Origin of the sequence: Winogradskyella rapida, assembly GCF_042675845.1 — a bacterium.
GTDB classification, from domain to species: domain Bacteria; phylum Bacteroidota; class Bacteroidia; order Flavobacteriales; family Flavobacteriaceae; genus Winogradskyella; species Winogradskyella rapida.
On sequence record NZ_JBHTKM010000001.1, the window covers coordinates 1 to 230686 of the forward strand.

The window sequence follows — 230686 nt, forward strand, 5'->3', positions numbered from 1 at the left end:
GATTTATTCTCTTGTTTTTAATTAACCGTTTCCAGTTAATTTTTACGCTGTCAATTCAATATGTTAATGAACTTAATTTCTTTACTTGTGCTTAACATTGTTTTGTTAAGCGGGTGCAAATATATAACCCTTTTTTCATTCCCACAACTTTAATTTGAAAAAGTTTTTTAAGCCCTTTTCTAACTAAAATTATCTGACAATGAACGTGCGAAACTTGACTTGATGTCTTTATTTCGGGCTGCAAATATAGAACCCTTTTCTAAACCCACAACATCCCTGAGCGTTTTATTTTATTTTTTATTTTAACCCTTTAATAACCCGTATTTTAACACTCCTAAAATCTTCGGCTTCTGCTTGCAGCACTGTTTTTTTTATCGATTTTACTACGAAAAAGATGGTTTAACCTGCTCATCCTTTATTTGAATGGCCTTGCATTAGTGGTAGAAGCGGCATCCTTTTTTTTATGAGCCCACTTAACCTTCTTTACATACCTTATATATATAGGCAAACCCACACCCTCCCCTAAGCTTTAAGTAAAAAAAAGATATAGCGGATGACGCGGCCCTTTTGCTGCTGAAAAGCAAAAGGGCAATGCCCTAATAAAAGCTTAACATATTTAATAGAAACTTCACTTTGTCTATTCCTTATATAGGTCTATCTTTGTAAGCTAAATTTTATACAAAAAATATAATGATACAAATTACTCTACCAGATGGTTCGGTTAGATCTTTTGAAAAAGATGTGACTCCTTATGAAGTGGCTGTAGACATTAGTGCCGGATTTGCACGTAATGTTATTTCAGCAAAATTCAACGATACAGTTGTTGAAACCACCACTCCATTAACCACGGACGGTAGTCTTACGCTATATACCTTTAAAGATGCTGCTGGAAAAAAGGCGTTTTGGCATTCTTCTGCGCACGTGTTAGCCCAAGCTTTAGAGGAACTTTATCCTAATGTAAAATTATGGGTTGGACCTGCTATAGATAATGGTTTTTATTATGATGTTGATTTAGGTGAAGGCACTATCTCTGAAAAGGACTTTAAGGCTATTGAGTCTAAAATGATAGAAATTGCTCGCGGTAAGCACGATTTTAAAATGCGCGAGGTTTCTAAAGCGGATGCCCTTGCTTATTATAAGGATAAGAATGACTATAAGGTAGATTTAATTGAAAATCTTGAGGATGGTACCATTAGTTTCTGCGACCATTCTTCATTCACTGATTTATGTCGTGGTGGACACATCCCTAACACCGGGATTATTAAAGCGGTTAAAATTTTAAGCGTTGCCGGTGCTTATTATAAAGGAGATGAGAATAACAAGCAATTAACCCGTGTTTACGGAATTTCGTTTCCGAAACAAAAGGAGTTAACGGAATACCTTCAACTTTTAGAAGAAGCTAAGAAGCGTGACCACCGAAAATTAGGAAAGGAACTTGAATTGTTTACCTTTTCTAAGAAGGTAGGACAAGGTTTACCACTATGGTTGCCAAAAGGTGCGGCTTTACGTGAGCGTTTAGAAAACTTTTTAAAAGCGGCACAGAAAAAAGCAGGTTATGAAATGGTGGCCACACCGCATATTGGAAGTAAGGAGTTATACGTCACTTCTGGACACTATGCGAAATATGGGGAAGACAGTTTCCAGCCTATTACCACACCTGCTGAAGGCGAAGAGTTCTTATTAAAACCTATGAACTGTCCGCATCACTGTGAAATATATAATAGCAAGCCTTTTTCTTATAAAGAATTACCAAAGCGTTTTGCAGAATTTGGTACGGTTTACAGATATGAGCAAAGTGGAGAATTACATGGTTTAACACGTGTAAGAGGATTTACTCAAGATGACGCCCATATTTTCTGTACTCCTGATCAATTAGATGAAGAGTTTAAAGCTGTTATTGATTTGGTTCTTTATGTCTTTGGATCTTTAGGATTTGAAGATTTTACGGCACAGGTATCTTTAAGAGACCCTGAAAAGCCAGAGAAATATATTGGTAGTGATGAGAATTGGGAAAAAGCAGAGCAAGCGATTTTAAATGCTGCCATAGCTAAAGATTTAAATTATGTTGTAGAAACAGGTGAAGCTGCTTTTTACGGTCCTAAATTAGATTTTATGGTTAAGGATGCCTTAGGACGTCAGTGGCAATTAGGAACTATACAGGTGGATTACAACTTACCTGAGCGTTTTGATTTAACGTATAAAGGTAGTGATAATGAGATGCACCGCCCAGTTATGATCCATAGAGCACCATTTGGAAGTATGGAACGTTTTATCGCTATTTTATTAGAACATACAGGCGGAGATTTCCCATTATGGTTGATGCCAGAGCAGGTTATTATCCTTTCTGTAAGTGAGAAATATGAAAAATACGCTAAAAAAGTTTTAAATGTGCTAGAAAATGACGAAATTCGCGCCCTCACAGACAACAGAAATGAAACTGTAGGTAAGAAAATACGTGAAGCTGAATTACAAAAGTTTCCGTATATGATCATTGTCGGTGAGCAGGAAGCAAATGATAATACGATAACTGTGCGTCAAAGAGGAGGTGAAGACCTTGGCACGATTACTGTAGAAGAGTTTGCAACAATAGTAAAAGATAAGATTAAAAAAAGTTTAAAAACTTTTAATTAATATAAGTTTAATTTAAATACAGAAGCCATAGCAATACGTAGAAACAGAAAGAATTTTACAAGACGTGTATCTCAAGAAGATAAACACCGTATAAATTCTAAGATCAGATCTGAAGAAGTAAGATTAGTCGGAGATAATGTTGAAATAGGAGTTTATCCCGTTAAAAAAGCGTTGTCCATAGCCGATGAACAAGGTTTAGATCTCGTAGAGATTTCGCCAAATGCGAACCCTCCTGTTTGTAAAGTTATGGATTATAAAAAATTCCTTTACGAACAGAAGAAACGAGAAAAAACGTTAAAATCTAAAGCAACCAAAGTGGTTGTTAAAGAAATTCGTTTTGGTCCTCAAACCGATGACCACGATTACGAGTTCAAGAAGAAACATGCTGAAAAATTCTTAAAAGACGGAGCAAAGTTAAAAGCCTTTGTATTCTTTAAGGGACGATCTATCGTCTTTAAAGAGCAGGGTCAAATTTTATTATTAAAATTAGCTCAAGATCTTGAAGAATTTGGAAAGGTAGAACAACTACCAAAGCTTGAAGGTAAGCGAATGATTATGTTCATCGCACCAAAGAAAAAATAGTCTCAGGGCTATTAAAACAACACTTTTCTAAAGTCGTTGTATTTTTAAAATGTAAAGAATATCCTTGCCTTTGGCATAGGTGTATTAAGATAATAAGCGAAACGAAATTAAATAGAGGAGAAAATGCCTAAAATGAAAACTAAATCGAGTGCTAAGAAACGTTTCAAACTAACTGGCACTGGTAAAATAAAAAGAAAGCACGCTTTTAAGAGTCACATTTTGACAAAAAAATCTAAAAAGCGTAAGCTAGCGTTAACTCATGATACAGTAGTACATAAGGCTGACGAAAAGAATGTTAAAATCATGTTACGTATTAAGTAATATTTTTTTAACCGGTTAGAATAAATTATAAACCCTGGAGTTAGGCAAAACCATTTAGCAAGTGTCTTAATAGACCGCCTACTACAAAACAAAATTAAAAGAAATGCCAAGATCAGTAAATTCAGTAGCAAAGAGAGCCCGAAGAAAAAAGGTTCTTAAGCAAGCAAAAGGTTACTTTGGAAGACGTAAAAACGTTTGGACAGTAGCTAAAAACGCGGTTGACAAAGCGATGCAATATTCGTACAGAGACCGTAGAAATAAAAAGAGAACATTCCGTTCGTTATGGATTATGCGTATTAACGCAGGTGCAAGACAACATGGAATGAGCTATTCAAAATTTATGGGAGGATTAAAAGCTAACAATATCGACTTGAACCGTAAAGTTCTTGCTGATTTAGCAATGAATCACCCAGAAGCTTTTGAAGCTATCATTAACAAAGTTAAGTAAGGCTTTTAGCCAAATTAATAACATCATTTCGCTTATAAAATCCGGTTCATTTATTTGAATCGGATTTTTTATTTCTATACATTTAAAAGCCTTAACCCACAAGCCCTAAAAAAGACTGATATGAAAGACATAAAAATGGTGGTCACCGATATGGATGGCACCTTACTGAACTCTAAGCACGAAGTTAGCCCACGTTTTTTTGAAGCGTTTAAACAGTTACAACAGCAGAACATTCGTTTTGTTGCGGCAAGCGGTAGACCTTATTATAGTATCGTAGACAAGCTAAAGACCATAAAGCATGATATTACGGTTGTTGCTGAAAACGGCGGTTTAGTTATAGAAGATGACGTTGTTTTATTAGCTAACGCCCTTGATAGAGACCGTGTATTGGAGCTCTATACTAATGTGACAAAAATCCCTGATACCTACCCTATTTTTTGCACTAAGGATCAAGCTTATATTTTAAGAGCTTCTGATGAGATGGTGACTATTTTTTCTGAATATTATTCAAAATACACCCTTATAGATCATTTTGATGAGATTGATGCTGATGTGATTAAAATTGCGCTCTACCATACCGTTAATTCTGAAGCGCATATCTATCCCTTAGTCAAGTATTTAAAACCAGAATTAAACGTTGTGGTTTCTGGTAACCATTGGGTGGATATTTCTGAAGCTATTACCAATAAAGGCAATGCCATTACTTTGCTCCAAAAACAATACAATATAAGTCCTGAGCAAACCATGGCTTTTGGTGATTATAATAACGATTTAGAACTTTTACAATGTGCTGCCTACAGTTATGCGATGGAAAATGCACACCCAGATGTTAAACGTGTTGCAAAGTATGAAACCAAAACGAATGATGCCTATGGTGTTGAAGTCATTTTAGAGCAATTAATTTCCGAAAGCGGTAAGCACTAAAGATCTGCCACCGGCTTTATTTCTATGCTCGCAAAGGTAAATGCCTTGCCAAGTCCCTAAGTTAAGCTGGCCATTAGTAATCGGAATTTGTACAGAGCTTCCCATTAAGGAGGCTTTTATATGAGCAGGCATATCATCAGAACCTTCATATGTATGCCGGTAATAAGGCTGATTTTCTGGAACCATTACGTTTAAGTGACTTTCAAAATCTAATCTTACTGTGGCATCTGCATTTTCGTTAATCGTTAAACTGGCTGATGTATGCTTGATAAACACATTTAATTGTCCCACTTGTATGTTCTTAATTTCCGGAAATAATTGTGTTATTTCTGAAGTAATTAAATGAAAACCTCTTGGATAGGCTTTTAACTGTATTTCTTTTTGAATGCACTGCATCATTATTCTTATGGTTTAGTCATCAATAACCGTAGTGACGGTTTTCCTTTTAAATTCGGTATTTTCTTATTTGAAGGTTTTAAGGCTAGCTCTCTAAATTTTCCATCCTAATCATTTGCTGTCCTTCTCCTCTATTTAATATTTTCAGGGAAAATTACAGACTATTGTCGTCTATGTTTCCCCTAAAAGATCGATGTGAATATAAGGATATCTGCGTAAAAAGTAGGTATAAAAAAAGAGATCGCATATCTGCGATCTCTTTATAATGATTAAAAACCCTACTTCTTAATCATCCCTTTCGAAATTTCCCCAAACCTCGAATAATATTGTATTGTTATATGCTATGCGTTTTATACTGGTCTACCCCATTTGAGACCATTTTCATCCGTAATTCTCTAATTATAAGAATCATGAACTATAAACACAAGCCTACCAAAAGTACAATTAAATTTAAAAATAGCCTATTATAAGGTTTGAAATACAAGATTTTGTATGCGAATGACTATTTAAAATGACTTGCGTAGGTTCTTGAAAGTGGTATTTCAAAATTATTAATACAAACCGATGATGCAGTAACACGTCCTACCTTATTTCGGTTCACCAAATAAGACCGATGTGTTTTTACAAATAACTCAGAAGGTAGTTTTTCAGCTATAGTATTTAAAGATTGTCTTATGGTATATTTATCCGTTTCTGTATGAATGTCGATATAATTTCCGTCGGCTACCACATAATTAATAACGTCATAAGGAATGTTAAGCGTATCGTGACCATCTTTTACTTGTAAGGTTTGCACTTGCTTTTTTATAAGCGCTAAATTAATAGAAGCCAGTAGATCTACTTGCTTAATAGGCTTGGTAAGGTAGGCATGTGGATTTGTCTTTAGCGCCTTGGTCATTAAAGCCACATCGCTTTGTCCTGTTAAAAATATAACCATCGCTTCCTTATTTTTCCGTTTAGAAAGTTCAATACCCGAGTTCTCCCCTTCTAAATTAATATCCATTAATATAATATGAGGTAAGAATAAGGACATTTCAATTTGTGCCATTTCTTTATCATGGGTAATTTTCACATGCGTATAACCTTCTTCTGCTAGAATTTCAGAAATATGTTCAGCAATGAGCACTTCATCTTCTACAATTAAAATTTTTATATCTTTTTTAGGATGCATCGTTGATCTCTTTTACGAACGAAAATTTAAACCCTTCTCGAGTTTCAACTTTATATTCTAGTTTTAATTGTCGGCATAACTTGTCAATCAGTTTCAATTTTAAAGTTTTTCCTAATACCTTCTTTCCGTTATCCGTGTATGTAAAGTACAAGGTATTTAATTTTTGTTCTAAATGAAACACAATACGGTTTTCGTTTTGTCCTTCAAAAGCATGCTTTATAGAATTAATAAATAGTTCTGTAAGCAATAAGCCGTAATACATGGCATCATTAGTCGGAAGAATTAAAGGTTCTACTTTAAATTGTAGTTCAATATTATTTTCATCAAAAATTTCAGAAAAACTAAGCTTTACATCACGAAGATAATTGGCGATTTCAATTTTTTCCTTGTCTTCATTTTGATGCAAATGCTGATGTAAGGTAGAAATGGTCTCTACTTTAGACAACACATTTTTAAGTAATAAACTATTGTGTTCTGTGGCTTGTTTTAATTGATCTGATATTAAAATAATGACCAATTGTAAATTGTTATTTATACGATGATTGGCCTCACTTAATAAAAATTCATTTTGCTGTGATAGAAATTGCAGTTTTGTATTATCGCGTTTTGCTTTTTTGAAATAAAACGCGGTTAAAAACGCCATTATTGCCGTACTAAATAACAAACTAGAACTAATGACCAAGCGCGTTTTATTTGTTGCTAGTTCTTTATTTTTACTCGATAATTCTAAGGTATTGCTCAGGAGCTGGTTTTCTCTTTCTGTGGATTTATATTTTTCCTCTAGTTCAAACAAAAACTTATTATGTTCTAATTCATAATACCGTTCCGTAAGCTTTAATCTTGTTTTTAAATATTGAAGCGCCTTATCAGTTTGCCCTAACTTCTCGTAAGTGTTTCTGATATTATCGGTAATAATAATTTCGCCATACAATAATTTATTCTTCTTAGCATAAGCTAAAGCCGTTAAGGATTGGTCTAATCCTTTTTTATACTGTTTGGCTTTTATGAGAATTCTGGTGTAATTAATATAAGCATCAACCTTATTTTGAACCAGGTTATTTTCATTAGCATAAGTAATAAGATCTTCTAAAAAGATAATTGCCTTATCATATTCTCTTAATTCTTCATAAACGCTAGACATTTCTAATGTGGCATAGAAAATACCGTTGGCGTCATTAAGCTCTTTTGAGAGTTGCAATGACTTTTCAGCATAGAAAAACGTAGAATCTGGCTGAAAATAATACTCCGTAAACAAAGCAGCTTTTCTCCCGTAAAATTTGGCTAGATAGCGTTTGTCAATGGTATTGGATGCTTTTAGCGCTTCTGCTTTTTTAAGATGATTGGCAGCTTCTGAAAATAAAGTCCGTTTTCTATAGAACTCAGCGATTTTTACATGATAATAGAACTCTAGATTCTTATTTTCACTTTTTTTCATTTCAGCTTGGGCCAAAGTATAATACTCTTGCGCCTTCTGATAATTAAGTTTTAATTTATAAACCTCTGCTAAACCAATAAACAAATGCATTCTTAGGTTATGCGCTTCTGAAACTTCAATATGCGCATTATAAAACGTTATGGCTTCCTCTAGTTTATTTTGCTCAAGTAATTTGAGCCCCATATCTACAATGGGATCGTCTTGAGAAAAGGACCATTGACCAACGACCAAACAAAGCCATAAGAATATATACTTCATATTAGGTCTTCTGCTTTTTCTTTTTTGCCGCAGGAAATAACACATTATTCAAAATTAAGCGATATCCTGGCGAGGTAGGATGTAAATCTAATTCCGTTTTAGGATCTCCCACTTTATGGGTATAATCCTCTGGATCGTGACCGCCATAAAAGGTAAAAAATCCTTTTCCTTTAATACCGTGGATGTATTTGGCTTCTCCATTGGTTCTGTTTTCACCCATAACCAAAACATTTGATTTGATAAGCGCTCTAGAAAAAGAAGTCGTTTGCCCCATAAAGCCTTTCACTAACGCGGTATGGTTTTGCGTTAACATAGTAGGAATAGGATCCCATTTTGCAGAATATTCCATTAAGGAGAAATAATCTGTCATTTTCGGAATATGGCGTTTGTTGGTCATATCTATAGAAGAAAACTCATACACATTAGGATTACGTTCTAATATATAATCTTTAAAGGCGAAAGTTTTGGTATAATCTATTTTAGTTTGATAGCCGGGATCACTACCATCACCATCAAACATAGGTTCGCAGATGTCTACACCTTCTGCGGATAAAGCGATATCAAAACTATCGGTCGCTGAGCACATGGCAAACATAAATCCGCCACCAACAACATAATCTCTTATTTTTAAGGAGACCGCTAATTTCTCTTCAGAAACTTTGGCATAGCCTAATTTCTGCGCTAAAGCTTCAGCATTCTTTTTTTCCTCTATATACCAAGCCGCCGCACGGTAATTCTTATAAAACTTACCATATTGCCCTGTAAAATCTTCATGATGTAAATGCAACCAATCGTACAGCAGTAATTCGTCATTTAAAACGGCCTCATCATAAATGGTTTCATAAGGAATCTCTGCGTAAGATAATACCATGGTTACGGCATCATCCCAAGGCTTAGTTCCGCTTGGTGTATAAACAGCAATTTTAGGAGCTTTTTCTAAAACAATAGCATCTTGATTTACCGCAGGGCTTGCAATATCTTGTAATATTTGAGCTGCCTTAGCATCGGAAATCACTTCAAAAGACACCCCTCTAATTTGGCATTCGCGTTGAATAATTTCGGCGTCGGGTAAGAGAAAAGCGCCACCTCTATAATTCAGCAGCCATTTTACTTTTAACTCACGTTCTAAGGTCCAATAGGTAACTCCGTAAGCTTTTAAGTGGTTTTCTTGTGTTTCTGCATCCATCGGAATAAGAATGTAAGACGCATAGGTCTTCATGCTTAAAACGAGGACAAAACATAAAAGGACAATTTTCTTCAAGTTCATAATTTTATGAACCGAATATAATTAATTTTTAGGCGTTAAGGCCTGAATTTATTATTCTTTTAAGACCCAAGCCGCTTCTAAATGACAGATTGCTAGCTTTTAATTTAATTCGGTTTCGTTGCCAGAGAGCAAACTTGCAATGAGTTTAGTCCCTTCAAATTGCTCTAAAATAATCTTCACAAACACGGTAATAGGAATGGCCATTATTAAGCCTGGAATTCCCCATAAGAAGCCCCAGAACATCAGCATTACTAAAACTGCGATGATGTTTATAGAGAACGATTTTCCCATAAAAACAGGTTCTAAAATAGCACCAAACGTTACTTGTACCATAGATATCGCTACAATAAAGAAGAACAACGTACTTGTTGGATCGAGCTCTACAAAGGCGAAAATAGACAACATAATTACAGAAATAAACGAACCTACCATTTGCACAAAATTTATCGTAAAGGCAAATAACCCCCAAAAGATTGGGAAGCTCACATCAAAGAACACACACATTAGTCCTGTAAAAACCCCTGTTAAAGCACTAACTAAAACTTTAACCTTGATAAATTTTATAAGATCTTTTTCAATCTTCATAAAGGTTTTAACCGAGGTATGCTTTCGTTTTAAGATGGTGTTGTTCAGTAATTTATGGACATTAATAGACTCTGCAAGCCATAAGACGACGAAGAAGACCGTCATTAATAAGCCTGTTAGAAAAGAGTTTAAAAATCCTAAGGTAGAGCCGAGATTTTCCTTTTGAAAGAATTGCCCAAGGAGGCCATGCTCTTGCTCTACAACGATTCCGAAATTATCGAACAAATAGACTTTAAGGTCTGCTATTTTTACTTCAGCTTTCATTAGAAACTCTGTATTATTCGCCAGAATTTGCTTACTTGAAAGTTGCACCAACTCTACCCCAATTTTAAGGCCTATAGTTACCAAAAGCAATACGATAATAATACTGACTACTTTAGGTACATTTCTACGCCCCAACCATCGCATTAAGGGTAAAAACAATAAAGCTATAAACATTGAAAAGATCAATGGAATAAAAATAAAAGACAAGATCTTAAGTAAGTAAAATACTAAAGGAACTGTAATAATTAACAACAAAATGTTTGTTGTACGTCTTTGTTCTAACATGAGGCATATTTGTTTTAACTACAAAGTTCAAAGATAAGTTAAATACAGATTTCATTTCTATAAAATCCCTTTAAAAAGGAACTCCATCATCTTCGGGTCCATCAAAAGCATCAGAAGGTGAAGGAAACTTATCTGGAGTAAAGGTATTCTCAGTTCCGGATTCGTTCATTTTAGAATGAAATTCACCAAATGGCGTGTCAAAATCATCCAAATTCTCAAATTTACCGAGGTGTCCAACGAATTTAAGTCTAATATTTTCTAGTCCACCATTTCTGTGTTTCGCAACAATAAACTCCCCTTGACCTTCGGTTGGAGAACGCTCTTCGTCATCCCACTCGTCAATTTTATAGTATTCGGGTCTATAGATAAACGACACGATATCGGCATCTTGCTCAATCGCTCCAGATTCACGTAAATCTGATAGTAAAGGACGCTTACTACCTCCACGCGTTTCAACAGCACGAGATAACTGTGATAAGGCAATTACTGGTACACTTAATTCTTTTGCTAAAGCCTTAAGGTTACGCGAAATCATCGATATTTCTTGTTCACGATTTCCACCTTTCTGACTTCCTCCTGCGGTCATTAATTGCAAATAATCAATCATGATCATTTTAATGCCGTATTGCGAGGCTAAACGTCTGGCTTTCGCTCTTAAATCGAAAATAGAAAGTGATGGTGTATCATCAATATATAATGGGGCATTTTCTAATGCCTTCACTTTAACATTAAGTTGCTCCCACTCATGTTTCTCTAACTTCCCTGTTCTTAATTTCTCTGAAGACAAGGTTGTTTCACTAGAAATAAGACGGGTAATTAACTGTACAGAGGACATCTCTAAAGAGAAAAAGGCTACCGGAATATTACTATCTACGGCCATGTTACGGGCCATTGTTAGTGTAATTGCCGTTTTACCCATACCAGGACGAGCTGCAACAATAATTAAATCACTAGGTTGCCAACCCGAGGTAAGCTCATCGAGCTTATCAAACCCGGTAGGAATACCACTCATCCCCTCTTTATTAGACATTTCTTCAATCTTCTTTTTAGCTTGAATTACCAAACTTTGAGCCGATTCTGTAGATTTCTTTACGTTACCTTGGGTGACTTCATAAAGCTTTGCTTCCGCAGTATCTAAGAGATCAAAAACGTCTTTTGTTTCATCGTAAGCTTCTTCAATAATTTCGTTTGAAATTTTAATTAAACTACGCTGAATGAATTTCTGAAGAATAATACGCGCATGAAATTCTATATGGGCAGAAGATGATACACGTTGTGTTAACGAGATCAAATAAAAATCACCTCCAGAAGCTTCTAACTTCTGATCTTTTTTTAATTGACTCGATACGGTAAGTAAATCGATAGGTTCACTATTTTCAAACAACTTGAAAATAGCTTCGAAGATGTATTTATGTGCTTCTTTATAGAAGGCTTCAGGGCTTAAAATATCGATAACTTCATCAACCCCTTTTTTATCAATCATCATGGCACCTAAAACAACCTCCTCTAAATCAGTTGCCTGTGGTGGTATTTTTCCTTTTTCTAAATTGATAATGGTGCCTTTATCAACTTTATAGCCTTGTACTGGATTGGGTTGTTTCATAAGTGACAAAAGTAGTTAAATACTACTGACCAAGTGCAGATAATCGGATACTGATTTCAACAAATCGTCAACAATCTAACTGTTAATAACTCTTTTTTATTGTTAATAGTGCCAAAAAAAACCGAAGCTTTAACTTCAGTTTTTCAGGTAATTGCAATGTTTATGGTGGTTTTAATCCTTGTAAACTCCCATATCATCATACTTGGCCATACGTTGACTTACTAAGTCTGCTGGCTCTAAAACTTTTAATTCGTCGTAAGCTTTAACGATAGCATTTTTTACCGCAGAAAATGTTTTATCTCTATCGGTATGTGCTCCACCAAGTGGTTCTTTAATAATCGCATCCACAAGCTTCATACGCTTCATATCCTTAGCGGTTAACTTAAGGGCTTCAGCGGCTTGCTCTTTATACTCCCAACTTCTCCATAATATTGAAGAACAAGATTCTGGTGAAATTACCGAATACCATGTGTTTTCTAACATCATTACACGATCTCCAACACCAATACCTAAAGCACCTCCTGAAGCACCTTCACCAATAATAATGGTAATAATAGGAACTTTTAAGCGTGCCATTTCTAAGATATTTCTAGCAATAGCTTCTCCTTGACCACGTTCTTCAGCTTCTAATCCTGGATAAGCACCCGGAGTGTCAATTAAAGTCACCACAGGAATTCCAAATTTTTCAGCCGATTTCATTAAACGTAAAGCTTTACGGTAACCTTCTGGATTAGACATCCCGAAGTTACGGTACTGTCTTGTTTTGGTATTGAAACCTTTTTGCTGTCCGATAAACATATAAGATTGATCACCGATTTTACCCAGTCCACCAATCATAGCCTTATCATCTTTTACATTACGATCACCATGTAACTCTAACCATGTGTCACCACATAGCGCTTTAATATGATCTAAGGTATAAGGTCTATTGGGATGACGAGACAGCTGAACACGTTGCCAAGCCGTCAAGTTCTTATAAATTTCTTTCTTAGTTTCAGCGAGCTTTTTTTCAATTTGTTTACAGGTTTCAGTAACATCGACTTCACTTTCTTTTCCTATAATCTCACACTTATCTAGCTGCTGCTCTAGTTCTTTTATGGGTAATTCAAACTCTAAGTATTCCATACAATTTGAAATTAGTTTTTCTCTTTAGTTAGTATTTCAGGGTACAAATATAAAAACTTTAATCGGGAATACGTTCGGTTTTAGTTCTTCGTCTCTTATAGTTTTTAAAAATCGCATCAAATAAAACCGTAACCAAAACAAGCACAGCGCCTAGATAAAATTGTGGAGACATTTTTTCGGTCTCCGGAAAAAGCATCAGAGCAAAGGCAATGCTATAAACCGGCTCTAAATTATAGCTGATAATCACCGTAAATGGGCTTATATATCGCATAACATGTACCGAACCTATAAACGCATAGGCGGTACAGATGGAAGCGAGAATAAAAAGGTAGATCCAATCGGCCGTTGAAAGGTTAAAAAAGGCCGCATTAAACTGTTTCCCCGATACTAATATAAATAGCGTAAGGAAGGCTACCCCACTAACAAACTCATAAAACGAAATTACAGAAGCGCTATGTTTTTCTATAAACCGACCATTAATCACCGCGAATAAGGTGGATAACAAGGCCGAAATTAAGCCCAGAACAATACCATTAACATAGCCCATTTGGCTACTCGTAATTAAGAAGACCCCAATAATAACTATTATTCCGAAGATAATTTCCGAAGCAAAAACGCGTCGTTTAAAAAATATAGGCTCTATAAAAGAGGCAAAAAATGCCCCTGACGAAAACATTGCTAACGCTATAGAGACGTTAGACTGGTTTATGGCTTCAAAAAAAGTAATCCAATGCAGAGCTATAATCACCCCCGCTACTGAAAACTGTAAAAATGTTTTCTTAGAAATTTTAAGATTTACGCCAACAATTTTAATGTAGACAAACATTAAAATACCGGCCATTACCATCCTAAACCACACTAATTCTATGGCACCAATGGTAATAAGTTCGCCTAATATTGCCGTAAAACCAGCAATTAAAACGAGAACATGAAGCTGAAGGTAGTGTTTTAGCTTAGCGTTTGGCATTTTGCAGCAGATATATGGCTAAGATACCAAAGATTACATTAGGAAACCATACCGCCACCATTGCTGGAAAATTAGACTGTTCCGCCATAACACCAAAGACCTTATCAAAAAATACATAAATCATGGCAATCGCAATACCAAAGGCCAGGTTTACCCCCATCCCTCCACGACGTTTAACCGAAGATACAGCAACAGCGATAATGGTTAGGATAAATATAGAAACAGGTAAACTCCATTTCTTTAATTTAACCACTTCATACCGTCCAATATTAGGAGAACCTCTACGTTTTTCAGCTGCAATAAACTTTAAAAGCTCACCGTAAGATTTGGTTTCTGCGGCATATTCCACAGGTGTTAAATCTTCAAGTTCAAAAGGAAATTGCATGAGTTGGTTGGTGTGTTTTTCTACCGTTTCTATTCCATTATTAAAGCTACGCTTTAAATACGTGGTAAGCCTATAAGCTGAATCTTTTTCAATATAACGAATTCTATCGGCAAAGATCTTGTACTTCAACTCATTTCCTTCAAAATGCTCGTAAGTAAAGTTTAGGCCCGATTTATTTTTAGGAATAAAATTACTGACATAAATGTAATCGTTATCATTAATTTGCTGATAGACATCCCTGGTCTGCTGTACCGATTTATTCTTCTTGAGATATTTGAATTTAAATTCGTTAAATCCCTGACTGGCAATCGGTGCCAAATACATTCCTAAAAACATAGCAAAGAGCGCTACAACGGTAGCTCCTATCATATAAGGTCTTAAAAATCTTGAAAAAGAAACCCCTGAACTTAAAAAGGCGACGATCTCTGTATTATTCGCCAATTTTGAGGTAAACCAAATTACGGAAAGGAACAAGAATAAAGGAAATAACAAATTCGCGAAATACACCGTAAAATCGAGATAATAGAATGCCACTTCTGAGAACGGCACGTTATTTTCTAGCATTTTCCCTACTTTCTCGGCTAAATCTACCGTTATTCCAATAGGAACAAACAGCAGTAACATCATTAGAAATGTAAATAAATACCGTTTAATTATGTACCAATCAAGTATTTTCAAGGTCTTGCGTTGTTATTAATTTGTGAGTGTATTACGAATTGGGATTATAGCCTATTATCCATTTGCTTTACCATCTTATCTTTCCATTCTCTAAAGTCACCAGCAATAATGTGCTTTCTCGCTTCTCGCGTTAACCAAAGGTAAAAACCTAAATTATGAATGGTAGCAATTTGCTTCCCTAACAATTCATTTACGGTAAATAAGTGTCTTAAATAGGCTTTACTATACTCTGTATCTACAAAGGTAATTCCCATTTCATCAATCGGTGAAAAGTCGTTAGCCCATTTTAAATTCTTAATATTTATAGACCCATGTGCTGTAAATAACATTCCATTTCTCGCATTACGCGTTGGCATTACACAATCAAACATATCGACACCTAAAGCTATATTTTCTAAAATATTGATCGGTGTTCCCACTCCCATTAAGTAACGCGGTTTGTCTTCCGGTAAAATGCTACATACCACATCGGTCATGGCGTACATTTCCTCCGCTGGCTCTCCTACAGAAAGTCCTCCAATAGCATTTCCTTCAGCACCTGCATTGGCAATATATTCTGCCGATTGTTTTCTTAAGTCTTTATACGTACTCCCTTGAACAATAGGAAAAAAGGTTTGTTCATAATCATAAGTAAACGGAGTCTTTTTTAAATGCGTTAAACAACGTTCTAGCCAACGATGCGTCATGTGCATAGAGCGTTTGGCATAGTTATAATCACATGGATAAGGTGTACATTCATCAAAAGCCATAATGATATCGGCCCCAATACTTCGTTGTACTTCCATGACATTTTCGGGTGTAAACACATGGTAACTCCCATCAATATGCGACTTAAACTTTACCCCTTCCTCTTTAATTTTACGGTTAGAGGATAAGGAATAAACCTGATACCCACCAGAATCGGTTAAAATATTACGATCCCAGTTCATAAATTTATGCAACCCTCCCGCTTGTTCTAAAATTGGCGTTTGAGGTCTAAGATAGAGATGGTAGGTATTCCCTAAAATAATATCGGGATTAATATCGTTTTTTAATTCGCGTTGGTGCACCCCTTTTACGGAGGCTACAGTACCAACAGGCATAAAAATTGGGGTTTCTATCTTACCGTGATCTGTGGTGATTACTCCGGCTCTGGCCTTAGATTGCTTATCTTGTGCTACTCTTTGAAATTTCATGTATTGTTTACTTATTATTTTTCAGAGGACACAAGTCGGTTGTAATTAATCATCGCTAATTTCAGCCTCCTCATTTCATGAATTGTAAGTGAGACGGCAAATATAAATAACTCTGTAAGATTCCCTCTTAAATTAGTTTTAAAAAAATATATCCTCAGTGTTTTCCCGCGATATTTTGAATTTTTTCAAGCAAAATCCCTACCAAAAATTAGAAATAAGAAAATATTGTTAGCAAATCTTGCAATTCGTTAATAAGTGCCTTACTCCAATCTTTGAATAAGTCCCTTTTAAAAGCTATTTTTGCAGCACAAAACTTAAGCAACATAACATGCCAAACATTAAAGAATTAAACGATTTAACAACCCAAGTTCGTAGAGATATTTTACGAATGGTACACAAGGTCAATTCTGGTCACCCAGGAGGATCATTAGGCTGTGCCGAATTTTTTGTTTCACTTTACAACGACATTTTAGAAACCAAAGATGGTTTTGATATGGATGGTATTGGTGAAGATTTATTTTTCTTATCTAACGGTCATATCTCTCCTGTTTATTACAGTGTTTTAGCTAGAGCAGGATATTTCCCTGTTGAAGAACTTAACACGTTTAGACTTATAGACTCGCGTTTACAAGGTCACCCAACGACACACGAAGGTTTACCAGGAATCCGTATTGCTTCAGGATCATTAGGTCAAGGAATGTCTGTAGCGATTGGTGCTGCACAAGCTAAGAAGTTAAACAATGACGATCATTTAGTTTATAGTCTTCATGGTGATGGTGAATTACAAGAAGGGCAAAACTGGGAAGCTATTATGTATGCTTCAGCAAAAAAAGTAGACAACCTTATTTCTACAATTGATTTAAACCAGCAGCAGATTGATGGTTCTACAGATGATGTATTACCAATGGGAAGTCTTAAAGCTAAATTTGAAGCTTTTGGATGGACGGTTTTAGAAATTGAAGAAGGTAACAATGTGGAAGCTGTCTTAAAAGGAATGAAAGACGCTAAAGCCTTAACCGGACAAGGGAAACCTGTTTGTGTATTATTACATACGGTAATGGGTCATGGTGTTGATTTTATGATGCATACGCACGCTTGGCATGGTAAAGCTCCAAATGATGAGCAACTTGAAAACGGTTTAGCTCAAAATCCTGAAACATTAGGAGATTACTAAATAAAGTCTAATTAAACAGATACCCATTTTTATGGGCATTATTATGAAAACATATACATACACAGAAAAAAAAGATACAAGAAGTGGATTTGGTGCTGGATTAGCAGAATTAGGAAGAACAAATCCTAATGTGGTTGCGCTTTGTGCCGATTTAATTGGATCTTTAAAAATGGATGAATTCATTAAGGAGAATCCTGAGCGTTTTTTCCAAATTGGAATTGCAGAAGCAAACATGATGGGAATTGCAGCCGGATTAACCATTGGTGGTAAGATTCCATTTACTGGAACCTTTGCTAACTTTTCTACCGGACGAGTTTACGATCAAATTCGTCAATCTATCGCTTACTCTGGTAAAAATGTAAAAGTTTGTGCTTCGCATGCCGGAATTACTTTAGGTGAAGATGGAGCTACACACCAGATTTTAGAAGATATCGGATTAATGAAAATGTTACCAGGAATGGTGGTTATTAATCCTTGTGATTACAACCAAACCAAAGCTGCTACCATGGCTATTGCTGAATATGACGGTCCTGTATATTTAAGATTTGGACGTCCAGCAGTTCCTGTTTTCACTCCTGCAGATCAAAAGTTTGAAATTGGTAAAGCGGTTCAGTTTACTGAAGGAACAGATGTTACTATTGTAGCTACAGGTCACTTAGTATGGGAAGCTTTAGAAGCATCAAAAGCTTTAAACGAAGCTGGTATTTCTGCTGAAGTTATCAACATACACACCATTAAGCCTTTAGATGATAAAGCCATTTTAGATTCTGTTGCAAAAACCGGATGTATTGTTACTGCTGAAGAGCACAACTACCTTGGTGGTCTTGGAGAGAGTGTTGCAAGAGTACTTGCTGAGCACCGTCCGACGCCTCAAGAATTTGTTGCGACTAAAGATACGTTTGGTGAGTCTGGTACTCCTGCTCAATTAATGGACAAGTACGGATTAAACAGTGCAGCCATCCAAAAGGCCGTTAAAAAAGTTATCGCTAGAAAATAATTTTCATTTGGCATCGTTTTTGAAAGTAGGTGCTTAATCTTAAAAAAAACGAACATTATGAGTTATTTAAAAAAAGTAGTTATGGCCAGTGCATTTTTCGCATTGGTAGGGTTTTCAGCCTCGGCACAAAATAGCAATTCATTTGGACTTCGAGGAGGATTAAACTATAGTGCTAACGGTGATTATTTTGAATCTGCTAGTTCTAATGCTAAGAACCCAGATCGTAATATTGGTTATCACATTGGTGTGTTTGGTAAAATAGGAAATGAGTTTTTCTTAAAACCTGAATTGGTCTACACAACCACCAAGAGTGATTATAGTGATGCTGAATTTTCGGTTCAGAAAATTGATGCTCCAATATTATTTGGTGTTCAAGTTCTTGGTCCTTTGAATGTTTTTGCTGGCCCTTCTTTTCAGTATATTTTAGATACCGAGTTTGATGGTATTGAAATTAATAATGTTGAAGAAGATTTTACCGTAGGCTTAAACTTTGGTGTAGGTCTTAGCTTTGATAATATTGGTATTGACCTTCGTTACGAACGTGGTTTTAATGAAAATGAAGCCACATTTATTGACACCAATTTAGGATCTGCTTCTGTAAGTCGTATAGACACCAGACCCGACCAATTAATTCTAAGTTTATCTATCGCTCTATAAGCGCTGTAGAATAACTGTTATATATAAAAAGCCACTCCTTTTCGGAGTGGCTTTTTCTTGTTATAAGTTTGCGCCTAGCACTACCCTACTTAAGTTAATATGTCCATCGCTAAGGGTCCTATTCAACCTTTGGTACTCCTCTTTAAAGACCTTACCCTACACCTATTATCTCCTCTTCATCTATAGTTGAAACACAGCCGTTAATATGGCTCCTATTATGCACTAAAAAAAAGGAAGCCTCGCTGTTTTAGCGAGGCTTCCTTTTTTATTCATTTGAATATTTCTTTAGACTTAGTTGTTATAATCTACAGCAATATCAGCATCAAGATAATCTGGAAGTCCATCGTTGTTAGAATCGATTAAAACTACCGTATTAAGCGTTATTACACCATCTTCTTCAAATCTACCACTTACATATTCGTTATCAGCTAACATTGGTTCTACTTCACCTTCATTTGTATTAATGGTATAGCTGTTTTGTGAAATTTCATCTATGGTTAAAACTTCATCACCATCATCATCAATATCCACAAAATCAGGAAATCCATTTTCATCCGTATCGTTATCTGTTACATCAAGATCATCGTTTAAATCTTCTAAATACGACGGCACACCATCTTCGTCATGATCTTCAATTTCAAACTTTAGCAATTCAAACTTAAACATTAAATTATCGTAAGACGAGCCTGTGTTCGTTCCTGAAAAATAAGCCAATCCAGAAGGCACAAACATGATTCCCAATCCAGGGTTCATAAAGTTTACATTTCCATTACCATCAATACTATAGTTTGTTGAAGCACTAAATGTTGGCATCACCAATTGCCATGCTTCTATAACTGTAGAGGTTGTTCCGTTGGTTTGTAAATTGAAAAACGCAGGAATTGGAGACGAATCAAACGGCTCAAGTTCCCCTTGTAACGCATCGTTTATAGAGATTCCTTCATATCTTACACTAATAACATCCGTAAAATAAGGCGACTCACCGTCTCCTTGGTACAGGTTAAGAACGTAATACTCATAGTCTACATCTAAATACGTTGCATTTCTAGTTTCTACGGCATCCATTAATAAGGTATGACCTTCTGGTACGGTTTCGCCATCTAGCAATTCGTCAATAACAATATCCGTATATTTATAATCTGTTCCTGTTTCAAAGAAGCTTGAATTGTAATAATGAGAAGATAAATAAGTCACTAAAGAGTCATTATCTTTTATTTGTTGTTCTGTTCTATCTTCTTCAACAAAAGGTTCTACATCATTATCGTCATCATCATTACAAGAAACCATCACGGATAACAACGCGATAAATACAAGACTAAATTTTAAAGTTTTAATTGTCATAGAAAATTATATTACCTGTTTCAACCACCACAGTTGAGCTAGGATGTTCATTATTGCTTAATTTTAATGCGCAAGATACAATAATATAATATTTTTGCACTACTAGATTAATGTAGTTTTTAGAAGACAAGATATGCGAATTGATAAATATTTATGGTGTGTGCGTTATTACAAAACCCGCAGTATTGCTACGAAAGCCTGTAAAAAAGGGCAAGTAAAAGTCAATGGAGCGGCAGTAAAACCCTCTAGAGAAGTTTTCCCTACGGATAAAATAGAACTCCGAAAAGACCAAATTATCTATCAACTTACTGTAAACGACTTACCGCCTAACCGTGTAGGCGCCAAACTTGTGGATTTGTACCGTGTAGACACAACGCCGAAATCGGCTTTTGAGGCTCAAGAACTCTTAAAATACAGTAAGGATTACTACAGAAAGAAAGGAACCGGAAGGCCGACTAAGAAAGACCGTCGTGATATTGATGATTTCCGTGACGATAGCGAAGAATAGCCCTTATCCTTAAGACTTAAAACTGATGAATACCTTAGACAAAAGCTATTGGCAAAACCGTTATATTAAGAATGAAATGGGCTGGAACATTGGCGCTCCATCAAGGCCATTACAAACTTATATTAACCAGCTTACGGATAAAACAATAAAAATTCTTATTCCCGGAGCGGGGCGTGCGTATGAAGCTGAATATTTGTGGCAGCAAGGATTTAAACATGTTTATGTGCTTGATTTTGCCTCCAAAGCCTTAGATCATTTTAAGGCTCGTGTTCCCGATTTTCCTGAATCGCAAATCATCATTCAAGATTTCTTTACTCTTAAGGATCAGTTTGATCTTATTTTAGAACAAACCTTTTTTTGTGCCCTTGCACCACATCTAAGACCCCACTACGTGCAACAAATGCATCGGCTCTTAAAGCCCGAAGGACAATTAGTAGGATTGCTTTTTAATTTTGAATTAACGCAAGTTGGACCTCCTTTTGGAGGCGACTTAGAGACTTACCAAGCTTTATTTACCCCCTTTTTTAAAATAAAAACTTTAGAACCTGCAATTAATTCCATAAAAGAAAGACAAGGTAAAGAACTGTTTTTTATCTTTGAAAAAAAGAGTTAATGGCACTTACAAAGAATACAATTTTAAGTCAGAAAGAGATTGAGCACAAAATTAAACGTATTGCTTATCAAATTTACGAAAGTAACGTTGACGAAACTGAGCTTATCATCGCTGGAATAGAAAGTAATGGCTATCTATTAGCGAAAAAAATAAAAACCACTTTAGACGAGATCTCTACTATAGAATCGACTTTGTGTAAGGTGAAAATTAATAAAACAGAGCCTACAGCCCCTATTAGCACTTCAATACCAGCTGCAGATTACACTAACAAATCTATAGTTCTTGTAGATGATGTCTTAAACTCTGGAAGTACTTTAATCTATGGTATTAAACACTTTTTAGATGTGCCTCTAAAACAGTTTAAAACTGCCGTATTGGTAAACCGAAACCATAAGAAATACCCGGTTAAAGCCGATTTTAAAGGTATTTCACTTTCAACCTCTTTATATGAGCACGTCCATGTTAATTTATCTAAGCAACCTTACGAGGCCTATTTAGATTAATTGGGTTTCTATAGCTTCAATAATTTCTTGAGGCGTCTTATGATCTGTCACTAGCACATGATCTGCTTCACTATAATAGGCAGAACGCTCAAATAAGTGTTTGCCTATAAACTCTGTTAGGTCTTCTTTAGTTTGAAGATGACTTATTAAGGGTCTATGATCTTTCTCTTTAGATAAACGTGTTACCAAATTAGGGATGCTCAGTTTTAAATAAAAACTTTTCACGTTATCACTTTCTGTTATTATAGACATATTATTACCATAACACGGTGTTCCTCCTCCAAGAGCGAGCACCGTATCTTCTTCAGCATTAAGAATAGCTTTTAAATGCGTCATCTCTTTTTTTCTAAAGTAAATTTCTCCTTTAGTTTTAAAAATTTCCGATACCGAGGCCGATTCTTGCTCCGAAATATAGTCGTCAAGATCTAAAAAACGGTAAGACAAGGATTTAGCCAATGCTTTACCAATTGTGGATTTTCCGGAGCCCATATATCCTATTAAAACTAAAATCATAATGCTTATAAATTGATTATTAAACTGATAGGTTTTCGAACAACAAAAAAACAAAAAAAAATTAAAAAAAGTGTTGTTAAATCGAAGAAAGCTTATATATTTGCACCCTCGTTAGAAAAAACGATAACGACCAGTTAGCTCAGTTGGCAGAGCATCTCCCTTTTAAGGAGAGGGTCCTGGGTTCGAGCCCCAGACTGGTCACTGAAAATGTAAAGTATAAAAGCTTTCATTTTGACATAAATTGCCAACAAGAAAAGACATCAAAAAAAAATAAAAATTTTCTAGATTCTCTTCTTGTAATTTAAAAAAAGAGGGTATATTTGCACCCTCATTAAAAAAACATAATGACCAGTTAGCTCAGTTGGCAGAGCATCTCCCTTTTAAGGAGAGGGTCCTGGGTTCGAGCCCCAGACTGGTCACAGAGAAAAAAGTTAAGCAAACCGCTTAACTTTTTTTATATTTACCTCATAGTTATTTGCGCACGTGGCGGAATTGGTAGACGCGTCAGCTTGAGGGGTTGATGGACATTAGTCCGTGGAAGTTCGAGTCTTCTCGTGCGCACCATATAAATCCTTGTTATCCTTTATAGAAAAGGCTTTCAAGGATTTTTTTTGTCCCTTAGTAATACTTCCTGAAACGCGCACACTATCTCAACCTCTCCTAGTTTAATCATTCGCCTTTAATTTTTAAAAAGTGCTTTGTAGAAGTTAAACCAATACGCATTTGAGTCTATCATACACAAGGCTCCTTATCCTTTTACCATCACGCTTAACACTATCACTAGCATTGCATACCGCTTCGGAATTGGGGTTGTTTTACTTTTCTTACACTTTTTTCTATATTTTTTGTTAATTTCAAGCTTCATATAAGTTTAAACACTATTTTTGTTTAAACATTTTTCCGAAAAAATGAACAATATTAAAAGTAGGTTCAGCATAAAGGACCTAGAAAATCTTACAGGTATCAAAGCCCACACCATTAGAATATGGGAAAAACGATACAACCTCCTTGAACCTAAACGCACAGATACGAATATTAGGTATTATGACCTAGCTAACTTTCAAAAGTTACTCAACGTAAGTTACCTTAATAATAATGGTTTTAAAATTTCAAAAATTGCAACCATTGATGCGCAAGAGATTCCGAAGTTAGTAAGAGAACATGCCAGTGAAGCCAATTCAGATAGCCACGCTATTAACGCATTTAAATTAGCGATGCTCAATTTTGACCAAAGCTTGTTTTACACCACTTATGATGCGCTGCTCTCAGAAAAATCATTTGAAACCATATTCTATAATATTTTCATTCCTTTATTACAGGACGTAGGTTTCTTATGGCAAACCGATACCATCACTCCGGCGCACGAGCACTTTATTTCCATTCTTATCCGTCAGAAGATTTTAATTAATATTGAAAAAATTCAAGCCAATCAACAATTAAAGCCATTAAAGACCTTTGTTTTATTCCTTCCGGATAACGAAATACACGATTTAGGCTTAACCTTTATCCATCATGAAGTGACCAGTCATGGGCATCGTTCAATCTATTTAGGACAGAGTGTACCCTTAGATAATTTACTGGCCTTACAGAATTACTATGATGATATCACCTTTATTTCTTATTTTACAGTGAAGCCAGAACAAGATAAAGTTTTGGGCTATATCAATGAATTTGAATCGCTGTTATTAGATAAGCCTAATACCAATTTTTGGGTTTTAGGAAATAGACTTAATGCTATTGACCCGGATCAATTACCTGAAGGCATTACTACTTTTAAAACTATCAAATCGCTTACTAACGCCCTATAATTACAATGCATAAAACTATCTCTATTATCGGTTCTGGCTTTTCTGCACTATCAGCCTCCTGTTATTTAGCTAAAGCAGGACATAAGGTCTCTGTGTATGAAAAAAACGCAACCGTTGGCGGTAGAGCACGACAAATTGTAAAAGAAGGTTTCACTTTTGATATTGGTCCCAGTTGGTACTGGATGCCCGATATATTTGATAAATTTTTCAGTGATTTCGGAAAAGCTACTAGCGACTATTACCAATTAGACAAATTGAGTCCGGCCTATAAAATTTTCTTTTCAGATGATGTGATTACCATAGGAGATCATATGGATCAAATTTGTGAAGAGTTTGAACGTATTGAAGCCGGAAGCTCTAAGCCCTTGCGTCGCTTTATTGCCAAAGCACAAGATAATTACAATATTGCCATTAATAAAATAGTTTTAAAACCAGGGCTTTCGCCATTAGAACTTGTCACTAAAGATACCATTACAAGGTTAGATCAGTTTTATAAGACTATTAGTTCTGAAGTGCGTAAAAATTTTAAAAATCCTAAACTGATTTCTACCTTAGAATTTCCGGTTTTGTTTTTAGGCGCTAAACCGAACCAAACTCCGTCCTTTTATAGTTTTATGAATTTTGCCGATTTTGGTTTAGGAACTTGGCATCCTAAAGGCGGTATGTATGAAATTGTTAAGGCTATAAAAACCTTAGCCGAAAGTTTAGGCGTTACTATCTATACCGATAGTAATGTTGAAAAAATTACGGTTGAAAATAACAAAGCGGTAAGTATCACGGTGAATAATCAAATCATTCATTCTGATGTCATCTTAAGTGGTGCGGACTACCACCATAGCGAAACTCTTTTAGACCAAAAGTACCGACAATATAGCGAAGCTTATTGGGAGAGCCGTACGTTTGCGCCGTCTTCCCTCCTCTTTTATGTTGGGATTAAAAAGAAGCTAAAAAACGTAGAACACCACAATTTATTCTTCGATACTAATTTCGAAAATCATGCTGAAGAGATTTATGATGACCCAAAATGGCCTAAAAATCCATTATTTTATGTTAACTTTCCTTCAGTTACCGACGCGAGCATGGCACCTCAAGGCTGTGAGACTGGTTTTTTCTTAATTCCAATTGCCCCTGGCTTAGAAGATACCCCAGCTTTAAGAGCGCAATATTTCGATTTAATTATGGATCGTTTTGAAGCACGAACGGGTCAAAATTTAAAAGACCACATTCAATTTCAAGTCTCGTATTGCGTCAATGATTTTATTGAAGATTACAATTCTTATAAAGGTAATGCTTATGGCATGGCCAACAGCCTAATGCAAACTGCCTTTTTAAGACCTAAATTAAAAAGTAAGAAAGTAAATGGATTATATTTTACAGGACAACTTACAGTTCCTGGTCCCGGCGTTCCTCCGGCTTTAATTTCAGGTAAGCTCGTTGCTGAACTGATACAACAAAATGAAGTTTAACAATTAAGACATCTGAACCTATGAAATCAATTTTTGACACCGTTTCTAAGACCTGCAGCCAAGTTGTGACAAATGCTTACAGTACGTCATTCTCCTTAGCGACCAAAATGCTCTCAAAAAATATAAGACAGGACATCTATAATATTTATGGTTTTGTACGGTTTGCTGATGAAATTGTAGATTCTTTTCATGATTATGATAAAGAAACGCTTTTTAATCGATTTGAAAACGATCTTGAAGCCGCATTAGAAGATAAGATTAGTTTAAATCCGATATTGAACGCCTTTCAAGAAACCTATCATAATTATGGGATTGACAAACACTATGTAGAAGCTTTTATGCACAGTATGCGTCTAGACCTTCATAAAAAAGATTACTTAACGGATGCTGAATATAAAACCTACATTTACGGATCTGCAGATGTTGTAGGCCTCATGTGCTTAAAGGTTTTTGTAAAAGGAGATCAGGCTAAGTTTGATGAATTAAAGGACTCTGCTATGAGTTTAGGTTCTGCTTTTCAAAAGGTGAATTTCTTGCGCGATTTAAAAGCCGATTTTGAAGATTTAAGTCGAACGTATTTTCCAAATACCGATTTAAATCAGTTAGATGAAGCTTCAAAAAAAGCGATTATCACAGAAATTGAAGCGGATTTTGCTAAAGGATTACAAGGAATTAGGAAATTACCTTTAGAAGCGAAGTTTGGCGTGTTTATGGCGTATCGTTATTACAGTAAGCTGCTAGAAAAACTAAAGAATACCCCGGCCTTACAGATTAAGTCAACTCGAATAAGAGTTCCTAATTATAGAAAAATAGAATTACTCACAAGAAGTTATGTTAAGTACCAACTTAATTTACTTTAAACCTAGTTAACACTTATTATGCAAACGTTTTATTGGATCCTTATTTTTCTCGGAACATTTTCTATGATGGAATTTAATGCGTGGTTTACGCATAAATATATTATGCATGGTTTTCTATGGAGCTTGCATAAAGACCACCATCATAAAGACCACGATAGCTGGTTTGAGCGTAACGATGCGTTCTTTATTTTCTACGCTATTGTAAGTATAACCTGCTTTTATTTGTGGAGTTATGAAGATGTTTGGTATACCCTACCTATTGGTTTGGGCATCTTAGTCTATGGTATGGCTTATTTTATTGTACACGATATCTTTATTCACCAACGTTTTAAATGGTTAAGAAATATCGATAACAAATATGCTAGAGGCTTAAGACGTGCGCACAAAATTCATCATAAACACTTAGGCAAACACAAAGGTGAAAATTTTGGGATGCTCGTTGTTCCCTTTAAATATTTTAAATAGATAATTGTTTATAAGCTTTCCGCCAACAATGCATCTAATTGTGCTCTTACGCTGGCACTATTCCAGTTTACAGCACCTGTTTCATCAACGACAATAGCCCCATTTTTACTAATGATTAGGGTTCTAGGAATAGAACTGGTCAATAAAGCTTCGGGTGGCTTAGTTACAGGCTGAACGCTCTTAAAATTGAAACCGCGCTTCTCCTTAAACGCTTCAACAGTTTCAATAACATCGTTGGTTACAAATAAAAAGACCACTTCATCGCCATAATCCTCATACAAGGCTTGAAGACTTGGCATTTCTGCAATACAAGGAGGACACCATGTCGCCCAGAAATTTATAAGTACCACTTTACCTTTAGTACGGCTAAAATTCATGGTGCTCCCATCCTCTTCTTTTAGAATCCAATTGAGATCATCCAGTTGAATTTGTTGTTCTTCTTCGATCATAGAAGACGATTTTATATAACTCAACCCTTTATGTAATACCACTTGCAGAGGCACTCTAGTTTGAGGGATTAAAAGCAACAAAATGATTACAATAAATAAAACATTATAAACCTTTTCTTTTTTAGACTTTCGGGGTTTTTCTTCACGCATTATAAGAATGATTAAAACGTTTTGTTATGCCGTTTGGTCTTAGACAGCGGCCATAACTTACGAACTTTTGAGTATAAAAAAAACTCCTGAATACTCAGGAGTTTTTATCACGTTATGCCTTTTTAACTATTAGGCATTTTGCTTTTTAATCAGGTTTAATGCAGACCCTTCATTATACCACTCAATTTGTGCTTGATTATAGGTATGATTTAAGGCTAACACATCCTTTGTTCCATCTTTATGAACCACCTCCACATGTAATTGCTTATCTGGAGCAAATTCATTTAAATCTGTAAAGTTGAACGTATCATCTTCTTGTATTAAATCGTAGTCCGCTTCATTATCGAATGTTAAACCTAACATTCCTTGTTTTTTAAGATTCGTTTCATGGATACGTGCAAAAGACTTTACAATCACTGCAGCCACACCTAAATGTCTTGGTTGCATTGCGGCGTGCTCTCTAGAAGATCCTTCACCATAATTATGATCACCAACAACAATAGATTTTATTCCGGCTGCTTTATACGCTCTTGCGGTATCTGGCACCCCTTCATATTCTCCAATTAATTGGTTCTTCACAAAATTGGTTTTCTTTCCGAAGGCATTTACTGCTCCAATTAAGGTATTGTTTGCAATATTATCTAAGTGCCCTCTAAAACGTAACCAAGGTCCGGCCATAGAAATATGGTCTGTAGTACATTTTCCAAAAGCTTTTATCAATAACTTCGCTCCTATAATACTATCTCCGAGCGGTGTAAATGGCTCTAGTAATTGCAGACGTTCAGAATCATCAGCTACAGACACCACAACGCTACTACCGTCTTCTCTTGGTGCTAAATAACCATTATCTTTCACTTCAAAACCTTTAGGAGGTAGTTCCCATCCTGTTGGTTCTTCAAACATCACCTCTTCCCCATTATCATTGATCAGTTTGTCCGTTAAAGGATTAAAATCTAAGCGTCCAGCAATAGCAATTGCTGCCGTTAATTCTGGAGAAGCCACGAAGGCATGCGTATTAGGGTTTCCATCTGCACGCTTGGCAAAATTTCGGTTAAACGAATGAACGATACTGTTTTTTGGTGCGTTTTTAGGATCACTATAACGTGCCCACTGACCAATACATGGTCCACAAGCGTTGGTAAAAATTTTAGCATCTAGTTTTTCAAAAATGCCTAAAATACCATCACGTTCTGCCGTATAACGCACTTGCTCTGATCCTGGATTTATTCCTAAATCGGCTTTAATTTTTAAACCTTTATCTAAAGCTTGCTGCGCTATAGATGAGGCTCTAGATAAATCTTCATAAGAAGAATTGGTACAAGACCCAATAAGTCCCCATTCTACTTGAAGTGGCCAGTCATTAGCCGTTGCTTTTTCTGTCATTGCCGATCCAACTTCTGTAGATAAATCTGGCGTAAACGGACCATTTAGAAGTGGACCTAATTCTGAAAGGTTAATTTCAATCACCTGATCGAAATACGCTTCAGGATTAGCATATACCTCTTCATCTGCCGTTAAGTATTCTCTAATTTTATTAGCTTCATCCGCCACATCAGCACGATCTGTAGAACGTAAATAGCGCTCCATAGAATCATCGTATCCAAAGGTTGACGTTGTCGCTCCAATTTCAGCACCCATATTACAGATGGTACCTTTACCAGTACAAGACATAGACGTTGCTCCTGGTCCAAAATATTCTACAATAGCTCCTGTTCCTCCTTTTACGGTAAGAATTTCAGCAACTTTTAAAATTACATCTTTAGGTGCTGTCCATCCTGAAAGTGTTCCAGTTAGTTTCACACCAATTAGTTTAGGGAATTTAAGCTCCCAAGCCATACCTGCCATAACATCTACAGCATCTGCACCACCTACACCGATAGCAACCATTCCTAGTCCACCAGCATTTACGGTATGTGAATCTGTACCTATCATCATTCCACCAGGAAAGGCGTAATTTTCTAAAACAACTTGGTGAATAATACCAGCTCCAGGTTTCCAAAATCCAATTCCATATTTATTAGAAACAGACTCTAAAAAATCAAAAACTTCACTACTCGTCTGGTTGGCATGCTTTAAATCTGTAGCCGCCCCATCTTTCGCTTGAATTAAATGATCACAATGCACTGTGGTAGGGACTGCAACTTTAGGCTTACCGGCTTGCATAAATTGTAACAAGGCCATCTGTGCTGTTGCATCTTGGCAAGCCACACGGTCTGGCGCAAAATCTACATAATCCTTCCCTCTTGTAAACGCTTGATCTGTTTTACCATCCCACAAGTGAGAATAGAGTATTTTTTCTGAAAGTGTTAGTGGTTTACCTACAATCTCTCGTGCTTTGTCTACACGGTCAGTCATTTTGGTGTACACACCTTTAATCATGTCGATGTCAAATGCCATATGTATATCTGTTAAAATTTAAATTAATTCAATCCTACAATATACAAAATATAGAATTATTATAAAAACGAAACGGGCGAAGTTTGGGCAGATCTTCTTATCTGAAAGTAAACACAGAATTATGGCCAGTTTGCCACTAGTCATCTTTAAACTGCTTAGCCCATTTACGAGAATCCTTGACACAAAAAAAGCCTGAGTTTAAAAACTCAGGCTTTTAATATATAAAACATTATGTCTTATACGGCTAACAACTTGCTAGAAGGCTTAAACTTTGTTAAGTTAATCCCTTCTACAGCGGCTTGATATTCCGTAAGGTTTGGTGTTCTTCCTAGGATTGTAGATAATACTACAACTGGTGTTGACGTTAATAAAGACTCTCCTTTTTTCTCTCCTGAATCTTTTACCACACGTCCTTGGAATAAACGTGTAGATGTTGCCATTACCGTATCTCCTGGTTCAGCTTTCTCTTGGTTACCCATACATAGGTTACACCCTGGACGCTCTAAATACAACATGTTTTCATATTTAGTACGTGCTGCAGCCTTAGGCGCATTATCATCAAATTCAAATCCAGAATACTTCTGTAAAACTTCCCAGTCGCCTTCTGCTTTTAATTCATCTACAATATTGTACGTTGGAGGTGCTACAACTAAAGGTGCATTAAATTCAACCTTTCCTTGTTGTGCTTCGATATTCTTTAGCATTTGTGCTAAAATCTTCATATCGCCTTTATGTACCATACAAGATCCTATAAATCCTAAATCAACTTGTTTCGTCCCTCCGTAGAATGATAACGGTCTAATGGTATCGTGTGTATAACGCTTAGAAACATCATCATTATTAACATCTGGATCTGCAATCATTGGTTCTGCAATCTGATCGAGATCTACAACAACTTCTGCAAAATATTTAGCATTTGCATCTGGTGCTAAAGCAGGTTTTTCGCCTGACTTAATTTCAGCAATACGCTTTTCAGCAATGTCAATTAATCCTTGAAGTACGTTCAATTTGTTGTCCATACCTTTATCAATCATAATCTGAATTCTGCTTTTCGCAATCTCTAACGATTCGATTAAAGTTTCGTCTTCAGAAATACAGATTGATGCTTTTGCTTTCATTTCAGCAGTCCAATCGGTAAACGTAAAGGCCTGATCGGCAGTTAAAGTTCCTAAATGAACTTCAATAATACGCCCTTGGAATACGTTATCTCCACCAAACTGTGAAAGCATTTGTTGTTGCGTTGCATGAACGACATCACGGAAATCCATATAGTCTTTCATCTCGCCTTTAAAAGTCACTTTTACAGACTGTGGAATTGGCATAGACGCCTCACCGGTTGCTAAAGCTAAGGCTACGGTACCAGAATCGGCTCCGAATGCTACACCTTTAGACATTCTTGTATGTGAATCTCCACCAATAATTATAGCCCAATCATCTACAGTAATGTCATTCAACACCTTGTGAATCACATCGGTCATTGGCTTGTATTTGTTTTCAGGATCACGCGCTGTAATCAATCCGAAATCATTCATAAATTTCATCAATCTAGGAATGTTCGCTTTAGACTTATTATCCCAAACTGAAGCGGTATGACAACCTGATTGGTACGCCCCATCAACAATTGGAGAAATAATCGTCGCTGCCATCATTTCTAACTCTTGAGAAGTCATTAAACCTGTTGTATCTTGAGACCCAACAATATTAACTTCTACACGTACATCAGAACCTGCATGTAAAGTTTTCCCTGGTGTTGTTCCTACGGCGTTTTTGTTGAATATTTTTTCAACAGCTGTAAGGCCTTGCCCTTCGATAGAGATTTCTTTTGATGTTGCATAAACAGGTACTACATCAATATCTAAGCATTTTGAAGCGAAGGTTTGTAATTTTTTACCAAATACCACAGCATAAGATCCACCCGCTTTAATAAACTCTAATTTCTGAGGCGTTAATGACGCTGAAATGTCCATTAACTCTTGATCGCCGTTGTATAACTTTTTCTCTTTTGTATTAACCGTTAATACAGTACCAGTAGCTACAGAATAAGCTTCCTCTAAAACAGGATCGCCGTTTTCATCTCTGATAACGTTTCCTTCTGCATCATAAGTTTTAACCCAGTTTTTAAGGTCAATTCCTATCCCTCCTGTAACCCCAACAGTGGTTAAGAAAATTGGAGAAATACCGTTTGTCCCAGCAATAATTGGGGCAATATTTATAAATGGAACGTAAGGACTTGATTTAATCCCGGTCCATAACGCTACGTTATTTACACCAGACATTCTAGAAGATCCTACTCCCATGGTTCCTTTTTCAGCAATAAGCATCACGCGTTTATCTGGGTGCTCTGCTTGTAAGGCTTTTAATTCATTTTGCTTTTCTCTATTGTGCTCAAATAAACACTGACCATGTAATTCTCTATCCGATCTAGAGTGTGCATCACCACCTGGCGATAATAAATCGGTAGAAATATCACCAACTCCTGCAATAAAGGTTACAACTTTAATTTCTTCTTCAACTTCAGGAAGCTTAGTGAAAAATTCTGCTTTTGCATAGCTCTCAATGATCTCTTTTGCAATTGCACTTCCTTCTTTATAAGCCGCTTCTAAACGTGCGGTATCCGCTTCATAAAGGAATACTTGAGTTTTTAAAACTTCAGCAGCCTCTTTAGCAATAGCGGCATCGTTACCTAAAGCTAAATCTAATAAGACTTCAATAGAGGGCCCACCTTTCATATGAGACAATTGCTCAAAAGCGAAGCTTGGAGAAATTTCTTTAACCACGGCTTCTCCTAAAATGATTTCTTTTAAAAACTTGGCCTTAACACCAGCAGCACTTGTTGTTCCTGGTAACACATTATAGATAAAGAAATCTAGAGAAGCTTCTCTATCTTCATGATCTACATCTTTAATTTGCGTAATGATCTGACTTAATAAATCAGCACCATCAATAGGTTGCGGATGAAGCCCTTGTTCTTTACGTTCTTCTATCTGCTTTAGGTAATCTTTATAAATGTTCATATAATATAAAATAGAATTCTTTAAGTGTTTTATTAGTTTATTTTAAAACGAAACAAATTTACACATTTTAGAAATATAGCCGCATATGCCCTATTCTTTAAATCTATGGTGATATGAAAAACTTCGATAGCGCTAAAACTCAATTAAACCCCTATAAAACAAGGTATTGACACACACCTATCTCTAGTGATTTATTTAGAATTAATATGAATTAATTTAAAACGGAAATGAAGGTCCTAAATCGTTTCTCAAAATACGTAAAGAAAACGTTTGAAAACGCTGCATACCCTACGGTAATGCTCTAAAAAATGTAAGTAAAATTGCGGCTTTTTTTCAGGCGCAAGTCAAGCGTAAATTCCGGTAAGATATGGTAGAATTAAAAGAGACTCTGAATAATCTTTTCTTCGGAAACGCCTTCCGCTTCAGCCTTGTAATTTTTAATGATACGGTGTCTTAAAATACCAATGGCAACGGCCTGAACATTCTCAATATCTGGTGAAAATTTACCTTGTGTTGCGGCGTGGGTTTTGGCTGCTAAAATTAAGTTTTGAGAGGCTCTAGGTCCTGCACCCCAATCGATAAAATCTTTAACAATTTCGGCTGCAGAATTAGCTTTGGGTCTTGTTTTAGCAACTAAAGAAACGGCATATTCAATAACATTATCGGCTACCGGAATACGACGAATTACATTCTGAAAGTCTATAATTTCTTGGGCCGTAAACAAAGCATTCACCGTCTTTTTAACGTCTGTGGTGGTAGCTTTAACCACATCTACCTCTTCTTGAAACGAAGGATACTCCAAGTTTATGGCAAACATAAAACGGTCTAATTGCGCTTCTGGTAAAGGGTAAGTTCCTTCTTGCTCAATTGGATTTTGAGTGGCCAATACAAAATAAGGTAAATCTAATTTGTACTGATGTCCGGCTACCGTTACCGAGCGTTCTTGCATCGCCTCTAATAAAGCGGCTTGTGTTTTAGGTGGTGTTCTGTTAATCTCATCGGCCAAAACAATATTAGAAAATATTGGACCTTTTATAAACTTAAACTGTCTGTTTTCATCTAGGATTTCACTTCCTAAAATATCACTAGGCATCAGGTCTGGCGTGAACTGAATACGCTTAAAATTTAAACCTAAGGCTTGTGCAATTGTATTTACCATTAATGTCTTTGCCAATCCAGGGACTCCAACTAAAAGCGAGTGACCGCCAGAGAAAATTGAAATCAGAATTTGGTCTACCACTTCATCTTGACCGATGATCACTTTGGCGACTTCTTTCTTTAGCGCAGCATATTTTTGAACAAAATTTTCAATAATGGTAACATCAGACATACATTCTTATTTTTTTAGCCAGTTACTTTGGAAATCACAATCTCTATACTCCCCATTAATTTTGATATAGGTATCTACAATGGTTTCTTTTTGCCATTTTGCTATGGCTTGTACTTGCTTGTCTTGTAAGGCTAAATTTTTAATCTTAAGGTAATCTTTTGCAAAGTCCGCTTTATGGTCGTCAATTCGGTCAGTAACGGTAAGAATTTTAAACTTAATTCTATTTACACGATCTTCATCTTGTAACACTTCACTGATTTCTCCATCTTTTAAGTCTTGAATTTGAGAATATAATTCAGGCTCAATACGTGTTAATTCAAAATTGAAATCTTGGGTCACAGGATTTGTTAATTGTCCGCCTTCATATTTCGTTTCTTTCTCATCACTAAATTCTCTCGCCGCCTCTGCAAAAGTTAAAGAACCATCAATAATTTTAGCTCTTACCTCATCAATTTCATCTTTTGCTTTCTGAATAGCTTCTTGTGTAAGCTCTGGACGTAATAAGATGTGTCTTACATCGTATTCTTGACCTCTAATTTTTTCTAACAGTACAATGTGGTAACCAAAATCGGTTTCAAAAGGTTCTGAAATTTCACCTTCTTGCATAGAGAAAACAACATCTCTAAATTCCTTCACCATTCTTGGCTGCTTTCTGTTCATGGTTGGTAATTTACCACCATCACTTTTAGAACCATCGTCGGAATAGAAAATTGCTTTGGTTACAAAACTAGCACCATTCTCTTCAATATCTCTTTTAAATTCTTTCAGTCTATCAATAACGGCTTGCTTGGCATCTTCAGTAACTTCAGGAATAACAACGATTTGTGCTAATTTTAATTCCGTACCAAATATTGGACGTTCATCTTCAGGAATGTCATTAAAGAATGTACGTACTTCTTCTGGAGTCACTTCTATATCGCCTGTTACTTTAGCTTGCATTTCTGAAGCGAGGTATCTGTTTTTATTAATTTCATTCATCTCCTCACGTAAAGCTTCTTCAGAATCTTTCTTATAGAAATCTAATAAGCCTTGCATATCACCTTGCGTTTGCGCCAAAATACCTTGTATTTGTTGCTCTGTATTCTGACTGATATACAATTCGTTTACCAAAATACTATCTTGTATGGCTTGGTGCGCGTAAAGTTTACTTTCTAAAAGGCTTCCAAAAAGCTCGCAACGGGTAATATCTTTAAGATCGGCACCTTGCGCTTTAAGTTGTGCAATTTCGCGATCTAAGTCTGATTCTAAAATTATAAAATCACCGACAACAGCAGCCACACCATCGGCTTTAATACGCGTAGCAGGGGCCACCGTATCTTTAGGTTGTTCTACTTGTGGGGCTTCATCATCAATGATTTCTTGAGCATTGATCATGGATACAGAAATAAAGCACAGTAAAAAAGCGGCTTTAATTGTAAATTTGGAATGTATTGTTTTTAATAGCATCTGTTGTAATATCATTTTCGAGTTGCTTAATGAGCTCTAACTTTCTCTTGTTTATAACAATTTTTTTAATTGACGAATTCACATAGTCCAAAGGAGCATAATCATTTTGAAAGCGCACGTCATTAACGAGCATCAAATATAAGTTTAATGAATCTTTGAGTTGTAAAAAATTAGTTTTTTTTAACAGTTCATTTTTATCACTGTTATTTAGGATCGGAATTTTCTCTGTAACACGACTCAGTTTTACCCAAAGGGAATCGCTTAAGGCGTAAGATTTAAATTGTACAGAAATAGAATCGAGATACTTTTTATCCTTCCCTTCAAAGCGTTTAAAACGCATTTTTATGGTATCTAAATTAATAGGATTTAAAGGCAAGCTTACATATCTAAACTGAATTAAATCGTCATTCAATTTAAAAGACTCTTTATTCGCTTCGTAAAATAGCTCTGCCGTTTCCCTAGATACTACCGAATCTATAGATTTCTTTACCAAACCTTCTAAATAGGCCTTAGTATAGAGGTCGTTTTTATATTGCTCTACGAGTTTAGAAAATTCATTTTGTTTTTCTTCTGAAAGATTAACCAAAGCGCCATCCATGAGCAGCAAGCGTCTGGCCCAACGTTCTATATAGGCATTGGCCATTAAGGTGCTATCCTCTTTTGGCGTTCCTAATGGAACCACATCTTTTAGATCGTCTTTGTAAAGGTAGTTCTCATTTACTCTAGCAATGGGATCTTCCGTTTGCGCTGGCTTAAAGAAATCACAACCGCAAAGTAATGTACAAAGTAGACCTATATATATATAATGTTTCAAAAGACGTTTAAATTAATTTTCTAGTTGTGCTTTAACGGCTTGAAGCGTTGCTTCATTAACGGTTATATTATAGCGTTCGTATAATTGATTGATCCAATTTAATTCAATCTCAGTTTGGTAATCATTAATAACACTGCCTTTAGCCTCTTCTAAGGTTTTTTGTCCGGCTGGTAATACTGATTTGACATCTATAACATGAAACGCATCATGGTTTTCATAAACTTTAGAAACGCCTTCTTTAGCTTCAAAATTAGATGGCAATAACGGGTCGTTTACCGGATAAGTCCCTTTCGTAAACATAACGTTTTGTTCTTCGTCGTTGTTTATTTTAGCTTTAATAGCAGCTTGCGACTTCCCCTTCTTCATCAATTTACGAATTTTTTTCATGTGTCCTTGGTCTGCAGAAGATGCAATAACCACCTCAACACGATCGCCCCACTGGTAATTCGCTTTATTTTTCTCATAAAATTCTTCTAAACCAACGGTATCCTTAGCGGCTTTGTTCCACACTTCTTGCTCCATTAAATCAAAAAGTAACAAGCCATCTCTATACTCTTTTAAAATATGCGCATATTCTTCATTTTCTACTTCTAGGTTATCCTCTCTATATTGTAGAATTGTGCTTTTGAAAAAACTATGAAACTCTTTATCTACGATTTCTGAAAAACCAATATTTTTCCCGCTGTAACGACGTTCTGCTGTTTTTAGATGTGTTCCAAAATCTCCATAAGTAAATACGGTTTTATTAATTTTGAAAAGCATCGTATTCGCTTTAAAATCTTTTGGCAACTCCCAAGAGCGTTTGTAATAATCCTCGTTTAATAGTCCTGTAAAATACGCTTTGGCTTCATCGTTATACGTAATCTCGTATTGCGATTTAAGCTTCTCAACCATGGCTTCATCAATAAGCTTTGATCGTGTATCTCTTTTTACCTGTAATTCTAATTTAGATTTAGAATCTTCAAACGAAGGCACCGGCTGTAGATCAATACGTTTTACAATATGCCAACCAAAGGCTGATTTAAATGGAGCGGTAATATCACCATCATGTTCTAAACCAAAAGCAGCGTCTTCAAATTCAGTAGAGCTTAACTGACCACTTTTAAAAGGTGCCAATTTCCCACCTTTATTGGCCGAGTTTTTATCGTCAGAAAATTGTTTTGCTAAAGACTCAAAGCTTTCGCCTTGCTGTAATTTCTTATAAATATTATTAATACGCTCTTCTGGGTCTATTAGGGAATCTTTAGACTTAAAATTCACCATAATATGCGCCGCCGTTAAAGTTCCTCGACTTGGTCTTCTATCATTAACTTTTACCACATGATAACCAAATTGTGTTCTAAAAGGCATTGAAATTTCTCCTTTTGGCGTGTTGAAGGCTGCCGACTCAAAATCGTAAACCATTTTAAAAGCCGAAAAATAACCTAAATCTTCCACAAAAATAGTTTTACCATTATGTAGCGGTTTCAAATTATCAAAGCCTTCTTTTAAAGCTCTTTTTCTTAAGGCCAAAACTTGATTGTAAGCATTAATCGTATCCTTAGCGTTGCTCTTTAAAAGCACCAAGATGTGCGATGCATTAAGATCAATATTGCTACGCTCATAAGCTTCCTTAACTAAAGCATCTGTAGCTTCATTATCTGAAATGTAATTTTTAATAAGCTGTTTTTTATACCGCTTAAATTCGCGCTGATAACTTGCTTCTTCGTCTAACTTTAAACGTTTTGCTTCCTTTAACTTCAGTTGGTATTCCGTAAATAACTTTAAATACCCGTCAATATTTTTCTGACTTTCGTCTTGAACAAGGTCTAAGTTTTTTTTATACACCCTTATAAATTCTGCAGCGCTGATGGCCTCGCCATCAACCTCTAAAAGGGTCTCTTGATTATTTTGAGAAAAAGAAAAATTTAGTGCCAAGCACACTACTAACAAACATTTAAATTTTAGACTCATCATTTATTCTATATATTAAACATACTGTGACATTGAATAACTTTTCAAATGCAGCAAAAATAACATAAATAGCGTATTTACCAAGCTGTTTGGAGAGCATTGTTATATTCTTAACATCGTTAAAATTGATGTTTTCAATGTCGTACGTCGATGATTATGTCCGAAAATTGTATTTAATAAAGAAAATAGGACAGACATCGAGAAAATATTGCTTTTTTTAAACACTGTTTTATTTTTACCAAAATTTGTATCCCTATGCAATATTCTACTGAAATTTTAATTGAGAAACCCATTTCAGAAGTTCTAAAAAAATTAAACACCATTGACAACTTAAAACATTGGCAAAATGGATTGGTAAGCACGTCTCATATCTCTGGGGTCCCTAACCAATTGGGCGCTAAAATTAAGCTTAAATACAACTTCGGAAGGTGTAAAATGGAAGTTTTAGAAACTGTAACGAAACAAAACTTACCGAGTGAGCTCCATGCCACTTACACCACTAAAGGGGTAAGAAACATACAAGAAAACTATTTTAAAGTCACGGAAGACAATGCTACACTTTGGATTTCGAAAAATGAGTTTCAGCCTACCAGTTTAAAGATGAGTTTGTGCTTATTCTTTATGCCTGGAGCCTTTAAGAAACAAACAAAAACCTTGATGTCTAATTTCAAAAATTATCTTGAAAAAGGCGTTTCTGTTCACCAACCCAACTAAGCCATACATGCGACAATTAAAACTGATCTGGGATTTTAAAGGACCCCACGGACAAAAAACAGCAGAACACCACCTTATTCATCTTAAAGAATATATCGCTATTAATAAATTAGATATAACTATTACAGGAGTTGAAACACTTAGCGACATGCACAGCTTGGCTTACTTAGTGGTTGATGAGGCCGAGATGCGACCTATACGAGACGCCTTAAAACCACATCGTGGACAAGTCTATAGCCCAGAGTAACCCTCCTCGTCATAAAGCTTAACTAGAGCGCCTAACTTTTTAGAATAAGCGCTTAAAAAAGGCTTGAATAAAACGCTTAGGAGGCACAGAGAGAATAATTTTTAAATCTTCAAAATACGAGGACTCTTCATCTAAAAATTTAAAAATCGTTTTAATATGGGCCTTTTTAAACATCGCACTAAAAAGAGCGGCACCTTCTCCATTATGATTGGCCAAAACATCTAAAAAGATAAGATCGTAAAACCGGAATTTGGAAGCCTTATGAAAACGGCGGAGATCGTGATCTTGTTTTAAAAATGCTTGTAAGGCCTTTGTCTTTTTTACTGTATTTTGAAAGGTATACCCGGTACTAGCTTTTGTCCAGCCTCCTGCCGTCCCTATATGAAGGATATGTTTTGAATTTAGCGTATTAAAATCAAAAGAGGTCATTGGGATATTACCCTGCTCCTTTTCTACTATTGTATAATCTGTAATATTATTCTCCGTCAAATAATCTTCTATGGCCTTCTCGTAGTCTGAATAGGCCAAAAGCGATTTAGAAAACAAGGTATATTCTATTAAGGCTTTGCGCTTCGATAACGGCAGCACATACATAAAACGGGTATTTCCTTTTTGAGGAATGGCAAAATCCATCATGGTAGCCTTTGAATCGTCAAAAGTATCTGATGTTGTTTCTATAAACCAGCCTACAAAATGCTGATGAATTAGAGGGAATTTCGTTTGAGCCTTATAGGTTTCCGGATTCGGTATACTTGTGAAAAGTTTAGCTCCATAAAACGTTGTTGCAGGGGTAATCACCTGAACTTGATTATCGCGTTCTAAAACCTTTTCCACCTCAGCTGCTACAAAAGTAATCTGAGGATTTAAATCGATTTCCTTCCAAAGTAATTCATAAAACGCAGCACTCCGAATCATCTTATAACGATATGGTGCGATAGTCATTGTTTTAGAAAATGTGGCACTTCCGAAGTACACCGAATGCCATGTTTTGGTTAGAAGCGCATCCCAAGGACCAACACCAGACTCCCAATAACACCAGGTTCTATCATTGTCCTTTTTCTTCTCTTTATCTACAATTAAAATAGACTTTGAGCTAAAAAAAGGATCTTGAGACAATCTGTAAGCTAACAGTAAGCCCGATGCTCCTGCACCAGCAATGATATAATCGTATTTAAGACTCTTGTCTTTCATTGGTCGTAAAAAAAATCAGTAATTGGTAAACGGTAGCGTTGTTACTTTGAATGTCTTTTTTCAGCATAACCATAACCTTCCTTCCACCACTTCTCCATTAAGCGTTTGCTAAAAATAAGGGAGTTCTCCGTAAGGCTTGTTGGGGTATAATAAAGGTTGAGTTTTACGTTTTTATTTCTAGCGGCAAGTTTTCCTATAATGATATCGTTACGTTCCACTTGGTTTAACAAGTGCCCAAATAAACCAATCATTAATGAAAATGGATTTTTACCCAATACTTTTTGCTTCCCTAAGGTTTCTGCTTCTAAAACAATGGCATCAATCTCTGTGGCGCCTCGTAATATAGCCTCTCGGATAGGGATAACACTCCCCAGACCGCCATCGGCATACTCATAGCCATCAACTTTAGCCAAAGACATAAAAGGCACGTAATTACAAGAAATCCAAACCCAATTGCAAAACTCTTCATAGGTACACTCTTGTATAGATTTATACTCTACCCTATTCATGGATAAATTAGCCACAGTAACCACAACATCATGCTTTTCCTTTCTAATCTGAACATACTCTTCATAAGTCACATTCTTCTGAATACTTCTCTTTAGCGCTTTACTTTCACCAAAGGTTCGTCGGCGCCTAATAAACTGCCAAAGGGAATTTATATAATCAATAGACACGTACTCACGATCGCCTTTTTTATGATGAATAAAAGGGCTGACACTAAAAATATCTTGCTGCTGAACGTTGGTAAAAATATCATAGAGTTTCCCTATTTTATTCACGGCCAAATGAGGAACCAATAAGCTACCTGTAGAGGTCCCCAAGAACATATCGTACTCTCGATTTTCGCGCTCCATTAAATATTGAGCCACACCACCTGCAAATGCTCCTTTACTTCCTCCTCCTGAAATTACTAATGCGCGCATTACTTTTTATTTTCTTCTAATTTGTTAGATAATTCTTTTGCAAACTTTACCATTCTCCAATTATGATGGGTTTTAGCCGTTTCTAAATTGGCTCTGCACTGTTCATTACAGGCAGACATTAAGTTCAAATAGTTGAAAGCCCCCATTCTCAGTTCTACATTATATTGTTCTCCGGTATAGTCTACCAACTCATCAAATAGACGCTGCTTATTATCTGTTTGATAATAGGGCGTATTTAAGTTTAATACAATCCATAATAACCTCACATTTTTATCATTGAACCCTGAAACATCGCGCGTTTTAGCTAAATACTTGGAGCGGTCTAGCGGGAAATTAGTCCAAAGATTATACAAAGCCTTCTCAATAGTCACATAAGAGTTATCTTCTAATAAAGACTCGTATTCGGTTTTTATACTTTCTGGAATTTTAGTGACGTATTGCGCAATAGCTTGGCGAACCTTAAGATTGTTTTTAAAGGTTTCTGCATTGACTAAATCTGGCACCTGACTAATAACTTTTGCTTTCGCTTTATCAGAGACATAATACTTTAAATACTCCGCACATTTAGACGTTTTAGCTTCACAATCTACCATAGCAAATTCATTAACGGCTGGCGACTGCTTTTTTAATCGTTCGAAGGCTTTTTCATAAGGAAAGGCTTTATTTTTAATCCAATAATTCACAAAACTAGATAAAGACCGGCCATAACCTTTTTCTACTTCAGAAATAAAATCGGTCGTTTTCACAGTTCCAAATTGATGTTTGTCCAAATACCTTTTTACAGCTTGCTTAAACACCTGATCCCCGACAACACCTCGTAAGACATGCAACACCCATGCACCACGTTGGTAAAAGGTTAAACTGCTCGATTTTGGATCTAAAAGCGAAGTGCCTTTTCCTGATAGTTCTTGGTGACTTAAATCTATAACCGATTCTAACAATTTAAAATAGTAATAGTCTTCCCCAAAAATATCACGCTCCGCAAGCAAAGCATAATAGGTTGCAAACCCTTCTTGTAACCAATGGTGTTCTCCTGAGGTCGCCGTAACAAGATCTCCAAACCATTGATGCGCCAGTTCGTGAGCATTAATATTCACATAGTTCTTATCGTTAAACCCAATATCGTCGACCATATAGGCATCCGAAAAAATAGTAAGACTTGTATTTTCCATACCGGCATATAAAAAATCGTGTACCGGCACTTGCTTATACACTTGCCATGGGTAAGGCACGCCTATTTCTTGTTCTAAAAAATTGAACATCTTTTCGGAGTAACGGTAGGTCGGTTCTACTTTTAAGCTGTCTTTAGGATAATAATACTGCTCTAAAGGAATTCCACGGTCTGAAACCTTTGTAGTTTTTTCATAACGCCCCAACACCAAGGCTAGCAAATAACTAGACATAGGCTGCTGCATTTGGTAAGATCGCTTCAGTTTACCATTATGTAGGCGCTCCTCTGCTAAGGCCACCCCATTAGCGACAAACGTATAATTATCCCAACCCTCTAAACTAAGATTGAAAATAATTTTATCATTAACATCATCTAAGCTAGGAAACCAATGACTGGTATATTTCCCTTGACCTTGTGTCCAGATTTGAGGTTCTTCCTCCCGTTTTAAGAAATATAAAGCTTTCTTGGGCTTTGCTTCATACTTAAAACGAACGGTATAATCTTTGTTTTTCTGAAACGGGTATTTAAAAACAATTTTATCTTTAAGGTTAGTGTAAGAAGCAGATGCTAGCTTTACACTATCCTGTAAAATTTCAACTTTATTAAAATTCATATTTACCGCATCGAGATAGATAGAATCTACGGCTTTTAAAATCTTAAATTGATAGCTTACTTGCCCACTGACCCGCAAAGAATCTGCGTCTACATTCAGCAAGGCATGAGCCTTTTTAAAATCGACAACTTGGGTTTGTTGCGCATAGCTCATCCTTAAAATTAGAATGAACGCAATAACGAAAGTTTTATTCATAAACTTAAACATACATTAATTAAGACCAATGTAAAGATTTTAAATGGTCTCCTAAAAACTAAGCGCTATAAATAACATTTATTTAGCCATAAGACACAAAACTTATATTTGAAGAGGGGTCTAAAAATTAATTATCATTTACTAAATTCGCAGTTATGAGTGTTAATCTGCAAACTCCTATAGACTATTTAAAAGGCGTCGGTCCTAGCCGCGCTGATTTGTTACGCTCAGAATTGGGGATTCAAACCTATCAAGACCTCCTCAATCTTTTTCCTAATCGTTATATAGACCGTACGCGGTATTATAAAATTAATGAATTGCAACGCAACAGTGCCGAAGTGCAAATTGTTGGAAAAATCACAGGTTTTAGAGAAGTCGCACAAAAGCGCGGAAAACGTTTAGTCGCTGATTTTAGAGACGATACCGGCGTTATGGAACTGGTGTGGTTTAGAGGTCAAAAATGGATTAGAGAGCAGATAAAAACAGGGCAAACCTATGTGATTTTTGGTAAGACCAATTGGTTTGGCGGCAAGTTTAGCATGCCACATCCTGAAATGGAATTGCAAAAAGAACATGAGGCTAATTTACGCTCTGCCATGCAGGCTATTTATCCGTCTACAGAAAAGTTAGCGAATAGAGGAATCACCAATCGGATTGTAACCAAAATAATGCAACAATTATTTTTAGAATCTAAAGGCCGATTTGTTGAAACACTCCCCGATTCGGTTATGAAAGACTTAAAATTAGTCTCGAAATCAGAAGCCATTTTCAACATTCATTTCCCTAAAACACCAGAACTTTTAGCAAAGGTGCAATTCCGCTTAAAGTTTGAAGAGTTATTTTACATTCAGTTACAACTCATCATTAAAAACCTTATTCATAAATCTAAAATTAAAGGTTTTACCTTTGATAAGGTGGGCCCTTATTTTAACCGTTTTTATAAAGAGCATTTACCTTTTGATCTAACCCAAGCCCAAAAGCGCGTTTTAAAAGAAATTAGGCACGATTTAGGGACTAACGCCCAGATGAATCGACTGCTACAAGGTGATGTGGGCTCCGGGAAGACCATAGTTGCTTTTATGTCAATGCTCATGGGGCTAGACAATGATTTTCAATGTTGCTTAATGGCACCAACAGCTATTTTATCTGTTCAGCATTACCAAGGCCTGAAAGAACTATGCGAGCCACTTGGCATTAGCATTGCGTTGCTTACGGGATCTACTAAAACTTCGGAACGAAAAATCATTCATGAAAATTTAGAAAACGGCAGCTTACAGATCTTAATCGGCACCCATGCAGTATTAGAAGACAAAGTAAAATTTAAGAACTTAGGCCTCGCTATTATTGACGAGCAGCATCGATTTGGTGTTGCACAACGCAGTAAGTTATGGCGAAAAAATAGCCTTCCTCCTAACGTCCTTGTGATGACAGCCACCCCGATTCCAAGAACCTTAGCTATGTCTGTTTATGGCGACTTAGATATTTCTATTATTGATGAATTGCCCGCTGGAAGAAAACCTATAAAAACCGTTCATCGTTTTGATAACAACCGCTTAAAAGTTTTCAAATTTATTAAAGATGAAATTGCTCTAGGCCGTCAAATCTATGTGGTCTATCCTTTAATTCAGGAAAGTGAAAATATGGATTATAAGGATTTAATGGATGGCTACGAAAGTATCTCTAGAGAATTCCCGATGCCAAAATATCAAATCTCTATTGTCCATGGTAAAATGAAACCTGCCGATAAAGATTACGAAATGGAGCGTTTTGTAAAAGGGGAAACTCAAATTATGGTGGCCACTACGGTTATAGAAGTTGGGGTAAATGTCCCTAATGCCTCTGTTATGGTTATTGAAAGCTCTGAACGTTTTGGCTTATCGCAATTGCACCAGTTAAGAGGCCGTGTGGGGCGTGGTGCAGAACAGAGTTATTGTATTCTTATGACGAGCCGTAAACTCAGTGAAGACAGTAAAACACGCTTACAAACCATGGTAAGAAGTAGTGATGGCTTTGAAATTGCTGAAGTAGATTTAAAGCTACGCGGTCCGGGTGATTTAATGGGAACCCAACAAAGTGGGGTGTTAAACCTACGAATTGCCGACGTGGTAAAAGACAAAGATATCTTACAAGAAGCACGCCATTACGCTAAAAACATACTGGATAAAGATCCTAGCCTTGCTGCGCCAGAACATCAAGTGATTTTGAATACCTATAGACAAATGAGTAAGTACAGAAACATTTGGAATTATATTAGTTAATGTTCACAAGACGTACTCACCAAACATAAAAAAAGAGAAACCACTATTGGTTTCTCTTTTTAATATTTATAAAATAAGGTGTCGTAATTAATTCTGCAAACTACTTAAAGCCTCTCCTATTGTGGTTTCGCCTTCTAAAATCTCGAACGTTGTATTAACAGGTGCGTCATCATTTAACGAGGCCACAAGGGTTTGCGCAACATCAGCTCTACTGATCTCACCACGCTTGTATAAATGAGGCTTCAGTTCAATGCTGCCTTTAGCTTCATTATTATTTAAAGTTCCAGGTCTCACTATTGTATATTTTAACCCGCTATTTCTTAGATGTTCATCGGCATTTTTTTTAGCCTTTAAATAGTCTTGTAATTCTTCTGCAGCTTCCGGATTATCGGCCCCCATTGAGCTCAACATTACAAAACGGTTAACATTTGCCATTTTAGACACCGCCATAAGACGCTTAGCTCCTTCTTGATCTACTTCTACAACATTCTTACCTCCAGAACCAGCAGCAAATACCACTTTATCGACCCCTTTCATTGTATGCGTAAGATCTTCCGTTAAATCTGCCAAGACGGTATCTACACCATCCGATTTAAACTGCTCTTGCTGCGATGATTTTCTCACCATAGCAATAGGATTAAAATATTGTGACGCTTTTAATAAATTAACGACTTGTTTTCCTGTGGTGCCGTTAGCACCAGCTACGAGTACATTTTCCATTTTATTTTTCTTTTTCTTTTTTTTGATTCTGTTTACTTACTATTCACATAAAATGCATAAATAACTCCTGGCAACCAGCCAACAAGCGTTAACAATAAACTAATTAAAAACTCTGTTCCTAATCCTCGATTTAAGAATACAGCTAAGGGCGGTAATAGAATTGATAATATAATTGTAATTAAAGACATAATATTTGTGTTTTATAAGTTCCTTACAAAGGTAGCCTTAAGATCTAAAGCCGATTAACTGCTTTGAATGAGATCTTAGCACATATTGAAAAAAGACCGAATTCAATGTTAAACCTTACAACAAGACAATTCCTCTTTATTAATCCCTTATATTTTAATAACTTAGTCTAAAATCATCATCATGAAAGGATTAAAAAATATAACACACATCTTAATTATAAGCCTCGTTTTTACACTGAGCAGTTATGCCCAATCTTGGGTTGGAGCGTGGCAACACACCTCAGAAAACCAAGACGATAGTCTACATACTACAGTACTTATTGTTACAGAGCATTATTTAGTTTCTACCACTTATGATAAAAACAGTGGAGCCTTTATTAAAACAAAAGGTGGTGCTTGGGAACAGAAGACAAACGAGAACATCAATTTAACTTTAGAGTTTAATAGTGAAAATCCTGATACCGTAGGAACACAAGAAGATTTTAACATCATGGTGAACAGGGAAACCCTGACATTGCTAGATGATAATATAAAGTTTGAACGTCTCGATGATGGTGGTCCCGGAATTTTAAATGGAGCTTGGTTAATGTCTGCCAGAAAGAAGGATGGCACACTACAACAACGCAACACCAACAAACCTCGAAAAACGATGAAGATTCTATCCGGCTCGCGATTTCAATGGATTGCCTATAACACCGAAACAAAAACCTATATGGCCACAGGCGGCGGCACTTACAGCACTAAAGAAGGGCGCTATACAGAAACGATTGAATTCTTTTCTAAAGATCCTTCAAAAGTAGGACTCCAATTAGAATTTAGTTATCAATTAATAGATGGTAATTGGCTACATACTTGAAAATCAAGCAAAGGCGACCCCATCCACGAAGTGTGGAGTCTCCGAAAGTCCTTATAATTACTCCGCTAGAAGCTCAGCCATAAAGCGCTCAAATTCTGCTTTAAAGGCTGTATATTTTTCCCCTGTAGCGGGTCCGTTAAAGCCTGTATGTATTTTTCTCACCCTCCCTGTCTTATCTATAAAGATAGAAGTCGGATAAGATAAAACATGATTCAGCATCGGTAATTTTTCTTGTGCTTTTTCTTTATCAGAACTTCCGTACTGGGCTAAAAGGATAGGATAATCAATACCCACTCTTTCTTTTAAACGGTCTATACGACTAAAAGCAGCTTCCTCTGTTTTCGCATATTCAAATGCCAATCCCACAAATGCAATATCTTTCGACTTATTCTGCTTATAAAAATCGGCATAATATTTACTTTCATCCAAACAATTAGGACACCAAGAGCCCATAATTTGAACCACTACAACTTTTCCCTTAAAACGTTCGTCGTCTAAAGACAACAAGTTCCCCGAGGTATCAGGAAACTCAAAAGCCAAACGCTCATATCCCTCTTTTAAAAACGTTAAATCTTCTGCTTCAGGCAACTCAAAACTAGGGTTTCTTTTCGCCATAAAAGGCTCTTTCCAATGATTTCCAGAGTAAAACGTTCCTTCCATCGTGAAATCATTCACAGTAGCGGTAAATAAAAACGCATGCGAACCATCAAAAGCAGATAACTTCATTGTATTACCATCCATCACACCTTCTAAAAATCGGTAATCGCCGGTTGCCGTTCTAAAAGTCCCCGTTACAAGATCATCTTTCTGTGTAAAAATCCCCTTGGCCAAATACGCCTCATCTCCTTTTCCGACACTAAACGTGGTTTCCCAAACTCCAGATACATTAAAGGTAGGCACTTCTGCAGTTTCAAAACGCTTTTCGACACCATAATTAGCCGTAAAAGCCACAGAACGCTCTAAACTCTCAATTATAAATTGTCCTTTTAAGTTGTTTCCGTCTCGTTTTGCAGCAATATAACCTTCAAACACTGGTAATTTTATAAAGACAGAATCGGCGCTGTAAGTAACTTCATCCACTTTAATAACCTCTTCCGCATTGTACACTTCAAGTTCATTTGCTGATGTCACCTTAAAATTAAAAGGCAGCTCCTCACCATCCTTCACTTCTAAAACACCTCTATACATTCCATTTTTTAAGGGTTGCACGGGCGCATCAGCAGTTACCGAATCTTCCGTTTTAGATTCATTATTACAAGAGAAACAAGCAAAACACAACAGTGTAATTAATAAATATCGCATAAATAATAGGGAATTAAATCTTATATAAGTCAAATGTATTACACTACCCCAGCATAAGATCTTTAGGTAGCAGCGCTAAAATACTTATAATTATACGGCATCACAATGCCTTCACCTAAAAAATGATAGAACGCTGCAGGGCGTCCGCAAAACACGAAATGTACTTGGCGTAAATTGCGGTAAACGAAACATTTTCAAGGTGACATTTCAAACGGAAATAAATATCTTTAGATTCTCTAATTTTTTTGGAATGGATATTTCGCTAGGCAACAACTATTATTATCTTTGTAGCCTGATTAAAATCAACATATGAAGATTTCATACAACTGGCTAAAACAGTTTATAAAGACCGATTGGAACGCCGAAAAAACAGGCGAATTATTAACGGATCTGGGATTAGAAATAGAAGGTATTGAAACCTACGAATCCGTAAAAGGGGGGCTAAAAGGTATTGTCGTTGGAGAGGTACTCACCTGCGAACAACACCCAAATGCAGACCGCTTAAAAGTAACTACCGTAAATATTGGTGCAGATGCTCCTTTACAAATTGTGTGTGGTGCACCTAACGTCGCTGCCGGACAAAAAGTTCCTGTAGCCACTATTGGTACCACTTTATACACTGCAGAAGGCGAAGCATGGACCATAAAAAAAGGTAAGATTAGAGGTGAAGAAAGCCACGGAATGATTTGTGCTGAAGACGAATTAGGACTTGGAGAATCTCACGAGGGTATTATGGTATTAGATGCTGATATTGCCGTAGGAACTCTAGCTGCTGACCTTTTTGAGGTAGAAAATGATGAAGTTTTTGAAATTGGTCTTACGCCAAACCGTGCCGATGCCATGAGTCATTATGGTGTTGCTAGAGATTTAAAAGCAGGTCTTTTACAGAAGGAAATTTCTTTAGAACTTATTACACCATCCGTAAGCTCATACCATGTAGATGCAAGAGCCTTTAAAGTTGATGTTGATGTAAAAGACTATGAGAAAGCGCCACGTTACTGTGGGGTAACCATCTCTGGAATTACAGTTGAAGCGTCTCCGGCGTGGTTACAACACCGTTTAAAATCTATTGGATTAAGTCCGGTGAACAATATTGTTGATATCACTAACTATGTATTGCATGAGTTAGGTCAACCGCTCCACGCTTTTGATGGTGATAGAATTTCTGGAAGTAAAATTGAAGTTAAAACCTGTGAGGCTGGCACTAAATTTACAACCTTAGATGGTGTAGAGCGCGAATTGCACGAAGAAGATCTTATGATTTGCGACGATCGTAGACCTATGTGTATTGCTGGTGTTTTTGGTGGCTTAGATTCTGGTGTAACCGAACATACCTCTCGTATTTTCCTTGAGAGTGCTTATTTCAATCCTGTAAGTGTACGTAAAACAGCAAAACGTCATGGTTTAAATACCGATTCTTCTTTTAGATTTGAAAGAGGTATTGACCCTAACCTTACTGAATACGCTTTAAAACGTGCGGCATTACTTATTCTTGAAATTGCCGGTGGAGAAATTACAAGTGATATTTTAGATACCTACCCTAAGAAAATTAGAGATTTTGAAGTTAGACTTAGCTTTGATCATGCTCAAAAATTAATCGGAGAACGTATTCCTGAAGAAACGATAAAAAGCATTCTATCTTCTTTAGATATTAAAATTAACAACGTTACTGAAGCTGGTTTAGGCTTAACCGTCCCTGCTTTTAGAAACGATGTACAACGTGAAGCCGATATTATTGAAGAAATTTTAAGAGTATATGGGTATAACAATATAGCCACTACTAAAAAATTAAACGCTTCAATTTCTAACTCCTCTCGTTTTGAAGATTATAAACTTCAAAATATCATAGGGAACCAATTGGCATCACAAGGCTTTTTTGAAATTATGGCCAATTCCTTAACAACACCTAAATATGTGGAGTTGAGTGAAGATTTAAATGAGGCTCATAATATTAAAATGCTGAATCCTTTAAGTAATGATCTGGAAGTGATGCGTCAATCCTTATTATTTTCAGGATTAGAAGCTGTAGCTCATAATATTAACAGGAAGCGTGACGATTTAAAACTTTTTGAATTTGGTAAAACCTACCACCAATTTTCAGAAGCACGTGAAGAGCATAAGCATTTATCCATTTTTGTAACTGGAAATAAAACTGAAGAACGTTGGAATACAGCAGCTTCTCCAAGTGATTTCTTTTATTTAAAAGGGACAATTGAAACCATCTTAGAACGTTTAGGCTTAACACGCTTAAAAGCAGCACCTACAAACGCTGCCGTACTAAGTGAAGGATTAACACTTTCAATAGGAAAAACAAAACTGGTAACGTTTGGATTGGTTAAGAAATCTATCTTAAAACACTTTGGCATTTCTCAAAATGTGTTGTTTGCAGACTTCAATTGGGATAATGTTTTAGACATGGCAAAACACAATAAAGTTAAGTTTACGCCGATCTCTAAATACCCTTCTATTCGTAGAGATTTTGCTCTTCTTTTAGATCAAAATGTAAGTTTCCAAGATATAGACACTATTGCTAAGCAAACCGAGAAGCAACTTCTAAAAAGCGTCAATCTTTTTGATGTTTACGAAGGTAAAAACTTACCTGAAGGCAAAAAGAGTTATGCTGTAAGCTTTATTTTTCAAGATGAAAGAAAAACCTTAAATGATAAGCAAATTGACAAAATCATGTCTAAGCTTCAATCTAATTTTGAAAACAAACTGGGTGCAGAATTAAGGTAACCTTACACTCCTATACAAAAGCCCTTAATGATTAAAGTTAAGGGCTTTTTTTATAGGTCTAAATTCCGACCTTATAATACTGAATACGAAAGAATATAGAATTCCTGCTTTATTAACGTTCTAGGGACGGCAATTAAATATTAGCTAATATTTAATACTTTTCAGTAGAAAAGTTCCTATTTTTAACAAACTTAAAAACAAAAATTATGTCAAATATAACATTAGGAGGTAATCCTATAGAAACTACAGGAACCTTACCTGCAGTAGGAGAAAAAGCTCCAAATTTCACACTTACAGCTACAGATTTATCGCCAAAGACCTTATCGGATTACGAAGGACGTCGCTTAGTATTAAATATCTTCCCTAGTGTAGATACCGGTACTTGCGCACAATCTGTAAGAACCTTTAACGAAAAAGCAAGCGAATTAGAAAACACTAAAGTGTTATGTATTTCTAAAGATTTACCCTTTGCGTTAGCCCGTTTTTGTGGCGCAGAAGGTTTAGATAATGTTGAAAGTTTATCTGATTTTAGAACTGGTGACTTTGGTGACGACTATGGTATTACGTTTAAAACAGGACCTTTAGTGCCTTTATTATCACGTTGTATTGTGGTTATTGATGCAGATGGTACCATTTTACATACGGAGCAAGTTGCAGAAATAAAAGATGAACCTAATTACGAAAGTGCATTAGCAAGTTTAGCCTAATTACGCAATGCACAAAAAAGAACCCTTCATAATTAATAGACTTAAAAGTTTTGGCTTTGCTTTTAAAGGGATGCTCATCCTTTTAAAAACCGAAGCGAGCATTCAAGTACAAGTGGGTATCGCTATACTTGTAACCTTTGCCGGTTTCTATTTCAATATTTCTAAAACGGAATGGATGGCACAGGTGATTATGATTGGTTTAGTTCTTAGTATTGAAGGCGTAAATACAGCTGTTGAGGCGATTGCCGATTTTGTTCATCCCGATTATCATAAGAAAATTGGTTTGATAAAAGACGTCGCGGCAGGAGCTGTATTTATCGCTTCTATAGCGGCCTTAATCATCGCGGGAATTATATATCTTCCTAAGTTTATTTAATCCCCATTCCTTCAAATTTATTCAAGGTTTACACACCAAAACACATCGAATAAACGTTTCATATTTGTATTTTTGTCCTAACCCAATTCATCAACACCAAGACCTCTAACATGAGATTATTATTTGTAACGCTTCCTATTATTTTAACGCTATTAAGTTGCAATACAAATAAGAACGACAAAGCCCTTACGGAGACGACAACAAAACCCCTCGAGGAACTTCCATTACAAAAACCACAAATTCCCATTTCAAAAGCATTAGTTTTAGGAATGTTTAACTTTAGAACAGATTCAACTTTTACCAAGGTAGATCCGCAATACACTTCTAAGACTATTTACCTCAATAAGGAGGTTGATTCCGCTTTTGTGGCCATGCGAAAAGCCGCAGAACAAGATGGTATTTACCTTAAGGTTATTTCGGGAACTCGAAATTTCAGTGCCCAAAAAGCCATCTGGGAACGCAAATGGAAAAAGTATGCCAATTTGGCTCCTAAAGAACGGGCTTTAAAAATATTAGAATACAGCTCCATGCCGGGCTCATCGCGCCACCATTGGGGTACCGATTTAGACTTAAATAATTTAACAAATTCGTATTTTAGCAGCGGAGAAGGCTTAGCCATCTACCAATGGTTAACCACCCACGCTAATGACTTTGGTTTTTATCAAGTTTATACCACTAAAGACCAAGGACGAACAGGTTATAATTTAGAAAAATGGCACTGGTCTTATTTACCTTTAGCACAACCTTATTTAGAGTATTATAATGCTCATATTACGGTTAGCGATATAAAAGGATTTGAAGGCGCAGATCAGGCCCAAGCCGTAGATATTATTAACAGTTATGTTAATGGTATTTCAAAAAAAAGTAAAGATGCAACACTAACAAACTCTTAAAACCGTAAAGGTTAAGACACCGAAAAAAATTCGGCATAGCATGGCAAAAAAAACAACGCGAAAGAAAACCAGCACAAAAGCAGCTTCAAAAAAGAAGGTCAAGGCGCCGCTTAAAATGCCGTCTTGGACACTTACCAATCAGCAAAAACTGGTCTTGGGAAGTTTCCTTATTATATTAGGAATTCTACTTTTCATTTCTTTTCTATCCTTTGTTTTCACAGGTAAGGAAGATCAGAGTATGCTCCAAAATTTCCCGGAGCGCAGTAACAATTATAAAAATTGGGCCAGCCAATTAGGCGCATGGGTCAGTGAACTCTTTATTACTAAAGGTTTTGGTTTGCCTTCGTTTATTTTTTCAGGTTTATGTTTCCTCTCAGGCGTTTATGTGACAATAAATTTAAGCAAGGATAAATTAAGAACCCATTGGATTTGGGGAACCCTAATTGTTATTTGGTTATCCATCCTTTTAGGATTTTTTACGCATAAGTACGACTTTTTAGGAGGTACCATAGGTTTTGAGATGAATACTTATATGCAAGATTATATTGGTAAAGCCGGTGTGGTTCTACTCCTACTCTTCGGACTTATGGCGTATTTAGCTATTCGTTTTAAAGTCACAGGAGAATCTATAGTGAACAGCTTTAGATCTGCAAAAAGTGCGATTAAAGATGATTTAAGTGCGGACGCCGAGGTTAAACCAGAAGCGGTTCATATTGATAATAACCATACTGATGAAGCTGAAGACATTAAATCGGCTTTCGATATCCCAACAGAACCTGTACAACCTACGATCGATAAGGCTTCTACGCCTCCATTAGAAGAAAAAGAGCCTGAGCCAGAAAAGCCGTCTACAGTAGAGGTTTTAGAAATGGAAGTGACTGAAAAACCTAAGGAAGAATCCATTGAAGAGCCGGAGTTAAAAATTGAAGTTGAAGAATATGAAGAAGAGCAATCTGAAGCCGATAATTTAGCGGATAAATTGGTGGAAGACTTCGGACAATTTGACCCGACTTTAGAGCTAGGAAAATATCAGTTTCCAACCTTAGATTTACTGAAGAAATACGACAATGAAGGTATTTCTATAGATCAAGATGAACTTGAGGAGAACAAAAACAGAATTGTTGAAACGCTGAACAATTACAAAATTGGAATTACAAGCATTAAGGCCACTATTGGACCAACCGTAACCCTTTATGAAATTGTACCTGATGCGGGAGTTCGTATTTCTAAAATTAAAAATTTAGAGGATGACATCGCTTTATCGCTTGCCGCTTTAGGGATTCGTATTATTGCACCAATTCCTGGAAAAGGAACCATTGGTATTGAAGTGCCAAATAAGAACTCTACTATTGTATCGATGCGTTCAGTAATTGCGTCACAAAAATTTCAAAAATCCACTATGGAGTTACCAATTGCATTTGGTAAAACTATTAGTAATGAAACCTTTGTGGTCGATTTAGCAAAAATGCCACACATGCTAATGGCAGGTGCTACCGGTCAAGGTAAGTCTGTAGGTTTAAATGCCGTTTTAACCTCTCTACTATATAAGAAACATCCGGCGGAAGTCAAGTTTGTTCTAGTCGATCCTAAAAAGGTAGAACTTACCCTATTTAACAAAATAGAACGTCACTATTTGGCAAAATTACCCGATAGTGAAGATGCCATTATTACCGATAATGCTAAAGTTATAAATACTTTAAATTCACTTTGTATTGAAATGGATAACCGATACGAGATGCTTAAAAATGCATTTTGTAGAAATATTGCCGAATACAACACCAAATTTAAAGCTCGAAAGCTAAACCCTAATGATGGGCACGCCTTTTTACCGTACATCGTATTAGTGGTCGATGAGTTTGCCGATTTAATTATGACCGCGGGTAAGGAAGTCGAAACACCAATAGCGAGGTTAGCCCAATTGGCACGTGCCATTGGGATTCACTTAATCATTGCTACGCAACGTCCTTCGGTTAATGTTATTACCGGTATTATAAAGGCTAACTTCCCGGCGCGTATTGCGTTTAGGGTTACCAGTAAAATTGACTCGAGAACCATTTTAGATGGCTCGGGAGCCGATCAGCTTATTGGTCGTGGAGATATGCTCTACACCCAAGGTAACGAACTGATCCGTATTCAATGTGCCTTTGTAGACACGCCTGAAGTGGAAAAAATAACAGAATTTATTGGTTCACAAAAAGCATATCCAGACGCTCATTTACTTCCAGAATACGTTGGTGAAGATGGTGGCACAAATCTTGATATAGATATTTCCGATAGAGATAAACTGTTTAGAGAAGCAGCAGAACTTATTGTCACCGCACAACAAGGATCGGCTTCCCTACTTCAGCGAAAATTAAAATTAGGCTATAACAGAGCGGGTAGAATTATTGACCAATTAGAAGCCGCAGGTATTGTTGGTAACTTTGAAGGTAGTAAAGCCCGTCAAGTTCTGGTTCCTGATTTAGTGGCGCTCGATCAATTGTTAGAAAACGAATAATAAACTTAAGATTTTAAAGACAAACACAAAAAATGAAAAAATTAATAGTTATTGCATGTATCGCTTTAGGGTTTAATGCCTTTGCTCAAAATGACGCCAAAGCAGAATCCTTACTTAACGATGTCAGTTCAAAAATTAAAGGCTATAAGAATATCAGTTTAGATTTTAAATACGAGCTTAATAATACTAGCGAAAACATCAAACAAGAAACCCGTGGTGATGTGGTTTTAGAAGGTGATAAATACAAATTAAACATCTTAGGCATTACCCGTATATTTAATGGTAAAACCTTATACACTATTAGTCCTGAAGATGAAGAAGTTACCGTTTCTTCAGACAACTCAGATGATGAAAGTACTATAACGCCAAGTAAAATGTTATCGTTCTATGAAGATGGCTACACCTACAAAATGGATATCATCCAGAATGTGAAAGGCAGAAAAATTCAATATGTAAAATTAATCCCAATGGATACCAATTCTGAAATAAAGCACATTTTATTAGGAATTGACGCTACAACAAAACATATTTACAACTTAATTGAAGTTGGTAAAAATGGGACAAAAACGATTTTAACTGTTAATTCTTTTAAAACCGATCAACCCATTTCAAAAACCTTATTTACATTTGACGAAAGTAAATACAGCGATTACTTTATCAATAAACTAGACTAAGGTTTAAAAAAATTCTATTCTGTGAAAATTTTAGATAGGTACATTCTTATCACATTCTTAAAGACGTTTTTTAGCGTCTTTATTATATTCATGTTCATCTTTATTTTACAAGGCGTTTGGCTCTATATTGCTGAACTTGCTGGTAAAGATTTAGATGTCATGGTGACCGCAAAATTCATCTTGTACTACATGCCAAAGCTTATTCCTTTGGTTGTGCCTCTAACCGTACTGCTTTCGTCAATTATGGTCTTCGGTAATTTTGCCGAAAACTATGAGTTCGCCGCTATGAAATCTACAGGGATTTCATTGCAACGTGCCATGCGAAGTTTAAGTGTGTTTATTGTAGCATTAGGTATTGGATGTTTCTTTTTTGCCAATAATGTGATTCCGTGGGGTGAATATAATTTCTATAACTTAAGACGAAATATCGCCAAAATGAAACCGGCCTTAGCGATTGCTGAAGGTCAGTTTAATGAAATTGGAAATATTAATATTAAAGTTGAAAAGAAGTCTGGTGACCGCGGCCAATTTTTAGAAGGTGTTGTGATTCATGAAAAAAACAGCACACGTTCGGGGAACTATAAAGTGATTATTTCTGAAAAAGGAGAGCTTAAAAGTAGTCCGGACTCTAGTATTCTACAACTCGAATTAGAAAACGGACATTATTATGAGGAAATCATCAATAAGGACGTTAGGAAAAATCAACGTAAGCCGCATGTAAAAAGTTATTTTAAAACTTATGTCACTAATGTTGATTTAGAAATTTTAAATGCTGAAGACTTAGACGAAAAAAATCATTCGGACCGCTATAACATGTTAAACGTAAGTCAACTTAACAAAGTTATAGACACCTTAAAGCAAAAGGAAGTCAATGATTACAAGGCCTTAGCGACCACGATGTTTAACCGTAGTACCTTTTCGTCTATCAACATCAACATTGACCTTAAGGATGTAGATTCGCTACGAACTCAAGATCCAGATGCTGTACCTTTAGCAGAGACCAATTATCTAGATCTCTACAGCAGGACGCAACAAGTTCAAATTATGAACTTGGCCATAAACTCTACCAATAGCGCGACACAAATTTTAAATTCTAACACTAAAAATTTAAACACAAAGCGCGTGTTTATGAATAAGCATATCATCGCATTACAAGATAAATTTGTTCTTGCCTTTGCTTGTATCATTTTATTTTTCGTTGGGGCACCATTGGGCGCCTTAATCCGAAAAGGTGGACTAGGCCTCCCAATGGTTATCGCAATTGTGCTGTTCTTAACCTATCATTTCTTTGGTATATTCTCTAAAAACAGTGCAGAGAAAGGAAGTTTCAGCCCTGTTATTGGCGCTTGGTTGTCTACGGCGGTTATGTTTCCATTAAGTGTTTACCTCACCACACGTGCTACTAATGATAAAGGTGTTTTTCAATTAGGTGCGCTTTTAGTGCCCCTAAAACGTTTCTTTAATACCAAGCAAAAAATTCAGCTTTCAGAAAGTGAAACCAAAACCTATAATTTCTATTCTAAATATTCTATTGAAGAACTTATAGGCATTATAAAAAAGCAAGACGACTTTGATTTGGATAAGAAACCTAAAGAAATTGCCTTGCGTAACTTACTGAATCGGAAAATAGCATTTGAAAGCTTACAGTCTGAAGGCCTAAGCATTCCTAAAAGTCTTATTGAAGCACGCCAATTATTAAAAGATTATAAAGACTACTCTACAACCAACTTTGTTAGTTATTGTATTGCAGTGGTTTTATTTGTGCTCTACTTTGTGTTTAAAAACAATAAGCTGCCACAACTTGCAGATGCGTCTTTAAGCCTAAGTGCAGTGGCCTTTATATTCTTTATTGTGTTTATTATTGTTAATGCTTTAATCTACACTAAATTTTATTCTAAACTGAATTTAAAAGGGAAACAGATTAATCCGTTAATCCTTGTATTAACCTTACCTATTTATCCTTTAAAATATATTATTGTTCGCAGTAGAATATCGCAAGACTTCTTTCTAAGTTCGCTCCAAAATATAAAATAAACGTATCTTTGCATCGTCTAAAACAAACATTATGATGACTGAAACTATAAATAAAAAATTGACTTTAAATACCATTGAAGAAGCTATTGAAGACATCAAGAAAGGTAAGGTTATCATTGTAGTTGATGACGAAAACCGTGAAAATGAAGGCGATTTCTTAGCGGCTGCTGAAAAGGTAACTCCAGAGATGATTAATTTTATGGCTACACATGGCCGTGGATTAATTTGTACACCACTTACAGAAAACCGTTGTGAAGACTTAGAACTTGGAACGATGGTTAGAAATAATACGGATCCTATGGAAACAGCCTTTACAGTTTCTGTAGATTTAAGAGGTAATGGTGTAACCACCGGTATTTCTGCTGCCGATAGAGCTAAGACTGTTAAAGCTTTAGTAGACCCAGAGACTAAACCTTTTGAGTTAGGACGTCCAGGACATATCTTTCCTTTAATTGCAAAAGAAGGTGGGGTCTTAAGACGAACAGGGCACACGGAAGCAGCTATTGACTTTGCACGTTTAGCAGGATTTGAACCTGCAGGTGTCATTGTAGAAATTATGAATGAAGATGGTACAATGGCACGTCTCCCTCAATTGATGAAGGTGGCCGAACGTTTCGATCTTAAAATAGTTTCTATCGAAGATTTAGTGGCTTACCGTATGGAGCACGATTCTTTAATTGACAAAAAAGAAGACTTTAATATTGAAACTCGCTTTGGGCAATTTAGATTAAGAGCTTACCAACAAACCACCAATGATCAGGTTCATATTGCCTTAACTAAAGGCACTTGGAAATCTGACGAACCTATATTAACTCGTGTTAATAACACTTTAGTGAATAGCGATATCTTAGGATCACTTACCAACAATCCAGATCAGAAATTAGACGATATGTTTAATGTGATTAATAAAGAAGGTAAAGGCGCTATTATATTTATTAATCAGCAACCAGAATCTATAAACTTGCTAACACGTCTGTCTTTATTAAGAGAAAGTCAAGTAGAAGGTGAAGTGGTAAAAGCCCCAAGTTTAGGGATGGATACAAAAGATTTTGGTATCGGTGCACAAATTTTACACGATCTTAAAATCAGTAAGCTTAATCTTATATCAAACAGTCTCCAAACCAAACGTGTTGGGATGATTGGTTATGGTTTGGAGATTGTAGGTTATGTTAATTATTAAAGCGTCGCTCTAATAATTTTTGCCATTTTTTCGGCACGTTCTGCAACTTCTTCTTCTGTCCATGACAGTTTAATTAAGCATGAAATATTACGCCCTATAAAGGCATCAGATTGATCGAAGGTTTTGGTATCTAAATACTTTAAACCTTCTTTCACTTCTTGAGAAATTGGAAATAAAGATTTCTGTTCTTTTAAGTGGTGCCATTCCTTAATGTAATGCCAGTTGTTTTGGTAATAATTCCAACAAGCATCTACACCTCCTTCTTTAAAAGCCGCTACAACTTTTTGTGCCGAATCTAAATCGGGTAAAAAGAAATTTAAAAACGCATAGCTTTCTTCTCCACCTTTAGGTACACGTCTAAAGCTCACTCCAGGAACTCTGGCAATCGCATTTTTTAAAACATTATAGTTTCGCTTTTGCAAGGCTATAAACTCTGGTAAACGTCTTACTTGCGCTAAACCTACCGCAGCATGTAATTCTGAAATTCTAAAATTATAACCTAAAAACGGATGGGTTTCAGCTCCTCTATCCTGACCGATATGATCATGACCATGGTCGCTATAATGATCGGCATTAATGTAATAGTCTTTATTATTGGTCACCACAGCGCCCCCTTCTCCACAAGTTATGGTTTTTACAAAGTCGAAAGAGAAACAACCTAAGTCCGCAATACTTCCTAAAGGTTTTCCGTTATACGTCCCTCCTATGGCTTGGCAAGCATCTTCTAAAAACACGAGATTATGCGTCTTACAAATGGCTTGTAGAGCATCCATATCGCCCATACTTCCGCACATTTGCACTACCATTACCGCTTTTGTTTTAGGCGTAATAGCGGCTTCAACAGCTTTAGGGTCTAAGGTAAGGGTATCATCAATATCTACTAAAACCGGAATGGCTCCTAACATCATAATCGCCTCAAAACTGGCCACGAAGGTAAAGGTTGGCATAATAACCTCATCCCCTGCTCCGATTCCGGCAGCGGCTAGAGCTACAGAGACTGCAGCCGTTCCGCTAGAGACCAACTGAACGTGTTTAGAGGTAAACGTTTGCGCCAATTCGGCTTCAAGTTCTTTTGCTTTCCAATGCCCTTTTCGCATTCCATCAAAACCATAACGCATTAAGACCCCATTGTCTAACACATCATTAACTTCTTTGCGTTCTAAATCACTGAATAACTCAAATCCTGGCATATTTTATTTATTTTTTTTGTTTTGTATCCTAACAAAGATACCATTTTACTGAAGTACGAGAATTAAAAATGCTTATAATTCTATCACTGTTTTTGAAACCGGTTGACGGACTTTTTTTAAGCCTGAAAACAGATCATCATCTGCTCTAAAACCTACGGGAAGTAACAACACAGAACGTAATCCGTGGGCTTTTAAATTTAACTTTTCATCCAAAGCTTCCGGCATAAAGCCTTCCATAGGGCAACTGTCTATTTCCTCTACCGCACAAACCGTCATTAAGTTTCCTAAGGCTATATAGGCTTGTTTTGTAGCCCAACTTATTTTCTTTTCTGCCGTCATTCCTTCAACAGTTGTTTTTAGATCTTCCTTAAAAGGATTTAGAATTGCATCAGGTGTATTTCTAATTGCCTTTACGGATTCAAAATGTGTTTCTACATCATTGGCATCAATCACATCCTGAACGCAAATCACTAATAAATGAGACGCATCAACCACTTGTCGTTGCCCATAAGCCAATCCCACTAATTCTTCCCTTAAAGCTTTATTTTCTACGACTACTAATTTCAAAATTTGTAAGCCATAAGATAAGGCTGTAAGGTTAAAAGCTTGTTTTAACGTGGTTATTTGCGCCGTTGAAAGCGTTTTATGAGCATCAAATTTCTTTGTTGCGTAACGCCACTGTAATTTTTGTATAATGGACATTTTCTTCTATTTTTTTCAAAAGTAAGCAATATATATTGGAGTCTTATGCCCTAAAGTGCCCTTCTATCTTCAGCAAAAAAAAAGCTGAAAGACCTTATTGATCTTTCAGCTTTTGTATGATAAACTATTAGGATTTTATCGTTTTAAAGCAAAATGGCCTTTATACGTTTTTCGTTCTCCTGTAAGTGGTTCATTATACTCTACGGTAAACCAATAATCACTAGACGGCATAGCCTCGTTATTAAAAGAGCCATCCCAACCATTGCCTTCTGAGCTAATCTGTTTTAAGAGTTTTCCGTAACGATTATAGATCATTATTGTGGCATCAGCACCTAATTGCGGAATATTCCATGTATCGTGGTTACCATCTCCATTCGGTGTAAAATACACTGGGTAATCAATAATAAACTGGGTCTGTGACGTTAATCCACATCCGTTCTTATCTCTAGCCGTAATCTCATGTGTTCCGGCAGAAACATTAGTAAAGGTATTCTCATCTTGCCAAGGTCCGCCATCTAAACTGAACTCATAAACCCCAATTCCCGTTGCGGTCGCTTCAAGAATATGGTTTCCTGCAAAAGCCTGGGTCAGCAAGGCAACAGATAAACTTGGAGGTGCACTTTCTATGACTTCCATCGTTTCTGTACGCGAACATTGTGTTACTGTAGACGACGATACATCGGTGACCTGTACACTATAACTCCCTTCTTCTAAAGGCATGTAATTAGGGGCTGTTGCTCCGGCAATTTCCACACCATTAAAGAACCAGACAAAATTATATTGATCTGCCGCTAAACCGGTGTCAATATTTAAAGGCGCTAAAGCTTCAGTACCATTCGTATTTAAACATAAGACATATGAGGACTCTAAATTTAATTCTGGCAACTGATTAACTTGAAGTGTCACTTCTGCCAAAGCATAACAAATAGAAGTATCATCACCCGTTGTACTGTCAGGCGTATCATTATCCACTCTAGCATAGAGGACTTGTGGATTGGTCACATTTTCATAAAGTGTAGGTAATGGATTCACGTTTAACTCCGCATCTTCTTGTGTCGCGTAATAGCTTACACTATAGTTTGCTGGATCCTGACTGTCTAACACTTCAGGATCTAAAGTTGTAAGATCAAATTGTGCACTATCATTACTTGGATCTCCATCGGTGTCAACGTCAAAATCACAAACTTCATATACAATAGGTACTGTATCGGGATTGGCTTGCGCCGCCTCATGAACTTCAATATTAAAACTTTGTGTTGTTACCGCACAGCCGGTATCTACATTGGTAATGCTTACAAATATTTGTTGTGGATTACTCGTATTGGTATATGGCCCTATTAAACTATTTGTACCTTGTTGCGCGTCTGCTAAGGTTTCATAATAGTCTACTACAAATTGATTAGGATTCTGACCATTAAGTACCTCTTCATCTTTAGTGGTAAGATCAAAACTGTCATAGCCATCCGTGAATAATTCACATTGAATCATATCGGTAACCGCAACGGCCTCTGGTAAGGCATGCAACACCAATCTAAAACTTACAATGGTATAACAGCCCGAGGTATTGTTATATACCCTAACATAGATCACTTGTGAGGTACTTGTATTTTCATATTGTGTAGGGTCTGCTATGGCAGCAGTTCCATTTTCAGCATCAATATAACTTTCATGATAGCTTGCCGATACGTTGGCTTCACCATTAAACATTAAGGTTTCATTTATGGTTAAATCGAAAACCTCAACTTCATCTCCGGTATTATTAACATCACACAACACCACTTCTGGCAATACCGTGGTTGGTGTTGGGTTAGGCATCACGCGGATGGTTAGCGTTACGCTACTCGTACACCCCGTGTCGGTATCGGTAACCACAGCAAATAAGGTTTGAGGGTTGGCTTCAGCCCCATTTACAGCAGTATTGGTATAAGCTTCTGCATCTACGGCAGCGGTTTGATTTTCGGCATCATCTAAGGTTTCATAATAGGCAACACTCCAACTTGCTTCACCACCCGTGATTTCATCATTTTTCACCGTTAAATCAAACACTGTAACTTCATCAGCCACCTCATCATCACATAACTCTAATTCGGTTGGTCGAACAGGCTCAGGAGGAAGTGCTACACTAATTTCAAAAACACCGGTATCAAAACAAGCCGTAGCCGTACTTTCTAAACGCACATAAATAGATTGTGGGTTACTAGAATTTGTAAAACTATTAGGATTTGTTATCGGATTATTTCCAGCTTCAGCATCTGATGCACTCGTGTAATAACTTAAGTTTACCCCGGTTTGACTTCCTATTATTTCTGAATCTTTTAAAGTTAAATTAAAAGACGTACTTCCATCCGCATCCGTATCGCAGTTTACAAAATCTGAAATAGACGTTGGTACTTGAGGCGTCTCTAACACGGTTAGCGTTAAGGTTTCTGAAGTATTATAGCAACCTGTGAGCGTATTTGTAGCTCTAACATATAAGGTTTGTTGCCCCATTACAATATTAGTATAAGGACTTGAAAACGCATTCACTCCCATATTCGCATCTTCTAAAGTCTCATGATACGTAATTGCGATGTTTAACTCATTTCCTATAATTTCATCTGTTCGTTCGTCTAAATTAAAACTCGCAAATCCATCCGTATCGTCATCACACACTTCTAAATCTGTTGGAGGTGTTGGTGACGGTAATGGTAAGACTCTTAACGTTAATAACGTCGTATTTGTACAGCCGGTAAGACTGTTTGTTCCTTTTACGAAAATAGTCTGCGGATTAGACGTATTGGTATAAGGACTTGAAATAGGATTATTATTGTCTAAATCATTCTGAGTTTCATAAAAACTAAGTGTTATCCCTGATTGTCCATTTAAAATAACATCGGCAGCATCTTCTAAATAAAACACTTCGATTTCATCACCAGGATTATTATCGTCACAAAGTTCTAAAGGTTCAGACGGCGCTAAAGTTGGTATAGCATTAACCACTAAAGCTAAAGTGGTTAGTTTATAGCATCCTGAGTTGTTATCTTCTACACGCACCCAAACCTCATCATTAAAACTCGTTGTATTAATGTAGTTGCTGGTATTTGTTATTGGGTTGCTGGCTAAATCAGCATTAGTTTCATCCGTATAAAAGGTTACTGAATACGCGGCAGGATTTGCCAAGTTCTCTAAAATTTCAGCAATCTTACTCGTTAAATCAAAGCTCGCATACCCATCTGCACTGCTATCATCACACACCTCTAAAGCCTCTGGTGGTGTCGTCCCTAATTGTGGCGTTGGATTTACAATAAGTTCTAAAGTTACAATAGTATCACAATCGGTAACAATGGTAGAACTTTCTACACGGGCGTATAAAGTTTGGGAGTTTTGAACAATATTATCATAAGGACTCGTTACCGCATTCACATTGTTATCTGCATCGGCCATCGTTTCATGGTAAGTTACAGTTAAGGTGCTATCTCCGCCTGTAATTTCATTGTCTTTACTCGTTAAATCAAAAATACCATAACCATCACTGTCTGGATCACAATATTCTAATGGAGTTGGGTTGTTAGCAAATGGTGCTTGAGCCACCACAAGTTCTAACCTAGTGGTATTATAACAGCCCGTAGTAAGATCATCTACACGCGCTACAATAATTTGACCATTAGACGTATTGGTATACAAGGTTGGTAAAGGATTGGTTTCCGCATCAGCATCCGTTAAATCCTCGTAATAGCTCACTGTATAATTAGCATTCCCACCAGTAATTTCAGCATTTTTAATACTAAGATCCATCTCCGTTAATCCATCGGGTGTTCCATCATCACAGACCTCTAATGCAGAAGGCGTCGTTACGACCGGTAAAGGATTCACTTCTAATATTAATGTTGAAATGCTATAGCAATCTGGATTAAAATTATTTTCAGCACGAATATAAATCGTTTGAGAACTGCTTGTGTTTGTATAAGGACTTAAAAGATTCGCGGTTCCGCTTTCAGCATCAGCTTCTGAATCATGATAACTCACGCTAACGTCTGTCGCTCCATTTAAAAGTAATGGCGTTTGGGCTTCTAAATCGAACTCAGCTACCCCATCATTAGAAGAATCGTCACAAACTTCTAACGCTGGAATTGTATTTAACACGGGGGTATCAAAAACTTCTAAATTTAAACTTGTTATGGTATAACAGGTTGTCGCGTCTGAATCTACACGAGCATAAATAGTTTGATTATAAGCCGTAGTATTTTCAAAAGCGGTTAGATTGGTTATTACCGGAGTTCCTGCTTCGGCTTCAGCTTCATTAAGGTAATAAGTAACTTGAACAGATAAGGTATTCCCTGCCGTAATAGCGGCATCGGCTTGCGTGATATCAAAGATTCCAAAACCTTGAGCATTGCTATCACAACTTTGTAAGGGTGCAATGGTATTGGCTAAAGGTGCATCTACAACTTGTAAGTTTAGAGTGGTAAAGGCCACACAACCTAAATCTGTTTCCACACGAACGTAAACGGTTTGGTTAGCCGAAGTACTCTCGTAAGGCGATATTAAAACTTCTAATGGGTTCCCCGCTTCTGCGGCTGCTTGAGTTTCATAATAAGTGACGTTGACATTGGCTGCATTATTAGCTATAGTCGCACTTTCAGCATCTAAATCAAATGTGGCCGTATTAGTATTTACGCCATCATTACACGCTAACAAAGGCTCAGGGTCGACTACGGTAGGCATTGGATTTACCGTGATGGTTTCAATGGTATTTAATAAAAGCCCACAATTTGGTGGTGAAGCATTGGTTACGGAAATGAGTTCCACATCGGTTGTAGCGGTTAAGCCCGATAAGGTTAGGGTGTAATTTCCTGAAGCATCTAAATTAAAACTTTGAGTTGCTCCTGCGTTTATACGGTAAGTTATACTGGCATCAGCATCACCCGAAAATTGTAATTCTGCATCCTCACCTTCACAAATAGGGGAATTATGTGTCACTGTTGGTACCGTAATTGAATAGACGGTAATAGTTTCTGAATCGGATAAATTCTGAGAACAGACTACCGCTCCAGATTCATTTAACACTTCTGCCGTTTCTAAATTAAAAGTCAAATCGTTCACAGCGGTTTCCGTAATAATCGCTGTTCCTGAAGCCTCTAATAAAACACTCTGTGAAGCTGCACCATCAATATTATAATAGATGGTTGCTCCCGGTGTTCCTGTAATGGTAAATTCTATATCTTCCCCTTCGCAAACCTCGTTGGCAGCTACCGATAAGGATGCATTTGGAATTTCTGAAACCACTAAATCAAAATCAATTAGCGAGTAACATTCGGTCCCTGCCGATTTTACTTTAGCGTAAATGGTTTGAGGATTTGAAGTATTCGCATAAATCCCTGGAAGTTCATTAATATCATCCGTAGCATCTGCTAGGGTTGCATAAAACTCTATGGTGTTGTTTGGATCTGAATTGATACTCGATTTTAAACCGAAAAGACTAAATACAGACACGTCTGCTGTGCTACTACACTGTACCACATCATCTATTTCATTCACTACTGGTGGCGCAGGAAAAGCACCAGAACCTTCAGTTGCGGTCCCCGTCCACTCAATTTCAAATCCACCGTCACCTTCAGGTCTATCAATAACAATATAATAGCGTTCTCCTACATTAACATTTAACCAGTACACATAACCATTTCCGTTAGCCCCAGGGCCGGTTTGAGTTAATGTGGTACTTCCGTTAATTCCGGTGTGGTTGTTAGCCAGTCCGGCTTCGGCAGGATTAGTGGTTGCACAGCGGATAGGACTTCCTAGGTTAGAACAAATTAAATTAGGACCGTAAACCCAAAAATCATAATCGACCATAATGTCGGGATCATTAGGAATTAAATCGAATCCTAAAGTCCCCGCCTGAACCACATTGACTTCTAACCATAGGGAATTGTGTTCAAAACCACTACAGGCATTCACTTCAAACTCGTCTCCAGAGCCTGTGGCATTAGACATAAATGTCCCATTACCACAGACTGTAATGGCGTCGATACAGTCATTCGGTTCATTTTGTGCCGTTAGCTTAAACAGCACCGAACTAAAAATTACTAATATTAAAAATTTATTCATTTAATGTATGTATATGAACCTCAAATAGTCAACATCTTACATAATGTAAAACTTGACTATCGAGATGCTTGCTATTAAAAGTAAGTGTTTTAAGCCCTAATAGGTACTTATAAAACAGCTTGATTTACAGATGTCCTACCTGAAGGTCTTATTTCTTCACAATTAAAAATTCAGAGCGTCTATTTTGCGCATCTTGGTCTTCTGTACATGGCTCACAATCAATTTTTGGTGCCGTGCTTCCCATACCTTCAGCAGATAATCTAGATTTATCAATTCCTTTAGAAATTAAATATTGTACGGTAGATTGCGCTCTACGCTCCGATAGTTTTAAGTTATAGGCTGCATTACCCTTAGAATCTGTATGCGACTTCACTAAGATATTCATCTCTGGATACGCTTTCATAATCGCCACTAATTTGTCTAATTCTAAAGCTCCTTGATTGGTGATATTGCTCTTATTAAATTCAAAATAGATCGCATTTAATTTCACTTCTGTTTCCGTGATAATCTCATTAATAGGTTTTAAAGCGATGGCGACATTAATAGTTTCACCTTCGGAAGGTTCTACCGCAATGGATACCGTAGTATAGCCCTTTTTAGAAACTTGAAGGCTGTACTGGTTTTCACAAACCACTTGAAAACTTGTTGTCCCTTTCTTTTTGGTCGCTTGTGTTGCGATTTGATTTTGCTGTGCATCTAAAAGTGTAACCTCTGCTCTCTTAAGGGGCGCGTTAGTTATGGCATCGCGAACCGAACCAATAATTTCAAATTGACAGATTGGAATAGCACTATAAATTTGATCTACGCCAGACCTGTTAGAAGAAAAGTATCCGACTTTTAAGGCATTATTAACACTAAAAGCAAAATCATCTCTTTCAGTGTTAATCCCCTTTCCCAAGTTTTCAGCAGGTTCTTTTTTATTTAAATCTATTTTAAAGATGTCAAAACCACCAAAGCCTTGGTGTCCACTTGAGGCAAAATAAAGGATATTGTCGTTACTAATATACGGAAATCCTTCTTTCCCTGAGGTATTCACTTCAGGACCTAAATTTACAGGCTCTCCATAACCATTGGCATCGATACTAATTTTCCAGATATCTGTATCCCCTATTCCATTTGGTCTGTTAGAGGCAAAATATAAAGTTTTACCATCACTACTTAAACTCGGGTGACTTACGGTATAACTTGTGCTATTGATAGGAAGCGCTTCTACATTTCCCCATTTTCCATCAATTAAAGTCGCTTTATAAATTCCTTGTTGCGCCACTTTTAAACGTTTGCTCTTCATTTTTTTAAACGATCCTTCACTATGGCCATCTCTAGAAAAATACATGGTTTTTCCATCGGCACTAATGGTTAAAGGTCCGTCATGGTAGGCGGTATTTAATTCTTCAACTTCTTCTGGTTCTGATAAGGAACCATCATCTGAGCGCATGGACTTATAAATGTCTAAATAAGGTTGTTTGGTCCAAGCATCTTCTTTCCCTGATTCTTTTCGTGTACTTACAAAGTATAAGATATTATCATTAGATAAAACAGCTCCAAAATCAGTATGTTCAGAGGCATTGATGTTTACATCTTCCACTTTAAAAGTTTCATCGATATCAGCCAACATCGGTATATAATTAGGGTTTTGCATGTGGGCTTTTGCTCTAGCATCTTGAGGGGCTAATTTTGCAAATTCATCTAACTGTGCATTTGCAGCTTCATACTTCCCTTGAGATTTTAAAACCTGAGCATAACGGTAATAGGTCTCTGCACTCCCTTGTTCTTTTAAGGCCAAAGCATACCACTTAGACGCTTCATCCATATTATAAACATGGTAATAACTATCTCCCAATTGTTGGTAGACATAGCTATTGGCCTTCCCTGCTTCAACAAGTTCTAAATAACTATCAATAGCATCTACGTATTGGTAGCTTTCGTATAATTTATCTGCTTTTTCTGTTTCCTTATTTTGTCCGTAGCTAGTGGCTACTATGAAGCACAAAGCTAAAACACGATATATTTTTTTCATTTTAAAACGTTTAATTGATTAGAAGAATCTAGGTGAAATGGATACTTTTTTCGCAAAATTTAGGTCGAATAACAACATAATTTCATGAGATCCTGAGGCATCTATATTTAAGTCTGACGTGGTATAATCATAGGCATATCCTATTCTTAACTCTGGCGTAATAGCAAAATTAGCCATAGCCCCAACAGCATCTTCTAAACGATAGGTAGCGCCTACTTCTAGTTTATCGAAAAATAAAAAATTAGCAGAAAGATCTAAAGATGAAGGTGCATTAAAAGCTGACTTTAATAAGAATGAAGGTTTAAATTTTGTGTTCTCTGCGATATCAAATACATAACCCGCCGATAAAAAATAATGTAAGACTTCAGAACCGTATTCAAATTCTTGACCATTATTAGTCACATCTAAATAAGTACTTTTAAGCATGTTTGGTACTGAAAGTGACACGTAATATTTGTCGGTATAGTAAAAGGCTCCTGAACCTACATTTAGATAGGTATTATTTGTATTCTGGCTAAACGCTTCATCACTAGCATCTGGAACATAACCATTACCAATATCACTAAACAAACCTATATTTTGAAACGTGGCTCCAGCTTTTACCCCAAAGGCTAAGCGGTGTTCCCCACCTAAATTAAGCGTATAGGAGAAATCTGCATACACATTATTTTCTTCGACAGGTCCAATCTTATCAGAGATTACGGAAAGGCCTAGCCCTACGTTTTTACCAACAGGACTGTGTACTGAAAGTGTTGCCGTTTTAGGCGCATCATTAATCCCTACCCATTGTGATCTGTATAACAAGCCAACCGACAAAGCTTCGTTAGAGCCTGCATAGGCTGGGTTTACAACATTCATGTTATACATATACTGGGTATATTGAGGGTCTTGTTGTGCATTGGCACTCCCTAATATCATAAGTGCTAAGGCGATTGTAAAATATATTCTTTTCATCTGTATTTTATATTGCTGTATTATCAATTATGATTAGTGAACTCTGTTTATAAAAACCCAACCTGTAGCTGAAGTCCCATCTTCTTTATCTATTCTATAGAAATAAGTCCCATCTGGTAATTCTTCACCTGCGTTAGATTGCCCTTTCCACTGCGATGTGTAATTACCACTAAAGTTATATACTTCTCTTCCGTGACGGTTAAAGATCTGTAAGTTTTGAACTCCAAATCCTGTTAAATCGAAGGTATCATTTTTACCATTTCCATCAGGTGAGATACCTCTTGGAATCTCTTTACATGATAAACGTTCCGTGGTATAAGCTGTGGTTACTGAACAACCACCAAAATCTACAGTCAATGAAAATTGTAAGGGTACTGTAACTTCAGGGTAAGACGCTGCATAGTCTGAGACATTAAAGATTTCAGAATTATCTCCTACTATAGTTCCATTGACATCTCTCCATGTGTAGTTAGCTTCCTCTACACTATAAGAATTCTCTACTGGCATGGCTGTTAAAACATAGTCGGCATCATCACAAGCCCCTTCAATTGTGGCTTCAATAGCATCTAGAATTGTAATATTAAACGTGCTTGACGTTCCTTCTACACAGTTAGCCACATCATCTAAAACTTCATAAACCACATTGTAATTCCCCATGCTACTCGCAGCAATGTTTATCTCTCCTGTCACCGGATCTATTGCTAAACCAGCTTCTGCACTAAACATCCCGGTTAAGGTTGCCTCTGGAGAGAACTCTGGGAAAATAGACGTACTGTCTGCACAGTAAACATCTTCTTGATAGCTAAATGACGTTACAGGAATACTACTTTCTGTAATTGATAGCGTTACGGTAAAGGTACCAGCCGCCATACAAGTCTCTGAATTAGCCTCTACGTTATACGTTACCTCATGGTTACCAACTGTGGCTGTAGATAAGTCTAAAGCTCCAGTTGTTGCATTTACCGCTAGTGTTGATGAACTATACACACCACCTTCGGTAAAATCTGAAGCGAAACTCGGTAGAACCGTGTTTACTTCTAATACACAGAAAGATGATGCGCCATAGTCAAACAGTGTTACTGGGGTTGTAGCAGCGGTAAAATCTATAGTTGCCGTATATGTTCCGGCAGCGGTACATGTTGTTGGATCGCCATTAAAGGTATATGTTATTTCGTGTTGTCCGGCTGATGCAGAAGCCATATCAATAACTCCTGTTGAAGCTTCAATATCTAAAGTCGTTGAACTGAACACACCGCCTGTAGCAAAATCTGCTGCCAATTGTGGCGTTGGATTTTCTATAGCGACAACACAAGTGTCATTATAAGTGAACGTTAATTCTGGAGTAAACGAATCGCTCACCACCACTTCGATTTCAGAACGAGGACCTTCACACCCTTGAGCATCGACATAAGCTACATAATAGCTCACAGTTGCTGCCACAGAAGTATCTGGTGTTGGTGCCGTTGCAGAGCCTGTACCTCCTACGGCATCTGTAAACCACCATAAGTCATACACATCCGAAGCTGAAGCCTCTAAAGGCTGTGCGGTGTCGTTAAGACAGTATTCTACAATGCTTTCTACTGTAGGCTGATCTGCAATACCATTATAAGTAATTTCTAAATCGTAAGCACAATAAGCGGTTTGCCATGTAAAGCTATACACGCCTGGTTGTACAAAATCTGTAAAGCTTGTTGTGTTACTGTTGGCATCTGCAATAGTCACTGTTCCCGGATTAGACGCAGAGGCCACCCAAGTTCCAACGCCACTTGCTTCGACATTAGCCACATCATCATCACACTCTAACGTAAACGGTGTAGTGATAATACCTGAGTGCGAACTGAAGTTTACAGCATCAAGAACGTTACCAATGTCATTCCCTTGTAAGGCTCTAAAGATAAATCGTGTCTTTTGCTGACCTTCAGGAACCTCGTACGTTCCTGTAACCACTTCCCAAGCTTGCATAAGACCAAGGTGACTCGTCACTAAAGTATAAGGCCCTCCAACTGGTCCTGCAAAAAGTTCAATGGTATTCCCATCGAATCTTGCTAAATGGGCAAAACTATATTCAAACGTTGTGATTTCAGAACTATCAAAATCTCTATAATAGCCTCTAATTTCTGAATCATTAGCATCGCTATCCTCTTGATCTGATAAAAGTTGTACACACTGGCTTCCTTCATAAGGTTCAAACCCTGGTGCATTTAAAGATTCCCAAACAAAAATATTATTTGATGAAGCTAAGTTAGAGCGCCATCCTGGAACCGTGTTCATTGAAATGATTGTATTCACACCACTTAAAGTACTAAGGGCAGGTTCTTCAAAACCACCATTAATCGTATCGAATGCACATAAATCTTCAGGCGTTTTTACACAAACATTAAAATTATATGCTGTTGGCGTATCACTGTTTAAAGTCAATCTTACTTTATAGTCTTGTCCGACAATAAGTTCTGAACTATACATCGCCAATAAAAGATTATCGTAACTACACGAGATTTCTTCTAAACTTCCTCCACCGTTATCTTTATATAAAGTCATAACAATTTCAGGATACACTGGGTTTCCGTTATTATCTCTTAGGTCTCCGTTAAAGCTGTTAATTTCTATAGCATGAATTAAGGATTCTGCCGTAAAACTAAACCAAACATCTCCTCCGTTAACACCATCACAAGACATGGTTTCTGGTGAAGCACTCGCATTAATAAACGATACGGTTGTTACCGCTTCTTCACAGGTTTCTCCTTCATTTATAGGTAAGGTAAGTGCCTTAGACACATCGTCATTTCTAACAAAAATATAAGGACCAGACCAATAACTTTCATCTTCTGTGCTACATAAAGCTCTTACAAAATACTCGTAAGTTGCCGCATTAGGATCGCTAAAATCCGCTGCTACCGGTGTATAAGAATTGGTAGAAACTACAGTCCCCGATTGTGGAATTGTGGCGTTACCTAAAGGCTGAATAGCCACTTCCCATTGTGTTTCTGAGCCTGCTGGCGTCCATGATAATTCTGAAAATTCATTAATGGTTAAATCTGTAGGCTGCGGACAGCTAATATCACCACATACTGAAGTTCCTGTGTAAACAGTTGTTCTCGGTATTAACCCTGTAGGACTTGAATAGATGGTAACTCCTTGATCGTCTAAAATATCGAATTGGTAATTTGCATATTGAGGTGCAGACCAACCAATAGTATCAAAATATAATGAGAACTCTACGCCTGAACATAATAAGACGTTATACGTCACATCTTCTTCACCTGTAAATGGTAAAGCCTGTGATACTTGATTGTTTTGTGTAATTAATAATTCTGAAGAGGTACTCCCGTCACTTGTTAGTACAAAAGTATACTGACAAAGGTTTTCAAAGCTACACTTGGTAGTCACTTCACTTGGTCCTGTCCACATTCCGGTAGATCCACTACAAACTGCACGTACATATATATCATACATGGTTGACGCCTCTAAACCTGAAATGGTAAATGGATTAGTTGTAGCTTCAAATAAATAACTCGGATCTGTATCTCCAACAGGAGCGTCAGAACCTGCTGGTTGCACTGAAATCTCCCAAGCCGTTTCAGATCCATTGGCCTCCCAGCCGACTTGCACTGAAGTATCTGTTATGGCACTTAAAGTAATATTTGTTGGCTCTGGACATTCTGGTACATCTTCAATATGCACATTATCGATCACTAAAGTTTGTCCTCTATACGAATTTGAACTTGCATAGTAAGGCACGTGAAAAGCAATATTTACATCTCCTGAGATTCCTGCTGGGAAGTTGATGATCTTCACTTTGTACTCCATATTATTTATCAGAACCGTATCATCATCAGAATCGTAAAGTACGGTTGTAAATTCTTCTAAACCGACACCGTTAGTCGATAACAAGACTTCTAAATCTTCTGTAAAAAAGCTATCGTTAACTCTGTAATAATAACGTAACCTTTGGTTTTCTGTAATGGTAATCGTTGGTGAAATTAACCAATCTTCATTTTGCCCGTTAGAACCTGTAAAGATTGCTGCGGCTTGATCTCCTTCATAAGGAAAAGAACCACTATTTAATTCCCAAGTTTCATCGTCTGAATTATCATTAATAACAATCCAACAATTTTCTGATTCAGAATCCGAATTAAATGTTTCAACAAAAGGCGCGGTAAAAGCCGTACATAGTGTTCTAAACATTACGGGACCTACCCATTCACTATCGCCAGAATCGCAAATTGCTCTAACGTAAACCTCATACTCTTCATCTGAATTTAAGTTACTCGCTGTAAAGTTAGTCGCATCCGCAAGTGCTCCAGATCCTGAAGGGACTCCTGAACCCGCTAATTGTACAGCCACCTCCCAAGAGGTTTCATTATAGCCTGCAGACCATGAAATACCTGCACTATCCGTTAACACGGTATCTACCATAATATCGGTAGGGTTTGGACAACTCGGTGCATCTTGAATACTGACATCATCTAGACTTAAAACAGACCAGCTTCCTGTAAATTCTGGTGGAACTCTAAAGGCAATATACACTGTTCCTGAGCCTTCAATGATTAACGATTTTTCTTCATAACTTGAATTGGTAAAAATTTCTAAAGGCGAAATAACCGAAAAACTAGAAGGATTCGTGTTGGTTGTAGACATTAAAACTTCCAATCCAAATCTTGGTGATCCTGTAAGGAATGAAAAATCAGCTCTGTACTTATAAGTCAATTCTTTTACACCATCTAAATTAATGGCTGGTGTAATAAGGAAATCATTAAATTCTGATGGTGGTGACGTTGGAGACGTCTGCAATAACGCATGCGAGTCATCTATGAGCCAAGTGTTATCATCATTGTTGGCATCATTAATTTCCCAACAGAATTTTTGAGTTCCAGCATCTTCATCATTAAAACTTTCGTAGAACGGTGTATCATAAGATTCACATAGTGTTGTAAAGGTTACCGGACCAACCCACATACTGGTATCGTCTTCGCCACAATAAGCTCTTACGTAAAATTCATAACGTGTTCCTGGGTTTAAACCTGATGCGATATATGGAAAATTACTAGTTACTAATACTCCCGCTTCCGTAGGTACGCCAGATCCTTCATTTTGAATTGCAACTTCCCATTGTGTTTCTTCGTCACCTGCTGTCCATAATAACCAAGCAGAATCAGTAGTAATACTAGACTCTAAAACAAATGGATTAAGCGGATCTGGACAAGTTGGTCTGTCTTCAATCACCACATCATCAATAGAAAAACGCAATGCCGTTTCCGTGGTATTTGGTTCTACAACAAAGGCGATATTCACATTACCAAGAACCGTTTCTGGAATGTCTACAATAATTTCCTGAAATGAGGTATTGTTAACAGTCGTCGGTGGTAAAAGTTCCGTTGTAAAATCTTCAACACCTACACCTGTTGTAGATAGTTTTAATGTATAGGTAGAAACCCCTTGGGTCGCTCTATACTTATAACGAATTCGTTTTTGAGTTCCGTCAAAATTAATTTGAGGCGTTACATAGTAATCATGATTACTGTACTGACTATTGTTGGTCTGTACCGTGGCATACCCTCCAATAAATGCCCAAGTTGTTCCATCGTCGTTAGCGTCAATAGTAGTCCAACATGGTTCTGGATTGGCATTATTGGCATTATCAAAACTAGTAGCGTAAGGGGTCTCAAAAACTGAACATAAGGTTGTAAAGCTTACTGGAGCACTCCAAATCCCAGGTGTGCCACCACAAACTGAACGCACATATAAATCGTAAGTTGTTCCAGCTTCTAAACCGGTGTTAATTGCTACGTTGGTATTGGTAGTCGTTGCAGTACCTGAAGTTGTAGGTTCTCCTGAATTTCCAGGAACTACAATATACTCCCAAGAATCTGAAAAACCACCAATGTTATCCCATGAGAAATTAACACTACTATCGGTTAAGTTTGAATATGTAATAGCACTCGGTGGCGCACAAGTTGGTGCTGAAACTTCTAGTGAGAAACAAATACCTGCTGAGCTCGATAATTCTGAGGACACCACAATGATATAAGTTTGTCCGGCCGTTACTAATAAATTAGAAATAGTTTTAGGATCGTAAGACGCCGATGTTGTTACCCCAGCGACACAACTTACTCCAACATCTTCACAGCTATCGTAAACAAACAATGAACTTCTGGAGTTATAACAATCAGAATCTCCTCCTCCTGGTTCTACAAAAGTAGTTTGCGTTAAGCTTATTAAACCGTCTTGAGGTGCTGTATAACTTAAAAAGATTTTATTACCTGCTAAATAATTAGTAGTTGATGAGCCTGAAACACAATTTGAACCTTGGGTAGAATAAACCACATCAGGATTTGTCCAATTGGCTAAGTTATCTTGTAAAATATACGGTGTACTAGAAATATCTGAAATGTCTATAGGTGCCCCACAAGACAAACCATATTTTAGGGTTTTAAACGTATAAGGTCCTGTAAAAGCACTTTCCGTATCATTATTACAAATAGCGGCTAAATATACATCGTACTCCGTATCTTCATCTAAATTGTTTAAAGTATAAGAGGTTCCTGAGATAGGAATACCACTTGCTGCAGGCACCCCATCTGTTGGTAATACTTGGATTTCAAAATCTGTTGCTGACGGGTGTGACCAAGAAATCTCAGCACCATCTACAGTAATCCCATCGACAAGCACATTATCATCTTCAAGTTCTTCACAGCCTTCAAGCACCGCAAAATCATCTACAAACCACTCATCTCCGGTTGGTGTTGCGTCGTTTTGTGTGTTGATAGCAACAAAAGCAATATAAATATCTAATCCAGCAGGGATTCCTGATGGAATCTCAATGACCTTTTTTTCATAAGCGGTTTGCGCGCCTTGGTTTAAGGTTGTTTCGGTATAACTTTGAAGAACAACATTAAAACCGTTAATATCGGGTTGCGCTCCAGTAGAAATTCTTATTTCGTATTGTGCTCCGTTATCCGTTTCACTTGCTTGTTTGGTATAAAAATGAATTTCTCCATTTTCTGGAATACTCAATTGCGGCGATACTAGAAAATATTGTCCGGTATTTTGATCTCCAATATTGTCTGCACTAGGATTTACAGAAACAGCGTTAGTCCCTAAATAACCGTCTGTGGTTGATGACCAATCTATATTTGAATTGTTGTTTCCGAAAAGCGTCCAATTCGCAGGAATTCCACTATCGAAATTCTGTGATAGTTGCGCAAAGCTTTTCCCTGAAAAGAGTAAAAAGAATGTAAACAATACAATGCATTGTATTTTCCCTATATGAAGTTTTTGTTTCGAAAACTTTAAATTTAAAAGTGAGGTTAGGAAAACTAAATGATTTACTGCAACAGAGGATTGTAACTTATTTCTCATGTCGTTAAAGTGTCAGTATTAGAGTTAAATTAGATATTCTATCCTCTAAATATACACTAAATAAATACTCAATAATATAGTGTGTCTTTGCTATTTACTGAATTTTAAAAGTCAAAAACAAACAGCAATCCCTTGTACAGCAAGCGATTAAGGTATTTTACCCTTCAAAAAAACAAATCTTAGCTTTGTTTCTGATTTTGGACGCTTTTTAGTTTTGATTTAAGCAATTTAATGGCCGTTCTATTCTTTCTTTCAATGAATAAAACGCCTAAAATTATAATGAAAATAAGGATTAAAATCCAATAAAGCTGCTCTTTGTATTGCAGTTTAAGGAGGTTAAGATCTTGGTTTTGCACCTTATGACTTTCTTCAATTGAAGCACTAATAGAGTTCCGCTCTGAGACTTTTATTTCTAATTGCGTTTTAGAATACAGCTCATAATATTTTTGGTAGGCTTCCCATTGATTTAAGGCTAAATAATTCTCAAAAAGCCCATTGTAGATCCCTAAATTTAAAACTAAATCCCCTACCGTTTTAGCCTTATGGTAAGCTGTTTGAAGTAAGTTTATAGCTTTCTCATACTCCCCTTCTTGGGTGTACACTTCTGCCAATCCTTTTTGAGCAAAGGCAATTAAACTATTCGCATTTTCTAACTGCGCAAAGGCTATAGATTTTTGAAAACTATTTTTAGCTGCCTTATATTCTGAGAGTAGCGTATAGCAATTACCACGATTATAATAGGCAATACTTAAATTAGCATTGACCTCTTCACGTTTTAAGCGCTCGTACTCTTTAATCCCCTTATCAAAATACTCTAAAGCAATATCACAGTTCAGGTTATCTTTATAAATAAATCCTTTTACAATATAACTATTGGCCAAATGCTTTCCTACCGAATCGCGCACAGGATAAAGCAATGCGAGTTCTTCGGTTTCCTCCAAATAGTCAATAGATTTGTCAAAAATTTTAAGTTGTTGGTATAAAATTCCTGTTCGGAAAAGAATCTGAATTTGCAAGACCTTATCATCTATATCCTTAGAAAGTGCATTCGCCTTTATAATATACGCCAAAGCACTCTGATAATCTCTTTTAGACGTATAAGCCAAAGTCATTAACATTAAGGCTCTAACTCTGGTTTTAATGGAGTAATGCTCATTATTGTAAATTGAAACTCCTAATTCTATGGATTTATCTGGGTTTTCGTAGACCTGACGTTGACTCGCCTTTAATAAGCTATCTATGCGTTGATAGCTTTTGGGTAAATTATACCCCCAACAAATCCCTTGTACACTAAAACAAACGAAGAGCAATAAATATGTAAGTTTTGCCATCATTCGGTTTTAGATTTTGGTTGATCTGCTTTTCTTTCCTCTTGAATAAGTTTTATAAACGTTACAGGCGACATCCCTACTACCGATTTAAACACCGTTGCAAAACTACTATGCGACCCGTACCCGCTTTCTTCAGCTAAAAAACTAATTTTATAATTGATATAATTAGAATCATTCTTGAGCTTTGTAATGATATAATTGATACGTAACTTATTAATGAAGGTATTAAAGTTATCATTGTAATGCTTATTGATAACTCCTGAGAGATACTTCGTATTCGTTTCAAATTGCCCTGCTAGCACTGCTAAAGACATATCCTTATTTAAAAACTTTTTAGAACTCTCAAAACGTTTCAACTTGGCTAAAATAGTTTTCTCTGTTTCTTCAGGAATAATAATACGCTTTTTACTGACTTTTTTAGTAGGCTTTACTTGCAGATAATTATTCTTTGTAATCTCTATATAATTGATAATCTCTTTTAATCGTTTTTTACGAGCTTCACTCTTAAACACAACAAAGACCCCGATTAATATTACAACCAAGACCACTAACCACAAGATATACCCATAATTTTTATAGGTTTGGCTTTGCGCCTGTAGTGCGGCTTCATTCTGTTCGGTAACAAGGTTATAAAAGGTATTAACCGCTTCTTGTTCTATTAACTCCGTTTGCGTATTAAGCGCCATAAATTTGTCGTTATACACTTTGTGCTGGCTCTTTTTATTAGAGGCCAAATAACTAATAGACAAATACTTGTTAATTTCTAACAACAAAGGCACATTACCTATAATTTCTGCAAACCGAGAAGCAATAAAGAAGTTTCTTTCGCTATCATCAAAAGCTTTTTTATTAAGGTTAATACGCCCCAATTCTTTATAGGCGAAGGCTTTCTGCTGAAGGTTATTAATGTTACTATTCGGAATTAAACTTAAAGTTTTATTAAGATAGGTTGCTGCGGAATCTACAGCTGCTGTGTTATTAAACATCTTAACTTTCGCTAAATACAATTTAATTTTCTGATCAGGAGAAGCCTCGTAAGTGCTTTTAAACCGTGTTTCTTCCTCATTAATCGCTGAAAAGGCTTCTGCACTCAATCGCCGATCCACATAATAATTAATTTGTTCTAGCGCTATTAGACTGCGCACAGCATCTTTAGAGGCTGGTTTTACCTTATCACTAAGCGCTTTAGCTTTTAGCACATAATCTTGAGATTGAGAATCTAAATACAGTTGCCTAAGAAGAGCGGCTTTAAAAATATAATGCTCTATTTGCAAGGCTGGAGCCACTGATTTTATATGGTTAGAATTTTTAAACGCATACTTAATAGCGTTATCCATATTTCCCTTAACCAAATAACTTTGAGCTATAATAAGATGAAGTTGTGAGACCTCTTGTAATTGATCATTGGTCCGTAAAATATGCTCAGCTATTTTAATGGATTCATCCGGGTCGGAATACACTAATTCTTTAGCTTTATCAAGAAGGTCGTTGTCTTGGGCATGCCCTACAGCGGTTAAGCACAAGCACGCATACAACCCAAAAAGGTAGATAATTTTAGAATGAAAAGTATAGCGTTGTTTCATTATTAATACCACCAGCAATTCTTATTTTACTCAATGACATTAAATATAAAACCATAAAGTAATTGCTGCACACGCAGTAAATATAATAAACTTTATTAAAGCACAGTTTTCAAAACCATTTTAGAAATGTATGGTCAAAGAGGGTTTACCTCGTTAAAACTCCTAATCTATTGACAATTAGCAATAGCTTCTTTACGCCACCTATTCATAAGTTGTTAAAAACTTATGATATAAAAAAAAGGATAACATTTTCATGTTATCCTTTTTACTATGATTTATGAGTTTAAGAATTACTCCTTAATCACTTTAAAGGTTTGCTGAGCACCATCTATAGTGACTTTTACAAAATAAACACCTTTATTAAGTTCATTCATATCTACTGTAGCGTCTACGGCATTTGGTGCAAGTTGTTGTACTTGTTGACCAATCATGTTGTAAATGCTAATTCCAGAAATAGATTGTTGTGCCTCAATGGTAAGGGTGTTCACCACTGGGTTAGGGTAATATTTAAATCCTTCAAAAGTATTTAAATCTACACTTAATGTTGCATCTGGATATACATATAATTCGAATGACGCCGCACTAGAAGCATGAACGCTAATCCAATATGTAGATCCTGCTACTAAATCTCCAGATCTAGAACCAGATAAATAACAGCTCGTTAAACCAACAATATCGTTATCTAAAGTAGAACAGTCATCACCACTAAATATAGCAAATGAAGCTGAACCAGAAACTCTTGTTAATTGGAAGTTATAGTTCCCCGTATAGTTTGGTGTAAAGCTATACCATACAGCAGCTCTAGTTGTACTACAGTTTTCTGCAGATGGGTAAGCGTTATCTAAGTTTCCTGACACGGCATTAGCTCCAGAACTATCAGGAGATTCTTCTAATAATGCAGGCGTAGAACAATCGTTGTTAGCTACTGCATCTGGCAATTGCCATGCACATAAGTTGAAATCAATACCTTCTCCTGTATGACTTGTTTGTACCATTACATAATAGCTTGAGCTTGCATCAAGTGTTAAGATTTTATTACTTGTAGAACAACCTCCAGTAATATCTACCAAAGATCCACATGCACCTTCATACACAGCAAAAGAACTTGATGGCGTAGTACTTAATCGCTCTAGTGAGAATTCATACAATCCTGAAACTGCTGGGTTAAATACATACCATACGTCACCGTAACCTTCAGTATTACAAGAATTATCTGAAGAAATAGTGGCTCCAAGCGTACTACCAGAAACTTGATTATCACAAGAATCATCTGTAGAAGCAAAGAATTCAATAGCACCTGTACACTCATCGTTTACTGGAGCTTCAGGAGCTTCTCTTAAACAAATGTTATAGCTCTGTGCATACTCTCCACTAACTCTGGTATTATTTCTAATATAGTAAGTGTTACCGATTGTTAAATCTGATAAAGTTACGTAGTTTGTAATGTAGCAGTTAAGGCTTGTTAAAGCACCACAACTTCCTTCTAATAATTCTGTTGCTTGGATAGTTCCACCACCACCAATTACTGCAGCAATATCTAAATATTCTAAAATAATTGTTTCGCTTGTAGCTTCAAAACTAAACCATACGTCATTGGTGTTATTGGTAATTGACGCACAAGTATTAGGATCTAATACAGATTCTGTAGCCCCTGCATTAGTAGCACTTGTAACAATTGTACAAGACCCATCTGTATTAATATCTAAGCTTATTGGTGCATCACAGTCATCATTAGATGGTGGGCAGTAAAAATAAGTCGAATCACTATAAAAACAAGTATCATCTTGATCGTTAGTTAAGGTAAAGTTTACTGTAGTTCCACTTTCGTAAGGTCCCATGGTTACAATACCTGTAGCACTAATATTTTCAATATTTGTTGTTGTAGCTACATCATCCGATAAGGTTAAAGACGTCGCACTTCCTAAATAAGATACATCTACATCTACTGAGAATTGTCCATTATCACAATCTGCAACTGGTGTTAATGTTCCTAAAGAAGGACTGATACAACTGTTTGCTGTAATAATTAAATCGTAAGAATAAGTTCGGGTTGAACCAGAGTTACTTAAAACAATAAAATATGTATTCCCTGCCATTAATACAACGTCAGAAATATTTTTATTATCATCAGAGTAAGATCCTTCATAAGCGATACACTCTGTTGCTACATCAGGACAAGCATCTAAAACGTGGATACTAGAACCGTTGTTAGAGATATTTGTTAAATCGATGTTTATAGATACATCCTCTACAGGTGTAATTTCATAAAATACATCGTTACCTCTCATGTAAGAACTACTACAAGGACTATCGTCAATATTATCTTCAAAATCAGCAGTATCAAGACCAGACTCTACATAAGGAAATCCTGTAATCTCAATAGGGCTGCTACATGTTGCTCCTGCAATTGGCGTAGAACGTGTTGTAAAGCTATACTCTACACATCCAGTTGCTGCTCCAACAGCATTAAAAGGAACAATGTTTACATAATATAAAGTCTCATAAGAAAGCTCAGGTAAAATGTAGCTTGTACCTGATGTTGTTACAGCATTTACAACATCTACACCACCTTCAGTAGTTCCTACAGATACTGTGTATCCTGTTGGTAATCCTGATGCTGCATCCCATGTTAAAGCCACTTGAGAATCTACATCTGTAGCACCATCTACTGGGTTTGTTAAAGCAAGGTCACAGTTTGGTATAGTATCCGCTAATTGAGTAATACTCACATCATCAATAACAGAAATATGTTTAAATCCTGTTACATTTGAAACCGTAGTTACAAATCTCACTTGAAAATCACTACCATCAGGAATAGTTCCTACACTGATATTACCGGTACTTTGACACGTACTTTCATCAATAAAGGTATAGTTAGAACCATCTATGGTTGTAATATTAGTCCAAGTTGTTCCACCATCTGTAGAATACTCTAAAACCATACTTCCCCAAGCCGAATGAGGCGCCATAAATGCAATTGGAGGAAACTGACTAACTTGTTCAAAAATATTATAACTAAAACTTACTGTAAGTTCTGTTCCATTAGATATACCTGTAAAATTTTCAGATACTAATGTTGTCGTCGCGCCTGCTTCCGTATAAGTATAGGCACTAAAACCTGAATCACCGCAATTAGATCCCGGCGTGGCAACCATTGATCCCGTCCATCCCGGAGGGGTTTGGTTTACTGTTGAACTATCAAAATCATCTATGATCTCAATTTGAGCATAAGATGACGCACTTAATAGCATCATTAAATAAATCGTAATTTTTTTCATTGATTTTTAGTTTAAATTAATTTGTAGTCTTTTATGACTTGGTTAGTCTAGCATGGTTCTAAGATATAACCATATATTCTATATTTAAAGGCCTTGTTTTTGGTATTTACCGAATTTCGAAAGTAAAAAACCAGACACAAACCACTACCAATCAGTCAGTTAATCCATTAGCAAATCATTTAACAAAATGCTAACAATTTATTTTGATTTTTAGCTGAAAAATGAAATATCAGCAAGGTTTCACCACAATTGATGCTGAATTCTCTGAAGAATTAACCGAAAGAAAAGAACTAAAAACAAAATTAACTTTTATACAGAAGAAGCGCCAAAACCCTTTGAGTAGGAACTTAAATATTACAAAAATGCCCCCGTATAAAGACGAGGTTTTTTGGACCTATTTTATCAAAACAAACACAGATTAATTTAACCTATTTCACAAGAGCTTTAATCTTGAAAATTGCTTTACGTTTTTCAGTGTCTATTACAAAATAACAAAGAAGAATTTCATGATCTTTAAAACAGATTCCTCAGATTTTGACTTTTAAGCCGATTTTAAATTAGGAACGGTTTTTCAGCTTATTTATAAAGATTGCATATTTTCGAATACCACGGAACGACAAAAAAGATTTTCTTAATAAAAGATGAATTTCGAAAGCCTGCCTCCTTATTAATTAGCATCCTTAATTTTTTCAACATAAAAACAGCGCGACAAGACTAAATAAGTATACTGAAAATGATTTATTAAGACGATTAAACTTGAAGAATCAGAACATAAAAGTTAAAAACATAGAACAATAAGACCCTAATCCATATATTATCAAGCCTTTAAAAAGACCAAAACATCCCTATTAGCCTAGCTTAAAACGCAAAAAACCCATAACTTTCATTATGGGTTTTGATTTGCGGAGAAAGAGGGATTCGAACCCCCGGAGGTGTGACCCTCAACAGTTTTCAAGACTGCCGCATTCGACCACTCTGCCATTTCTCCGAGTGTCTCATCAGGTATTCCCTGATTGCGGGTGCAAATATATAACCCTTTTTCAGTTTGACAAAATTTTTTTCGAACTTTTTTTAAAAAAATTCATTTTATCAATTTATATCTCAAAAATATCTCCGTTTTCAAAAAGCATTGTATTTTCGGCACAATAAATGTTTCACTTATTTTGGTATTAAAACCAACACTTTATGAAAAAATTGCTTGCCCTAAGTTTCTTCATTTCTACATTATATAGTTTTGCTCAGAATAATACAATTGCAGCTGGAGAAAAACTTGTCTTTACGGCCTCTTATAATATGTCTGGACTTTTAACCGATATTGCCGAGGTAAAAATGGAAACTAGTGAAGTTAAAACTTCAAAAACTACCCTACTCCGTTTAAAATGTACAGCTACAACCTATAAGAAATGGGATGACTTTTTTAAAATTAGAGATATTTATGAAAGCTATGTTAATCCTAAGACCCTAACCCCATACCTATATAAGAGAGATATTAGTGAAGGCGGCTATTACAAGTTTATGCAATACAAGTACAACCACAAAGCCAATCTTGTAAAAAGCCTTAAACGTAAAAAAAAGAAAGACGGAACCACTTGGGACGAGAACAAAGCCGTAAGAATAAGTACGGGAACTAAAGATATAGTAAGTCTCTTATACACCTTAAGAAACTTAGACATCCATAAAGCCACACCTGGCGACCAACAAGAATTCACTGTTCTATTTGATAATAAAGAAACCACGCTTGTGGTCTCCTATATAAAGAAAGAAACAATCTCTACAGCATTAGGCAGTAAAGCTTGTTACAAACTTAGCTTTGCGCTTAAAGGAAACGATATCTTAAAAGGCAATAATGCAAACTTACTATGGCTTACAGCAGATGCCAACAAAGTTCCTGTATATGCTAAATTTAAAATTCCTGTTGGGAATGGCGAATTAAAAATAACTTCTGCAACCGGTTTAAAACATTAATACAACATGAAAAAGATTCTTATTATTCTAGGTTTTATTGGCGCAATATTAGCCGTTATTTTTTCGGTGACTCCTTTATATAATGTTGCTCTTATGCCGCTAATCGTAGCCTTTGTTTGCGGTATAGCCCTTGTATTTATGACCAAAACCGCAGCATCTAAACCCAAAGCCATTCAGTATATTTTTCTGTTGGTGATCATCGCTTTAAGTATCACTATATACAAAGCCGTATTCAACACCTCCGAGATTGGAGATATTGAACAACTAGAACAACGTGACGAACAAAACCTTGAAGACTCTAAAGAACTTTTAGAAGATATTGAGATTGATGAGGATTTTTAAACTTTAGACAAACTCTAAAGCTTAAGACTTTTACTGCTGAATATGAAAACACTTATTGCTTCTGTATTGATTTTGGTTGGCTCTTGTGCCAACTTAAGACACAGTGAAAAAATTAAAAACCTAAAAGAAAGTATCAGCTATAAAGATAAGGCCGTAGTTGAGCAGTATCTAAATAGTATTACTCCTGAAGATTTAGAACTTCATCTTAAAGAAATTTCACAAGACAAATACAAAGGCCGTAAAACCGGAGAGGAAGGACATAACCAGGTATGCGATTATATTAGAGCCCACTATAAATCTTTAGAGATTCAACCTCCTGTTTCGCATTCTAACTATTATCAAATCGTTCCAGAAACGGCTTTACCTAATAACCTAAAGGCTTCACAAAATGTTATTGCCTATATGGAAGGAGCGGAATACCCCGATGAGTATGTTTACATTTCTGCGCATTCTGACCATGAAGGTATTATTAATGGTGAAATTTACAATGGCGCTGATGATAACGGTTCTGGCACCGCCGCAGTTTTAGAAATTGCTGAAGCCTTTAAACATGCAGCTCTAGCCGGACACCGTCCTAAACGCAGTATCGTATTTTTACATGTTACCGCAGAAGAGGTAGGGCTATACGGATCGCATTACTACACCCAAAACCCCATCTTTCCACTAGAAAATACCACAGCAACCTTAAATATAGATATGATTGGCCGTGTAGATCCAATTCATAAAGAGAATGAGAACTACCTCTATCTTATTGGCGCAGATAAATTAAGTACCGAATTGCATTACATTGCACAAAAGGCCAATACCACCTTTACCCATCTTAATTTAGATTATACCTATAATAAAGACAACGATCCTAATAGGTATTATTACCGCTCTGACCATTACAATTTTGCCCAATATGGCATCCCAGTTATCTTTTTCTTTAATGGAGAGCATGAAGACTACACCAAACCTACTGATACGGCCGATAAAATTAACTACCCCCTCCTAGCGGAACGCGCGCAATTTATATTTGCCACGGCATGGTATTTAGCCAATTCTAAAACCTCACTTTCTAGAGAGATTCTCTGATGTTAAAATTTACGAAAAACACAGAAGCTCCGCATTAAAGGCGCTGCTATTTTTTGTAGATTTAAGGCTTAATTTATAAGTCGCTGCATTAAGCCGCAACTTTATTACAAATCACTCTATTTTTATACATGAAAAAACTATTACTCTTAGGCTGTGCATTTTCCATAGTCGTAGGTTGTGGTACGTCCTCAAAAGGAAAGTCTACAACGGTAGCAACGGAAATAAGTACCCCTGTAGACCCATCTCAATTTGCAGAACACATTAATTCCGAAGAACTCAAAACCCTACTCTACAAATACGCTTCGGATGAATTTGAAGGTCGAAATACAGGAGAAAAAGGACAAAAAATGGCTGTTGAATACTTAAAACAGAAGTATCTCGCCATGGATATTCCTTCTCCTTTAGGTGGTGATGATTATTTTCAAGAGGTCCCTTTAGAAAAACAACAGGTTGCAGAAGCACAATTTTCTGTAAACGGCACAAGCTTTGAGAGTTTTGAAGATCATATTGTCTTAGCCTCTTCAGAAACTACAGAAATGACACTCGATCAGATTGTATACGTAGGTTATGGAATTGACGACACTAACTATTCCGATTATAAAAACAACGACGTAAAAGGCAAGTTTGTTTTAGCTAAAGCGGGAGAACCTAAAGACAGTGATGGTAATTACATCACTTCCGGAACATCGGAAGACACCAAATGGTCAAACGGACGTCAATCATTAGCCAGTAAAAGAGATGCGGCCAAAAACCATGGCGCACGCGGTCTTATTTATATGGATGACAACTTGTTTTCTAGATATGCTTCTTTTTACCAAAGACAAGCCGCTAGCGGAACCGCAGGACGTCTATCTTTAAAAAGTAAGGACCAGACCATGATTATGATGATGATTAATGCCAATTTAGGTAAAGCAATTTACGCTTCTATTGCTGAAGATGCTCAACCTAAAACATTAGACACTGACATTGCACTTGCTATAGAAAATAAGTCTGAAACAATTATGTCTGAAAATGTTGCGGCCTACATCAAAGGTTCTGAGAAGCCAGATGAAATTCTTGTGATTTCTGCACATTTAGATCACGAAGGCATTAAAGACGGAGAAGTATATAACGGCGCTGACGACGATGGCTCTGGAACCGTAGCCATTTTAGAAATTGCTCAAGCTTTTAAAGCTGCAGAAAAAGCAGGGTACGGCCCTAAACGTTCAGTGCTATTCTTGCACGTTACAGGAGAAGAAAAAGGCTTATTAGGCTCGCGTTACTATACAGACATTGATCCTATATTTCCTTTAGAAAACACCGTCTCTAATTTAAATATCGATATGATTGGACGTACCGATCCTAACCGTACATCAGGAACTCGAAATTATATCTATTTAATAGGAAGCGATAAATTAAGTACCGATTTACATAACATCTCTGAAGCGGCAAACACGAAGTATGTACAGTTAGAGTTAGATTATACTTATAATGATGAAAACGATCCAAACCGTTTTTACTACAGATCGGATCATTATAATTTTGCTAAGAATAATATTCCGGCTCTATTTTATTTTAATGGAACTCATGACGATTACCATAAACCGTCAGATACACCAGACAAAATTCAATACGATTTATTAGAAACACGTGCTAAACTTGTCTTCTACACGGCTTGGGAAATTGCCAATAGAAAAGAGCGCCCTGTTGTAGATAAAGCAGGAAAATAATTTACAACACCTTATTATAGCAAAAAGCCGCTCCTTATTCTGGAGCGGCTTTTTTTTGATTCATAGAATTCAATAATCCCTGCAGTTATATCTAAAATCACACAAACCATAGCTTTTAAAACCTTACAAACAACAGATTACAGCAAAACTTAGTATTTCAGTTTGGTCCACAAAAAAAGCCTTTCATTTCTGAAAGGCTTATTACTTTTGGGTGGAAGACCGGGTTCGAACCGGCGACTTTCGGTACCACAAACCGACGCTCTAACCAGCTGAGCTACAACCACCATTTTAATTGGGTTGCAAAGATAATTGAATAGTTAATATCTGCAAACATTTTTTTGAATTATTTTAAATCAAATATCGAATTTACGGCCACATAACGCTCAACTGTATAACCCTCAGCATGTTCCACTCCAATTAATCTTCCTAAATTTCTTGCTCTATAGTCTACGCTATCCGTGAAGTTTTTACTAGATATCGGAGTTTCAGGTTCTTGACTATCCGGATCAAAAAATTGCGTCTTATACGCTAAAACCGAAGCCTTCTTTTTTTCCATATATCCAGTAACATCAACCACAAAATCCGGTTCTATATCTTTCCATTGTATATAATGGTATACCGCTTTGGGGCGCCAAGGCTCTTGTGCCCCTGTTTCGTCATCATAATGGGTTTCAATTTTCTTTAGACCACTTAAAAAACAAGCGTCACTGACCAACTGACTCCCTTTTGGATGATCTATATGCCGATCATCAATAGCATTACAAAGTACAATTTCTGGGCGGTAGTAACGGATCATTTTAATCAACTCTAACTGATGTGCTTTATCATTCTTAAAAAAGCCATCAGCAAAGCGCATATTAATTCTAGAATGCACGCCTAAGATTTTAGCAGCATCAAAAGCCTCTTGATCTCGCGTTTCTGCCGTACCTCGTGTTCCTAACTCGCCTCGAGTCAAATCTATAATGCCTACTTTTTTTCCTTTGGCCACTTCTTTGGCTAAAGTGCCCGCACAACTTAATTCTACATCATCAGGGTGCGCTCCAATCGCTAATAGGTCTAATTTCATCTTCAATTTTATTTATCTGAATGTCAAAAATATTAAAAAGAAGACAGATTGTCGATTTCTTTTTAGTTCGCAAACGTTAGCGTCTGAAAATAAGTTGATTTTATGACCAAAATCACTAAAAAAATGAAAAACGTCTTGAAAAATCAAAGTATGACTTTCGTCATAAAAAATCCTTCTTAATGCTATTACCTTTACACCATAATTAAAACAGAGCATACGTTTGAGCTTTGAAAAGTCTATATAATAAAGAAGATTTTTAACGTCTAGCGTTAAGGTTTCAAAAAAAATAGTCAGTAAAGCACATTCTTATCAGGATTACAAAATAAAAGGCGCCTTGATCCTACTCTTTTTTAATTGTATTGTGGAAGCCATCATAATGGCGAGTTAAACTTAATATGAAATAAAAAAATTAAATCATGGAAACTTTATTAAATAACCCAATTATGAAAACAAGAGATCTGACAAAGTACGGAATAAAAGACACCACGGCACATTGGAACCTTTCTCCTGAAGAATTACAACGTATTACAATAGAAAAAGGCATGGGTAAAGAAACTGCTAATGGTACCCTCGCTATTAATACCGGAAAATACACCGGACGTTCTCCTCAAGACCGTTTTATTGTAAAAGATAACTATACTGAAGATCGTGTATGGTGGGGAAAAACAAATAAAGCCATCTCACCTGAAAACTTTGATCATTTACAGGCTGAAATTACAAAGTACTTAAGCGGAAAAGAAATTTATGTAAGAGATGCTTACGTTTGTGCAGATCCTGAATATAAAACGAATGTAAGAACCGTAACTGAACTTCCTTGGTCTAACATGTTTACTTATAATATGTTTTTAAGATCTGACGAATCAGAATTAGAAAACTTTGAAGAAGAATGGTTAGTACTATGTGCTCCAGGATATGAAGCTCCAGACCCTAAAGCCGTAGGTTTACGTCAAGGAAACTTCTCAATCTTAAACTTTACTAAAAAAATAGCTTTAGTTGGTGGTTCTGCTTATACAGGTGAAATTAAAAAAGGAATTTTCTCTTCTTTAAACTTTATCCTTCCTGTTGAAAAGAATGTATTACCAATGCACTGTTCTGCTAACGTTGGTGAAGCAGGAGACACAGCAATCTTCTTTGGATTATCTGGAACAGGTAAAACAACTTTATCTGCCGATCCAAAACGTAAGTTAATCGGTGATGATGAGCACGGATGGACTGCTGAAAACAACATTTTCAACTTTGAAGGTGGATGTTATGCAAAAGTGATTGACTTATCTGAAGAAAAAGAACCAGATATCTTTAGAGCTGTTAAGCCAGGCGCTATATTAGAAAACGTCGTCTTCAAAGACAATGGAGAAGTTGACTATATGGACAGCAGCATCACACAAAACACACGTGTAAGCTACCCTATTTATCATATCGATAATATTCAAAAGCCTTCATTTGCAGGAAACCCTAAGAATATTTTCTTCTTAACAGCAGATGCCTTTGGGGTATTACCTCCAGTATCTAAGTTAACTCCAGGTCAAGCGGCTTACCACTTTATCTCTGGTTACACAGCTAAAGTAGCAGGTACAGAAGCTGGAATTACAGAACCAGTACCATCATTCTCTGCTTGTTTTGGAGAGCCATTCATGCCATTACACCCAACGGTGTACGCAGAAATGCTAAGCAAAAAAATGCAAGATGCCGGTGTAAATGTTTGGTTAATCAATACAGGATGGAGCGCAGGACCTTACGGTGTAGGATCTCGTATTAAATTGAAATATACTAGAGCCATGATTACGGCTATCCTTGATGGGGAATTAGACAACGTAGAGTTCTCACAACACCCAATCTTCGGATTATTTATGCCAAAAGAATGTCCTAATGTTCCTAATGAAATTTTAGATCCAATGAACACTTGGGCAGAAAAAGGCCAGTACATTAGTAAGTCTATCCAATTAGCACACTCTTTCCACTTAAACTTTGAAAAGTTTGCTAGTGAGGCTTCAGAACAAATAATTGAAGGTGGCCCATTAATTGATGAACACCACCAATTAAACGACCACGTTTAATCATTTCCATGATTGTTAAGAGCCCTATTTTAGGGCTCTTTTTTTTATTCTTTATATGATGAAAAATAATTTACTTCTCATATGGATTCTACTCCTTTGGAGTTCTACCCTATTCGCTCAAAAAACTTCCGAAGATTACTTTGGGGCTTGGTATACGGTTGGTGTACAACACCGATTTTCAGACCATTTTAGCCTAACACCTTATGCTGAACTTCGTTTTTATGAGCCCACATCTAATTACAACCTCACGTTTTTAAGTCTTAATGCTAATTATCATTTAAAAAACAGTCAAACCCTTACGCTAGCCTATGCTTATTTAGATATAGATAGTGTTCTTGATGCGGATAATATGCCCAATACTATTGAGAACCGTATTATGGAACAATACAGTAAAAAACACAAATTAGGAGCCTTAAGCCTACAACACCGATTTAGACTGGAACAACGCTTTCTAAAGTATACCGATAGAAACGAAATACAACACCGATTTCGTTACCGCTTGAGTCTTAAATACCCCCTTAATAATACCTTTTTTTTAGGATTACGAGAAGAGGCTTTTGTTAATTTTCAGGATCAAGTTTTTCATGAAAATCGATTTTATATCGGTCTAGGCGTATACATAAAAAAACAGGTTCAACTTCAAATGGGCTATATGAAACACCACGTCAGAAAGAACAACCTAAACAGAATTCAAGTTGGTCTTAGCATACAAACAGGCTCTAAAGCACCAAAACCTACTGCAACGCCGCAATAGCTTGCTTAATATCTGCTTTGAGGTCTTTTACATCTTCTATCCCAACTGAAAAACGAATTAACTGATCGCTAATTCCAACAGCATCGCGTTCTTCTTGCGTTAACAAGGCATGCGAGGTTAAATGTGGAGAGATCACCGTACTTTCTACCCCTGCCAAACTCATGGACGATTTTATCAATTGCAGTGCCTTTTGAAACTGGTAAGCATCTAAGCCTTCAACCAACTCAAAAGACAACATAGCACCAAATCCACTCATTTGTGATTTCGCTAATTGATATTCTGGGTGCGATTTTAAACCTGGGTAATACACTTTAGCTACCTTAGGGTGTTTATGCAACCATTTAGCCATCTTAACGGCGTTTTTGGTTTGTGCTTTAACACGTAAGCCTAAGGTTTTCATGCTACGCTCTAACATCCAAACTGTCATATCACTTAAGTTGCCTCCTAAATTTTTACCAACGTTCCAAATGCGTTCTATATGCGCTTCGGAACTGGCCACAACACCCGCCAAAATATCACTATGTCCACCTAAGTATTTGGTGGCTGAATGCATCACCATATCGATTCCTAAATCCATAGGATGCTGATTTACCGGCGAAGCAAACGTATTATCTATAGAGGTTAAGACGCCCCTAGCCTTCCCTAGCTTGGCTATAGCTTTAATATCCGTGATGGTCATTAAAGGGTTAGAAGGCGTTTCAATATGAATTAATTTTGTATTCGGTTTAATGGCTTGGTCAAAATCTTCAACCTTATAACCATTGGTAAACGTATATTCAATACCGTACTTTGGAAATTCCTCTTTAATAAAATTAACGGTTCCTCCGTACAAGGTATTTTGTACGACAATATGATCACCTTGTTTTAAAAAAGCCAAAAACATAGTACTGATGGCTGCCATACCTGAACCAAAAATTAAGGCGGCCTCCGTATGTTCTAAAGCAGCTATTTTCTTGGCCAAATAGGCTTGATTGGGCGTATTAAAATAGCGCGGATAACGTTTTACTTCAACATCTAAAAACTCATAAGACGAACTTAAATACATTGGAGACACGGCTCCTTTAAACTGTTCATCTTTAACTTCTCCTACGTGCGTACAAACGGTATTTAATCCTAATTTCTTTTTAGACATCTTCTTTTTTAATTTGTTCTAAAATTAATAAAAACCCCATGAAGTCTTGTTAATTATAAACCAAAAAAAATTGGTTGCTCTACATAACGTTTAGCAACCAATTTTATATATCTGTATACGGAATACCGTTTATTTCTTGTAATACTTACGGTGTTTTACGTAGGCTAAAATACCCAATACAGCAATTACACCTAAGGTAATAGCGATAAATTGGAAACTTAAAATCTGATCGCCACTAGCGTAAGAGTGTAACCCTGACAAATAGAAATTAACACCAAAATAGGTCATTAATATACTACCGAAAGCTAAAATTGACATTAAGTTGTAAATCCAACGGCTTCTTAAACCAGGAACTAAACGCATATGAATAACAAATGCATAAATCATAATACTAATAAGCGCCCATGTTTCCTTAGGATCCCAGCCCCAATAACGTCCCCAACTTTCGTTGGCCCACATACCGCCTAAAAAGTTTCCTATCGTTAACATCACTAAACCTACTGTTAAGGCCATTTCGTTAATAATAGTAAGCTCTTTAATGTTAATAAGCATGCGCTCTTTATTCTCTTTATTGGTAAAAATCATTAATAGTAAGGCCACAACTCCTAGGATCATTCCGATAGCAAATGGTCCATAACTTGCTACGATAACCGAAACGTGAATCATTAACCAATAGCCTTGTAATACCGGTTGTAAATTCGCGATAGCAGGATCCATCCAGTTCCAATGTGCCACCATTAAAATCATAGAACAAACAAAGGCCGAAGCTGCAATGGTTAAACTACTCTTTTTAAGGCCTAATAATAGACCAAATAACATCACTGACCAGGCCACATAAATCATAGACTCATAAGCATCACTCCAAGGGGCATGCCCCGAAAGGTACCAACGTAAAATGAGTCCGCCTAAGTGTAACACAAATAAGGCAATAATGACACCAATAAAGACTTTTATAGCCACATCTAACCAAGCACTCTTATACTTAAAAATCTGAACAATGATTAATATGAATAAAGCCGCACTAGCATACATATACCAGCTAAATAACTGCTTAAAAATATCATAATCGTTATATAAGATTTCAGCATTAATTTTTTCATCGGAAAGCATCACATCACTTCCGTAGCGCTGTTGTGTTTTCTTAATGGCTTCTAATAACCCTTCCGCTTTAGAATAATCACCCGTTTGTTTCGCATTATTTAACGTCACTAAATAGGTACTAAATCCATTGTTTATAAAATTACCATATAAGGTATCTTCTATTTTTTCGCGGTAACCTTGCTCTCTAAATTCTAATGCTGAAATCCACTTGTTATTTTCATCATGAGGCACCGGGAAAATTTTAACCGTTCGACCTTCAATAGCATTGTATAATAAGTTCACTCTAGAATCGGCCTCTTTAACTTCCTTCTGAAACCCATTAGGCTCAGTGGTTTTATAGGCTTGCTCTAAATAAGGCGCTAATTTATAACGGCCTTCTGGTGTAAAGAAATCTACAAGTTTGGCGTATTTATCGTCATAGTCTACACCAATAATAGTTCTAATAGAATCGGCTTTTCTAGGCTTTAAATAAATGATAGGTACATTATACCACAGCATCGGACTTTCTTGAATAGATAGGAAAACCTGATCGGCATCAAAATCTTCATACACTTCACTTTTACTCAGTTTTCTAAGCATTTCTGAAGCATAGGTATGCATTGGCATCATACGCCCACTATAATCTTGAACCACCATTTTTGAAAATTCTGCAGTATGGTGCTGTGGGGTAATATGAACGGCAAGAATAGAATCTATTTGCGCTTTTGTGGTTTCTTTTTGATGGTTATGACCATCGTTTTCTGAATGCTCTTGCGCAAAACCAGAAAAACTCACTAAAAGCAACAACATAGACATCATTTTTGCTTTCTTCTGCTTTATTTTACCAAGGCGCGTTCTTATTTCATCAAAACGAGTGTGCTTCGCGAAAAGGATTGCCATTAAACCAAAATACAATAAGAGGTATCCGGCATAAGTAATATAGGTTCCCCAAAAATCATGATTTACAGATAAAACTGTTCCTTTTTCATCGGGATGGAAACTGGCTTGAAAAAAGCGGTATCCTTTATGATCTAAGACATGATTCATGTAAATTCTATAATCAAAATCTTCAGCTTCTTTGTCTAGAACAGTAATTTTACTTTCGTAAGATGAATAGGCATTTTCTGTGCCAGGATATTTTTCAGCAATAAAATCGTTCAATTTAATATCAAAAGGAAGTTTTAAAACTTTTGGTCCGTATTGCAAGGCAATCTCTAAACCTCCAACATTAAACTCTTCAAAGCCAGTATTGGTTCCTGGTCCACCTAGAAGTCCTACTTCTTTGGTTTCACCATTAGCGGTAACCTTTAAAACAAGGCCGTCATTATCATTCTTTAATAGCTGTGATTTTTTCACAATTCCAAAATCTCCCTTCACTATTGGTTTTGGTAATACAATTTGCATATTACCAATAACATAACGCGATCTTAAAATTAAAGGCTGTAAACTGTCTTTTTCTAACTTCCCAGAAGCCATGGTAGCCATGGTAAGATATTCACCTTCAAAAGGCGATTGAATATATAAGCCATCTTCCGTTTCTGAAATGTTAATCGCTCCTTCTTGAAATTTATTTAAAGACACGAGCGTATTGTGCAGGTTAACCACCTTACCATCTTCTAAAAAATGGTTATGCGGCGCACCATCACCAGCTTCAACAATTTTTAAATAACGTTTCCCGTTTTCATTCGGGATCACATCTTGCTCAGCACCTTCAATAAATTTTTCTAATTCTATATGAACATTAGTCCCACCATAATCAAAATCTTCACTGAAGCTATTGTCTAATCGTGGCGAAAAATCTACCATTTCTTCAATTCTACGCTGTTGGAGTTGGCCATTAACCTTGTAATTTCCAAGGATTCGTCCGCTGATGTAGGTTTTCTGAGAGAAAAACTCGTTTACCGTCTCTCCTTCTCTAATAGGCATCATTCCTTCAAAACCAATATAACGGGTAATAAAGGCCCCTAACAAGATAAAAATAAAAGATAAATGCAGAATTAAAGTGGCCCACTTTTCCTTTCTAAGCAGTCGATATCTAAAAATATTTCCGACGAAATTTATAACAAATAACACCATAATAGCTTCAAACCACCATGCGTTATAGATTAAAGTTCTCGTATATGGAGTTGGAGACGTATCCATATTACGATCTAAAATGGTTCCCACAGCCATGGCTACAGCAAAGGCAATAAATAAGAACGCAGTAAGTTTTGTTGAAAATAGGAAATTGGCGATTTTTTTCTGCATAATACTAGGCTTTTTTAAGCTCGCGCAAAGATATGTTTTTTACGTTTACCACCCGCCCTTTAACGCTTGTAATGGTGTTAAAATTGAAATAAAAAATGCGACTTATTGCCCTATGTTTCCTTTTAGCATTTTGTTTTGCTCCACCATTAATTCTTTTAAGTCGGTTAACAACTGAATATCCTTAGGGGTCACTACCGTTTTATCCTTTGGATTTTGAGATTTTGTACGGAGTTTATTCATGAATTTTACAATAATAAACACCGTAAATCCAATAATTAGAAAATCGAGAAACACTTCAGAAAGTTTACCGTAAGCCACAGCCACTTCACTAATTGTGGTTTCCCCAGAGGCATCAATCACAGCATCTCGTAACACCCACTTTTTATCGTTAAAATTGACACCATCAGTTAATAGAGATATTGGAGGCAGTATAACCTGTTTGGCTAAGACATCGATAACTTTATTAAACGCAGCACCAATAATTATCCCGATGGCCATATCCATCATATTTCCTTTAACGGCAAATTCTTTAAACTCTTTTAACAAACCCATATGTCTTCTTTTTTTATAGTTCTAATCCCTACAAATTTAGAAAGATGGTCTTGATAAATTTTAATTTCGAGACTTAAATATATGGATTTGCATAAAGGTACTCATCTTTTGAGCGCGGCGTTTGGCCTGCTCTGCCCTTTCTCCTTCAAATAGAGCATCTATAGTACTAAACCATAAATTAAGCCAGAGTCCAAAGTGTTTGGCACCGATTGAATGATTAAAAGCCTTATCTACTCTTACATGCGCCTCTAAAGGATTGCCTAAGTACTTCTTTTTTAAAAACAGGCTAGACTCCCAAAACGTCGTGAGCTCGTCTAAATGCGCATCCCAATCTTTAATTGTGGTATTAAAAATAGGACCTAAAACATCATCTTGACGTACCTTATCATAAAATGTAGATACCAACAAAAAAATATCTGCTCTCGATTTAATATCTTGTTTTTCCATGGTTTATTTTCGGCGTCTTAGAAGGATTAAGAACCCTATTAACCTTTAAAAAGGCTCCTTTTTTTATCGGGTAATTATGGCACTAAAATAAGAAATCTTATTACTTTTACAGCATGATATCAGTTGTAATACTAGGCGCAGGAAATGTTGCCACACATTTATATAAAGCATTTAGAAATGCTGAAAACATTGAAATTACGCAATGGTACAACCGTTCGCGTTCCGCTATCTCATCCTATGCCAATACGGTAGAGATTACAGATAAATTAGAGGACTTAAAAGAAGCCAATCTTTATATTATTGCAATTAGTGACGATTGTATTGCTGAATTTTCTTCAGAATTACCTTTTAAAGATCGTTTTGTGGTGCATACCTCGGGAAGCGTTGCCATGCATGATATTGATAAGAAAAACCAAATTGGTGTTTTTTATCCCTTACAATCCTTTTCAAAAAATGCGGAGATTGATTTTTCTGAAGTGCCTATTTGCATTGAGGTTTATGAAAAGGAAAACCTTCAGTTATTAAAAGACTTAGCGCAAGCCGTAGGTTGTAAAGCACATAAAATTACCACAGAGCAACGTCAGACCCTACATTTAGCGGCCGTTTTTGTGAATAATTTCACCAATCAACTGTATAGAATTGGTCACGAAATCTGTGAGACCAAGAATATTGAATTCAATATTTTACATCCGTTAATCGAAGAAACTGCAAAGAAAATACAACATATGTCGCCTTTTATGGCCCAAACTGGTCCTGCAAAACGACATGATAAGAAAACCATAAAACGACAGTTAAAACTTATAGAAAAGGATTCTCATGCCTCTATTTATAAATTATTAACCGCCTCTATAAAAAGTACGCATGGGTTTAACAGCCCAAAACCTATTAAAACTACAAAAGACTAAGACCTCATGAACGACGACAAAAGTTATAAAGAATACCTTGCCAATATCACCACTTTTATTTTTGATGTTGATGGCGTTTTAACCGATGGAACCATCACGGTAACCACAGACGGTGAAATGCTACGCACCATGAATATCAAAGATGGTTTTGCGCTAAAGACCGCTGTAGACACAGGGTTTAACGTTTGTATTATTTCTGGAGGTTCTAATGAAGGGGTAAGAAAACGTTTAGCAGGCTTAGGGATTAAGGATATTTTCTTAGGCGCGCATCATAAAATTGAGCAGTTAGAACAGTATTTATCAGAAAAAAAGGTAAGCACCGCTGAAGTTTTATATATGGGCGATGATATTCCGGATTATCCGGTTATGAAACTTGTTGGACTTCCGTGTTGTCCTCAAGATGCCGTTCCGGAAATTAAAAGCATCTCTAAATACGTATCTCATAAAAATGGTGGAAAAGGCGCTGTAAGAGATGTAATAGAGCAAGTTTTAAAGGTGCAAGATCAATGGCAGAAAAATTTTAGTGCCAAACACGATTAAGGATTAAGTAAAAAACGTTTCACAACATGTCAGCAAAAGGTAGAAGACATAGTACAGGATTTGGATATATTGGTTTTGGTAATAGTCAAGCAACTTTTAACCGAAAATCGGCCACACCTTACTCTAGATATAAGGAAAAATTAGATTTAGAAGCCCACCTCGACTACCAAATTCATTTTTTACATAAAGACCTTACTAAAGAAGACAAACAAAAAATTAAAGACAAGATTAGAAAGCAAGAGCGTCAACTTTTAATTAAAACGGTTATTGTTGGCAGTGTTATCTTCGGCATTTTCGCTATTCTTGCCTATTTTTTAGTCACCACTATATTATCTCACTAATTTCTAAAATGATTCAATTTCTTAATTTAATTCGTTGGAAAAACTTATTAATGATTGCCCTAGTACAGGTATTAGTAAAATATGCTTTACTCTTACCTTTTGTAGACTCTCATGGGCTTACCACAGCTTTAAAACCGTTTGATTTTGCGATTTTAATTTTGGCAACGCTTCTTATTGCCGCAGGTGGTTATATCATTAATGATATTTATGATATTGAAACAGATCGTATTAATCGCCCCGATAAGGTTATCATCAATAAACACATCAGCGAAGAAAAAGCGTTAATGGCTTTTATTATACTGAATGTTATTGGTGTAGGCTTAGGGTTTTATTTGTCTGACGGCCTTGGAAAATCTGGACTCGCCTCGGTATTTGTTTTGGCCTCAGCCTTACTTTATATCTATTCATCCTACCTTAAAAGATTGTTCCTCGTGGGCAACATTGCCATATCTTTAGTCGTGGCCTTAAGTATTCTTTTAGTCGGTATTTTTGAAGTGTTACCGTCTTTAGCACCTTCTAATAGAGTGGTACAAATAACGTTTTTCGAAATTATTTTAGACTATGCAATTTTCGCCTTTATGATTAATATGATTCGCGAATTGATAAAAGACATCGAAGATATTGATGGAGATCATCAATCCGGAATGCAAACCTTACCTATCGTCTTAGGGCGCGACCGTGCCAACTATGTCGCTATTGGTTTTACTACAATTGCTCTTTTTTCTGTAGTGTATTACGTGATTACCTATTTATTTAAGTTGCCTTTGGTTGTCGCCTATTTTCTAGTTTTTATAGTAGCTCCCTTAATTTACATTATTTTAAAACTACTCAACGCCAAGCATAAAGCCCATTATGTACATATTAGCCTGATCTTAAAACTAGTTATGCTTACAGGGATGTTATCATTACTGCTTTATAATTTTATTCTGAAATAATATGCTGAACGCGACCTTAAAAACATTCAACCTTATATTAGCCTCAGGATCACCACGTCGACATGCGTTTTTAAAAGATATGAATCTGGACTTTAGCATTCAGCTTCGACCTGTTGATGAAGTTTATCCTGAAGATTTAAAGCGTGAAGCCATAACCGATTACCTTTCAAAATTAAAAGCCACACCTTTTAAAGACGAACTAAAGGATAAGGACATTCTAATTACGAGCGATACTATTGTATGGTTAGAGGACCAAGCATTGGGCAAGCCTAAAGACAAAGCAGATGCTTTTGAAATGATTCAATCTTTAAGCGCTAAAACCCATGAGGTCGTAACTTCTATTTGTTTTACCTTAAACTCAGGACAGCACGTGGTAAACACCACAACTAAAGTGACCTTTAAACCCTTAACTTCGGAAGAGATCTGGTATTACATTAACACTTATAATCCGTTAGATAAAGCGGGTGCTTACGGTATACAAGAGTGGATTGGCGCTATAGGAATTACGAGTATTGAAGGGTCTTATAATAATGTAGTTGGTTTACCTACACATTTACTTTACAAAACGTTAAATACCATTGCAGAAGACTACTAGTCTCGTATCTTTATTAGAAAATTATCTCTTTTATAGTGCGCCTTTAAACTTCAGGCCATAAAGAAGCATAAATTTAATTCTTATGATGATACCGATGAGTAAACCCAAAGCATTTTATATGATACTTGCTGCTATAGGCTTTAGTATCATGTCTTGTTCAGACACTAAAAAAACAACCTCACCCCCGATGGCTATTTCTGAACGCCCTCAAAAAAAAGCAACTCCTAAAACCAAATTATCGGAAGCATTTAAAAACTATTGGTATAGCGGTGAAGCGGAAATTACGTCTTATCGCCTAGAACAAGCCCGCTATGGAGAACTTAGAGAAGGAACTGCGGTTTTAGTTTTTGTAACGGAAGATTTTCTTCCTGAAGTTCAAGTTAAAGCCGACCATTATAGTGAAAACAACATCCGCGTTTTAAAGCTTAATGCTACCAAAAATTTTAATACGGGTATTTACCCCTATTCTATTATGGAAAGCACCTTTTATCCGGTAGCCGATAATCAGCATGCCTTAAAAATCACAAATTCTGTACAAGAATGGTGCGGACAAACTTATATACAGCTGAATAACCGTGATCGTTTTGAAATTCAATCGCATTCCTATTTTCAGCATTCTGCAGACCAAACTTTCGCTGTAGACAAAGCTTTAACAGAAAATGAACTTTGGGCAAAACTAAGAATAGACCCTAAAAAACTGCCGGTAGGTCCTATTTCAATTATGCCGTCCTTAGAATATTTACGCTTAAACCATGAAGACGTAAAACCCTATGAGGCTTTAGCAACTTTAGATGAAGGCAGCTACACCATATCCTACAACACCTTAAATAGAACTTTAAAAATCAATTTTAATCCTAATTTCCCTTACGATATTTTAGGCTGGGAAGAAACCACAGTTTACGGTAAGGGTGCAGACACAAAAACCTTAACAACAAAAGCCACAAAATTAGAAACGCTTAAAACAGACTATTGGAATAAAAAAAGTAAAACAGACGAAAGCCTTAGAGAAACTTTGAAATTGCAGTAATATTCCGCAAAACTCAGTTATCTTTACGTTAAATACTTTCGTTTTATGGGTTCTATTTTTCAGCGTTATAACGATCAAATTTTATATACCGTTATACTGCTCATTGTCTTATTTGCAATTAGAGCACTCATTGTTATTACGGTTAAAAAAATTGGTAGAACTAGCGGTACCACTGAAGCTAGAGCAGGACTCATTGGGCGTTACGCAACCGTAACTCTAGTCCTTATTGCCATTCTTATAGAAGCTTTTATTCTCGGCGCTGAAACTAGAGACATTACCTTAGTCTTTTCTTCTGTATTTGCCGTTATTGGTATTGCGCTTTTTGCCATATGGTCTATTTTAAGCAACATCACTTCTGGAGTTATTATGTTTTTCTCATTTCCGTATAAAGTTGGCGATAAGATAAAAATCCATGATAAAGATTACCCCGTAGTGGCTATTATTGAGGACATTAGAGCCTTTCAACTGATCTTAAGAGAAGACAATGGCAATTTAGTCACCTACCCCAACAACCTGATATTACAAAAAGCTGTAACTTTATTACAAAAAGACGCCTTAGACGATTCAAGTTCGAGTATTCTATAATTATGAAAAAAAAGCCTGCAAAAAAAAGAACTCAGAATTATAAAAAACATGCCGGAAAAGCACCGGGAACACTCGTCTATACCGGAGTTAAAACCGAAAAGAAACTAAAAATAGAGTCTTTTGATTATACTAAAGATGCCTTAGCTGAAAAGACCCTTACCGATATAGAGGAAGCCCAATCCTTTAAAGACAGTGCCTCTGTCACTTGGATTAATATCGATGGACTTAATGCCATTGATGAAATTGAAAACATTGGGAAACAATACGATCTTCACCCTTTAGTTTTAGAGGATATTGTAAACACTACTCAACGTCCTAAGATTGATGAATATGACGATTACCTATTCATCGTCCTTAAAATGTTGTATTACGATCAAGATGAAAAGATTGTCATTGAACAAGTGAGTTTTATCTTAGGAAAAAATTACGTCCTTTCCTTTCAAGAAGCTGAAGGTGATGTTTTTGATAATGTAAGAGACCGTTTGCGTTTAGGAAACGGACGTATTCGTGGTCTACAGTCCGATTATTTACTCTATGCCTTAATAGATGCTGTGGTTGACCATTATTTTAGCATTATTGAAACCTTAGGCAACAAAATAGAAGACTTAGAAACCGATTTATTTGCCGGAAACTCCAGAGAAAATATCAATATTGAAGTACAGCAATTAAAGCGTGAAATCTTAAAAGTACGTCGGGCCATTTTCCCACTTCGCGAAATTATTAACAGGGTAGAAAAAGGAGAACATGAGTTAATTTTTCAACGTACACTAACCTATTATAGAGACATCTACGACCACCTTATTCAAGTTTCAGAAAACATTGACATTTACAGAGAAATGATATGGAGTTTAATGGATATGTACATGACTACCATAAGCAATAAGATGAATGAAGTAATGAAGGTCCTCACCATCATGTCTTCTATTTTTATTCCACTCACCTTTCTTGCAGGTATCTACGGTATGAATTTTACCTACATCCCTGAGCTGCAATACCGCAACGGTTATTTCATTCTTTTAGGCGTGATGCTCGTTATTTTTATCGCTTTACTCATTTACTTTAAACGCAAAAAGTGGCTCTAGAAAATTAAGGCTCAGCCTAGAGCATATAAGTCTTTTCTTAATTTTAAAGCAACGTTAAAAAAATCTAAAACAAAGGTTAGTAGTAGCAAACTTTTCTATATTTGGAAAGTAACTAACGCCTCTCCTCATGGACCAAATTAGACGCTGTCTACTATTACTTGTAAGTTTTACTGCAATCTTACACGCCCAACAACCCCAAAAACTCAATTCATCTGAAATTTACGAAGCCGTACAAAAACTTAATGTTTTAGGCTCTGTACTCTATATTGCTGCGCATCCCGATGATGAGAATACACGGTTAATTTCATATATGTCTAACCATGAAAAAGCCAGAACCGCCTATTTATCATTAACCCGTGGTGATGGAGGCCAAAACCTTATTGGTCCTGAAATAAGAGAACTTTTAGGCGTTATTAGAACTCAAGAATTATTAGCCGCCAGACGTGTAGACGGTGGTGAGCAACGTTTTTCTAGAGCCAATGATTTTGGCTACTCTAAACACCCTGAAGAAACCTTAAATATTTGGGATAAAGACGAGGTTTTAGCCGATGTTGTTTGGGCCATTAGAGAATTTAAACCCGATGTTATTATTAATCGTTTCGATCATAGAACACCAGGAACGACGCACGGACACCATACCACTTCTGCCATGTTAAGTGTAGAAGCTTTTGATTTGGCTAACGATCCTTCTCAATATGCCTCGCAATTAAAATATACCGAAACTTGGCAACCAAAGCGCTTATTTTACAACACCTCTTGGTGGCGCTACGGAAGTCAGGAAGAATTTGACAAACTAGACAAAAGCAACATGCTTAATTTTGATGTTGGTGTATATTATCCCAACAAAGGCATGTCTAATAACGAAGTTGCTGCTTTAGCTAGCAGCCAACACCTCTGTCAAGGATTTGGCCGCTTATCACAACGAGGTAACCAATTAGAATATATTGAATTCTTAAAAGGAAATGCTTTAAACGGCAGTGATAATATTTTTGAAGGCATAGACGTTTCTTGGCAACGTGTTGAAGGCGGAAAAGCCATTGAAGACATTCTAAAACCCATTGAAGAAAACTTTAACTTTAAAAACCCAGCCGAGCATTTACCACAACTTTTAGAAGCCTATAAATTGGTACAAAACCTAAAAGATGAGCACTGGAAAACGATAAAAACTAAAGCCTTAAAAACCATCATTGAGGCCTGCACAGGTTTATACCTTGAAGTTTCTGCACAAACACCACATGCTGCACCTCAAAGCAATGTGACTTTAGATATGGAATTGGTTAATCGTAGTACGGCTAAGATACAGTTACTATCGTACCAACTTTCAACATTAGACCAAGGCGTTTCAAAGAAAATTAACCTTGAGGACAATCAGAAATTAACTTTAGAGGAAGAAATCAGTATTCCTGAAAACAGTCCGTATACCACCCCCTATTGGTTAAATGACAAAGCGAGTTTAGGCATGTACCACGTGGATCAGCAAACCTTGATTGGCTTACCAGAAACACCAAGAGCTGCTTTTGTAGATTTTAATCTTTTAATAGAAAACACACCAATCACGTTTAGAAAACCGGTGATTTACCGTTATTCAAAACCTGACAAAGGCGAACTATACCGTCCTTTTGAAGTGATTCCTAAGGCTTCAGTGCGCATCAGTGATAAGGTCTTTATTTTTGAAAATAATCAGCAAAAAGACATTGAAGTAACCGTAAAAGCAGGCCAGTCTCAACTAGAAGGTTATGTAGAATTAGCGCATCCCGACACATGGCAAATCTTTCCGAAGAAACAAAAAGTACAGATTACCAATAAAGGCGATGTACAAAAGTTAATCTTTACCGTCATTCCACCAAAACAACAAGATGAAGGGATTATCAGTCCTCAGGTTCATATTAATGGTGAAGTGTTTAGTAATGAACTTATAGAAATAGACTACGCGCATATTCCGTTTCAAACGGTTCTTATGCCTAGCCGAAGTAAAGTTGTCCGTTTGGATATTGAGAAACGCGGAAATAATATCGGTTATATTGAAGGTGCCGGCGATGTGGTGCCTGAAAGTCTAAGACAAATTGGCTACAACGTTACTTATATTACCCCCGAGCAAATCTCACCTGAAAACCTTGATGATTTTGATGCTATTGTGGTAGGAATTAGAGCCTATAACATTTTAGAAGAACTAAAATTTAAACAAAAATATCTATTTAATTATGTTGAAGAAGGCGGAAACCTCATTTTACAATATAATACCAATAGAGGACTAAAGACCAAACAACTCGCGCCTTATCCTTTAACCTTATCTCGTGATCGTGTTACGGATGAAAATGCAGATATTAGAATTTTAAACCCTAACCACCCGTTGCTTAACTATCCTAATAAAATTACAGCCGAAGATTTTGAAGGTTGGGTTCAAGAACGCGGTTTGTATTTTCCAAATGCCTGGTCTGAGGCCTTTACACCACTTTTAGCCGCTAATGATAAAGGCGAATCGTCTAAAGAAGGGGCTTTGTTAGTCGCACAGTATGGCAAAGGCCATTACATTTACACAGGACTTAGTTTCTTTCGTGAATTCCCAGCGGGAGTTTCTGGAGCCTATCGCCTATTCGCTAATTTACTTTCCGCAGGAAAAGAAACTCCTACTGAGCTTAAAAAATAATCCCTCAAACAAAACGATAACACCGCTTAAAAAACCTTTGAATGACCCCACAAGAACCACCAAAACAAAAATGGAGCAAGATGTATACCGCTGTGCTTTTAGCTAACATGCTATACATTGTTATATTCTACCTTATAACCGTTTCATTTTCTTAAGCTATGGTACAAACATTAGACGCAATTGATTGGACGGTTTTAGTGGCCACACTAGCTATTATTGTTGGTTACGGGACTTGGAGAACTAGAGGTCAGAAAAACGCACAAGATTATATCAAAGGAGGGAATTCCTCACAATGGTGGACCATTGGTTTATCAGTTATGGCTACACAAGCTAGTGCCATAACATTTTTATCCACCACAGGCCAAGCCTTTTCTGATGGTATGGGATTTGTGCAATTCTATTTTGGACTCCCCATAGCTATGGTTATTATTTGCCTGGTGTTTATTCCGCTTTACCATCGCCTTAAAGTGTATACGGCTTATGAATTTTTGGAGAACCGATTCGACTTAAAAACAAGAAGTCTTACCGCCATTCTATTTTTAATTCAACGTGGATTAGCCGCCGGAATTACCATTTTTGCACCCGCCATTATTCTTTCCGTAGTATTAGGTTGGAATATTGTAACCTTAAATATCATTATTGGGGTACTGGTGATTATCTATACCGTATCTGGAGGTACAAAAGCCGTTACTGTGACGCAGAAACAGCAGATGTTTGTCATTTTCGCTGGTATGATTGCCGCCTTATTTATCATCATTAATTTAATTCCGGAGGAAGTCTCTTTTAAAGACGCCATTGATATTGCTGGCGCCACTGGTAAAATGCAAGTGCTAGACTTTTCTTTCGATCTTGAAAACAGATATACCGTATGGACGGGCTTAATCGGTGGTACTTTTTTAATGTTGTCTTATTTCGGTACAGACCAAAGTCAGGTGCAACGCTACCTCTCAGGGAAATCCATGAAAGAGATGCAAATGGGACTTCTTTTTAATGGTTTATTTAAAGTTCCAATGCAATTTTTTATCCTTCTTGTTGGGGTGATGGTATTTGTATTTTATCAATTTAGTCCTTCACCTTTAAATTTTATTGATAAGTCTACGGAAACCGTTTTAGCATCAACCTACGGAGACGACTATAGAGCTCTTCAAGAAAAACAAACCGATTTATTTCAGCAAAAACAAGAGATTAGTTTAGCCTATTCTAAACGTAAAAACGACGATCTTAAAACCCAATTATTTCAATTAGATAGTATAGAAAAAACCTACCGTTTAGAATCGAAATTTTTAATTAAAAAAGCGATTGATCCGGAATATACTGCAGCATACAACCAGCTTAATGCCGAAGTGAAAGCCTTAGAAACTCAGCCCAAAAGTTCGGCCTACTTAAGTAAATTAGAAGCACGGAATGCTTTGTATAAAGAAGCTGCTAAAGACACGCAGACCAATGATAGAGATTATATGTTTATTCGGTTTATTCTGAATAATCTTCCAACCGGACTTATTGGTTTATTACTAGCGGTAATCTTATCTGCAGCGATGTCTTCTACCGCATCAGAAATTAATGCTTTAGCAACTATTACGTCTATTGACTTGTATGGCAGAAATACAAAAAAAGCTAAAGACGATGACCATATGGTAAAAATGACCAAATGGTTTACCTTAGGTTGGGGAATTGTGGCGATTATTATTGCCTGCTTTGCGGATCTTGCTGAAAATTTAATTCAGCTTGTTAATATCATTGGCTCTATCTTCTACGGAAATGTATTGGGTATCTTTTTACTCGCTTTTTTCTTTAAACACATTAAAGGAAATGCCGTATTTTTTGGAGCTTTAATCACACAAGCCATTGTGGTTATTGGTTGGTATTGGGACTGGATGCCTTATTTATGGTTGAATTTATTTGGTTGTGTGGTCGTTATTGTAATTGCCCATATCTTACAATTCACAACCCCTAAAACAAGAACAGAACATGCCTAAAACAATTCAATGGGGGATTATTGGTGCCGGTAAAATTGCGTCTAAATTTGCCCGCGACCTCAATGATGTACCTAACGCAAATCTTTATGCGATTGCCTCAAGGTCTCTAGAAAAGGCCTCTAAATTTAAAGACGACTACCATGCAGATACCGCCTATGGGAGTTACGAGGCTTTGGTTGCCGATCCTAAGATTGATGCCGTCTATATTGCCACACCTCATAGTTTTCATAAAGCCCATTCCATTCTGTGTTTATCGCAACAAAAAGCAGTGCTTTGTGAGAAACCCTTTGCTATGAATTTAGAGGAAGTGGAACACATGATCCAAGTCGCACAAGAACATAAGACCTTACTTATGGAAGCGATGTGGACTTTATTCCTGCCCCATTTTCAATATGTCTTACAGCTTATTAAAACCGAACACTTTGGTCCCCTTGAAAAGGTAGAAGCTGATTTCGGATTTCAACCGGTATTTGACAGAACCTCTCGGGTCTTTGACAAATCTGTAGGCGGTGGTAGTTTATTAGATATTGGTATCTACCCTATTTTTGCTGCATTGGCCACTTTAGGACGCCCTAAAACCATACAAGCTGAAGCACAGTTTTACGACCTTGGTGCCGATGCTGAATGCCTTATAAATTTTCAGTACCCAAAAGCGAGTGCGACTTTAAAAAGTACCTTCCTAGAAAAGACTGCTACGGAGGCCCTTTTCCATTGCGAACGTGGTACCATTAAAATTGAAGGCCGATTTCATCAACCGTCTTCTGTTGTTCTTACGGACCACAACGGCCAAACTGAAGTTAAAAACTTTGAGAGCAATACCATTGGCTATAGTTATGAAATTGAACATTTCAATGCCCTTCTTAACGCTGGTAAAACCGAAAGCGACCTTATGACTTTTGATCTAAGCAAACAATTAATAGACACCTTAGACCGGGTTAGGCAAGAGATCGGCCTACAGTATTAAAACAAAAAAAAAAGCGCCACTTTTAAAGTGGCGCTTTTGTATATGATACTCTTAAAAAAATCTACAAGCTTATTGAGCTCCCCATTCTTTTAAAGAGGCTTCGTTCATTTTTACATAACCGTCATTTCCTGCTGCTTTAGCTTTTTCTAAAGAAGCTTTAGCGGTAGCAATAGCATTCTTCTTATCACCTAAGGCGGCATATAATAAAGACTGTTTTCTAAGTTGATAAAATTTAGGATCATCGATCATAGACATCGCTTTATCCATCCACACTTTAGCTTGCTTTAAATCTTTACCTTCTACTAAATTATAAACTGCTGCGGCATAGTAATCATTTGCTGTAGGTCCGGCCATAACTTTATCAATAGCCGTCGTAACGATTTGGTCGGTTGGAACCTCAAACTTAACGTTAGCCATAGTGTTCTCCCAGATAAAACCTAATTCGGCAGAATTACTCTTTAAATTATCAAATGTCATGGTAAACGTTTCCACATTCATTGGCAATTCCATAGAAGCCACAGTAACTTTAGCAGCCACTTTAGCATCGTCTAGAACTTTAGGTGCTCCCCAATTATTAGTGTCATTGTAAAAAACAATGTCCCATGATGATTTAGAAGGTACAATAAATAAAGCATAGGCACCTGCTTCTAACTTTTCGCCTTCCACAACAACGGGATCGCTAAATGTAATAATGGTATTTTTATTAGCTCCGGCTCTCCAAACGTCACCGTAAGGAACTAAATCACCAAAGATGGTTCTACCGTTCATACTTGGACGTGAATACTCTAGGGTAACATCGGTTAAACCCACCTTCTGCTCTACCTTAGAAAAAGGACTTGGCTGTGGCGTTTCAATTTGTGCATGGACCGAAAACATAAGGGTTAAGGCCATTGTAAAAAGTACTAATTTCTTCATTTGTATTTACTGTTATGGTTGTTTGAAGGTAAAATTACAACATCAAGACATGGTATGTGTTAAGGAATCCTTAAAAAAAATAAGCCAAGTCAAGCGCAAAGTTTTTCGTGGAAATGAATCGCTATGTAAAACATTAATCGTAATATTGCAATATAATAATCAATGAGACTTATGGGACTTACAAAATCCGAGATGTTTACCGAAGAGCAAAATGAAATTTCAAATATTGCTAAAGTATTTGGGCACCCTGCTCGTGTGGCTATTCTGCAACATTTATTTAAAATAGACACTTGTATTTGTGGGGATTTGGTGAATGAAATTGGTTTAGCACAGCCCACAATCTCACAACATTTAAAAGAACTAAAAAAAACAGGCCTTATAAAAGGCAATATTACAGGCACCAGTGTGTGCTATTGTATTGATAAAGCAAATTGGAGCGCTATGAAAAAGACCTTACATCTTTTCTTAGATCAAGATTTGCAAGACAATAACACCTGTTGCTCTTAACTCCTAATAAAAATTAAAACGATATGAAACTTTCAGAAATTAAATCAAAATTACAAGCCTTAGAAACCATTGCTTTTCAATTACCTAACGGAAGCTTAGTGCCTTCTCATTTTCATGTGACTGAAGTGGGAAAAATACAGAAAGATTTTATTGACTGCGGCGGAACCGTACGTTCTGAGCAAGTGGTTAATTTCCAATTATGGGAAGCCGATGATTACGACCACCGCTTACATCCTGAAAAATTATTAAACATTATTGAGCTTTCTGAAAGCACTTTAAACATTGGAGATTTAGAAATTGAAGTGGAATACCAAGGCGATACAATTGGTAAATACGGTTTAGATTTTGACGGCACAAACTTTTTACTGACCAGTAAGTTAACCGATTGCTTAGCTAAAGATCAATGTGGTGTTCCTGAACCTAAAAAAACACTAAAATTTTCAGACTTACAAAACGACGCACCATCTTGCGCCCCTGGTTCAGGATGCTGTTAAGCACTAAATCTACACTACAAACCATGTTATATTCAAAAATTACAACGCAAATAGAGGGTTTAGCAGCGCATACCCTTTCCGAAGAACGCCAAGCAACGTTACAACCCCTTATCGATTTTATTCAGTCTAAAATTGATCAAAATGCCAATATTAATTTAAATTTTATTTGCACGCACAATTCGCGTCGTAGCCACCTCTCGCAGGTATGGGCGCAAACTATGGCAGCCTACTATAAAATTGATCGTGTTGCTTGTTATTCCGCAGGGACGGAAGCCACAGCATTATTTCCTGTAGCGGCAAAATCCTTAGAAAACACCGGATTCCATATTCAGACTATAGCAGCGGGAAGCAATCCCGTGTACAGTATAAAATATGGCGAAAATGCGTCACCTATAATCGGTTTTTCTAAAACCATTGAGGCTCCTTTTAACCCGAGTTCCGAGTTTGCAGCTATTATGACTTGCTCTAGTGCAGACCAAGGTTGTCCTGTGCTTTTGGGCGCTGAAAAACGCATTCCGGTAACCTACGACGACCCAAAGGCCTTTGATCATACTCCGCAACAAATGGAGAAGTATCAAGAGCGCAGTCTTCAGATTGCTACTGAGATGAAATATGTATTTGCTAACCTTAATAATCACTAAACATGAGTGCTATTAAAAAAAAATTAAGCTTTTTAGATAGCTATCTGACCTTATGGATTTTTATCGCCATGATCATAGGTGTCGGTGTCGGAAATTTATTTCCTGCTTTTCCTCAATATATAGAGACCTACAGTAGCGGAAGCACCAACATCCCTATTGCAATAGGGCTGATCTTAATGATGTACCCGCCTTTAGCCAAGGTTAATTACAGGTTACTCCCTAAGGTTTTTAAAGATGTAAAAATCTTATCCATCTCATTACTCCTTAATTGGATTGTAGGGCCAATTTTAATGTTTGCCCTGGCCATTATCTTTTTACAAGACCATCCGGAATATATGTTTGGGTTAATCCTTATAGGTTTAGCACGTTGTATTGCCATGGTTTTAGTGTGGAACGATTTAGCTGAAGGTAGCAGTGAATACGGTGCCGGTCTTGTTGCTTTAAACAGTATTTTTCAAGTTTTCGCCTATAGTTTCTATGCTTATTTGTTTATCACTGTCCTTCCGCCCTATTTTGGTTTTGAAGGCGCTATTGTAGATATTTCTATAGGGACCATTGCTGAAAGTGTTGCCATTTACTTAGGGATTCCATTTCTATTAGGCATCTTATCACGAGTAATTTTAGTCCGTTTTAAAGGCGAAGCGTGGTATACAAACACCTTTATTCCTGCAGTTTCTCCAATGACATTAATCGCGTTACTCTTTACCATTATTGTGATGTTTTCTCTGAAAGGTGAAATGATTGTGGAGATTCCGATGGATGTTTTAATCATTGCAGTACCTATGCTCATTTATTTTTCGTTAATGTTTTTAATTGGCTTTTTTGTGAGTAAAGCTATGGGCGCCACTTACGATAAAAATGCAGCTATTGCTTTTACAGCTGCCGGTAATAATTTTGAATTGGCGATTGCCGTGGCTATTGCTGTTTTCGGATTAAATTCGGGTCAAGCCTTTACGGGCGTTGTAGGACCACTTGTAGAAGTGCCCGCCCTAATTCTTTTAGTTCGGGTTTCCTTTTGGTTGCGTAAAAAGTATTACCTCCCTAAAAAAGCTTAGGAAACCATACTCAGCCACTAAAGTGACAAACGTCAAGATGTTAAATTTTGTTTAACTAAAATTAAAAATAGTTAAACATTCTTTATCTTTACATGGTAAATAAAGCACCATGGCAAAAAAAAAGCATCTTAAACAGTCCGATTTAGTCACTTATTATATGGATTATGTGTTAACGCATAACCAAAACCCCAAAACCGTATACGCATTTGCTAAAGCGCATAATTTTGAGGAGCAAAAATTCTACGAGTTCTTTAGTTCGTTTGAATCCTTGGAGGAATCCATCTTCGAAATTTTCTTTAGCAATGCCATACAGGTTTTAGAACAAAGCGAAGAGTATCAAACCTTTGATGCCCGCAATAAACTACTCAGTTTTTACTTCACTTTTTTTGAAATTTTAACGGCCAATAGAAGTTACGTGGTTTACGCTTTACATAGCGATAAACAACAGTTAAAAACGCTTAAAAAACTTCGTCCATTACGTTCGCATTTTAAAGCTTATATCAAATCTTTAGATATTAAGACTTTAGATCTTCAACAAGAACAGATAGAAAAACTCATGGACAAAACCCTAAACGAATCGGCTTGGATTCAATTCTTAATCACCCTTAAGTTTTGGCTCGATGACCAATCGCCTTCTTTTGAAAAAACCGACATTTTTATAGAAAAATCGGTAATGGCGAGTTTCGATATTATTGATACCACTCCGCTAAAGAGTCTTATTGATTTTGGAAAATTCATTTATAAGGAAAAAATTCACAAAAACGGATAAGGATGAAAACATTAGACAGTATCCCCATGACCAAAATCTCAAGAGCCTCTAAGCTTGTGTCTACGGGAGCCAAAGTTGGGGTTAATTATTTAAAATATTACGGCGATAAAATGGTCAGCTCTAAAGAAGCGGCCAAAGCACGTCTTAATCAGAATAATGCCGAAGATATTTACGACAGTTTGAAAGAACTAAAAGGAAGTGCCTTAAAGGTGGCACAGATGTTAAGCATGGAAAAAAGCATATTGCCGCAGGCTTATGTAGAAAAATTTTCATTGTCTCAATTTTCGGTGCCGCCCTTATCACCACCTTTAGTGATCAAAACCTTTAAAAAATACTTCGGAAAACACCCCGAAGATTTATTTGATACTTTTAATGCAACTTCAGTAAACGCTGCTAGTATAGGCCAAGTGCATATAGCAGAAAAAAATGGGAAGAAATTTGCTGTGAAAATCCAATATCCTGGAGTTGCTGAAAGTATAGCCTCTGATTTAGCGCTGGTAAAACCTATAGCGATTAAGATGTTTAATATTAAAGGAAAGGATTCTGACAAGTATTTTAAAGAGGTAGAAAATAAATTGACGGAAGAGACCAATTACATTTTAGAAATCGCTCAAAGTAAAGAAGTGGTGGCGGCATGTCAGCATATTCCGAATCTTAAGTTTCCCTCCTATTACGAAGCCTATTCCTCCGAGCGTATTATCACTATGGATTATATGGAAGGTGAACATCTTTCAGAATTTGTAGCTCATAATACCGATCAGGAAAAGGCGAACCAATTAGGACAAGCCTTATGGGATTTTTACATGTTTCAAATTCACCGTTTAAGAAAGGTCCATGCAGATCCGCATCCTGGTAACTTCTTAATTTCTGAGCAAGCCGAATTAATTGCCTTAGATTTTGGATGTATGAAGGTCATTCCTGAGAGTTTCTATATCCCGTATTTTGAATTGGCAGAGAAAGCATGCATTGAGAATCCGGAGTTATTTACCGCGAAACTCTATGAGTTAGAAATTCTTAAACCTGAAGATTCTGAAGCAGAAACCACGTTTTTTACGGCCATGTTTCACGAATTACTCAGTTTGTTTACTCGCCCCTTTCATTCCGAAACTTTCGATTTTTCAAACCCTGAGTTTTTTAATCAGATTGCTGAAATGGGACAACGCTATTCTAAAAGCACCGAACTTAAAAACATGAACGGCAATAGAGGATCGAAGCATTTTATTTATATCAATAGAACCTTCTTCGGACTTTACAATTTAATGTTCGACCTTAAAGCAAAGCAAGTTCAAATCAATAATTTTAAAACCTTATAAGTGGCTGAATATTCACAAGAAGACCTAAAGCAATTAGAGCATCTCTTCAAAATTAATCTTATTAATAGTTGTTCGGGCTATAAATCGGCGAACCTCATCGGCACCAAAAGTAGCGATGGCATTTCTAATTTGGCTGTATTTAGTTCGGTGACTCATGTAGGTTCCGATCCGGCATTATTAGGCTTTTTTATGCGTCCCACAACTGTGATGCGAAACACCTATCAGAACATAAAAACCAGTAAACAGTATACGATTAATCCTATTTTTGAAGAGATTATTGAAGACGCCCACCATACGTCGGCTAAATATGATGGAGGGATTTCAGAATTTGATGTCACCAAACTTGAAGAAGACTATAAAGATCAATTTTTAGCACCATTTGTAAAAAATGCGCCGCTACAACTCGCCATGCAATTTGTTGAAGAATATCCCATAAAAGCCAATAACACCATTTTAATTATAGGGGAAATTAAAAAATTATATGTGCCTGATTCCCTGATAGAGCAAGATGGTTTTATTAACTTAGCAAAAGCCAAGGTGGCTGCAATCAATGGTTTAGACGGTTATAGTATTCCAAATTTAAAAACACGCTTAGATTATCAGCGGCCTAAACCTCAATTTAAAAATAGTGACGCTACATGAAAATTCTTATCACAGGAACCACAGGATACATCGCCAAACGACTTGCTTTACAACTGCTAGATCAAAAGCACGAATTGGTTTGCTGTGTCCGTGATCTTAATCGCATTCCTGATGCTCTTGAAGAAGCCCCTAACTGTTCTTTTATAAAAGTTGATTTTCTAAAACCTGAAAACGCAGAAATCCCCAATGATATTAACGCCGCCTATTACCTTATTCATTCTATGGCGACCTCTTCCCAAAACTTTGAAAGTTTAGAAGAACAATGTGCCTCTAACTTTAAAGCCTTAGTCGCTAAAACCCAATGCCAACAAGTCCTTTATTTAAGTGGTATTGTAAATGCTGATACCTTATCTAAACATTTAAAATCAAGACTTTTAGTTGAAGACACACTAAAATCTGAGTATTATAGCCTTACGACCTTTAGAGCTGGAATCATTGTAGGCAGCGGAAGTGCATCATTTGAAATTATAAGAGATATCGTAGAAAAATTACCTTTTATGATAACGCCCAAATGGCTAAACACCAAAACGCAACCACTTGCTATTAGAGATGTCTTAAGTTTTTTATCTGGTGCCTTAGGGAAAAAAGAATTGTACAACAACGCTTATGATATTTTTGGGCCCGAAATTTTAACCTATAAAGAAATGCTACTTCAATTTGCAGAAGTACGCGATTTAAAACGTTATATCCTTACCCTTCCGGTCTTAACCCCTAAACTCTCTTCCTATTGGTTGTATTTTGTAACCTCAACCTCTTTTAAGCTAGCCGCCGCTTTAGTCGATAGTATGAAGGTTGAAGTTATTGGTAAACCCAGTGCAATTAACGACATTATTGGCATCACTCCTATTGATTATAAAACAGCGGTAGATTTGGCCTTTCAAAAAACGGAGCAAAATGCAGTAATTTCAAGTTGGAAAGATGCGGTGAGCAGTGGTAGATTTAAAGACCAATTATCAAAGTATATCGAGCTCCCGCAGTACGGTTGCTTTACAGATACCCGACAACGTCCCGTAACTAACGAAGCCTTAACCTTAGAGAAGATTTGGAGTATTGGAGGTAAAAATGGCTGGTATAGTTTTAACAAGCTATGGAAAATAAGAGGTTATCTCGATAAACTTTTTGGCGGTGTAGGCTTACGACGAGGACGAACCCACGATACCGATTTAGAAGCCGGAGATCCCTTAGATTTTTGGCGTGTTTTATTAGCAGATAAAAACGAAAAGCGTTTGCTTTTATTTGCTGAAATGCGATTGCCCGGAGAGGCTTGGTTAGAATTCAAAATTGAAAAAGATCAGCTGTTTCAACGCGCGGTATTTAGACCCAAAGGCGTTTGGGGTCGTTTGTATTGGTATTCCGTATTACCGTTTCATGCTTTTATATTTAGAGGCATGATCAATGCTTTGGTTAAACCATGAAAACCGTTAAAAAAGCGAATTTCCCCTCTAAAGTCTGCCCCGTCTGTCAGCGGCCTTTTCAATGGCGAAAAAAATGGAAATTAAACTGGGATACCGTCGTGTATTGCAGTAAAAAATGCCGTAGTCAAAAAAACTGAAGTGATTTTATCCAAGCAGATCAAAAGAAACAGACGCATCATTGGGTGGGAACACCAATTTTCTCTCATCGCTATCATCAATCAAATTTTATTATCATGAAGACGAGTAAAGCCATACTTATATTTCCGCATCAACTCTTTAAGACGTCTGAAATTTTAGAGTTAGACCATCCTGTTTATCTTATTGAAGCCTTTCTCTTTTTTAAACAGTATAAATTCCACAAACAGAAAATAGCCTTTCATAGAGCTTCCATGAAGGCCTATGCGGCATTTTTGGAGGAAAAAGGAAAATCAGTGACCTATATTGAAGCCACTTCCAACCGCTGTGATGTAAGAACATTACTCCCTCAGCTGATTGAAGAAGGCATCAAAGAATTCCATATTATAGACCCCACAGATAATTGGTTAGAACAACGCCTGCGTAAAGCTGCCGAAAAAGCCAGCATAACATGGTATAACAATCCGCTATTTATAAATTCTAAAGCCGATTTAGAACACTTTTTCAAACCTTCTAAAAAGAGTTTCTTTCAAACCACATTTTACAAACAACAACGCAAAAAACATAATCTCCTTATGATTGGCAAGGAACCTGAAGGGGGCAAATGGTCTTATGACAGTGAGAACCGAAAGAAATATCCCAAAGATAAAACGCCACCAAGCATTCAGTTTCCAGACTCCACCGCTTTTCATAAAGAAGCTAAAACCTATGTAAACGCTCATTTTAAAGAGCACTATGGCCAACTGACAGACTTTAGCCTCTATCCTATTGATTTTAAAACTTCCGAGGCTTGGTTAGACCAATTTTTAGAACAGCGCTTTCATGAATTTGGTGTTTATGAAGATGCCATTGTAAAAGAAGCCCATTTTTTAAACCATAGTCTCCTATCACCACTCATAAATGTCGGTTTATTAAAGCCTGAAGACGTTATTGACAAGGCAATAGACTATGCTAAAACAAACAACATCCCTTTGAACTCTACAGAAGGTTTTGTGAGACAAATTGTAGGCTGGCGCGAATTTATAAGAGGCATCTACGAACTTAAAGGCAGCGAAGAACGCACGAAGAACTTTTGGAATTTTAACCGAAAAATTCCTGATTCCTTTTATAAAGGCACCACAGGGATTCCTCCCATAGACGACCTTATTAAAAAGGTTTTAAAAACAGGATATGCCCATCATATTGAACGCTTAATGTTATTGGGCAATTTTATGTTACTCTGTGAATTTGACCCCGATGAAGTGTACCAGTGGTTTATGGAACTTTTTGTGGATGCCTATGATTGGGTGATGGTTCCTAATGTTTATGGCATGGCACTTTTTGCAGATGGAGGCCTAATGGCCACGAAACCCTACATTAGCAGCAGTAATTATATTTCAAAAATGAGTAACTACCCTAAAGCCGATTGGCAACCCATTTGGGATGGCTTATTCTGGAGGTTTATGGATAAGCAAAGAGCGTTCTTCTTAAATAACCCTCGATTAGGCATGCTAATTAGAACTTTTGACAAAATGTCGCCTGAAAAGAAAGAGCAGCATTTAGATACTGCAAAACGCTTTCTTAATGCACTTTAAACTCCAACACCACTTCGTATTGTTTCTACGTATGAAAACCACTTTAGAATTTTTACTCTCGTAAAATCATCCTTCACAATAGCATTACGAGTTAGCACTCTCAAAACTATAGTAATAGGCTCTTCACTAATTATAAAACTAGAGCACTGGTATAAACTGAAATCCCTTTTAATACTGCGGTTCCCTAACGCTTAGAAGTGGTATTTTGACTATTGAAAGTAATGGCCGTACAAAACGACTAAGACCATCAGATGTTTGTAGATGATTTTGTAGAAAAATATCCATCATAATTAAGTGTTAATTTTTGTTTAACTTTTTAATATATAACTTAAACATTTTGTACATTTGAGTAGTTATGATTTTAAACACAACACATTACAACGCTGAACATAAGCACATCATTTCAGACTTAATTGGCAGACCTTTTAGTTTGGTACAAAAGTTGAGAATGAAAGGTATAGGCTCTAAGCGTATGATTATTGATGAGGTGAGTCCTAACATGAAATCCTTAATGAATAAAGTTTCTGATATCAATTATGCCAATATAGAATTAAGACCAAAGGGTATTTTGATTAGAATTAATAAAGGATTAAAAAATTTCACTTGGGTTATTCCCTACTATCAATTAGTGCTTTATAAAACTAATGGATCTAGTATACATGCTCAAGGCCGATTCGTTCATTTTAGAAACAGTAAGACCTTCAAGGAAAATAAGAAATTCTTTGATAAACTATTAGACTTAAAAGTCCGATATGATCTTACCTATACCATGCCGACCGATATATGAATTTAGAACCGAGAACCGTAGACCGTATTATAGAAATGGCCTGGGAAGACAGGACACCCTTTGAAGCCATCACTTTTCAATTCAAATTAAAAGAACAAGAAGTGATTCAATTAATGCGAAGAGAATTAAAACCCAGTAGTTTTAGATTATGGAGAGCACGCGTACAAGGCAGAGCCACCAAACATCTTAAAAAAAGAACATTTGATAAAGGCCGCTTTAAATGCTCGCGTCAAAAAAGTATATCAAATAACTCTATTTCTAAACGTTAACCCGTGCTTTGATTTAAGGTTGGAGTCCTTAAATACAGCACATTAAAAAGATTTTATGACTTTAAAAGCCACTTCCCAATTAACGGATACCCCCCTAGAAAGCTTTTCTTCGGATGCTATCGGTGACGACCATTTATTTACTAGCCTAGACACTCCAATGCGAGCGAATGCTTTTGAGATGTCTAATGAAGACAAGAAAGACCGCATTTCATTATTATTTTCAGAAATTATGGATGTCCTCGGATTAGATTTAACCGACGACTCCCTGAGTGGCACGCCAGATCGGGTGGCTAAAATGTATATTGATGAAGTTTTTTCGGGCTTAGACCCTAGAAATAAACCCAAGGTATCGCTCTTTGATAATAAATACCAATACCATCAGATGGTGGTAGAGAAAAACATCACGTTTTATTCGTATTGCGAACATCACTTTGTACCTATTATAGGAAAAGCGCATGTCGCCTATAAATCATCAGGAAAGGTTATCGGACTGTCTAAACTTAATCGTATTGTGCAGTATTACGCAAAACGTCCACAGGTTCAAGAACGTTTAACCAACCAAATAGCCCATGAACTTAAAACGGTTTTAGAAACCGAAGATGTGGCTATAATTATAGATGCAAAACACTTATGTGTAGCCTCAAGAGGTGTTAAAGATGACGCTTCAGCTACCGTAACTACATATTATGGCGGTGAATTTAATACGCCTTCAAAAATTATTGAATTACAAAACTATATAAACCATTAAGCTATGAAAACAGTAGAAAAAGCTTTAGAATTTGAGAATAGAAAATTCTCATTTAAAACCACTAGCGACCGTATTTTAGCGGCGCGTGAAGCCAAAGATTTAATCTTAGAAATCAACGAAATTTACAAGAAAAAGAAGGACGCCCAACTTATGGATTTAATGAAGCGCCTCACTATGATTAAACAGAAAATTGAAAAAAGATTAAAAGGACGTCCATTAACAGCCTCATAAGTATGAAAAGGCTTATAGTTATTGGAGGAAGTCGTGGAATTGGTAGCGCTATCATAAAGGCATCTCTATCAGTCTATGATGAGATTGTAAACATCAGCAGAACGGCTCCTGAAGTCAATCATGCTAATGTAACGCATTACACCTGTGATATTTTAAAGGACGATTTACCTGATATTGCGAGTGCCGACGGCTTAGTTTATTGCCCTGGGAGTATTAATTTAAAACCCATCAATAGACTAAGTTTAGAGGACTTTAGGACGGATTTTGAAATTAATGTGCTTGGCGCAGTTAAAGCTATTCAGCATTACATTCCGGCTTTAAAGACAGGGAGCAAGCCTTCTATTGTTTTATTTAGTACGGTAGCGGCAAAATTGGGTATGCCATTTCATGCTAGTGTTGCGGCCTCTAAATCGGCTATTGAAGGACTTACTAAAAGTTTGGGTGCGGAATTAGCGCCAACAATTAGGATTAATGCCATTGCCCCTACGGTTACCGATACGGACTTAGCGTCTAAATTACTTCGGAATGACCGTATGATGGAGCAAATGAAGGAACGACATCCTTTAAAAAAGTACCTACAACCTGAAGAGGTGGCACAGATGGCCGCATTTTTACTTTCTGATGCCGCAGCATCCCAATCTGGACAAGTTTTCGAAATGGATTGCGGAATTGTGAGTTTTAAACTTTAATTTCTTAAATTTAATCAATCATCAATTAAAATCCTTAAGCCTATGATCACCACGGCAACTTCCGCCTTTTATGATATTAGCATTAATAATTTGCAAGGCGAACCTATAGACCTTTCCACATTAAAAGGAAAAAAAATACTTATTGTTAATGTAGCCTCAAAGTGTGGTTTTACGTCGCAATATAAAGACTTACAGAAACTACAAGATCGTTTTAAAAATCAACTTGTGGTTATCGGTGTTCCTTGTAATCAGTTTGGCCATCAAGAATCGGGTGCTCCTGAAGAAATTCGAGAGTTTTGTGATGTAAATTATAAGATTAATTTTTTAATGACCGAGAAAATTAATGTTAAAGGCGAACAACAGCATCCGCTTTACCAATGGCTTACTGATAAAACCTTAAACGGAAAAAATAGCTCTACGGTAAAATGGAATTTTCAAAAATACCTTTTAGATGAAGACGGGCAGCTTATAGATCATTATTATTCTATTACTAATCCTAGCAGTTCTAGGATTGTAAAATATATAGAATAAACCCCAACCGGGCTCCGAATAGGATCTCGCGATACGCTTAAGGCGTGGATATAAAAATAAGGATTCATTTTAACCTTTAAAATTACCATATAAATTGAAAGCAAAATATCTGTTTATTATATTTCTTATTCTCAATTTTGGTGGCCTTGCTATAGGTCGTTATTTTATGGGTGATGAAGTTTCAGGTGTTTGGTACAGCCAATTAAACAAAGCCCCTTGGACACCTCCGGGTTGGGTATTTGGTGCGGCCTGGTCGTTAATTATGCTCTGTTTTTCGATCTATTTAAGTTATTTATTTAGTATTAGAAATTCTAAAGTGGTCGTTTTTGTATACAGCTTAGCGCTCCTCCTTAATGTGTTATGGAATTACCTTTTCTTTCATCTGCATTATGTCTCTTATGCCCTCATCAATATTGTCTTACTCACTATTGTAATCATCTATTTCTTTTGCACGTTTGGAGATGAAAAATTATACCGCTTTAAGTATTTATTGCTGCCTTACATCTTATGGCTCTTTGTAGCGATCTCCTTAAACACTTACGTGGTTTTATACAATTAGAGACCTCAGTAGGCACTTTATTATTCATTTACATCGTTTTTAATGCCATTATATTCCTATGAAAATTTATACCTTACATAAAAAGCAAAAGCTCCCTATTACGATGGATCAAGCTTGGGATTTTTTATCAGATCCGGCTAATCTAAAAATTATCACACCAGATTATATGGGCTTTCATATCCTTTCCTGGGCAGATAGACCGATGTTTGCTGGTCAAATTATTCAGTATATCGTTACTCCTGTATTGGGAATAAAAACCAAATGGGTCACTGAAATTACCCACGTTAAAGACCATGAGTATTTTGTAGACGAACAACGCTTTGGACCTTATGCCTTATGGCATCATAAGCATTTTATAAGAGAAATTGATGGTGGCGTAGAAATGGAAGACCTTATAGACTACAAACTTCCCCTTGGCGTATTAGGGCAACTCGCCCACCCGATACTTGTACAACCAAAATTGAATGAAATTTTTGAATACCGCACTCAGAAATTAGAAGCCTTATTTGGGGTGTATAAAGGCAAATCGTAGACCGTTAATTCAGCTTTATAAATTAAAACAGCAAAATACAGTATCAAAGTACCTATGAGTAAAAAAGTAACTATTTTTTGGTTTCGACGCGATTTAAGACTGGATGATAACCTTGGGTTTTACGAGGCCTTAAAAGGAGAACATCCTGTTTTACCTATTTTTATATTTGACACGAACATCTTAAAAGAATTACCTAAAGATGATGCGCGTGTCACCTTTATCCATCAGACCTTACAAACCATGAGGCAGACATTACAAGACGATTACAATAGTAGTATTGCTCTCTTTAATGCTGAACCTGAAGCTGTATTTAAACAACTCCGTAAAGACTATGATATTGCTTCAGTCTATACCAATCATGATTATGAGCCGTATGCTACGGAAAGAGATGAAGCTATAAAAACGTTTTTAGACGCTCACGACATTGCTTTTAAAACCTATAAAGATCATGTTATTTTTGAAAAAAACGAGGTTGTAAAAAAGGATGGGGATCCTTATTTGGTTTACACCCCTTATATGCGCACCTGGAAAGAAAAGTTCAAGAACACCGACCTCAATATTTATTATACCAACTCCGTTCTTAACAATCTTATTGCCCATAGCCGTCTCCCCAATTTAAGTCTAGCCGATATTGGCTTTGAAACATCATCACAAGAGATCACGCCTTATACGGTGACACCGACTTTAATTCAGGATTATGAAGATCATAGAAATTTTCCGGCTGAAGATGCCACATCGCACCTAGGGCCACACTTACGGTTTGGTACTGTAAGTATTCGTAAAATGATTAAGAAGGCGATTTCTGAAAATAATGAAGTGTTTTGGCAGGAATTGATTTGGCGCGAATTCTTTATGCAAATACTCTGGCATTTTCCTGAAACTACCACCAAAGCCTTTAAACCAAAATACGATCGTATAGAATGGCGTTATAATGAAGACGAATTTAAAACCTGGTGTGAAGGAAAAACAGGTTATCCTTTGGTTGATGCCGGAATGCGACAACTGAACGCAACAGGATTTATGCACAACAGGGTGCGTATGCTTGTGGGTAGTTTTCTATGCAAGCACTTGCTTATGGATTGGCGCTTAGGTGAAGCTTATTTTGCTGAAAAATTACACGATTATGAAATGGCTAGTAATGTTGGTAATTGGCAATGGGTGGCCGGTTGTGGTGTGGATGCCGCCCCCTATTTCAGAATATTTAATCCTACAACTCAGATTAAAAAATTTGATAAAGACCACGAGTACATTAAGCAATGGGTTCCGGATTATCAAGAGCTCAGCTACCCGAAACCAATGGTAGACCATAAAGAAGCAAGAGAACGCTGTTTAACCACTTATAAAGCAGCCTTAAACTAAAGCTTCACAAGCCACCTTAAGGATGAGCGCATTCTATTTTAACATATGGTTTGTATGACGTTACCGTCCTGATTTGAACTCTCGAATCTAGAGCAAATTCAGAAGCTGAGATGAAATTATAACCCATAAAAAAACGCTTTAAGGATTTCCCTAAAGCGTTTTTTATATCGGTTGATGTTGTTAAAAAGGATTAATTTCCTTCTACACGTTCAATTTTAGCACCAATAGCTCTTAAACGTTCATCTATATTTTCATAACCTCTATCAATCTGCTCAATATTATGAATGGTTGATGTTCCTTTTGCCGATAAAGCAGCAATTAATAAAGAAACTCCAGCTCTAATATCTGGCGATGTCATTGTGGTCGCTTTTAATGTGGATTTAAAATCGTGACCAATAACCGTTGCACGGTGTGGATCACAAAGTATAATCTTAGCGCCCATGTCAATCAATTTATCGACAAAGAACAAACGACTTTCAAACATTTTTTGGTGTACAATAGCACTTCCTCTTGCTTGGGTTAATACCGTTAAGATAATACTCAATAAATCTGGAGTAAATCCAGGCCAAGGCGCATCAGAAATGGTTAAAATAGAGCCATCAATAAAATTCTGAACCTCATAGCCGTCGGTATGTGCTGGGATATGGATATCATCACCTTGACGTTCTACAGTAATTCCTATTTTTCTAAAAACACTAGGAATCACACCTAAATCGTCCCAACTCACATTGGTGATGGTTAATTCACTCTTTGTCATTGCAGCAAGACCAATCCAACTTCCAATTTCAATCATATCTGGAAGCATACGATGTTCTGTTCCGCCAAGAACTTCAACACCTTCAATAGTCAGAAGATTAGAACCAACACCTGAAATTTTAGCTCCCATGCGGTTCAACATCTTACAAAGTTGTTGTAAGTACGGTTCGCAGGCCGCGTTATAAATGGTTGTTGTTCCTTCTGCCATAACCGCCGCCATAACAATATTAGCGGTTCCTGTTACAGAAGCCTCATCTAAAAGCATATACGTTCCTTTCAGCTTATCTGCTTCTACACCATAAAACAATTCTTCTCTGTTGTAGCGAAACTTTGCACCTAAGTTGATAAAGCCTTCAAAATGGGTATCTAAACGACGACGACCAATTTTATCACCTCCTGGCTTAGGAATATACCCTTTTCCAAAACGCGCTAATAAAGGCCCAACAATCATAATAGATCCTCTTAAACCTTTACCGTCTTCCTTAAATTCTGGCGACTCTAAATAGGCTAAGTTAAGATCGTCTGCTTTAAACGTATACGACCCTTTTCCTAATTTATTGATTTTAACGCCGAGCTTTTTTAATAAAGCGATCAGTTTGTTAACATCAATAATATCTGGAATGTTATCTATTTTTATTTCCTCTGCAGTTAATAAGACTGCACATAAGATTTGTAATGCTTCGTTTTTGGCACCTTGAGGCTGAATTTTTCCTTTTAAACGGTGGCCACCTTCAATTTTAAATGTACTCATTCCTTCTTAGTAACGTTTTCTGTTATTAGAGTATTTCTTCTTGTTTGTGGTATTGCTTTTTTTACTAGAGTTACTTTTACTCCCGTATTTAGATTTGGTACGCATTAAACTACTCGCGTCACTAAGATCTTCTTTGGTATTCTTAAGGTTAATGTTCCCTCCAGAAAGTTCAAATAAGTGATCATAAATCACATCATCTTCCACCGTATCTTTATTCCAATTTAGGAAACATTTTTTCATATGATTCGCAATTGTAAAGGTCAAGGCTTCTTTAAGTTCACCTTCCTCCCAACTCACTGCCACATCGATCATTGTTTTTATATTATTCCCATAAAAACGATATTTAGGATGATTTTGCGGATATTTTAACGGCTCTGGTCGCGCTAAAATTTCCTCTTTAGAAGGCATACCATAAGGGGCATCAACGTCTATGTCAAAATTGGCCATTATAAATAACTGATCCCATAACTTATGTTGAAAATCAGGCACGTCTCTAAGGTGCGGCTGCAAATTCCCCATTACAGAAATGATTGCTTTTGCCACTTTATTACGCTCTTCTTTAGTTTCGCGCGATTTGGCATGATTAATCATCTTTTGGAGATGACGTCCGTATTCTGGAATAATTAAATGCTCGCGCTCTGTGTTGTATTCTAAATCGTCAATCAAAATTATAAAATGTAAAAAATGTGTAGTGTCTAAATCGTTAAAACCCGTAGTCTCTAGGTTTGGTTGCAAAGTACAAAAAAATACCTAGCCTAAAAGGAATTTACAAGGAAATTACGCCTTCTACGTTTTCTGCGACCTCTTTGTATTTTGCAATTACAGCTTCTGGGTCTTTCATTTTAACGTTTATAGAGACACTTGTGTATTTCCCATTTTTAGATTCGGTGGTGGTTATAACGGCTCCAAGGTTATCAAATAAGGCATCGATATGATTGACTCCTGACCCCGCTGTAAGCACAATAAATTTATATAAGTATTCCGATGGCCATTGGGCTGTATCGTAAAGTTGAGATTTTAATTTGTCGTAAAACTCGTCTGTTTTTTTAGAATTATCCATATTGAAATTTTTCAGTTGTAAAGATACGCTTAACTTTACATTTTTATATTTTATTTTTATATCAAAAATATTGCCAATTTGAATCCAAAGAAAATAGTTATTGCCGGAGGGCCTGGAACAGGGAAAACCACCCTTATAAATGAGCTAAAACAGCGTCAGTTTGTGTGCTATGATGAAATATCGAGACAAGTAACCTTACAAGCTAGAAAAGAGGGAATTGAACAACTTTTTTTAACCGAACCCCTACTCTTTAGTGAGAAACTTTTAGAAGGAAGAGCCCAACAATTTATAGATGCTGACAAAGAGACCGATTCTCTTGTCTTTTTAGATCGCGGCCTACCCGATGTCATTGCTTATATGGATTATATTGGAGATAGCTACCCCGATCATTTTGTAGCAACCTGTGAAGCCCATAAGTATAATGCCATTTTTGTTTTAGCACCATGGCAAGACATTTTTACAAGTGATAGCGAACGCTACGAAAGTTTTGAAGAAGCTATTGAAATTCACAATCACTTATTACAGACCTATAAGCGTTTTGGTTATCAATTAATTGACGTCCCTTTTGGAAGTGTAGATGCTAGAGTTGATTTTATTCTAGACGCTTTAAATACATAAAAATGCATCCTTTAGAAGTATTAGAACGGTATTGGAACCACACCTCCTTTAGACCGTTTCAGGAAGACATTATCAACTCGGTTTTAAACCGAGAAGATACCTTTGCTCTGCTCCCAACCGGCGGAGGGAAATCGGTATGTTTTCAGATTCCGGCTTTAATACAAGATGGAATTTGTATTGTGGTCTCTCCTTTGATTGCCTTAATGCGCGATCAAGTTAATACTTTAAAGGCCAAAGGCATTAAAGCCATTGCGCTAACTTCTGGAATGTCTTATAAAGATTTAGACACCCAATTAGACAACTGCATTTACGGGAATTATAAGTTTCTCTACCTCTCTCCTGAGCGTTTACAACAAACCTTAGTGCAAGATCGTATACAACGTATGCGGGTTAATTTAATTGCTGTAGATGAAGCCCATTGTATTAGTCAATGGGGTAATGATTTTAGACCCGCTTATAAAAACATTACCATTTTAAGAGAAATGCATCCTCATGTAAATTGTATAGCACTTACGGCTACGGCTAAGCATACGGTAGTGGATGATATTGTTGAAAATCTCGATTTTATTAATCCTAAGATTTTTAAGGCTTCTTTTGCGAGACCTAATATTTCTTATCAGGTGATGCATGCAGATGATAAGTTACATCAGTTAGATTATTTATTGAACAACTACCCTGGCGCTTCTATTATTTACGTTAGAAATCGCAGGGGAACGACCAATATTGACAATTATTTAAAATCGAAAGGCTTCTCCTCTACCTTTTATCACGGCGGAATTACGAATAAAGAAAAACAAGAGCGCTTATACCAATGGAGCCATGGTCAAACCCGCATTATGGTGGCTACTACCGCTTTTGGAATGGGTATTGACAAGGCCAACGTGCGTACCGTGATTCATTTTAATTTGCCAGAGAGTCTAGAGAGTTATTACCAAGAAGCAGGGCGTGCTGGCCGAGATGGACAATTAGCCCATGCCTTTGTTTTAAAACAAACTATAGATGAAGATCATCTGCGCAGTCAGTTTTTAGGCACTTTACCGTCCGTTAAATTCGTAAAAACAGTTTATAACCGCTTGTGCAATTATTTTCAAATTTCATATGGTGAAGGTAAAAATACGATGCATCAATTCGATTTTAGATCGTTTTGCAGCCATTACAAGCTTAATACGAGCATGACCTATAACGCTCTGTTGTTATTAGACCGTAATGCCATTATTACCCTAAACCAGAATTATAATTTTAGAACCAAAATACAATTTATCACCACCAACACGGTCTTGTTTCAATATTTAGAAAGACATCTCGATTTAAATATTTTAGTAAAGGTTTTGTTACGGACCTATGGTGGTATTTTTGATTATGACACCAAGGTGAATCTAAACTTAATAGTTTCAAAAGCAAAACTTTCAGAAAAACAAGTCATCGCACAGTTACAGCGCTTAGAAAAAGATGAGGTCATCCGCTTACAAATGGCCGATACCGATTCCGAAGTGACCTTCTTAAAACCTCGCGAAGACGATATTACCATTAATCCGATTGCCAAAACTATTAAGCATCAGCATACCTTAAAACACCAGCAAATAGAATCGGTTATTCGCTATATAAAAAATGACCAGGTATGCAAAAGCCAGCAACTCCTTCATTATTTTGGAGAACCGAGCAAGACCCCTTGTGGAATTTGTTCCGTTTGCAAAGCTAAAACCGCTACGACAGCGCCCACAGCAACAACACCTTTAGAATTACAAATTACAAAGGCCTTAGCGCAACAAGCCTTATCGTCGCGGCAATTATTACAACAACTAGAGTGCTCCCAAGAGGACTTATTAGAAGCCTTAAAAAGGCTCTTAGCCTTAAAAAAGATAAAATTAACACACGCTAACACCTACATATTAGAATGACAGACCAACGCGACTTAAGAATAGTATTTATGGGCACGCCCGATTTTGCCGTGGCAACCTTAAAAGCCCTTATAGACCATAAGTATAATGTGGTTGGCGTTATTACAGCGCCAGATCGTCCTGCAGGACGCGGTCAGAAACTGAGAGCTTCCGCTGTAAAAGAATTTGCGGTAAAGGAAGGGCTCAACATTTTACAACCTACTAACTTAAAAGCCGAATCGTTTTTAGAAGACTTACGCGCCTTAAATGCCAACTTGCAAATTATTGTAGCGTTTAGAATGCTCCCTAAAGTGGTATGGCAAATGCCAGAATATGGTACGTTTAATCTGCACGCATCATTACTTCCACAATACCGAGGTGCGGCCCCAATACATTGGGCAATTATAAACGGGGAAACCCAAACCGGTGTCACCACCTTCTTTATAGATGAAAAGATTGACACAGGAGCGGTTATTATGAGTGATGCAGTTGCTATAAGTCCCACAACAACGGTTGGAGCGCTACATGACACTTTAATGACTATAGGAAGTGCATTGGTTATAAAAACGGTTGAGCAGATTGAAAACCAAACGGTGACCACTACAGTACAACCGCAGACAGACGATTTAAAAACAGCCTATAAGCTTAATAGAGATAATTGTAAAATTGACTGGAGTTTACCTATAGATACGATTTACAATAAGATACGCGGATTAAACCCGTTTCCTACGGCTTGGTGCTTCTTAGAACAAAACGAATCAAAGCCTTTATCGGTTAAGATTTATGGCGTAGAAAAACTAGAAGCTGCTCATAATTTTGAAGCGGGCCAATTATTTGCAACCAAAGACACGTTAAAGGTGGCCTGCCAAGGGGGATACATTAACCTGTTAGAAATTCAATTGCCAGGAAAACGAAAAATGGAAGTTAAATCATTATTAAACGGCTTTGAATTTTCTGAGGGGGCAAAACTCTTGTAACCCCCTATGTTCATTGGTTTTATAAAAAACCCGATAAAACGCATATCGTTTATTAACAAATTAACGAAGTTATTAACAATCCCCCGTATTTCCCTTGCTATTACTTGTATAGCTTAATTTTCCTGATAAATTTGTGTACGGCTTTTAAAAAATAATCACTTTTATAACCGATATTTTAACAATTTAAACTTAATATTTATGAACAAAACAGATTTAATCAACGGAATGGCAGAGAATGCTGGAATCACAAAGGCAGCTGCTAAAAAAGCATTAGATTCATTATTAATTGATATTGAAGGCGCTTTACAAAAAGGAAACAGAGTATCTTTAGTAGGTTTTGGTTCTTGGTCTGTATCAAAAAGAGCGGCTAGAGACGGAAGAAATCCACAAACAGGAAAAACAATAAAAATTAAAGCAAAAAATGTAGTGAAATTTAAGGCAGGTTCTGACTTAAGTAGCGCTGTAAACTAAGCATTTTATTTGTTTCAAATATAGAACCTGCTCCATGAGCAGGTTTTTTTTATCTTAATTTAAATGGCATTTAGTTGGTTTTTTAACAAAAAAAACATAGATTTAAAGAACTAATTATAGACTATTTAAGATGAACAAACCCGAAAAAGGCAATTTACTCATTGCCGAACCTTCCATTATCGGTGATATTTCATTCAATCGTGCTGTGATTCTCTTAGCGGATCACAACCCTTTAGGATCTGTTGGGTTTATTTTAAATAAACCTTTAAACTACAATCTTAAAGATCTCATTGAAGGCACAGAATCTGATTTCCCGGTGTACAATGGTGGTCCTGTAGAACAAGACAATTTGTACTTTATTCACAAGTCACCAGAGCTTATACCCAATAGCGTTGAAATCTCTCACGGCATTTTTTGGGGTGGCGATTTTAGTATCGTTTTAAACCTTATTAACCGTGGTGAAATTTCTAATGAAGACATTCGTTTCTTCTTAGGCTATTCCGGCTGGGACGAGCAGCAATTAGACCATGAACTGGCCTCAAATGCTTGGTTAATTTCAGAAAATATTTACCACAACCAAATCATTTCTAAATCTTGCAATAGCTTTTGGCGTGAAAAGATGCTAGAATTGGGTGGCGATTATAGTATTTGGTCTAATGCACCAGAAAACCCGAGCTACAACTAAGTCGTTTCCGCTTTAGCACGCTTATTAAAGAAAAGCTGCGTTAGGTTTAGCGTTTAACGCTCTTATGCGCTTGTGGCCTGAACTCTTAGGCAAAGTTACGACTTCACCTAAGCGCTCTCCACTCACGGATTTGAATCCCGTTTAACAATGCTTTTGAACTCAGATTAAGACAATAATCTTAATTTTGCATTTAGCTTATTTAAGACCTTCTGTGCAAAATCGCTACTGTACGTTTTTTTGCGGTATTTGGTCACCGGAACAATACCTTGAATTACGTTTGTTATAAATAATTCGTCTGCTTTTTGAAGTTCAAACGGACTTATACTCGCCTCTTCTACAATAACGTTTACGTCTTTAGAAAGGATTTCTAACACTTGCTTTCGCATCACGCCTTTTAAACAACCATCTTCTAAAGGTGGCGTTTTAATTTTATCGCCTTTTACAAGAAATAAATTTCCATTTAAAGCTTCTATAATACTCTTGTTGGTATTCAGCACAAAACAGTTGTCAAAATCATTTTCCTGAGCGTAAATACTTCCTATGACCTGTATCGCTTTGTTATTCGACTTTAAACCTGACAATAATCCTGGCGCTACGTAATAATCTTTATAAAGATCTACAAGACAACTGGCGGTTTCATCAATAGTATAAAACGGATCGTGATGCGCTTCTGCCGTAATATTAAAAGCCACATTAGCTTCTTTTGACGGGAAATACTTTCCGCCTTCACCACGATCTACATTAACGCGAACACGTGCTGCTGATGTCAGTAAATCATTAGCCTCAATGGTTTTTAAAATTTCAGCTTCAAGAAATTCCATCGTAAAAGCCATAGGAATATCCATTCTTAAAATACGCATTGAAGACATCAGCCTAAAATAGTGATCTTCCCAAAAGAAGATTTTACCATTGACCACTTTTAGAGTTTCAAAAAGAGCATCTCCGTATTTATATCCTCTATTGGCTATTGTTAACTTTGCATCGTCTTGCGACACTAGTGTGCCATTATAATTTACCATAGTATTGGTTCTTCGCTATTATCTATCGTTCTAAATGATTTTTATTCAATAAAACCTGCTTTATTTTTTTTAAACTTTCAGATTACAATTTGAAATTGCGTGCTGAAGGTGGCATAAATTTGAATAAAAAAGTCCCAATTTGATATTGAGATACCAAATCGGGACAAAGATATAATAGAATACTTATTTAGTGCTTATGCAGAGCCTAAAACTTGTTTTAAACTAGAGATTTGATTGGTCCAAAGCATTTTGCTTTCTTCCACCTCATCTTCTTCAGCAAAGTCGGTAATCATTAAAGAGACATCTTTAGTAATTTCGTCCACTTGAATTCTAATTTCGAAAAAACAGCTAGCGCCCTCTTCCTCATCGTATAACCATCGGAATTTGATGCGTTCGCCACTCTTTTTACTAAGCAGTTTGGCTTGTTCTTCGGAACCATCCCAAATAAAAGTGAATAGCTCTCCTCTTGAGTTAACATTATCTGCAAACCATTCTGATAAGCCAGAAGGTGTTGATATATATTGGTATATAAGGGTTGGTGATGCCTGGATCACAAACTCCATTTCAAATTTTTCTTTATCGTCCATATTAGTCCTTGTATTATTTGCTCAATATATGTAAATATCCTTGAGTTTTAAACTTTAAATTAATTTTATTTTTTTTTAGTTTTTAATGTTTGTGATATTCAAAAATCTTTATATATTTGCAGCCGCAATTACGAGTATGTTCACAACACTACGTTTTGAAAATTTTAATTGCGAATTATGGCGAGGTAGCTCAGTTGGTTAGAGCGTTGGATTCATAACCCAGAGGTCACGAGTTCAAATCTCGTTCTCGCTACGATCTTAATAGGTTACAAACAAACGGTTTAGTTCACTCTAAACCGTTTTTTTATGACTATACTCAATGAATTTCTTACCTTTGAACATAATTCTGAACACGATTCTGCACATAATTTGTCACACAAAAGAGATTTTTCAGCTCCCAAAATTTACTCCGCAAAAGGCGATATCAAAAAGCGTTGGTACGTATATTTCTCATTTAGAGATCCTGAGACCAAGAAGCTAAAACGTCAAAAAAATATTTACGGAAACGCCAATACTTATAAAACTAAAGAAGATCGTTTAGCGTTATTATCGCGATATCGCAAAAGGCTTTTAAAATTGCTTCAGCAAGGCTACAATCCTTATGTTGATAATACCGAACTGTTCAAAAAACTTTCAGAAGAAGCCAATGCTATACCAAAAGCATCGGTTCCAAAGAAAGCCTATGTACAACCTATCACTTTTCCAACGGAACTTCTAAAAAAAGAAACTCCTGCACCAAAACGGGAATTTTTAAGAAAGAAAACTCCAAAAGTAGAAGGCTTGCCATTACGCGAAGCTTTTGATTTCAGTTTAAAAATTAAAGCCAACCAAATTTCAAAGCGATCACTTAAAGATTATGAGTACACGACCATTGCTTTTATTAAATGGGCTGCTGAACATAGGCCTGACGTGACCTCTATTAGACAAGTAGATAAAAAAGTAGCACTAGATTACCTCAATGCTGTTTTAATTCGTTCTAGTGCTCGAAATAGAAACAACAACAGACTTAATTTAAGTAGTTTATTCCAAACCTTAGAGGAGAATGATCATATTGATTATAATCCGATTAAGAAGATACCAGCATTACGCAGTATCCCTACAAGGAACAAATCATATACTACTGAAGAGCATCAGAAGATTTTTAAATATTTAAAGACGGAAGATCCTATCCTACTCCTCTTTATTAAATTTATCAGTTATAATTTATTAAGGCCTGTTGAAGTCTGTAGGTTGAAAATTAAGGATATCAATATTCAGGATAAAACGATTCAGTTTAAAGCTAAGAACAGTCCGTTAAAAACGAAGCTTATTCCAAATAAGATTATTGAAGAGTTGCCTGACTTATCTAAACTAGATCCTGAAGGCTATTTATTTACGCCTATTAAAATTGGTGGCGAATGGGATGCCACCGATGTAAATAAGAGTAATTATTTTTCTAAGCGTTATAAATCTGTTGTAAAAGATCACTTCAACTTAGATAAAGATCAAACCTTATACAGTTTTAGACATACGTTTATTTCGATTTTATACCAATCTTTACTTAAAGGTTCATCGCCTCATGCTGCAAAAAGTGAATTAATGAATATTACAGGACATGCCACTATGGATGCCCTTGAAAAATATTTAAGAGATATTGACGCGGTAATGCCTAAAGATTATTCTAAGCACTTTGATAATGACTGATATTTCTGAACAATTAATAGCGAACATTACGAAAAAGTATATCTTTTTCTTTCCTAGTGCAATCTATTCTGATGTTGAAAACTCCATACTCGCAGGAATGATCGCCAAGGATTCCTATGACATTATTGCATACAACCAAGATCAGCTAGGTGCTATTACGCATGATATAGAACAAATTGCCCTAGTTGATATCTTAAATAAGAATAAGGTGTTACAAAACAATTTGTTATTACTCCTAGACACTAAAGACAAGGTGAGTAAAAACGTCTTTCAGTTTATTCTTGATGACTACAAGCAGCATATGGATTGCCACGTATTTATCACCTCCTGGTTAGTTGATAATGTGAATCGCACTTTCCCTAACCTGAATATTTCAATTTTTAATGCCTTTAAAAGTCAAAATCTCTTTTTCAGAAATCATTATGCGCAATTAGAGCAGTACTTTAACTTGAATCCATTAGATACAAAACCAGACCGTACTGCCATTCTTAAAAACATGAAGTCGACCTTTTCCATACCTGCAGTGGAAAAGGCCCCGTCAGAGGTTCATGTAAAGCCAAAACCAAAGACAACTAGGAAAAGACCAAAACTTCAGATTGATGATGATGAGATTGACAACTTTCTGTTGAAAACGGTTTTTAATGTTGATTTATAGTCATATTCTAAGTTAAAAACGATAAATAATGTTAATTTAGCGTCAAACAAACGTTTATTACACGCTAAATGAATCACCAACAATTCTATACGTGCGACTATTGTTTTAAGGAATTTGAACCTAAAAGACGTCGTGTACAAAAATATTGCAGCGATACCTGTCGCTCAAAAGCTTATCATGCCCGCAAAACATCTACCAAGCTAGCAGCTCCATCGGAACAAATAACGGTTCCCGATTTCTCTACTTTACCTAAGCCAAAAATGTCTTTAAGTGGTGTGGGAAATGCAACGGCAGGAACCTTAGCCGCCGATGCCATTAAAAGCTTGTTAACCAAAACGACCAATAAACCTGCAACCAAAGGCGATTTAACAGCTTTAATAGAGACTTTACATGGACGCTATCATTTGGTTAAAAATATGCCAGCCAATGAATTTGGACAGTACCCTTACTTTGATTTGGTTGAGGGGGTTTTGGTTTATTTGAGCAGTGGGAATGAATAGTAGGATTGAAAATATTGCTTTAAGGATCAAATACCAGTCGAGATAATATTACAAGTTACTATTATTACCCCAATTATACACCCCACCTCTGTTTATAAATTTAGCATGCATATAATTCATAGTTTTATAAGCATCTTCCACTCCTACTTCTAATATAGGTTTACTATAATTATGTTTGCCTTGTGTATTATCGAAAAAGCGTCCTGCAGGATCTACCATGACATAACTCCCTTTAATTTCATCATTTGATTCTGGTACAATTGTTTTTACCGCTTTGTGCGTGTTTAAAAAATAGTTGTATTCTTCTTCTGAGATTTTAAAATCGTCAATCGTAGTATCATTTTGCCCTACTATAGGTAACACTTGTAATACTTTCCAACGTTTGGGTTTGGCATATTCTATAAATTCGATTAAGCTCTCTCTGTAGTTTACATTGTTTACTACAGTGTTGATCTTTAAACCGTAACCATGTTGCTTTATTCTATCTACTACATCATAATAATAGGCTTTGCTTAGTGGTCTTTTTCCAGTTATCGCTCTACCTATTTTAATGTTGCTTTCATGTTCTAAACTATCTATACTTACAGCAATCCAATCTAAATAGCTTGTGTTCTCTTGTAGAAACGCATCTGTTAATTGACTGCCATTGGTTACAATCATAGTGGTCATACCTAACTGTTTTGCACTTTTTATTAAATTTGGCAACCACTTACACAGTAATGGTTCGCCTCCAGCGAAGGTTATTTTTTCAAAGCCTGCTGCCGCAATTTGCTCCACTACTTTTAAAGCGTCTTGCTCTGGCAAATGTCCTTTTGGTAAAATGGTTTGTTTTACATCTTGAAACGTGGCGAAGCAAAACTTGCAGCGCATGTTACATGGTTCCCAAAGGTGAAAGTTGATACTTGGAATTAATTTATTAGTTTTCATACCGATTTAATTTAAGATTGATCCTTATGGATGATTAAATCGATACTAATTCTATAGATATAAAACCTTTCTTTTGTTAAGACATATTTAAAAAAGGATATTTATTTGTAATTTGAGAATATACTTCTTTGAAACTTTCATCTCCTGATTCCCTTAATGCAATAGCATAATTCCTCAAAACAAATGGATTGTTAGAGATTATTTCTAAAGCTTTATTGAAATGAAAAAATGCTTTTTCATAGTTACCTATATCTGCATACATATTAGCTATTGCTCCATGCACCTCAACATCTTCTTTTTCTAATTTCAAACATTCATTTAATGCTTTTATACCATTATTATGTTCACCCTTTCTATTTAATTCTATTCCTTTTTTATAGTAATGGCTATATTTTTTTGCTTTAAATGAATCAAAATCTTTCCATAAAAAATTACGTGCATTCATTTTGGTTAGGGAAAAAATCTCTTTATATGCATCAACATTATCGATCAGAGGTTTAGCTATTTTAGTAAAATAAGTATCTGTATTAAAAAAGGAAATAAAATTTGGTAATGTTTTAAAAGTCATCCCCTCAGTATTACTTAAAAAACTAACTATATCTAAATAATTAACTTTTAAACAATCATTAATAGTAGTGTTTACTTTTTCAAAAGAATTAGAAACTATCCATTTTGTTACTTTTCTATTACCAATTTTAAAAATAGAATTTTCGTTACTAAAATATTTTTCAGCATTATTTAACTGATTAGCAGCTTTTAAATCTGTATTAATTAGCTCATTATATTGAGCCTTATAATCTAACCTTAAATTTGTACGTTTTACTTGAATTAATAAAACATTATCATTATCGAATAATATAAGGTCTGAATCACCATCTACCAAATCAACTTCTTTTTTAGTTGGATGCTTCACATTAAACTTATGCTTTACTAACAAATTATTTAACACATCTTCAATTTGAATTGCTGTATCTCTGTTATTATTTTTAAGTAACGAATTGACATATACATTCTGACTTGAAAAATTGATAAAAAATAATATTGGACAAAAAATATAATTATCCAATATTACAAAAGGTGTATCAATAACAGAGTATCTTACATTAAACCTATCAAAACGTTTTAATCTCAATCTCTTGAAACCAAACTGATTTAATACCTGTAAACCAATTTCTCTTTTAAATTCTTGATCTGCTTTAGTATTTAAGTCTAAATACTCTTCCTCTGAGCTATATATAAAAGGAAACTGTGAACTTTCTTGATTATTGACCACAAGGTGCAAATTTGCTATTTGCCAATTGTTTGTTTTTAATGAATTAGAAGCTTTAATACTCTTTAACACTTTATAATATCTTGTATATCTATTGAAGGCATATACATATAATGGTTTTATAATCTTTTCAACTTCTACTTTGACGCTCTTATTATCCTCTTTTAAATAAAAATGCGTTAATTTTAAATCTCTTAAAACTTCAATTAATGCTTGTAAATTGCAGGCTAAGGTTTTATTATCTAAATAATCTTCTCGCCTTCTACTATGAATTACAGCTGCATTTTCTATTTGTTTTTCTACAATATCAGATCCTTTTTTGCTATAGACTAATTCACTAACCTTGTAACGTATTTCATCAACATTCCATTGGTAGTAAGATTCTGGAGATTCATAAAAATGTAACGATTCATATATATATCTTGGCTGAAACTTACTATTAAAACAATAAGGCTGAAAAAACCTAGAGTTAAATACCTGCCTCTTTTTTATGTAATTAAGACATTTAAAAACCAACTTTTTGAGTTGAATGTATTCACTTTCATAAACACTCTTAACAAAGTCCATTTCAAACTGTTCCGAACTTAGTCCTTCTTGTTTTATATTAGAATTTCTTAATATTAAGTCTATAAAAAAACTATAAACACCAGCTAAAGTACTCTGGTTAACAATATCAAAATTTGTTTCGAAATTATTTGTTTCAAAATATTCTATAGTAAAAAATAATATGTGCTCTAAAGGATGCTTTTCTATATCGAGTAAAATAGCTTCTATTTCTTTCCAAAGGTGCAATTCTTCAATTTGAAAAGATTCCCAAACATCTTGATGAATTTGATATTCTTCTTTTAATAAATCATCCTTTAACAGAAAATCAATTCGATCTTCTCTAAAAAACACTTCGTTTTTTCGAATAGCTTCAATAAAAATACTAGGATATTCTTTGGCTAACTTAATTTCTAATAACTCATTAAAAACATCTGTTTTAGAAAAATAATTATGTAATAATTCTACAGGTCTTTTTGATGAGAAACAAGCTGTGAACACATTTTCTTTTAAAACAAATGTATTCCAAAAATAGCTATAACCTTTATGACTTTTACGTTTCCAGTTTTTAGACAACCAATTAAACTTCTTTGTTCTCCTGTCGTTTCTTTGCGAATATTCTAAAAATCCATCAACACCTAACTCCCATAAAATATTAAAAGCTTTTGGGTAGTCTTGATTATTAAACGCCTTTAGAGCGGCTTCTTTAATTTGTAATTCTGTCATGGTCAAAAATTTAAGATTGTCGCTTAGCGAGATTTTTGACTCAGACTCTTCAAAACTAATTTATTATTCATTAATAAACAAAAGTTAGATTATTTTTTTAATTAAAAAGTTACTTCTTTGCTCCCTTGATTACTCTTTAGCAAAAAACGTCGCCAAATTCTCACTCTGTGCTAATACCTTATCTGCTTCCATTTTTGCCACATCTGGTGGATAACCATAACGCATTAATATTTTCTTTACCGTTAGTCTTAATTTTGCTCTAACATCATCGCGTTTACTCCAATCTACTGTAGCGTTGTTTCTAACTACATCTACAATGGTATGGATGAGCTCTTTCATTTTATCATCATCTAAAAAGCTTGTAGATTCGTTTTGTGATAATACAGAGTAAAACGCATATTCTTCTGATGTTAAACCTAAGTCGTCACTCTTTTTATCCTCTAATCGCATGTCTTTGGCAATTGCCGACAATTCTGCTAATACTTGAGCTGAATCGATTTGATTGTTATGATAGCGTTTTACTACAGACTCTAACATTTCGGAAAAGCGTTTTCCTTGTGCTATATTTTTTGTTTTCCGCACACGTACCTCATCAGACAACAACTTTTTAAGTAACTCAAAGGCTACATTTTTCTGTTGCATGTTTTTGACCTCCAATAAAAACTCATCGGATAAGATACCTACTGTTGGTGCTTTTATACCAGCGGCTTCAAATACATCTACCACACCCTCACTAGATAATGCCTCATCTACAATCTGTTTAATGGCTGTTTCTACTTCAAAATCTGATTTTGTGCTATTGCCTGTGAATTTATTGATTCTAGATTTTACAGCCTGAAAAAAAGCGACCTTATCTTTAATGTGATCTGCTTGTAGACTAGGTATAGACATGGCAAACAACTTAGATAAAAGCGTTACTTCTTTGATAAATCTGTTTTTTACATCTTCTGTTTGCAACACAAAATTTTGTGCGCCTAATAAAATTTGAAGTTTAATATTAGTTTCTGCTTTAAAATAAGCTTTGTAATCGTAGCCATGAAGAATTTGTTCTACCACTTCGAACTTTTCTAACATGCCTGCAATCGCTTCTTTAATATCTACAATTGGTGTGCCTTCGCCTCCACTTTGTAAATAGGTTGCCATAGCGTTACGCAAGTCTTGACCAATACCAATATAATCGACAATTAATCCGCCTGGTTTATCTTTATACACACGATTTACACGTGCAATGGCTTGCATTAAATTAGCACCTTGCATTTTCTTATCAATATACATGGTGTGTAAGTTTGGTGCATCAAAACCTGTGAGCCACATGTCTCTAACAATCACCATTTGTAAAGGATCATTAGGGTCTTTTAGGCGTGCTGCTAATACTTTACGTTGCGATTTAGTAGTGTGATGTGCCTGCAAGATGGCGTCATCATCACTGGTACTTGTCATGATGACCTTGATAGCACCTTTATCTAAATCGTCATGATGCCAATCTGGACGTAAAGCAATAATCTCATTATACAGTTTTGCGCAAATCTTACGACTCATGCTCACAATCATGGCTTTACCTTCAAACACTTGCTGTCGTGCTTCAAAATGCGATACTAAATCGGTAGCAATATCTTTTAATCTATCGTCTTTACCTATAATTTTTTCTATTGCAGCACTTTTGGTTTTGGCTTTTTCTATTTGTTCTTCAGTAGCTCCTTCAATGGCATCTATTTGCGCATCTATAGACTTGGTCACTTCTTCGTTAAGTTTAATCTTTACCAAACGTGACTCGTAACTAATAGGCACTGTTGCGCCATCATCTACTGCTTGTTTAATATCATACACATCTATGTACTCGCCAAAAACAGCTGGTGTTGATTTATCTTCTTTTTCAATAGGTGTGCCTGTAAAACCTATATAAGAGGCTTTAGGTAAGGCATCACGTAAATACTTTGCATTACCGTATCTAATTTCCGAACCATCGTCTACATCTACAACACGTGCTTTAAAACCGTATTGACTGCGGTGTGCTTCGTCTGCAACTACTACAATATTGGTTCTTTCTGATAGCGTATCAAATACGTTGCCTTCTTCTGGAGAAAACTTTTGAATAGTGGTAAAAATAACACCACCACCAGATACATTTAATAGTTCTTTTATATGCTCTCTACTTTGTGCTTGTACTGGTGTTTGCCTTAGTAATTCTTTACAGTTACCAAAGGTAGCAAAGAGTTGGTCGTCTAAATCGTTTCTATCTGTAAGTACCACAATAGTTGGGTTTTCCATTTGTGGATGCGTTACAATTTGCCCTGAGTAAAACACCATAGATAATGATTTACCAGAACCTTGTGTATGCCATACTACGCCTACTTTTCTATCTCCTGTTTTATTATCTGTTGCTCTTACCGTTTGTGCAACTGCTTTTTGTACGGCGTAGTATTGATGATACGCAGATACTTTTTTAATTTTTATTTGAAATACTAAACCTGTATTGTCATCCTTACTTTCTTCTTGCTCAAAAACCGTACAGTAACGAATTAACTCTACCAATGTTTTTTTATTGAGCATGTATTCCGTTAAAATTTGTAACTCTGTTCTTGGGTCGTTGTCTTTTGGTGTTGGCGATTTCCAAGATAAAAAACGCGAAAAAGGTGCAGATACACTAGACGTTTTAGCATCTATACCATCACTAATTACACAAACACTGTTGTAATAAAAAATACTTGGTACTGCGGTTTTATAATTTTTTATTTGTTGGTAGGCCTTTTTAATAGTAGCGTTTTCGTTTGCTGCATTTTTAAGCTCTACAAATACCAATGGCAAACCGTTTATGTAAATGACTACATCAAAACGTTTTTCGTTATTGTTTTCTTTAACTACTAACTGATTAACCACCCAAAACTGATTATTCTCTGGGTTTATAACATCTAATAATTGAACATTAATTCCTTTGGTTCTACCTTCTTTATTATACTCTACCGTTACACCATTGGTTAACAAGGTGTGAAAACGCTCATTGTTTTCCATAAGGTCTTCGGTACCCAAATTTACCACCTTTTGATAAGCTTCTACCCTTGCCGATTCTGGAACGTCTGGATTTAAGTGTTGTATAGCATTTTTTAATTGCTGCTCTAACAATACAGACTCAAAACTTTCTCGTTGTGGGTTATCGCTATTAGGTGCAATATCTGGACCGTAATAATAGGTATAACCCTGACTGATAAGTTGGTTTATAAAAGCTTGCTCTATGCTATCTTCTGAAAGTTTAGTCATATCTATTTAATTAGTGTACATCAGGTTTTTATGAAACCTATTTAAAAAAGCGTTTTTTTGATTTGATAATTCTTCAATAGAATTAGATAACTTTATTCCATCCACTTTAAACCAAGATTTATTAATTGATTCTCCGTATAAATTATTTGAAAAATTACTTTTTAATAACTCTTCGTCAAAACATTTTTGCAATGGATATATTAAACCTAAACCAATAATTTTTTTATTTTGAGACTCTAAAAATGACCCATAAGTATGAATTTGAAAAAAGTCTGATCTATCATAATCATATCTACGCGAAGACATGTTTTTATATTTAGCATCAAAAACCACAACGTTGTTATCTTTCTCGATAATAATATCTGGTATTAATCCTCTTTTAAACTTTTGTTCTTTGTAGATATTAAACTTTTGAGAATATACTTTCCAACCTTCAATGGCATATCGTTTTTTTAAGATAGTCATTAAATAGTTTTCCCAAATTTCTGCCATATCCAAAAATAAGGCTTCATTTGATGTATTGAATTGCTCTTGAGAAATACTGTTATTTTTACGTTGAATGATTTGCCAAGAAAAATCTACAATCGATTTATAATTAGCATACATAGCTCCATATTTAATATTATTGTACTGATTTGTAGTTACAGAAATACGATTATAACTTGAAGATGAATTAACAACTTTTTTTACAGCATCTGTTAGCATATTTTGTGATAAAAAATAATTTTTACAAAGTATTCTATAAGCTTTATAAAGTATGGCTATTATGGTTTGGTCTACTTGTTTTTCAATGAGTGTAGAAACCATTTGATTTTCGTTGTAAATAGGCAACACACTTTTTCTTATATCAATTCGTCCTTTTACGGTAAGGCTTTTATATTCTTTTTTAACTTTGTTTTTAGGCAAGCCATGTACATTGGCTTTACTTAATTGCTTTACCCAAATAAAGCTTATTAACTTTTTAATAAGTTCATTCTGCACATTACCTTCTAACTTATTACTAGAATTACATTGCGCCAATTTTATATTAAATATTTCCTCCAACAAATGCATAACTGAGGCATTCCCAAAACGAGGAACGACCTCAAAACAGTAATCTTGATTGTTATAATTAAAAAACAGCTTACCAATAAAGCGTCCTGTTCGCCATTTATTAAATTTATAGTCATAAGTTAAGAGTGGCAACTCTTCTTCTTTTACAGTATTACTTATTTTAAAAATATTTTGCTTTGTAAAACAACTATTTATATGCATAGCCATACCTGCATCTATTTCAACAATAGTGCAATCTTTAACTGGTGGCATATAAATAATATTACTTTCCATTTGAAAATATTGCGTAGGCTCTATTTATATATTCTTTTACACTTGCTTTATCTGTATTACCTAAAAAAGCTACTAACATAGGCTCTATAGATATTGACCATAAAATATCTTTAGTTTCTTTAAACAATTTCTTTTTTAAGCGTCCTTTACCTGTTAAATTGTAATGCTCTTGATAAACTTTAGATAGTTCTGCAAAAAAAGTATGTCCTATTTGATAGGCTTCCCCTAACTCTTCTATGTTATTACTTATGTAATAATTTAAAGCTGAACATGCGTCTACATAATCGTTTTTAAGTTCTTCAAAATGTTTATCGTTAAAATAAACACCTAACATTTCTAATAAAACAGCATCGTTATAGCCTTTAAATTTCCAAACAAAACGACGACGTAAAGCAAAGTCCATGCGTTCTACAGAAAAATCTATTTCGTTCATTGTACCAATAATGTGCAAATTGTCTGGCATGGTTAATTCTATCCCTTTTATGGCTGTTTTAATAGGCTCGTTTCTATATTCCATAGCTGAAAATAACTCACCAAAAACTCGAGATAAATCCACCCTATTTATTTCATCTAAAATAAGAACATGAGGCAATTTAACTTGTCCTTTTTCATCGGTAGTTTTATTTTCCTTATTTGCCTTTTCTATAATATCAAACAACTGACCTTTTACAGCAATGGTTTCTGAACCTTTTTCGGTTGCTTTTAATTGGTAACCTGCAATAAAATCTTCGTAAGATGTATTTGGATTAAACTGCAGCTTGTGTATTCTATCATCAATATCTTTTAAACCATTATCAAAATACTCTTTTAAGTTTTCCTTTCTATGTAAAAAATGATTGGTAATAAAAGATTCTGCTAATGCTTTGGCTGTATGTGTTTTTCCTGTTCCTGGTGGACCATAATACACCAACGCTTTTTTAAATTGCAACGTCATTATGTCCTCCGATACATTGTGTAAACCTTTATTCCAAATGCTCCATAATTGTGGTGCATAAAAACTATTTGTAATACCAGATTTTTCTAATTCTTTTTTAATGAGATGTATTTCATCGTCTATAGTTAAACCTTCCGCTTTAGCTTCTTCTGTATCTTTTATAAGTGCATAAAAATTAGATTTTATAGCGGCTTTATCTTGTTTAGATGCAATAGGCTCGTAATACTCGGGTTTAGCTAAATGCATTATTAAATTTTGCATTGCAAACGCTCTATTCTCTAATAACTTATATTCTTTTTCAGGAATATTATAAGTATTTTCATCAAACACATTATTTGCGTTATTAATGATAAAATCATTTACATCTTCAACTGAGTTTAACTCTCCTTTTTCAACCGCTTGCTTTATTAAAATACAGAGTATTAATAAAAAATTAATCTCCATTGGTTTATTGGTTTTATGGTACTGACCAGCAGAACCAATACCCTCTAGTGGAAAGTAATTATCTTTTTTATTATTGTTGAAACGTTCCGTAAACTCTTCATCCTTTAAAATCCAAAAAGGTGTGTCTTTTTTAGTCTCTGGTTTAATATCGTTTGCAGGTAAATACCACAACCAGTTTAAATGTACAAAACACAAGCGCACTTGGTAATTAGCCTCTTGAAACTGTAGTTTTATTTTATCCCAATAGCTTGGTCCGCTACCATCGATGGCTTTATCTAAAAAACATGCTTTAACCTTAAAAAGGTTTTCAAGACTAAATATATCTTCTTCATTAGTTAATGCTGCATTATTTTTTAATAAACAATGTTCAATAAAATTGGTATATAATTGATAAACGTGTTGTTTATTATCTTCCCTCATGAACTATTTGGTTAGTTTTAATTTTATTAGCTAATATTATTTTTACTTTTTAAACCCATTAACCCGAATATCACCACGCATTAACTTTGGTAATAAAGCATCTCTGGTTTTAGTTAAGGTTTGGATTTGTTTTGAATTATTCTTTATTTTTTTAAAAATTGAATTAACTATACTTTCAAAATCTTTTAATTTTTCTTCATTTGGAATAACAAAATCAAGATTCTTAATCATTGTTGAATTAATTGCAGTAACAATCGAAGAAGTACTTCCTAACGCATTGAAATCCAAATTTTGCAAGTATAGATAGATAAATTCTGAAGTTAAACAAGTTCCATCTTTAAGTTTTAAATGCGCGATAGCTTCATTTGAGAGCATTTCTTCCGTAGTTATTGTTAATTTACCTACTGTCATTTTAAAACTTAAAATAGTCGTGTTTTCGGGAATAACTGGAATGTTAAATTTATCTATTGCTTGATCCGTTAAATACTCGGAAGTTGTATCTATATAAATACCACTATTTCCAATATCCTTAATAGAAACCCACTTTTTACCTATTGGTTTATCTGAAAACCACTGAGTTTGTTTTCTTGGTGGTGTTCTTCCAATTGAAATATCAAATTCTTCCCCCAACTTCCCAACACGCCAACCCTCAGGCAATTCATCATCAATTTGGTATTTACCAAACCACTCCTTAAAAACAGTTTGTGCGGTTTGCTCTAAAGTTTGGTTTTGTGCGCGTAGGTTTTCTATTTTATCATCAAAAGCGGTTAAGACCTTAGCTATGGCTTTTTGTTCTTGGATTGGTGGAAGGTTCAAGGGAATATTTAAAATATCATTCTTAGATATATTAGCTTGACTAGCACTACCACTAGATTGATTTCCTATGTAAAACTGAGTTTCATTCCATTTAAAAAAATTATAAATAAAATCATCGTTGAGTAGCTCATTATTACCAGCCTTTAATTTAGCAACCCTTTGGTTTAATAATGAATCTAATTTCATTTTATATCTCGAAACACCACCGACTACTTGTGTTTTAGCAAACGGATGATTCCCAGTCAAAGCAATTAAAATATCCTTTTCCTTTATTCTGTATTTTTCAAATTTTTCCTCTACTAAATGAAACACAACATCATTATGATTTGCATCCCCATTAGCAACATTTTTAATCTTTAAAACAGGTAGATAATTCTCATCAATTTTTCGTGTAGCGAAATCTTTCGATTTAAAAGCGTAACCGTTCAAAACATCTAAATATTGTTCTCCAAAAGTAGTCTCCATCCAACCCTCAGGTAATTTATCCTCTACACTACTCATAATTTAAACCCAATATTAGCCAGTTGTGTTTTAATCTCTTGGTTTAGGGCTTCCTCTTGGTGCATTTGTTGTTTTAAAGTATCGGCAAGGTCTGCCATTTTATCTTCAAAAGGGATGCCATCATCTTCTTCGTCTGGGATACCTACGTAACGTCCTGGTGTTAGTACGTGGTTGTGTTTGCGTATAGCGTCTAAGGTTGCGCTTTTGCAGTAACCTTTTATGTCTTGATAGGGTTGAGATGCTGAATCAAGTTCAGCATGACGAGACTTTCGCCAATTAAGATAAGTGTCTCGTATTTTGGTGATGTCTTCTTCGGTAAAATCGCGGTGTACTCTAGATTTCATAAAGCCCATTTCTGAGGCATCGATAAACAATACTTCGTTGGTGTTGGTTCTACCTCTGCGCAAGTACCAAATACAAGCAGGAATACCTGTGTTATAAAACAGTTGTTTGGGTAAGGCTACAATACACTCTACCAAACCTGCTTCTACTAGGGTTTTACGTATATCGCCTTCGCCAGAGGTATTAGAACTTAAGGAACCATTGGCTAAAACAGTAGCCATAACGCCACGTGGCGATAAATGGTACAACATGTGTTGCATCCAACCAAAATTGGCATTCCCATTTGGTGGTGTGCCGTATTGCCAACGTGCATCGTCTTGTAAAATATCTATTCCCCATTCTTTTTGGTTAAATGGTGGGTTTGCTAGTATATAATCGGCTTTTAAATCTGGATGTGCATCTTTTAAAAAAGAGCCTTCGGTATTCCATGCTACAAACTTGCTATTAATGTTACGTATAGCAAGGTTCATACGCGAGAGTTTCCAAGTGGTTTGGTTACTTTCTTGTCCGTAAACCGTAATGTCTTTACTGTTACCAGAGTGTGCAGTAACAAACTTTTCACTCATAATAAACATACCGCCAGAACCCGAAGCAGGGTCGTAAATACGCCCCTTGTAAGGTTCTATCATTTCTACCATCAATTTTACAATGGCTTTTGGCGTGTAGAATTGTCCGCCTTTTTTTCCTTCTGCATTGGCAAATTCTCCTAAAAAGTATTCGTACACACGACCAAAGAGGTCTTTAGAGTTTTCGTTTTCGGCTTGTAACTCAGTGTTTGATATTAAATCTATCAATTCCCCTAAAGCCGCTTTATCTAAATTAGCTTTACCGTAAACCTGAGGTAATACGTTTTTAAGTTCTTTGTTTTCTTTTTCTACCGCTTCCATAGCTTCGTCAATAGTTTGACCAATGCTTGGTAATTTGGCTTGTGCGTGAATGTGAGACCAACGTGCTAGTTTAGGCACGAAAAAAGTGTTTTCGGCAATGTACTCGTCTCTATCTTCTGGATCTGAGTATTCGTCTGCATCTAATTTTTGATACAACTCATCAAAAGATTCTGAAATATATTTTAAAAAGATAAGGCCGAGAACTACGTGTTTGTACTCTGCTGCGTCTATATTTTTACGCAGTTTATCTGCTGCTTTGAACAAGTCTTGCTCAAAGGTATTTTTGGTTTTTGCCATGAATAGGTTTAAGGTATTTTGATAATTCTTTTAAAGTGGTTTAAAGATATAAAAAGAAAGAAATTAACGAAATGATTTTATATAATCCTGTACCTATTTATTCTTTTATAATAACTCTAAATTATAAATCGTTCACCACTAAAATGAATGGATTCACGCTACTCGTAATTTGGTCCACATTCTAAAACTTCATTATACGGTTGAATATACTTCCAAAACGCTTTTCCTGCACTATTTAAGTAATTTATAGAATAATTAAATTTTGTAGATGAACCTACCTGATAGATATACTCACTACATCTATAACTATACTTCTGTTTAAAACAGACGATGGCAAAATATAGGGTTTTGTAATCTACAGCAATAGTATAAAATGTGACTTTAGAAATAGCATCACTCGTGTAACTCGTGTAGGTGGTTCCCGTACTTTGCCCTTTTACATATTCCATTAACTCTTCACAAGTTTGGGCATTGAGTTGTAAGCTTCCTAATACTAGGATTAAACTAATTATTAATTGTTTTATCATGTTCATTTAGTATTTGGTTATATTAATTTTCCTCAGCAAACAAAAACTCATGAATTTTTATCAAATCTCCACGTCCCATTTGCACTAAATCTCTCGTAGCTTTTAGAAAAATACCTAAAGAGCGTTCATTGTATACCAATTTCATGTCCTCGGAATAATCGGTTACCACATACATATCGCCTTCTAGTTTAAAAAAGGGTATAACAAGCTTACTTTTAATCTTCACGCCTTTATTTACAACACGCCCTTCTTTCAAAGTGCTTTCTAAAGTCCCTTCGTCTTTTTCATTAGACGAAACTTTTACATAAGCCACCATAATACGCATCCACTCATCATTATCAATAAGGTACCAAGTGATTTTGTCAAAATTAATACCGCTTTGATTTATCCAGCCTTGACTTGTAAAAGCGAACAACACTTGCTTTTTCCCATTTAAAATAGGTTTGTCCTCTGGTGTAAATTCTTGGATCTCATAAGAAATAACAGACACAGCAGACATATCTTTTAATTTTTTACCATCAAAATCTAATGTTTTTAAAGAAAAACTTGTCAGTTCAGGGTGATTTGCAAGGACATACTGTGTGGCCTGCAGTTCGGCCTGTTCTTCCATTTGCTTTACCGCAGAAACACCTGCACCAATAGCTAGCAAACCACCAGCTAAAGCACCTGCAACGGCACCATCGTTTTGTGCTTTAACCTGCGTTGGTAATAGTAAAAAGCTAATGATTGTAAGAAGTAATAGTTTTTTCATTTTTATTAAGGTTATTTATTAAATACCTACTTCTGTTTAGCGTCTGTTTTCAGTATGTTCCGACTATATACAACGAACTTAACACCAATTACTAGGTTTTCATTACGGTAATCCGTAAGCTAAACCCTATGCAAAAAAGTGTACACATGTATATGTGCATTAAGGCGTAGCTCATTAGAGATTGAGGATTTTTTCTGTTGAGTACGATGTAGGATCATTGTTATGTCCCCTAAGAGTAATTACCGTGTTCTCGGTAGAAATTATGCTTAGCAATTTAATATGAGTATCATTTTTTTCTACGTAACACTCTATCTATGACATGATTTTTATAAGAAGATGCTAACCTAGCCATACCTAATATGCTATGTTTGCCTGTCTTTTATATTTTATCGCAAAAGCAGTTTTTCTTTCAGTGAAAAGCTTGTTAGTAAAAGGATAAGAAATCCTGAAAATCCGCCAAAAATTTGCATCTAATACATATGATGGGAAGTAGCAGACTATAATTTTAATTTTTATACGTTAAAAATAAAAATAGTAGAAAAGTAAAAACTTTGAAGTTTAAACTTAACTGCTATTTTAATATACCTTGTTAGCAAACGTTGTGTTTTATTCTTTTAAAAATTTGAAAGTACTTCCATTAGCAAAATTTAAAAAATAAATTCCTTTTGTTAAATTTTGTATATTAATTTTTTCTTGATTAGAAATGCTTCCATTTTTTACTTCTTTCCCTAAACTATTGTAAATTTTGTAATCCTGTGTTTCTATCAATCCAGAAATTTGAAGAAAATTAATTGCTGGATTAGGGTGCAAGCTAATTGTTTGATAAACATTTACGTTACTAGTTGATAGCGTTAATTTTGATGTTTTATTACCATCTCATTCAGCAATATAAAGATCATTCCCATATAGCGCAAGTCGAGAAGGATTGTTTACCCCTTTAACGACATCTGTTACCGTTGGCGTTGTTGCTGTAATTTCAATTTTTGAAATCTTATTACCACCATATTGAGCAATATAAAGATCGTTTCTATTTAATAAAAGTCCTGAAAGACCACTTAATCCTGTAACAACATCGATTGCTGTTGGTGTTGCCGCTGTAATATCAATGATTGAAATCTTATTAGCATAATATGTAGAAACATAAAGGTTATTTCCATCTAATGCAAGTCCACCTGCTCCGTTTAAACCTGTATCAACATCAGTTGCCGTTGGTATTGCCGCTGCAATATCAATTTTTGAAATTTTATATTCAAACAATCGAGAAACATAAAGATCATCTCCATTCAATACTAGTCCTTTAGGATTGTCAACACCTGTAATAATATTAGTTATTGTTGGTGTTATTTCCATAATATCAATTTTTGAAATTTTATCACCATCGACTTCGGAAATATAACGATCATTACCGTTTAATAAAAGTCCCCAAGGATTATTTAATCCTGTAACAACATCTGTTACATTTTTAAGCTTCGGTGTTGATTGTAAATAATAAAATAATTAAGATTAGAATGTAATTTTTTTCATTAGTTAAGAAAATGTCATTGTTAGTATGGGTTTCGATGTTTGCCGACTGGTTACATAATGACTCTCATGAGTCATATACCACAAACCTACCCTTTTTACTTATAATTTATGGAGTATTTCAAGATATAGTTTAGCGAATAGAGACGTAATAGAAAAGCCTATATGCTTTTCTTAAATAGGTCAAACTAGCAGTTAATTCTGTACGCTTTGGGCACAGTTATTTTATCCGTTCAAATCGTATAACACTTTTCCCCCAGGACTAAGATTTAAACAAATTCAATAATAGAGATTCCAAGAATCCTGAATTAGCTAACTTATAATAATGAGTTCACCTGTACCGAATCCAAACATTAGATAATTAAAGGCCTCGTTAGGACCGATATCCATAACCGTATATATAAAATTTATGGTTCTTTAGGAAGTCTTGTTTTAACGTTATTGTGTATGGTTAGCGGCGTTGTTTCAGCAACTAATTCAGTAAATATTTACCGAACAAGAAAGTCCGCGAAGGCTTTCATAAGAAGGAAGAACCAAACAATTAATAATAAGCGGTGTTGGCAGTAGTAATTTTATTTATCTAAATATGAACAGTTGGTATTTATATTTAAAACGTCTTCAAAGTTGTTTTCAATTATTACACTATTTAAGCCTAATTTATATGTGCCATATGATGAATAATTAATATCAAGATGATGAAGAGGATGTTTTTTGCCATCTTCATTTTTAGGGTCATTATCATACCGAATATAAGCAGGCTCTGACTGAAATATTTCTTCGAGAATATTTATCCCATGTGATTCTCCATTATTAGCTTCAATATAATAATCTAATAATGATGGATTCAGTTTGAATTGCTCGTCATTTAAAACTAAGAGGGCATTTGATAAATATTGATTATTTACTGTTTTACCTGTTAGTGTTGTTATTTTAATGATTTTGCCATCTTCCATTAATACCGTAAATGGAAACGATATGCTGAAGTATTTTTTCTCCTTATAAAAAAATAACCTACTCATTTTTTCTATTAATAATTTCATCACTGAAGAACATTCGATGTCATCATTATTAATATTTAACAATAATTTTCGCGTAGCAAAAATTATTATTCTTGCGTAATCAACCTTATCTCTTATTGGAAAGAAAAAATCTTTCTCTTGAAATGGTAATATTTCTTTTTCAATCAACTTCATAAAATAAACTTAGGAAGAAACTTCATATTGTATTCTACAAACTCTTTTAAGGTTTGATAATCACTTTCTAAAAGATTCATTTTTTGAGCTGCTTGTAATAAATTGTCTTGATATTTTTTTTCAATTTTTAATTCTTTAAAAATTGACATCATTAAATCAAAATGCGACATTTTTTTAAGGCTATATTTAAATCTAGTTTGAATTTTTTGTTTTTCTAATTCACTAGGTTCTTGTATAATCATTTCTTGTGTTGCTACGATTTGTTTTAAACCCTCTTTCATTGCGTCTGTCAAACCAGATTTGTTTCCTGGTTGAGTAAGAAAAAAAGATTTGATAAAAGACCTTGTAAGCATTGTATAAAGAGAATTTCTATAGCTTGGACTGTCTTTGATTCTAGAAGTTATACATATCACGAATGGGAATTCTAATCCTTTAACGTTATTCCTATTACTCATGAAAAGAGTATCTGGTATTCTCTCTTTAGTTTCGTATGCTTTATTAATATGCCATCCAAATTTTTTTTGAATCTTTACTTCGAGTATATCGGCTAATTCGTATGTGTCTTGATCAGTATCTAAAAGGATTATACCAATATCGTCAGGCTGAATTGTTACATTTTCTTCTATTAATTCACTAATAATATTTAATGCAGTATCAGAAAATGACTTTGAGATTTCAACAATCCTAATGCTTTCAAAGCCCATTTCTAAATCTTCAAATCGTCTAAGTGGTTCTCTGCTTAAATGAAATTTGGATTCTTTAATTTTTACATTATATCCACAATCTTTCCATTCTCTTTCTTCTAACCACCGAAGTTTTGTTTCTTCAAATAATCCCATACCTAAAGCATGAGCAAACATTAATGTTTTTGGGTCCGTTCTATAACATTTTCCTAGTAGGAAATCTGGTTCAATAGTACTCGAAATATTTTCATCGAAAATACTTTGAAAAATATCGCCTGCAACATAGATGTTCTTTTCAGTTACTAATTCACACAAGTTGAAAAAGTTTTCATCAAAATCTTGACTTTCGTCAATAAACATATATGTTAAGGCGAATTTCATGTTCTCCTTAGAATATTTTGCTTTGATGTCATCTATTGCTAGTTTACAAGCCTTACTGAAAGACATCTGGTAAGACCAACTATAAAATGGAATTTTATAGAAAGCACATATATATCTATAAGCACCAGAGTTCGGAAATGAATTAGAGCCCCAAGAATTTGTACACCATAATCTTTCATCCCATTCAATTTGTTGTTCCACTTTCATGAAATTAAAAAAATTTGGAATTCTCTTACGTAAACTATCAGCTAGTACTTTACTATGGCAAGTAAAGAATATTTTAGAATCTATATCATTGATATATAAATCTTTTAATTTGTGTAATAAAAGTTCTGTTTTTCCTGTACCAGATAAACCTTGAATTCTAATTTTTTTCTTGTTAGGATTTTCATACACAAAGCGAGTTTGGTCGCCATCAAATAGTTGAATTTTTTGTTTTACTTTATCTAATTCGGTGGAAGGAACTTCTTCTTTAACTCTATCAATATCATTAATACTACCTATAAATAATGATATTAATAGCTCTATTTTTTTTCTTTCAATATCCGTAGTTAATTTTAATGCTGATAGAAAAGTTTCTATATCGTCTATATCATGCGTTTCTGAAAAGACTTCGATCAGCGATGAGCGCCATTTACGAGTTCTACCAATGATTTCTTTATATAAATACTTGTCAGAAATAAAACCAATATCTTCAATTATATCTTCTACAAAATTTTCGAAATTTTCATTATCCCTTCTATCTCCAAAATTTAAAATTGCTATCTTATTTTTAGGTGATAAAACTATTAATGCCTTAGAGTAATTGTATGAATACTTTTGATCAGTTAGAGGTCTATCTAAAGCATAAATCAAACTTTGATTCTCATCTGAATACTTATTCAGAGATTCGATGAAATTTATATTCAGAGCGTTTTTTTCGGCGTTTAAGTAAAAGTAACTGCTCATTTTAGTTTTATATTAAGTTTCATTCTTGTTTTGTCTTTATTACTACCAGCGTGTTTGTGTATGGTTAGTTGCGTGGTTTAGCAACTAAGTTAACAAACATTTATGAACCCGTGAAAATTCCGCAAGAATTTTCGCAAGTAGGGAAGAACATAGCAATTAATTATACACGGTGTTGGCTGTCGTCTTTATGTCGTAAAAAGCATAATATAGCTATAAAGGAAATTAATTTTTAGTATTATCTATTTTTAGTTTTACTCAAAACTAAATAATAAAATAATGAAATAATGAAATTTACTATTACGAAAACTGAAGAAAAAAAAGGTATATATACGATTTATACATCTCATAATTATGCTTACGTTTTTTTTATTAACCACAAGGATATTGTTATAATAAAAACTTGGGATATTGGAAGTGAAATTCGGCACACAGGAATTAGTAAAAATGGAACTACTATTGGTTGCAACGTATTTCACGAGTCTTCCAAAAAACCTTTTTTATGTAATTATAATAATTAGCAATTGAATTTTGGGCACTAAAGTTCTAGCTATATACTATTTATATTCTAAAATGTTAGATTTCACCAAATCTGCATAATATCTTATAAAAGGTAATAACTCATTTGACTTGAAATTCGCTATTTCTGTATTTCCTTCTTCCTTAGCTTTTTTGAAAACAATGTTGTCTACAAGAAAGTCCTCTGTATTTGATATTATTTCAAAACTAAAATGTGCGATTGAATTCCTTAAGCCATGAATTAATTCTCTTAATCGAGTATAATCTCTACTAATGGTTGATTTATTTAAACCCATATTCTGCTTTAACTCATTTGTAATAATTGGGTTTGGGATATGAGTATAAAATTTCTCTTTTGGAAGAACAATAATACCTAAAAGGCAGTTTAGTAATAAAGTATAATTATATTGTTCCTCAAATGGGTATTTGTGAAGTATCGAATCATATTGTGAAATTAATTTCATTGTTCTATCAATAAAATCATGTTCTATATTTTTATAATTCCCCATTATCTTTAAATGTCTAGTCCTGAAATATGGCTACAGATTAAAATTGATTTTAGGCTGATAATTTGTATACCATATAACCTGTTTTATAGTCTAAAGATAAATATAATCTTATTTCGTTGTATAATTTAATTACATTTTCTGCTCTATTAGTTTGTGCGACGCTATCAAAAGTTTGATCTAGATAAAACTCATCTTTCAAGATACCATTTACGCGTTTAACCTTAGCGTTTTCGTAGCAATGATTTTGTTCTGTCCGACTAACGTTTATCTATTTTTCTTTTGAGTATTTGTGTGATTTGATTGCTACAATATTGTATTCCTCTGTCTGAATGATGAATAAGATATTTAATGTTTAGCTTGATAAGTCGCCTTATTTAGAACTCTCACATATCCTTTAAGTTCCATGTTGTTACTAATATCATAACCCACTATTTTTCTTAAATACATATCTGTTATTAAAGCCGGATAACAAAAAACTTTTACGGTTCTAATGTATGTTATATCAGATATTCAAACTTGGTTAGCTCTAGAAAATTCTAAGTCTTTTTTGATGTTATTATTTTTATACAAACGATGATAAAAGTTGGTAGTTCAAGCACTGGTTTTCTTTCTTATTGTAAGCATATTATGATTTCTAAGCACTTTAAATAAATTGTCTCTATCAACTTTAATATTAGCATTAATAAACTCTTTATTGAAAGACCTAATAAGTTTACGTACGCCTTCTCTAGGAAGGGATTTGCGTCTTTTAGCTTTAACTAAGGCTTTATACTTAGCTTTTATATTAATTCATTAACTGATTTATAGTCGAAATCTTCAGCTGCTACTTCAAGATAACAATCTTTTAACATCGCATCAAGATCCTTTTAAGGTAGTACCTTTTTAAGCTGTCCAACCTCTTTTTGGAGCACTTTAGTTCTAGATATTTTGTCTTTTGATTCCACTTTTACGCTAGTGTTCATTAGGTCTTTGAGATTATATTTTTGAATCCACTCATTAACGGCCTTAGGTGCAATGGAGTAGAGTTTATAAAGTTCGCTCATTGTGTGTTTACCGGTTGTAAGTTCGGTTAAAATTTTCAGTTTGAAAGGTTCTGAATACCCTCTAATTACTTTGTCATTTTTATACATAATGTTTAAAATTATGTAGCCTTTATTCAGGACTGGTCAAGTCTTGTTTTGATGTTATTGCGTATCGTTAGTTGTGTGTTTCAGCAACTAATTTAGCAAACAAATACGAACCCAATAAAATTCCACAGAAACTTCTCAAATAACCATTTATCAAATCAATTAATTAAACACAGTGTTGTAACACGTTTATCACTCTAAATTAATATTCAATTCCCATTAATGTGACAGAAATAAAAATATCCTCATATCTTTCAATTTTTGTATCAGATATAGAAAAATAACCTTCATTGCTCTCAGGATAAAGGTCTTCAATTTTTTTACTTACAATAACATTCCATTCTGATTTAATACTTTCATAATTAGGATATTCAGATTTTTCAATTTCTGTTGTATCTCCAGATGATATTGCGCATAACTTGTTTATAAAATGAGAGCCACTCTCTTGATTTTTTTGTTCAAAATGTGAAACAGGAAGTAAAACGGCAAAATGACTGTTTTTTAATCTTTTCCTTATTTTTTCAATTTCTTTATTAATTTTTATTGCACTTAAAAGAACTGTCAAGGCAGGAACGTTTTCGCTTTTTCTAGTTTTAATAGCTTTGGAGATTAATTTAGACTGAATAGTTTTCATAGTTTAATTGTTTTTTTTAAATTAATAATACATTAAGGTGTGAAATCGTTTAAAAATTTTAAACTTCCTAATTTTACATGTTTTAAATATCCTCCATCTTGCTTAACTGGATACCCATAGGCTCCACCACAAGTGAATTCTTTACCTTCATAATGTCTGATAACAGCAGGTTGACCTAGGTATACAATTCTCCATATTTCATTATTGAAATGTTTTGCGTATATTTTATCATTATAAACATAATTGAGTTTTGAAAAAAAATTTAAACCTTGATGGTTACTATCTTCTAATAAAAAACCTTCTTTAATCAATTCAAATCTTTGCTGATCATTTAGACTATAATTACAACCGCTAGATTTTTTTTCTTCGACAATTTCTAATTTCTTCTTTTCTTCCATTTATTAAAATTATTTGTAAAGCTTAATTTAATTCTAATGTAAAGTAGGGGAATAATTAAATTATTTTTATGATGATTTCCTGAATTATTGGCATTTTTATATAACTTTTTGGTTTATAGATTCACTAAAGATATTCAAAAATATAGTAACAATTTTTATTTATTGAAAAAAAATCTTTTCTTTATATTATTAAAAATCAATAAGTTAATTTCTATGTCTAAGTTTTGTTATTTAATTATTGTTGCATTTGGAATATTGAATTTTCAAGGAGATAAGCGACAAGAAGTCAAAGTTGAAATTGAATTTGTAAAAAATGGATATGATGACTATAAGGTTTTTGCAAGAGAGACAATTCAAAAACTTCAAATAGTTCTTAATTCTGATGAATTTAGAAAAAGTATAAAAAATGGGATTTTTTTGGAAACAAATAATCTTAATAATTCTGAATTATTTGAAACTATTATTAATGGTTACGAGGTTCAATGCCCTGAGAAATATCTTGATAATAATGTAAGTTGCAATAAGGGTGAAAAGGGATTGATAAATTTGAAAGTTAGAACTATTGATAATTCTGATCATAAAAAATGGTTACGTAGGTGTGCGAAAAAACCAAGAAGAGGAAGTACTATTGGTATAGATGGAGTTGGTGATGGAGTTACAGCGATATGTCCACAAAGGTTACAATCTTGGTCTGCTAGTAGTAAATATGGAGATTTAGGTGGTCATTTTATGCATGAATATATGCATATTTTAGGGTTTTCCCATAATAAGAAAAAGAGCAAATCTGCTGTTTACCAAATAGGGAATATTGTAAAAGAATTAATTGATAAAAACAACTAATTCCCCTTGTTTACATCATGTTCATTAGATGATTAGTTCTAAAAGTTGACAGTAGATTACCTGATTTGATTAACTTTAAATTCTTCTATTATTTTCTATTTCAGAAAATGGTTGCAGTTTCGTATTTGTAAATCTCTATTTGTGTTGAAAATCGAATATTAACAGTTTTTAGTACGCTTGACCAATAACCAGGTTTCTGAAAAACATGAATATTTAATGGAATGTCATTGGCATTAAATCCAGGAGAAACTATTTCTACCAAATATACAACTTGACCTAAATTAGTTATTTCTACGTTAATTGTAATGTTGAAAAGAAAAGTTCTAGAAGTCCTAAATCATTCTAAGCATACCAATCTTTTAAACATTAAATCTTTACAATCTTTTTTTGTCATAATTAAAAGTTTCATTTTTTTTTTTTTAAAGTTTGATAATTTCGAATTATTCAAAATCCATGATGGAATATAAAGGTAACACCTTAAATCAATTATTTGAATAAGCATTTAAGTTTAGTGCTTTCTTTAAATTACTTCTTATATGAATTTGGTATAGTAACCTTTATTTATTGAATAGTACCTTCTTTTTCAAAAATATGTTACCAAATAAGTATAATTTGAATATGTTAACTAAAAATGAATGGAAAAGGCCTTATTTAAAATTTGTTTATTTAAGGCGAATAGTTCCCTAATTATTATAAATATTATCCTCTAAAATCACCAAAATATCACGTCCTAAAATCCCCTATATTTTAGGCTATTTTAGGTTTTCGAGTTTTGAGGCATTTTTAGGTAAAATTTCAAAAACGATCAAAACCCTTGCTATCATTGACTTTATAGCGAATTCACCTCTTTAAAAATTTAAAAATTTAGCCCTTTTTACTGTTTTTGTGAACACGATTACTATCTGAAGCTTTAAAATGAAGGCAGATTGTAGTCAAAAGAAACATTTATACTATTATTTAATGACTACGAATAAGGTCAACAATAGAAAGACTTTAGCGAAAAAATCTATTTTTAAAACCATAAAAATCCAAAAATTTTTCTAAATTTGATTAAAGAAAATTACTAACAAAAAGTGAACATAGAACCGAACACGGTTTTGTACACTATCAAGAACATAGAGGGTTTTTAACTAATTACAAATCAATAGTTTAAAAATTAAAAAAACTTTTGATTGAAATTCATAACCCAGAGGTCACGAGTTCAAATCTCGTTCTCGCTACAACAATAAAAGTCTAGTACTAAAGTGCTAGACTTTTTTTATGGGCTGTGCTGAAACTTTGCTTCAAAGCGTATAAGCATAAAAAAAGGCTTTAGCAATGCCCTAGCATTGTAGACTTTTGCTATTGTACAGCTCAACCGCGAAGATTCTATAAATCTCGAAATAAACCGAACCATTCTTAAGTTTTAATCTAAGCTGAAAGTTAAAAGTTGCTTTGGAGATTATAACTAATGCGTCTTGCTTACAGCCAACGAAACTCTAAGCACCTAGGAGACGCCCTATTGGCACAGCACTTTATTTATAAATTTAGATGGATTGATGTCAATGACTTAACTAGGAAAACTCATATTTCCAAAATTACAGTCCCTATTTCATTAATGATTTGTTTTCTGTTATTAAGCGTATCCACAACAGCATACCCATTATAAAATGGTTCAACCATTGTGTATCTAGTTTTATATAATTCGTTTCCTTGTCTATCGATATGGCACCATCCATTTTTATCTTTGGCAATAGCATAATTTTTATGAAAAACACCTAAGTCCGAGAACGATTTATCATATATAAAATTTCCATATTTATCAATATACTTATATCAACCATCTGACAACCTCACACAAGCATTGTCATTGTGTCGTTTAAACGGATTAAGACTTTAAATATCAACACCAACTAATACAGAGAACTGAGCGGACTGATAATACTCGTAAGCATACTTGATAGGCATAAGAAATCTACCGTGTAGTTGTTACAAGAACCTCACTATTCATTATCATTTTTAAAGCTACTAATAAGATCTTTATCAATCTTATTTATTAACTCAAACTCATTAGAAATATGATTGTCTAAAAAATCATTTTGCAGCCTTAAAAGGTATGAATCACTAATAATATCTTGTTCTAAATAATCTTCAAAATCAGGATATTTTTCTAGAATGTCCTCATTCTTAATTTTTAATTTTGAACGAATAACTTTAAAAAATTTAACTTCACTATACTCAATAATATCATCTGCTTTAATGGTTTTTATTGCGACCGCAATTAGCATTAATTCCTCAGCTTCTGATAATGTTGATATATTAAGTTCATCAAAATATTCTTTTAAAAATTGATATCCTCCCTTATTTATTGCCATCAATAAAGCATCCATTTCTGCATTAATATCAATATCTCCAAAGGTTTTATTTTCCTTGTGTAATTTTTTAATTAATTTAACCTCACGTTTATCAATATCACCATCACAAGCCATACAAGAGAACGCTGTCTTTAGTAATAATTTATCAAAATTTATTGTTCCCATATTAGTTGTTTTTAAAACCAATAGTCCGTCTTTGGTTGCTATTAGCAGTTGAGCCTTCCATTATAGCTTTAATAGATTTATAATTATTCAATTCTTTCAAAGAAATTGAAGAACGATTTTGCGCAATAGTTTCGATCAAAATCTCTTTTGAAATTCTAGATTTCATTTTAAGTGCTTTTCGCGATGCTTCATCACACAAAAACTTTATATCACTTGAAACATAATTCTCTGTTGCTTTAGCAAATTCAGAATAATCCAAACCGATTTCCCTCGGTCTTTTTTCCAAGTATAATTTAAACATTAATTCACGAGCTTCATGATCTGGTGGTGGCAAGTAAATTATCTTATCTAACCTTCCTGCTCTTAATATAGCTGGGTCTATTGAACTTGGTCGGTTTGTTGCTCCGATAATAAAAATGCCCTCATCTCCACAATTATTCATTTGTGCTAAAAACTCGTTTACAGCACTCGTATTCATATGGTTGACACTTGAATTATCTCGATTAGGAACTACAGCATCTAATTCATCTATAAAAATAATGCTTGGTGCATTTTCACGAGCTTCATCAAAGAGGTTTTTGATGTTTTCTTGTGAAGCGTTTACCCATTTACTTTGAATGTCAGATGGTTTTATTTGATAGAAATTAAAGCCAATTTCTTCCGCCATTCGTTCCGCAAAAAATGTTTTCCCGCAACCTGGTGGACCATAGAGCAACATTCCATTTGGAATTGTTAATCCATATTCTGCATAACGTTCTTGATCATCCAAAGCATCAATTACGTCCAACTGTATCGTGTCTTTTAGTTCTTGCATTCCTGCAATTGCTGAAAATCCTTTTCCTTTTTTTATTTCCTTTAGTTTCGGTTTAGAGGCCTCTTGTGGTGAAGAGAGTTGTTGTATTTCTAATTCTCCATTCAAGGCCTTTATAAAATCCTTGATATTTTTAAAACGATTTTCAGCATTTGGTTGTAATGCCTTACTAATAATATTTTGAGTTTGTGTGTCTGTAATAGACGAAAACTTTAAAGACTTTTTTCGTTTTTCAATAACAGCATCTTCCAATTTTACGGTGTCCGACTTATATTTTGAGATTTCTACAAACCAAGGTGGTAGCCCCTCTAACAAATGATAATACAATGCACCTACAGAAAACACATCACTTTGAACTGAAAACACTTTATTAAAGGCTTCATTAGCTTGATAAAATGGATTTAAACCTTCCTTTAAAAAGTCCTTATTCGACTGACTTAAAAAACGAGCATAGCCAAAATCAATGATTTTTGGAATCGCAATTTTACCTGATAAATCCAACATCACATTCAAATTAGTAATGTCGTTGTGGATAATTGGGTTTTGAAGAGAATGCAAATAGTTCAATCCATTTAAAACTCCCAATATAATGTCTTTGACTTCGTAGGGATTGAGAGAACCTTCTCGTTTCATTTTATCTGCCAAAGTTTCACCACTGATAAAATCAAGAATAGCATAAGCATATTTTTGTCCTTCAAGTAGTAATTCACCACTATCACAGTATTTAACCAGATTAGGATGTTTGATTTCTTTTAAAATCTCTACCTCCAAAACATCACCATTTTCAGTAAACTGTGTTCTATTCAATTTTGAATACATAAACAGTTTTAAAAGCTTTGTTTTACCTTCTTGGTCTTTTACACGATAGGTTTCTGCATAGCTTCCTTTTTTAAGGAAGAATGTTACATTGTATTTTTCATTAATTAGCTCGCCTTTGGATAATATATGCTGTACTTTGTTCATTTAAAGTGCTTCTTCTGGATTACTAGGTGTCGTACTAAAATTTCCGTTTTCTTGTAATATTAGTTCATACGTCAAAACAGCATTATCTAGGCGTTGCGGCATATCTTTACTAAAGATTTCGTTTGCAATAAACCCACCTTTTAAAAAACCACAATCTACTTCCTTCATAATCTTATTTGGATTCCAACCTTTACCGTAATAAAAAAATGCTTGATAAGTACCATTAGGGAATTCAAACTTATGAGTACGACCTGCCTTTATGTAGGCGTGTCTATAGACTTTGTCCTCTTTTTTTATGGTAACCATTACATCTGAATTATATGGGGTTTTTACAGATATACCAGCACATCCCCAATTAGAACAAGAGCTATTACTTCCAAAACAATAAGCATATGGCGTAGCACCAGTACTTAAAGAATTATTGATATATTTATCATAAATAGCTTTTTCCTTTCGCTCTTTTTCAAGACGAACTTCTCTTGCAGTTCGCTCTTCCTCTTCTCGTTTTTCACGTTCAATACGTTCTTGTTCTTGTTGAAATACACGTTCAGCTTCTTCAGCTTTTCGCTTTTCTTCCAATTCAATTTTTTGCTGTTCTTCTTTTGCTAAACGCTGTTTTCTTTCTGCATCACTTTCACAGGAAGAAATAATTATAGCTAGAGAAAAGAGCGGTATAAGTAATTTTGTACTTAATCTCATATTGTAATTTTTATCCTCTCAGAATTCCTCCTTTAGGAACATTTGGACCTTGATCAGGACCACCTTTCCCAAAGTCGCCATTATCTATTAGATTATTTATAATAGGTTGTAGTCTATCAATGCTCGGTCCTTCAGAAATAATTGTCTTTCCTCTCTCAATAGAATGCCTAGCCGCATTTCTATCTCTCCAATTAATAGTATCAAATTCTCTATCCATATAAAAGATAAAACCAATTAAATGCTCTAATCTTTCTAGTTCAAAAGCAATTTGATTAATTTCTTCTATGAGTTTTGGTGTGTGTTTTGTGTCTTTATCTCGAATAGCTTGCTCAACGTTGGGACGAATGCTTTCTACTAATTTTGTTGTTTGCTCATTTCCTTTTTCTCTATTGACTTCTTCTAAGCTATGGAAAGCATTTTTTAACTCTTTTTCAAGCTCAGGCCACTCTCTGTCACCGATTAGTTTATCAATTGTTTTTAATGTTTTTCTTAAGTTCTCAATGGTTTGTTGCTGTGTGTCTGCTGCTTCTTTATTTTTATTAAAGTGTTTTTCTATTTCCTCTATTTCTTTTTCAGTTTTTATCAAATCTTCAGAATCTATGCCTTTTGATTTTAAACTGTTGATGTCTCTTTTTGCCTTTGAGATCTCAGTTTCTAAATAACCAGCTTTGGAATCATTTACAGAATCTACTTTTGTTTCACATTCAAATTCATAGGTAAATGCTAAATGTGGGAATGTAGCTAAACCAGTTATTTTTTGATTAATATCAATTTTCATTTCGATATCTACTTCACTGTTTTCTGGTAATAATGATGGTAGATCACTGCCAGTTATTAAAATAGTGTTTACGTGATGGTTGTGTATAGCTCTTGATCCTTGACAACCGTGCTCTCCTTGGAATATAGAAATTTCTAAAAAATCTTCATCCATCCCTGGCCTTATTTGACGAGGTGTTTTCAATTTTGATAGATTTCCAGAGGCGGGAAGCTGCTTACTTTTTTCTAAGCCAGTTACTGTCTTAAACTGTAAGCGTCCTGAAGATATATCTTGTATTTCAATACCAATGTTATGAGGTAGAACAGCACTTCCACCTTTTCCTCCTTGTATAATATTAAAATTAGCAGGTTCACATTCAAGCTTGTTTGCTTTATCGTCATATAGATTAATAGTAAAACTATTTGAATTTCCTTTTTTAAGCTGAACAGTAAAGATTTCACCAATAGCATTTATCTCTACTTTTCCACTAGACCATCCACCATCACCTCTTGAAATATCTGCAAATACTTTTTCAGGAATATCACCTTCAGTTTTATCTGCTAAAATTTTCATTGTTACAAATTCTTCCTCTTCCACAGAAGTAGGTTCGTATGTAATATCTAGCTGTATTTTTGAAGTGTCTGCTGTGATGGTTGTTTCCTCTTTTTTAATTGTAGAAGCATAAACTGAAGCTCCTTTTGCAACAACTGTCATAGGGTCAACACTAGTATCTGGCTTGCAAATCTGTTGCTCTAACATTCTTCTTACAATTGGCGAATATGTTGGGCCACCGACCAATATTAAAGCTGATAATCTATCTCCACTTAGATTGTTTCTTTCTAATAATTTATTACTGATATCTATAGCATTTTGGAATACAGGTCCAATTGCTTTTTCTAGCTCGACTTCTGTTACAGTAAAGTCTAATTCAAATTCTTCTCCTTCATCATCTTCGCCTGGAATATCTCCTAAATTGGTTAAAATATTTGCTTCGGCATTAAAAGAAAGTTGTTTTTTAATTTCTTCCGCATAGAATTTCATCGCAGCTCGTAAAATCTTTCTTTTGTTATCATCTTCAAGTAATTTATCAATAACAAAGTTTTCTTTTAAGTAGGGAAGAATTATCTCATCAACAATTGCTTCATCTAGGTTTTTACCTCCCAAATAGTTATCTCCTTCGGTATCTATTACTTGTCTTATACCATCTGTAACTTTTAGCAGAGCAGCATCAAAAGTTCCACCACCAAAATCAAAAACCAACCAAAAACCATCTTTATTTTCTGAATTCATACCATAAACCCAAGCCGCTGCTTCTGGTTCGGTGATAATACCTACTTGTTCAAAACCAGCTTTTCTTCCTGCCTCTCTAGTTGCATCAATTTGATTGTTTTTAAAGGCAGCTGGGACAGTAATTATAACAGCATTGATATTCTCATCTTTTTCAAAAGATTTTAATGTTTTTAATACTTCAGCCGACAATTCAATAGAAGAAAAAGAGCGTTCAGCATTTGAGCTTTCATAAACGGCATCCGAGCCCATAGTTCGCTTAAACTCAATAAAAGAATTATCTTTACTACTATCCCAATTTTTCATAGCCTTTAGCTTCTCATTCTTCAAAGCATTATATGCGGCATCTCCAACTTGGATGGCTTTTTTCCTATTAATGTAAACACAAGAAGGCATTGTGTCTTTTAGTGTTTGTGTTCTAATGCTTTCAGGATTTCCATTTTCCATTTTTGAAATGGCCGAATTCGTAGTACCTAAATCTATTCCAAAATCAACTGTTGTTCTTTTCATACTTATTATTTTTATTCGCCTACACTTACCTCAATCTGTGCAGCTTGAATCATCTTTCCGTTAAAATTTACTTGTGGTTTTATTATTCTTGTAATTACTCTTTTTCCTGTTTCAATTTCTTCACTTGGAATAAAATTGGCTGTAACATTAAGACCATCTTTATATTCTTGCCCTATCATTTCTACAATTTCATAACCACTTGCCAAGTAATTTTCTTTAATACTTTTTACAGCACGTACCAATTGTTTTAACCCTTTCGTTTTTGGATCCATTCTATAATGGTTGGTTTCCATAGCCGTTAATCTATCTGCTACTTTTAAGACCAATGAATGGTCATTGTCATTTGCTTGAGAAGTAATTGCTTGGTCAACTTTAAATACATCTAATTGCTTTGTTAAAACTTCAACCAGTTTTGTATCCAATTTCACGCTTTCTTCTTCTAGAGAAGCTTTGGTGTTCTTGATTTGCGTTTCAACATCTATTTTGCTTGATTGGATGCGTTTGCCTAACAACCAATAGACCAAACCGCCTAATAAAAGCGTTGCCAAAGTGCCGATAATCCAATACAGACGATTTTTATCTAAACTATTTCCTAAATCGGATATTTTTGAATTATTTGAAACAACAATTTTATCTGTCTCTTTAATTTTTGTTTTTAACTGTTCATTGATAGAAGCCAATTCCGCTTTGCTTTTATCAATAAGAGTATTTAAACTATCAACTAATTCTTCTTTCTTATCAATAATTTTTTGATTCAAATTCTTTTTAACAATGCGATATGTTCTATATTCTTTATTTAGTTCTGAATACAACTTTTGAATATCGGCTTGTTGCTGATTGACTTGGATTTGTAAATTATTTACTGTTTCACCTAATTTCGAATCTGTTTGCTGTGCAAAAAGGTTTGAAACTGTTACGAGAATAATTATAAGTAGTGTTTTTTTCATTATATAGTATTTAAGAACATCCTTTAGCAAAAATTATAAATAGAATTATTGCACCAACAATATAAACCCATGGCGCACAACCCTCATTGTCCGTTGAAGGACTAGGTGTATGAATCGGTCCTCTAGGCGATTTACTTTGCTTTTTTATACTTTGAAGTTGATGGTGAATATTAGTTATTGTAGATTTATTCTCAATATACCTAAGTTTAGTTTGACTATTCATATCTAAAGAATTCATTACTGAAATTACTGAAACAGCATTCGAAACAATATTTGGCAACAGTAATAACTTTGCTCTATTATACTCGATTCCACTTTGCGCTTCATTAACTACTTCTATCACCATACCGAGAGCATTACTCACAACTGCACTACTTATGTTCAGATAAAATTCATCATTTGATCCTAAAATATTTCTTATATTTTGTAATCTACTTTTACATGTATTAACTAATGATTTTGCATTAGCTATAGTGTCACTTGCATTTTGAAATGATTTTAATTTGTTTGTGATAAATGCTAAATCTTCTTTAATTGGCGCTGTTTCAGCCCATTCCTCAATGCCTTCTGTATTTTGTTTTATTCTATCTTTTGCTTGACTACCAACTGCGATTGATTTTGCATATTTTAATAGTCTTAAGCCTTCTTCACTTGTGTCTTTTGTGTCCTGCCATGCTTTAAAATAATCAATTCCGCATTGCATTATTTCATTAGCCAATTGGTCGGCAATCATCTTGTATTTTAAATCATGAGCTCCAAGTATAGATTTTAAAAGAGATAAGTCATCTTTACAATTAACATATAGTCTTAAACCAAATTCATAAGCTTCTCCATTGTTATTTTTTCGTTTCTTTTTACAACTCTCAATTTGTCTTTCGATTTTATGTAAAGGTTCTTCTGTAAACCTTTTTGAAAGATACTTTTGAGTAGTTCCATTGCATCCGCTGAACAATTGCAATGTTTCCGAACTTGAATATTGTTTTTTGAATTGCGTCAGCAATTCATCTATCAATTTTTCAGATTGTTTTTGTTTGTGAATTGTATAAGTTTCATCTGCAACAGAATGCACAAAGCTTTCAAAGTAGTCTGATTCAATGAGTTTGATTTTAGCTTCAATTCCTCTTTTAATATCTGATTTGTCCCTGCTTAAAAGTTTGTACGTACCTAAATTGTTGAATGCAGAGAAGTTTTTAGAGTTAACATCCTTGTTGGCTGTTACTTTTCCCCAAATTTCAAGTGCTTTTTCTTCATCACCATTTTTTAGATATTCGATTGCAGTATTGTCAAATGGGCTGGTATTTAAGAACCAAAATAGAGCATAATTAACTTTGTCTTGGCTTTGCTCAACATTTGAAAATGCTTTATTTACAGAATCTTCTGTTCGATTAATACTTCTAAGAATTTGAAAGTCAAAGTCTGATTTGATTTCTTTTCCAACCTTTGTGTAGGCCTTGATTTTCCCTTTTTGCTTTTCAAGTTCTTTTGCAGTTGCGTTCGAAAGAACACCTGCAATTCTGTAAGGATTATTTTGGATTAACTCCATATTTTTCGGTTGTGTTATAGTGCCTAAAACTACTTTTAATTAGATTTACTTCATTACGGTTTTCCGTAACTCCTATCTGCATTGATATAAAAACCCATTAAATTTCATAATTATTTAAGTATCACACGTAAAATGGATGATCTAAACAACTTTTAGTTTAAAATATCAGGTATTGTATTGATAGAGGCCATAAAATCAGTATTTGTAGATAGTTTTTGTTTCAGTTAGCTTTGGGTTCATAAATATATGATCTCAAAACTAGCATAGAAACGGACAAAACCTGTCCGTTATAAATTACTTTTAAGTTATAAATCTTATTATATATATTTGAAATACATTAAAACGTATAAGAAGTATAAAATTATTTGTATAGATCTGCGAATTGCCTACACTTTGTAAAAAAGCAATAAACAAAAGGTTTTAAAGCAGTTAAACCTTGTTAACTCAATATAATTACCATTAAATTATTGGATTTATAGTTATACAAAGCTTCAAGATTTTAATAAAGTCAAAACCATTGAACTAACTTTATCTTATAATGAGTTACGACTGGGATTTTGGTCAGACTCATTAAACAAAGCATAAATAGTATTCTTAATAACGTTTATCAGATTATTATTTAGCTCCGAACAATGTAAAAAATGGCGTTATTTTTTTGATTTCAAATAAAATTGATAAAACATATAGGCTCCATTTATTCTAATGACTCGAACTAAATTCTTTAAGTCATCAACATCAATAAACTAAAACCCCACAAACAAAAAAAGTGCACATTAAACATGTGCACTTAAGCTATTCCCCTTATTAATTTACAGTATAACTAATATACCTTTCAAAGATAACAAGGAGATCTTGATGTTATTTACGGAAAACCATAATGCCGCTTAAAAAACCTCAAAAAAATCTAAAACGTAAAAAAGGCAACTATTTCTAGTTGCCTTAAATCACTGTTAATGCTATAATACAAAATCCCCTACAACCCCATATTATTAACAGTGTATATTTCTTTTAGCTTACAACAGCATCACTATATCAAACCCAAATCTTTAACAAGAGCGACCAGATGTATGGCATTATTTGCCTTAAATTGATCTTTAAGTTTATTCAATTTCTTTTCTATGGTGCTTAAGCTATTAGGACTTATCCCATTAAGTTTAAAATTCTGACTAATCTCATCTTGCGACAAGCCTTGTGATAGTAATTTTAGCAATTGTATATCATAATCATAGATCTCTAAGTCGTTTTTCTGCTCTATTGCTTGTGCCACTTGTGGGGATAGATAGCGCTGTTTTTGAGCTACAGTTTTAATGGCTTCCTCTAATTGAACGGATCCTTTTCTATCCTTACACACATAAGCATTGACATGATGCTGATTAACCAATTGTCTTACTTTCTGTAATTGATCTTTCATAGAATACACAATAATTGGCAATTGAAAAAAGTCTTTTCGTAAGGCTGCAATTAATTCTTCACCCGACTCAAAATTGGCATTTCTATGGTCTTTTTTAAAGGACAAATCGGTTATAACCAAATCGTAATCTACATCATCTAAGGCCGCACGTTTTACTTTTAAAAAGGCATCATCACAATACTGAACCACATCGGTAGTTTTCACCTTGCAATCTGCTAAAACCTGCTGAACACTTTTGCTTATCGCATCGTGATCATCCACAATTAAAACCTTCTTAAACATCCTATATCACAATTTTTGTTTTAAACCCTTTGTTTGGTTCTGTTTCAAAAGTAATTGTTCCATTTAAGGATTCAATACGGTTTTCCACATTCTGTAAACCATTACTTTTATTTAAGTCACTTCCTACCCCATTATCAGAATACGTAATAATGGTTTTCTTCCCCTCTTTGGTAAATGTTAACACCGCTATGGAAGCCTGACTGTGCTTTTTCATATTAATCAGCAATTCTTGCAACACTTTATACACCGTTGTTCTTTTCATTTTTGAAAAGGTCTCCCAGGCAATATCAGATCGTCCTTTATCTAAAACACGCACTGAAGTATCGCTAAAACTTAATACTAAATCTTTTATCGTATCCGCAAAAATCCCTTCGCCTTCAATAAAACTATATTCTTTTGAAATGTCTCTCGTTTTACTATAAATGTCTTGCAACTCATCAATAAGATGCTCATTGGATAAGGCTTCACTTTCTAATTTCGTCATAAATTGAAAAACATCATTAGCCACCTCATCGTGTATTTGTTTCGATATTCTAGACTCAGCATCATACACCTGCTGTAGCTTTTCCTTTTTATGTTTCGATTTTAAAATGAAATAAATCAGTATCGCTATTAAGGCGATTGAGGCAGCAACGATACTTGCAATGATGGACCTGGTGCGTTGTTGCTCTTCTTTTAATTGACTTTCTAAAGCTTTTCTTTTGAATTCAGCATTATCATACTTCATAAAAGCATCTCTACTGGCACGCTCCTTATCGGCATTAGTAAGACTGTCGTTTAACTTTTTATAGGTCTTAGCGTAAGTATCGGAACTCAACATAGTAAGCATCCCCAAGGCATCGTGTATATAAATGGGCGAATTAATATGCGTTGCAAACTCCTGAGCTTTTAAAGCATGATGCGACGCTTTGTCTAAGCGGTCTACATCATAAAAATAATGGGCTAAATGCGAATGACTTGTATAAAGGGATAAGGTGTCTCTAGCCATATCTCTAAGGTCTAATGCTGAAGTCATTAAGGGCAAATCCTTCTCTCTATTATTTAAAAGTGAATAGATAAATCCTAAATTATCTTTAATACGTGCAATGCTAAGCTTATCTTTTATTCGAGGAATAATAGCATAAGCTTTTAGCAACTGAGTTTTAGCATTTTCATAATCTTCATCTCTTTTATAGATGTTAGAAATGTTATTATAAACAATAGCACTGTCTCTTGCATTTGTTGTAATTTCTAAAACCCGATCATAGAGTTCAAGGGCTTTAGCGTTATTTCGTTGCTCGTAATATAAAATTCCAAGAAGCGTGTATACACTTTTTCTAAGTTGGGTATAATAAGGAGATTCTGAACTGTTATCTAAAATTTTTATCGCTTCTAAGGCATGGTTTTCACTTGCCTCGTAAGCCCCTTTTTTATAATTAAGACTCGATAAATAGTATAAATCATTAAGAATAAGGAATTTACTATTTTCCTTTTGGGCTTTACTATAATGTGCTGTATAAAATTGAAACGCCTTATCTAAGTCATTAGGACTTTGTGGATTTAAAGCAATTTGGGAATAATACTTTAAACTGTCTGTTTTTATTTGTCCATAAGCAAAATGCAAAGTTTGCATAACTATTACACCGTAGAGAATGCAAAAAAGGTAAGGTCTTTTTTTGATAACGTTCATAGAACTAAATTAATATCTTTATTTGTTTTGACTGCAATTTAGTGCCTTGAATCATGATATAATTTTCCTTGAAATTTTAGAGACCTTGCATTTTTAAAAAATTCTGAACGTTATCTCTATCCTATAACCAAACCTCCTTCAAAATTTAAGGAGCTACAAACTTAAGCCGTGCACCTTTATTCCTTTCCCACTTCATTTAGCACTAGTTCTGTTTGTCTTCCAAATAAATAAAACGCTCGCTTTTGTTTATTCCTAATTATTTAGCCTTCAAAAAAACAAAAACGCTTCATATCACCAGTATAAGATGATATGAAGCGATAAGTTCTTCTGTATAAAACCGACTTACTGCAGACTCATTCCTCTACAAAATCAGCATCGGTTAGGGTTTTAATAAAAGCAACTAGACTTGCTTGTTCCGCTTTAGTTAAATTTAAGGCATCAAAAGGTAGGGTTTGAAATTCTTCATGAATGCCGATTCCTTGACCTCCGCCACGATTGTAAAAATCGACCACCTCCTCTAAGCTAGTATACACGCCATTATGCATGTAAGGTCCGGTGACCTCACTATTTCTAACCGTAGGAGTTTTAAAAAAGTGCTTTCGCTGATCGGTTTTAAAAACATTATAACGTCCTAGATCGTCACTAATTATTGCGTTAAGGGTATCCTTAGTTTCGGGTACACCAAGGAGTTCTACTTCGGTATCATTATAATGCGGCGGAACCGTACCATTAAATAACGGTGGAAAGTGACAAGTTGCACAGGCTGCCTTTCCCATAAACAAATTAAAGCCTTGCTTTTCTACAGCCGTTAAAGACGTTTCAACTCCTTCTATATTTCTATCGAATTTAGAGTTGAAAGCATTTAAACTCCGCACATAACTTGCAATGGCATGCCGGATATTAAACTCCACACGCTTATTCCCATAGAGACTATCGATCGCCATTTTGTAGGCCTCATGCTTTAAAACACGGTTCACAATAGAATCCATAGGTAAATTAAATTCATTATGATTTTCAGCAACACCTACAACCTGCCCCTCTAAACTTCCGGCACGGCCGTCCATAAAAAAGGATTGCTGATATGCGCTGTAGGTCAGTGTTGGTGAATTTCTAACCTGTCTGGCATCAAAAGTCTTTCTACCATCTGTAAACGCCTTTTCTTCTATATGGCAACTTGCACAAGCCATATCCTTATTTCTAGATAACCGTTCGTCCTTAAATAGGGCTTTCCCAAATGCTTCTTTTTGTTTTAGGTGAAGCGTATCGCTTTTATAGTCTGAAAAATACAGCACATTTAGTGTATTGGAACCAAAGAAAGAAGTCGCGGTGTTAGAAACAGCCATTTCAAACGGGAAATTAACCTGCCAATCGTCCTGAGTCTTGACCAATAATTTTAATTGCGGATCGGTGTAATTTTTAATAAAACTGAAACGATCAAAAGTATCAAAATCGGCATTTAGAGCTGTAATTCCGTTTTTAAAGGACGCGCTTAAATCGTCATAAATTTCAACCGTACTAAACTTATCTTTACATAGTTCTAGTAAGGTGATAAGGGTTTGCGTGGTATATTGACTTTCTGTTAAAGCTTGCCCTAAAACAGGAGAATCGAATCCTGTAATTCCCGTTGCTGCTGTTCTTAAAATTTGATCTCTAATTAACCAAATAAGATGATAATCTTTCAACTGAATGTGCGTATTGCCTTGCAACAATTTTAAACGATCAGAAGTTACAGTGATGGCATTCTGTAATACCTCAGCATCGCCTTCGTCTTCATGCAACAACTCTTCAACAACCTGAAAACCAAATGGATTTCTAATTTTTACATCGGTTAAGTCCTCTTCCTGAACTTGTAAGATGTTTGGCGCATTTAAGGACTTAAAATTATTCTTATCTATAGCCGCCAAAATAGGCTCCATGGCTTTAAAATGTTGGCGTGCTTGTTTATAGTAAGCAATGCGTTCCGCTGTATTTTCAGAGGTTGAAATGGAATCTAAAAATGCAATACATTGTTCTAGTTCCGTATGGTAAAAGGAAGCGATTTTTTTATTGGTGGTAGCTTCCGTTACAGGTTCTAACTGCTTTTTACAGGATACTGTAATGAAAAGCAAAAGACATATACAAAATGTATATGCCTTAGCTTTCATAAATAGGTTCTTATTCATGATGTTAGCGTCTTATCGTTCTAAACCTTTAATGAGGTAAAGCATTGAACCTTCCTTAGCATTTGCTAAGTTAGAATTCGCTAATGGATCTGTAAAAGATGTTCCATCAGCAGGTTCCCATCCGTGGTTTTGTGTCATCACTAAGAACGTATTCTCTCCATTGTTTACCACATCTGTTACATCAATCATTCCGGTGATTTCCCAAGTTCTTGATGTAGAACCGTAGCCTAAACTTTCTGCTCTCGCTTGGTCTGCTTCTAAAACGGTTTTTAATTCCCCTGTATTTAAGTTGTATTGGTAAAGCTTAGCATAACCATTGACTGAAGTCTCTAAATAACCGTTAGGATCTTCTTGAATATAGGCATAGTTTTCAGTCACTAAAATGTTATCTGGAGAATGGAAGCCATCGGCTACACCACCAACAATATCTCCATCTAATACACAAGTAATGGTTGCAGGACCTGTTGGATCCGTTTCATTTAAGCTTACTTTATAAACACGACCTAAGGCTGATCCTTTTCCTGTTAAACTTGGAGAAATACGTCCTGTTACACAGAAATAGATTTCTCTTTGGTTGGCTGCAGAACCTCTTCTCCAGTCGATATCCTCTAATCTAGAGAATCCCATAACACCTTTAGCTTTCGCTTCTGCGTCTAAAGCATTAATTTCTGTTTCATCTAACTGTACAAATTCAGCACTGTAAGACATCCCTTCTTGCATATCCATTTCAAAATCGATATCTGCCGCAGTTACTTTTAAACCGTATAACTGACCTCCATTTAAGTCCCCACGGTTTCCAACATACATCCCTAATTGTCCAGAAGGTACTGAGTTGTCTGAATGATCATCACCAATAAACACCACCGTTTTATCTGGGTAAGCGTCTTTCCCAATAGGAACTGCATTCTCTGTAGACCATTGCCCTAAAGCAGGTAAGGTTTCTCCTGTGCTTGCATCATCAGCACTTTTAGTAGGATCGGTAGCAAACACGCCTTTAGAAGCGCCACCCCATTCGCCACCAGAAAGGTATAAAGGTCCAAAACCATGTTCTTCAGGGGTCACTAAAGTTCCAGAACACATTGCAGTTTCAGCCGTTGCTGAAGCATTTAAAATGTACTCACCGCTATAAGGTCTTAGGTTTTCGTTCAACAAGATTCTAGCAATCGAGTAATCGGCTTCAATATTATTGATTAAGGTAAATGTATTATCGCCATTATTTATTAACCCAGCACCATCGGCCATAGATCCATAAATAAAGTTAGGCGTATTAGGAATGATATCTTCTGAAGTTAAAAGTGTTGAAATTCTAAGGTTGATAAACTGATCGGTAACCTTTAAGAAGCTAGGCGTTTTTGAAGCCATTAAGTAGTTAGAAATATCGTCACCATCTTCGCCGTCAAGACCATCTTCACCGTCGATGCCGTCTACACCATCGATGCCGTCTTTTCCATCTTCAACTTCACAACTTACAACAAGGGCACTTGTTGAGGTAACAATAAATGCTAATAAAAATAGCTTAATAATTTTGTTCATAATTTAAGGTTTTTTTAGTGGTTATAATGTGTCCACAAATCTACCTTCAGCCTTTTATAAACATGTTAATTCAGAAAAATCGTATGATTAAATTAATGCAAATTTAGCGTTAACTGTATTACTTCAATATTACTAAGTCTTGTTGTTTTTAGGGTTAATGTTATGAGAAAATTAAGGGCTTGGGTTACAGGCTTAGGATTTGCTAATATTTTCGAGAGGTGCCATTCTACTTATCATAACCTCTAACCTTCTTTTATTTACCTCCTTGACTTTTAACTCCTAACCCACTTTCTTTAATGATAAAGTATCATCTATAAATCAATAACTAGAGAGCTCTTACACATCATCATTAATCTCTACCCAATAGCCATCGGGATCTTGAAAATACACTTGTTGAATACCGTCTTGGCGGATGTAATCTTTCTTTACGGTGCCTAACCAATCTGAATAGTCTATATTCAGTGCTTTTAAATGTTCTATAAACTGGCCGAGATCTGCTGTAGATAAGGCAAAATGCACGGCTTTATTAACTCTAATTTCAAAATCTGGGCGTGGAATAAGATGCAGTTGCTTGCCATCACCTAGCGACAACCATCGTGTTTTTGAGTTGGAAGCGGTATTCTCAATTTCTTTAAGTTGAAGCACCTTTTGATAAAACGCTACCGATTGATTAACCTCTGTTACCGAAAGCGCAACATGATTGAATGTGAAGCTAGACATTGTTCGTTTTAATTAAATTAATTTATTTGCTATTCTGTGTAATTGCGCCGCTGTAAGTACAGGCTCAAAATAACTGAGATAAGTATTCAATTCCTTTAAAAGCTTAATTTTTACATACTTAAACTCACCTTTAGGCTTATTGTTAATCATAACAATAAGATTTCTAATTGGAATCTGTTGTTCTCCCCAATGATGCCCTTTTAGGCTTAATTTTTCAGAAAAATATACAAATAAAGCATAATTTGCTCTTTCAATTTGTTCAATCGGGGACCTTAAACTTAACGAATCCACAGATGATCTACTCCAATTTTTAGTTTCAATAATAAATATTCCAGCTTTAGATAATAAAAGATGATCTATTTGTATAGAATGAATTCTTTGATTGTATTTTTTATAAAAAATTGGATCAGAAAATTTTAAATTAAAATCATTAATTAAAACATAGTCATCAGATAATTTCTTTATTTCCTTAACAACTAAATTTTCACCAATAGCTCCAGAAATTAGGTTTTTAGCCCCTTCAACAACTTGACGTATATATTCTAATTCTTCGAGCTTAGATTGAGCTCTTTCTTCGACAAATTTTATTTTATCCGTCTCAAATTTCTCTATAAACGCCTCACTAGCTTGAATCTGTATAGAGATATCATTTACGGAAAACTGTATAAGTTTCGATTTATTCTTTTTAAAGTATTCAACTTTATTCTTTAGAAAATAAAGCTGAATACTTGAAATTATTTTTTTTATAAGATTTTGATTCTTTTGATTTATTATAACGCTAATTTTACACTGTAAGTCACGGATTCTTGAATCTATTCTTATTTCCTCTGACTCACTTATCTCATTTTTTCTTTCCACATTTCGTTGAAGAGTATTACAAGTCTCAAAATATTCTTCCTCTAGCATTTTAGCGGCATTCTGAATAGTCTCTTCTTTTTCTGAGTTATAATTTGATAAGAAAGTCTGGATTTCTTTAACAGAACTAAACCTAGAAATTTGTTTATCTCTTAATTCAGATTTTAAAGATTTCAGTGATTCTATTGTTCCGTGTATAATTGCCATTTAAGTATTTTAAAAATTACAGCTCATTCTTTAAATATAATTAATTGCCTTTGCTATACTCAACATAACAACTAAAACACTAAAGTCAATTATTTTAATCCGCTATGTGTTTAGCGATATCCTCTGGCCAGACCACGAACTGACCATATTGACCATTTTTTTCAACTCCACCTGTCTCTTTTCCGCGTTTAGTTGTTATCCAATCATCCTCTTTTTTATACATCAATTTATTATCCGTAAACCATTTATTTACTCTACGGCTACTCAATCCTGTTATTTTTGACAATTCTTTCGTTGTAAGCAATCTTGACTTTGAATAATCCTTGCTTTCTCGAACTTGCTTGATAGTGCTTTCTGTTCTCTTTTCTATTTCTTTATCAACTTTCTTTACCGAAATACGAATTTCTTCACTAATAGTTAATAATCTTTGTACTTCAATATAGATATCATTATATAAATCAGGGTCTTTTTCCTTTGTCACATGGATTCCCATTTCATCATTATTCTGCTGAGAAAAAGAATATAAATTCATAGAAGTTACGATCGCTTCATTTTCGTTCAAATAACATTTTGCATGAAGAGAGTTACAAAGACTAGTTCTGATTCCAATTTGACTTTCAAGCCAATTACTTTCTTCTACTTGTAATTTATTCTCACGATAAATAATTCGAATGTCTTTTTTTTGAATGTTTAGATTCTCCATATGGTCTTTAACACGCTTATGAAATTGAAGATACGGACTAATTAAAATTAACCGATCAGTTGTGTTCTTTATAAGTTCCTCTAAATGATATGAAACACCTGTTGTGTTTAAAAATTTTGCCATTGTCTAGTTAGTTTGTAGGTTTTGATAATTTGGATTCAACGTACATAAATATGATTGTTTACGTTGATTAAGCGACTAAATTAACAAATACTAACTGAATAAAAAATCTTAAAGGATTTTTATAAATTCACTAAAATATGATTACATTTAATTTTCTCTCAATAATTATTTTCTTGCTTTTTTTCAACTTTCTCAAATTAATAATTACAATTAAACGTTTTCAAAACTAAAACCACTCACTCCAAGCTATCAAAGGCGACTTTAAAAATATTTCCAAATCCATTTAAGGGATGGTTGGCTTGTTGTTTTAAAACCTCAACACTTTCTATTTTATCGTCTTGCAATGTGGCTCTCTCGCTTGTAAAGTAGAAATTACCTGAGGTCCAATCTACAAATGGGCAATAGTCTAACTTATCGGAATTAATGACTTCTCCTAAATTCTTAGCTGCTGTCCACTGTCCCTTTTTATCTTTTCGGCTTATATATAGGTCACCGCCCCCAAAACCATCGGATCGGCCAAATGAACTAAAAATAATGATGTTCTCGTCTGGATTTACGTAGGCATTGAATTCGAATGTTGTAGAATTAATCTCCGCAGGTAAAGGCTCAGGAGATTTGAAGGTTCCATCTACAAATTCGGCCCTAAAAATATCTTCTTTCCCCACCCCATTTCCTCGTGTGGCTGTGAAAAATAAATTCCCATCTCGACTTAAAGACGGAAAAAATTCGTCTCCTTTGGTGTTGATTATAGAATCTAAAGCTACGGGATCCGACCAACGGTCCTCTACCCGATCGCTATACCAAATATTGTAATCGTTTCTTGTAGTATCGTTATAAATAGGTCGGTTTGATGCAAAATACAATCGATCTCCATCATGACTGTAAAAGGGTTCTATGTCTTGATATTGTCCTGAGATGTTTAAAATTTCAGCATTTTGCCACTGTCCCTTTTTTTTCTTCCTTACTACCAAACATCTTTTAGTCTGTTTATAGTTCCCCAAGGTATAGACCAGCTCATTCTGCTGTGGATTTATAGCTAAATCCCTTTCATATAATGGAGTGGAGATGGCATGCGCTGCAAATAATGATAAATCTTCTGCTGTTGTTTCAATATCAATAATCGCTTCTTGTGTTTGATGGCTTTGCGATTTACATCCCCATAGCGTAAGGCCGATTAGAATTGCAATTTTATATTTGAAATGTTTCAATGTATAGAGTTTAAATTTACTATTAGGTTCATGAACCTCTAAGAGAAATGTTTTTCAGAAAGAACATCGCGTGAATCTACAACGAAAATACGCATCGCTAGACAACGATTAACACTAAGACCATGCCCCACTTTGTGCTGCTCTTATTCTTGATCTGCTTTGTATTGTTCTAAGACTTTTCTTAAATGAATTCCGAAATCTTTATCTAGTGCCGCTCCGCTATAGGTCAGGTTATGTTTTTCACAGTAGGCCACAAATTCCTGATACTTTTTACCATTGAATTTTGTGACTTCAGCATAGCCCTTTAAGGTGTCTATCTTCTGCCCCAATATTTTTCCATCTTTAAAACTGTAGACCACTTTAAATTTTCGAAATTTTCTCTGCAATGCTACATCCAAAAAATTGCTGTTTTCTTCAATGGTCGTTACTTGGTCTTCGTCTGATACGATGTGTAGTAATTTTATATGAGACTCTAGTTCTTTACCCCATAAAATCAAAGCAGTCAACTGGTTCTTGTTCTCTATTTCTACACTGCCATCACTAAATATTTCACTATAATTTTCATCTACTAAAGCCTTTACCGCATCTAGATTATAGTTATTCCTAGCTTCAATATAAGTCTCAACAAGATCTTGATGTTTTGAAGTTTGAATATTCCGTGAAGCCCCGTTCATCAGAATAAAAAAACATGGTACTAGGAATACTTTGAGCCTCATTTTTTTCATGTTTGAGTTAAATGAATTATTTATAAAAATAGTAATACTCAATTAAAGTATGAATTATAGTGATGAGATTTCCTCATATTAAGCCTCACATTAAGCTTGCACTTAGTGTGCAACCTATTTTTTATTCATCATATTCTATTAGTCTTTCATAAACCATATTCAGTTTTCCCTGCGAACTTCGTTTATTTGTTATCCAATTGCCATACGCATCATACACGCGTTCAAATGATGTTAGACGCTTTAATTTGCCTTCCTTATCATAGGATTTTTCAAGGATTAAATTATTCATTGTATCATATTCGTAAACCTTTTTTATATAATTGCCGTCAGGATTGAATTTGATGAGTGTATCTTCATTTCCATTCTGATCATAAGTGTAAACACGGGTATCTCTTAAACTGCCATCAGATTTGTATCTCAATTCTTTGATTTTTTTATTATCGGAATTGTATTCGTATACATTGCTCTCACTAATATTAATACTTGGATTTTTTACTCTAATCTCCGTATTATTTCCGTTTTCATCGTAGGTGTTGAACTGAATTTTGGTGAGGTTATTTTCTGCATCGTAGGCTTTGGCTTCAATCATATTTCCGTTAGAATCGTACTCATATGTCCAATAGCTTAGTAGGTCACCTGTGGCATTTTTCATCATAGCCTTTTGAACGTTTCCCTTTTCATCCCTGACGTAAATCGTTTTTTTGTAGCTATCCCCCTTGGCATGGCACTTACCAATTTCTAAGGGTGCTTCATTTTTATCATATACGGTGTAAGAACAAAGTTCGGAGGCAAAAAGCTCATCTCGACTTCTTAATTCTCCATTTTCAACGCTGTATATGACTTCTTTAACCAATTTTAATTTTGGTTTAAAATTGTTATTGCTTGATTGCGCTATAAGGTTAGCGCCTGGAAAAAAAATCAGAATTTGGAGTATCAATAAGTATTTCATAAGTTGACCTATATGTTGCACAACTACGGTATTTAATTTTTAGGATCAATAAGAATCACCCCATTAATGGCTCTAATTCCATAAATTCTGTAACCAATAACGCGCTCCATTAAGGATATTTTATCAATATTTAATCCATTAATATGATCTACTATTTCTTCACCACGCAGCGGCTTACCCGAAACCACCAAAAGCGGATTGTTGTTGATCTGGCCTTCTTTTGAAGCTTTTTCAATAAATTCAAGAATCGCCTTATTAGTAATTTCCTCGTAAAATTTAGGACTTAACAGCGGGTCTAAAAAAGACGCTATTTTTATAACACCATTCTCACCAATTTCACCAAATTCTTGTTCGCCTTCCTTTTTATTTAAATAATTGATTTCAGGAAAATCTTTAAGACTAAAACTGTTTTATTCAAGAAGCCTTTCATAAGAAATGGTTTCATCATTCAAATAAATTAAAGCGTCTTTTGAAATGGTTTTATTCTCAATTTGTTGATTAATGTCTCCTAATAATGAATCTTCTGTTTTCTCGTTTGGAATTAATTGAGGCGAGCAAGAATTAAAGCTTACTAGAATAAGCACGAATAATGCAATTTTTTTCATAGGTCAATGGTTGTATGGTCTTAGCTCATTTTTTTAATACACTCAAAACGAACTCATCACATAAATACTATTTTTAATTGAATTACCGTAAGGTTATTTATTAAAACTTCCATTCGATATTCATGATCGCTTTTATACCTTAAGTAGAGATTCATCAAAAACGACTGCATGGATCTTAAGCTATATCTATAAAATCAACATCACACGCTCGCAGTTAATCCATTAATGTTGACTTCTGGGTTCCTATTCTAAAACAACGTTCTTCACCTAGATATAGGGGGTCGCCATGTTTTTCAGACCAAAAACCATCTAACACATCCTTGGTAAGACATTTGTAAACGGCAACACCTTTAAAGGTTTTATTCGCCTCGCCTTTATAATTAAAATTGAGCACCAAAATATTATCCTTAAAAAAACCGGTTCCTAACTGTTCTTGCACATTATTAATAAGCCATTTAGCACGGATACGATTGTTTTCATCTAAGGATAACTCTAAAATTCCTTTATAGGATATGGCTTCAGCATCTTGGTTTGTCCCTATAATATTATAGCGTCCTGGCAATTGATGTATGGTCATGTTATGAGTTTATAATCGCAAAATTTACAGTGTATTTTCCTAAAGACCTAATAATAATTAAAGCGGTTTAGGGAGGCTTATCTAAATCCTTCAATAAAAGCGCTTCAACTTAAAATAACATAGAGATTCTTCGTTGTCTCTATCATCAAAGCTCAACAATACTTAAAATTGAACCGCGCCAAGCTTATACCTCACAACACGGTAATGCACTAATAATTATTTTAAATGCATTAAAATTAATGGGCATTTCTCTCGATCTTAAGGCAGCAATTAAAATGATATATTATGAAAACAGTTTATAGTCTTTTAGTCATTAGTTTGATGTGGTCTTGTAAAAACGACACCACAAAGCCAGAAGTTCCCGTTACTCAAAACCCAATGAATGAAGAACTCACGGATACTCGAAATTATGAGGCCGATGGCAATTTTGAAGAAGATGTTTATACCTACGAAAGGAAAACGGATAGCATTAATGAAAATTGGAACCTTAACAATCCTGAACGTCAAATGGGTTTATACGCCCGTTTTAATATGAGCGATGCTCAACAGGAACAGTACGAAACAGCACTTTCTAATTGGTTTCAATCACAGACCGATCAACCTTACGAGAAACTAGGAACAACAACTCGGATTGAGGCTGAAGATTCTATTTTAAAACAAATTTTAGACGAGCATCAATATGAAAATTACCAAGCTTGGGCACAAGACAATGACAAGCGCTAATATGTTTCTTTAAAGATATTAATAGGCCCATTATGGAGATCGAAAAGTTGATAGGCATCCTTGCCGGAATTTTCACCACACTCGCTGTGCTCCCGCAAATCATAAAAGCACTACGCACTAAAAAAGTGAAAGACGTCAGTCCACTAATGTTTGTTATCCTTTGTTTAGGTGTAGGACTTTGGACTGTCTATGGCATTCTAAAATCCGATTGGCCTATTATTATCACTAACGGAATCTCTTTCCTGTTAAACGCTATCATGTTAAAGATTGTGTGGTTTCAAGATGCGGATAATTCTTGAGGAACTTGACTCTAACTTAAGAGTCCAAATCTGACTTTTCATTCTCAATTAATTTATCCTATAGTATTACACCATATATTAAGTCCGCCTAAAGACGCTGTTAGTAAATACTCTGCTTCATAGCCTGTAACATTACCCAGCATAAAGACGCCAATCCTGGTGAAACAGGTCGCCATTAGTCCGCCATACATCGCATTATTAAGATCCTTTAGAAAATTAAATTTATAAATCTTCCGTATTAACGTCACTCAAAATCTGTGGCGCTACATCTTTATCCGAGTTATTATGAATTACCGACACATCGCCAGTACTTTCAAAAATAACCGCCTTTACTTCTTTAAAATCATGAACGTTTGCTTCTCTTAATTTGGCTATTAAATCGCTCTCTCCTACATTACAGGCCTTTAATCTTTTGTGTAAAATTTTACCATTCCACATAATAATCTGCGGCTTATTAGTAAACCAGCTTTTAAAATGAGCATTGGTTCTCACCAAGTAAGAAAATAAGGTCTGGAACCCTATGATAGTCACCAAAACGACCGCCCCTTTTAAAAGTGAATAATTAGCGTTAAGTATAATGGATGCTAGCACGGAGCCTACAGCAATTGTAGAGGCAAAATCAAAACTAGACATTTTAGCAAAGGTCCGTAAACCAAAAACACGTGTAATAAGAATAACAATAGTAAAGATCCCCAACACAGAGGCCACTAACCATATAAAATCAATAAAAGTCATAATAGAAGGATTTAGTTAGGGAATAAAAATACTAGGCTTAAGTGGTTTTAATTAATGCAATTACAATAAAGAATAGCTGATTTCATAGCACTATAAGTTCCTAAGACATAAGCTAGGATTTGAGCTAAACAAAACTTCAAATAAGTTCATTATTAAGTGTTTAGACTTTTAAATTTGATAGCATCCTATAATTAACTCAACGTAATTATGAAATCAATCACAAAACATTATCCTATTTATAAAACCATAGACGACGCTTATAAAGATTTTATTTTAACACAGAAACATCCATGTGTTATGGCAAAAACTTTATTTATGACGGACAACTACCATTTAAACGTTTACCGTTCGTCTAACCAGACTGAAGAATTAAAAACGCTTTTAAACGATTTAGAAGCTTTTATTGAGCAATATGATTTTGAATCTCAAACTTTTGAATCCTTTTTAGCCGTATTTCCATTTGAACACTATGAGTCTGAACTGGATTTTGAAACCCGTTTATGGAAAACGTTACAGCAATTGCACGAGTTAGACGACTGTCCTTGGGACGCTTCGGTAAGTGATAATCCAGAGGATCCTACATTTAGTTTCAGTTTAAAAGGACATGCATTTTATATTGTAGGCTTACATCCTAATAGCTCGCGTATGGCAAGGCAGAGCCCCTACCCTACGCTCGTCTTTAACCTGCATGCACAATTTGAACAACTCCGTGCCATGGGCAGTTATAAAAAAGTAAAAAAACGAATTAGAAAACGCGATAAAAAACTACAAGGACATATTAATCCGGTACTTAAAGATTTCGGCAAAGCTTCTGAAACCAAACAATACAGTGGAAGAGCCGTAGATGCGACGTGGAAATGTCCTTTTCATAAAACCAGTAAATTAGCATGAAACCATTACTTAATATTATAGAAAAACAATCTGGAGCCGCTTTTGAGCTTAAGAAAAATGATATCCTCACGGTCATAGATCCTATGGGAGGCCAAGTGAGTGATATGGTTATTTTTAATGCCCATGATTATAACGAAAAGCTCTCCTCGGGTAAATCTTTAGATTTTGAAGAAACTCTTCTACTCACCAAAGGGCACCATTTATGGTCTAACCGCTCTCAACAAATGATGAAAATTTTAGAAGACACCAATGGCCGTAATGATTTTCTATTAGCGCCCTGCAGCCCTGAAACCTTTAAAATTATGTACAACCATGAAGGCGAGCACCCAAGTTGTTTGGCCAATTTAACGCAACACTTAAAGCCTTTTGGTATTGATGCCGATGCGATTCCTACCGCCTTCAACATCTTTATGAACGTACAATTTGATGAAAAGGGAAAGCTTTCCGTACTTCCGCCAACGTCTAAAGCTGGAGATTATATTCGATTTAAAGCTGAAATGGATCTTTTAGTGGGACTTACAGCTTGTTCTGCGGAAGATAGCAATGGCGGAACGTTTAAACCTATTCATTATGCCATTGAAACAGAAGCCAAACCGATTAGCCAACACGTTTAAGGTCCTAGCACCTAAAATCTAAGACGAAATTATTAATTAAAACCCTTTATGATGACAAATAATAAGAACGACAAATCTGAAAATGATCATGAAAAACGCCTACATCAAAATGCTACAGATGAAAAAGGCGCCTTAAAAGACAACCATTATAATCAATATGGAAGACAAAATGAAACCCGTCGAGAACACGCTAATAAATTAAAAGACGACTAAGCGCGTTGACACATTACAACCCGTATATTGACTGACTAAAACCTAAAAAAGTCCAATCTTTAAATAAAGATTGGACTTTTTTATGCAACAGCAGTGAGCCTTTATTTACTATCATCAAGATTGATATTGGCTTTATCTGAAATTTGAGATTTTGGTATGGCATTAAAAAATTCTGATAATTCAAGATCTGCATTAGGTCCATAGCCTAATAGCATAGTGCCCTTTTCGCCTTTATTAGTTTCTACAACATATAAAATAGACATGTCCGATGGATTACTCATCCCTTCGTAACGGTGCTCAGCTACAATATGTAAATCTTCAGGTTGATACGTTTCAGAGGACTCGTTTCCAATTAAATTCCCCTCTTTAAAATGAAAGCCTGAGGTATACCCTTTGGATTGGTAAATATCTAAATAATTATCTTCGTGTTTTGCATATTCGTTTTCCATAATTGTATGATTTTAGGTTTCTTACAAGATAGCATAAGGGATTCTTATAGAATAACCATATCCATTTACATATTGACTTTAATGCTAAAAGCGAGCCTAATTAAAGTGTTCAACATAAAAAAGGATTTAGTAAGAACCCGACAACTATGCATTGACGACTTCCTTGTTCTAAAATTAGAAAAGCCTTTAACGAAGCTGTTAAAGGCTTTTAATACTCGGAAAAATGATAAACTTATCTTATTGTTAAATTGAGTGAAACTGTTAGCATATTCCCTGTTCCAGAGTAACGCTGCGCATAAACTTCGATATAATCGTCTTGCTTTAACTCTACAGTCCCAATTATTGGAAGGGCCAATATACCAGCACCGGTATAATAACCATAAACTTTGGTTTCTTCAAGTACCGTACCATTTTTAGCGATGTATAAAATAACTATAAATTCTTCTGTAGATTGGTAAGATAACGATGCTGCAACCTGAAAATACCTCGTTTTATTACCGCTGTAAATAATTTTATTATTACCATCTTTGGTAAATCTAAATAAATTATTAGATGTGGTAGTTCCATTAACTTTAGTTCTAGAGCCTACTCCTGTTCCACTGAAAGTTGTTGTTACACCAGTACCCACACTTGACGATAAGTTGATATCTCCTGTTGCTACAGCATCACTTTCTAATGGAATACCTGGGGCATCTACCGTCCAAGCGTTACTAAAACTATAGCCCGCATAAGATCCAGTACTATAGCCATTAATATAACCAGAAGCATTAGAAGTTGTACCTGAAAATACAGTACCACTAATCACCCCAACACCAACATTTAAACTTGGGTCACTAACATCCATGGCCACATCAGAACCATCAACGGTACTAAAGCCACTCCCTTTTTCCACCAAACCAAAATTTCCGGTTAAGGTCTCAAACGTCCCGCTGTTACTACTCGGCCAAGCTTGTGTGTTTAATAATAAATTTCCTATGTTAGAGAATGTAATCCCATCGGCATTACCTATAAACTGATTGATATTACCAAAATAAAGTCCGATATCAGAGACCGAACCTACACTCGTACTCATACCAACCACAATCACATTTTGTACTATTAAAGAGGTACTAGAACTTATTCCGGGCCCTGAAATATCAAATGCTTTCGTTCCTTTTAAGGTTAAGCCTTTAAGGCTTCCGCCCGTACTACCTTCAAAAACCACTCCTGAAGAAGAAAGGATATCTTCATTTGCATCTTGTCCAATCATATAGGCATTATTTAAGTCTATAGGATGCGATAAGGCAATGGTACCGTTCACCTCATAAAGGGTGTTTTCATCGAGTAAGTATTTAGAACCTCCGGCAGCTAATTCATCAGCTAAATCATCTGCCGATTTAATCAATTTATAGTTGTTGCGTTTAACACTGGTGTTATTGGCTATTTGATCCCAAGAACTGGTTGCGGTATTATAGAAATAAAAGGCCTTTTCATCCGTATCAAAAACCAATAAGCTTTCGGCAGGACTCGAAATCGAAGTCCGTTCTAAGGTAGTCATTCTTGGGGCTAATAAACCTTTAGAGTTTGAAGTTAAATCTAATAAGGATGAGGTATCTGGGTTTTCAGTTCCAATACCAACTTGCGCAAAAGTTAATCCGGTGGTTAATAGACTAATGCAAAATAGTTTAAATAATCTCATAATTTAGGGGTTGAGAGGTTAGAAAAAATTTAGGATGTTTAGAGGTTGGGCATCCTAGGGGAATATTAAAATGATGGTCTACTTAAAGACGTATTAATTTAGACTTATAAAACTGTCATAACTTATACTCGTAGACGTACTTAAATCTTCTGAAAGCCATACCTGTGCGAGGTAATCTACACGAGATGGATGATTGGGTTGATGAGACCACTTTTTCAATAAATAAGAGTAAAATTTTGGCATATAAGTAGGCTTTAGAGACGGCAATTAACACAAAATACGTGAAACCACAAACCTTAAAGCGTTGAAAATCCGACGTTAAAACAATATTTTATTCCTATTAAGTGTTTCATTTTGTAAGAAAAAACGCAAAATCATTATAATTCAATTAGGAAAAGATTAAGCTTAGATTTAACTATACGAAACCCTAAGATTTAAAATGCTTCCTTGTATTGACGTTAGCGAAATGGACTGTTGGTCAGAGATTCATTGTACTGGGTACTGTTTTTATTAGCACTCTTTTTTAAGATTTATAACGTCAAATTTTCACGCGCTATTAATAATCCTTTTAAAATTCTATGTTGTAATATTAAGACTACAATTTAATAATTAGGTTTTTGTTTTATTTTCCTACACAAATAAAGCTTAAAGTCATCGAAAATTATAATTTGAAGAGACCTCTTACAGAAATACCATAAGGTCAAAAGAAGGCTTTTCGTTCTTAAAATAATCGCCTCATTGCTATCATTTCAAACGTGCGTTTCGATCTTAGAAATGACGCAATTCCTATAGACGTAAAGCTATTTCGGTATCGATTATCCACATTCTGACCCTAACTAAGCAAATAAGCCACGAATAGACCGAAATGAACTAATCTAATTAAGAAAAATAATAGATTTTGCTATCCAATACACTATTGGTTTTTAACGATACACATTATGAAGGCCTATTACACCGTTTTACTTATTATAGGAATCACATCACTTTTTGCTAGTTTCCTTCCCATTCTCTTGAAGAAATTTAAAATAAGCTTTACCATTCCTCTATTAGTTTTAGGTGCTTTTTTATTTTTTATCAATACGCCTTTACCATGGCCAAATCCGGTGTGGGACATTGATATGACCTTACGCTTCTCTGAATTGGTCGTTATCATTAGTTTAATGGTCGCTGGACTAAAAATTGGTTTAAACTATTCCTGGAAAGAATGGCGTAATCCCTTACGTCTGCTAAGTATAACCATGCCTTTATTTATGCTCGTGGTCTTTTTAGTGGCTTATTATCTCCTTAATTTTAATGGACCTTCTGCCTTACTTTTAGCAGCGGTGTTAGCTCCTACAGATCCCGCATTGGCTTCAGAAATTCAGTTAAATGAAAAACAAAGTGTCGCCAAAAAAAATGTTGGCGTTCAATACAATCTTACTGCGGAAGCTGGACTTAATGACGGTTTGGCCTTTCCTTTTGTTTTCTTAGCCATCCTATGGTCACAGCATCAACATCTGGGTTTTGAACAGTGGAAAACTTGGATTAGCTATTACCTGCTTTATAAAATTGGTATTGGCGTTGTGGTGGGCATCGTTATAGGGTTCACCTACAGCTACCTTACTAAAAAACTCTCTAATTCTAATGTCACAAAAATTCACCATGCTTTTGTAGCCCTCTCGCTGACTTTAATCTCCTACGGACTTGCTGAAATTTTAAATGGTTATGGCTTTTTAAGTGTTTTCTTAGCCGGACTCTTTGCGCATTATCATCAGCATACTAAAGATATCACCACTGAGGGCGATCCAAGCTTAGGCTTTATAACCAACGTAGAAAAGTTTCTTATTATTTTTTGGATGATTTTCTTCGGAGGGTCCTTAGTGGGTGGTATCTTAGATTTTAATAGCCTCCCAACGCTTGCTTTTGGTCTGTGCTTAGTCCTTATCGCACGGCCTTTATTAGGATTTATGAGTCTTTATAAATCAGGATTAAATTTGAAAAAACGATGGGCCATTTCCTTTTTTGGTATACGTGGTATTGGCTCTGTGTTTTACCTTACTTACGCCATTAAACATGGTGATTTTGAACAAATAAATCCGATGTTCTCTTTAGTGGCCTTTATCATTCTTGTCTCTGTGGTGCTTCATGGTATCACCACCAAACGCTTTATGGCGCATATAGAGCAAGAATAACATTTTTTCACATTAAATCTTCATCAATAAAAGCGTACTATTCGCTTTACATTTTAGCACGACATACGGTAATTAGGGTTTCAGTAGAAGTTCTACATAAAATCAACTTATCAAACTCAATAACAACAGCTTAAACTCAATTAAAAAGACTCCAACTTATACGTTCACCTTATAAAAACCACAAATTCAAGACCGCTTAAGCACTTCAAATATTTCCGAAAATATACTAGCTAATGTCCTGAAAATGTAATACCTTACTTACTCCAATCCTTGTCTTAGGAAGCACTATAAACTTACAGCTTTACGACTATGACTTCAACTAAAAAGAAATTTGGTCTACTTCTAGGCCCTCTGTTGTTTGTACTGATTAAATTTTACTTTCAGCCTAAAGGATTAGACCCCAATGCTCAAGCTATTTTAGCGTCTACCGCCTGGGTTGCGGTGTGGTGGATCACCGAGGCCATAGCAATTCCTGTAACGGCATTATTACCAATTGTTTTATTTCCGCTCTCTGGCGGATTGTCCTTAACCGAGACCACAGCATCTTATGGGCATAAATACATTTTCTTATTTCTTGGAGGCTTTATTATTGCACGTACCATTGAAAAATGGAACCTTCATAAACGTATTGCGCTAAGTATTATAAAAATTGTAGGAACTAATGTCAACCGGATTATTCTAGGATTTATGCTAGCAACCGCTATACTGTCTATGTGGATTTCTAACACGGCAACGGCAGTGATGATATTACCCGTTGGAATTGCCATTGTTTTACAATTAGAAGATAATCCTGATACCAAAACCAATGAAAATTTAATCTTCGGAAAAGTTTTAATGCTAGCCATTGCCTACAGTGCGTCTATTGGAGGTATTGCTACACTAATAGGTACGCCACCTAATTTGGTACTTGCTGGGGTTGTTGAAAGTACCTACCATACTGAAATTACATTTTCGCAATGGTTTATGTTTGGTTTTCCTATCAGTATGGTACTACTCTTGGTTTGTTGGTTTTATCTTACCCGATATGCCTTTAAATTTGAACAAAAGGAGTTCCCTGGCGGACAGAAAGAAATTGAAAAACAACTGAAAGCCTTAGGAAAGACATCTTATGAAGAAAAGGTAATTTTAGCCGTCTTTGCCCTAACAGCAGTGGCGTGGATTTCTCGCTCTTTTCTATTAGTAAAATGGCTCCCTGCTATGGATGATACCATCATTGCGATTATGGCTGCACTTGCCTTATTCTTAATCCCTAATGCTAAAAAAAACAAAGCGCTTATTTCATGGAGTGATGCTGTACAACTCCCATGGGGAATCTTACTACTTTTTGGTGGTGGTATGGCCTTAGCCAACGGATTTGATGTAAGTGGCTTGGCCCATTGGATAGGGCAACAATTAACTTCTCTTACCGGAATGTCTATCTTTTTATTGTTGCTTATTTTAATAGCCGCCGTAAACTTCTTAACCGAAATCACTTCGAATATGGCCACAACAGCCATGCTTTTGCCGGTATTAGTTTCCTTAGCGGCAGTCTTGCAAGTACACCCTTATATTTTACTGGTCAGTGCAACATTGGCGGCATCCTGCGCCTTTATGCTTCCGGTGGCAACACCTCCCAATGCGGTGGTGTTTGGTTCGGGTTATTTAAAAATTGAAGATATGGTGAAAAAAGGAATCTGGATGAATGTGATCTCCATAATCCTTGTAACACTAGTGGTATACTTTATTCTTCCCCTTATTTGGGATTTAAACTAGATATTGAGTCGGCTGTAAACTAAAGACTTATAACTTTCTCCTATCGGAATGCGTTCGTCATTAATAAGAATACGATTTTTTTGAACCGAGGTTATTTTATTGACATTTACAATATAAGAGCGATGTACTCTAATAAAGGTGTTTTCAGGTAATTTAGATTGAATTTCTTTAAAACTCATTAAGGTTAAAATAGCCTTAGAATCTTCAGCATGAATCTTTAAATAATCCTTTAACCCTTGAATAAGGTTAATTTTATTAATGTCAATTTTTAGGTTTTCATATTCAGACTTTACAAATATGAAATCATCTTCATGGGCTGGAGTTTCCCCTCCTGCCGAAGACATATTAAAGGAATGATTGGCGCGGTTTAATTTCACCATTTCCTTAACTCTATTGACCGCCTTAATAAAACGTGGAAACGGAATAGGTTTCACTAAATAATCTACGGCATTAAGATCAAAACCTTCTAAAGCATATTCCGGATAAGCAGTTGTAAATATAAAATAAGGAATTTTACCTTCTAAAGATCGGATAAGCTCTATTCCAGAAATATTAGGCATTTCAATATCTGAAAATACCAAATCTATGGGATTGCTATTTATAAAATCTAAAGCTTCTATGGCATTGGTAAAGGTACCAACCACCTCTATAGCCCCTAAAGCCTGGCAATACGATTCAATGACATCAATTGCTAAAGGTTCATCATCAATTATTATGCACGTCATGATTATCTAGATTTAAGGTTAAATGAACTCTGTAAAACGACTTATCTTCTTCGATAGTTAAGGTATGATTGTCTTTATAGAGGTAATTAAACTGATTTTTTATATTCTCTAAGCCTACACCAGAATTTTTATCATCGCGCTTATACAAGCCGATAATATTTTCAATATAGAAATGAAAGGTGTTATCTATAATTTCAATCTTAATATCAATATGGGTGTTCCCTTTATAGTCGGTCCCATATTTAAAAGCATTTTCAATAAATGAAATTAGTAATAAGGGATATATTTTTAGGTTCTTAATATCCCCATTAATATTCAGTTTTACGGCTTCGGTATTTTTAAGACGCAAACGTTGAAGGGCGATATAATGCTGTATATAATTTAATTCTTTTTCTAAAGACACTTGTTCGTCCTTGGCTTCATAAAGCATGTAGCGCATTAATTCGGACAGCGTAATCACAGCCTCTGGGGCATTATCTGATTTGCTACGTACTAAAGAATAAATACTATTTAAAGAATTAAATAAGAAATGCGGGTTAAGCTGATTTCTTAAAAATTGTAATTTTATTTCCGTTTGTTCGTTTTCTAGAGCTTTGGTTTCTCGATCTCTTTTATAGAAATCTACCACCAAACTAAAAATCCCACCAAGAAGAAAAACGGTTAGGGAAAAAACCATTGGGATTCCATGTCGTATCCCAAAAGGCCCTCCAGGTCGACCTTGACGATCTCTCATTGCCCTTACCTCGTTTATAAGATTGTGGTTTATAAACTCTACACTAATATAATTATAGAGCAGTAAAAACGCAATTGAAAGCAGAATGTATAATCCCAGTTTGCGTTGTAATAAGATATGCGGGACTAAAATGGCATAATTGACATAAAATAAAATTGGACGCATAAGCTGTTTTACAAACATACCAGGAGGCACCTCTCCTAAATCAATGTATGCCGTTAGCAATGGAAAAATACCGATAATTAACCATACCAGTACGTGGACCATCCACTCTTTATTCGTCATTTTGTATACAAACATGTGCGCTTTTATCGTACCAATTAAATCTTATTGTAGCTTATAGCATTAGCATTGAGATCTTCAATACTTATGGCTGGCATTTTATTTTCAGAGAGTTTATCCAAGACTAAATTTCCTATCTTTTGTGCATCTTCTTTCGTCTTAAATCCTTGTCTTCCTTTTACTGCCGGAATATACTCTTGACGGATTAACAGACTAGTACCTTCATAAACTTCATAAATCCACAAACTATCTTTTTCTAAAACCTCTAAGACATAAGATTGGTCATTATTAATTTGTTCTTTCTCACCTGCACCTTGCAAATAGAAGAAGCCTACAAATAAAACTGTTATCACTAAAAATACAGCTTTATAATTAAAATATTTTTTCATGTTTTTATTTATTTAAAAAAAAAGAGCCAGAACATAGGAAGGATGTCCCCATTACCCTGACTCTAATTTAGCTATTAACCATCAATCACTATAGTTAATAACCCATCAATCAATCTAAACAATTCTTAAATTCTTAGTTATCGTCGTCATCTTGTTCTGCATCAGGGAAGAACTGCATGTTATCATCTAGGTATAATGTTCCGTTTCTACCTAAGGCAACAAAGGCACGAGAACCATCTCCAAAGGCAATAGCATCACGTCTTGCATACAATTCAAATGCTGTTTTTTCTTCCCAACTATCACTAGATGGTTGGTACTCATAAACTGTACTTATACTTCCTGAATACTCACCACAAGCTACATAACCTTTACCATTAATAGTAAACGCTACGGCATTAGATCTGTAAATGTACTCATCATCATCATCGTCAATATCCGTGTGTTGTGTCCATACTTCAGAATCTAAGTTGAAAGACCAGAAATCGACTTCGTAAACTCCGTTACTAATTCCTGTTACTAAATACACTTCGTTATCAATAGTGAACGTCACACCATCTCTTCTTTTATCGCCTCCAAAACCATAAATCTCTACCCATGAATCTGTTGTTGGATCATATTTCCAGAAATCTTTTTTATCACTTCCGTCGTAACCTGTTCCTAAATACCCGTAAGTATCAGAACCAAAACCTACAGCACCATAACGCGCTGAACCTGCGAAATCCGCAATTTGTGTCCAACTGTTAGTCCCTACATTATATTTATAGAAATCCGATAACTCTTCATTGGTATCACCGTTATATCCGGTTCCCATATACCCATCATTTCCAATGGTAAAGGCAGTCGCTGAACTACGTTCTTCACCAGGAAAATCTGATAATTGTTGCCATGAATTGGTATCCATATTATAGCTCCAAAAATCATTGTAGTAATCATCACCATCATAACCTGTACCCATATAACCAATATTGCCTATGGTAAAAGCAGCTGAACTTCCTCTTGCTTCTTCGTTAAATGTAGATTTCTTAACCCAGTTTCCTGAAGTATCATCGTCGTCATCACTATTACAACTATAAAATAGCGCCAATACGGCCCCTAAATAAAGCAATCTTATGGCTGATCTGTTATTCATTTTTCTCATTTTACTTATTATTTATATTAAAACTAATTCCTATGCTTAATGCTATTGAGTTATTGGCCTCAAAATCAATTATCGTAGTGTCGTTATCTTGAATGCTAAATTCGCTTGCTGTTAAATACCCCACATTAAAATTTGTAGCCCAATTACTATCAAACTGAAAATGGTACCCCGCGGCGAGTTTTAAGGCTTTAAATTCTAACTTAGAGTCTTCATACAATTGGTCATTACTAAAGCCAAAACCTGAACTATTATTAGCGTAAATAGATTCTGGTTGTGCTGTAAAATCTATGCGACTTTGATCGTTTATTTTATAGTAAATTCCGGTTACCGGAAGTCCAATTTCAACTCTAAATTGCTCTGTAATTTCACTTGAATACGACACTAAAGGATAAAAATTAGGTTCGCCAAACAAGGCCCCATATCCGGCTCCAAGTTTTAAATAAGACCTTAAGCCTTCATTATCCCAAACACGCGTAAAATTTAAAGCATAGCTAAAAATAAAATCTTCACTACCTATAACCTCTTCAAAGGTTGAGGAGAGATAAGGTGCTAAAGTGACATCCATATCCCATTGCTCATTAATACTTTGGTGATATTTTAAATAGAGTTCTATAGTATGTACATCATTAAAGGCACTAAAATCGTGATAATGATCATAATCCATAAAGTCGATACGCTGCTCTGTATACTTTACACCGAACCCAAAACGAGACGCCTTTAGCAATGATCCAAAATCTATTGCAATGGCCTTATCTTCAATTTGTATATCATTTACATCCAAATAATTGGCATAATCTAAAGCGATAAAATCTGCATCATCAGTTGTGGTGAACATATTTTGTCCATAGGCCGTCACCGAAATGAAACAAACAAGGATATAATATAGGGTATTTTTTCTCATCGGGTGCTAACTTACTATCTCCGTCGCGCACCTCTATTATAAAATATACCTAGCCTATTTTTTTGTAGACAAACACCAATTTTTAATCTATAAAACTAGCCCCTCATCTTTATAGTATAAAACCCCTATTCTGTCGATGTATTTACTCTGTAGGTCTATTTCACTTTTTATTAGACCAATTGCTTAGTTTTTTTGTGCAAATTCTACAAAACATATGTTGAAATCATTTCTAAAATTATTTATAGCGTTTGCCGTTTTATCGATGGGTATTGCGTGTTCTACCGATACCGAAGATGATAGCCTTTTAGCGGGGGAAGATTTTACAGGTACCAATATTAGAGTCTTGTCTATTGACACGTTTTCGGTAAAGCTCTCTACCATGAAGTTTGACTCGATTACCACATCTACCAATGACCGTTTGTTAGTTGGAAATTACCAGGATGATACCATGGGGACTTTAAATACCGCTGCCTATGTACAAATGACACCTACGTCTTACTATTTAGATAACGACGCCACTTTAGATAGTATTACCCTAGTTTTAGGCTATGACTCGTATTATTACAATGATACCACACAAGTTTCTACGGTTAACGTTCATAAGTTAACGGAAAAAATGACCTCTGATGATGATTATTTTTACAACACTACCGTTACACCTTATGAAACTGAAGCTTTAAAAACATTAAGCTATTACCCTACTCCAAATAAAGATTCTTTAGTAGTAACACTTCCTTATGATTTTGGTGAAGAATTATTTAACGGCATTAGAGATAACGACATTACGGATGAAGAGTCACTCTATCAAAAATTAAAAGGACTTACGGTACAACCTGGACCTAATGACAATGGTGCTGTAATAGGATTTTCTACTGCTACGAGCTCTAGTTACTTAAGATTTTATTACACCATCCCCGATGAGTTAGAAACCGATGAGTATACTTATGATATGACCATCAACAGCTATTACAATAAAATTAATAGCGATGTTACAGGCCTACCTTTAGAAGCCATCACCGATCAAGAAGATAATTTGGAATCTTCCGACAGTAACCATATCACCTATAACCAATGTGGAACGGGTTATGTTACTAAAATTGAATTTCCGTCTATTAAAAACCTCTTCAATATTGGTAGCGACGGTACTATTTTAGATGCTGTGCTTTATATTGAACCAAATTCTACAGCACACACCGATATTCAACCTTTAAGTGAAACCTTATTACTGTATACCATAGATCAGAACAACGATTTAGCGAGTCAGGTTAGTAATAGTGTCGATGTGGTAACAGCAGGAATTACCGATGAAAACACTGAGTTTAATGAACTCACCTACACCGTTCCGGTTATCGATTTTATAGATCAGAAATTAAATGAGAGCCCTGAAACAGAAGATGCCCTCATCCTTATTCCAACCGACTATAATTCCACCGTTAACAAAATAATTTTTAATGACAGTGAACGGTCAGAATACACAACTAAATTAATTATCACTTATGCTGTATATGAATAAATCTAAGTCCCTTCTTATTTTCGCCCTATTGGTTACAGTATATAGTTATGCACAAACAAATAGCCTTACCGGATCTCCATATTCCCTTTTTGGACTTGGTGTAGAAAACAACTCAAATACTGGTAGAAGTAGCGGTCTTGGTAAAACAGGTATAGCCCTTGATGCTAATTACGGGATTAACCTTTACAATCCAGCCTCCTTTATTACCTTAAAAAAGGACGAAATTACATTTGATTTTGGAGGTTCTGCAGAGATTATTAACATCTCTAATAATGACTTAAACGAACAAACTACCACTTATAATTTCACCAATATTTCATTAGCTTTTAACCGTAATGACAAATATGGTATAGGTTTAACGCTGAAACCAGCAACTAACGTAGGCTATGCTTTAACAGGTATTGAAAACAACATTGAAGGAAGTAACGAACAGTTTACCACTAATATTGATGGTACTGGTGGTCTCAATGAAATACGATTAGACTATGCTCGTACTTATTTTAAAAATTTAAATGTTGGTGTAAAAGCCGCTTATTTATTTGGAAAGATTGAAGAGACGGAGTCTATTATTACCTCTGGAAGTTACCTTCAAATAGATGAAACAAACTATTATAGTGGTGCACAATTAGGATTAGGTTTACAGTATAACTTAAAAGATAAGCATCAATTTGGGTTTACAGTAGATTTCCCTACGGTTTTAAAAGGCTCACAAGATGTCTCTATAATTAAGTATTCTAATGACGCTTTTAGCACGGTTGATGAATCTGAAGACGAATCTATAGATAATTTTTACTTGCCTCTAAAGCTTGGTTTTGGGTACAGTACTAAAATTAAAAATCTAATGCTTACTGCAGATTATAACAAAAGCTTTTGGTCTACAACAGACCAATCGGACGCTATTGGCGATTACACCGACCAAGATATTTTTAGCCTTGGAGCGTCTTACGCTGTAGATCCTACAAGTTATAAATACTGGAAACGTGTAGATTTTAGAATGGGATTAAACTACAACTCGGGCTACTTAAAAGTAGACGACACTAATATTGATACCTATACAGCTTCTATTGGTGTTGGCTTACCTATAGGAAAAAGGTCACTGGTAAATATTTCTTATGCCTTGGGTAAAAAAGGAACAACAGAAAGCATTCTTATTAAAGAATATGTAAATACCCTAAACATTAACATCTCGTTATCGGATCTCTGGTTCCAGAAACGAAAATTTAACTAATTCCCCTTAAGACTCTAAATCAGCAATGGTTTAGAGTCTTTTTTTTATCACTTTCTCCTGCAATCTGTTTTACTTTATCTACAGCGACAAATAGCTTCTTCTTCCCCTCTAAAGCCCTGCAGCTCGTCCTTTTTAAGCGGTGTTAACTTCATCAGAATATCCAAATCTAAACCTTGTCTATCCTAAGCCCAGAAAAGCCTATACTAAAGTCAATAGAGAAGTCATTAGTGATTTAGTCTTATCATTTTTAGCAGGATTGCTAGCTACAGCAGATCTAAGAAGACATGGAATCACCATAAGTTATCCATCCACATCTCACCCATTTTACACCTCCTCTTTCATGTAATTAATAATCCAACTAGCATGGTAATAATTCATGAAAGAAACTCTAAAATTAACACGTCACGCATAGAAACTATCAATGGACATGCTTCTCCATCTGCAGAGGACACATTTAAAAGATGACGACGGAATAGTTATTCGTTAATTATCACGATAATCCAAATCCTTTAAATTTAAAAGTGAAACTTCAATACACATCACCACCCCTTTTAAAACACTAGTCTTTTCCCATTAAAACATTGAAATGAAAAACCTAATAAATGTATTTCATCGGATTTTTAGGTATTTCATGGATTTGTTTGATTTTTTTAATTACCTTTGTATCAGCAAACTAATAATTTTAAGCCTAAAATCTTATCCATTTTTAGTAAAAGTGACTTATAACGAAAAAAAGAAGTGAATATCACTTAAAGTAGAATTCGCCATTTCACAGCATGAGGCCACAGATTGGTCTCTGAGCATTGGTGTAGAGTAAGAAGATCAAAAGTGTTGAAACTGGCCTAAAAAATAAAAACATTACTGTAATGAATCTAAACAGAATTCAAGACAAGCAATGTTTTTATGAAGTGACTTATAGCTATCGTAATCTCGTATTACCACAGCAGTTCTCTATAAAATAAATCAAATTTACAATGGAACTTCGAAAAGACACATTGTAATCATAATCCATAATTGAGATAATCAATTGTTTTTAGTTAGTAGTTAGTGTTAATCAAGTCTCAATCTTCGTCTAGATTGAGGCTTTTTTACTTTAGTAATGCTAAGAGTTCATCAAAATTAAGTTTATGCTGTTCTCCAGAGCTCATATTTTTCACACTAAACACTTCAGATTTTAATTCTTCTTCTCCCATAATCACAACGAAAGGAATCTGACGCTTATTCGCATAGTTCATTTGCTTCTTCATCTGTTTTCCAGAGACAGCAGCATCAGGAAACAATTCGGCTTTAATCTGAGCACGTCTTAGTTTAGTGACCGCCTCTAAACTGTATAAAGCTTCTTGATCCCCGAAATTGATAAAAAGCACTTTTGTAGACGCCGTAATGGTATCTGGAAAAAGACCTAGTTCTTCTAAGACCAAATAAATACGATCTAAGCCAAAACTAATACCAACACCACTCATATTCTTAAGTCCAAAGATACCGGTAAGGTCATCATAACGGCCACCGCCACCGATAGATCCCATTTTTACACCTTCTGGCGCAGATACCTCAAAAATAGCACCGGTATAATAATTTAGTCCTCTTGCCAATGTGACATCGAGTTGTAAATTTGCCGTTTTTAATTCAAGACTTGAAATTGCGTTATTTATAAATTCTAGCTCTTCGATCCCCTTCAATCCTATTTCTGAAGTGCTTAAAATAGATTTTAAACTTTCAATTTGTGCACCAAAATCGCCCGTTAAAGTAAATAAAGGTTGAAGTTTTTCAATACCGTCTTCAGAAATACCTTTAGAACGCATCTCTTCTTTAACTTTCTCTTCACCAATTTTATCAAGCTTATCTAAAGCTACGGTAAAATCAATTAATTTATCCTGTGCTCCTATCACCTCGGCAATCCCAGAAAGAATCTTACGATTGTTAATCTTAATGGTAACCCCGTGAAGTTTTAAGGCTGAAAATACGGCATCGTACAATTGTACAAATTCAACTTCTTGGAAGAGCGACTTAGATCCTACCACATCGGCATCACATTGAAAAAACTCTCTAAAGCGTCCTTTTTGTGGACGGTCTGCACGCCAAACAGGTTGAATTTGATAACGTTTAAAAGGAAATTCTATATCATTTTGGTGTTGTACCACATACCTCGCAAAAGGCACCGTAAGATCGTAACGTAAGGCTTTTTCTGAAATCTTAGGCGTTAAAAGGCGTTCTGATCTTGAATTGTAGTCATCATCAGAAATTTTCTTTAAAAACTCACCACTGTTTAAGATCTTAAAAATTAAACGATCTCCTTCTTCTCCGTATTTCCCCATTAAGGTATCCGAATTTTCAAAACTCGGGGTCTCTATAGGTTGAAAACCGAACACTTGAAACTGTTGCTTTATGGTTTCCATAATATAAGAACGTTTTGCAACGTCTTCTGCATTAAAATCTCTTGTCCCTTTAGGAATGCTTGGTTTTTGTGCCATAATATTTCCCGTGTCAATGGGAATCTCTTTTAATGAAACTTAATTTTAAACTGCAATTCAATTGTTGAATTAAAAATTGCTGTACAACGCAAAAATATTATAAATTTTAAAGGTCTTACCAAGATAAATCAATTTTATAGTAACTTTATAAGGAATCCGTCGTCTTATCCATTAAACAACTTAACTAACGCGAAAAAAACTATGTTTTCATTAGCTAAAGAGAATATAAGAATCGCCTTTGATTCTATAAAAGGTCAACTCCTCCGTACTATTTTAACGGTCTTAATTATTGCGATTGGGATTATGGCTTTAGTAGGAATTTTAAGTGGTGTATCTGCTTTAGAAAATACCATTTCTAGCAATTTCTCTTCTATGGGATCTAATACGTTTAATTTTCAACGTTACGAGTTTACAGCGCAACGCCAAAGTAGTAGAGAACGTCAAAAAATTAATCCGGTGTTAAGTTACCGCAATGTGAAAGATTTTGAAGACACCTACAGTTATCCTTTTACTAAAGTGGCCGTGTCTTTTTACGGAACTTCCACTGCCGAGGTTAAATACGACAATAAAAAAACAGATCCTGAAGTCGCCGTTCTTGGTGCTAATGAGTTTTTTATAGAAAATTCTGGATTAGAGATTGAAAATGGTCGGTCTATTAATGTCTTTGATGTAGACAATAGTAATGCCATTTGTGTTATTGGGAGCGACTTGCAAAAGGCACTATTCCCTGTTGAAAATCCCGTTGGAAAAACCATTAGTATTCGCGGTTCTAAATTTAAAATCGTTGGCGTTTTAAAAGAAAAGGGTTCAACCTTTGGGAATAATCAAGATTTAAGAGTGATTATCCCTATACAAAAAGCAAGATCGATCTTCACCAATGCAAACATTAATTATAGTTTAAGTGTGAAGGTTGATAAGAGTGATTTCTTAGAAGCTGCCCAAGACGATGCCATTTTGACTTTCAGGAATATTAGAGGCTTAAACCCTATTGAAGATAATGATTTCGGCATTGAACGCAGTGATGATTTACTTAATCAGGTTGCCCAAAATACGGCCGCACTCTATGTGGCGGCATGGATTATTAGTATCATTACCATTTTTGGATCTACCATTGCTCTTATGAATATAATGCTTGTTTCTGTGAGTGAGCGAACCCGAGAGATTGGAGTACGCAAAGCTTTAGGCGCTAAAAGCAAAACCATAGCATTTCAGTTTTTTATGGAAACCATTATAATTGGACAACTGGGAGGGCTTATAGGTATCTTTCTGGGAATATTAATCGGAATGGCAGTAGCTAATGGATTCGACTTAGAGTTTTCAACACCATGGGTAGCGATGATTTGGGCCACTAGTATTGCTTTTATTGTGGCTATTATCTCTGGCTTATACCCTGCAACTAAAGCCGCTAGATTAGATCCTATTGAGTCTCTACGCTATGAATAGCGTACAAGAAACACTGTGAACTAAATTATTACGTCAGTTCGAGTGAAATTGCTTTTTTCGCAATTTTTTATCGAGAACTATACTTAAAACTAAGGCTTAAACAACGCTTCTCGATACGATTGGCTCATACTTCGCAAATCACTCGAAGTGACGTGAACTTTGAAGTAGAAAAGAAACCATAGCTATAATTAAACCCAAAGCGTCAGTTCGAGTGAAATTGCCTTTTTTGCAATTTTGTATCGAGAACCATTATTAAAACGAGTACTAAATAACGTTTCTCGATACGATTTGCTCATCCTTCACAAATCACTCGAAGTGACGGACACTTTGAAATAGAACAATAAAAACCAACCTTAATAACACCCAAAACGTCAGTTCGAGTGAAATTGCTTTTTTGGCAATTTTGTATCGAGAACAATTATTAAACAACGCTTCTCGATATGATTTGCTCATGCTTCGCAAATCACTCGAAGAGACGGAAACTTTGAAGTAGAAAATTAAAATCCTACTGTAATAACACCCAAAACGTCAGTTCGAGTGAAATTGCATCTTTCAGCAATTTTGTATCGAGAACAACTCTTAAACTAAGGCTTAAACAACGCTTCTCGATACGATTTGCTCATGCTTCACAAATCACTCGAAGTGACGGAAACTTTGAAGTAGAAAATTAAAATCCAACTGTAATTATACCCAAAACGTAAGTTCGAGTGAAATTGCCTTTTTTAGCAATTTTGTATCGAGAACCATTATTATAACAAATGCTTAATTAACACTTCTCGATACGATTTACTCATGCTTCGCAAATCACTCGAAATGACGGATACTATAGGGTAAAAAAGGGAAATATAAATACAATGACACCCAAAACGTCAGTTCGAGTGAAATTGCTTTTTTGGCAATTTTATATCGAGAACCATACTTAAAACTAAGGCTTTAACAACCCTTATCGATACGATTTGCTCATGCTTCACAAATCACTCGAAGTGACGTGAACTTTGGAGCAGAAAAGAGACCATAGCTATAATTATACCCAAAACGTCAGTTCGAGTGAAATTGCATCTTTTAGCAATTTTGTATCGAGAACCATTATTAAAACAAATGCTTAATTAACGCTTCTCGATACGATTTGCTCATACTTCACAAATCACTCGAAGTGACAAATAAAAGGAATGGCTTGGATTATGAACTCAAGATCCAAAAAAACCTAAAAACTAGGCCCCTTTCACCAAATTAGCGAAGTAATTAAATAATTCGCCTTTAGTAATATTAGCTCCAGACTGAATCATTTTAAAGATATCTAAATGCTTATCATCTGAATAGTCCTTTTTAGCATTAAAGAACTGTACCGAATTGGAGAGTAAATTGTCACGTAACCATTGGAAACCTTCTTTTGTAGTGAAATCAATTTCTGGGATTTCAATTTTTAAGGCAATTAATCGCATATGGTTCTCATGACATTGAAATAAATGAATCTGATTTGGAGAAATATGTTCTAAGTATTGTACTTTATCTAACACGCCAAACCATACCAAATCACTAAACACATCCAATTCTTGCTCAGCTGCTTCGGGATTGTTCTTTTTTATAGACTCCCATTCCTCGCCAGTAATTGATTGTGTGGCTAAGAAATTGATAAATTCTTGGTGTAATTCTTCAAACTGTTCTTTAGTTAATCTCGAATATTTCATCTGTCTGTAGTATTTAATCTTAAAGGTTAGATGTTTACCTTTATCTTAATTTATTTTATTTAATGCTGTATAGGCCGCAAAAGGTCGATCTGTAGCCATAATATCAGCACCTTGTATTTTCCATTTTAGGTATAAGTCGTCCCCATTTGCTGCAGCACTTTTATCTAAGTTACCTAAGGTTCCTAACATACATACAACGTTCTGCTCGTGTAACCTTTGAAACAAGGCTGCGTCCGACAAGCGCGTTCCTGTAAAGGCTAACATATTTTCTGTTGGGATTTTAGCCGCTAATAACCTGTTGAATTCCTCATCATTCCTTGCAGAAACCGATAACAACAACTCTGGAGCCAATTGGTAAGCCGAAACGGCGTGTTCTACATCGTAAGTGATAATAATACTAACATCTTCGGCCTTAGCTTTTCTTATGGCTTCAATAACCGTTTTCTGACTCACACTACGTTTAATGTCTACCGTAAGAATAACATTATGGGCTTTACTCCAAGCTAATACGTCAGAAAATAAAGGAATTTTAAAGTCAGTAACTTTTCCGTAGTCATCCACCAAATTAAATTCTTGTAGCGCTTTATAGCTTAAGTCCTTAACCTTTCCGGTACCAGTTGTGGTTCTATCTACAGCATTATCATGCATTAAAACCAACTGCCCATCTTTAGTTTGTGCCACATCAATCTCATACATAGCCACAATACTATCGTTAACATATTGTAGCGTTTCTAAACAATTTTCAGGATAATTAGCAATTCCTTTACCGCCTCGGTGCACACTAACACGAGGAAAATCACCTTTAGAGACTTTAAAGTTTTCTAATAAAATAGAGGTGTTAACCTGAGGTGCTTCAGGTTGTTTTTTAGACTCTTTACAGCCTAAAACAAGACTCATAACAAAAATTATAAAAACATGCTTCATAACAGATCAATTAAGCCCCATTAGGATTTTATACCCTTATGGAACGTGGATGATTTCAAAAAAAAAATACAAAAAAACCGCTTAGTAAACTAAACGGCTTTTCTAAAATTATAATAAGATAAGCTTATGCTTCAGCAACAACTTCGAAAGTTAAATCAACAGTTACTGATCTATGTAATCTGATTGCAGCTACATACTGACCTAAACGTTTGATGTTACCACCTGTAATAGCGATAAACTTTTTATCAACGTCAAAACCAGCATTCTTAAGTGCAGCAGCTAAATCCATATTGGTAATAGAACCAAATAATTTATCTCCAGCAGTAGCACCTGTACCAGCTTTTGCAGTAATTTTAATATCTAAACCGTTTAATCCTTCAGCAGTTTTTTCTGCTTCAGCAATTACAGTTTTTTCTTTGTAAGCTCTTTGCTTTAAAGTTTCTTCTAATACTTTTTTCGCAGAAGAAGTAGCCATTACAGCTTGTCCTTGAGGAATTAAAAAGTTTCTACCATAACCGTTCTTAACAGATACAATATCGTCTTTAAATCCTAAATTTTCAACGTCTTGTTTTAATATAAGTTCCATTGTTATGATATTTTATTTTAATAAATCAGCAACGTATGGCATTAAAGCTAAATGTCTAGCTCTTTTTACGGCCACAGATACTTTTCTTTGATATTTTAAAGACGTTCCTGTTAAACGTCTTGGTAATAATTTACCTTGCTCGTTTACAAAACCTAATAACCAATCAGCATCTTTGTAATCTACATACTTGATTCCAGATTTTTTGAAACGACAATATTTCTTAGTCTTAGACGTCTCAATATTTAACGGAGTTAAATATCTAATTTCGCCGTCTTTTTTTCCTTTTGCTTGTTGTTCTATTGATGACATAATTACGCTTTTGCTTTTGCTTTAACTTTCAATTTCTCTCTTCTTCTCTCAGCCCATGAAATAGCATGCTTGTCTAATTTCACAGTTAAGTAACGCATAAAACGCTCATCACGTCTAAATTCTAACTCTAAAGGCTCAATTACCTCTCCAGCTACTTGGAATTCAAATAAATGGTAAAAACCACTTTTTTTGTTTTGAATAGGGTAAGCTAATTTTTTTAGTCCCCAATCTTCTTTGGCAATCATCTTAGCTCCTTTAGAAACGAGCATATCCTCGTATTTCTTTACTGTCTCCTTTACCTGGTCATCAGATAAAACGGGATTTAAGATGAAAACAGTTTCATAATGATTCATAATAAATAATGTTTATTGTTAAAACGGCTGCAAAAATAGTAAATATTTCTAAATTCAACAATCTTTTTAAGGTTTAATTAAAAGGTTTTCTTATCTTCGTCTTCGTGTTAAATTTTACGCTTTATCGGCAATATTTGTTTTTTAACCGAATTTATCGTACTATTGTCGATATCTTAACCTAAAATTAATAATGTTATGACTTTAAACTGTGTAGTTGTTGATGATTCTGCGATTCAGCGTCTTTCTATAGTAAAGTTAATTGAGAACCATTCCTCACTTAACCTTATTGCAGAATATAGCAGTGCGTTAGAAACAAAAAACGGTCTTAATACCCATAAAGTAGATCTTATCTTCTTAGATATAGAGATGCCGGTATTAAACGGTTTTGAGCTGCTCGATGTACTCAACAATAAACCTCAAATTATTTTTGTTACCGGTAAAACCGAATATGCTTTTAAAGCATTTAACTACGATGCTACCGATTACCTTCAGAAACCTATTACTAAAGAACGTTTTAATACTGCTGTTGAGAAAGCTATTGAACAGCATAAATTAAAATTAGATTTTAATGAAACTGAAGGCGAACACATTTTTGTAAAAAGTAACCTTAAAAAACGTAAAGTCTATATTAAAGACATTAAGTGGATTGAAGCCCTTGGTGATTACGTTAAGGTGGTTACCGAAGAAAATAGCTTAGTGGTTTTATCAACTATGAAAGCTTTTGAAAGTGAATTACCTGAAGGTAAGTTTTTAAGAATTCACAAATCTTATATTGTTAACCTCGACAAAATTGACCGTTTTAATAGTAAGAATGTTGAAGTTGGCGCTTATGAAATTCCATTAAGTAGAAATAAAAAGACGCAACTCGTAGACGCTTTAAATAATATGTAAGCCCCAATTACATTACCCTTTAAAGTAATATACATTACCTCATATAAAAAAATCCTAAGCTTTGGCTTAGGATTTTTTTTTGTAGAATACTTAATTTTAATAATTATCAACATTAATAACCACACGAACCGACCTAAAATCCTTAACAGCATTAAAACTATTATCAATTTTTATAATCGCTTCTTTGGTTCTTGCTAAAGACTGCTGTGGTGGAATCTTAATGATAATATTTTTATGGTATAAATTCCGAATGCGAGATACAGGTGGAAATTCCGGACCTAAAACATTGGTCTTAAATAACTGCTTTAAAGAGGTCGCGTACCAATCTGCCGCTAAATTAACACGATTATAGTCCTTGTGTTTAAACGTAATTTTAATTAACCTATAAATAGGTGGATATTTAAAATTATGGCGCTCATTCATTTGTTCGGTAAACATCGCTTCATAAGCATTGGTAGAAACCTGCTGTAGAATATTATGATGCGGATTATAAGTTTGTATAAGCACCTTACCTCTTAAATCTGTTCGGCCTGCTCTACCAGAAACTTGCGCCATTAATTGATAACTCCGCTCATGTGCTCTAAAATCTGGAAAATTAAGCAAATTATCAGCGTTCATAATCCCCACTAATTTAACATACCTAAAATCAAGTCCCTTAGTAAGCATTTGCGTTCCTACCAAAATATCGACCTCACGTTGTTCAAAACCGGTGATAATTTTTTCAAATCCGTATTTACCACGCGTGGTATCTAAATCCATACGGGCAACTTTTTTGTCTGGAAATAAAGTCTTAACCTCAGCTTCTATTTGTTCTGTACCAAAGCCTTTAGTGTCTAAGGTCGCGTTACCACACGCCTGACAAGTTTGAAGCATTGCCGAGTTATACCCACAGTAATGGCAACGCAATTGATCGCGATATTGGTGGTAGGTTAAACTCACATCGCAATTTGGACATTGTGGCGAGGTACCGCAAGTGGTACATTCTATTATAGGCGAAAATCCTCTTCTGTTTTGAAAAAGTATAATCTGAAAGCCTTCTTCTAAGGTTTCCGTCATTTCTTCAATAAGGCGGTCACTAAAATGACCTTTCATCCGTTTCCGCTTATATTTATCGGCCAAATCTACCAATTCAATATCTGGCATTAACACATTATTGAAACGTGTTTTTAATTCCACCAAGCCATATTTCCCTTGTCGTGCGTTAAAATAACTTTCTAAACTTGGTGTTGCTGAACCTAGAAGCGTTTTTGCTTTAAAAATGTTAGCCAATACTATAGCCGCATCTCGGGCATGATATCTTGGCGCCGGATCAAACTGTTTATAAGACTGCTCATGCTCTTCATCTACAATAATCAACCCTAAGTTTCGAAATGGCAATAACAACGAAGAACGGGCTCCAATAACAACTTGTGCCTTTTCTGAATTTGCTAGCATATTTTGCCACACTTCTACCCTTTCATTTCCGGAGTAGCGTGAGTGAAAAACTGCCACTTTTTCTCCGAAATAATCCTGAAGGCGATTCACCAATTGTGTTGTCAGTGCAATTTCGGGTAATAAATACAATACTTGTTTTCCTAAATCTAATTGCTTCTGAATGAGTTGCACATAGATTTCGGTTTTCCCAGAAGAGGTTACTCCATGCAATAAGGCTACAGGTTTTTCCTGAAAAACAGCTTCGACTTCATCATAGGCCAATTGCTGAACCTCGCTTAATCGTTTTGCTGAAGCGTCCCCTTCGCCTTCAAATTGAACACGATCCATTTGTAGATGATATTCTTCTAAAATAGACTTATCAATTAAGGCTTTTATAATACTTGTTGAAGCCCCACTTTTTTCTGCAAGCTCGGCCACTTTTATCGGTTTTTTAAGCGCAGCTTCCATAGTAAACAAGGTTAATACCACCTCGCGTTGCTTAGGAGCTCTGCTTAATACCTCTAGTAATTCTTGAAGTTTTTCTGAACTCTTATGATTGTAATGAAGCTTAACATAACGCACCAATTTAGGCGTATATTTTTCATACATTTCCTCATGCAGATTAACAACACCCTTCTTAACCAAACCGTTAATTATTGGTAAAACTCGTTTTTTATCCAGGATAGAAACGACATCTTGTATCTTTAAGGAAGACTGCCTACTTAATGCCTCATAAATTAAATATTCTTCGTCTTTTAATTCAGAATCAAGGATTTCAGTTTTTTCATTCTTAGAAATCATCGTCTCACTTTCTAGCATAAAGGCGTTAGGCATGGCTGCGCGCATAACCTCGCCTAAACTACACATATAATAGTTCGCAATCCACTCCCAATGCTTTAATTGCGATGTCACAATTACAGGCGTATCATCAATAATTTGATGAATGGTTTTAGCATCATAGGCTAAAGGTGGATTTTGGTGTATACTATATACCAAAGCCGTATAAATTTTACTTTTCCCAAAGGGTACGGCCACCCGCATTCCTACGGACAGAAATTCGGCTTCAGCTTCAGTTATATGGTAAGTAAACGCTTTTTGTAGCGGAATGGGTAAGATGACATCTATAAAATGTAGCATTATTTAACGCGTTTCCAGTATTGAGTTCTATAGAAAAAGGCCAAATAACCACGTACTTGTAACGTATCTTTGTCGTCTTCTAATTTTAAGCGACATCTAAAAACTTTACCGTCTTCAGGATTTAAAATAGTACCCCCATCATAGACATCGTCATTTTTTGTTAGTCCTTCAATAAAGACCAAACCTTCTAAAGGCTGATCCTTCTGCTTCCCTTCACAATCATTACATTTTGCGGATTTTTTTGCAGGATTAAAAACGGAAACAATCTTTCCGTATACCTCACCATTCTTTTCATAAATTTCCACAAGAGATTTGGCTTCCCCGGTATTATCATCAATGGTTTTCCATTTTCCGAGAATGTCTTGCGCCGAAAGATTTAGTGATAGTAGTAATAAAATAGAGAGGATTAACGTGTTCTTTATCATAATTGTTGTTTTATAAAGTTATGTATTCAAATGTAAGAGGTTTAATCATAAAACCATAATTAATACGCATCAAAGGCATTGGACTGGTCGTATCTCCCCCTTCAAAATTCAGCTTTATTCGCTTTAAAATAGGCCTACTTCATTCTTCATAAAACAACATAACAGAGTTGATTTTCAAAAGCTAAACACTACAAAACCTTCAGAATATTAAAGATGTTCTTTGATCTCCTTACGCGCCTTAGGGTATTTTCTTAAAAACTGAAGTGATGCATTAAGTTCATAGCCTAACAACAAAATATTAGAGTTGAGCCATAAGTACAATAATAAAATCAATAATGCCCCAATAGAGCCATAGATTTCATTGTATTTGGAGAAATTTTCAATGTAAACACCAAACAGATACGAGGTTAAAATGATTAACAAGGTTGTTAGCAAAGCCCCAACGGAAAAAAACTTAGATTTCCGTCCTTCTCTCGTCCCAAAATAATACAAGGTAGCGGTGGCAATATAGATCATAAGAACAAAGAAGAGGTACTTTACAAAATGGATCCATCCAGAAACAGAATCGGCCTCAGTAAATTGCAAGTCGCCCGTAAAACTCGTGTACAACGGCATGATTACATAGATTTGAAAATAACCAAATACCGCCACCGTTAACAAGGTTAAGAATGCTAAAATTAGGGCGACACTCAGCGCTACACCATATTGTTTAAAGATGTTACGATAGAGTTGCTTATGGTAAGACGTTTCAAAACCTGAAAACACCGCATTAACGCCATTAGCCATTAAAAACACGGAAAGTAAAAACACCGATGAAATTAATCCACCACTGGTACTCTGACTGATATCTTTAAAGATACTATCGAAGAAAAATTCTGAAGTTTGAGGCGGCAGAAAAGACTCTAGAAAATTAGAAAATGCCAGATCAAAATTTTCTATAGGAATATGCGGAATAAGGATAATTACAAATAATAAAAACGGGAAAATGGCTGTAAAAAAACTAAAAGCAATCGCACTAGCCCTTGTGGTCAAAGCGCCATTAACAATCCCCATGATATAAAGTTCTAACAAGTCGTAGACGGACAATCCTTCAAATCCTGGTAATTTAATTTGCTTAAAAAAGCGCACAACCACTTTAACCACCGGAATTTGATCTAATTTATCTTCAATAGGTTTAGTCATCGTGTTACTCTAATTTTTGACTTACGGCATTATTTTCATCTTGGACTATATTTGGCTTTCGGGCTAAAGTTTATACTGCCTTTAAACTCAGGTCCATATTATAAACAGAGTGTGTTAAAGCTCCTGAAGAGATAAAATCTACACCACACTCGGCATATTTTCGCAATGTATTTTCATTAATTCCTCCCGAAGATTCTGTTAAACATTGCGTTCCGATAAGTTTTACCGCTTTACGTGTATCTTCATAATTAAAATTATCAATAAGAATTCTATACACGCCACCTTCTTCTAAAATAGCCTCAATTTCTTCAAGGTTTCTAGCTTCCACAATTATTTTTAAATCTCTATCCGTACGCTTTAAATAGTCTTTAGTTAAAGCAATAGCCTTAGACACGCCACCCGCAAAATCAATATGGTTATCTTTTAACATAATCATATCATATAAGGCGAATCGATGATTTTCCCCACCACCAATTTTTACAGCCCACTTCTCTAAAGCTCTAATACCTGGCGTGGTTTTTCTTGTATCTAAAATTTTAGTTTTTGTGCCTTCTAATAAATCTACAAATTGTTTGGTTTTAGTGGCAATAGCACTCATACGTTGCATGGCATTTAGCACTAAACGTTCGGCTTTTAATATGGATTGCGATGCGCCTTCTACATAAAAAACAATATCACCATGCTTCACCTTAGCGCCATCTTCAATAAGGGTTTCCACTTTCATTTGAGGATCAACATAGGCAAAAACTTGTTTCGCAAAGGCGACCCCTGCTATAATTCCTTCATCTTTAACCAATAATTTTGCCTTTCCTTGGGCATCAGCCGGAATACAGGCCAAAGAACTATGGTCGCCATCTCCAACATCCTCACGGATGGCATTGGCAATTATTAAGGCTATTTCGTTATCGAATTGTGCTTTTGAAATCATAGATGTACATATTTGCTGTAAAAATAGGAATTGAATTTTGAAAATCTGTATAAATCTCCCTTCAGTTGGGTGGAATTTGTAAGGAATTCCAATAAATTTGCATTCTGAATAAGCCATTTCCAAAGACTTTGAAGCCATCCTTCAGAATCACACAAGTAATACAACAGATATGACCATAAAACTCATTGCCATAGGTAAAACCGATAATAAGAATTTGCAAGCTTTAATTGCGGACTACTCTAAGCGTTTAGGGTTTTATATCAAGTTTCAATTTGAAGTAATTCCCGATTTAAAAAAGGTTAAAAATTTATCTGAAGCACAACAAAAGGAAAAAGAAGGCGACCTTATTTTAGCCAAAACCCAAACCTCTGACGTTTTAATTCTTTTAGATGAAAACGGAAAACAGCACGATTCGGTAGGCTTCTCTAACTATTTACAAAAGCACATGAATTCAGGGATTAAAACCCTAAGTTTTGTGATTGGTGGGCCTTACGGATTTTCTGAAGCGGTTTACAATAGAGCAAACGGAAAATTAGGCTTATCTAAAATGACTTTTTCGCACCAAATGGTCCGCTTGTTCTTTATTGAACAACTCTATAGAGGCTTTACCATTCTTAGAAACGAACCTTACCATCACAGATAAAAGCACCACTCAGGTTTGCACATAAAATAGCCTCAGTTTAAGCTTTTGTAGTCTCCTAAAGGAATGTCATGAAAAGTAATAATTCTTCCTTTACATCAAAATACAACAACTTAAACTAAGGCCAATATTATTTATTAATGCGTTTTATAAACTTCTTTACGCTTTTTTAATTGTTTGGTTAAATCGTCAATAGTCTCTAGCATGGCCATTTCATAATTTTTCTTATTCGACTTTGCAAAAATTCTAGGCCCTGGCAAACTTAATTCGATATTACAAATTTTTCCGGCTTCATGGTCCTTCTCATCCTGTTTAAAATAAACTTGAGCTGAGATTAAAAACTCAAACTTATAGGCTAATTTTTCTAATTTCTCTTCCGTTAATTTAGAAAGGGTCGCACTGGTATCTATGTTTACATATTGAAAATTTACAGTCATAATTTATAGTGTTTTAGTGAATACTTCTTTTGTCTAAGATACGACTATTAAGAAAATCCACTGCTGATATATATCATATATTAAGACCAAAGTTTGAATATCTCAGCATAACACAAGCCCTAACAACCGTAATGAACAGTTCCCGACTTCGGAAGAATAAAACCCTTGTTTTTCTTAAACTGTTTTATATGGAAGTCATAAGGATTTGCTATAGCTTTTGACGGTATAGATGCGCTTATTGTTTTTTAGCACGCCCCAATTTATAGCCCAACGCTAATTTGGCTTTGGTAAGATTTAATAAATAACTATTGCCATGACCAAGTTGGGTGCTATTAAGATCGTTATTATAGGTTAAGCTCACATAAAACCGATCGAAATTATAGTTCAGTCCTAGTAGAAAATCTAGCTTGTACAACATAGGGTTAGACGGGTAATACTGATCGTCTGTGATGGTCACTTTCTTGGCAGCAAAACCAATACCTGGCATAAAATTAAGGGTGGCGGTAATCCCATAAGGCAATTTAAAGTAAGACATTACACCACCCATAGCCCCTAATGAAATACTCTGATACCGTTTAATATTGCCTTCTTCATTAAAATACAACTGAGCAGTTTCTGAAAGCACGCTAGAATCTGAAGAAAAATAATCAAAGCCAGCGAATACCCCTACTCCTCCAGTAACAAAAATAGTTCGGTCATTTTTTTCGGGTAGTCCGGCTTTTAAAAGCGAATATGAAAACTCAATCGGTGTAAAGGTGTGTAAAAAATTAAGACCTATACTCACAGAGCGGATGTCGTCCCTAAATTCAGTAGGTTCATCAAAATTATTTTTCGCATTAAACCCTTTATAAACCTGAGTATAGAGTTTTACATAATTTTGATCTTTTATTATGGTGCTCCCCTGCAAATCAAATCGGCTCGTTTTATTCTTATTGGGGTTTTTAATATTAACGGCTACATCTACTATAATTTTCCGGTTGGCAAAACCAAGTCCTAAACCATAACGATTATTCGGCACAAACTTCGCCTTATCATCATCATCTTTGATACTAAATTTATTGACTTTAAAATTGGTAAATATCCGGATGGAGTAATTATCGAGATCTCGGTCTACAAACAACGAATCTAAATCGTTAAAATCTTGTGCATTTACCCCAAGCCCTAGACCACAAAAAAGGAAAAGTATAAATCGTTTAAAAAAATTAATTAAATTAAAAAAATGTTGATATAGCAAAGGGTACAAAATTAGATTCCTATTTTTACAACAGCTAAAATACATTAATTAAAGACATTTTATGGAACTTGTTTTCGCCACAAATAATTTAAATAAACTTAAAGAAGTACAGTCCATGCTTCCGCCACACATTAAACTATTGAGTTTAAGTGATATCTCTTGCACGGAAGACATTCCTGAAACCCAAGCGACTATTGAAGGCAACGCCGTACAAAAGGCAGAATATTTAAAGGCGCATTACGGTTACGATTGCTTTGCCGACGATACCGGTTTAGAAGTTAATGCTCTCGATGGTGCACCAGGGGTTTACTCGGCACGTTATGCAGGTCCGCAACGCAACGCCGAAGACAATACCAATAAATTACTCAACGCCTTAGAAGATAAAAGCGATAGAACAGCGCAATTTAAAACCGTTGTAGCCTTACACCTTAACGGAGCGCTCCACACTTTTACCGGAATATGCAAAGGTGAAATTAGTAAAGAAAAACAAGGTGCTGGCGGATTTGGTTACGATCCCGTTTTTAAAGCCGAGGGTTATGAAAAAACCTTCGCCGAAATTTCTCTTGAAGAAAAAAACAGTATAGGCCATCGTGGTAAAGCAGTGCGACAATTAATTGACTTTTTACTCGCTTTGCCGCAGTAAAATGCTTGAGCCGATCGTCTTAAATCTTCGGCAGACAACCACCTCTAAACAACACCTAAAACTCATATTTACAACAACTTAAGATAAATAAAACACATCGAAAGGTACAACAAATAGGTAATTCAATTATTTGTTGTACCTTTGCACCTTGCAAAAAACTCAGGATATGAGTTTTTTAAATTCCTCAGGGTGAGGATGTGTTACCTAGAAGTTTAAGTGTTTAGTATGTCGATTCGCTTCTCTTGTAACACCAAAAGAACATAATCGAATACATAAAACTCAAGAATGAGCACATTCCAAGAATTAGGTCTTAATGAAGACCTTCTTAAAGGTATTACAGATTTAGGATTTGTAAAACCTAGTGAAGTACAACAAAAAGCAATCCCACTTTTATTAGAAGGCGACGACAAAGATTTAGTCGCTTTAGCACAAACCGGAACTGGTAAAACAGCAGCCTTCGGTTTCCCAATGTTACAAAAAATTGATATCGCTAGCAGAACCACGCAAGGTCTTATCTTATCTCCAACTCGTGAACTTTGTTTACAAATTACCAACGAACTTAAAGCTTACGGTAAACACTGTAAAGGTTTAAATGTTGTTGCTATTTATGGTGGATCTAGTATCTCTGACCAAGCAAGAGCTGTAAAACGTGGCGCACAAATTATTGTGGCGACTCCAGGCCGTATGAAAGATATGATTAGCCGTAATATGGTTGACATCTCTAAAATCCAATACAGCGTATTAGATGAAGCGGATGAAATGTTAAACATGGGGTTTAAGGAAGATATTACTGACATCCTTTCTCATACACCAGATGATAAAAGTACTTGGTTATTCTCTGCAACAATGCCTAAAGAAGTGGCAACTATTGCAAAGAAATTTATGTACGACCCAACAGAAATTACTGTAGGGAACAAAAACGAAAGTACAAGCAACGTAACACACGAGTATTACTTAGTAAATGCTAGAGATCGTTACCAAGCTTTAAAACGTTTGGCTGATGCGAATCCAGATATTTTCTCTGTGATTTTCTGTCGTACCAAACGCGATACTCAAAAGGTTGCTGAAAACTTAATTGAAGACGGCTATTCTGCAGGAGCATTACACGGTGATTTAAGTCAGAATCAACGTGATTTAGTCATGAAATCGTTCAGAAATAATCAAATCCAAATGTTAGTTGCTACAGATGTAGCCGCTCGTGGTATTGATGTCGATGATATTACACACGTTATTAACTATCAACTTCCTGATGAAATTGAAACTTACACCCACCGTTCTGGTAGAACCGGACGTGCAGGGAAAACAGGAGTTTCTATGGTGATCGTTTCTAAAAGTGAAGTAAGAAAGATTAAGAGTATTGAACGTATCATTAAGAAAAGTTTCGACAAAAAAGAAATTCCTTCAGGAAGTGATATCGTAGAAGTACAATTAATGTCTTTAGCGAATAAAATTCATACAACAGAAACGAATCATGAAATTGATAAGCATCTAGAAAGTATCAACGAATTATTTGCAGATACAGAGAAAGATGAATTAATTAAGAAATTCTTTTCAGTAGAGTTTAATCGTTTCTTTAATTACTACCAAAAATCTAAAGACTTAGGTGTTGTAGATTCTAGAGGTAGCGATAGAGAAGGACGCGATTACAGCAAGCAATCTAATGACGCACGTTACTTTATTAACGTAGGAAGTAAAGATGGTTTTGACTGGATGAAGTTGAAAGATTTCTTAAAAGAGCAATTAGAACTTGGTCGTGATGATGTCTTTAAAGTAGACGTTAAGGAAAGTTTCTCTTTCTTTAATACTGAAAAAGGATTACAAGAAAAAGTATTGGCATTCTTTACCGATTTTAAACATGATGGACGTTACGTTAACGTAGAAGTTAGCGAAGATAAAGGACGTAGCCGTGGTGGTAGAAATGGTGGAAGAAGAAACGAAAGACGCTCTGGTGGCGGAGGTCGTAGACGCGATGATAAACCAAGAGGTGATAGACGCTCTAGTGGTGGAAGACGTTCTGAAGGCGGAAGCTACGGAAAACGAAGTGACAGAAGTGACAGACGCTCTAACAGTAGAGATGACAGACGTTCTGCTGAATCTTCTAGTGCTTCAGGTTCAGATAGACCAAGACGTTCTAGACGTAGAGACTAAGACTTTTTAAAGTTTTAAACTTATATAACAATCCAAAACTTAAGACCAGATTTTAAGTTTTGGATTTTTTTTATGCCTTTTTTTAAGATTTTTATTAAAAAAGTTAATATTTAGTCAAATCTAAACCTCCAATATGTTAAATCCGATTTCTTTGTTACCTTTACCACGTAACACACTTGCATGCGATATTTATTCATTTTATTGGTTAGCTTCATTACGGCTAACAGCTATAGCCAAGATAGCACAGCCACCCAAACGCCTACAAAAGTTAAAGGAACTTTAGTTAGTGCCTCTACAAGCTTACCGCTGAGTGAAGCTAATATTGTTAATATTAATCAAGTGGTCGGAACTGCAACTAATGACGATGGTATTTTTGAAATTAGAGCAAAAGTTAATGACACGCTACACCTCTCCTACCTTGGATATAAATCTATTAAAGTTAGAGTTACAAATGATTGGTTAAAATTTGGCAATACCAAAATTGAAATGACCGAATTGGCCTTAGCCTTAGAAGAAGTAACCGTAAAACAATTAGAATTAACGGGATATTTAGAGGTTGATATGAACCAAGTTCCAATTACATCTAACAACCGTTACCGTATTTCGGGCCTACCAGGACAAGGTTATGAAGCCGGAAAACCAAACATTGCCACTAAAGTGTTAGGTGCTATTTTTAATCCGGCCGATTTCTTATATAATATGTTTGGGCGTAAACCTAACGAAATGCACAAACTGAAAAAAATGAAAGAAGATGACGAGATTAGAAGTCAGCTTTCTAAACGTTTTGATCGGGAAATGCTTTTAGTATTACTTCAGGTTTCTAAATTTGATTTAGATGAAATTGTAAACCAATGTAACTATTCTAAAGACTTCATTAACACGGCTAATGACCTTCAAATTTTAGATGCCATTAGTGAATGTTATGAAGAGTATAAAGTCATTAAGCGTAGTAAAGAGCGAAAAACAAGTAAAGATTAAGCGTTTTTTATAGGTCTTCCGTTTTATTCTGTTCTTCTTCAAATCGAGCAACGATAGCCTCATAATCTTTTAGAGATTTCTCTATCCAGTCAAATCGTTTTTGCACCATTTCTTCTGCTGTTAATTGCCAAGGAAGATCCGATTTTCTCAGTTGCGCTGTTACATGTTGAAGTATAATTGCTGCTGAAACGGAAATATTCAAACTTTCAGTAAACCCTACCATAGGAATCTTTAAAAACCCATCTGCCGCATCAATAACTTGTTGCGATAAGCCCTCCGTTTCCCTTCCGAAGAAAAAACAAGACTTCTTTGTAATATCAAAATCAATTAAATCGCAATCCTCTACATGGGGTGTTGTGGCAATAATTTGATAATCTTCAGCTTTTAGCGTTTCAATACAAGTTTTTACCGAATTATACCGTTTTAAATCCACCCACTTTTGGGCACCCATTGCAATTTCTCTATCTATACTTTTAGAGTTCACTTCCTCTATAATATGAAGCTCCTGAATACCAAACACATCACAAGATCGCATCACCGCACTGGTGTTATGTAACTGATACACATCTTCCGTCGCTACCGTAAAATGTTTAGTCCGCTGAGGCAACACCGTATTAAAACGTTCAACTCTACTCTCGGTTAAAAAGCTTTCTAAATAATTAAGAAGCGCTAGGTTATTCATAAAATCTTATATTTAATGCTTATAAAGCAAAACTATGAAAATTAATAGTACTATTTTTTTACTCTTCGCCCTATTCTGCCAGCAAATGCTCTTTTCGCAAGAACAAGACCAAAATGACGAAAAAGACCAGCCCTGCTCTTGCATACTTCTTAAAGAAAACGAAGCTAATGACCTTAAAGTTATTGAGCTTGCCGAGTATGTAGAAAACGGATTCCACGACTTAAGTGCAGCGGCTTTTGATGAAAAATTTGATATCCCTTCCTTTTTAAATACTGTAGCTAGCCATGAGGACATTGAAAAAACCACAACATTTACGAAAAGCTACCTTAAAGGTATAGCTTCTACCGGTCATAAACTTTCTGAAAAATTAGTCACCATGATTGAAGAAGGTTCGTATTATAACCTTATTAATTATCGTTACGATATTATACAACGCGCCTATTATTTTACATTCCGATTATATTCTGAAGAGGCCGGTGTCAATTACCACGATTATAAAGTCTGCTCAGATGGGACCACACTTAAATTCAACGATATTTATGTTTACCTCACCGGAGAACCCCTCTCCTCTACCATGCAACGTATGCTGGTATTATCGCAGCCTTCAACGGATAAATCAGCACGTGAAAACATGGACTCTTATAAAAATGTGTTTCTCTTTTTAAATTCTAGAAAATTAGCCGAAAAAGGCGACTATAAAGGAGCGTATGATAAAATATCGGCAATTACGCCACCTATGAGTACCGAAAAGTTTACACTACTCATGAAAGCACAATACGCGAGCCTTTATGATGATGAGCTTTATGAAGTGTTACTCACGGAATATGCTGAATTATTTCCCAAAGACCCTACCCTATATTTGAAACTCATAGATTATAACCTGCTAAAAGGAAACTTTAAAGCGGCACGAGAAAATGTAGACAAATTAATTTATGAAACCGATGACGACTTCCTTTACCTTATAAAAGGCAACATATACGCTATGGAAAATGATTTTAGTAACGCGGAAACACACTATAAATATATGACCGATAATTATCCCGACTTGCTTGAAGGTTATATTGGTTACATGATAAGTCTTAACTACCAAGATCGCTTTGAGGAGATGATTACTGTCATTGAAGATTTAATCACTCAAGAGTATGATAAAGTGGCCTTATTAGAATTTATTGAAGAAGAAGCGCCGGATGGCTCTAACGCCTTAGGGGCATTTGTAGCGTCTGAAACCTACCAAACCTGGAAACAAAAATCTTAAGTCAATCCTTAAATGAAACAACATATTGTCGTATTAACCGGAGCTGGAATCAGTGCGGAAAGCGGAATTAAAACCTTTAGAGATGCCGACGGTTTGTGGGAAGGCCATGATGTTATGGAAGTCGCTACGCCAGAGGGCTTTAAAAAAAATCCTGAACTGGTATTAGACTTTTATAACCAAAGACGTCGCCAACTCCAAACGGTGCTGCCTAACCAAGCTCATTTAGATTTAGCGGCCTTAGAAAAAACCTATAACGTCACTATAGTTACACAAAATGTCGATGACCTCCATGAGCGTGCAGGAAGCAGTGCTATTGTGCACCTTCATGGCGAACTGCGAAAAGCAAGAAGTACAGGGAATCCTGAAGCGATTACCCCTTGGGATCAGGATCTCCATTTAGGGGATCTCTGTAAGCAAGGCTACCAGTTACGTCCGCATATTGTATGGTTCGGTGAAGACGTCCCTAAAATAGAAGCGGCAATAGAAATCTGCCAAACGGCCGATATTTTAGTCATTATCGGTACAAGTATGCAAGTATATCCTGCCGCAGGATTATTAGATTACACGCCAAAAAACACGCCTATTTATTATATAGACCCAAAGCCCGCTTCAGTACCCAACAAAGCCGTAACCCTCATCCAAAAATCAGCTACAGAAGGCACCAAAGTTCTCTTGGACCTTTTAAAGGATAAAGTTTAATCCTCCGAGAGGCTGTTAAAATTTATACAAATTCCAATAAAACATACTAGTCGGTATTTTTTTATTTATATTTGATTATGGAACAAAGGCAAAAATCCGAACTTACCAAAGCGTTAATTCTCAATGAGTCTTTTAAATTGTTCTACGAAAATGGTTTTAAAACCACTAGTGTAGACAAAATTATGAAAGCCACCAAATTAACCAAAGGGGCGTTTTACCATCATTATAAAAGTAAAAAAGAACTTGGTGTTGAAGTCATCAGTACCCACATTCAAAAGCGGGTATATGAGGGAATGATAAAACCTTTGTATGAAGAAGGAAATGCCTTAGAACTATTAGAAAATACTTTTTCTGGACGGTTAAAATCCTTCTCCATCTACGATAAAGCCCATGGTTGTCCCATGAATAACTTTATCAACGAGATTGCCGATGAAGAGCAAGCTTATCAAATTGCCTTAAAGCGTATTATTGAAGAATGGAAAGCCGCGCTTGTTCATCTTTTAGAACGTGGACAACAAGAAGGGAGTATCCTAACCACTATAGCGCCTAAAGCTGTTGCCATCTATCTTATTAGTGCCTTTGAAGGCGTTAGAGGCATCCGAAAATTATATAATGACGATCAAATTTTAAACGACTATATGTCGGGGTTAAACCTTTACTTAACCCAACTTAAAGCCTAATTTTTTTTAACTAAAAACATACCTATTAGTATGTTTTATAACCACATCAAAAATGAGTACAACCCACAACAGAAGAAATTTTATTAAGAAATCGGCCTTAGCAGGCTTAGCAGGAGCAGCTTTACCTCAACTTGGATTTTCATCTCAAGGCACTCAAGACGTCTTAAAAGAAACCAAGAAAATCGCTAAAGCCCCTAAAGTCTTATTTTTTGATGTTAATGAAACCCTTTTAGACCTAACTGCCATGAAAGAAAGTGTCGGTAAAGTTTTAGGAAACAGAAGCGACTTACTTCCTTTATGGTTTACAACCATGCTACAATATTCTTTAGTAGAAACTTCTGGACGTCAGTATCATGATTTTGGTATCATTGGCTCAGCAGCTTTGCAAATGGTCGCTGCCAACCACGGCATTAGTATTACGGAAGAAGAAGCTCGTGAATCTATCTTAGGTCCTATTCGTTCCCTACCGGCACATCCTGAAGTTAAACAAGCCTTAGCGGACTTGAAAAAAGCAGGTTATACATTAGTCTCTTTTACCAACTCGTCAAATATTGGTGTAGAAACGCAATTTAAAAATTCAGGATTATTAGATTATTTCGACCAACGTCTTAGTATTGAAGACATGGGTAAATTTAAACCTCACGCTGATGCTTATGATTGGGCTGCTAGAAAAATGGGCTTAAAATCAGAAGAGTGTCTTCTTGTTGCTGCTCACGGTTGGGATATTGCCGGAGCACTTTGGGCCGGTTGGCGCGGTGCGTTTATTAGTCGACCAGGAGCACAATTGTATCCGCTTGCCCCTGCTCCAGAATTCAATGCGCCCGATTTAAAACTTATTGCTGAACGTTTAATTGCTCTTAAATAAAAAATTATGACATTAGAAAATAAAGTTATTATTGTAACGGGATCTTCAAGAGGAATTGGCAGAGAAATTGCCATTCAATTAGCACAAAATGGCGCTAAAGTTATTGTTAATCATTCTAACAGTGACGAAGAGGCCCAGGCTACTGTAGAGGAAATTAGCAATCAAGGGGGTACAGCAACCGCTATTAAAGCTGATGTCAGCGATAAATCATCGGTTACCGAATTATTTAATCAGACTATTGCCACTTATGGGAAAGTTGATGTTTTATTTAATAATGCCGGCGTTATGATTTCTAAGGCCTTAGAAGCAAATAGCGAAGAAGATTTCACCAAGCAATTTGATATCAATGTTAAAGGGATTTTCAACACGTTACAAGAAGCTTATCATAAGTTAGAGGATGGCGGAAATATCATTAATATCTCATCGAGTACCGTAAAATTAATGTTTCCTACTTATGCCTTGTATTCGGCCTCTAAAGCGGCTGTAGAACAGATGACGCGTGTGTTTTCAAAAGAAATTGGTCGTGGTATTTCTGTGAATTGTTTAGCTCCAGGCGCTACCGAAACCGAATTATTTATGAAAGGGAAATCTCAAGAATTCATCGATAAATTAAGCAGTATGAATGCCTTTAACCGTTTGGCTAAACCTATTGATATTGCAAGAGTCGCTGTATTCTTAGCAAGTGACGAATCCAAATGGATTTCTGGCCAGGTCATTGGAGCCAACGGTGCATTAGTTTAAATTTATACCTTAAAACCATAATATGAAAATCAACCCTATCCTAATTATTACCGGCCTTCTGTTAACGGCGTGTAACCAAAATACAGCCACAAAAACTGAAACAGTAGCCCCAACAACAACTGTAGAACAAAAAGTAACCGAAATGACTTTTGTAAATAAAGGTCATGAATTGGTCTATGAACTTTGTAAAAAGACCGGCGACTACCAAGCGCTTAAAGAGAAAAAAGACGTTGTCTATACGTATACCTATCAAACTCCTGATGGAAAAACGGATATCAGTACTGAAAAATATCTTTTTGATGGCGAATTATCTTATGGTGCTTATAAAAAACACCAAAGAACGTTGCCTAATTTAGAAGGTCTAATAGAACAAGGCTATGATGGTGAGAGCTATTGGTTAAAACACAATGGTGAGGTATTAGAAAATGACGCTTATTTAAAACGTGTCGCGTTTAATAGACCGACTAACTTTTATTGGTTTGCTATGATGCCTAAATTATTAGATCCTAGTGTGGTTTATGATTATAAAGGCGAAAAAACTATTGAAGACAAAACCTTTGATGTGGTTAAAGTTTCTTTTGAAAGTGCTGACAATAAGCCTACCGATATTTACCAACTTTATATTAATAAAGCCACAGGCATGGTAGACCAATTTTTATTTACAGTCGCTGATTTTGGTGTAATGGATACTCCTAATTTAATGCAACTTCAATATGAAACTATAGATGGTATTCAGATACCAACGAAACGTCAGTATAAAAAATCGAATTGGGACGCTGAAGTTACAGACCAACCTTGGATTTATGTCACGTGGTCTGACATTAACTTCAACAACCAATTAACGAAGGACGATTTCCAAAAATAAAATTCTATGAGCAACGATAATACAAGCCCATTAAAATCTCAGTTAGACGCGAAGCGTGCAAATTTTGAACGTACTGCGGACGCCGAAAAACAAGCCATTTATAAAGCAGGATTTGAGGATGTTGAACAAAGTGGTATTCTTGAATTAGCCAAACAAGTTGGCGATCAAGCCCCAGATTTCACTCTAAATAACGCTGTAGGGGAACCGGTTTCTTTAACCGACTATTTAAAAAAAGGTCCGGTAGTGCTTACGTGGTACCGAGGAGGTTGGTGCCCGTATTGCAACTTAACCTTGCAGCAATTGCAAAAAGAATTACCTAATTTTAAAGCGAAGGGCGCCCAATTATTAGCTTTAACACCAGAATTACCTGATGCATCTGTAAGTACTGCAGAAAAAAACGACTTACAGTTTGAAGTGCTCAGTGATATTGGCAATCAAGTTGCTAAAAATTACGGGATTGTCTTTGAACTTACTGAGGCCGTAGCCAAAATCTACAATGCTTCTTTTGGGTTAAACGAACACAATGGTGACAGCTCTAACGCACTTCCGTTGGCGGCCACCTACATCATAAATGAAGAAGGAAAAATTGATTACGCTTATTTGAACACGGACTATAGAAACAGAGCTGAACCCTCTGAAATTACAGCGTTTTTAAACCATAATTTTTAAATAAATTATCGTCAAAATTACTATTTGATTAATAGTTCTGTTCATGTTTATTAAAAAGTCATTATTTATTAATGGCTTTTTTTTTATGCCAAATAATTTCGGCTCCTCAGCACAACATGTTTCTTTTAGTTTCGGCATGGATGGCCCACTTTTTTCCGTTAACTTCGCTATACACACGAACATTACGGAATCCGTATACTTTAAACAACATGATGCCCCAACAGTTTACTCATAAGGTGCCTAGCCTTTTAGAACCTATTCGGTTACAAGAATATGGTGTAGGGATCTTTGATGCGTTCCCTACTAAATCGGCCTTAAAAAAAGCGCTAAAAAAAGGGTATATTCAAATTGATGGACGTTTAGCCTCATCGGCAACTTTTATACGAGGTGGAGAAACGCTGGTGTTAACGGTGCCTGAAAATCAACCCGCAAAAAAACGCTTCATCTTTAAACTCAAAGTTATCTTTGAAGATGATCATTTAGCCGTTATTCATAAACCGGCAGGAATCTTGGTCAGTGGTAATCATTTTAAAACCATTAATAATGCCTTAATTCAGAATTTAAACCCTAGTCGGTTAGAGGGTGCCACCCAACCACAACCGGTACACCGTTTAGATTTCCCAACTACTGGACTTTTATTAATAGGAAAAACAAGTGCGAGTATCCGGGCTCTAAATACACAATTTAAAACGAAACGTATTAAGAAAACCTACTACGCGGTCACGATAGGTACGATGAATGGTGAGGGTCTCATTACGCATGAAATTGATGGGAAACCATCCCAATCGCGCTATAAAGTTCTGCAGAGCATAGCTTCGGAACGGTTTGAGCAACTGAACTTAGTGGCTCTAGAACCGATTACCGGACGAAGACATCAACTCCGGAAGCACCTTATGTATATTGGACATCCTATTTTAGGCGATCGTGATTATAGCAAAGAAGGCCTTCTTCTAAAAGGAAAAGGCTTATACTTACATGCTCACACCTTGAAATTTGAACATCCGTTTACCAAAGAACAATTGATACTAAATGATGACTTCCCTAAAAATTTTAAAAAGCTCTTTGACGTTTTAGTCTAAACCTCTTTTTTCCTAGCCAAATTATTTAGCAGCGTTTGGGTCTTAATTCCCTTTATTTTTAGCCTCAATCCATTTACTCATATATTTAGTACTTTGCATGGACTGATGTCTTAATAATTGGCCTATAAAATTATTTTCGCGGTGCGTTTCTAAATTTAAAGTAAGGCTATTTATACGTTGCTTAAACAGCTCATAAAACTCAGCGTCATTAAACCGTTCGTTAACAATGGTAAAACCATTCTGTTGTTGTTTTAACCAAGTTTGAGAATTAGTATAAAGCGCAACAGCCTTGTTGGCAAATACCTCTGGATTATCCTCTACAAACCCATTACAGTCTAAACCTCCAAACATCCCTTCCGCTGCAATTGAAGTCATTGCGCAAGGTGTTCCATTTTGCATGGCATCAACCAGTTTGCCTTTTAGACCAGCACCAAACCGTAAGGCCGCCAAACACACCCGAGCGGTTTTCATCACCGAAGTCACCTCATTAGCAAAGCCTTTGATATAAAATCCGTCTTTAGGTTTATGAAGTTGTGTGACTTTCTGCGATTCATAAGCCCCATAAATATGCAATTCGGCTTTAGGTAATTGATGGCGTATTAATGGCCAAATTTCTTGTTTTAAATACAAGACCGCATCATAATTGGGGGCATGAAGAAAATTCCCTATCGTTACAAAGTGCGCTCTTTCTTCAAAAGTAGGTAAAGCATTAATCTGTTCTTCAGAAATTGGTTTGAGTAAAAAAGGAAGGTAACACAATAAACTCTGGTCAATATTAAACTGTTGCGTTAAGATTTCAATTTCAGCTTCAGAAATCATAAGACTCAGATCGCAACGATAAATACTCGCTATTTCTCGTTTCGTAATCTCATTTTGTAAGCTTGAAAACGTGACAGTCTCCTTCTTTTTTAATGCTTGTTCCCTAGCCTTTCGCAAGCCGTGAAAATCTTCAGTATCTAAAACCCGGATCGCCTCAGGACAATGTTCTATAATTCGCCATCCGTATTGTTCTTCCGTCATAAAGCGATCAAACAAAACCACATCAGGATTGAGCGTCTGAACAAAGGTATCAAAAGACACATCATTTAATAAAATGGCTTGCGTTTCAACTTGGATCTGTTCGAGATTAAACGTATTTTCAGATTGCTTTGCTGCGGAAGCAAAAGTGACTGTAAAACCTTGTTTTTGAAATTGATCAATAAGTTGTAAAATACGACTTCCGGCCGCAGAACTTTTAGGTTCTGGCCATACAAAACCGATAACGAGTAATTTTTTATTCATGTAAAATGTAAAAATCGTCGTGAGAAGCTCTAAATAATAAGCTTCATAAGAGCATTTAAATATTATTGAGGGTCTTCCAAAAGCACATATTTTAAGCGTACATTTTCTGCCCACTTAATAACCAAATCTATTTGTTCTTCAGAGAGTTTTGCTTCAGAATGTGCCCAAGTATAAGACGGTAATGGCATTTCTTTGGCCTCTACCATTTCAATTAATTCTTCTAATTTATGGTCTTTTTTCTTTGCGGAATAATCATCCCAAAGCGACAAATTTAAATGTTTCATTCCATCTTTAACATGGCCATCTAACCAATAGTTTACCGGGGTAATCTCACTATACCAAGGATAGTTGGTGCTTTCACTGTGACAATCCATACACGCTTGATTTAAAATCGTTTTTACTGCTGCAGGCGGATTCGTGTCTTTATAAAAGGGCTCTAAGCTACTCATATCCCCTTTATTTTTTGCAGGGCCAAAAAACTGTGCTAGCCCAACAACCACTATAAATAAAATTCCAATCTTTTTAATGCGCTTCATTTTTATTAGTTTTAAGGTTCTAAATTAAGATTTTTATCGTGACCAAAGCCCAACTCTATAAAGAATTAAATTATGTAAATCACTCCCGAGAAAAACGCCTCTATTACGCCAACTTGGTGATTTCTAATCCTGAGTTGGTTAGTCCGCTTTTAGAGATTCTTTTTGAGGTAGACGATAAAATCTCTTGTAGAGCGGCTTGGGTTTTAGAATTTATGTGTAGCCAAAGTATTCCTCATATAATTCCGCATCTCGATACATTTGCGCAAGGCATCCACAAGGTACACCTTGATTCTGCTGTACGTCCCGTGGCAAAAATCTGTGAATACTTGGTAAAAGCCATTTACGATACCCCTAAAAGTGTAATTGCTTTGCAAATCACTGAAGTTCATAAAGAAAAAATAATAGAAGCCTGTTTTGATTGGATGATTAATGATGAAAAAGTAGCGCCCAAGGCTTATGCCATGCAGAGTTTATATTTATTAGGCCAAGATTACGATTGGATCCACCCAGAACTTGCGCTTATTTTAGAACGCGATTTCCCCATACAAAGTGCGGGTTACAAAGCGAGAGCACGCTCTATCCTTAAAAAAATAAAAACCAAAGCCTAAAACGGATACCGCCAAAAGCAGCACTATCCTGAAATTAAAGGCCCGAAAAAAAGCCGTGCTTTACTCAAGATCTATACCGCATTTTTCAATGGAGTTTCTTATATTTGACGCTTCTAAAAAATCAATATAAATGGCACTTTCCGCACTTAATGCAATCTCACCAATCGATGGTCGATACCGATCTAAAGTTGAAAAATTAAAAGATTATTTCTCAGAAGAAGCAC

Annotated in this window: 206 protein-coding genes and 6 tRNA genes (1 of these 212 cut by a window edge); 103 read left to right on the plus strand and 109 right to left on the minus strand. The window is 35.4% G+C overall.

The annotated features are described in order from the left end of the window. Nucleotides 1–690 precede the first annotated feature (690 nt). The 5 genes from thrS to ACFQ13_RS00025 all read left to right on the plus strand — a co-directional run bounded on the left by thrS (nucleotide 691) and on the right by ACFQ13_RS00025 (nucleotide 4906). A complete protein-coding gene (thrS, locus tag ACFQ13_RS00005) occupies nucleotides 691–2631 on the plus strand; it encodes a threonine--tRNA ligase (RefSeq protein WP_386113066.1) in 1941 nt (646 codons plus the stop codon). A 33-nt stretch (nucleotides 2632–2664) separates the two neighbouring features. Beyond that, entirely contained in the window at nucleotides 2665–3213 is a 549-nt protein-coding gene (gene infC, locus ACFQ13_RS00010; RefSeq protein WP_114309711.1) for a translation initiation factor IF-3, read from the plus strand. Nucleotides 3214–3336: 123 nt separating this feature from the next. After that, complete coding sequence (gene rpmI / locus ACFQ13_RS00015; protein WP_114309712.1) at nucleotides 3337–3534, plus strand: 50S ribosomal protein L35; 198 nt, start codon at nucleotides 3337–3339, stop codon at nucleotides 3532–3534. Between the two features lie 103 nt (nucleotides 3535–3637). Further along, nucleotides 3638–3982, plus strand: coding sequence for a 50S ribosomal protein L20 (rplT, locus tag ACFQ13_RS00020; RefSeq protein WP_114309713.1), 345 nt, complete (start codon nucleotides 3638–3640; stop codon nucleotides 3980–3982). 120 nt (nucleotides 3983–4102) lie between these two features. Continuing rightward, nucleotides 4103–4906: an HAD family hydrolase gene (locus ACFQ13_RS00025; RefSeq protein WP_386113067.1), complete on the plus strand. Its 804-nt coding sequence runs from the start codon at nucleotides 4103–4105 to the stop codon at nucleotides 4904–4906. Here the strand turns inward: ACFQ13_RS00025 and ACFQ13_RS00030 are convergent. The 10 genes from ACFQ13_RS00030 to tgt all read right to left on the minus strand — a co-directional run bounded on the left by ACFQ13_RS00030 (nucleotide 4880) and on the right by tgt (nucleotide 16500). Further along, nucleotides 4880–5302: a secondary thiamine-phosphate synthase enzyme YjbQ gene (locus tag ACFQ13_RS00030; RefSeq protein ID WP_386113391.1), complete on the minus strand. Its 423-nt coding sequence runs from the start codon at nucleotides 5300–5302 to the stop codon at nucleotides 4880–4882. The genes ACFQ13_RS00025 and ACFQ13_RS00030 overlap by 27 nt on opposite strands. A 502-nt stretch (nucleotides 5303–5804) precedes the next feature. After that, a complete protein-coding gene (locus tag ACFQ13_RS00035) occupies nucleotides 5805–6473 on the minus strand; it encodes a LytR/AlgR family response regulator transcription factor (protein ID WP_386113068.1) in 669 nt (222 codons plus the stop codon). Next, nucleotides 6463–8166: a tetratricopeptide repeat-containing sensor histidine kinase gene (locus ACFQ13_RS00040; RefSeq protein WP_386113069.1), complete on the minus strand. Its 1704-nt coding sequence runs from the start codon at nucleotides 8164–8166 to the stop codon at nucleotides 6463–6465. The genes ACFQ13_RS00035 and ACFQ13_RS00040 overlap by 11 nt, the downstream gene beginning before the upstream one ends. 1 nt (nucleotide 8167) lies before the next feature. Beyond that, nucleotides 8168–9352: an asparagine synthetase B gene (locus tag ACFQ13_RS00045; protein WP_386113393.1), complete on the minus strand. Its 1185-nt coding sequence runs from the start codon at nucleotides 9350–9352 to the stop codon at nucleotides 8168–8170. A gap of 180 nt (nucleotides 9353–9532) precedes the next feature. Further along, on the minus strand, nucleotides 9533–10567 hold the full coding sequence (locus tag ACFQ13_RS00050; protein ID WP_386113070.1) for an AI-2E family transporter: 1035 nt from the start codon (nucleotides 10565–10567) through the stop codon (nucleotides 9533–9535). A gap of 70 nt (nucleotides 10568–10637) precedes the next feature. Further along, nucleotides 10638–12170 carry a replicative DNA helicase gene (gene dnaB, locus ACFQ13_RS00055; protein ID WP_114309718.1) on the minus strand — a complete coding sequence of 511 codons (1533 nt, stop codon included), beginning with the start codon at nucleotides 12168–12170 and terminating at the stop codon, nucleotides 10638–10640. A 171-nt stretch (nucleotides 12171–12341) separates the two neighbouring features. Beyond that, nucleotides 12342–13295, minus strand: a complete 954-nt coding sequence (locus ACFQ13_RS00060; protein ID WP_114309719.1) for an acetyl-CoA carboxylase carboxyltransferase subunit alpha — start codon at nucleotides 13293–13295, stop codon at nucleotides 12342–12344. Between the two features lie 58 nt (nucleotides 13296–13353). Then, a complete protein-coding gene (locus ACFQ13_RS00065) occupies nucleotides 13354–14262 on the minus strand; it encodes a DMT family transporter (protein WP_386113071.1) in 909 nt (302 codons plus the stop codon). After that, on the minus strand, nucleotides 14249–15271 hold the full coding sequence (locus ACFQ13_RS00070) for an LptF/LptG family permease (RefSeq protein ID WP_245935425.1): 1023 nt from the start codon (nucleotides 15269–15271) through the stop codon (nucleotides 14249–14251). The genes ACFQ13_RS00065 and ACFQ13_RS00070 overlap by 14 nt, the downstream gene beginning before the upstream one ends. A gap of 98 nt (nucleotides 15272–15369) precedes the next feature. Next, a complete protein-coding gene (gene tgt / locus ACFQ13_RS00075; RefSeq protein ID WP_114309722.1) occupies nucleotides 15370–16500 on the minus strand; it encodes a tRNA guanosine(34) transglycosylase Tgt in 1131 nt (376 codons plus the stop codon). A 328-nt stretch (nucleotides 16501–16828) separates the two neighbouring features. On the opposite strand from tgt, the gene ACFQ13_RS00080 reads away from it, so the two are divergent. The 3 genes from ACFQ13_RS00080 to ACFQ13_RS00090 all read left to right on the plus strand — a co-directional run bounded on the left by ACFQ13_RS00080 (nucleotide 16829) and on the right by ACFQ13_RS00090 (nucleotide 19328). Then, nucleotides 16829–17674 carry a transketolase gene (locus ACFQ13_RS00080; protein ID WP_386113072.1) on the plus strand — a complete coding sequence of 282 codons (846 nt, stop codon included), beginning with the start codon at nucleotides 16829–16831 and terminating at the stop codon, nucleotides 17672–17674. Between the two features lie 43 nt (nucleotides 17675–17717). After that, entirely contained in the window at nucleotides 17718–18671 is a 954-nt protein-coding gene (locus ACFQ13_RS00085; protein ID WP_114309724.1) for a transketolase family protein, read from the plus strand. 81 nt (nucleotides 18672–18752) lie between these two features. Beyond that, entirely contained in the window at nucleotides 18753–19328 is a 576-nt protein-coding gene (locus tag ACFQ13_RS00090; RefSeq protein WP_449361592.1) for an outer membrane beta-barrel protein, read from the plus strand. 291 nt (nucleotides 19329–19619) lie between these two features. Here the strand turns inward: ACFQ13_RS00090 and ACFQ13_RS00095 are convergent, their stop codons facing one another. Then, nucleotides 19620–20669, minus strand: coding sequence for an FKBP-type peptidyl-prolyl cis-trans isomerase (locus ACFQ13_RS00095; RefSeq protein ID WP_386113074.1), 1050 nt, complete (start codon nucleotides 20667–20669; stop codon nucleotides 19620–19622). 133 nt (nucleotides 20670–20802) lie between these two features. Here ACFQ13_RS00095 and ACFQ13_RS00100 point away from each other — a divergent pair, with 133 nt between their 5' ends. Genes ACFQ13_RS00100 through ACFQ13_RS00110 form a run of 3 tightly spaced genes read left to right on the plus strand, consistent with a single transcriptional unit; the run spans nucleotide 20803 to nucleotide 22293 of the window. After that, nucleotides 20803–21177, plus strand: coding sequence for an RNA-binding S4 domain-containing protein (locus ACFQ13_RS00100; RefSeq protein ID WP_114309727.1), 375 nt, complete (start codon nucleotides 20803–20805; stop codon nucleotides 21175–21177). 25 nt (nucleotides 21178–21202) lie between these two features. After that, nucleotides 21203–21790 carry a methyltransferase domain-containing protein gene (locus tag ACFQ13_RS00105; RefSeq protein WP_386113075.1) on the plus strand — a complete coding sequence of 196 codons (588 nt, stop codon included), beginning with the start codon at nucleotides 21203–21205 and terminating at the stop codon, nucleotides 21788–21790. Further along, the gene (locus tag ACFQ13_RS00110; RefSeq protein WP_114309729.1) at nucleotides 21790–22293 is read left to right on the plus strand and encodes a phosphoribosyltransferase family protein; all 504 of its coding nucleotides are present in this window, start codon (nucleotides 21790–21792) and stop codon (nucleotides 22291–22293) included. The genes ACFQ13_RS00105 and ACFQ13_RS00110 overlap by 1 nt, the downstream gene beginning before the upstream one ends. Here the strand turns inward: ACFQ13_RS00110 and ACFQ13_RS00115 are convergent. Further along, complete coding sequence (locus ACFQ13_RS00115) at nucleotides 22285–22806, minus strand: shikimate kinase (RefSeq protein ID WP_114309730.1); 522 nt, start codon at nucleotides 22804–22806, stop codon at nucleotides 22285–22287. The genes ACFQ13_RS00110 and ACFQ13_RS00115 overlap by 9 nt on opposite strands. Nucleotides 22807–22934: 128 nt before the next feature. Here ACFQ13_RS00115 and ACFQ13_RS00120 point away from each other — a divergent pair. The 7 genes from ACFQ13_RS00120 to ACFQ13_RS00150 all read left to right on the plus strand — a co-directional run bounded on the left by ACFQ13_RS00120 (nucleotide 22935) and on the right by ACFQ13_RS00150 (nucleotide 27405). After that, nucleotides 22935–23007: transfer RNA gene (locus ACFQ13_RS00120), tRNA-Lys, on the plus strand. A gap of 145 nt (nucleotides 23008–23152) precedes the next feature. Then, a tRNA-Lys gene (locus tag ACFQ13_RS00125) sits at nucleotides 23153–23225 on the plus strand. Nucleotides 23226–23283: 58 nt separating this feature from the next. Continuing rightward, nucleotides 23284–23370 (plus strand) — tRNA-Leu (locus tag ACFQ13_RS00130). A gap of 344 nt (nucleotides 23371–23714) precedes the next feature. Beyond that, on the plus strand, nucleotides 23715–24614 hold the full coding sequence (locus ACFQ13_RS00135; protein ID WP_386113076.1) for a MerR family transcriptional regulator: 900 nt from the start codon (nucleotides 23715–23717) through the stop codon (nucleotides 24612–24614). Nucleotides 24615–24619: 5 nt separating this feature from the next. Beyond that, nucleotides 24620–26080, plus strand: a complete 1461-nt coding sequence (locus ACFQ13_RS00140) for a phytoene desaturase family protein (protein WP_386113077.1) — start codon at nucleotides 24620–24622, stop codon at nucleotides 26078–26080. A 20-nt stretch (nucleotides 26081–26100) separates the two neighbouring features. Further along, entirely contained in the window at nucleotides 26101–26940 is an 840-nt protein-coding gene (locus ACFQ13_RS00145; RefSeq protein ID WP_386113078.1) for a phytoene/squalene synthase family protein, read from the plus strand. A gap of 18 nt (nucleotides 26941–26958) precedes the next feature. Further along, complete coding sequence (locus tag ACFQ13_RS00150; RefSeq protein ID WP_114309734.1) at nucleotides 26959–27405, plus strand: sterol desaturase family protein; 447 nt, start codon at nucleotides 26959–26961, stop codon at nucleotides 27403–27405. An 8-nt stretch (nucleotides 27406–27413) separates the two neighbouring features. Here ACFQ13_RS00150 and ACFQ13_RS00155 read toward each other — a convergent pair whose 3' ends face one another. From ACFQ13_RS00155 to ACFQ13_RS00185, 7 genes are all read right to left on the minus strand, one after another. Next, nucleotides 27414–28004: a TlpA family protein disulfide reductase gene (locus ACFQ13_RS00155; RefSeq protein ID WP_386113079.1), complete on the minus strand. Its 591-nt coding sequence runs from the start codon at nucleotides 28002–28004 to the stop codon at nucleotides 27414–27416. 129 nt (nucleotides 28005–28133) lie between these two features. Then, entirely contained in the window at nucleotides 28134–30401 is a 2268-nt protein-coding gene (locus ACFQ13_RS00160) for an aconitate hydratase (RefSeq protein WP_386113080.1), read from the minus strand. A gap of 236 nt (nucleotides 30402–30637) precedes the next feature. Further along, complete coding sequence (locus ACFQ13_RS00165) at nucleotides 30638–33415, minus strand: bifunctional aconitate hydratase 2/2-methylisocitrate dehydratase (RefSeq protein WP_386113081.1); 2778 nt, start codon at nucleotides 33413–33415, stop codon at nucleotides 30638–30640. Nucleotides 33416–33791: 376 nt separating this feature from the next. Beyond that, nucleotides 33792–34745 (minus strand): AAA family ATPase, encoded by a 954-nt coding sequence (locus ACFQ13_RS00170; protein WP_386113082.1) that lies wholly within the window; start codon nucleotides 34743–34745, stop codon nucleotides 33792–33794. A gap of 6 nt (nucleotides 34746–34751) precedes the next feature. Continuing rightward, nucleotides 34752–36206, minus strand: a complete 1455-nt coding sequence (locus tag ACFQ13_RS00175) for a peptidylprolyl isomerase (RefSeq protein WP_386113083.1) — start codon at nucleotides 36204–36206, stop codon at nucleotides 34752–34754. After that, on the minus strand, nucleotides 36154–37005 hold the full coding sequence (locus ACFQ13_RS00180; protein ID WP_386113084.1) for a peptidyl-prolyl cis-trans isomerase: 852 nt from the start codon (nucleotides 37003–37005) through the stop codon (nucleotides 36154–36156). The genes ACFQ13_RS00175 and ACFQ13_RS00180 overlap by 53 nt, the downstream gene beginning before the upstream one ends. Before the next feature lie 12 nt (nucleotides 37006–37017). Beyond that, complete coding sequence (locus ACFQ13_RS00185; protein ID WP_386113395.1) at nucleotides 37018–38928, minus strand: peptidylprolyl isomerase; 1911 nt, start codon at nucleotides 38926–38928, stop codon at nucleotides 37018–37020. A gap of 285 nt (nucleotides 38929–39213) precedes the next feature. Between ACFQ13_RS00185 and ACFQ13_RS00190 the strand changes: the two genes are divergently transcribed. Further along, nucleotides 39214–39672 (plus strand): SRPBCC family protein, encoded by a 459-nt coding sequence (locus ACFQ13_RS00190; protein WP_386113085.1) that lies wholly within the window; start codon nucleotides 39214–39216, stop codon nucleotides 39670–39672. A gap of 7 nt (nucleotides 39673–39679) precedes the next feature. Beyond that, the gene (locus ACFQ13_RS00195) at nucleotides 39680–39919 is read left to right on the plus strand and encodes a hypothetical protein (RefSeq protein WP_386113086.1); all 240 of its coding nucleotides are present in this window, start codon (nucleotides 39680–39682) and stop codon (nucleotides 39917–39919) included. Between the two features lie 39 nt (nucleotides 39920–39958). On the opposite strand, the gene ACFQ13_RS00200 is transcribed toward ACFQ13_RS00195, so the two are convergent. The 3 genes from ACFQ13_RS00200 to ACFQ13_RS00210 are packed head-to-tail and all read right to left on the minus strand — an operon-like array spanning nucleotide 39959 to nucleotide 44015. Next, nucleotides 39959–41110: a lycopene cyclase family protein gene (locus ACFQ13_RS00200; protein WP_386113087.1), complete on the minus strand. Its 1152-nt coding sequence runs from the start codon at nucleotides 41108–41110 to the stop codon at nucleotides 39959–39961. 41 nt (nucleotides 41111–41151) lie between these two features. Beyond that, nucleotides 41152–42036 (minus strand): patatin-like phospholipase family protein, encoded by an 885-nt coding sequence (locus ACFQ13_RS00205; RefSeq protein ID WP_114309744.1) that lies wholly within the window; start codon nucleotides 42034–42036, stop codon nucleotides 41152–41154. Then, entirely contained in the window at nucleotides 42036–44015 is a 1980-nt protein-coding gene (locus ACFQ13_RS00210; RefSeq protein ID WP_386113088.1) for a M1 family metallopeptidase, read from the minus strand. Before ACFQ13_RS00210 ends, ACFQ13_RS00205 begins: the two co-directional genes overlap by 1 nt. 155 nt (nucleotides 44016–44170) lie before the next feature. On the opposite strand from ACFQ13_RS00210, the gene recG reads away from it, so the two are divergent. After that, nucleotides 44171–46273: an ATP-dependent DNA helicase RecG gene (gene recG / locus ACFQ13_RS00215; RefSeq protein ID WP_386113089.1), complete on the plus strand. Its 2103-nt coding sequence runs from the start codon at nucleotides 44171–44173 to the stop codon at nucleotides 46271–46273. A gap of 87 nt (nucleotides 46274–46360) precedes the next feature. On the opposite strand, the gene ACFQ13_RS00220 is transcribed toward recG, so the two are convergent. Both ACFQ13_RS00220 and ACFQ13_RS00225 read right to left on the minus strand, forming a co-directional pair. Next, entirely contained in the window at nucleotides 46361–46993 is a 633-nt protein-coding gene (locus ACFQ13_RS00220) for an SDR family oxidoreductase (RefSeq protein WP_386113090.1), read from the minus strand. Nucleotides 46994–47025: 32 nt separating this feature from the next. After that, a complete protein-coding gene (locus tag ACFQ13_RS00225) occupies nucleotides 47026–47181 on the minus strand; it encodes a YqaE/Pmp3 family membrane protein (RefSeq protein ID WP_114309747.1) in 156 nt (51 codons plus the stop codon). Between the two features lie 181 nt (nucleotides 47182–47362). Between ACFQ13_RS00225 and ACFQ13_RS00230 the strand changes: the two genes are divergently transcribed. After that, entirely contained in the window at nucleotides 47363–48037 is a 675-nt protein-coding gene (locus ACFQ13_RS00230) for a membrane or secreted protein (protein ID WP_386113091.1), read from the plus strand. A 57-nt stretch (nucleotides 48038–48094) separates the two neighbouring features. On the opposite strand, the gene ACFQ13_RS00235 is transcribed toward ACFQ13_RS00230, so the two are convergent. Next, nucleotides 48095–49339 (minus strand): peroxiredoxin family protein, encoded by a 1245-nt coding sequence (locus ACFQ13_RS00235; protein ID WP_386113092.1) that lies wholly within the window; start codon nucleotides 49337–49339, stop codon nucleotides 48095–48097. A 309-nt stretch (nucleotides 49340–49648) separates the two neighbouring features. Between ACFQ13_RS00235 and pheT the strand changes: the two genes are divergently transcribed. The 8 genes from pheT (at nucleotide 49649) to ribB (ending at nucleotide 60436) form a co-directional block, all read left to right on the plus strand. Further along, nucleotides 49649–52075 carry a phenylalanine--tRNA ligase subunit beta gene (gene pheT, locus ACFQ13_RS00240; RefSeq protein WP_386113093.1) on the plus strand — a complete coding sequence of 809 codons (2427 nt, stop codon included), beginning with the start codon at nucleotides 49649–49651 and terminating at the stop codon, nucleotides 52073–52075. Between the two features lie 206 nt (nucleotides 52076–52281). After that, nucleotides 52282–52782, plus strand: a complete 501-nt coding sequence (tpx, locus tag ACFQ13_RS00245) for a thiol peroxidase (protein WP_386113094.1) — start codon at nucleotides 52282–52284, stop codon at nucleotides 52780–52782. A 7-nt stretch (nucleotides 52783–52789) separates the two neighbouring features. Then, a complete protein-coding gene (locus ACFQ13_RS00250) occupies nucleotides 52790–53158 on the plus strand; it encodes a diacylglycerol kinase family protein (RefSeq protein ID WP_114309752.1) in 369 nt (122 codons plus the stop codon). Nucleotides 53159–53268: 110 nt separating this feature from the next. Beyond that, on the plus strand, nucleotides 53269–54051 hold the full coding sequence (locus tag ACFQ13_RS00255) for a M15 family metallopeptidase (RefSeq protein WP_386113095.1): 783 nt from the start codon (nucleotides 53269–53271) through the stop codon (nucleotides 54049–54051). Between the two features lie 40 nt (nucleotides 54052–54091). Then, entirely contained in the window at nucleotides 54092–56548 is a 2457-nt protein-coding gene (locus tag ACFQ13_RS00260) for an FtsK/SpoIIIE family DNA translocase (RefSeq protein WP_386113096.1), read from the plus strand. A gap of 32 nt (nucleotides 56549–56580) precedes the next feature. Continuing rightward, complete coding sequence (locus tag ACFQ13_RS00265) at nucleotides 56581–57222, plus strand: LolA family protein (protein ID WP_386113097.1); 642 nt, start codon at nucleotides 56581–56583, stop codon at nucleotides 57220–57222. A 21-nt stretch (nucleotides 57223–57243) separates the two neighbouring features. Continuing rightward, nucleotides 57244–59256 carry an LptF/LptG family permease gene (locus tag ACFQ13_RS00270; protein ID WP_386113098.1) on the plus strand — a complete coding sequence of 671 codons (2013 nt, stop codon included), beginning with the start codon at nucleotides 57244–57246 and terminating at the stop codon, nucleotides 59254–59256. 31 nt (nucleotides 59257–59287) lie between these two features. Beyond that, nucleotides 59288–60436, plus strand: coding sequence for a 3,4-dihydroxy-2-butanone-4-phosphate synthase (gene ribB / locus ACFQ13_RS00275; protein WP_386113099.1), 1149 nt, complete (start codon nucleotides 59288–59290; stop codon nucleotides 60434–60436). On the opposite strand, the gene ACFQ13_RS00280 is transcribed toward ribB, so the two are convergent. The 9 genes from ACFQ13_RS00280 to ACFQ13_RS00320 form a co-directional block, all read right to left on the minus strand. Continuing rightward, entirely contained in the window at nucleotides 60433–61626 is a 1194-nt protein-coding gene (locus ACFQ13_RS00280) for a DegT/DnrJ/EryC1/StrS family aminotransferase (RefSeq protein ID WP_386113100.1), read from the minus strand. The genes ribB and ACFQ13_RS00280 overlap by 4 nt on opposite strands. A 72-nt stretch (nucleotides 61627–61698) precedes the next feature. Then, nucleotides 61699–62328, minus strand: coding sequence for an NAD(P)H-dependent oxidoreductase (locus ACFQ13_RS00285; protein ID WP_386113101.1), 630 nt, complete (start codon nucleotides 62326–62328; stop codon nucleotides 61699–61701). A gap of 135 nt (nucleotides 62329–62463) precedes the next feature. Then, nucleotides 62464–68412 carry a T9SS type B sorting domain-containing protein gene (locus ACFQ13_RS00290; RefSeq protein WP_386113102.1) on the minus strand — a complete coding sequence of 1983 codons (5949 nt, stop codon included), beginning with the start codon at nucleotides 68410–68412 and terminating at the stop codon, nucleotides 62464–62466. Nucleotides 68413–68560: 148 nt separating this feature from the next. Next, a complete protein-coding gene (locus ACFQ13_RS00295; RefSeq protein ID WP_386113103.1) occupies nucleotides 68561–70429 on the minus strand; it encodes an OmpA family protein in 1869 nt (622 codons plus the stop codon). 18 nt (nucleotides 70430–70447) lie between these two features. Beyond that, nucleotides 70448–71383, minus strand: coding sequence for a PorP/SprF family type IX secretion system membrane protein (locus ACFQ13_RS00300; protein WP_386113104.1), 936 nt, complete (start codon nucleotides 71381–71383; stop codon nucleotides 70448–70450). Nucleotides 71384–71416: 33 nt separating this feature from the next. Beyond that, on the minus strand, nucleotides 71417–78742 hold the full coding sequence (locus ACFQ13_RS00305; protein ID WP_386113105.1) for a choice-of-anchor J domain-containing protein: 7326 nt from the start codon (nucleotides 78740–78742) through the stop codon (nucleotides 71417–71419). 179 nt (nucleotides 78743–78921) lie between these two features. Further along, complete coding sequence (locus ACFQ13_RS00310) at nucleotides 78922–80076, minus strand: tetratricopeptide repeat protein (protein WP_386113106.1); 1155 nt, start codon at nucleotides 80074–80076, stop codon at nucleotides 78922–78924. Continuing rightward, complete coding sequence (locus ACFQ13_RS00315; protein WP_386113107.1) at nucleotides 80073–81656, minus strand: helix-turn-helix domain-containing protein; 1584 nt, start codon at nucleotides 81654–81656, stop codon at nucleotides 80073–80075. Before ACFQ13_RS00315 ends, ACFQ13_RS00310 begins: the two co-directional genes overlap by 4 nt. 290 nt (nucleotides 81657–81946) lie before the next feature. Next, on the minus strand, nucleotides 81947–84934 hold the full coding sequence (locus tag ACFQ13_RS00320; protein ID WP_386113108.1) for a T9SS type A sorting domain-containing protein: 2988 nt from the start codon (nucleotides 84932–84934) through the stop codon (nucleotides 81947–81949). Nucleotides 84935–85155: 221 nt separating this feature from the next. Between ACFQ13_RS00320 and ACFQ13_RS00325 the strand changes: the two genes are divergently transcribed. Beyond that, nucleotides 85156–85356 (plus strand): hypothetical protein, encoded by a 201-nt coding sequence (locus ACFQ13_RS00325; protein WP_386113109.1) that lies wholly within the window; start codon nucleotides 85156–85158, stop codon nucleotides 85354–85356. A 481-nt stretch (nucleotides 85357–85837) separates the two neighbouring features. Here the strand turns inward: ACFQ13_RS00325 and ACFQ13_RS00330 are convergent. Next, a tRNA-Ser gene (locus tag ACFQ13_RS00330) sits at nucleotides 85838–85922 on the minus strand. 197 nt (nucleotides 85923–86119) lie between these two features. On the opposite strand from ACFQ13_RS00330, the gene ACFQ13_RS00335 reads away from it, so the two are divergent. From ACFQ13_RS00335 to ACFQ13_RS00350, 4 genes are all read left to right on the plus strand, one after another. After that, entirely contained in the window at nucleotides 86120–86899 is a 780-nt protein-coding gene (locus tag ACFQ13_RS00335; protein ID WP_386113110.1) for a DUF3108 domain-containing protein, read from the plus strand. A 6-nt stretch (nucleotides 86900–86905) separates the two neighbouring features. After that, complete coding sequence (locus tag ACFQ13_RS00340; RefSeq protein WP_386113111.1) at nucleotides 86906–87241, plus strand: FUSC family protein; 336 nt, start codon at nucleotides 86906–86908, stop codon at nucleotides 87239–87241. A gap of 42 nt (nucleotides 87242–87283) precedes the next feature. Beyond that, nucleotides 87284–88315, plus strand: coding sequence for a M28 family metallopeptidase (locus ACFQ13_RS00345; protein WP_386113112.1), 1032 nt, complete (start codon nucleotides 87284–87286; stop codon nucleotides 88313–88315). 128 nt (nucleotides 88316–88443) lie between these two features. Beyond that, a complete protein-coding gene (locus tag ACFQ13_RS00350; protein ID WP_386113113.1) occupies nucleotides 88444–90024 on the plus strand; it encodes a M28 family peptidase in 1581 nt (526 codons plus the stop codon). A 209-nt stretch (nucleotides 90025–90233) separates the two neighbouring features. Here the strand turns inward: ACFQ13_RS00350 and ACFQ13_RS00355 are convergent. Together ACFQ13_RS00355 and bshB1 are read right to left on the minus strand one after the other, a co-directional pair. Next, nucleotides 90234–90309: transfer RNA gene (locus ACFQ13_RS00355), tRNA-His, on the minus strand. Between the two features lie 58 nt (nucleotides 90310–90367). Continuing rightward, on the minus strand, nucleotides 90368–91090 hold the full coding sequence (bshB1, locus tag ACFQ13_RS00360; protein ID WP_386113114.1) for a bacillithiol biosynthesis deacetylase BshB1: 723 nt from the start codon (nucleotides 91088–91090) through the stop codon (nucleotides 90368–90370). Nucleotides 91091–91506: 416 nt separating this feature from the next. Here bshB1 and pckA point away from each other — a divergent pair, with 416 nt between their 5' ends. Both pckA and ACFQ13_RS00370 read left to right on the plus strand, forming a co-directional pair. After that, nucleotides 91507–93144 (plus strand): phosphoenolpyruvate carboxykinase (ATP), encoded by a 1638-nt coding sequence (pckA, locus tag ACFQ13_RS00365; protein WP_386113115.1) that lies wholly within the window; start codon nucleotides 91507–91509, stop codon nucleotides 93142–93144. A gap of 55 nt (nucleotides 93145–93199) precedes the next feature. Continuing rightward, nucleotides 93200–93898 carry a DUF2490 domain-containing protein gene (locus ACFQ13_RS00370; RefSeq protein ID WP_386113116.1) on the plus strand — a complete coding sequence of 233 codons (699 nt, stop codon included), beginning with the start codon at nucleotides 93200–93202 and terminating at the stop codon, nucleotides 93896–93898. Here the strand turns inward: ACFQ13_RS00370 and ACFQ13_RS00375 are convergent. The 4 genes from ACFQ13_RS00375 to ACFQ13_RS00390 all read right to left on the minus strand — a co-directional run bounded on the left by ACFQ13_RS00375 (nucleotide 93879) and on the right by ACFQ13_RS00390 (nucleotide 99356). Continuing rightward, nucleotides 93879–95030 (minus strand): trans-sulfuration enzyme family protein, encoded by a 1152-nt coding sequence (locus ACFQ13_RS00375; protein ID WP_386113117.1) that lies wholly within the window; start codon nucleotides 95028–95030, stop codon nucleotides 93879–93881. The genes ACFQ13_RS00370 and ACFQ13_RS00375 overlap by 20 nt on opposite strands. Nucleotides 95031–95159: 129 nt before the next feature. Next, on the minus strand, nucleotides 95160–98357 hold the full coding sequence (ccsA, locus tag ACFQ13_RS00380; RefSeq protein ID WP_386113118.1) for a cytochrome c biogenesis protein CcsA: 3198 nt from the start codon (nucleotides 98355–98357) through the stop codon (nucleotides 95160–95162). Nucleotides 98358–98459: 102 nt separating this feature from the next. Continuing rightward, on the minus strand, nucleotides 98460–98909 hold the full coding sequence (mscL, locus tag ACFQ13_RS00385) for a large conductance mechanosensitive channel protein MscL (RefSeq protein ID WP_386113119.1): 450 nt from the start codon (nucleotides 98907–98909) through the stop codon (nucleotides 98460–98462). Between the two features lie 60 nt (nucleotides 98910–98969). Then, a complete protein-coding gene (locus ACFQ13_RS00390) occupies nucleotides 98970–99356 on the minus strand; it encodes a group III truncated hemoglobin (RefSeq protein ID WP_386113120.1) in 387 nt (128 codons plus the stop codon). Nucleotides 99357–99469: 113 nt separating this feature from the next. Between ACFQ13_RS00390 and ACFQ13_RS00395 the strand changes: the two genes are divergently transcribed. From ACFQ13_RS00395 to ACFQ13_RS00445, 11 genes are all read left to right on the plus strand, one after another. Further along, entirely contained in the window at nucleotides 99470–100261 is a 792-nt protein-coding gene (locus ACFQ13_RS00395) for a Rossmann-like and DUF2520 domain-containing protein (protein WP_386113121.1), read from the plus strand. A gap of 6 nt (nucleotides 100262–100267) precedes the next feature. Beyond that, complete coding sequence (locus ACFQ13_RS00400) at nucleotides 100268–100801, plus strand: KdsC family phosphatase (RefSeq protein ID WP_386113122.1); 534 nt, start codon at nucleotides 100268–100270, stop codon at nucleotides 100799–100801. A gap of 26 nt (nucleotides 100802–100827) precedes the next feature. Further along, on the plus strand, nucleotides 100828–101142 hold the full coding sequence (locus tag ACFQ13_RS00405; protein WP_386113123.1) for a hypothetical protein: 315 nt from the start codon (nucleotides 100828–100830) through the stop codon (nucleotides 101140–101142). Between the two features lie 8 nt (nucleotides 101143–101150). After that, complete coding sequence (locus ACFQ13_RS00410; protein WP_386113124.1) at nucleotides 101151–102077, plus strand: geranylgeranylglycerol-phosphate geranylgeranyltransferase; 927 nt, start codon at nucleotides 101151–101153, stop codon at nucleotides 102075–102077. 1 nt (nucleotide 102078) lies between these two features. After that, nucleotides 102079–102672: a Maf family nucleotide pyrophosphatase gene (locus ACFQ13_RS00415; protein WP_386113125.1), complete on the plus strand. Its 594-nt coding sequence runs from the start codon at nucleotides 102079–102081 to the stop codon at nucleotides 102670–102672. 82 nt (nucleotides 102673–102754) lie between these two features. Next, entirely contained in the window at nucleotides 102755–103699 is a 945-nt protein-coding gene (locus ACFQ13_RS00420) for a septum formation inhibitor Maf (RefSeq protein WP_386113126.1), read from the plus strand. Between the two features lie 45 nt (nucleotides 103700–103744). Continuing rightward, complete coding sequence (locus tag ACFQ13_RS00425; RefSeq protein ID WP_386113127.1) at nucleotides 103745–104284, plus strand: mechanosensitive ion channel domain-containing protein; 540 nt, start codon at nucleotides 103745–103747, stop codon at nucleotides 104282–104284. Between the two features lie 2 nt (nucleotides 104285–104286). Then, the gene (corA, locus tag ACFQ13_RS00430) at nucleotides 104287–105366 is read left to right on the plus strand and encodes a magnesium/cobalt transporter CorA (protein WP_386113128.1); all 1080 of its coding nucleotides are present in this window, start codon (nucleotides 104287–104289) and stop codon (nucleotides 105364–105366) included. 127 nt (nucleotides 105367–105493) lie between these two features. Beyond that, entirely contained in the window at nucleotides 105494–108013 is a 2520-nt protein-coding gene (locus tag ACFQ13_RS00435; protein WP_386113129.1) for a PIG-L family deacetylase, read from the plus strand. A 158-nt stretch (nucleotides 108014–108171) separates the two neighbouring features. Continuing rightward, nucleotides 108172–109989, plus strand: a complete 1818-nt coding sequence (locus ACFQ13_RS00440; RefSeq protein WP_386113130.1) for a sodium:solute symporter — start codon at nucleotides 108172–108174, stop codon at nucleotides 109987–109989. Continuing rightward, nucleotides 109982–110953: a Gfo/Idh/MocA family protein gene (locus ACFQ13_RS00445; protein ID WP_386113131.1), complete on the plus strand. Its 972-nt coding sequence runs from the start codon at nucleotides 109982–109984 to the stop codon at nucleotides 110951–110953. The genes ACFQ13_RS00440 and ACFQ13_RS00445 overlap by 8 nt, the downstream gene beginning before the upstream one ends. Before the next feature lie 69 nt (nucleotides 110954–111022). On the opposite strand, the gene ACFQ13_RS00450 is transcribed toward ACFQ13_RS00445, so the two are convergent. After that, nucleotides 111023–111868, minus strand: coding sequence for a DUF2911 domain-containing protein (locus tag ACFQ13_RS00450; RefSeq protein ID WP_386113132.1), 846 nt, complete (start codon nucleotides 111866–111868; stop codon nucleotides 111023–111025). 171 nt (nucleotides 111869–112039) lie between these two features. On the opposite strand from ACFQ13_RS00450, the gene ACFQ13_RS00455 reads away from it, so the two are divergent. The 19 genes from ACFQ13_RS00455 (at nucleotide 112040) to ACFQ13_RS00545 (ending at nucleotide 126118) form a co-directional block, all read left to right on the plus strand. Continuing rightward, on the plus strand, nucleotides 112040–112375 hold the full coding sequence (locus ACFQ13_RS00455; RefSeq protein ID WP_386113133.1) for an ArsR/SmtB family transcription factor: 336 nt from the start codon (nucleotides 112040–112042) through the stop codon (nucleotides 112373–112375). 23 nt (nucleotides 112376–112398) lie between these two features. Beyond that, a complete protein-coding gene (locus tag ACFQ13_RS00460; RefSeq protein ID WP_386113134.1) occupies nucleotides 112399–112869 on the plus strand; it encodes a DUF6428 family protein in 471 nt (156 codons plus the stop codon). Nucleotides 112870–112892: 23 nt separating this feature from the next. After that, complete coding sequence (locus tag ACFQ13_RS00465) at nucleotides 112893–113510, plus strand: arsenate-mycothiol transferase ArsC (protein ID WP_386113135.1); 618 nt, start codon at nucleotides 112893–112895, stop codon at nucleotides 113508–113510. A 2-nt stretch (nucleotides 113511–113512) separates the two neighbouring features. Beyond that, on the plus strand, nucleotides 113513–114565 hold the full coding sequence (gene arsB, locus ACFQ13_RS00470; RefSeq protein ID WP_386113136.1) for an ACR3 family arsenite efflux transporter: 1053 nt from the start codon (nucleotides 113513–113515) through the stop codon (nucleotides 114563–114565). 109 nt (nucleotides 114566–114674) lie between these two features. Further along, entirely contained in the window at nucleotides 114675–115334 is a 660-nt protein-coding gene (locus tag ACFQ13_RS00475) for a TetR family transcriptional regulator C-terminal domain-containing protein (protein ID WP_386113137.1), read from the plus strand. A 2-nt stretch (nucleotides 115335–115336) separates the two neighbouring features. Next, nucleotides 115337–116647, plus strand: coding sequence for an ABC1 kinase family protein (locus ACFQ13_RS00480; RefSeq protein ID WP_386113138.1), 1311 nt, complete (start codon nucleotides 115337–115339; stop codon nucleotides 116645–116647). Next, nucleotides 116648–117289 carry a flavin reductase family protein gene (locus ACFQ13_RS00485; RefSeq protein ID WP_386113139.1) on the plus strand — a complete coding sequence of 214 codons (642 nt, stop codon included), beginning with the start codon at nucleotides 116648–116650 and terminating at the stop codon, nucleotides 117287–117289. It begins immediately after the preceding gene. Continuing rightward, entirely contained in the window at nucleotides 117286–118704 is a 1419-nt protein-coding gene (locus ACFQ13_RS00490; RefSeq protein WP_386113140.1) for an SDR family oxidoreductase, read from the plus strand. Before ACFQ13_RS00485 ends, ACFQ13_RS00490 begins: the two co-directional genes overlap by 4 nt. Continuing rightward, on the plus strand, nucleotides 118701–118841 hold the full coding sequence (locus tag ACFQ13_RS00495; RefSeq protein ID WP_386113141.1) for a DUF2256 domain-containing protein: 141 nt from the start codon (nucleotides 118701–118703) through the stop codon (nucleotides 118839–118841). The genes ACFQ13_RS00490 and ACFQ13_RS00495 overlap by 4 nt, the downstream gene beginning before the upstream one ends. Before the next feature lie 96 nt (nucleotides 118842–118937). Next, nucleotides 118938–120413: a cryptochrome/photolyase family protein gene (locus tag ACFQ13_RS00500; protein ID WP_386113142.1), complete on the plus strand. Its 1476-nt coding sequence runs from the start codon at nucleotides 118938–118940 to the stop codon at nucleotides 120411–120413. 355 nt (nucleotides 120414–120768) lie between these two features. Continuing rightward, complete coding sequence (locus ACFQ13_RS00505; protein WP_386113143.1) at nucleotides 120769–121200, plus strand: hypothetical protein; 432 nt, start codon at nucleotides 120769–120771, stop codon at nucleotides 121198–121200. After that, nucleotides 121197–121469 carry a TIGR03643 family protein gene (locus ACFQ13_RS00510; RefSeq protein ID WP_386113144.1) on the plus strand — a complete coding sequence of 91 codons (273 nt, stop codon included), beginning with the start codon at nucleotides 121197–121199 and terminating at the stop codon, nucleotides 121467–121469. The genes ACFQ13_RS00505 and ACFQ13_RS00510 overlap by 4 nt, the downstream gene beginning before the upstream one ends. Nucleotides 121470–121524: 55 nt before the next feature. Beyond that, a complete protein-coding gene (gene folE / locus ACFQ13_RS00515; protein WP_386113145.1) occupies nucleotides 121525–122217 on the plus strand; it encodes a GTP cyclohydrolase I FolE in 693 nt (230 codons plus the stop codon). Nucleotides 122218–122220: 3 nt separating this feature from the next. Next, complete coding sequence (locus ACFQ13_RS00520; protein WP_114309803.1) at nucleotides 122221–122448, plus strand: hypothetical protein; 228 nt, start codon at nucleotides 122221–122223, stop codon at nucleotides 122446–122448. A 2-nt stretch (nucleotides 122449–122450) separates the two neighbouring features. After that, a complete protein-coding gene (locus ACFQ13_RS00525; protein ID WP_386113146.1) occupies nucleotides 122451–123137 on the plus strand; it encodes an SDR family NAD(P)-dependent oxidoreductase in 687 nt (228 codons plus the stop codon). A 42-nt stretch (nucleotides 123138–123179) separates the two neighbouring features. After that, nucleotides 123180–123668 (plus strand): glutathione peroxidase, encoded by a 489-nt coding sequence (locus ACFQ13_RS00530; protein ID WP_386113147.1) that lies wholly within the window; start codon nucleotides 123180–123182, stop codon nucleotides 123666–123668. A 94-nt stretch (nucleotides 123669–123762) separates the two neighbouring features. Then, complete coding sequence (locus ACFQ13_RS00535) at nucleotides 123763–124227, plus strand: TspO/MBR family protein (RefSeq protein ID WP_114309806.1); 465 nt, start codon at nucleotides 123763–123765, stop codon at nucleotides 124225–124227. Nucleotides 124228–124285: 58 nt separating this feature from the next. Next, on the plus strand, nucleotides 124286–124759 hold the full coding sequence (locus tag ACFQ13_RS00540; protein ID WP_386113148.1) for an SRPBCC family protein: 474 nt from the start codon (nucleotides 124286–124288) through the stop codon (nucleotides 124757–124759). A 54-nt stretch (nucleotides 124760–124813) separates the two neighbouring features. Beyond that, nucleotides 124814–126118, plus strand: a complete 1305-nt coding sequence (locus ACFQ13_RS00545; RefSeq protein WP_386113149.1) for a cryptochrome/photolyase family protein — start codon at nucleotides 124814–124816, stop codon at nucleotides 126116–126118. Nucleotides 126119–126308: 190 nt separating this feature from the next. Here ACFQ13_RS00545 and murA read toward each other — a convergent pair whose 3' ends face one another. The 3 genes from murA to ACFQ13_RS00560 form a co-directional block, all read right to left on the minus strand. Continuing rightward, the gene (gene murA, locus ACFQ13_RS00550) at nucleotides 126309–127625 is read right to left on the minus strand and encodes a UDP-N-acetylglucosamine 1-carboxyvinyltransferase (protein WP_386113150.1); all 1317 of its coding nucleotides are present in this window, start codon (nucleotides 127623–127625) and stop codon (nucleotides 126309–126311) included. Between the two features lie 6 nt (nucleotides 127626–127631). After that, nucleotides 127632–128291 (minus strand): DUF4290 domain-containing protein, encoded by a 660-nt coding sequence (locus ACFQ13_RS00555; protein ID WP_114310175.1) that lies wholly within the window; start codon nucleotides 128289–128291, stop codon nucleotides 127632–127634. Between the two features lie 100 nt (nucleotides 128292–128391). Beyond that, complete coding sequence (locus ACFQ13_RS00560) at nucleotides 128392–128685, minus strand: DUF493 family protein (protein WP_114309810.1); 294 nt, start codon at nucleotides 128683–128685, stop codon at nucleotides 128392–128394. A 78-nt stretch (nucleotides 128686–128763) separates the two neighbouring features. Here ACFQ13_RS00560 and ACFQ13_RS00565 point away from each other — a divergent pair, with 78 nt between their 5' ends. The 5 genes from ACFQ13_RS00565 to ACFQ13_RS00585 all read left to right on the plus strand — a co-directional run bounded on the left by ACFQ13_RS00565 (nucleotide 128764) and on the right by ACFQ13_RS00585 (nucleotide 133313). Continuing rightward, complete coding sequence (locus tag ACFQ13_RS00565; protein ID WP_386113151.1) at nucleotides 128764–129303, plus strand: AAA family ATPase; 540 nt, start codon at nucleotides 128764–128766, stop codon at nucleotides 129301–129303. A 2-nt stretch (nucleotides 129304–129305) separates the two neighbouring features. Next, a complete protein-coding gene (locus ACFQ13_RS00570; RefSeq protein WP_386113152.1) occupies nucleotides 129306–131201 on the plus strand; it encodes a RecQ family ATP-dependent DNA helicase in 1896 nt (631 codons plus the stop codon). Beyond that, nucleotides 131198–132157 carry a methionyl-tRNA formyltransferase gene (gene fmt / locus ACFQ13_RS00575; protein WP_386113153.1) on the plus strand — a complete coding sequence of 320 codons (960 nt, stop codon included), beginning with the start codon at nucleotides 131198–131200 and terminating at the stop codon, nucleotides 132155–132157. Before ACFQ13_RS00570 ends, fmt begins: the two co-directional genes overlap by 4 nt. Nucleotides 132158–132355: 198 nt before the next feature. Continuing rightward, nucleotides 132356–132628, plus strand: a complete 273-nt coding sequence (locus ACFQ13_RS00580) for an HU family DNA-binding protein (RefSeq protein WP_386113154.1) — start codon at nucleotides 132356–132358, stop codon at nucleotides 132626–132628. A gap of 130 nt (nucleotides 132629–132758) precedes the next feature. Next, complete coding sequence (locus ACFQ13_RS00585) at nucleotides 132759–133313, plus strand: YqgE/AlgH family protein (RefSeq protein ID WP_114309815.1); 555 nt, start codon at nucleotides 132759–132761, stop codon at nucleotides 133311–133313. Nucleotides 133314–133477: 164 nt separating this feature from the next. Here the strand turns inward: ACFQ13_RS00585 and ACFQ13_RS00590 are convergent, their stop codons facing one another. Together ACFQ13_RS00590 and ACFQ13_RS00595 are read right to left on the minus strand one after the other, a co-directional pair. After that, the gene (locus ACFQ13_RS00590) at nucleotides 133478–134332 is read right to left on the minus strand and encodes an aminotransferase class IV (RefSeq protein ID WP_386113155.1); all 855 of its coding nucleotides are present in this window, start codon (nucleotides 134330–134332) and stop codon (nucleotides 133478–133480) included. 194 nt (nucleotides 134333–134526) lie between these two features. After that, nucleotides 134527–134919: an START-like domain-containing protein gene (locus tag ACFQ13_RS00595; protein WP_114309817.1), complete on the minus strand. Its 393-nt coding sequence runs from the start codon at nucleotides 134917–134919 to the stop codon at nucleotides 134527–134529. A gap of 179 nt (nucleotides 134920–135098) precedes the next feature. Here ACFQ13_RS00595 and ACFQ13_RS00600 point away from each other — a divergent pair. The 4 genes from ACFQ13_RS00600 (at nucleotide 135099) to ACFQ13_RS00615 (ending at nucleotide 137757) form a co-directional block, all read left to right on the plus strand. Beyond that, nucleotides 135099–135172, plus strand: a tRNA-Met gene (locus tag ACFQ13_RS00600). A 53-nt stretch (nucleotides 135173–135225) separates the two neighbouring features. Beyond that, nucleotides 135226–136602, plus strand: a complete 1377-nt coding sequence (locus ACFQ13_RS00605) for a tyrosine-type recombinase/integrase (RefSeq protein WP_386113156.1) — start codon at nucleotides 135226–135228, stop codon at nucleotides 136600–136602. Then, on the plus strand, nucleotides 136595–137257 hold the full coding sequence (locus ACFQ13_RS00610; protein ID WP_386113157.1) for a hypothetical protein: 663 nt from the start codon (nucleotides 136595–136597) through the stop codon (nucleotides 137255–137257). Before ACFQ13_RS00605 ends, ACFQ13_RS00610 begins: the two co-directional genes overlap by 8 nt. A 68-nt stretch (nucleotides 137258–137325) precedes the next feature. Beyond that, nucleotides 137326–137757 (plus strand): hypothetical protein, encoded by a 432-nt coding sequence (locus ACFQ13_RS00615; protein WP_386113158.1) that lies wholly within the window; start codon nucleotides 137326–137328, stop codon nucleotides 137755–137757. 48 nt (nucleotides 137758–137805) lie between these two features. Here the strand turns inward: ACFQ13_RS00615 and ACFQ13_RS00620 are convergent, their stop codons facing one another. The 18 genes from ACFQ13_RS00620 to ACFQ13_RS00705 all read right to left on the minus strand — a co-directional run bounded on the left by ACFQ13_RS00620 (nucleotide 137806) and on the right by ACFQ13_RS00705 (nucleotide 159633). Continuing rightward, entirely contained in the window at nucleotides 137806–138684 is an 879-nt protein-coding gene (locus ACFQ13_RS00620; protein ID WP_386113159.1) for a viperin family antiviral radical SAM protein, read from the minus strand. 76 nt (nucleotides 138685–138760) lie between these two features. Further along, the gene (locus tag ACFQ13_RS00625; protein WP_386113160.1) at nucleotides 138761–141223 is read right to left on the minus strand and encodes a tetratricopeptide repeat protein; all 2463 of its coding nucleotides are present in this window, start codon (nucleotides 141221–141223) and stop codon (nucleotides 138761–138763) included. 129 nt (nucleotides 141224–141352) lie between these two features. Next, nucleotides 141353–144478 (minus strand): type I restriction endonuclease subunit R, encoded by a 3126-nt coding sequence (locus ACFQ13_RS00630; RefSeq protein ID WP_386113161.1) that lies wholly within the window; start codon nucleotides 144476–144478, stop codon nucleotides 141353–141355. Nucleotides 144479–144484: 6 nt separating this feature from the next. Then, nucleotides 144485–145804, minus strand: a complete 1320-nt coding sequence (locus tag ACFQ13_RS00635) for a 5-methylcytosine restriction system specificity protein McrC (RefSeq protein WP_386113162.1) — start codon at nucleotides 145802–145804, stop codon at nucleotides 144485–144487. Further along, entirely contained in the window at nucleotides 145794–147602 is a 1809-nt protein-coding gene (locus ACFQ13_RS00640) for an McrB family protein (protein ID WP_386113163.1), read from the minus strand. The genes ACFQ13_RS00635 and ACFQ13_RS00640 overlap by 11 nt, the downstream gene beginning before the upstream one ends. Before the next feature lie 42 nt (nucleotides 147603–147644). Beyond that, complete coding sequence (locus ACFQ13_RS00645) at nucleotides 147645–148919, minus strand: restriction endonuclease subunit S (protein WP_386113164.1); 1275 nt, start codon at nucleotides 148917–148919, stop codon at nucleotides 147645–147647. Further along, nucleotides 148916–150445: a type I restriction-modification system subunit M gene (locus ACFQ13_RS00650; protein ID WP_386113165.1), complete on the minus strand. Its 1530-nt coding sequence runs from the start codon at nucleotides 150443–150445 to the stop codon at nucleotides 148916–148918. The genes ACFQ13_RS00645 and ACFQ13_RS00650 overlap by 4 nt, the downstream gene beginning before the upstream one ends. Before the next feature lie 158 nt (nucleotides 150446–150603). Then, entirely contained in the window at nucleotides 150604–150972 is a 369-nt protein-coding gene (locus tag ACFQ13_RS00655) for a hypothetical protein (protein WP_386113166.1), read from the minus strand. A 22-nt stretch (nucleotides 150973–150994) separates the two neighbouring features. Then, the gene (locus ACFQ13_RS00660; RefSeq protein WP_386113167.1) at nucleotides 150995–151723 is read right to left on the minus strand and encodes a hypothetical protein; all 729 of its coding nucleotides are present in this window, start codon (nucleotides 151721–151723) and stop codon (nucleotides 150995–150997) included. Between the two features lie 606 nt (nucleotides 151724–152329). Next, on the minus strand, nucleotides 152330–152533 hold the full coding sequence (locus ACFQ13_RS00665) for a T9SS type A sorting domain-containing protein (RefSeq protein WP_386113168.1): 204 nt from the start codon (nucleotides 152531–152533) through the stop codon (nucleotides 152330–152332). Between the two features lie 66 nt (nucleotides 152534–152599). Beyond that, complete coding sequence (locus tag ACFQ13_RS00670) at nucleotides 152600–153073, minus strand: YncE family protein (RefSeq protein ID WP_386113169.1); 474 nt, start codon at nucleotides 153071–153073, stop codon at nucleotides 152600–152602. Between the two features lie 743 nt (nucleotides 153074–153816). Next, nucleotides 153817–154437, minus strand: a complete 621-nt coding sequence (locus ACFQ13_RS00675; RefSeq protein ID WP_386113170.1) for a hypothetical protein — start codon at nucleotides 154435–154437, stop codon at nucleotides 153817–153819. Further along, nucleotides 154434–156449, minus strand: coding sequence for a DEAD/DEAH box helicase (locus ACFQ13_RS00680; protein ID WP_386113171.1), 2016 nt, complete (start codon nucleotides 156447–156449; stop codon nucleotides 154434–154436). Before ACFQ13_RS00680 ends, ACFQ13_RS00675 begins: the two co-directional genes overlap by 4 nt. A 554-nt stretch (nucleotides 156450–157003) precedes the next feature. Then, on the minus strand, nucleotides 157004–157474 hold the full coding sequence (locus tag ACFQ13_RS00685) for a HEPN family nuclease (RefSeq protein ID WP_386113172.1): 471 nt from the start codon (nucleotides 157472–157474) through the stop codon (nucleotides 157004–157006). Nucleotides 157475–157523: 49 nt separating this feature from the next. Further along, a complete protein-coding gene (locus tag ACFQ13_RS00690) occupies nucleotides 157524–157742 on the minus strand; it encodes an integrase core domain-containing protein (RefSeq protein ID WP_386113396.1) in 219 nt (72 codons plus the stop codon). A 598-nt stretch (nucleotides 157743–158340) separates the two neighbouring features. Continuing rightward, nucleotides 158341–158604, minus strand: coding sequence for a transposase (locus tag ACFQ13_RS00695; RefSeq protein WP_386113173.1), 264 nt, complete (start codon nucleotides 158602–158604; stop codon nucleotides 158341–158343). Between the two features lie 199 nt (nucleotides 158605–158803). Further along, complete coding sequence (locus ACFQ13_RS00700; RefSeq protein WP_386113174.1) at nucleotides 158804–159235, minus strand: hypothetical protein; 432 nt, start codon at nucleotides 159233–159235, stop codon at nucleotides 158804–158806. A gap of 32 nt (nucleotides 159236–159267) precedes the next feature. After that, nucleotides 159268–159633 (minus strand): hypothetical protein, encoded by a 366-nt coding sequence (locus ACFQ13_RS00705; RefSeq protein WP_386113175.1) that lies wholly within the window; start codon nucleotides 159631–159633, stop codon nucleotides 159268–159270. 162 nt (nucleotides 159634–159795) lie between these two features. Here ACFQ13_RS00705 and ACFQ13_RS00710 point away from each other — a divergent pair, with 162 nt between their 5' ends. Then, nucleotides 159796–160473, plus strand: coding sequence for a hypothetical protein (locus tag ACFQ13_RS00710; RefSeq protein WP_386113176.1), 678 nt, complete (start codon nucleotides 159796–159798; stop codon nucleotides 160471–160473). A 1563-nt stretch (nucleotides 160474–162036) separates the two neighbouring features. Here ACFQ13_RS00710 and ACFQ13_RS00715 read toward each other — a convergent pair. From ACFQ13_RS00715 to ACFQ13_RS00810, 20 genes are all read right to left on the minus strand, one after another. Further along, nucleotides 162037–162279: a WG repeat-containing protein gene (locus tag ACFQ13_RS00715; RefSeq protein ID WP_386113398.1), complete on the minus strand. Its 243-nt coding sequence runs from the start codon at nucleotides 162277–162279 to the stop codon at nucleotides 162037–162039. A gap of 176 nt (nucleotides 162280–162455) precedes the next feature. Further along, the gene (locus ACFQ13_RS00720) at nucleotides 162456–162992 is read right to left on the minus strand and encodes a hypothetical protein (protein WP_386113177.1); all 537 of its coding nucleotides are present in this window, start codon (nucleotides 162990–162992) and stop codon (nucleotides 162456–162458) included. A 1-nt stretch (nucleotide 162993) separates the two neighbouring features. Then, nucleotides 162994–164766 carry an AAA family ATPase gene (locus ACFQ13_RS00725; RefSeq protein ID WP_386113178.1) on the minus strand — a complete coding sequence of 591 codons (1773 nt, stop codon included), beginning with the start codon at nucleotides 164764–164766 and terminating at the stop codon, nucleotides 162994–162996. After that, the gene (locus tag ACFQ13_RS00730) at nucleotides 164767–165465 is read right to left on the minus strand and encodes a hypothetical protein (RefSeq protein ID WP_386113179.1); all 699 of its coding nucleotides are present in this window, start codon (nucleotides 165463–165465) and stop codon (nucleotides 164767–164769) included. It abuts the gene before it with no gap. Between the two features lie 10 nt (nucleotides 165466–165475). Beyond that, complete coding sequence (locus ACFQ13_RS00735) at nucleotides 165476–168019, minus strand: Hsp70 family protein (RefSeq protein WP_386113180.1); 2544 nt, start codon at nucleotides 168017–168019, stop codon at nucleotides 165476–165478. Nucleotides 168020–168030: 11 nt separating this feature from the next. Further along, nucleotides 168031–168966 (minus strand): hypothetical protein, encoded by a 936-nt coding sequence (locus ACFQ13_RS00740; protein ID WP_386113181.1) that lies wholly within the window; start codon nucleotides 168964–168966, stop codon nucleotides 168031–168033. A gap of 10 nt (nucleotides 168967–168976) precedes the next feature. Further along, nucleotides 168977–170509 carry a hypothetical protein gene (locus ACFQ13_RS00745; RefSeq protein ID WP_386113182.1) on the minus strand — a complete coding sequence of 511 codons (1533 nt, stop codon included), beginning with the start codon at nucleotides 170507–170509 and terminating at the stop codon, nucleotides 168977–168979. A gap of 1027 nt (nucleotides 170510–171536) precedes the next feature. Further along, complete coding sequence (locus ACFQ13_RS00750; RefSeq protein WP_386113183.1) at nucleotides 171537–172202, minus strand: DNA-binding response regulator; 666 nt, start codon at nucleotides 172200–172202, stop codon at nucleotides 171537–171539. A 1-nt stretch (nucleotide 172203) separates the two neighbouring features. Next, nucleotides 172204–173814, minus strand: coding sequence for a tetratricopeptide repeat-containing sensor histidine kinase (locus ACFQ13_RS00755; protein ID WP_386113184.1), 1611 nt, complete (start codon nucleotides 173812–173814; stop codon nucleotides 172204–172206). A 410-nt stretch (nucleotides 173815–174224) separates the two neighbouring features. Next, nucleotides 174225–176033: a cytochrome-c peroxidase gene (locus ACFQ13_RS00760; protein WP_386113185.1), complete on the minus strand. Its 1809-nt coding sequence runs from the start codon at nucleotides 176031–176033 to the stop codon at nucleotides 174225–174227. A gap of 12 nt (nucleotides 176034–176045) precedes the next feature. Then, the gene (locus ACFQ13_RS00765; protein WP_386113186.1) at nucleotides 176046–177566 is read right to left on the minus strand and encodes an alkaline phosphatase PhoX; all 1521 of its coding nucleotides are present in this window, start codon (nucleotides 177564–177566) and stop codon (nucleotides 176046–176048) included. Nucleotides 177567–177902: 336 nt separating this feature from the next. Beyond that, on the minus strand, nucleotides 177903–178286 hold the full coding sequence (locus ACFQ13_RS00770; protein WP_386113187.1) for a VOC family protein: 384 nt from the start codon (nucleotides 178284–178286) through the stop codon (nucleotides 177903–177905). A gap of 12 nt (nucleotides 178287–178298) precedes the next feature. After that, nucleotides 178299–179348, minus strand: a complete 1050-nt coding sequence (locus ACFQ13_RS00775) for a nuclease-related domain-containing protein (RefSeq protein WP_386113188.1) — start codon at nucleotides 179346–179348, stop codon at nucleotides 178299–178301. A 94-nt stretch (nucleotides 179349–179442) separates the two neighbouring features. Then, nucleotides 179443–180174 (minus strand): phospholipase D family protein, encoded by a 732-nt coding sequence (locus tag ACFQ13_RS00780; RefSeq protein WP_386113189.1) that lies wholly within the window; start codon nucleotides 180172–180174, stop codon nucleotides 179443–179445. A 236-nt stretch (nucleotides 180175–180410) separates the two neighbouring features. After that, nucleotides 180411–181382, minus strand: a complete 972-nt coding sequence (locus tag ACFQ13_RS00785; protein WP_386113190.1) for a TolB family protein — start codon at nucleotides 181380–181382, stop codon at nucleotides 180411–180413. Nucleotides 181383–181525: 143 nt separating this feature from the next. After that, nucleotides 181526–182098 carry a nuclear transport factor 2 family protein gene (locus ACFQ13_RS00790; protein ID WP_386113191.1) on the minus strand — a complete coding sequence of 191 codons (573 nt, stop codon included), beginning with the start codon at nucleotides 182096–182098 and terminating at the stop codon, nucleotides 181526–181528. A 130-nt stretch (nucleotides 182099–182228) separates the two neighbouring features. Continuing rightward, on the minus strand, nucleotides 182229–183056 hold the full coding sequence (locus ACFQ13_RS00795) for an RHS repeat domain-containing protein (protein WP_386113192.1): 828 nt from the start codon (nucleotides 183054–183056) through the stop codon (nucleotides 182229–182231). Nucleotides 183057–183088: 32 nt separating this feature from the next. After that, nucleotides 183089–183247, minus strand: coding sequence for a hypothetical protein (locus ACFQ13_RS00800; RefSeq protein ID WP_386113193.1), 159 nt, complete (start codon nucleotides 183245–183247; stop codon nucleotides 183089–183091). 219 nt (nucleotides 183248–183466) lie between these two features. Then, nucleotides 183467–183661, minus strand: a complete 195-nt coding sequence (locus ACFQ13_RS00805) for a hypothetical protein (RefSeq protein ID WP_386113194.1) — start codon at nucleotides 183659–183661, stop codon at nucleotides 183467–183469. A gap of 214 nt (nucleotides 183662–183875) precedes the next feature. Further along, entirely contained in the window at nucleotides 183876–184238 is a 363-nt protein-coding gene (locus ACFQ13_RS00810; RefSeq protein ID WP_386113195.1) for a hypothetical protein, read from the minus strand. A 285-nt stretch (nucleotides 184239–184523) separates the two neighbouring features. On the opposite strand from ACFQ13_RS00810, the gene ACFQ13_RS00815 reads away from it, so the two are divergent. Further along, a complete protein-coding gene (locus ACFQ13_RS00815) occupies nucleotides 184524–184961 on the plus strand; it encodes a hypothetical protein (protein WP_386113196.1) in 438 nt (145 codons plus the stop codon). A 32-nt stretch (nucleotides 184962–184993) separates the two neighbouring features. Then, on the plus strand, nucleotides 184994–185260 hold the full coding sequence (locus ACFQ13_RS00820) for a SemiSWEET family sugar transporter (RefSeq protein ID WP_386113197.1): 267 nt from the start codon (nucleotides 184994–184996) through the stop codon (nucleotides 185258–185260). 222 nt (nucleotides 185261–185482) lie between these two features. On the opposite strand, the gene ACFQ13_RS00825 is transcribed toward ACFQ13_RS00820, so the two are convergent. Further along, complete coding sequence (locus tag ACFQ13_RS00825) at nucleotides 185483–185995, minus strand: DUF421 domain-containing protein (protein ID WP_386113198.1); 513 nt, start codon at nucleotides 185993–185995, stop codon at nucleotides 185483–185485. 207 nt (nucleotides 185996–186202) lie between these two features. Here ACFQ13_RS00825 and gntA point away from each other — a divergent pair, with 207 nt between their 5' ends. Genes gntA through ACFQ13_RS00840 form a run of 3 tightly spaced genes read left to right on the plus strand, consistent with a single transcriptional unit; the run spans nucleotide 186203 to nucleotide 187713 of the window. Beyond that, the gene (gene gntA / locus ACFQ13_RS00830; RefSeq protein ID WP_386113199.1) at nucleotides 186203–186886 is read left to right on the plus strand and encodes a guanitoxin biosynthesis heme-dependent pre-guanitoxin N-hydroxylase GntA; all 684 of its coding nucleotides are present in this window, start codon (nucleotides 186203–186205) and stop codon (nucleotides 186884–186886) included. Beyond that, nucleotides 186883–187500 carry a DUF1989 domain-containing protein gene (locus ACFQ13_RS00835; RefSeq protein ID WP_386113200.1) on the plus strand — a complete coding sequence of 206 codons (618 nt, stop codon included), beginning with the start codon at nucleotides 186883–186885 and terminating at the stop codon, nucleotides 187498–187500. Before gntA ends, ACFQ13_RS00835 begins: the two co-directional genes overlap by 4 nt. 48 nt (nucleotides 187501–187548) lie before the next feature. Then, the gene (locus ACFQ13_RS00840; protein ID WP_386113201.1) at nucleotides 187549–187713 is read left to right on the plus strand and encodes a hypothetical protein; all 165 of its coding nucleotides are present in this window, start codon (nucleotides 187549–187551) and stop codon (nucleotides 187711–187713) included. A 101-nt stretch (nucleotides 187714–187814) separates the two neighbouring features. Here the strand turns inward: ACFQ13_RS00840 and ACFQ13_RS00845 are convergent, their stop codons facing one another. From ACFQ13_RS00845 to ACFQ13_RS00855, 3 genes are all read right to left on the minus strand, one after another. Next, a complete protein-coding gene (locus tag ACFQ13_RS00845; RefSeq protein WP_386113202.1) occupies nucleotides 187815–188162 on the minus strand; it encodes a hypothetical protein in 348 nt (115 codons plus the stop codon). A 232-nt stretch (nucleotides 188163–188394) separates the two neighbouring features. Further along, a complete protein-coding gene (locus ACFQ13_RS00850; RefSeq protein WP_386113203.1) occupies nucleotides 188395–189840 on the minus strand; it encodes a hypothetical protein in 1446 nt (481 codons plus the stop codon). 93 nt (nucleotides 189841–189933) lie between these two features. Beyond that, nucleotides 189934–190083 carry a hypothetical protein gene (locus tag ACFQ13_RS00855; RefSeq protein WP_386113204.1) on the minus strand — a complete coding sequence of 50 codons (150 nt, stop codon included), beginning with the start codon at nucleotides 190081–190083 and terminating at the stop codon, nucleotides 189934–189936. A 695-nt stretch (nucleotides 190084–190778) separates the two neighbouring features. On the opposite strand from ACFQ13_RS00855, the gene ACFQ13_RS00860 reads away from it, so the two are divergent. Next, nucleotides 190779–192011 carry a cation:proton antiporter gene (locus ACFQ13_RS00860; protein WP_386113205.1) on the plus strand — a complete coding sequence of 411 codons (1233 nt, stop codon included), beginning with the start codon at nucleotides 190779–190781 and terminating at the stop codon, nucleotides 192009–192011. A gap of 309 nt (nucleotides 192012–192320) precedes the next feature. Continuing rightward, on the plus strand, nucleotides 192321–193763 hold the full coding sequence (locus ACFQ13_RS00865; RefSeq protein WP_386113206.1) for an SLC13 family permease: 1443 nt from the start codon (nucleotides 192321–192323) through the stop codon (nucleotides 193761–193763). Here the strand turns inward: ACFQ13_RS00865 and ACFQ13_RS00870 are convergent. From ACFQ13_RS00870 to ACFQ13_RS00890, 5 genes are all read right to left on the minus strand, one after another. Further along, nucleotides 193760–194488, minus strand: a complete 729-nt coding sequence (locus ACFQ13_RS00870; protein ID WP_386113207.1) for a LytR/AlgR family response regulator transcription factor — start codon at nucleotides 194486–194488, stop codon at nucleotides 193760–193762. The two genes, ACFQ13_RS00865 and ACFQ13_RS00870, sit on opposite strands and share 4 nt — an antisense overlap. Next, nucleotides 194469–195521 (minus strand): sensor histidine kinase, encoded by a 1053-nt coding sequence (locus tag ACFQ13_RS00875; protein ID WP_386113208.1) that lies wholly within the window; start codon nucleotides 195519–195521, stop codon nucleotides 194469–194471. The genes ACFQ13_RS00870 and ACFQ13_RS00875 overlap by 20 nt, the downstream gene beginning before the upstream one ends. A 20-nt stretch (nucleotides 195522–195541) precedes the next feature. Then, nucleotides 195542–195856, minus strand: coding sequence for a DUF4907 domain-containing protein (locus ACFQ13_RS00880; protein WP_386113209.1), 315 nt, complete (start codon nucleotides 195854–195856; stop codon nucleotides 195542–195544). Between the two features lie 169 nt (nucleotides 195857–196025). After that, nucleotides 196026–197021, minus strand: coding sequence for a Kelch repeat-containing protein (locus ACFQ13_RS00885; protein ID WP_386113210.1), 996 nt, complete (start codon nucleotides 197019–197021; stop codon nucleotides 196026–196028). A gap of 10 nt (nucleotides 197022–197031) precedes the next feature. Beyond that, entirely contained in the window at nucleotides 197032–197931 is a 900-nt protein-coding gene (locus tag ACFQ13_RS00890) for a DUF6268 family outer membrane beta-barrel protein (protein WP_386113211.1), read from the minus strand. A 214-nt stretch (nucleotides 197932–198145) separates the two neighbouring features. Between ACFQ13_RS00890 and ACFQ13_RS00895 the strand changes: the two genes are divergently transcribed. The 3 genes from ACFQ13_RS00895 to ACFQ13_RS00905 all read left to right on the plus strand — a co-directional run bounded on the left by ACFQ13_RS00895 (nucleotide 198146) and on the right by ACFQ13_RS00905 (nucleotide 201018). Next, nucleotides 198146–199444: a DUF4270 family protein gene (locus ACFQ13_RS00895; protein WP_386113212.1), complete on the plus strand. Its 1299-nt coding sequence runs from the start codon at nucleotides 198146–198148 to the stop codon at nucleotides 199442–199444. Next, nucleotides 199437–200672: a hypothetical protein gene (locus tag ACFQ13_RS00900; RefSeq protein WP_386113213.1), complete on the plus strand. Its 1236-nt coding sequence runs from the start codon at nucleotides 199437–199439 to the stop codon at nucleotides 200670–200672. The genes ACFQ13_RS00895 and ACFQ13_RS00900 overlap by 8 nt, the downstream gene beginning before the upstream one ends. A 139-nt stretch (nucleotides 200673–200811) precedes the next feature. After that, nucleotides 200812–201018 (plus strand): hypothetical protein, encoded by a 207-nt coding sequence (locus ACFQ13_RS00905; RefSeq protein WP_386113214.1) that lies wholly within the window; start codon nucleotides 200812–200814, stop codon nucleotides 201016–201018. Nucleotides 201019–201760: 742 nt separating this feature from the next. On the opposite strand, the gene hisS is transcribed toward ACFQ13_RS00905, so the two are convergent. Next, the gene (hisS, locus tag ACFQ13_RS00910; RefSeq protein ID WP_386113215.1) at nucleotides 201761–203143 is read right to left on the minus strand and encodes a histidine--tRNA ligase; all 1383 of its coding nucleotides are present in this window, start codon (nucleotides 203141–203143) and stop codon (nucleotides 201761–201763) included. 201 nt (nucleotides 203144–203344) lie between these two features. Between hisS and ACFQ13_RS00915 the strand changes: the two genes are divergently transcribed. Beyond that, nucleotides 203345–204586: an ABC transporter permease gene (locus tag ACFQ13_RS00915; RefSeq protein ID WP_386113216.1), complete on the plus strand. Its 1242-nt coding sequence runs from the start codon at nucleotides 203345–203347 to the stop codon at nucleotides 204584–204586. A 1211-nt stretch (nucleotides 204587–205797) separates the two neighbouring features. Here the strand turns inward: ACFQ13_RS00915 and ACFQ13_RS00920 are convergent. The 5 genes from ACFQ13_RS00920 to rpsF all read right to left on the minus strand — a co-directional run bounded on the left by ACFQ13_RS00920 (nucleotide 205798) and on the right by rpsF (nucleotide 208446). Further along, nucleotides 205798–206274, minus strand: a complete 477-nt coding sequence (locus ACFQ13_RS00920; protein ID WP_386113217.1) for a DUF6495 family protein — start codon at nucleotides 206272–206274, stop codon at nucleotides 205798–205800. Between the two features lie 45 nt (nucleotides 206275–206319). Further along, on the minus strand, nucleotides 206320–207171 hold the full coding sequence (locus ACFQ13_RS00925) for a glycerophosphodiester phosphodiesterase family protein (RefSeq protein ID WP_386113218.1): 852 nt from the start codon (nucleotides 207169–207171) through the stop codon (nucleotides 206320–206322). 151 nt (nucleotides 207172–207322) lie between these two features. Next, the gene (gene rplI, locus ACFQ13_RS00930) at nucleotides 207323–207784 is read right to left on the minus strand and encodes a 50S ribosomal protein L9 (protein ID WP_386113219.1); all 462 of its coding nucleotides are present in this window, start codon (nucleotides 207782–207784) and stop codon (nucleotides 207323–207325) included. A gap of 12 nt (nucleotides 207785–207796) precedes the next feature. Next, nucleotides 207797–208096 carry a 30S ribosomal protein S18 gene (gene rpsR, locus ACFQ13_RS00935; protein WP_172837628.1) on the minus strand — a complete coding sequence of 100 codons (300 nt, stop codon included), beginning with the start codon at nucleotides 208094–208096 and terminating at the stop codon, nucleotides 207797–207799. Then, entirely contained in the window at nucleotides 208096–208446 is a 351-nt protein-coding gene (gene rpsF / locus ACFQ13_RS00940) for a 30S ribosomal protein S6 (RefSeq protein ID WP_114309876.1), read from the minus strand. Before rpsF ends, rpsR begins: the two co-directional genes overlap by 1 nt. 195 nt (nucleotides 208447–208641) lie before the next feature. Between rpsF and ACFQ13_RS00945 the strand changes: the two genes are divergently transcribed. Next, nucleotides 208642–209337: a LytR/AlgR family response regulator transcription factor gene (locus tag ACFQ13_RS00945; RefSeq protein ID WP_114309877.1), complete on the plus strand. Its 696-nt coding sequence runs from the start codon at nucleotides 208642–208644 to the stop codon at nucleotides 209335–209337. Nucleotides 209338–209433: 96 nt separating this feature from the next. Here the strand turns inward: ACFQ13_RS00945 and priA are convergent, their stop codons facing one another. The 4 genes from priA to nadC form a co-directional block, all read right to left on the minus strand. Further along, nucleotides 209434–211887 carry a replication restart helicase PriA gene (gene priA / locus ACFQ13_RS00950; protein ID WP_386113220.1) on the minus strand — a complete coding sequence of 818 codons (2454 nt, stop codon included), beginning with the start codon at nucleotides 211885–211887 and terminating at the stop codon, nucleotides 209434–209436. Then, the gene (locus tag ACFQ13_RS00955) at nucleotides 211887–212312 is read right to left on the minus strand and encodes a DUF2147 domain-containing protein (protein WP_114309880.1); all 426 of its coding nucleotides are present in this window, start codon (nucleotides 212310–212312) and stop codon (nucleotides 211887–211889) included. Before ACFQ13_RS00955 ends, priA begins: the two co-directional genes overlap by 1 nt. Nucleotides 212313–212519: 207 nt before the next feature. After that, nucleotides 212520–213494: a YihY/virulence factor BrkB family protein gene (locus tag ACFQ13_RS00960; protein ID WP_386113221.1), complete on the minus strand. Its 975-nt coding sequence runs from the start codon at nucleotides 213492–213494 to the stop codon at nucleotides 212520–212522. A gap of 70 nt (nucleotides 213495–213564) precedes the next feature. Further along, the gene (gene nadC / locus ACFQ13_RS00965) at nucleotides 213565–214422 is read right to left on the minus strand and encodes a carboxylating nicotinate-nucleotide diphosphorylase (RefSeq protein WP_386113222.1); all 858 of its coding nucleotides are present in this window, start codon (nucleotides 214420–214422) and stop codon (nucleotides 213565–213567) included. A 169-nt stretch (nucleotides 214423–214591) separates the two neighbouring features. Here nadC and rlmH point away from each other — a divergent pair, with 169 nt between their 5' ends. After that, complete coding sequence (gene rlmH, locus ACFQ13_RS00970; protein ID WP_386113223.1) at nucleotides 214592–215065, plus strand: 23S rRNA (pseudouridine(1915)-N(3))-methyltransferase RlmH; 474 nt, start codon at nucleotides 214592–214594, stop codon at nucleotides 215063–215065. Nucleotides 215066–215199: 134 nt separating this feature from the next. Here the strand turns inward: rlmH and ACFQ13_RS00975 are convergent, their stop codons facing one another. Next, the gene (locus tag ACFQ13_RS00975) at nucleotides 215200–215499 is read right to left on the minus strand and encodes an HPF/RaiA family ribosome-associated protein (protein WP_386113224.1); all 300 of its coding nucleotides are present in this window, start codon (nucleotides 215497–215499) and stop codon (nucleotides 215200–215202) included. A 235-nt stretch (nucleotides 215500–215734) separates the two neighbouring features. Next, a complete protein-coding gene (locus ACFQ13_RS00980; RefSeq protein WP_386113225.1) occupies nucleotides 215735–216733 on the minus strand; it encodes a DUF4421 family protein in 999 nt (332 codons plus the stop codon). 61 nt (nucleotides 216734–216794) lie between these two features. Between ACFQ13_RS00980 and ACFQ13_RS00985 the strand changes: the two genes are divergently transcribed. The 3 genes from ACFQ13_RS00985 (at nucleotide 216795) to ACFQ13_RS00995 (ending at nucleotide 220502) form a co-directional block, all read left to right on the plus strand. Beyond that, complete coding sequence (locus ACFQ13_RS00985) at nucleotides 216795–217376, plus strand: non-canonical purine NTP diphosphatase (protein WP_386113226.1); 582 nt, start codon at nucleotides 216795–216797, stop codon at nucleotides 217374–217376. Between the two features lie 285 nt (nucleotides 217377–217661). Further along, entirely contained in the window at nucleotides 217662–219524 is a 1863-nt protein-coding gene (locus ACFQ13_RS00990) for a DEAD/DEAH box helicase (RefSeq protein ID WP_386113227.1), read from the plus strand. 180 nt (nucleotides 219525–219704) lie between these two features. Beyond that, the gene (locus ACFQ13_RS00995; RefSeq protein WP_386113228.1) at nucleotides 219705–220502 is read left to right on the plus strand and encodes a carboxypeptidase-like regulatory domain-containing protein; all 798 of its coding nucleotides are present in this window, start codon (nucleotides 219705–219707) and stop codon (nucleotides 220500–220502) included. A 7-nt stretch (nucleotides 220503–220509) separates the two neighbouring features. Here the strand turns inward: ACFQ13_RS00995 and ACFQ13_RS01000 are convergent, their stop codons facing one another. Next, nucleotides 220510–221184: a TrmH family RNA methyltransferase gene (locus tag ACFQ13_RS01000; protein ID WP_386113229.1), complete on the minus strand. Its 675-nt coding sequence runs from the start codon at nucleotides 221182–221184 to the stop codon at nucleotides 220510–220512. 34 nt (nucleotides 221185–221218) lie between these two features. Between ACFQ13_RS01000 and ACFQ13_RS01005 the strand changes: the two genes are divergently transcribed. The 8 genes from ACFQ13_RS01005 to ACFQ13_RS01040 all read left to right on the plus strand — a co-directional run bounded on the left by ACFQ13_RS01005 (nucleotide 221219) and on the right by ACFQ13_RS01040 (nucleotide 228037). Further along, the gene (locus ACFQ13_RS01005; protein ID WP_386113230.1) at nucleotides 221219–222439 is read left to right on the plus strand and encodes a tetratricopeptide repeat protein; all 1221 of its coding nucleotides are present in this window, start codon (nucleotides 221219–221221) and stop codon (nucleotides 222437–222439) included. Nucleotides 222440–222451: 12 nt separating this feature from the next. Then, the gene (locus ACFQ13_RS01010) at nucleotides 222452–223138 is read left to right on the plus strand and encodes an SIR2 family NAD-dependent protein deacylase (RefSeq protein WP_386113231.1); all 687 of its coding nucleotides are present in this window, start codon (nucleotides 222452–222454) and stop codon (nucleotides 223136–223138) included. A gap of 77 nt (nucleotides 223139–223215) precedes the next feature. After that, complete coding sequence (locus ACFQ13_RS01015) at nucleotides 223216–223818, plus strand: TetR/AcrR family transcriptional regulator (protein ID WP_386113232.1); 603 nt, start codon at nucleotides 223216–223218, stop codon at nucleotides 223816–223818. A 52-nt stretch (nucleotides 223819–223870) separates the two neighbouring features. Then, entirely contained in the window at nucleotides 223871–224683 is an 813-nt protein-coding gene (locus ACFQ13_RS01020) for a haloacid dehalogenase type II (RefSeq protein ID WP_386113233.1), read from the plus strand. A gap of 6 nt (nucleotides 224684–224689) precedes the next feature. Beyond that, nucleotides 224690–225424: an SDR family oxidoreductase gene (locus tag ACFQ13_RS01025; RefSeq protein WP_386113234.1), complete on the plus strand. Its 735-nt coding sequence runs from the start codon at nucleotides 224690–224692 to the stop codon at nucleotides 225422–225424. Nucleotides 225425–225446: 22 nt separating this feature from the next. Further along, nucleotides 225447–226289, plus strand: coding sequence for a DUF6503 family protein (locus tag ACFQ13_RS01030; RefSeq protein ID WP_386113235.1), 843 nt, complete (start codon nucleotides 225447–225449; stop codon nucleotides 226287–226289). A 6-nt stretch (nucleotides 226290–226295) separates the two neighbouring features. Next, nucleotides 226296–226958: a peroxiredoxin-like family protein gene (locus ACFQ13_RS01035; RefSeq protein ID WP_386113236.1), complete on the plus strand. Its 663-nt coding sequence runs from the start codon at nucleotides 226296–226298 to the stop codon at nucleotides 226956–226958. 209 nt (nucleotides 226959–227167) lie between these two features. Then, on the plus strand, nucleotides 227168–228037 hold the full coding sequence (locus ACFQ13_RS01040) for an RluA family pseudouridine synthase (RefSeq protein WP_386113237.1): 870 nt from the start codon (nucleotides 227168–227170) through the stop codon (nucleotides 228035–228037). A gap of 42 nt (nucleotides 228038–228079) precedes the next feature. Here ACFQ13_RS01040 and ACFQ13_RS01045 read toward each other — a convergent pair whose 3' ends face one another. Then, complete coding sequence (locus ACFQ13_RS01045; protein ID WP_386113238.1) at nucleotides 228080–229318, minus strand: glycosyltransferase; 1239 nt, start codon at nucleotides 229316–229318, stop codon at nucleotides 228080–228082. 62 nt (nucleotides 229319–229380) lie between these two features. Continuing rightward, nucleotides 229381–229854: a heme-binding domain-containing protein gene (locus ACFQ13_RS01050; RefSeq protein WP_386113239.1), complete on the minus strand. Its 474-nt coding sequence runs from the start codon at nucleotides 229852–229854 to the stop codon at nucleotides 229381–229383. A gap of 38 nt (nucleotides 229855–229892) precedes the next feature. Between ACFQ13_RS01050 and ACFQ13_RS01055 the strand changes: the two genes are divergently transcribed. Further along, complete coding sequence (locus tag ACFQ13_RS01055) at nucleotides 229893–230462, plus strand: adenylosuccinate lyase (protein WP_386113240.1); 570 nt, start codon at nucleotides 229893–229895, stop codon at nucleotides 230460–230462. Between the two features lie 130 nt (nucleotides 230463–230592). Next, nucleotides 230593–230686, plus strand: the 5' portion of a protein-coding gene (gene purB / locus ACFQ13_RS01060; protein ID WP_386113241.1) for an adenylosuccinate lyase. The gene runs 1250 nt beyond the window's last position; 94 of the gene's 1344 nt are visible here — the first part of the coding sequence; its start codon is at nucleotides 230593–230595; its stop codon lies beyond the right edge, outside the window.

Bases quoted from the DNA above. Each gene is read 5' to 3' on its own strand.
- thrS (WP_386113066.1), top strand. From the start codon at position 691: ATGATACAAATTACTCTACCAGATGGTTCGGTTAGATCTTTTGAAAAA.
- rpmI (WP_114309712.1), top strand. From the start codon at position 3,337: ATGCCTAAAATGAAAACTAAATCGAGTGCTAAGAAACGTTTCAAACTA.
- rplT (WP_114309713.1), top strand. From the start codon at position 3,638: ATGCCAAGATCAGTAAATTCAGTAGCAAAGAGAGCCCGAAGAAAAAAG.
- ACFQ13_RS00025 (WP_386113067.1), top strand. From the start codon at position 4,103: ATGAAAGACATAAAAATGGTGGTCACCGATATGGATGGCACCTTACTG.
- ACFQ13_RS00030 (WP_386113391.1), bottom strand. From the start codon at position 5,302: ATGCAGTGCATTCAAAAAGAAATACAGTTAAAAGCCTATCCAAGAGGT.
- ACFQ13_RS00035 (WP_386113068.1), bottom strand. From the start codon at position 6,473: ATGCATCCTAAAAAAGATATAAAAATTTTAATTGTAGAAGATGAAGTG.
- ACFQ13_RS00040 (WP_386113069.1), bottom strand. From the start codon at position 8,166: ATGAAGTATATATTCTTATGGCTTTGTTTGGTCGTTGGTCAATGGTCC.
- ACFQ13_RS00045 (WP_386113393.1), bottom strand. From the start codon at position 9,352: ATGGATGCAGAAACACAAGAAAACCACTTAAAAGCTTACGGAGTTACC.
- ACFQ13_RS00050 (WP_386113070.1), bottom strand. From the start codon at position 10,567: ATGTTAGAACAAAGACGTACAACAAACATTTTGTTGTTAATTATTACA.
- dnaB (WP_114309718.1), bottom strand. From the start codon at position 12,170: ATGAAACAACCCAATCCAGTACAAGGCTATAAAGTTGATAAAGGCACC.
- ACFQ13_RS00060 (WP_114309719.1), bottom strand. From the start codon at position 13,295: ATGGAATACTTAGAGTTTGAATTACCCATAAAAGAACTAGAGCAGCAG.
- ACFQ13_RS00065 (WP_386113071.1), bottom strand. From the start codon at position 14,262: ATGCCAAACGCTAAGCTAAAACACTACCTTCAGCTTCATGTTCTCGTT.
- ACFQ13_RS00070 (WP_245935425.1), bottom strand. From the start codon at position 15,271: ATGTTACTGCTGTTTGTTCCTATTGGAATAACGGTAGATTTAGCCGAG.
- tgt (WP_114309722.1), bottom strand. From the start codon at position 16,500: ATGAAATTTCAAAGAGTAGCACAAGATAAGCAATCTAAGGCCAGAGCC.
- ACFQ13_RS00080 (WP_386113072.1), top strand. From the start codon at position 16,829: ATGCCAAACATTAAAGAATTAAACGATTTAACAACCCAAGTTCGTAGA.
- ACFQ13_RS00085 (WP_114309724.1), top strand. From the start codon at position 17,718: ATGAAAACATATACATACACAGAAAAAAAAGATACAAGAAGTGGATTT.
- ACFQ13_RS00090 (WP_449361592.1), top strand. From the start codon at position 18,753: ATGGCCAGTGCATTTTTCGCATTGGTAGGGTTTTCAGCCTCGGCACAA.
- ACFQ13_RS00095 (WP_386113074.1), bottom strand. From the start codon at position 20,669: ATGACAATTAAAACTTTAAAATTTAGTCTTGTATTTATCGCGTTGTTA.
- ACFQ13_RS00100 (WP_114309727.1), top strand. From the start codon at position 20,803: ATGCGAATTGATAAATATTTATGGTGTGTGCGTTATTACAAAACCCGC.
- ACFQ13_RS00105 (WP_386113075.1), top strand. From the start codon at position 21,203: ATGAATACCTTAGACAAAAGCTATTGGCAAAACCGTTATATTAAGAAT.
- ACFQ13_RS00110 (WP_114309729.1), top strand. From the start codon at position 21,790: ATGGCACTTACAAAGAATACAATTTTAAGTCAGAAAGAGATTGAGCAC.
- ACFQ13_RS00115 (WP_114309730.1), bottom strand. From the start codon at position 22,806: ATGATTTTAGTTTTAATAGGATATATGGGCTCCGGAAAATCCACAATT.
- ACFQ13_RS00135 (WP_386113076.1), top strand. From the start codon at position 23,715: ATGAACAATATTAAAAGTAGGTTCAGCATAAAGGACCTAGAAAATCTT.
- ACFQ13_RS00140 (WP_386113077.1), top strand. From the start codon at position 24,620: ATGCATAAAACTATCTCTATTATCGGTTCTGGCTTTTCTGCACTATCA.
- ACFQ13_RS00145 (WP_386113078.1), top strand. From the start codon at position 26,101: ATGAAATCAATTTTTGACACCGTTTCTAAGACCTGCAGCCAAGTTGTG.
- ACFQ13_RS00150 (WP_114309734.1), top strand. From the start codon at position 26,959: ATGCAAACGTTTTATTGGATCCTTATTTTTCTCGGAACATTTTCTATG.
- ACFQ13_RS00155 (WP_386113079.1), bottom strand. From the start codon at position 28,004: ATGCGTGAAGAAAAACCCCGAAAGTCTAAAAAAGAAAAGGTTTATAAT.
- ACFQ13_RS00160 (WP_386113080.1), bottom strand. From the start codon at position 30,401: ATGGCATTTGACATCGACATGATTAAAGGTGTGTACACCAAAATGACT.
- ACFQ13_RS00165 (WP_386113081.1), bottom strand. From the start codon at position 33,415: ATGAACATTTATAAAGATTACCTAAAGCAGATAGAAGAACGTAAAGAA.
- ACFQ13_RS00170 (WP_386113082.1), bottom strand. From the start codon at position 34,745: ATGTCTGATGTTACCATTATTGAAAATTTTGTTCAAAAATATGCTGCG.
- ACFQ13_RS00175 (WP_386113083.1), bottom strand. From the start codon at position 36,206: ATGATATTACAACAGATGCTATTAAAAACAATACATTCCAAATTTACA.
- ACFQ13_RS00190 (WP_386113085.1), top strand. From the start codon at position 39,214: ATGCAATATTCTACTGAAATTTTAATTGAGAAACCCATTTCAGAAGTT.
- ACFQ13_RS00195 (WP_386113086.1), top strand. From the start codon at position 39,680: ATGCGACAATTAAAACTGATCTGGGATTTTAAAGGACCCCACGGACAA.
- ACFQ13_RS00200 (WP_386113087.1), bottom strand. From the start codon at position 41,110: ATGAAAGACAAGAGTCTTAAATACGATTATATCATTGCTGGTGCAGGA.
- ACFQ13_RS00205 (WP_114309744.1), bottom strand. From the start codon at position 42,036: ATGCGCGCATTAGTAATTTCAGGAGGAGGAAGTAAAGGAGCATTTGCA.
- ACFQ13_RS00210 (WP_386113088.1), bottom strand. From the start codon at position 44,015: ATGAATAAAACTTTCGTTATTGCGTTCATTCTAATTTTAAGGATGAGC.
- recG (WP_386113089.1), top strand. From the start codon at position 44,171: ATGAGTGTTAATCTGCAAACTCCTATAGACTATTTAAAAGGCGTCGGT.
- ACFQ13_RS00220 (WP_386113090.1), bottom strand. From the start codon at position 46,993: ATGGAAAATGTACTCGTAGCTGGTGCTAACGGCACCACAGGAAAACAA.
- ACFQ13_RS00225 (WP_114309747.1), bottom strand. From the start codon at position 47,181: ATGTCTTTAATTACAATTATATTATCAATTCTATTACCGCCCTTAGCT.
- ACFQ13_RS00230 (WP_386113091.1), top strand. From the start codon at position 47,363: ATGAAAGGATTAAAAAATATAACACACATCTTAATTATAAGCCTCGTT.
- ACFQ13_RS00235 (WP_386113092.1), bottom strand. From the start codon at position 49,339: ATGCGATATTTATTAATTACACTGTTGTGTTTTGCTTGTTTCTCTTGT.
- pheT (WP_386113093.1), top strand. From the start codon at position 49,649: ATGAAGATTTCATACAACTGGCTAAAACAGTTTATAAAGACCGATTGG.
- tpx (WP_386113094.1), top strand. From the start codon at position 52,282: ATGTCAAATATAACATTAGGAGGTAATCCTATAGAAACTACAGGAACC.
- ACFQ13_RS00250 (WP_114309752.1), top strand. From the start codon at position 52,790: ATGCACAAAAAAGAACCCTTCATAATTAATAGACTTAAAAGTTTTGGC.
- ACFQ13_RS00255 (WP_386113095.1), top strand. From the start codon at position 53,269: ATGAGATTATTATTTGTAACGCTTCCTATTATTTTAACGCTATTAAGT.
- ACFQ13_RS00260 (WP_386113096.1), top strand. From the start codon at position 54,092: ATGGCAAAAAAAACAACGCGAAAGAAAACCAGCACAAAAGCAGCTTCA.
- ACFQ13_RS00265 (WP_386113097.1), top strand. From the start codon at position 56,581: ATGAAAAAATTAATAGTTATTGCATGTATCGCTTTAGGGTTTAATGCC.
- ribB (WP_386113099.1), top strand. From the start codon at position 59,288: ATGATGACTGAAACTATAAATAAAAAATTGACTTTAAATACCATTGAA.
- ACFQ13_RS00280 (WP_386113100.1), bottom strand. From the start codon at position 61,626: ATGCCAGGATTTGAGTTATTCAGTGATTTAGAACGCAAAGAAGTTAAT.
- ACFQ13_RS00285 (WP_386113101.1), bottom strand. From the start codon at position 62,328: ATGTCCATTATACAAAAATTACAGTGGCGTTACGCAACAAAGAAATTT.
- ACFQ13_RS00290 (WP_386113102.1), bottom strand. From the start codon at position 68,412: ATGAATAAATTTTTAATATTAGTAATTTTTAGTTCGGTGCTGTTTAAG.
- ACFQ13_RS00295 (WP_386113103.1), bottom strand. From the start codon at position 70,429: ATGAAAAAAATATATCGTGTTTTAGCTTTGTGCTTCATAGTAGCCACT.
- ACFQ13_RS00300 (WP_386113104.1), bottom strand. From the start codon at position 71,383: ATGAAAAGAATATATTTTACAATCGCCTTAGCACTTATGATATTAGGG.
- ACFQ13_RS00305 (WP_386113105.1), bottom strand. From the start codon at position 78,742: ATGAGAAATAAGTTACAATCCTCTGTTGCAGTAAATCATTTAGTTTTC.
- ACFQ13_RS00310 (WP_386113106.1), bottom strand. From the start codon at position 80,076: ATGATGGCAAAACTTACATATTTATTGCTCTTCGTTTGTTTTAGTGTA.
- ACFQ13_RS00315 (WP_386113107.1), bottom strand. From the start codon at position 81,656: ATGAAACAACGCTATACTTTTCATTCTAAAATTATCTACCTTTTTGGG.
- ACFQ13_RS00320 (WP_386113108.1), bottom strand. From the start codon at position 84,934: ATGAAAAAAATTACGATTTATTTAATGATGCTATTAAGTGCGTCATCT.
- ACFQ13_RS00325 (WP_386113109.1), top strand. From the start codon at position 85,156: ATGAAATATCAGCAAGGTTTCACCACAATTGATGCTGAATTCTCTGAA.
- ACFQ13_RS00335 (WP_386113110.1), top strand. From the start codon at position 86,120: ATGAAAAAATTGCTTGCCCTAAGTTTCTTCATTTCTACATTATATAGT.
- ACFQ13_RS00340 (WP_386113111.1), top strand. From the start codon at position 86,906: ATGAAAAAGATTCTTATTATTCTAGGTTTTATTGGCGCAATATTAGCC.
- ACFQ13_RS00345 (WP_386113112.1), top strand. From the start codon at position 87,284: ATGAAAACACTTATTGCTTCTGTATTGATTTTGGTTGGCTCTTGTGCC.
- ACFQ13_RS00350 (WP_386113113.1), top strand. From the start codon at position 88,444: ATGAAAAAACTATTACTCTTAGGCTGTGCATTTTCCATAGTCGTAGGT.
- bshB1 (WP_386113114.1), bottom strand. From the start codon at position 91,090: ATGAAATTAGACCTATTAGCGATTGGAGCGCACCCTGATGATGTAGAA.
- pckA (WP_386113115.1), top strand. From the start codon at position 91,507: ATGGAAACTTTATTAAATAACCCAATTATGAAAACAAGAGATCTGACA.
- ACFQ13_RS00370 (WP_386113116.1), top strand. From the start codon at position 93,200: ATGATGAAAAATAATTTACTTCTCATATGGATTCTACTCCTTTGGAGT.
- ACFQ13_RS00375 (WP_386113117.1), bottom strand. From the start codon at position 95,030: ATGTCTAAAAAGAAATTAGGATTAAATACCGTTTGTACGCACGTAGGA.
- ccsA (WP_386113118.1), bottom strand. From the start codon at position 98,357: ATGCAGAAAAAAATCGCCAATTTCCTATTTTCAACAAAACTTACTGCG.
- mscL (WP_386113119.1), bottom strand. From the start codon at position 98,909: ATGGGTTTGTTAAAAGAGTTTAAAGAATTTGCCGTTAAAGGAAATATG.
- ACFQ13_RS00390 (WP_386113120.1), bottom strand. From the start codon at position 99,356: ATGGAAAAACAAGATATTAAATCGAGAGCAGATATTTTTTTGTTGGTA.
- ACFQ13_RS00395 (WP_386113121.1), top strand. From the start codon at position 99,470: ATGATATCAGTTGTAATACTAGGCGCAGGAAATGTTGCCACACATTTA.
- ACFQ13_RS00400 (WP_386113122.1), top strand. From the start codon at position 100,268: ATGAACGACGACAAAAGTTATAAAGAATACCTTGCCAATATCACCACT.
- ACFQ13_RS00405 (WP_386113123.1), top strand. From the start codon at position 100,828: ATGTCAGCAAAAGGTAGAAGACATAGTACAGGATTTGGATATATTGGT.
- ACFQ13_RS00410 (WP_386113124.1), top strand. From the start codon at position 101,151: ATGATTCAATTTCTTAATTTAATTCGTTGGAAAAACTTATTAATGATT.
- ACFQ13_RS00415 (WP_386113125.1), top strand. From the start codon at position 102,079: ATGCTGAACGCGACCTTAAAAACATTCAACCTTATATTAGCCTCAGGA.
- ACFQ13_RS00420 (WP_386113126.1), top strand. From the start codon at position 102,755: ATGATGATACCGATGAGTAAACCCAAAGCATTTTATATGATACTTGCT.
- ACFQ13_RS00425 (WP_386113127.1), top strand. From the start codon at position 103,745: ATGGGTTCTATTTTTCAGCGTTATAACGATCAAATTTTATATACCGTT.
- corA (WP_386113128.1), top strand. From the start codon at position 104,287: ATGAAAAAAAAGCCTGCAAAAAAAAGAACTCAGAATTATAAAAAACAT.
- ACFQ13_RS00435 (WP_386113129.1), top strand. From the start codon at position 105,494: ATGGACCAAATTAGACGCTGTCTACTATTACTTGTAAGTTTTACTGCA.
- ACFQ13_RS00440 (WP_386113130.1), top strand. From the start codon at position 108,172: ATGGTACAAACATTAGACGCAATTGATTGGACGGTTTTAGTGGCCACA.
- ACFQ13_RS00445 (WP_386113131.1), top strand. From the start codon at position 109,982: ATGCCTAAAACAATTCAATGGGGGATTATTGGTGCCGGTAAAATTGCG.
- ACFQ13_RS00450 (WP_386113132.1), bottom strand. From the start codon at position 111,868: ATGAAGAAATTAGTACTTTTTACAATGGCCTTAACCCTTATGTTTTCG.
- ACFQ13_RS00455 (WP_386113133.1), top strand. From the start codon at position 112,040: ATGGGACTTACAAAATCCGAGATGTTTACCGAAGAGCAAAATGAAATT.
- ACFQ13_RS00460 (WP_386113134.1), top strand. From the start codon at position 112,399: ATGAAACTTTCAGAAATTAAATCAAAATTACAAGCCTTAGAAACCATT.
- ACFQ13_RS00465 (WP_386113135.1), top strand. From the start codon at position 112,893: ATGTTATATTCAAAAATTACAACGCAAATAGAGGGTTTAGCAGCGCAT.
- arsB (WP_386113136.1), top strand. From the start codon at position 113,513: ATGAGTGCTATTAAAAAAAAATTAAGCTTTTTAGATAGCTATCTGACC.
- ACFQ13_RS00475 (WP_386113137.1), top strand. From the start codon at position 114,675: ATGGCAAAAAAAAAGCATCTTAAACAGTCCGATTTAGTCACTTATTAT.
- ACFQ13_RS00480 (WP_386113138.1), top strand. From the start codon at position 115,337: ATGAAAACATTAGACAGTATCCCCATGACCAAAATCTCAAGAGCCTCT.
- ACFQ13_RS00490 (WP_386113140.1), top strand. From the start codon at position 117,286: ATGAAAATTCTTATCACAGGAACCACAGGATACATCGCCAAACGACTT.
- ACFQ13_RS00495 (WP_386113141.1), top strand. From the start codon at position 118,701: ATGAAAACCGTTAAAAAAGCGAATTTCCCCTCTAAAGTCTGCCCCGTC.
- ACFQ13_RS00500 (WP_386113142.1), top strand. From the start codon at position 118,938: ATGAAGACGAGTAAAGCCATACTTATATTTCCGCATCAACTCTTTAAG.
- ACFQ13_RS00505 (WP_386113143.1), top strand. From the start codon at position 120,769: ATGATTTTAAACACAACACATTACAACGCTGAACATAAGCACATCATT.
- ACFQ13_RS00510 (WP_386113144.1), top strand. From the start codon at position 121,197: ATGAATTTAGAACCGAGAACCGTAGACCGTATTATAGAAATGGCCTGG.
- folE (WP_386113145.1), top strand. From the start codon at position 121,525: ATGACTTTAAAAGCCACTTCCCAATTAACGGATACCCCCCTAGAAAGC.
- ACFQ13_RS00520 (WP_114309803.1), top strand. From the start codon at position 122,221: ATGAAAACAGTAGAAAAAGCTTTAGAATTTGAGAATAGAAAATTCTCA.
- ACFQ13_RS00525 (WP_386113146.1), top strand. From the start codon at position 122,451: ATGAAAAGGCTTATAGTTATTGGAGGAAGTCGTGGAATTGGTAGCGCT.
- ACFQ13_RS00530 (WP_386113147.1), top strand. From the start codon at position 123,180: ATGATCACCACGGCAACTTCCGCCTTTTATGATATTAGCATTAATAAT.
- ACFQ13_RS00540 (WP_386113148.1), top strand. From the start codon at position 124,286: ATGAAAATTTATACCTTACATAAAAAGCAAAAGCTCCCTATTACGATG.
- ACFQ13_RS00545 (WP_386113149.1), top strand. From the start codon at position 124,814: ATGAGTAAAAAAGTAACTATTTTTTGGTTTCGACGCGATTTAAGACTG.
- murA (WP_386113150.1), bottom strand. From the start codon at position 127,625: ATGAGTACATTTAAAATTGAAGGTGGCCACCGTTTAAAAGGAAAAATT.
- ACFQ13_RS00560 (WP_114309810.1), bottom strand. From the start codon at position 128,685: ATGGATAATTCTAAAAAAACAGACGAGTTTTACGACAAATTAAAATCT.
- ACFQ13_RS00570 (WP_386113152.1), top strand. From the start codon at position 129,306: ATGCATCCTTTAGAAGTATTAGAACGGTATTGGAACCACACCTCCTTT.
- fmt (WP_386113153.1), top strand. From the start codon at position 131,198: ATGACAGACCAACGCGACTTAAGAATAGTATTTATGGGCACGCCCGAT.
- ACFQ13_RS00580 (WP_386113154.1), top strand. From the start codon at position 132,356: ATGAACAAAACAGATTTAATCAACGGAATGGCAGAGAATGCTGGAATC.
- ACFQ13_RS00585 (WP_114309815.1), top strand. From the start codon at position 132,759: ATGAACAAACCCGAAAAAGGCAATTTACTCATTGCCGAACCTTCCATT.
- ACFQ13_RS00590 (WP_386113155.1), bottom strand. From the start codon at position 134,332: ATGGTAAATTATAATGGCACACTAGTGTCGCAAGACGATGCAAAGTTA.
- ACFQ13_RS00595 (WP_114309817.1), bottom strand. From the start codon at position 134,919: ATGGACGATAAAGAAAAATTTGAAATGGAGTTTGTGATCCAGGCATCA.
- ACFQ13_RS00605 (WP_386113156.1), top strand. From the start codon at position 135,226: ATGACTATACTCAATGAATTTCTTACCTTTGAACATAATTCTGAACAC.
- ACFQ13_RS00610 (WP_386113157.1), top strand. From the start codon at position 136,595: ATGACTGATATTTCTGAACAATTAATAGCGAACATTACGAAAAAGTAT.
- ACFQ13_RS00615 (WP_386113158.1), top strand. From the start codon at position 137,326: ATGAATCACCAACAATTCTATACGTGCGACTATTGTTTTAAGGAATTT.
- ACFQ13_RS00620 (WP_386113159.1), bottom strand. From the start codon at position 138,684: ATGAAAACTAATAAATTAATTCCAAGTATCAACTTTCACCTTTGGGAA.
- ACFQ13_RS00625 (WP_386113160.1), bottom strand. From the start codon at position 141,223: ATGACAGAATTACAAATTAAAGAAGCCGCTCTAAAGGCGTTTAATAAT.
- ACFQ13_RS00630 (WP_386113161.1), bottom strand. From the start codon at position 144,478: ATGACTAAACTTTCAGAAGATAGCATAGAGCAAGCTTTTATAAACCAA.
- ACFQ13_RS00635 (WP_386113162.1), bottom strand. From the start codon at position 145,804: ATGGAAAGTAATATTATTTATATGCCACCAGTTAAAGATTGCACTATT.
- ACFQ13_RS00640 (WP_386113163.1), bottom strand. From the start codon at position 147,602: ATGAGGGAAGATAATAAACAACACGTTTATCAATTATATACCAATTTT.
- ACFQ13_RS00645 (WP_386113164.1), bottom strand. From the start codon at position 148,919: ATGAGTAGTGTAGAGGATAAATTACCTGAGGGTTGGATGGAGACTACT.
- ACFQ13_RS00650 (WP_386113165.1), bottom strand. From the start codon at position 150,445: ATGGCAAAAACCAAAAATACCTTTGAGCAAGACTTGTTCAAAGCAGCA.
- ACFQ13_RS00655 (WP_386113166.1), bottom strand. From the start codon at position 150,972: ATGATAAAACAATTAATAATTAGTTTAATCCTAGTATTAGGAAGCTTA.
- ACFQ13_RS00660 (WP_386113167.1), bottom strand. From the start codon at position 151,723: ATGAAAAAACTATTACTTCTTACAATCATTAGCTTTTTACTATTACCA.
- ACFQ13_RS00670 (WP_386113169.1), bottom strand. From the start codon at position 153,073: ATGGAAATAACACCAACAATAACTAATATTATTACAGGTGTTGACAAT.
- ACFQ13_RS00675 (WP_386113170.1), bottom strand. From the start codon at position 154,437: ATGAAGTTGATTGAAAAAGAAATATTACCATTTCAAGAGAAAGATTTT.
- ACFQ13_RS00680 (WP_386113171.1), bottom strand. From the start codon at position 156,449: ATGAGCAGTTACTTTTACTTAAACGCCGAAAAAAACGCTCTGAATATA.
- ACFQ13_RS00685 (WP_386113172.1), bottom strand. From the start codon at position 157,474: ATGGGGAATTATAAAAATATAGAACATGATTTTATTGATAGAACAATG.
- ACFQ13_RS00695 (WP_386113173.1), bottom strand. From the start codon at position 158,604: ATGTATAAAAATGACAAAGTAATTAGAGGGTATTCAGAACCTTTCAAA.
- ACFQ13_RS00700 (WP_386113174.1), bottom strand. From the start codon at position 159,235: ATGAAAACTATTCAGTCTAAATTAATCTCCAAAGCTATTAAAACTAGA.
- ACFQ13_RS00705 (WP_386113175.1), bottom strand. From the start codon at position 159,633: ATGGAAGAAAAGAAGAAATTAGAAATTGTCGAAGAAAAAAAATCTAGC.
- ACFQ13_RS00720 (WP_386113177.1), bottom strand. From the start codon at position 162,992: ATGGGAACAATAAATTTTGATAAATTATTACTAAAGACAGCGTTCTCT.
- ACFQ13_RS00725 (WP_386113178.1), bottom strand. From the start codon at position 164,766: ATGAACAAAGTACAGCATATATTATCCAAAGGCGAGCTAATTAATGAA.
- ACFQ13_RS00730 (WP_386113179.1), bottom strand. From the start codon at position 165,465: ATGAGATTAAGTACAAAATTACTTATACCGCTCTTTTCTCTAGCTATA.
- ACFQ13_RS00735 (WP_386113180.1), bottom strand. From the start codon at position 168,019: ATGAAAAGAACAACAGTTGATTTTGGAATAGATTTAGGTACTACGAAT.
- ACFQ13_RS00740 (WP_386113181.1), bottom strand. From the start codon at position 168,966: ATGAAAAAAACACTACTTATAATTATTCTCGTAACAGTTTCAAACCTT.
- ACFQ13_RS00745 (WP_386113182.1), bottom strand. From the start codon at position 170,509: ATGGAGTTAATCCAAAATAATCCTTACAGAATTGCAGGTGTTCTTTCG.
- ACFQ13_RS00750 (WP_386113183.1), bottom strand. From the start codon at position 172,202: ATGTTTAAGAAGGTTTTAATTGTGGATGATCACGATGCGATAAGCAAA.
- ACFQ13_RS00755 (WP_386113184.1), bottom strand. From the start codon at position 173,814: ATGCAAACTTTGCATTTTGCTTATGGACAAATAAAAACAGACAGTTTA.
- ACFQ13_RS00760 (WP_386113185.1), bottom strand. From the start codon at position 176,033: ATGAATAAGAACCTATTTATGAAAGCTAAGGCATATACATTTTGTATA.
- ACFQ13_RS00765 (WP_386113186.1), bottom strand. From the start codon at position 177,566: ATGAACAAAATTATTAAGCTATTTTTATTAGCATTTATTGTTACCTCA.
- ACFQ13_RS00770 (WP_386113187.1), bottom strand. From the start codon at position 178,286: ATGTCTAGCTTCACATTCAATCATGTTGCGCTTTCGGTAACAGAGGTT.
- ACFQ13_RS00775 (WP_386113188.1), bottom strand. From the start codon at position 179,348: ATGGCAATTATACACGGAACAATAGAATCACTGAAATCTTTAAAATCT.
- ACFQ13_RS00780 (WP_386113189.1), bottom strand. From the start codon at position 180,174: ATGGCAAAATTTTTAAACACAACAGGTGTTTCATATCATTTAGAGGAA.
- ACFQ13_RS00790 (WP_386113191.1), bottom strand. From the start codon at position 182,098: ATGAGGCTCAAAGTATTCCTAGTACCATGTTTTTTTATTCTGATGAAC.
- ACFQ13_RS00795 (WP_386113192.1), bottom strand. From the start codon at position 183,056: ATGAAATACTTATTGATACTCCAAATTCTGATTTTTTTTCCAGGCGCT.
- ACFQ13_RS00805 (WP_386113194.1), bottom strand. From the start codon at position 183,661: ATGAAAAAAATTGCATTATTCGTGCTTATTCTAGTAAGCTTTAATTCT.
- ACFQ13_RS00810 (WP_386113195.1), bottom strand. From the start codon at position 184,238: ATGACCATACATCAATTGCCAGGACGCTATAATATTATAGGGACAAAC.
- ACFQ13_RS00815 (WP_386113196.1), top strand. From the start codon at position 184,524: ATGAAAACAGTTTATAGTCTTTTAGTCATTAGTTTGATGTGGTCTTGT.
- ACFQ13_RS00820 (WP_386113197.1), top strand. From the start codon at position 184,994: ATGGAGATCGAAAAGTTGATAGGCATCCTTGCCGGAATTTTCACCACA.
- ACFQ13_RS00825 (WP_386113198.1), bottom strand. From the start codon at position 185,995: ATGACTTTTATTGATTTTATATGGTTAGTGGCCTCTGTGTTGGGGATC.
- gntA (WP_386113199.1), top strand. From the start codon at position 186,203: ATGAAATCAATCACAAAACATTATCCTATTTATAAAACCATAGACGAC.
- ACFQ13_RS00835 (WP_386113200.1), top strand. From the start codon at position 186,883: ATGAAACCATTACTTAATATTATAGAAAAACAATCTGGAGCCGCTTTT.
- ACFQ13_RS00840 (WP_386113201.1), top strand. From the start codon at position 187,549: ATGATGACAAATAATAAGAACGACAAATCTGAAAATGATCATGAAAAA.
- ACFQ13_RS00845 (WP_386113202.1), bottom strand. From the start codon at position 188,162: ATGGAAAACGAATATGCAAAACACGAAGATAATTATTTAGATATTTAC.
- ACFQ13_RS00850 (WP_386113203.1), bottom strand. From the start codon at position 189,840: ATGAGATTATTTAAACTATTTTGCATTAGTCTATTAACCACCGGATTA.
- ACFQ13_RS00855 (WP_386113204.1), bottom strand. From the start codon at position 190,083: ATGCCAAAATTTTACTCTTATTTATTGAAAAAGTGGTCTCATCAACCC.
- ACFQ13_RS00860 (WP_386113205.1), top strand. From the start codon at position 190,779: ATGAAGGCCTATTACACCGTTTTACTTATTATAGGAATCACATCACTT.
- ACFQ13_RS00865 (WP_386113206.1), top strand. From the start codon at position 192,321: ATGACTTCAACTAAAAAGAAATTTGGTCTACTTCTAGGCCCTCTGTTG.
- ACFQ13_RS00870 (WP_386113207.1), bottom strand. From the start codon at position 194,488: ATGACGTGCATAATAATTGATGATGAACCTTTAGCAATTGATGTCATT.
- ACFQ13_RS00875 (WP_386113208.1), bottom strand. From the start codon at position 195,521: ATGTTTGTATACAAAATGACGAATAAAGAGTGGATGGTCCACGTACTG.
- ACFQ13_RS00885 (WP_386113210.1), bottom strand. From the start codon at position 197,021: ATGAATAACAGATCAGCCATAAGATTGCTTTATTTAGGGGCCGTATTG.
- ACFQ13_RS00890 (WP_386113211.1), bottom strand. From the start codon at position 197,931: ATGAGAAAAAATACCCTATATTATATCCTTGTTTGTTTCATTTCGGTG.
- ACFQ13_RS00895 (WP_386113212.1), top strand. From the start codon at position 198,146: ATGTTGAAATCATTTCTAAAATTATTTATAGCGTTTGCCGTTTTATCG.
- ACFQ13_RS00900 (WP_386113213.1), top strand. From the start codon at position 199,437: ATGAATAAATCTAAGTCCCTTCTTATTTTCGCCCTATTGGTTACAGTA.
- hisS (WP_386113215.1), bottom strand. From the start codon at position 203,143: ATGGCACAAAAACCAAGCATTCCTAAAGGGACAAGAGATTTTAATGCA.
- ACFQ13_RS00915 (WP_386113216.1), top strand. From the start codon at position 203,345: ATGTTTTCATTAGCTAAAGAGAATATAAGAATCGCCTTTGATTCTATA.
- ACFQ13_RS00920 (WP_386113217.1), bottom strand. From the start codon at position 206,274: ATGAAATATTCGAGATTAACTAAAGAACAGTTTGAAGAATTACACCAA.
- ACFQ13_RS00925 (WP_386113218.1), bottom strand. From the start codon at position 207,171: ATGAGTCTTGTTTTAGGCTGTAAAGAGTCTAAAAAACAACCTGAAGCA.
- rplI (WP_386113219.1), bottom strand. From the start codon at position 207,784: ATGGAACTTATATTAAAACAAGACGTTGAAAATTTAGGATTTAAAGAC.
- rpsF (WP_114309876.1), bottom strand. From the start codon at position 208,446: ATGAATCATTATGAAACTGTTTTCATCTTAAATCCCGTTTTATCTGAT.
- ACFQ13_RS00945 (WP_114309877.1), top strand. From the start codon at position 208,642: ATGACTTTAAACTGTGTAGTTGTTGATGATTCTGCGATTCAGCGTCTT.
- priA (WP_386113220.1), bottom strand. From the start codon at position 211,887: ATGCTACATTTTATAGATGTCATCTTACCCATTCCGCTACAAAAAGCG.
- ACFQ13_RS00955 (WP_114309880.1), bottom strand. From the start codon at position 212,312: ATGATAAAGAACACGTTAATCCTCTCTATTTTATTACTACTATCACTA.
- ACFQ13_RS00960 (WP_386113221.1), bottom strand. From the start codon at position 213,494: ATGACTAAACCTATTGAAGATAAATTAGATCAAATTCCGGTGGTTAAA.
- nadC (WP_386113222.1), bottom strand. From the start codon at position 214,422: ATGATTTCAAAAGCACAATTCGATAACGAAATAGCCTTAATAATTGCC.
- rlmH (WP_386113223.1), top strand. From the start codon at position 214,592: ATGACCATAAAACTCATTGCCATAGGTAAAACCGATAATAAGAATTTG.
- ACFQ13_RS00975 (WP_386113224.1), bottom strand. From the start codon at position 215,499: ATGACTGTAAATTTTCAATATGTAAACATAGATACCAGTGCGACCCTT.
- ACFQ13_RS00985 (WP_386113226.1), top strand. From the start codon at position 216,795: ATGGAACTTGTTTTCGCCACAAATAATTTAAATAAACTTAAAGAAGTA.
- ACFQ13_RS00990 (WP_386113227.1), top strand. From the start codon at position 217,662: ATGAGCACATTCCAAGAATTAGGTCTTAATGAAGACCTTCTTAAAGGT.
- ACFQ13_RS00995 (WP_386113228.1), top strand. From the start codon at position 219,705: ATGCGATATTTATTCATTTTATTGGTTAGCTTCATTACGGCTAACAGC.
- ACFQ13_RS01000 (WP_386113229.1), bottom strand. From the start codon at position 221,184: ATGAATAACCTAGCGCTTCTTAATTATTTAGAAAGCTTTTTAACCGAG.
- ACFQ13_RS01005 (WP_386113230.1), top strand. From the start codon at position 221,219: ATGAAAATTAATAGTACTATTTTTTTACTCTTCGCCCTATTCTGCCAG.
- ACFQ13_RS01010 (WP_386113231.1), top strand. From the start codon at position 222,452: ATGAAACAACATATTGTCGTATTAACCGGAGCTGGAATCAGTGCGGAA.
- ACFQ13_RS01015 (WP_386113232.1), top strand. From the start codon at position 223,216: ATGGAACAAAGGCAAAAATCCGAACTTACCAAAGCGTTAATTCTCAAT.
- ACFQ13_RS01020 (WP_386113233.1), top strand. From the start codon at position 223,871: ATGAGTACAACCCACAACAGAAGAAATTTTATTAAGAAATCGGCCTTA.
- ACFQ13_RS01025 (WP_386113234.1), top strand. From the start codon at position 224,690: ATGACATTAGAAAATAAAGTTATTATTGTAACGGGATCTTCAAGAGGA.
- ACFQ13_RS01030 (WP_386113235.1), top strand. From the start codon at position 225,447: ATGAAAATCAACCCTATCCTAATTATTACCGGCCTTCTGTTAACGGCG.
- ACFQ13_RS01035 (WP_386113236.1), top strand. From the start codon at position 226,296: ATGAGCAACGATAATACAAGCCCATTAAAATCTCAGTTAGACGCGAAG.
- ACFQ13_RS01040 (WP_386113237.1), top strand. From the start codon at position 227,168: ATGATGCCCCAACAGTTTACTCATAAGGTGCCTAGCCTTTTAGAACCT.
- ACFQ13_RS01045 (WP_386113238.1), bottom strand. From the start codon at position 229,318: ATGAATAAAAAATTACTCGTTATCGGTTTTGTATGGCCAGAACCTAAA.
- ACFQ13_RS01050 (WP_386113239.1), bottom strand. From the start codon at position 229,854: ATGAAGCGCATTAAAAAGATTGGAATTTTATTTATAGTGGTTGTTGGG.